The 230686-nt window shown below is 54.6% G+C and carries 207 protein-coding genes, 5 tRNA genes, 6 rRNA genes and 1 riboswitch (1 of these 219 cut by a window edge); of the genes, 90 read left to right on the forward strand and 128 right to left on the reverse strand.

Features of this window, described 5'->3' with window-relative positions:
- The 7 genes from dnaA to EGO56_RS00035 all read left to right on the forward strand — a co-directional run bounded on the left by dnaA (position 1) and on the right by EGO56_RS00035 (position 9226).
- Positions 1-1416: a chromosomal replication initiator protein DnaA gene (gene dnaA / locus EGO56_RS00005; RefSeq protein WP_013359605.1), complete on the forward strand. Its 1416-nt coding sequence runs from the start codon at positions 1-3 to the stop codon at positions 1414-1416.
- Positions 1417-1420: 4 nt separating this feature from the next.
- The gene (gene dnaN / locus EGO56_RS00010; protein ID WP_033734661.1) at positions 1421-2521 is read left to right on the forward strand and encodes a DNA polymerase III subunit beta; all 1101 of its coding nucleotides are present in this window, start codon (positions 1421-1423) and stop codon (positions 2519-2521) included.
- A 235-nt stretch (positions 2522-2756) separates the two neighbouring features.
- On the forward strand, positions 2757-3842 hold the full coding sequence (gene recF / locus EGO56_RS00015; RefSeq protein WP_135907358.1) for a DNA replication/repair protein RecF: 1086 nt from the start codon (positions 2757-2759) through the stop codon (positions 3840-3842).
- An 18-nt stretch (positions 3843-3860) separates the two neighbouring features.
- The gene (gene gyrB, locus EGO56_RS00020; RefSeq protein ID WP_013359602.1) at positions 3861-6269 is read left to right on the forward strand and encodes a DNA topoisomerase (ATP-hydrolyzing) subunit B; all 2409 of its coding nucleotides are present in this window, start codon (positions 3861-3863) and stop codon (positions 6267-6269) included.
- 192 nt (positions 6270-6461) lie between these two features.
- Positions 6462-6941 (forward strand): NanQ anomerase/TabA/YiaL family protein, encoded by a 480-nt coding sequence (locus EGO56_RS00025; protein WP_135907359.1) that lies wholly within the window; start codon positions 6462-6464, stop codon positions 6939-6941.
- A gap of 99 nt (positions 6942-7040) precedes the next feature.
- Positions 7041-7850: a sugar-phosphatase gene (gene yidA / locus EGO56_RS00030; protein WP_033734656.1), complete on the forward strand. Its 810-nt coding sequence runs from the start codon at positions 7041-7043 to the stop codon at positions 7848-7850.
- 116 nt (positions 7851-7966) lie between these two features.
- Positions 7967-9226, forward strand: coding sequence for a YidR family protein (locus tag EGO56_RS00035; RefSeq protein ID WP_135907360.1), 1260 nt, complete (start codon positions 7967-7969; stop codon positions 9224-9226).
- On the opposite strand, the gene EGO56_RS00040 is transcribed toward EGO56_RS00035, so the two are convergent.
- A complete protein-coding gene (locus tag EGO56_RS00040) occupies positions 9201-9569 on the reverse strand; it encodes a YceK/YidQ family lipoprotein (RefSeq protein ID WP_236263131.1) in 369 nt (122 codons plus the stop codon). The two genes, EGO56_RS00035 and EGO56_RS00040, sit on opposite strands and share 26 nt — an antisense overlap.
- Before the next feature lie 290 nt (positions 9570-9859).
- Here EGO56_RS00040 and ibpA point away from each other — a divergent pair, with 290 nt between their 5' ends.
- Positions 9860-10276, forward strand: a complete 417-nt coding sequence (gene ibpA, locus EGO56_RS00045; protein WP_003849623.1) for a small heat shock chaperone IbpA — start codon at positions 9860-9862, stop codon at positions 10274-10276.
- A 502-nt stretch (positions 10277-10778) separates the two neighbouring features.
- On the opposite strand, the gene EGO56_RS00050 is transcribed toward ibpA, so the two are convergent.
- The 6 genes from EGO56_RS00050 to EGO56_RS00075 are packed head-to-tail and all read right to left on the reverse strand — an operon-like array spanning position 10779 to position 16513.
- Positions 10779-11690, reverse strand: a complete 912-nt coding sequence (locus EGO56_RS00050) for an EamA family transporter (protein WP_135907361.1) — start codon at positions 11688-11690, stop codon at positions 10779-10781.
- Positions 11691-11711: 21 nt separating this feature from the next.
- Complete coding sequence (locus EGO56_RS00055) at positions 11712-12212, reverse strand: YbaK/EbsC family protein (protein WP_013359596.1); 501 nt, start codon at positions 12210-12212, stop codon at positions 11712-11714.
- A gap of 41 nt (positions 12213-12253) precedes the next feature.
- Positions 12254-13054, reverse strand: a complete 801-nt coding sequence (locus tag EGO56_RS00060) for a 2OG-Fe(II)-dependent halogenase WelO5 family protein (RefSeq protein WP_135907362.1) — start codon at positions 13052-13054, stop codon at positions 12254-12256.
- Positions 13055-13059: 5 nt separating this feature from the next.
- Positions 13060-13767 carry a class II glutamine amidotransferase gene (locus EGO56_RS00065; protein ID WP_135907363.1) on the reverse strand — a complete coding sequence of 236 codons (708 nt, stop codon included), beginning with the start codon at positions 13765-13767 and terminating at the stop codon, positions 13060-13062.
- Positions 13755-15029 carry an ATP-grasp domain-containing protein gene (locus tag EGO56_RS00070; protein ID WP_135907364.1) on the reverse strand — a complete coding sequence of 425 codons (1275 nt, stop codon included), beginning with the start codon at positions 15027-15029 and terminating at the stop codon, positions 13755-13757. The genes EGO56_RS00065 and EGO56_RS00070 overlap by 13 nt, the downstream gene beginning before the upstream one ends.
- Positions 15030-15046: 17 nt before the next feature.
- Positions 15047-16513: a hypothetical protein gene (locus EGO56_RS00075; protein ID WP_135907365.1), complete on the reverse strand. Its 1467-nt coding sequence runs from the start codon at positions 16511-16513 to the stop codon at positions 15047-15049.
- A 168-nt stretch (positions 16514-16681) separates the two neighbouring features.
- On the opposite strand from EGO56_RS00075, the gene EGO56_RS00080 reads away from it, so the two are divergent.
- Positions 16682-18142: an aminotransferase-like domain-containing protein gene (locus tag EGO56_RS00080; RefSeq protein ID WP_013359591.1), complete on the forward strand. Its 1461-nt coding sequence runs from the start codon at positions 16682-16684 to the stop codon at positions 18140-18142.
- On the opposite strand, the gene EGO56_RS00085 is transcribed toward EGO56_RS00080, so the two are convergent.
- From EGO56_RS00085 to EGO56_RS00140, 12 genes are all read right to left on the reverse strand, one after another.
- Complete coding sequence (locus EGO56_RS00085) at positions 18139-19389, reverse strand: valine--pyruvate transaminase (RefSeq protein WP_013359590.1); 1251 nt, start codon at positions 19387-19389, stop codon at positions 18139-18141. The genes EGO56_RS00080 and EGO56_RS00085 overlap by 4 nt on opposite strands.
- Positions 19390-19470: 81 nt before the next feature.
- A complete protein-coding gene (gene ghrB / locus EGO56_RS00090; protein ID WP_135907366.1) occupies positions 19471-20445 on the reverse strand; it encodes a glyoxylate/hydroxypyruvate reductase GhrB in 975 nt (324 codons plus the stop codon).
- A 133-nt stretch (positions 20446-20578) separates the two neighbouring features.
- Positions 20579-21859 carry an MFS transporter gene (locus EGO56_RS00095; protein ID WP_135907367.1) on the reverse strand — a complete coding sequence of 427 codons (1281 nt, stop codon included), beginning with the start codon at positions 21857-21859 and terminating at the stop codon, positions 20579-20581.
- 32 nt (positions 21860-21891) lie between these two features.
- Positions 21892-22857 (reverse strand): sugar kinase, encoded by a 966-nt coding sequence (locus tag EGO56_RS00100; RefSeq protein ID WP_135907368.1) that lies wholly within the window; start codon positions 22855-22857, stop codon positions 21892-21894.
- A gap of 9 nt (positions 22858-22866) precedes the next feature.
- Positions 22867-23616, reverse strand: a complete 750-nt coding sequence (locus tag EGO56_RS00105; protein WP_135907369.1) for a sugar phosphate isomerase/epimerase family protein — start codon at positions 23614-23616, stop codon at positions 22867-22869.
- Between the two features lie 753 nt (positions 23617-24369).
- Positions 24370-24813, reverse strand: coding sequence for a hypothetical protein (locus EGO56_RS00110; RefSeq protein WP_135907370.1), 444 nt, complete (start codon positions 24811-24813; stop codon positions 24370-24372).
- Positions 24810-25178 carry a tlde1 domain-containing protein gene (locus EGO56_RS00115; RefSeq protein WP_135907371.1) on the reverse strand — a complete coding sequence of 123 codons (369 nt, stop codon included), beginning with the start codon at positions 25176-25178 and terminating at the stop codon, positions 24810-24812. The genes EGO56_RS00110 and EGO56_RS00115 overlap by 4 nt, the downstream gene beginning before the upstream one ends.
- A gap of 47 nt (positions 25179-25225) precedes the next feature.
- Positions 25226-25705: an Hcp family type VI secretion system effector gene (locus EGO56_RS00120; RefSeq protein ID WP_135907372.1), complete on the reverse strand. Its 480-nt coding sequence runs from the start codon at positions 25703-25705 to the stop codon at positions 25226-25228.
- 305 nt (positions 25706-26010) lie between these two features.
- Positions 26011-27036, reverse strand: coding sequence for a LacI family DNA-binding transcriptional regulator (locus tag EGO56_RS00125; RefSeq protein WP_135907373.1), 1026 nt, complete (start codon positions 27034-27036; stop codon positions 26011-26013).
- A 65-nt stretch (positions 27037-27101) separates the two neighbouring features.
- Positions 27102-28085 carry a LacI family DNA-binding transcriptional regulator gene (locus EGO56_RS00130; RefSeq protein WP_135907374.1) on the reverse strand — a complete coding sequence of 328 codons (984 nt, stop codon included), beginning with the start codon at positions 28083-28085 and terminating at the stop codon, positions 27102-27104.
- Between the two features lie 134 nt (positions 28086-28219).
- Positions 28220-28882 (reverse strand): OmpA family lipoprotein, encoded by a 663-nt coding sequence (locus EGO56_RS00135; protein WP_135907375.1) that lies wholly within the window; start codon positions 28880-28882, stop codon positions 28220-28222.
- A 110-nt stretch (positions 28883-28992) separates the two neighbouring features.
- Entirely contained in the window at positions 28993-29559 is a 567-nt protein-coding gene (locus tag EGO56_RS00140; protein WP_135907376.1) for a DNA-3-methyladenine glycosylase I, read from the reverse strand.
- A 212-nt stretch (positions 29560-29771) separates the two neighbouring features.
- Between EGO56_RS00140 and EGO56_RS00145 the strand changes: the two genes are divergently transcribed.
- A complete protein-coding gene (locus EGO56_RS00145) occupies positions 29772-30395 on the forward strand; it encodes an autotransporter (RefSeq protein ID WP_238348984.1) in 624 nt (207 codons plus the stop codon).
- Between the two features lie 74 nt (positions 30396-30469).
- Complete coding sequence (locus EGO56_RS00150) at positions 30470-31150, forward strand: hypothetical protein (RefSeq protein WP_135907378.1); 681 nt, start codon at positions 30470-30472, stop codon at positions 31148-31150.
- A 146-nt stretch (positions 31151-31296) separates the two neighbouring features.
- Here EGO56_RS00150 and EGO56_RS00155 read toward each other — a convergent pair whose 3' ends face one another.
- The 3 genes from EGO56_RS00155 to EGO56_RS00165 all read right to left on the reverse strand — a co-directional run bounded on the left by EGO56_RS00155 (position 31297) and on the right by EGO56_RS00165 (position 34667).
- Positions 31297-31956, reverse strand: coding sequence for a DUF2931 family protein (locus EGO56_RS00155; protein WP_135907379.1), 660 nt, complete (start codon positions 31954-31956; stop codon positions 31297-31299).
- A 183-nt stretch (positions 31957-32139) separates the two neighbouring features.
- A complete protein-coding gene (locus tag EGO56_RS00160; RefSeq protein ID WP_135907380.1) occupies positions 32140-32802 on the reverse strand; it encodes a DUF2931 family protein in 663 nt (220 codons plus the stop codon).
- A complete protein-coding gene (locus tag EGO56_RS00165; protein WP_135907381.1) occupies positions 32793-34667 on the reverse strand; it encodes a PAAR domain-containing protein in 1875 nt (624 codons plus the stop codon). Before EGO56_RS00165 ends, EGO56_RS00160 begins: the two co-directional genes overlap by 10 nt.
- Positions 34668-35125: 458 nt before the next feature.
- On the opposite strand from EGO56_RS00165, the gene dnaT reads away from it, so the two are divergent.
- The 3 genes from dnaT (at position 35126) to EGO56_RS00180 (ending at position 37739) form a co-directional block, all read left to right on the forward strand.
- The gene (dnaT, locus tag EGO56_RS00170) at positions 35126-35662 is read left to right on the forward strand and encodes a primosomal protein DnaT (protein ID WP_135907382.1); all 537 of its coding nucleotides are present in this window, start codon (positions 35126-35128) and stop codon (positions 35660-35662) included.
- Positions 35662-36402 (forward strand): replicative helicase loader DnaC, encoded by a 741-nt coding sequence (gene dnaC / locus EGO56_RS00175; protein ID WP_033734618.1) that lies wholly within the window; start codon positions 35662-35664, stop codon positions 36400-36402. The genes dnaT and dnaC overlap by 1 nt, the downstream gene beginning before the upstream one ends.
- Before the next feature lie 203 nt (positions 36403-36605).
- Complete coding sequence (locus EGO56_RS00180; protein ID WP_135907383.1) at positions 36606-37739, forward strand: ROK family transcriptional regulator; 1134 nt, start codon at positions 36606-36608, stop codon at positions 37737-37739.
- A gap of 27 nt (positions 37740-37766) precedes the next feature.
- On the opposite strand, the gene EGO56_RS00185 is transcribed toward EGO56_RS00180, so the two are convergent.
- The 5 genes from EGO56_RS00185 to xylF form a co-directional block, all read right to left on the reverse strand.
- The gene (locus EGO56_RS00185) at positions 37767-39218 is read right to left on the reverse strand and encodes a sugar porter family MFS transporter (RefSeq protein WP_135907384.1); all 1452 of its coding nucleotides are present in this window, start codon (positions 39216-39218) and stop codon (positions 37767-37769) included.
- A gap of 505 nt (positions 39219-39723) precedes the next feature.
- Positions 39724-40902 carry a D-xylose utilization transcriptional activator XylR gene (xylR, locus tag EGO56_RS00190; protein WP_033734613.1) on the reverse strand — a complete coding sequence of 393 codons (1179 nt, stop codon included), beginning with the start codon at positions 40900-40902 and terminating at the stop codon, positions 39724-39726.
- Positions 40903-40995: 93 nt separating this feature from the next.
- Entirely contained in the window at positions 40996-42180 is a 1185-nt protein-coding gene (gene xylH / locus EGO56_RS00195; RefSeq protein WP_135907385.1) for a xylose ABC transporter permease XylH, read from the reverse strand.
- A complete protein-coding gene (locus EGO56_RS00200) occupies positions 42173-43693 on the reverse strand; it encodes a xylose ABC transporter ATP-binding protein (RefSeq protein WP_135907386.1) in 1521 nt (506 codons plus the stop codon). The genes xylH and EGO56_RS00200 overlap by 8 nt, the downstream gene beginning before the upstream one ends.
- Positions 43694-43721: 28 nt before the next feature.
- Entirely contained in the window at positions 43722-44714 is a 993-nt protein-coding gene (gene xylF, locus EGO56_RS00205) for a D-xylose ABC transporter substrate-binding protein (protein ID WP_135907387.1), read from the reverse strand.
- 344 nt (positions 44715-45058) lie between these two features.
- Between xylF and xylA the strand changes: the two genes are divergently transcribed.
- From xylA to EGO56_RS00225, 3 genes are all read left to right on the forward strand, one after another.
- Positions 45059-46381: a xylose isomerase gene (xylA, locus tag EGO56_RS00215; protein WP_135907389.1), complete on the forward strand. Its 1323-nt coding sequence runs from the start codon at positions 45059-45061 to the stop codon at positions 46379-46381.
- Between the two features lie 17 nt (positions 46382-46398).
- Positions 46399-47841 carry a xylulokinase gene (gene xylB / locus EGO56_RS00220; RefSeq protein ID WP_135907390.1) on the forward strand — a complete coding sequence of 481 codons (1443 nt, stop codon included), beginning with the start codon at positions 46399-46401 and terminating at the stop codon, positions 47839-47841.
- 395 nt (positions 47842-48236) lie between these two features.
- Entirely contained in the window at positions 48237-48479 is a 243-nt protein-coding gene (locus EGO56_RS00225) for a hypothetical protein (protein ID WP_135907391.1), read from the forward strand.
- Positions 48480-48802: 323 nt separating this feature from the next.
- On the opposite strand, the gene EGO56_RS00230 is transcribed toward EGO56_RS00225, so the two are convergent.
- The 24 genes from EGO56_RS00230 to ravA all read right to left on the reverse strand — a co-directional run bounded on the left by EGO56_RS00230 (position 48803) and on the right by ravA (position 75635).
- Entirely contained in the window at positions 48803-50041 is a 1239-nt protein-coding gene (locus EGO56_RS00230) for an MFS transporter (protein ID WP_135907392.1), read from the reverse strand.
- A 107-nt stretch (positions 50042-50148) separates the two neighbouring features.
- Entirely contained in the window at positions 50149-50883 is a 735-nt protein-coding gene (phoU, locus tag EGO56_RS00235) for a phosphate signaling complex protein PhoU (protein ID WP_009088225.1), read from the reverse strand.
- A 17-nt stretch (positions 50884-50900) separates the two neighbouring features.
- The gene (gene pstB, locus EGO56_RS00240) at positions 50901-51674 is read right to left on the reverse strand and encodes a phosphate ABC transporter ATP-binding protein PstB (protein ID WP_013359568.1); all 774 of its coding nucleotides are present in this window, start codon (positions 51672-51674) and stop codon (positions 50901-50903) included.
- A 44-nt stretch (positions 51675-51718) separates the two neighbouring features.
- Positions 51719-52609, reverse strand: coding sequence for a phosphate ABC transporter permease PstA (gene pstA / locus EGO56_RS00245; protein ID WP_033734597.1), 891 nt, complete (start codon positions 52607-52609; stop codon positions 51719-51721).
- Positions 52606-53568 carry a phosphate ABC transporter permease PstC gene (gene pstC, locus EGO56_RS00250; protein ID WP_013359566.1) on the reverse strand — a complete coding sequence of 321 codons (963 nt, stop codon included), beginning with the start codon at positions 53566-53568 and terminating at the stop codon, positions 52606-52608. Before pstC ends, pstA begins: the two co-directional genes overlap by 4 nt.
- An 86-nt stretch (positions 53569-53654) precedes the next feature.
- A complete protein-coding gene (pstS, locus tag EGO56_RS00255; protein WP_135907393.1) occupies positions 53655-54698 on the reverse strand; it encodes a phosphate ABC transporter substrate-binding protein PstS in 1044 nt (347 codons plus the stop codon).
- Positions 54699-54863: 165 nt separating this feature from the next.
- Positions 54864-56693, reverse strand: a complete 1830-nt coding sequence (gene glmS, locus EGO56_RS00260) for a glutamine--fructose-6-phosphate transaminase (isomerizing) (RefSeq protein ID WP_135907394.1) — start codon at positions 56691-56693, stop codon at positions 54864-54866.
- A 154-nt stretch (positions 56694-56847) separates the two neighbouring features.
- On the reverse strand, positions 56848-58218 hold the full coding sequence (gene glmU / locus EGO56_RS00265; RefSeq protein ID WP_135907395.1) for a bifunctional UDP-N-acetylglucosamine diphosphorylase/glucosamine-1-phosphate N-acetyltransferase GlmU: 1371 nt from the start codon (positions 58216-58218) through the stop codon (positions 56848-56850).
- A 160-nt stretch (positions 58219-58378) separates the two neighbouring features.
- Positions 58379-58798, reverse strand: a complete 420-nt coding sequence (locus EGO56_RS00270) for a F0F1 ATP synthase subunit epsilon (RefSeq protein WP_008926374.1) — start codon at positions 58796-58798, stop codon at positions 58379-58381.
- A gap of 24 nt (positions 58799-58822) precedes the next feature.
- Positions 58823-60220 (reverse strand): F0F1 ATP synthase subunit beta, encoded by a 1398-nt coding sequence (atpD, locus tag EGO56_RS00275; protein ID WP_008926373.1) that lies wholly within the window; start codon positions 60218-60220, stop codon positions 58823-58825.
- Positions 60221-60250: 30 nt separating this feature from the next.
- A complete protein-coding gene (gene atpG / locus EGO56_RS00280; protein ID WP_003849534.1) occupies positions 60251-61117 on the reverse strand; it encodes a F0F1 ATP synthase subunit gamma in 867 nt (288 codons plus the stop codon).
- Between the two features lie 52 nt (positions 61118-61169).
- Positions 61170-62711: a F0F1 ATP synthase subunit alpha gene (gene atpA / locus EGO56_RS00285; RefSeq protein ID WP_003849532.1), complete on the reverse strand. Its 1542-nt coding sequence runs from the start codon at positions 62709-62711 to the stop codon at positions 61170-61172.
- Positions 62712-62725: 14 nt separating this feature from the next.
- Positions 62726-63259, reverse strand: a complete 534-nt coding sequence (atpH, locus tag EGO56_RS00290; RefSeq protein ID WP_003849530.1) for a F0F1 ATP synthase subunit delta — start codon at positions 63257-63259, stop codon at positions 62726-62728.
- 14 nt (positions 63260-63273) lie between these two features.
- Positions 63274-63744 (reverse strand): F0F1 ATP synthase subunit B, encoded by a 471-nt coding sequence (gene atpF, locus EGO56_RS00295; protein WP_003849528.1) that lies wholly within the window; start codon positions 63742-63744, stop codon positions 63274-63276.
- A 107-nt stretch (positions 63745-63851) separates the two neighbouring features.
- Positions 63852-64091 carry a F0F1 ATP synthase subunit C gene (atpE, locus tag EGO56_RS00300; protein WP_003849523.1) on the reverse strand — a complete coding sequence of 80 codons (240 nt, stop codon included), beginning with the start codon at positions 64089-64091 and terminating at the stop codon, positions 63852-63854.
- Positions 64092-64196: 105 nt separating this feature from the next.
- Positions 64197-65015, reverse strand: coding sequence for a F0F1 ATP synthase subunit A (gene atpB, locus EGO56_RS00305; RefSeq protein WP_003849506.1), 819 nt, complete (start codon positions 65013-65015; stop codon positions 64197-64199).
- A gap of 8 nt (positions 65016-65023) precedes the next feature.
- Positions 65024-65404 (reverse strand): F0F1 ATP synthase subunit I, encoded by a 381-nt coding sequence (gene atpI, locus EGO56_RS00310; RefSeq protein ID WP_013359561.1) that lies wholly within the window; start codon positions 65402-65404, stop codon positions 65024-65026.
- Between the two features lie 704 nt (positions 65405-66108).
- Positions 66109-66732 (reverse strand): 16S rRNA (guanine(527)-N(7))-methyltransferase RsmG, encoded by a 624-nt coding sequence (rsmG, locus tag EGO56_RS00315; RefSeq protein WP_135907396.1) that lies wholly within the window; start codon positions 66730-66732, stop codon positions 66109-66111.
- A 47-nt stretch (positions 66733-66779) separates the two neighbouring features.
- Positions 66780-68669, reverse strand: a complete 1890-nt coding sequence (gene mnmG, locus EGO56_RS00320; protein ID WP_135907397.1) for a tRNA uridine-5-carboxymethylaminomethyl(34) synthesis enzyme MnmG — start codon at positions 68667-68669, stop codon at positions 66780-66782.
- 432 nt (positions 68670-69101) lie between these two features.
- Positions 69102-69542, reverse strand: coding sequence for an FMN-binding protein MioC (gene mioC / locus EGO56_RS00325; RefSeq protein ID WP_013359558.1), 441 nt, complete (start codon positions 69540-69542; stop codon positions 69102-69104).
- A gap of 154 nt (positions 69543-69696) precedes the next feature.
- Positions 69697-70158 (reverse strand): transcriptional regulator AsnC, encoded by a 462-nt coding sequence (gene asnC / locus EGO56_RS00330; protein ID WP_013359557.1) that lies wholly within the window; start codon positions 70156-70158, stop codon positions 69697-69699.
- Between the two features lie 104 nt (positions 70159-70262).
- Positions 70263-72401, reverse strand: coding sequence for a 5-histidylcysteine sulfoxide synthase (gene ovoA / locus EGO56_RS00335; protein ID WP_135907398.1), 2139 nt, complete (start codon positions 72399-72401; stop codon positions 70263-70265).
- Positions 72402-72681: 280 nt separating this feature from the next.
- Positions 72682-74142, reverse strand: coding sequence for an ATPase RavA stimulator ViaA (gene viaA, locus EGO56_RS00340; RefSeq protein WP_135907399.1), 1461 nt, complete (start codon positions 74140-74142; stop codon positions 72682-72684).
- Positions 74139-75635: an ATPase RavA gene (ravA, locus tag EGO56_RS00345; RefSeq protein WP_107320142.1), complete on the reverse strand. Its 1497-nt coding sequence runs from the start codon at positions 75633-75635 to the stop codon at positions 74139-74141. Before ravA ends, viaA begins: the two co-directional genes overlap by 4 nt.
- 290 nt (positions 75636-75925) lie before the next feature.
- On the opposite strand from ravA, the gene kup reads away from it, so the two are divergent.
- A complete protein-coding gene (gene kup / locus EGO56_RS00350; protein ID WP_013359553.1) occupies positions 75926-77794 on the forward strand; it encodes a low affinity potassium transporter Kup in 1869 nt (622 codons plus the stop codon).
- Positions 77795-77809: 15 nt separating this feature from the next.
- Here the strand turns inward: kup and qseC are convergent, their stop codons facing one another.
- Entirely contained in the window at positions 77810-79165 is a 1356-nt protein-coding gene (qseC, locus tag EGO56_RS00355) for a quorum sensing histidine kinase QseC (RefSeq protein WP_135907400.1), read from the reverse strand.
- Complete coding sequence (gene qseB, locus EGO56_RS00360) at positions 79153-79824, reverse strand: quorum sensing response regulator transcription factor QseB (protein WP_135907401.1); 672 nt, start codon at positions 79822-79824, stop codon at positions 79153-79155. Before qseB ends, qseC begins: the two co-directional genes overlap by 13 nt.
- Positions 79825-79986: 162 nt before the next feature.
- Here qseB and EGO56_RS00365 point away from each other — a divergent pair, with 162 nt between their 5' ends.
- From EGO56_RS00365 to rbsR, 7 genes are all read left to right on the forward strand, one after another.
- Positions 79987-80394 carry a YgiW/YdeI family stress tolerance OB fold protein gene (locus tag EGO56_RS00365; protein ID WP_135907402.1) on the forward strand — a complete coding sequence of 136 codons (408 nt, stop codon included), beginning with the start codon at positions 79987-79989 and terminating at the stop codon, positions 80392-80394.
- A 416-nt stretch (positions 80395-80810) separates the two neighbouring features.
- Positions 80811-81230: a D-ribose pyranase gene (gene rbsD / locus EGO56_RS00370; RefSeq protein ID WP_135907403.1), complete on the forward strand. Its 420-nt coding sequence runs from the start codon at positions 80811-80813 to the stop codon at positions 81228-81230.
- Positions 81231-81237: 7 nt separating this feature from the next.
- Positions 81238-82746, forward strand: a complete 1509-nt coding sequence (gene rbsA, locus EGO56_RS00375; protein WP_135907404.1) for a ribose ABC transporter ATP-binding protein RbsA — start codon at positions 81238-81240, stop codon at positions 82744-82746.
- The gene (gene rbsC / locus EGO56_RS00380; RefSeq protein ID WP_013359547.1) at positions 82743-83714 is read left to right on the forward strand and encodes a ribose ABC transporter permease; all 972 of its coding nucleotides are present in this window, start codon (positions 82743-82745) and stop codon (positions 83712-83714) included. The genes rbsA and rbsC overlap by 4 nt, the downstream gene beginning before the upstream one ends.
- Before the next feature lie 25 nt (positions 83715-83739).
- Positions 83740-84615: a ribose ABC transporter substrate-binding protein RbsB gene (gene rbsB / locus EGO56_RS00385; protein WP_135907405.1), complete on the forward strand. Its 876-nt coding sequence runs from the start codon at positions 83740-83742 to the stop codon at positions 84613-84615.
- A 62-nt stretch (positions 84616-84677) separates the two neighbouring features.
- Positions 84678-85607 carry a ribokinase gene (gene rbsK, locus EGO56_RS00390; RefSeq protein WP_013359545.1) on the forward strand — a complete coding sequence of 310 codons (930 nt, stop codon included), beginning with the start codon at positions 84678-84680 and terminating at the stop codon, positions 85605-85607.
- Positions 85608-85620: 13 nt separating this feature from the next.
- Positions 85621-86604: a ribose operon transcriptional repressor RbsR gene (rbsR, locus tag EGO56_RS00395; RefSeq protein WP_135910508.1), complete on the forward strand. Its 984-nt coding sequence runs from the start codon at positions 85621-85623 to the stop codon at positions 86602-86604.
- On the opposite strand, the gene mdtD is transcribed toward rbsR, so the two are convergent.
- Complete coding sequence (mdtD, locus tag EGO56_RS00400; protein ID WP_135907406.1) at positions 86601-88001, reverse strand: multidrug transporter subunit MdtD; 1401 nt, start codon at positions 87999-88001, stop codon at positions 86601-86603. The genes rbsR and mdtD overlap by 4 nt on opposite strands.
- Before the next feature lie 533 nt (positions 88002-88534).
- On the opposite strand from mdtD, the gene EGO56_RS00405 reads away from it, so the two are divergent.
- The 4 genes from EGO56_RS00405 to rrf (EGO56_RS00420) all read left to right on the forward strand — a co-directional run bounded on the left by EGO56_RS00405 (position 88535) and on the right by rrf (EGO56_RS00420) (position 93689).
- Positions 88535-90073: ribosomal RNA gene (locus tag EGO56_RS00405) — 16S ribosomal RNA — on the forward strand.
- 89 nt (positions 90074-90162) lie between these two features.
- Positions 90163-90237, forward strand: a tRNA-Glu gene (locus tag EGO56_RS00410).
- Between the two features lie 230 nt (positions 90238-90467).
- Positions 90468-93376, forward strand: a 23S ribosomal RNA gene (locus EGO56_RS00415).
- Positions 93377-93573: 197 nt separating this feature from the next.
- A 5S ribosomal RNA gene (gene rrf, locus EGO56_RS00420) occupies positions 93574-93689 on the forward strand.
- The 16S, 23S and 5S rRNA genes sit together here with 1 tRNA gene alongside, the layout of an rRNA operon.
- A gap of 84 nt (positions 93690-93773) precedes the next feature.
- Here rrf (EGO56_RS00420) and mobB read toward each other — a convergent pair.
- Positions 93774-94280, reverse strand: a complete 507-nt coding sequence (mobB, locus tag EGO56_RS00425) for a molybdopterin-guanine dinucleotide biosynthesis protein MobB (RefSeq protein ID WP_033734753.1) — start codon at positions 94278-94280, stop codon at positions 93774-93776.
- Between the two features lies 1 nt (position 94281).
- Complete coding sequence (gene mobA, locus EGO56_RS00430; RefSeq protein ID WP_135907407.1) at positions 94282-94848, reverse strand: molybdenum cofactor guanylyltransferase MobA; 567 nt, start codon at positions 94846-94848, stop codon at positions 94282-94284.
- 47 nt (positions 94849-94895) lie between these two features.
- Between mobA and EGO56_RS00435 the strand changes: the two genes are divergently transcribed.
- The 5 genes from EGO56_RS00435 to spfP all read left to right on the forward strand — a co-directional run bounded on the left by EGO56_RS00435 (position 94896) and on the right by spfP (position 100355).
- The gene (locus EGO56_RS00435) at positions 94896-95171 is read left to right on the forward strand and encodes a YihD family protein (RefSeq protein ID WP_098051976.1); all 276 of its coding nucleotides are present in this window, start codon (positions 94896-94898) and stop codon (positions 95169-95171) included.
- A 45-nt stretch (positions 95172-95216) separates the two neighbouring features.
- The gene (locus EGO56_RS00440) at positions 95217-96203 is read left to right on the forward strand and encodes a serine/threonine protein kinase (RefSeq protein WP_135910509.1); all 987 of its coding nucleotides are present in this window, start codon (positions 95217-95219) and stop codon (positions 96201-96203) included.
- A gap of 26 nt (positions 96204-96229) precedes the next feature.
- Positions 96230-96859: a thiol:disulfide interchange protein DsbA gene (gene dsbA, locus EGO56_RS00445; protein ID WP_061061160.1), complete on the forward strand. Its 630-nt coding sequence runs from the start codon at positions 96230-96232 to the stop codon at positions 96857-96859.
- A gap of 377 nt (positions 96860-97236) precedes the next feature.
- On the forward strand, positions 97237-100023 hold the full coding sequence (polA, locus tag EGO56_RS00455) for a DNA polymerase I (protein WP_135907408.1): 2787 nt from the start codon (positions 97237-97239) through the stop codon (positions 100021-100023).
- A 284-nt stretch (positions 100024-100307) separates the two neighbouring features.
- A complete protein-coding gene (spfP, locus tag EGO56_RS22720) occupies positions 100308-100355 on the forward strand; it encodes a small protein SpfP (protein ID WP_071892919.1) in 48 nt (15 codons plus the stop codon).
- 85 nt (positions 100356-100440) lie between these two features.
- Here spfP and yihA read toward each other — a convergent pair whose 3' ends face one another.
- Positions 100441-101076 (reverse strand): ribosome biogenesis GTP-binding protein YihA/YsxC, encoded by a 636-nt coding sequence (gene yihA / locus EGO56_RS00460; RefSeq protein ID WP_013359537.1) that lies wholly within the window; start codon positions 101074-101076, stop codon positions 100441-100443.
- A 550-nt stretch (positions 101077-101626) separates the two neighbouring features.
- Here yihA and yihI point away from each other — a divergent pair.
- Both yihI and hemN read left to right on the forward strand, forming a co-directional pair.
- A complete protein-coding gene (gene yihI, locus EGO56_RS00470; protein WP_135907410.1) occupies positions 101627-102151 on the forward strand; it encodes a Der GTPase-activating protein YihI in 525 nt (174 codons plus the stop codon).
- A gap of 233 nt (positions 102152-102384) precedes the next feature.
- The gene (hemN, locus tag EGO56_RS00475) at positions 102385-103758 is read left to right on the forward strand and encodes an oxygen-independent coproporphyrinogen III oxidase (RefSeq protein ID WP_135907411.1); all 1374 of its coding nucleotides are present in this window, start codon (positions 102385-102387) and stop codon (positions 103756-103758) included.
- Between the two features lie 41 nt (positions 103759-103799).
- On the opposite strand, the gene glnG is transcribed toward hemN, so the two are convergent.
- The 3 genes from glnG to glnA form a co-directional block, all read right to left on the reverse strand.
- A complete protein-coding gene (glnG, locus tag EGO56_RS00480; RefSeq protein ID WP_010258440.1) occupies positions 103800-105209 on the reverse strand; it encodes a nitrogen regulation protein NR(I) in 1410 nt (469 codons plus the stop codon).
- A 7-nt stretch (positions 105210-105216) separates the two neighbouring features.
- Complete coding sequence (gene glnL / locus EGO56_RS00485; RefSeq protein WP_013359534.1) at positions 105217-106266, reverse strand: nitrogen regulation protein NR(II); 1050 nt, start codon at positions 106264-106266, stop codon at positions 105217-105219.
- A gap of 138 nt (positions 106267-106404) precedes the next feature.
- Positions 106405-107814 (reverse strand): glutamate--ammonia ligase, encoded by a 1410-nt coding sequence (gene glnA, locus EGO56_RS00490; RefSeq protein ID WP_013359533.1) that lies wholly within the window; start codon positions 107812-107814, stop codon positions 106405-106407.
- 438 nt (positions 107815-108252) lie between these two features.
- Between glnA and typA the strand changes: the two genes are divergently transcribed.
- The 5 genes from typA (at position 108253) to fabY (ending at position 113183) form a co-directional block, all read left to right on the forward strand.
- A complete protein-coding gene (typA, locus tag EGO56_RS00495) occupies positions 108253-110076 on the forward strand; it encodes a ribosome-dependent GTPase TypA (RefSeq protein WP_013359532.1) in 1824 nt (607 codons plus the stop codon).
- A gap of 199 nt (positions 110077-110275) precedes the next feature.
- Positions 110276-110872, forward strand: coding sequence for a glucose-1-phosphatase (yihX, locus tag EGO56_RS00500; protein WP_135907412.1), 597 nt, complete (start codon positions 110276-110278; stop codon positions 110870-110872).
- Positions 110873-110875: 3 nt separating this feature from the next.
- Positions 110876-111745, forward strand: a complete 870-nt coding sequence (locus EGO56_RS00505) for a virulence factor BrkB family protein (RefSeq protein WP_135907413.1) — start codon at positions 110876-110878, stop codon at positions 111743-111745.
- Complete coding sequence (gene dtd, locus EGO56_RS00510; RefSeq protein WP_135907414.1) at positions 111742-112179, forward strand: D-aminoacyl-tRNA deacylase; 438 nt, start codon at positions 111742-111744, stop codon at positions 112177-112179. Before EGO56_RS00505 ends, dtd begins: the two co-directional genes overlap by 4 nt.
- Before the next feature lie 56 nt (positions 112180-112235).
- Positions 112236-113183 (forward strand): fatty acid biosynthesis protein FabY, encoded by a 948-nt coding sequence (fabY, locus tag EGO56_RS00515; RefSeq protein WP_135907415.1) that lies wholly within the window; start codon positions 112236-112238, stop codon positions 113181-113183.
- 32 nt (positions 113184-113215) lie between these two features.
- Here fabY and EGO56_RS00520 read toward each other — a convergent pair whose 3' ends face one another.
- The 7 genes from EGO56_RS00520 to gmk form a co-directional block, all read right to left on the reverse strand.
- A complete protein-coding gene (locus EGO56_RS00520; protein ID WP_135907416.1) occupies positions 113216-114895 on the reverse strand; it encodes an AsmA family protein in 1680 nt (559 codons plus the stop codon).
- A 118-nt stretch (positions 114896-115013) separates the two neighbouring features.
- Entirely contained in the window at positions 115014-116387 is a 1374-nt protein-coding gene (locus tag EGO56_RS00530) for a nucleobase:cation symporter-2 family protein (RefSeq protein WP_135907417.1), read from the reverse strand.
- Positions 116388-116492: 105 nt separating this feature from the next.
- Entirely contained in the window at positions 116493-118571 is a 2079-nt protein-coding gene (gene recG / locus EGO56_RS00535; RefSeq protein WP_135907418.1) for an ATP-dependent DNA helicase RecG, read from the reverse strand.
- On the reverse strand, positions 118568-119266 hold the full coding sequence (gene trmH / locus EGO56_RS00540) for a tRNA (guanosine(18)-2'-O)-methyltransferase TrmH (protein ID WP_135907419.1): 699 nt from the start codon (positions 119264-119266) through the stop codon (positions 118568-118570). Before trmH ends, recG begins: the two co-directional genes overlap by 4 nt.
- A gap of 2 nt (positions 119267-119268) precedes the next feature.
- Positions 119269-121377 carry a bifunctional GTP diphosphokinase/guanosine-3',5'-bis pyrophosphate 3'-pyrophosphohydrolase gene (gene spoT, locus EGO56_RS00545; RefSeq protein WP_013359523.1) on the reverse strand — a complete coding sequence of 703 codons (2109 nt, stop codon included), beginning with the start codon at positions 121375-121377 and terminating at the stop codon, positions 119269-119271.
- Positions 121378-121397: 20 nt separating this feature from the next.
- A complete protein-coding gene (gene rpoZ / locus EGO56_RS00550; protein ID WP_003851346.1) occupies positions 121398-121673 on the reverse strand; it encodes a DNA-directed RNA polymerase subunit omega in 276 nt (91 codons plus the stop codon).
- Positions 121674-121727: 54 nt separating this feature from the next.
- The gene (gene gmk, locus EGO56_RS00555) at positions 121728-122351 is read right to left on the reverse strand and encodes a guanylate kinase (protein ID WP_033734537.1); all 624 of its coding nucleotides are present in this window, start codon (positions 122349-122351) and stop codon (positions 121728-121730) included.
- Between the two features lie 239 nt (positions 122352-122590).
- Here gmk and ligB point away from each other — a divergent pair, with 239 nt between their 5' ends.
- On the forward strand, positions 122591-124363 hold the full coding sequence (ligB, locus tag EGO56_RS00560; protein ID WP_135907420.1) for an NAD-dependent DNA ligase LigB: 1773 nt from the start codon (positions 122591-122593) through the stop codon (positions 124361-124363).
- Here ligB and EGO56_RS00565 read toward each other — a convergent pair.
- From EGO56_RS00565 to lpxP, 6 genes are all read right to left on the reverse strand, one after another.
- On the reverse strand, positions 124280-124897 hold the full coding sequence (locus EGO56_RS00565; RefSeq protein WP_013359520.1) for a trimeric intracellular cation channel family protein: 618 nt from the start codon (positions 124895-124897) through the stop codon (positions 124280-124282). The genes ligB and EGO56_RS00565 overlap by 84 nt on opposite strands.
- 440 nt (positions 124898-125337) lie before the next feature.
- Positions 125338-125982: an oligosaccharide flippase family protein gene (locus tag EGO56_RS00570; protein WP_041457277.1), complete on the reverse strand. Its 645-nt coding sequence runs from the start codon at positions 125980-125982 to the stop codon at positions 125338-125340.
- A gap of 82 nt (positions 125983-126064) precedes the next feature.
- A complete protein-coding gene (locus EGO56_RS00575) occupies positions 126065-126331 on the reverse strand; it encodes a hypothetical protein (RefSeq protein WP_135907421.1) in 267 nt (88 codons plus the stop codon).
- A gap of 434 nt (positions 126332-126765) precedes the next feature.
- Positions 126766-127161, reverse strand: a complete 396-nt coding sequence (locus EGO56_RS00580; protein ID WP_135907422.1) for a polyketide cyclase — start codon at positions 127159-127161, stop codon at positions 126766-126768.
- Between the two features lie 136 nt (positions 127162-127297).
- Positions 127298-128440, reverse strand: a complete 1143-nt coding sequence (locus EGO56_RS00585; RefSeq protein ID WP_135907423.1) for an alanine racemase — start codon at positions 128438-128440, stop codon at positions 127298-127300.
- 220 nt (positions 128441-128660) lie between these two features.
- On the reverse strand, positions 128661-129584 hold the full coding sequence (lpxP, locus tag EGO56_RS00590; RefSeq protein ID WP_033734527.1) for a kdo(2)-lipid IV(A) palmitoleoyltransferase: 924 nt from the start codon (positions 129582-129584) through the stop codon (positions 128661-128663).
- 20 nt (positions 129585-129604) lie between these two features.
- Between lpxP and EGO56_RS00595 the strand changes: the two genes are divergently transcribed.
- Complete coding sequence (locus tag EGO56_RS00595) at positions 129605-129835, forward strand: hypothetical protein (protein ID WP_135907424.1); 231 nt, start codon at positions 129605-129607, stop codon at positions 129833-129835.
- A 424-nt stretch (positions 129836-130259) separates the two neighbouring features.
- Here the strand turns inward: EGO56_RS00595 and drt3b are convergent, their stop codons facing one another.
- The 9 genes from drt3b to EGO56_RS00640 form a co-directional block, all read right to left on the reverse strand.
- Positions 130260-132221, reverse strand: a complete 1962-nt coding sequence (gene drt3b, locus EGO56_RS00600; RefSeq protein WP_167493413.1) for an antiviral reverse transcriptase Drt3b — start codon at positions 132219-132221, stop codon at positions 130260-130262.
- Complete coding sequence (gene drt3a, locus EGO56_RS00605; protein WP_135907426.1) at positions 132218-133501, reverse strand: antiviral reverse transcriptase Drt3a; 1284 nt, start codon at positions 133499-133501, stop codon at positions 132218-132220. Before drt3a ends, drt3b begins: the two co-directional genes overlap by 4 nt.
- Before the next feature lie 533 nt (positions 133502-134034).
- Positions 134035-134832, reverse strand: coding sequence for a hypothetical protein (locus tag EGO56_RS00610; protein ID WP_238348986.1), 798 nt, complete (start codon positions 134830-134832; stop codon positions 134035-134037).
- 32 nt (positions 134833-134864) lie between these two features.
- Positions 134865-135140 (reverse strand): ogr/Delta-like zinc finger family protein, encoded by a 276-nt coding sequence (locus EGO56_RS00615; RefSeq protein WP_115388072.1) that lies wholly within the window; start codon positions 135138-135140, stop codon positions 134865-134867.
- 366 nt (positions 135141-135506) lie between these two features.
- The gene (locus tag EGO56_RS00620) at positions 135507-138179 is read right to left on the reverse strand and encodes a TOPRIM and DUF927 domain-containing protein (protein WP_135907428.1); all 2673 of its coding nucleotides are present in this window, start codon (positions 138177-138179) and stop codon (positions 135507-135509) included.
- 9 nt (positions 138180-138188) lie between these two features.
- Positions 138189-138566 (reverse strand): DUF5375 family protein, encoded by a 378-nt coding sequence (locus tag EGO56_RS00625; RefSeq protein WP_135907429.1) that lies wholly within the window; start codon positions 138564-138566, stop codon positions 138189-138191.
- On the reverse strand, positions 138563-138844 hold the full coding sequence (locus tag EGO56_RS00630; RefSeq protein WP_135907430.1) for a hypothetical protein: 282 nt from the start codon (positions 138842-138844) through the stop codon (positions 138563-138565). The genes EGO56_RS00625 and EGO56_RS00630 overlap by 4 nt, the downstream gene beginning before the upstream one ends.
- Positions 138845-138871: 27 nt before the next feature.
- Positions 138872-139228, reverse strand: coding sequence for a hypothetical protein (locus tag EGO56_RS00635; RefSeq protein ID WP_135907431.1), 357 nt, complete (start codon positions 139226-139228; stop codon positions 138872-138874).
- Positions 139221-139400 (reverse strand): host cell division inhibitor Icd-like protein, encoded by a 180-nt coding sequence (locus EGO56_RS00640; RefSeq protein ID WP_135907432.1) that lies wholly within the window; start codon positions 139398-139400, stop codon positions 139221-139223. Before EGO56_RS00640 ends, EGO56_RS00635 begins: the two co-directional genes overlap by 8 nt.
- Positions 139401-139535: 135 nt before the next feature.
- Between EGO56_RS00640 and EGO56_RS00645 the strand changes: the two genes are divergently transcribed.
- On the forward strand, positions 139536-139724 hold the full coding sequence (locus tag EGO56_RS00645) for a toxin-antitoxin system HicB family antitoxin (protein WP_126690258.1): 189 nt from the start codon (positions 139536-139538) through the stop codon (positions 139722-139724).
- A gap of 30 nt (positions 139725-139754) precedes the next feature.
- Here the strand turns inward: EGO56_RS00645 and EGO56_RS00650 are convergent, their stop codons facing one another.
- From EGO56_RS00650 to EGO56_RS00665, 4 genes are all read right to left on the reverse strand, one after another.
- Positions 139755-139901 (reverse strand): helix-turn-helix transcriptional regulator, encoded by a 147-nt coding sequence (locus EGO56_RS00650; RefSeq protein ID WP_233499011.1) that lies wholly within the window; start codon positions 139899-139901, stop codon positions 139755-139757.
- Positions 139902-140333: 432 nt separating this feature from the next.
- Positions 140334-141047, reverse strand: coding sequence for a hypothetical protein (locus tag EGO56_RS00655; protein WP_135907433.1), 714 nt, complete (start codon positions 141045-141047; stop codon positions 140334-140336).
- Entirely contained in the window at positions 141047-142267 is a 1221-nt protein-coding gene (locus tag EGO56_RS00660) for a tyrosine-type recombinase/integrase (protein ID WP_135907434.1), read from the reverse strand. Before EGO56_RS00660 ends, EGO56_RS00655 begins: the two co-directional genes overlap by 1 nt.
- A gap of 168 nt (positions 142268-142435) precedes the next feature.
- Positions 142436-143299 (reverse strand): YicC/YloC family endoribonuclease, encoded by an 864-nt coding sequence (locus EGO56_RS00665; protein ID WP_135907435.1) that lies wholly within the window; start codon positions 143297-143299, stop codon positions 142436-142438.
- Between the two features lie 155 nt (positions 143300-143454).
- Between EGO56_RS00665 and EGO56_RS00670 the strand changes: the two genes are divergently transcribed.
- Positions 143455-143880: a DUF3574 domain-containing protein gene (locus EGO56_RS00670; RefSeq protein ID WP_135907436.1), complete on the forward strand. Its 426-nt coding sequence runs from the start codon at positions 143455-143457 to the stop codon at positions 143878-143880.
- 38 nt (positions 143881-143918) lie between these two features.
- Here EGO56_RS00670 and EGO56_RS00680 read toward each other — a convergent pair whose 3' ends face one another.
- A complete protein-coding gene (locus EGO56_RS00680) occupies positions 143919-145103 on the reverse strand; it encodes a NupC/NupG family nucleoside CNT transporter (RefSeq protein ID WP_135907437.1) in 1185 nt (394 codons plus the stop codon).
- Between the two features lie 150 nt (positions 145104-145253).
- On the opposite strand from EGO56_RS00680, the gene rph reads away from it, so the two are divergent.
- Together rph and pyrE are read left to right on the forward strand one after the other, a co-directional pair.
- Positions 145254-145970, forward strand: coding sequence for a ribonuclease PH (rph, locus tag EGO56_RS00685; RefSeq protein WP_003851334.1), 717 nt, complete (start codon positions 145254-145256; stop codon positions 145968-145970).
- Between the two features lie 49 nt (positions 145971-146019).
- Positions 146020-146661 (forward strand): orotate phosphoribosyltransferase, encoded by a 642-nt coding sequence (gene pyrE / locus EGO56_RS00690; RefSeq protein ID WP_003851333.1) that lies wholly within the window; start codon positions 146020-146022, stop codon positions 146659-146661.
- A 35-nt stretch (positions 146662-146696) separates the two neighbouring features.
- Here the strand turns inward: pyrE and slmA are convergent, their stop codons facing one another.
- From slmA to coaBC, 3 genes are all read right to left on the reverse strand, one after another.
- The gene (slmA, locus tag EGO56_RS00695; RefSeq protein WP_033734520.1) at positions 146697-147293 is read right to left on the reverse strand and encodes a nucleoid occlusion factor SlmA; all 597 of its coding nucleotides are present in this window, start codon (positions 147291-147293) and stop codon (positions 146697-146699) included.
- A gap of 119 nt (positions 147294-147412) precedes the next feature.
- Positions 147413-147871 carry a dUTP diphosphatase gene (dut, locus tag EGO56_RS00700; RefSeq protein WP_135907438.1) on the reverse strand — a complete coding sequence of 153 codons (459 nt, stop codon included), beginning with the start codon at positions 147869-147871 and terminating at the stop codon, positions 147413-147415.
- Complete coding sequence (gene coaBC / locus EGO56_RS00705; protein ID WP_135907439.1) at positions 147849-149069, reverse strand: bifunctional phosphopantothenoylcysteine decarboxylase/phosphopantothenate--cysteine ligase CoaBC; 1221 nt, start codon at positions 149067-149069, stop codon at positions 147849-147851. The genes dut and coaBC overlap by 23 nt, the downstream gene beginning before the upstream one ends.
- Before the next feature lie 180 nt (positions 149070-149249).
- On the opposite strand from coaBC, the gene radC reads away from it, so the two are divergent.
- The 4 genes from radC (at position 149250) to mutM (ending at position 151450) form a co-directional block, all read left to right on the forward strand.
- Complete coding sequence (gene radC / locus EGO56_RS00710) at positions 149250-149906, forward strand: RadC family protein (protein WP_033734517.1); 657 nt, start codon at positions 149250-149252, stop codon at positions 149904-149906.
- A 241-nt stretch (positions 149907-150147) separates the two neighbouring features.
- Positions 150148-150384, forward strand: a complete 237-nt coding sequence (gene rpmB, locus EGO56_RS00715) for a 50S ribosomal protein L28 (RefSeq protein WP_013359508.1) — start codon at positions 150148-150150, stop codon at positions 150382-150384.
- 19 nt (positions 150385-150403) lie between these two features.
- Positions 150404-150571 (forward strand): 50S ribosomal protein L33, encoded by a 168-nt coding sequence (rpmG, locus tag EGO56_RS00720; protein WP_001051798.1) that lies wholly within the window; start codon positions 150404-150406, stop codon positions 150569-150571.
- 69 nt (positions 150572-150640) lie between these two features.
- Positions 150641-151450, forward strand: a complete 810-nt coding sequence (gene mutM / locus EGO56_RS00725; protein WP_033734512.1) for a bifunctional DNA-formamidopyrimidine glycosylase/DNA-(apurinic or apyrimidinic site) lyase — start codon at positions 150641-150643, stop codon at positions 151448-151450.
- Here the strand turns inward: mutM and coaD are convergent.
- The 11 genes from coaD to rfaD all read right to left on the reverse strand — a co-directional run bounded on the left by coaD (position 151447) and on the right by rfaD (position 162715).
- The gene (coaD, locus tag EGO56_RS00730) at positions 151447-151926 is read right to left on the reverse strand and encodes a pantetheine-phosphate adenylyltransferase (protein ID WP_135907440.1); all 480 of its coding nucleotides are present in this window, start codon (positions 151924-151926) and stop codon (positions 151447-151449) included. The two genes, mutM and coaD, sit on opposite strands and share 4 nt — an antisense overlap.
- Positions 151923-152699, reverse strand: coding sequence for a glycosyltransferase family 2 protein (locus EGO56_RS00735; RefSeq protein ID WP_135907441.1), 777 nt, complete (start codon positions 152697-152699; stop codon positions 151923-151925). Before EGO56_RS00735 ends, coaD begins: the two co-directional genes overlap by 4 nt.
- Positions 152699-153973, reverse strand: coding sequence for a lipid IV(A) 3-deoxy-D-manno-octulosonic acid transferase (gene waaA, locus EGO56_RS00740; protein WP_135907442.1), 1275 nt, complete (start codon positions 153971-153973; stop codon positions 152699-152701). The genes EGO56_RS00735 and waaA overlap by 1 nt, the downstream gene beginning before the upstream one ends.
- A gap of 92 nt (positions 153974-154065) precedes the next feature.
- Positions 154066-155199, reverse strand: coding sequence for a glycosyltransferase family 4 protein (locus tag EGO56_RS00745; RefSeq protein WP_135907443.1), 1134 nt, complete (start codon positions 155197-155199; stop codon positions 154066-154068).
- On the reverse strand, positions 155192-156268 hold the full coding sequence (rfaQ, locus tag EGO56_RS00750; RefSeq protein ID WP_135907444.1) for a putative lipopolysaccharide heptosyltransferase III: 1077 nt from the start codon (positions 156266-156268) through the stop codon (positions 155192-155194). Before rfaQ ends, EGO56_RS00745 begins: the two co-directional genes overlap by 8 nt.
- Positions 156269-156341: 73 nt before the next feature.
- Positions 156342-157328 carry a glycosyltransferase gene (locus tag EGO56_RS00755; RefSeq protein WP_272949248.1) on the reverse strand — a complete coding sequence of 329 codons (987 nt, stop codon included), beginning with the start codon at positions 157326-157328 and terminating at the stop codon, positions 156342-156344.
- Positions 157329-157657: 329 nt separating this feature from the next.
- Positions 157658-158662 (reverse strand): glycosyltransferase family 8 protein, encoded by a 1005-nt coding sequence (locus EGO56_RS00760; protein ID WP_135907446.1) that lies wholly within the window; start codon positions 158660-158662, stop codon positions 157658-157660.
- Between the two features lie 9 nt (positions 158663-158671).
- Positions 158672-159748: a glycosyltransferase family 9 protein gene (locus tag EGO56_RS00765; protein WP_135907447.1), complete on the reverse strand. Its 1077-nt coding sequence runs from the start codon at positions 159746-159748 to the stop codon at positions 158672-158674.
- Complete coding sequence (gene rfaC, locus EGO56_RS00770) at positions 159745-160722, reverse strand: lipopolysaccharide heptosyltransferase RfaC (RefSeq protein ID WP_135907448.1); 978 nt, start codon at positions 160720-160722, stop codon at positions 159745-159747. The genes EGO56_RS00765 and rfaC overlap by 4 nt, the downstream gene beginning before the upstream one ends.
- On the reverse strand, positions 160710-161765 hold the full coding sequence (rfaF, locus tag EGO56_RS00775; protein ID WP_135907449.1) for an ADP-heptose--LPS heptosyltransferase RfaF: 1056 nt from the start codon (positions 161763-161765) through the stop codon (positions 160710-160712). Before rfaF ends, rfaC begins: the two co-directional genes overlap by 13 nt.
- Before the next feature lie 17 nt (positions 161766-161782).
- The gene (rfaD, locus tag EGO56_RS00780) at positions 161783-162715 is read right to left on the reverse strand and encodes an ADP-glyceromanno-heptose 6-epimerase (RefSeq protein WP_033734492.1); all 933 of its coding nucleotides are present in this window, start codon (positions 162713-162715) and stop codon (positions 161783-161785) included.
- A 230-nt stretch (positions 162716-162945) separates the two neighbouring features.
- Here rfaD and EGO56_RS00785 point away from each other — a divergent pair, with 230 nt between their 5' ends.
- Together EGO56_RS00785 and tdh are read left to right on the forward strand one after the other, a co-directional pair.
- On the forward strand, positions 162946-164142 hold the full coding sequence (locus tag EGO56_RS00785) for a glycine C-acetyltransferase (protein WP_135910510.1): 1197 nt from the start codon (positions 162946-162948) through the stop codon (positions 164140-164142).
- Between the two features lie 10 nt (positions 164143-164152).
- Positions 164153-165181 carry an L-threonine 3-dehydrogenase gene (gene tdh / locus EGO56_RS00790; protein WP_135907450.1) on the forward strand — a complete coding sequence of 343 codons (1029 nt, stop codon included), beginning with the start codon at positions 164153-164155 and terminating at the stop codon, positions 165179-165181.
- Between the two features lie 31 nt (positions 165182-165212).
- On the opposite strand, the gene EGO56_RS00795 is transcribed toward tdh, so the two are convergent.
- The 4 genes from EGO56_RS00795 to envC all read right to left on the reverse strand — a co-directional run bounded on the left by EGO56_RS00795 (position 165213) and on the right by envC (position 169657).
- Entirely contained in the window at positions 165213-166124 is a 912-nt protein-coding gene (locus EGO56_RS00795; RefSeq protein WP_135907451.1) for a hypothetical protein, read from the reverse strand.
- A complete protein-coding gene (locus tag EGO56_RS00800; protein ID WP_033734487.1) occupies positions 166117-167346 on the reverse strand; it encodes a glycosyltransferase in 1230 nt (409 codons plus the stop codon). Before EGO56_RS00800 ends, EGO56_RS00795 begins: the two co-directional genes overlap by 8 nt.
- Before the next feature lie 103 nt (positions 167347-167449).
- Positions 167450-168352 (reverse strand): divergent polysaccharide deacetylase family protein, encoded by a 903-nt coding sequence (locus EGO56_RS00805; RefSeq protein WP_135907452.1) that lies wholly within the window; start codon positions 168350-168352, stop codon positions 167450-167452.
- A gap of 3 nt (positions 168353-168355) precedes the next feature.
- Positions 168356-169657, reverse strand: a complete 1302-nt coding sequence (gene envC / locus EGO56_RS00810) for a murein hydrolase activator EnvC (RefSeq protein ID WP_135907453.1) — start codon at positions 169655-169657, stop codon at positions 168356-168358.
- A gap of 252 nt (positions 169658-169909) precedes the next feature.
- Between envC and EGO56_RS00815 the strand changes: the two genes are divergently transcribed.
- From EGO56_RS00815 to cysE, 5 genes are all read left to right on the forward strand, one after another.
- Positions 169910-170341: a rhodanese-like domain-containing protein gene (locus EGO56_RS00815; RefSeq protein ID WP_135907454.1), complete on the forward strand. Its 432-nt coding sequence runs from the start codon at positions 169910-169912 to the stop codon at positions 170339-170341.
- A gap of 19 nt (positions 170342-170360) precedes the next feature.
- On the forward strand, positions 170361-170615 hold the full coding sequence (gene grxC, locus EGO56_RS00820; protein WP_008926942.1) for a glutaredoxin 3: 255 nt from the start codon (positions 170361-170363) through the stop codon (positions 170613-170615).
- Between the two features lie 38 nt (positions 170616-170653).
- The gene (gene secB, locus EGO56_RS00825; RefSeq protein WP_010258229.1) at positions 170654-171124 is read left to right on the forward strand and encodes a protein-export chaperone SecB; all 471 of its coding nucleotides are present in this window, start codon (positions 170654-170656) and stop codon (positions 171122-171124) included.
- Complete coding sequence (gpsA, locus tag EGO56_RS00830) at positions 171124-172140, forward strand: NAD(P)H-dependent glycerol-3-phosphate dehydrogenase (RefSeq protein ID WP_185948867.1); 1017 nt, start codon at positions 171124-171126, stop codon at positions 172138-172140. The genes secB and gpsA overlap by 1 nt, the downstream gene beginning before the upstream one ends.
- Before the next feature lie 67 nt (positions 172141-172207).
- Positions 172208-173029, forward strand: coding sequence for a serine O-acetyltransferase (cysE, locus tag EGO56_RS00835; RefSeq protein WP_013359486.1), 822 nt, complete (start codon positions 172208-172210; stop codon positions 173027-173029).
- Here the strand turns inward: cysE and trmL are convergent.
- Genes trmL through cpxR form a run of 3 tightly spaced genes read right to left on the reverse strand, consistent with a single transcriptional unit; the run spans position 173026 to position 175610 of the window.
- Positions 173026-173499, reverse strand: coding sequence for a tRNA (uridine(34)/cytosine(34)/5-carboxymethylaminomethyluridine(34)-2'-O)-methyltransferase TrmL (gene trmL / locus EGO56_RS00840; protein ID WP_013359485.1), 474 nt, complete (start codon positions 173497-173499; stop codon positions 173026-173028). The genes cysE and trmL overlap by 4 nt on opposite strands.
- Before the next feature lie 36 nt (positions 173500-173535).
- On the reverse strand, positions 173536-174915 hold the full coding sequence (cpxA, locus tag EGO56_RS00845; RefSeq protein ID WP_013359484.1) for an envelope stress sensor histidine kinase CpxA: 1380 nt from the start codon (positions 174913-174915) through the stop codon (positions 173536-173538).
- Entirely contained in the window at positions 174912-175610 is a 699-nt protein-coding gene (gene cpxR / locus EGO56_RS00850) for an envelope stress response regulator transcription factor CpxR (protein WP_009088062.1), read from the reverse strand. Before cpxR ends, cpxA begins: the two co-directional genes overlap by 4 nt.
- 148 nt (positions 175611-175758) lie before the next feature.
- Between cpxR and cpxP the strand changes: the two genes are divergently transcribed.
- The 6 genes from cpxP (at position 175759) to EGO56_RS00880 (ending at position 181289) form a co-directional block, all read left to right on the forward strand.
- Positions 175759-176268, forward strand: coding sequence for a cell-envelope stress modulator CpxP (cpxP, locus tag EGO56_RS00855; protein ID WP_135907456.1), 510 nt, complete (start codon positions 175759-175761; stop codon positions 176266-176268).
- Positions 176269-176723: 455 nt separating this feature from the next.
- Complete coding sequence (locus EGO56_RS00860) at positions 176724-176879, forward strand: con-10 family general stress protein (RefSeq protein WP_010258211.1); 156 nt, start codon at positions 176724-176726, stop codon at positions 176877-176879.
- Positions 176880-177115: 236 nt separating this feature from the next.
- On the forward strand, positions 177116-178018 hold the full coding sequence (fieF, locus tag EGO56_RS00865; RefSeq protein WP_135907457.1) for a CDF family cation-efflux transporter FieF: 903 nt from the start codon (positions 177116-177118) through the stop codon (positions 178016-178018).
- 207 nt (positions 178019-178225) lie between these two features.
- A complete protein-coding gene (pfkA, locus tag EGO56_RS00870) occupies positions 178226-179188 on the forward strand; it encodes a 6-phosphofructokinase (protein WP_003851263.1) in 963 nt (320 codons plus the stop codon).
- 144 nt (positions 179189-179332) lie between these two features.
- A complete protein-coding gene (locus EGO56_RS00875; RefSeq protein WP_013359480.1) occupies positions 179333-180322 on the forward strand; it encodes a sulfate ABC transporter substrate-binding protein in 990 nt (329 codons plus the stop codon).
- 160 nt (positions 180323-180482) lie between these two features.
- Positions 180483-181289 carry a CDP-diacylglycerol diphosphatase gene (locus EGO56_RS00880; protein WP_135907458.1) on the forward strand — a complete coding sequence of 269 codons (807 nt, stop codon included), beginning with the start codon at positions 180483-180485 and terminating at the stop codon, positions 181287-181289.
- Here the strand turns inward: EGO56_RS00880 and tpiA are convergent.
- Together tpiA and EGO56_RS00890 are read right to left on the reverse strand one after the other, a co-directional pair.
- Positions 181286-182053, reverse strand: coding sequence for a triose-phosphate isomerase (gene tpiA / locus EGO56_RS00885; protein ID WP_010258199.1), 768 nt, complete (start codon positions 182051-182053; stop codon positions 181286-181288). The two genes, EGO56_RS00880 and tpiA, sit on opposite strands and share 4 nt — an antisense overlap.
- 120 nt (positions 182054-182173) lie before the next feature.
- Positions 182174-182764, reverse strand: coding sequence for a DUF1454 family protein (locus EGO56_RS00890; RefSeq protein ID WP_135907459.1), 591 nt, complete (start codon positions 182762-182764; stop codon positions 182174-182176).
- Positions 182765-182862: 98 nt separating this feature from the next.
- On the opposite strand from EGO56_RS00890, the gene EGO56_RS00895 reads away from it, so the two are divergent.
- Positions 182863-183297, forward strand: coding sequence for a DUF805 domain-containing protein (locus tag EGO56_RS00895; protein WP_135907460.1), 435 nt, complete (start codon positions 182863-182865; stop codon positions 183295-183297).
- On the opposite strand, the gene fpr is transcribed toward EGO56_RS00895, so the two are convergent.
- A complete protein-coding gene (fpr, locus tag EGO56_RS00900; RefSeq protein ID WP_135907461.1) occupies positions 183288-184034 on the reverse strand; it encodes a ferredoxin--NADP(+) reductase in 747 nt (248 codons plus the stop codon). The two genes, EGO56_RS00895 and fpr, sit on opposite strands and share 10 nt — an antisense overlap.
- Before the next feature lie 273 nt (positions 184035-184307).
- Between fpr and emrD the strand changes: the two genes are divergently transcribed.
- Positions 184308-185501, forward strand: a complete 1194-nt coding sequence (gene emrD / locus EGO56_RS00905) for a multidrug efflux MFS transporter EmrD (RefSeq protein ID WP_013359474.1) — start codon at positions 184308-184310, stop codon at positions 185499-185501.
- Here emrD and glpX read toward each other — a convergent pair.
- From glpX to EGO56_RS00920, 3 genes are all read right to left on the reverse strand, one after another.
- Complete coding sequence (gene glpX / locus EGO56_RS00910; RefSeq protein ID WP_033734468.1) at positions 185491-186501, reverse strand: class II fructose-bisphosphatase; 1011 nt, start codon at positions 186499-186501, stop codon at positions 185491-185493. The genes emrD and glpX overlap by 11 nt on opposite strands.
- Before the next feature lie 96 nt (positions 186502-186597).
- Positions 186598-188109, reverse strand: a complete 1512-nt coding sequence (glpK, locus tag EGO56_RS00915) for a glycerol kinase GlpK (RefSeq protein ID WP_135907462.1) — start codon at positions 188107-188109, stop codon at positions 186598-186600.
- A gap of 30 nt (positions 188110-188139) precedes the next feature.
- Positions 188140-188994, reverse strand: coding sequence for an MIP/aquaporin family protein (locus EGO56_RS00920; protein WP_013359471.1), 855 nt, complete (start codon positions 188992-188994; stop codon positions 188140-188142).
- Positions 188995-189399: 405 nt separating this feature from the next.
- Here EGO56_RS00920 and zapB point away from each other — a divergent pair, with 405 nt between their 5' ends.
- Positions 189400-189639: a cell division protein ZapB gene (gene zapB, locus EGO56_RS00925; RefSeq protein ID WP_003851242.1), complete on the forward strand. Its 240-nt coding sequence runs from the start codon at positions 189400-189402 to the stop codon at positions 189637-189639.
- Between the two features lie 53 nt (positions 189640-189692).
- Here zapB and rraA read toward each other — a convergent pair whose 3' ends face one another.
- The 6 genes from rraA to priA all read right to left on the reverse strand — a co-directional run bounded on the left by rraA (position 189693) and on the right by priA (position 196888).
- Positions 189693-190178 carry a ribonuclease E activity regulator RraA gene (rraA, locus tag EGO56_RS00930; RefSeq protein ID WP_009088032.1) on the reverse strand — a complete coding sequence of 162 codons (486 nt, stop codon included), beginning with the start codon at positions 190176-190178 and terminating at the stop codon, positions 189693-189695.
- A gap of 158 nt (positions 190179-190336) precedes the next feature.
- Positions 190337-191674, reverse strand: coding sequence for an HslU--HslV peptidase ATPase subunit (gene hslU, locus EGO56_RS00935; RefSeq protein ID WP_013359469.1), 1338 nt, complete (start codon positions 191672-191674; stop codon positions 190337-190339).
- Positions 191675-191684: 10 nt separating this feature from the next.
- Entirely contained in the window at positions 191685-192215 is a 531-nt protein-coding gene (hslV, locus tag EGO56_RS00940) for an ATP-dependent protease subunit HslV (RefSeq protein ID WP_003851234.1), read from the reverse strand.
- An 88-nt stretch (positions 192216-192303) separates the two neighbouring features.
- Entirely contained in the window at positions 192304-193338 is a 1035-nt protein-coding gene (gene ftsN, locus EGO56_RS00945) for a cell division protein FtsN (RefSeq protein WP_135907463.1), read from the reverse strand.
- 152 nt (positions 193339-193490) lie between these two features.
- A complete protein-coding gene (gene cytR, locus EGO56_RS00950) occupies positions 193491-194528 on the reverse strand; it encodes a DNA-binding transcriptional regulator CytR (RefSeq protein ID WP_061061101.1) in 1038 nt (345 codons plus the stop codon).
- 164 nt (positions 194529-194692) lie between these two features.
- Positions 194693-196888: a primosomal protein N' gene (gene priA, locus EGO56_RS00955; RefSeq protein ID WP_135907464.1), complete on the reverse strand. Its 2196-nt coding sequence runs from the start codon at positions 196886-196888 to the stop codon at positions 194693-194695.
- 225 nt (positions 196889-197113) lie between these two features.
- On the opposite strand from priA, the gene rpmE reads away from it, so the two are divergent.
- Entirely contained in the window at positions 197114-197329 is a 216-nt protein-coding gene (gene rpmE, locus EGO56_RS00960) for a 50S ribosomal protein L31 (RefSeq protein ID WP_003851227.1), read from the forward strand.
- 80 nt (positions 197330-197409) lie between these two features.
- Here the strand turns inward: rpmE and metJ are convergent, their stop codons facing one another.
- Entirely contained in the window at positions 197410-197727 is a 318-nt protein-coding gene (gene metJ / locus EGO56_RS00965; protein WP_003851225.1) for a met regulon transcriptional regulator MetJ, read from the reverse strand.
- Between the two features lie 273 nt (positions 197728-198000).
- On the opposite strand from metJ, the gene metB reads away from it, so the two are divergent.
- The 3 genes from metB to metF all read left to right on the forward strand — a co-directional run bounded on the left by metB (position 198001) and on the right by metF (position 202701).
- Positions 198001-199161: a cystathionine gamma-synthase gene (gene metB / locus EGO56_RS00970; protein WP_135907465.1), complete on the forward strand. Its 1161-nt coding sequence runs from the start codon at positions 198001-198003 to the stop codon at positions 199159-199161.
- Positions 199162-199163: 2 nt separating this feature from the next.
- Positions 199164-201599, forward strand: a complete 2436-nt coding sequence (locus tag EGO56_RS00975; RefSeq protein WP_135907466.1) for a bifunctional aspartate kinase/homoserine dehydrogenase II — start codon at positions 199164-199166, stop codon at positions 201597-201599.
- Positions 201600-201801: 202 nt separating this feature from the next.
- Positions 201802-202701, forward strand: a complete 900-nt coding sequence (gene metF / locus EGO56_RS00980) for a methylenetetrahydrofolate reductase (RefSeq protein WP_033734449.1) — start codon at positions 201802-201804, stop codon at positions 202699-202701.
- A 95-nt stretch (positions 202702-202796) separates the two neighbouring features.
- Here metF and ppc read toward each other — a convergent pair whose 3' ends face one another.
- On the reverse strand, positions 202797-205448 hold the full coding sequence (gene ppc, locus EGO56_RS00985) for a phosphoenolpyruvate carboxylase (protein WP_135907467.1): 2652 nt from the start codon (positions 205446-205448) through the stop codon (positions 202797-202799).
- A 352-nt stretch (positions 205449-205800) separates the two neighbouring features.
- Positions 205801-206949, reverse strand: coding sequence for an acetylornithine deacetylase (gene argE / locus EGO56_RS00990; protein ID WP_135907468.1), 1149 nt, complete (start codon positions 206947-206949; stop codon positions 205801-205803).
- A 167-nt stretch (positions 206950-207116) separates the two neighbouring features.
- Here argE and argC point away from each other — a divergent pair, with 167 nt between their 5' ends.
- The 4 genes from argC (at position 207117) to argH (ending at position 211618) form a co-directional block, all read left to right on the forward strand.
- Positions 207117-208121 (forward strand): N-acetyl-gamma-glutamyl-phosphate reductase, encoded by a 1005-nt coding sequence (gene argC / locus EGO56_RS00995; protein WP_013359457.1) that lies wholly within the window; start codon positions 207117-207119, stop codon positions 208119-208121.
- A gap of 14 nt (positions 208122-208135) precedes the next feature.
- Positions 208136-208912 carry an acetylglutamate kinase gene (gene argB, locus EGO56_RS01000; protein ID WP_098052047.1) on the forward strand — a complete coding sequence of 259 codons (777 nt, stop codon included), beginning with the start codon at positions 208136-208138 and terminating at the stop codon, positions 208910-208912.
- A 24-nt stretch (positions 208913-208936) separates the two neighbouring features.
- A complete protein-coding gene (locus EGO56_RS01005; protein WP_022624925.1) occupies positions 208937-210154 on the forward strand; it encodes an argininosuccinate synthase in 1218 nt (405 codons plus the stop codon).
- Between the two features lie 90 nt (positions 210155-210244).
- Positions 210245-211618 (forward strand): argininosuccinate lyase, encoded by a 1374-nt coding sequence (gene argH / locus EGO56_RS01010; protein ID WP_135907469.1) that lies wholly within the window; start codon positions 210245-210247, stop codon positions 211616-211618.
- A gap of 118 nt (positions 211619-211736) precedes the next feature.
- Here the strand turns inward: argH and EGO56_RS01015 are convergent, their stop codons facing one another.
- On the reverse strand, positions 211737-212471 hold the full coding sequence (locus EGO56_RS01015; protein ID WP_135907470.1) for a glutathione peroxidase: 735 nt from the start codon (positions 212469-212471) through the stop codon (positions 211737-211739).
- 124 nt (positions 212472-212595) lie between these two features.
- Between EGO56_RS01015 and oxyR the strand changes: the two genes are divergently transcribed.
- Positions 212596-213513, forward strand: a complete 918-nt coding sequence (gene oxyR, locus EGO56_RS01020) for a DNA-binding transcriptional regulator OxyR (RefSeq protein ID WP_013359451.1) — start codon at positions 212596-212598, stop codon at positions 213511-213513.
- Here oxyR and sthA read toward each other — a convergent pair.
- Positions 213496-214896, reverse strand: a complete 1401-nt coding sequence (gene sthA / locus EGO56_RS01025) for a Si-specific NAD(P)(+) transhydrogenase (RefSeq protein WP_135907471.1) — start codon at positions 214894-214896, stop codon at positions 213496-213498. The two genes, oxyR and sthA, sit on opposite strands and share 18 nt — an antisense overlap.
- A gap of 192 nt (positions 214897-215088) precedes the next feature.
- On the opposite strand from sthA, the gene fabR reads away from it, so the two are divergent.
- Both fabR and EGO56_RS01035 read left to right on the forward strand, forming a co-directional pair.
- Entirely contained in the window at positions 215089-215736 is a 648-nt protein-coding gene (gene fabR, locus EGO56_RS01030; protein ID WP_013359449.1) for an HTH-type transcriptional repressor FabR, read from the forward strand.
- 14 nt (positions 215737-215750) lie between these two features.
- A complete protein-coding gene (locus tag EGO56_RS01035; RefSeq protein ID WP_013359448.1) occupies positions 215751-216104 on the forward strand; it encodes a YijD family membrane protein in 354 nt (117 codons plus the stop codon).
- A gap of 298 nt (positions 216105-216402) precedes the next feature.
- Here EGO56_RS01035 and trmA read toward each other — a convergent pair whose 3' ends face one another.
- On the reverse strand, positions 216403-217506 hold the full coding sequence (gene trmA / locus EGO56_RS01040; protein ID WP_033734434.1) for a tRNA (uridine(54)-C5)-methyltransferase TrmA: 1104 nt from the start codon (positions 217504-217506) through the stop codon (positions 216403-216405).
- Positions 217507-217616: 110 nt separating this feature from the next.
- Positions 217617-217799: riboswitch (cobalamin riboswitch) on the forward strand.
- 70 nt (positions 217800-217869) lie between these two features.
- Here trmA and btuB point away from each other — a divergent pair.
- From btuB to EGO56_RS01085, 9 genes are all read left to right on the forward strand, one after another.
- On the forward strand, positions 217870-219750 hold the full coding sequence (gene btuB / locus EGO56_RS01045; RefSeq protein ID WP_135907472.1) for a TonB-dependent vitamin B12 receptor BtuB: 1881 nt from the start codon (positions 217870-217872) through the stop codon (positions 219748-219750).
- Positions 219695-220546, forward strand: coding sequence for a glutamate racemase (murI, locus tag EGO56_RS01050; protein WP_135907473.1), 852 nt, complete (start codon positions 219695-219697; stop codon positions 220544-220546). The genes btuB and murI overlap by 56 nt, the downstream gene beginning before the upstream one ends.
- A 396-nt stretch (positions 220547-220942) precedes the next feature.
- Positions 220943-222481, forward strand: a 16S ribosomal RNA gene (locus EGO56_RS01055).
- Positions 222482-222554: 73 nt separating this feature from the next.
- Positions 222555-222631: transfer RNA gene (locus tag EGO56_RS01060), tRNA-Ile, on the forward strand.
- A gap of 142 nt (positions 222632-222773) precedes the next feature.
- Positions 222774-222849, forward strand: a tRNA-Ala gene (locus EGO56_RS01065).
- Positions 222850-223056: 207 nt separating this feature from the next.
- Positions 223057-225962, forward strand: a 23S ribosomal RNA gene (locus tag EGO56_RS01070).
- Positions 225963-226159: 197 nt separating this feature from the next.
- A 5S ribosomal RNA gene (rrf, locus tag EGO56_RS01075) occupies positions 226160-226275 on the forward strand.
- Between the two features lie 87 nt (positions 226276-226362).
- Positions 226363-226439 (forward strand) — tRNA-Asp (locus tag EGO56_RS01080).
- A gap of 7 nt (positions 226440-226446) precedes the next feature.
- Positions 226447-226522: transfer RNA gene (locus EGO56_RS01085), tRNA-Trp, on the forward strand.
- A 120-nt stretch (positions 226523-226642) separates the two neighbouring features.
- Here EGO56_RS01085 and hdfR read toward each other — a convergent pair.
- Positions 226643-227476, reverse strand: a complete 834-nt coding sequence (gene hdfR, locus EGO56_RS01090; RefSeq protein ID WP_061061087.1) for an HTH-type transcriptional regulator HdfR — start codon at positions 227474-227476, stop codon at positions 226643-226645.
- Between the two features lie 120 nt (positions 227477-227596).
- On the opposite strand from hdfR, the gene EGO56_RS01095 reads away from it, so the two are divergent.
- Positions 227597-227935, forward strand: a complete 339-nt coding sequence (locus EGO56_RS01095; RefSeq protein ID WP_010253568.1) for a MaoP family protein — start codon at positions 227597-227599, stop codon at positions 227933-227935.
- A gap of 26 nt (positions 227936-227961) precedes the next feature.
- Here EGO56_RS01095 and EGO56_RS01100 read toward each other — a convergent pair whose 3' ends face one another.
- Entirely contained in the window at positions 227962-229485 is a 1524-nt protein-coding gene (locus EGO56_RS01100) for a YifB family Mg chelatase-like AAA ATPase (RefSeq protein ID WP_135907474.1), read from the reverse strand.
- 330 nt (positions 229486-229815) lie between these two features.
- Between EGO56_RS01100 and ilvL the strand changes: the two genes are divergently transcribed.
- Positions 229816-229914, forward strand: coding sequence for an ilv operon leader peptide (ilvL, locus tag EGO56_RS01105; protein ID WP_072101316.1), 99 nt, complete (start codon positions 229816-229818; stop codon positions 229912-229914).
- 150 nt (positions 229915-230064) lie between these two features.
- Positions 230065-230686, forward strand: partial view of an acetolactate synthase 2 catalytic subunit gene (ilvG, locus tag EGO56_RS01110; RefSeq protein WP_135907475.1) — the beginning only. Its footprint extends 1025 nt past the window's final position; 622 of the gene's 1647 nt are visible here — the first part of the coding sequence; its start codon is at positions 230065-230067; its stop codon lies beyond the right edge, outside the window.

Below are 230686 nucleotides of genomic sequence, written 5' to 3' on the forward strand. Positions count from 1 at the left end.
GTGTCACTTACGCTTTGGCAACAGTGTCTTGCCCGTTTGCAGGATGAGCTTCCTGCCACCGAATTCAGCATGTGGATCCGTCCACTGCAGGCTGAGTTAAACGACAATACGCTTGCCTTGTATGCTCCAAATCGCTTCGTACTCGACTGGGTCCGGGACAAATACCTTAACAGTATCAATGCACTGCTGAATGAATTCTGTGGTCCGAACGTGCCTGCACTGCGTTTTGAAGTGGGTACGCGCCCGGTTCAGCAGCCGGCGGCAGCGGTCAGCCAGCCGGTGATGGCCAGCGTCAGCGCGCCCGTCATGCCCGTGCAGAGTCACATCCGTCCGGCCCCGACGCAGATCCTGCGTCCCAGCTGGGATAATGTTCCGGCGCCGGCCGACGTCACCTATCGCTCGAATGTGAATAACCGTCATAACTTCGATAACTTTGTCGAGGGTAAATCCAACCAGCTGGCGCGCGCGGCGGCACGTCAGGTGGCGGATAATCCAGGCGGCGCTTACAACCCGCTGTTTCTGTATGGCGGCACCGGTCTCGGTAAAACGCACCTGCTGCACGCCGTAGGCAACGGCATCATTGCCCGTAAACCTAATGCAAAAGTGGTTTACATGCACTCCGAGCGCTTTGTGCAGGATATGGTTAAAGCGCTGCAGAACAACGCGATTGAAGAGTTCAAACGCTATTACCGTTCTGTCGATGCGCTGCTGATCGATGATATTCAGTTCTTTGCGAATAAAGAGCGGTCGCAGGAAGAGTTCTTCCACACCTTTAATGCCTTATTAGAAGGCAATCAGCAGATCATCCTCACCTCGGATCGCTATCCAAAAGAGATCAATGGGGTGGAGGATCGTCTTAAGTCACGTTTCGGCTGGGGTTTAACGGTGGCGATCGAGCCGCCTGAGCTGGAAACGCGCGTCGCGATCCTGATGAAAAAAGCAGATGAGAACGACATTCGTCTGCCGGGTGAAGTCGCCTTCTTTATTGCCAAGCGTTTACGCTCTAACGTGCGTGAACTGGAAGGCGCGCTGAATCGCGTGATCGCCAATGCCAACTTTACCGGCCGGGCGATCACCATCGACTTCGTGCGTGAAGCGCTGCGCGATCTGCTGGCACTGCAGGAAAAGCTGGTCACCATCGATAATATTCAGAAGACCGTGGCTGAGTACTACAAGATTAAGGTGGCGGATCTGCTCTCCAAGCGTCGTTCGCGCTCGGTAGCGCGTCCGCGCCAGATGGCGATGGCGATGGCAAAAGAGTTGACGAACCACAGCCTGCCAGAAATTGGCGATGCTTTTGGGGGTCGCGACCACACAACGGTGCTTCATGCCTGCCGCAAGATTGAGCAGCTGCGTGAAGAGAGCCACGATATCAAAGAAGATTTCTCTAATCTCATCAGAACATTATCTTCCTGACGCTATGAAATTTATTGTTGAACGTGAGCAGCTGCTGAAGCCGCTGCAGCAAGTAAGTGGCCCGCTGGGCGGTCGTCCGACACTGCCGATCCTTGGAAACCTGCTGCTGCAGGTAACGGAAGGATCGCTGTTACTGACCGGTACCGATCTGGAAATGGAGATGGTCGCGCGCGTGGCGCTGACGCAGGCGCATGAGCCTGGCTCCACCACCGTGCCAGCGCGCAAATTCCTCGATATCTGTCGCGGATTGCCCGATGGCGCAGAAATTACGCTGGCGCTGGAAGGCGATCGCATGCTGGTTCGCTCTGGCCGCAGCCGTTTTTCGCTGTCGACCCTGCCCGCCAGTGACTTCCCGAATCTGGACGACTGGCAGAGTGAAGTTGAATTCACCCTGCCACAGGCAACGCTGAAACGGCTGATTGAAGCGACCCAGTTCTCGATGGCCCATCAGGATGTGCGTTACTACCTCAACGGCATGATGTTTGAAACCGAAGGGGAAGAGCTGCGCACCGTGGCCACTGATGGTCACCGTCTGGCCGTTTGCTCGATGCCGATTGGTCAGGCGCTGCCGAGTCACTCGGTGATTGTGCCGCGTAAAGGCGTGATTGAGCTGCTGCGTCTGCTTGATGGCGGCGAGAACCCGCTGCAGGTCCAGATTGGCGGCAGCAACATCCGGGCGCACGTCGGTGACTATATCTTCACCTCTAAGCTGGTTGATGGTCGTTTTCCCGATTATCGCCGCGTATTGCCGAAGAATCCCGACAAAGCGCTGGAAGCGGGCTGCGATCTGCTCAAACAGGCGTTTGCCCGTGCGGCGATCCTCTCGAATGAGAAGTTCCGCGGCGTTCGCCTCTACATCACTGAAAATCAGCTGAAGATCACCGCTAATAACCCTGAACAGGAAGAAGCGGAAGAGATGCTGGACGTCAGCTACAACGGCACCGAACTGGAGATTGGCTTCAACGTCAGTTACGTGCTGGATGTGCTGAACGCGCTGAAGTGCGAAAACGTCCGCCTGCTGCTGACGGATTCGGTGTCGAGCGTGCAGATTGAAGATGTAGCGAGTCCCGCAGCGGCCTATGTCGTCATGCCCATGCGTTTATAGGTGTTACATATCGGCCTGGCTTACTTGCTACGTTGCGCCCCGGCAGTGCTCGCCATCCTCACGTACTTCAGTACGCTCCGGTGGCTGTGCGCTGGCGGGACACAACGTAGCTGCGACGCCGACGGCCTGGTGACGGCGATATCGGGCAAACCTGCTTCGCCGTCAACGCACTTAATTGTGTTATAAGGCAAAACCCATTTCATCCCGACTATTGCCCTTCACGCTGGATTGATTCATGGCTTTAACCCGCCTTCTTATCAAAGATTTTCGTAATATCGAGCAGGCTGACCTGCAGCTGGCACCCGGCTTTAATTTCCTGGTGGGCGTCAACGGCAGCGGGAAAACCAGCGTTTTAGAGGCGATCCATACGCTGGGGCATGGCCGATCGTTTCGCAGTCTGCAGGCGGGCCGCGTGATCCGTCATGACGAGGCGGCGTTTGTGTTGCACGGACGTCTGGAAAGCAAAGAGCGGGAAATCTCCGTCGGGCTGACCAAAAACCGGGCCGGTGACAGCAAAGTGCGCATTGATGGCAGCGACGGTCACAAGGTCGCAGAGCTGGCGCAACTGTTGCCGATGCAGCTAATCACCCCGGAAGGCTTTAGCCTGCTGAATGGCGGCCCCAAATACCGCCGGGCCTATGTCGACTGGGGCTGTTTCCATAACACACCCGGCTTCTTTAACGCCTGGAACAATATGCGTCGCCTGCTTAAACAGCGGAATGCGGCGCTGCGCCAGGTTTCACGTTACAGCCAGATTCGTCCCTGGGACCAGGAGCTGGTCCCGCTGGCGGAACAGATCAGCCAGTGGCGGGCGGAATACAGTGCGGCGATTTCAGCGGAGATCACTGTCACCTGCGCCCAGTTTCTGCCGGAGTTTGAGCTGCGCTTCTCCTTCCAGCGTGGCTGGGACAAAGAGAGTGACTACGCCGAACTGCTGGAACGTAATTTTGAGCGCGATCGCGCACTGACCTATACCGCCAGCGGTCCCCATAAAGCCGATTTTCGTATTCGCGCTGAAGGGACGCCGGTCGAAGATTTACTCTCACGCGGGCAGTTAAAACTGCTGATGTGTGCATTGCGTCTGGCACAGGGCGAGTTCCTGACAAGCCAGAGCGGACGCCGCTGTATTTACCTCATTGATGACTTTGCTTCTGAGCTGGATGAGAGCCGCCGGCGCCTGCTGGCGGACCGGTTAAAAGCCACTCAGGCTCAGGTGTTTGTCAGCGCCATTTCTGCCGGACATGTAATCGACATGACCGACGAAAAGGGCAAGATGTTCCGCGTGGAACAGGGTAAAATAGCGGTTCAACCTGAAGATTAAAATGAGCGAGAAACGTTGATGTCGAATTCTTATGACTCCTCAAGTATTAAAGTCCTGAAAGGACTTGATGCGGTACGCAAACGCCCGGGCATGTATATCGGCGATACCGATGACGGTACCGGTCTGCATCACATGGTATTCGAGGTCGTGGATAACGCAATCGACGAAGCGCTCGCTGGTCACTGTAGTGACATCGTAGTCACTATCCATGCGGATAACTCCGTCTCGGTACAGGATGATGGACGCGGCATTCCTACCGGTATTCACGAAGAAGAGGGCGTTTCCGCCGCTGAAGTGATCATGACCGTGCTGCATGCGGGCGGTAAGTTCGACGATAACTCCTATAAAGTCTCCGGCGGCCTGCATGGCGTGGGCGTCTCTGTCGTTAACGCCCTGTCGCAGAAGCTGGAGCTGACCATTCGTCGCGAAGGCAAAGTGCATCAGCAGATTTACGTCCACGGCGTACCTGAGGCACCGCTGGCGGTCACTGGTGATACCGACATCACCGGTACCCGCGTGCGTTTCTGGCCAAGCTATGAAACCTTTACCAACGTGCGCGATTTCGAGTATGAGATTCTGGCAAAACGCCTGCGCGAACTGTCGTTCCTGAACTCGGGCGTGTCGATTCGCCTGGAAGACAAGCGTGATGGCAAAACCGATCACTTCCATTACGAAGGCGGCATCAAGGCGTTTGTTGAGTACCTCAACAAAAACAAAACTCCGATTCACCCTACCGTGTTCTATTTCTCTACCGAGAAAGATGGCATTGGCGTGGAAGTGGCGCTGCAGTGGAACGACGGCTTCCAGGAAAATATTTACTGCTTTACCAACAACATCCCGCAGCGCGATGGCGGTACGCACCTTGCCGGTTTCCGTGCGGCGATGACCCGTACCCTGAATGCCTATATGGATAAAGAGGGTTACAGCAAGAAAGCCAAAGTCAGCGCCACCGGTGATGATGCGCGTGAAGGCCTGATCGCCGTGGTTTCGGTGAAAGTGCCGGATCCAAAATTCTCCTCACAGACCAAAGACAAACTGGTCTCGTCAGAGGTGAAATCGGCGGTTGAGCAGCAGATGAACGAACTGCTGGCAGAATACCTGCTGGAAAACCCGTCAGACGCCAAAATCGTCGTGGGCAAAATTATCGATGCTGCCCGTGCCCGTGAAGCAGCACGTCGCGCCCGTGAAATGACCCGCCGTAAAGGCGCGCTGGATCTGGCTGGTCTGCCAGGCAAACTGGCGGATTGCCAGGAGCGCGACCCGGCGCTGTCTGAAATCTACCTGGTGGAGGGTGACTCCGCAGGCGGCTCGGCCAAACAGGGCCGTAACCGTAAAAACCAGGCGATTCTGCCGCTGAAAGGTAAGATCCTGAACGTTGAGAAAGCGCGTTTCGACAAGATGCTCGCCTCGCAGGAAGTGGCCACGCTGATCACCGCACTGGGTTGCGGTATTGGTCGCGATGAATACAATCCGGACAAACTGCGCTATCACAGCATCATCATCATGACCGATGCCGACGTCGATGGTTCACACATCCGTACCCTGCTGCTGACCTTCTTCTATCGTCAGATGCCTGAAATCATTGAGCGCGGCCACGTCTATATCGCTCAGCCGCCGCTCTACAAAGTGAAGAAAGGCAAGCAGGAGCAGTACATCAAAGATGACGAGGCGATGGACCAATACCAGATCGCTATCGCCCTTGATGGTGCAACGCTGCACACCAATGCCAGCGCGCCTGCGCTGGGCGGTGAGCCGCTGGAGACGCTGGTCTCTGACTTCAACAGCACCCAGAAGATGATCAAGCGTATGGAACGCCGTTATCCGATGGCCATGCTGCGTGCGATGATTTATCACGACACGCTGAGCGACCTGAGCAACGAAGCAGAGGTCACTACCTGGCTGAACGGCCTGGTGAGCTATCTGACGGAGCGTGAAGCGCACGGCAGTACTTATCTGGCACAGGTGCGTGAAAACCGCGAACTGAACCTGTTCGAGCCGGTGCTGCGCGTCCGTACCCACGGTGTGGATACCGACTATCCGCTGGAAGCTGAGTTTGTTCAGGGACCTGAGTACCGCAAAATCTGTGCTCTGGGCGGCAAACTGCGTGGTCTGCTGGAAGAAGATGCTTACATTGAACGTGGTGAGCGTCGTCAGCCGGTGGCAAGCTTCGAACAGGCGATTGAGTGGCTGGTGAAAGAGTCGCGTCGCGGCCTGTCGGTCCAGCGCTATAAAGGTCTGGGCGAAATGAACCCGGATCAGCTGTGGGAAACCACCATGGATCCAGACAGCCGTCGTATGCTGCGCGTCACCATTAAAGATGCGATTGGTGCTGACCAGCTGTTCACGACCCTGATGGGCGATGCGGTCGAACCGCGTCGCGCCTTCATCGAAGAGAATGCGCTGAAAGCGGCCAATATCGATATTTAACAGATAGCGGACATAACAGGCCATCCCTACGGTGATGGCCTTTTTTTTTGTGCCGTATGGGCGAAAACCCGGCGAGGCGGCTCCTGCTGCCCGCATGCTGCGACCCCGATCACGTTTTAACCCGCTCAGCTCCCTTACTCTTGCCTCTCTTTGCGCTATTCCGGCGCACTCATTTTTACAGGGAGTTACACCATGATTGTTTGCGATCGTCACGACTGGGACAGAGAACGTCACGCCTTTCATCCGGTCATCGATCAGGCGATAAGCTGGATTGCGGGAACCGACTTCAGCCAGCTGGACACCGGCAAATATGAGATTCTGCCTGACAACAAAATGTTCTGTCTGGTGCAGGAGATGATGACCGAACCCGCCAGCGCGCGTCGTGCAGAGTCCCACTTTAACTACATCGATATTCAGTATCTGCTGGCAGGCACCGAGAATATTGGTGTGGCCCGCGCCCATGCCGACCAGAAAATTACCGAAAATTTCGCCGAACAGCGCGACGTCGTGTTTTATCAGACGATTTCGAACGAGTCGGTGATTACGCTGCTGCCCGGCATGTTCGCGCTCTTTTTCCCGCACGATATCCATCGTCCCTGCTGCGCGCCCGGAGAGCCCGCAACAATCCGAAAAGCCGTGATTAAAATCCACCGCGATCTCTTTACAGCCTGACCCTGGCGGTTTCCTGGCCATTCCCGCCTGCCAGGAAACTGGTCAATGTGCGCTGAATCGCGCTAGCATTGAACAAAACCCAGACGCTACGAGGATTCTATGGCTATTAAATTGATCGCTATCGACATGGATGGCACCCTGCTCAATCCGCAACATGAGATCACGCCAGGGGTGAAATCCGCCCTGGATCGTGCCCGCAAGCAGGGCGTGTCGATTGTGCTGACCACAGGCCGGCCGTTTGTGGGTATCCAGCGCTATCTGATGGAACTGGATATGCAGGCGCCCGGCCAGTACGCGATCAGCAACAACGGTGCGCTGGTTCATCAGGCGGCAGATGGTGAGTGTGTGGCAGAAGTGACGCTGACCTTTGACGATTACCTCTACATTGAGAATCTGGCACGTGAGCTTGGCGTCCATTTCCAGGCGTTCGACAAATCTCATCTCTACACGCCGAACAAAGACATCAGCGAATACACCATCCATGAAGCGAGCCTGACCGGCATTCCGGTGCGCTATCGCGCAGTGGAAGAGATGGATCGCGCTATGCGCTTCCCGAAACTAATGATGATCGATCGGCCCGCCCTACTCGACGCGGCAATTGCCCGCCTGCCCGAGCATGCTAAGCAGACTTACACCATCCTGAAAAGTGCGCCTTATTACCTCGAAATCCTCGATCGCCGGGTGAACAAAGGCCAGGGCGTCAGAATGCTGGCGGAAAAGCTCGGCCTGAAGCAGGAAGAAGTGATGGCGATTGGCGACCAGGAGAATGACCTGGCGATGATTGAATATGCCGGCACGGGTGTCGCCATGGGTAATGCCATTGATTCTGTTAAGAAAATCGCCCAGTTTATCACTAAAACCAATATGGAAGATGGCGTCGCCCATGCCATTGAAGAGTTAGTGCTGTAACGGCCCTGTTCTCTGCCGGGCCGCTGCGGCCCGGCTCCCTTACCCCGCCAAAAAAGCTGCACCGCAAAACGGAATCGCGTAATTTGTCGGGCAACGCTTTCTCCGTGGGTTTCATCATGTCAGAAAAACAGATCACCTTTGCTGCCCGTCAGCATCAGCTCACCAATATCAATGTCTGGACGGCCGACAGCCAGTGGCTGGCGTTTGACGTCCGTCCATCAGGCGCGTCCTTTACCAGCCAGACCATTGAGCGGGTCAATGTGATGACCGGTGACGTTGAGGTGCTCTATCAGGCCCGGGACGGAGCCCACGTCGGCGTCGTGACGGTCAGCCCCGATCTGCCCCCACGCTACGTCTGCATTCATGGCCCGGAACATCCCGATGACAGCTGGCAGTATGACTTCCACCACCGGCGCGGTGTAATTGTTCAGAACGGCGCGGCGGTGAATCTGGATGCCTGCGATATCACGCCGCCCTTTACCCCTGGCGCGCTGCGCGGCGGCTCGCATGTGCATGTCTTCAGCCCCGACGGTTCACGCCTGAGCTTTACCTACAATGATCACGTGATGCATGAGCTGGATAGCCGTCTCGATCTGCGCAACGTCGGTATCGCGGTGCCGCTTCACGCGGTGACGCCGGTTAAACAGCATCCGCGCGAGTATGACGGCAGCTATTTCTGCCTGCTGGTGAGCCAGACGCATGCGGAACCGCAGCCAGGCAGTGACCAGATCAACCGTGCTTATGAGGAGTGCTGGGTCGGTGAACGTGGCTATCAGAAACCGGACGGCCGCTGGCAGCGCTGGGCTATCGCTTTTCTTGGCGACACGCTGACGGCGCAGGGCGAGAAGCGTCCCGAAGTCTTTATTGTTGATCTGCCAGACGAACTGGAAGATTACGCGCGCGCCGGAGAGAGGCCGCTGGAGGGCACCCGCGCGCAGTTACCTGCGCCACCGGCTGGCGTACAGCAGCGTCGCCTGACGCACAGTCGTGGCGTGGCGCTGCAACCGCGCCACTGGCTGCGTACTGCGCCCGATGGCAGCCAGATCGCGTTTCTGATGGCGGATGCCGGCGCGGTGATCCAACTCTGGACGGTCTCTCCCAACGGTGGCGAACCGCGTCAGATCACCGAACTCAGCCACAGCATTCAGTCCGCTTTTAGCTGGCATCCTGACGGCCAGTCAATTGCCTTTATCTGCGATAACAGCGTGATGCGATGTGAGGTTGAGAGCGGCGCGTGTCAGCGTCTGACGTGCAGAACGGAAGAAGCACCGTCAGGTGACGCGGTGGTCTGGTCACCTGATGGTACACAGATTGCTTTTATGCGTGAGGTGAATGGCTGGCGGCAGCTCTTTACGGTTGCGGCTGTGACCGCATAGGTGGCATAGGCTGCGCCTGCGCCAGGCTTTCCTGGGTATGCGCCAGCCTTTCGCTCTGCAGGATACGTTCACGTGGGGAGTCGAGAGATTTGTCTTTGTCGCTACGGTAGTAGTCCCACGGCAGCAGCAGCGTATCCAGCACGGCAGAGAAAGGAAGATCGATTAACGCCAGCGGCTTCAGCGCCCAGCTGGTATCACCATCAGTCAGCATGTCGGCGCTGGCACGGGTGCCGGGATAATAGCCCTGACTCGCACCGGTATGAGACATCACGCTGGAACAGCCTGTTGTTGCCATAGCGCAGCACACCATTCCAGCCAGAGGTAAGGTCTTCATCAATTTCATCATCATCATCCCTTCAGCCATGGCATAAGCCTGGCTGAGTTGGCTTGCCAGACAACGTCAACACTCTGGGGCGAAGTCCGTCTGCGTCTGGCAAAAGTAGTCCTGAGTGTATGTCATTTCCGCAATTTGGCGAAAAAAATTGCATTTCGCCCTCTTGAAAATCGTTTTGTGACACCCATTTTTAGTTTACGGACGCACTCACCGTCGCCGCAAGGGACAGTGAGGTGCCGTATCCAGCCTGTCCAGTTGTGGAAGGTTGCCAAAACTTGCTGAATTTCAGGAGTCTTAATATGCGTAACTTTGATCTCACCCCACTTTATCGCTCTGCTATCGGTTTTGATCGCCTGTTTAACCTGCTTGAATCTAATCAGAATCAGAGCAATGGCGGCTATCCTCCCTATAACGTTGAACTGGTCGATGAAAATCACTATCGCATTACTATTGCGGTGGCCGGTTTTTCTCAGAGCGAACTGGATATCACGGCGCACGATAACGTGCTGATCGTGCGGGGTGCCCATCCTGAAGAGCAGGCCGAGCGTAAGTACCTTTATCAGGGAATCGCCGAGCGTAACTTCGAGCGTAAATTCCAGCTCGCCGACCACATTGTGGTGCGCGATGCCCGTCTCGAAAATGGTCTGCTGAGCATCGATCTTGAACGACTGGTGCCGGAAGAGGCGAAACCACGCCGTATTGAGATTCTGAAGTAATCATGAAAAACGCCGCGTTAGCGGCGTTTCAGGCTGCTGAAAAACCCAAATTAGGGTGAGTCCGGCAGCAATGAATAAGCTCAATGCGCAGGGAACACGGTCAGAGGAGGAAAGCGTCCCGCGCCAGGGATGGCGTGGGCCGAGCGTGCCAGGGATGGCGGTTTTTGCGACTTTCCGATCTGACCGCGTTCCCTTCGCAGGCTCGGTCTTACCGCTACCGAGCTGGACTTTTTCAACAATCTCAACGCCGCTAATGCGGCGTTTTTCGTTTTTGATGTCAGTGGGTGCACAGGCTCAGGGAGTATACGCCTTTCGCAAAGACGCAAAAGCGCCATCCATGGCGGCTCAGCGCGGGCCATCCCTGGCCCGCGATGCTTTGCTACAGGCGTATACTCCCATCGCTTTGAATTTATGAGCTGCCTGAAAAAGAGAGCAGCACTAGCGCTGTTTTGCGCTCTGAGCTATAACGCTTACAAAGGCTGCGTCAGCGAAGATTTTTAACTTACGGCTGCGTTCGCATCGCCAGACGCTGACCCAGCACGCCACCAAACACATTCACCAGCAGCCCCAGAATAATCACCACCGCCCCCAGCATCTGCTGACCAGAGAGGTGCTCATCCAGCACCAGCGCGGCGGTAATGATCCCTACCACCGGTACCAGCAGCGACAGCGGCGCGACGCGCCAGGTTTCATAGCGACTCAGTAAATTCCCCCAGATAGCGTAACCGACAATGGTGGCGACAAACGCCAGATAGAACAGCGCCAGCACGGTCTGCAGGCCGATATGCAACAGGCTATTAGCGATGGCGGCCTGCCCCTCAAACAGCAGCGAACAGGCAAAGAAGGGAATGACCGGCACCAGCGCACTCCAGACCACCAGCGACATAATCGGCACACTGCGGTTCCGCATAATGATCTTATTGGTGATATTCCCCAGCCCCCATGACAGCGCCGCCGACAGGGTCAGCATCATAGTCGTCAGCGTAATCCCGGCGCTGGTCTGCCCTTCCATCCCCGCCGTCGCCAGCATAAACATTCCCAGCGTGGCGATAATAATCCCGACGATATGATTCCAGCGTAGCTTCTCTGCCAGCAGCAGCGCACCCAGCAACAGGGTAAAGAACGCCTGCGCCTGCAGCACCAGCGACGCCAGACCGGCTGGCATGCCGAGCTTGATCGCCAGAAACAAAAACGCAAACTGACCAAAACTGATGGTCATGCCGTAAACCACCAGCCAGCGCAGCGGGATCGGCGGGCGACGCACAAAGAAAATAGCGGGAAAGGCGACCAGAGCGAAACGCAGTCCGGCCAGCAAAAAAGGCGGCATGCCCTGCAACCCGAGCTTAATCACCACAAAATTCACGCCCCACGCTACCACCACGCACAGCGCTAACAGCATATCTTTTACCGACATCTGAAACTCCTTGAGCCGCCGTCAGGCGGTGATCGCAATCGGGGAGGCGATATCAGCACAACAGCCTTCACCCACGATGCGAAAATAGTCATCTGCAGCCAGCGCGATCGACTTCTCCAGCTCGCCCGCGTTAAACCATAATGTGCCGACCTGCTGCAGCCGGGTATCGACCCGCAGCGCCAGCCGGTCATCAAAACTAAACGGCGGCACCGCGCCCATGACACAGTCGGTCAGTGCCTGCGCCAGCTCTGGCGCGGCGAACGAGGACTTTTTGCCGCCAATGGCGCGCGCCGCGCTTTTGAAATTGATCCGACAGTCACCCGGCACAATCGCCAGCAGCTGACGCGATGGCGCACCGTCCGGCATAGTGACCTCCAGTACCATCGCTTTGGCCGCCTGGCCCAGCGCGTTGCCGCGGATCTGGCTGATCTGATCGGTCTGCCCGACCGCCTCATGCTCCACTACGCGGTAGCTGGCCTGATGCTGATCCAGCAGCGCAGTAATTTTTTCAAACGTCGTCATTCCCTTCTCCTCTTCTGGCAAAAATTCCTGCACAACCCGGCTTAGCTCCAGGCGATAGCGTGTTTCATCTTTTTATCGGTCAGCCCGAAAAAGAACCCCATGGTGATGCGGGTATCACCTTCAACCCGGTCGATCTCGTGATAAAAAGCAGGATTAAACAGATAGATATCACCACTGCGTGGTGAAAATTCGCAGATCTCGCTGTTTTCAATCACGCCACTGCGATAGCCCAGCTCACCGGCGGTTTTGAACTGCTCATCCTCCGGCATCCACTTTTTGTTGTAGATACGTAGCGCGCCACCCGCGTTGCACTCCTGCAGGCAGACCACGCAGCTGAGCTGATGCAGGATTTGCGTCACCACCAGTGAGGTCTTTGCGGCGTCGCGCACGATATTGTCGTTATGCAGCGGGTTCGCGACGCCATCGGCGTGAAAGCGCACGATAAAACCGGCGTAGTCGCCACGACCCGGTTCATGGGCGATGTTTAAACTTTCCAGCCGCAGCGCATGCTGCACCCAGCCGTAAATCAGTTCACGCAGCTGGTTCAGCGAGGGCGGCAACGCCGGCTGGATATCACGCAGCTCGGTAAAATAGTTATCGGGTGCCGCCGTATGGCGCGCCAGATAGGGACCAAGCGTGGTCAGCGCGCCATTGGGGTAGTGAGAGACACGGATCTTTTCCCGGCAACGCTGCAGGTCAGCCACTACCGCCTGCCGCACCTCTGGCGTCAGGAAATTACGCAGCACCAGCAGCGGCACCCGTGCAGTGACGATGTCATCCAGCCAGGTCGATTCCACAAACATGTTGGGATTAATCACGCGGAACTGATTGAAAATAGCCATGTTTATCACTCCCTAAACGGTATTTCATAGAGTTCATGATTGTTCATTCGCCGCCAGCTGCCGGCGCTGCCTGGTATTGTTACGGGTTCAGAGGCGATCAGCGTGCAACCGTCCTGTTGCCGAAAATGCATCGTAAAGTAGTCAGGGAAAGGCGTATCGTGCGGATGCCACTGCCATGCCCAGGCTTTGTCACGGGTAACAAAAATGGCATTGCCTGCGCTGCCGCCGGGTTCTATCTGCGCCATCTTTGCGCGCAGATAGTCGCGGGTGAAATCGGCGGGTGTGGTCTGATCCACCAGGTAGCGCAGATACTCTTCGGAATCGAAGCGGGATTCCGCCAGGCCAAGCTGGCGGTAAATTGTTGGCAGAAAGCCGTTATGCATCATGTACCACTGATGTCCGGCGCTGTTGCGCCACAGCGGATGCGAAAATTCGATCCCCTGATTTTTACTCAGCGTGGCGTGGCGCACATGCACCGCCAGAAAGCGGCTGCGCAGGCGATCCACATCAATGCCCGGCAGGGCGTCGGCGAACGGGCCGGTGCCGTGCAGGGTCCGAATCTCGCCCTCTTCCAGCCACAGGCAGCCCCAGCCGTTAGGATGCGATTTAATCGGGCCATCGTGTTCAGCGCCTTCACCGCAGCTCATGGCACGCGCCGCCTCTAAAATCTGTGCGCTGTCGAACTGACCATGCGCCAGAATCATCCTGCACATACTTTGTCTCTCCCGGCTGTAACGGATTGCGCGGCAATCACCTGCTGAAACGTGGTCATAATGGGTTCGCGCGTAGTGGCCGTCAGGCTGAACGTTGCCAGAATGCCCGCGTGTCGGGTCAGATCGGCATAGAGCGAAGATCGGGGTGAAACCTGTAATGCCGGCAATCTGAGTGGTGGCAAGAGCGCACCCTGCTGATGCTGATCGATCCAGCGTTCAGCCGCCTGAAGCTGCGCCGGTTGCCGTAACCGCAGCTGGCCGACCGCACCGGGTGGGGTGAAGGTAAAGGCAGGCAGTGCGCCGCCCGCTTCCAGCCGGAAGGTGACTTCCGCCCAGTTGATGCCCGTCGTCGCCTGCACCAGCGTCGCCACGCCCATGCCGGAGAGCCGGAATCCCATCTCCAGGAAATGCGGCACGCCATTCACCACGATGAAATCGATGTGAAACGCGCCCTGACGATAGCCAAAGGTTTCGCAGCAGAAGGTCATCAGACTGCTGAACGACGCTGGCAGGGCTGCTGCTGCCATCGCCACATGCCCCGACTCATAAAAGCTGACGCAGCCTTCGCTATCCCGGTGCTGCTCAATGACCTTCTGGCAACAGGTCAGCGCCAGGGGATGCCCCTGATGCACTACGCCCTGCAACGAAAACTCCTCGCCGATCAGCGCACTTTCCACAATAAAGCCGCTGAAGCCGCGCCCGCCGTAGTTCATGGTCTGTACCAGCTGTGTTACTACGCTGTGCAGCTGATCGGCGCGCTCAATCAGCCAGATGCCCAGCCCACCGCCGCCATCCACCGGCTTCACGACACAGGGATAGATCAGCGCCTGTTCCGCATCCAGAATGCTGAGCGGCGAGGCGAAAAAGCGGAACTCCGGCTGCGGAAAGCGCGGCCAGGCTTTTTTCAGCGCCATACGCTGCGCATATTTATCCAGCGGAATAAAGGCGGCGGGCGCGTCAGGCCCGGCCAGCATCTCGCGCAGCCGTCCGGCGCTGGCGTTGTAGGCTTCAAAACCCGCCAGCACCACCAGCGGATGCGCCAGTAAACCGGCGTGAAGATAGGCCTGCATGACCTCCCACGGATTCTCAGGACGGTCGAGGCGGATGATCAGATCAAACGGCAGCGCCAGGCTTAACGACTGGTAATCGACAAAATCGCCCATTTCCGCCAGCACGGTGAAATAGCCATCGCGCTTTGCCACCTCGCAGTAGGGGTTCTGGCCATCGCGGGTTGCGCCAATTTGCAGGAAAATCTTTTTCATCGCCTTGCCTTACCGGGTTAACGCCCGGAAATGATTTCTGTCACGATGTCGTTGAGCACACCGTTATTGACCTGAATCACCGCTTTATGGGGATCAAAACGCAGGACGCGCGACAGCGGATCGCGGCTTTTGCCCTCCAGCAGCGAACTGACCGGCTGACTCTGCCAGCAGTGCTGCATCTGCGTCAGCGTCAGGCCAGAGAGTTGTGTTAGCTGCTGTGCCAGCGCGAGATCCTCACTGCGCTGCTCAAGCAGGTCGCGAATGGCTGTTTCATCCAGCGCAATCTGCTGCTGTGACAGCCACTGTCCGAGCTGTTCTCCCTGTGTCAGAAAGGGTGAGTAGATCATGCAGATCAACTGGTCGTCGTTAAGGTCAAACGCCTGCAGGGCGAAGTCCGCCGCGCGCTGCCGCTGCTGGTAGATGGCGTCGTCATCCTGATAACGTGCCGCCATCTCATCAATCAGCTGTGGCGGAAAATCTTTCTTCACCATCAGCCCCAGCGCAAAGCGCACATATTCGCGGATCCCTTCGGCATAGTTACGCTGCAGCAGCGTTTCAGCCCGCAGTCCCCGCAGGTGCGCCATCAGTGTCGGATTACCGCAGTCGGACTCAGAAAAGCTGAACATCAGCTCATCAAAACGGAAACGCATAAATTCGCTGAGCAGCGCCCAGTGCGCGCCCGCTTCATAGGCGGTGTCCTGATAGATGTTGAAAAACAGCGGATCGCGCGCCAGCTGGTGGGTAATGCGGTGTGCGGGTGTCAGTTGATCGGCACCGTAAACGTCAGAGAAGTAGCGCTCAGCCACGCCGTCCAGCGTCTGGAGAAAGCCGCTGAAGCCCCGGCCTTTGTCCGCTACCGGCGCATCAAACAGCCGTGAAAGGTGCCGCGCCCAGGCAACATAGGCGGCCTGCTCCTGCGGCGAGTCGCCGGTAACAATCAGATCCACGCCGCCGTTGTAGTCTGCCGCCAGGCCAAAGGAGTTCACCATGCTGAGATTACAGGCATTGCAGAAGGTCGAGCGCCCATCGGCGCGAAAGCGGTGGCCATTCATCAGCACATCATGGCGGTTCTGCTGCCGTACGCTCTCCGGCATTGGCAGGTCGCGGGCAAACGGCCGGATCAGCAGGCCATCCACCACCAGACATTCCGCCCGTTCATCGTCATGCATCGCCAGCGCCTGATACACGCGATGGATATTCTCCATCACGCTCTGATTCATTGCCGCATGGCGGTTGGTGCTGACCCGAAGAGAGAAAGTGCTGCCCTGCTGCTGCCAGATCAGGCCCTGAATGTATCGCACATACGCCACCATGTAGCTGCTGTCTTTTCCGCCGCCATAGGCGAGCAGCACACGGTTGTTCTCCAGCTGCAGCTTATCCGGTAATACCGCCAGCAGGCGGGCGGAGCAGCGCTGAGCCGACTCCATGATCGCGGGCGACAGATACGCTTCAATCTCCTTCATCATGGCGGGCAGATTATTCATTTCTCGCATTTCCCTCAGGTGAACAGAATCGCTTTATGGCCTGAAGCCCGGTGGCTGGCGGGGTCGCCGTGCCGTTCAGCATCATGAATAATTAAGAGATGCAGCCTAAAGTACTTTGAATGTACTCTGTTGAATATGCACAGATCAGCGCGATATGGGGTGGAACAGATGGCCGATGTTATCGGGGAACAGGAGAGTCAGAGCAGTCGTTACCGCCAGATAGCAGAACAGATCAAGCAGGCCATTCATGCCGGTTCGCTGGCTCCCGACAGCCGTCTGCCGTCGGTACGCACGCTGGCGACGCAGTACAATGTCAGCCTCACCACCGCCCTGAAAACATTGCGCACGCTGGAAGATGAGCGCTACGCCGTCGCCCGGCCTAAATCGGGCTTTTTTGTCGCCCCGCAGCGGCCCTCTTCACGTCAGCTGCCCGCCATCAGCGAACAGCCACACGCCATCGCACCGCTGGATGAACAGACCGAACTGCATCTGGCGATGCTTGGCTCAGACTGCCGGGTGCGCCTCGATCTGGCTAACGGCGACAGCGCGCTCTATCCGGTCAAACGCATCGGCCTGCTGATGCGTCAGATGGGCTACAGCAAACCGGCCCTGCTCGGCAATACGGTCAAGGGCACCGGCTATGCGCCGCTGAAAACCGAGATTGCCCGTCGCGCGGTCGATTATGGCTGCAATATCAGCGCCGACGATATTCTGATCACCAACGGCTGCATCGAGGCGATCTCACTGTCGCTGCGCGCCACCACCCAGCCGGGCGATGTGGTCGCCGTAGAGTCACCCTGCTATTTCGTGCTGCTGCAGATGCTGCATAACCTGAACCTGCGGGTGATTGAAGTGGAAGCCGGGCCGGAAGGGTATGTGAATGTGGCAAAGCTCACCGGGCTGTTTCAGCGTAAAGCGGTGCGGGTCTTTCTCACCCTGTGCAACGTCAATAATCCGCTGGGCAAGAGTATTCCCAACGAGCATAAAGCCTATATCGCGCGGCAGGCGGATGAGAATGATGTAGTGATCATTGAGGATGATATTTTTGGCGATACCGCCTTTGGTGAGCGTCGCCCCTTCCCGATGCGTGCCTTCAGCCCCAACGCCATTCTCTGCAGCGGCTTCTCTAAAACTGTGGCACCGGGCATTCGTATTGGCTGGGTGCACAGCGTTAACTACATGCGCAAAATCGCCTCGCTGAAATATACCTCCACCATGGGCACCTCCGTGCTGTCACAGGCGGCGGTGGCGGAGCTGCTGCGCAGCGGCGGCTATGATGCGCACCTGCGCAAACTGCGGCGCGAGCTGGCGCGGCAAATCCGTGAAATGCGGCAGTCGGTATTGCGGGAATTTCCGGCGGGAACCCGGGTGTCCGATCCGGAAGGAGGCTATGTGCTGTGGGTGGAAATGCCACGGGGGGCACTGAACGTGCGCGAGCTGTTTCTGAAAGCGCGCAATGCGGGCATCGGGATTGCGCCGGGCCACATTTTTGCTACCGATCAGCGCTACGATCACTGTTTCCGGCTGAATGCCGGTTTCGGCTGGAATGCGGAAGTGGAACAGGCGATTCAGCAGCTGGCACAGTGGTGCCAGCTGTCGTTAACCGATTCACAGGAACAGCAGGATTAACTGTCGCGCCAGGCGATCTCAACCTCTTCCGCCAGAATCTGCACCGCCCGCTCGATGTTCTCTGCATCCGGCACGTAGTTCATCCGCATACATTGATGGGTATGCGGCCACGCCTGTTCCAGTCCCGGGAAGAAGAAGTGGCCCGGCACCATCAGTACACCGCGCGCTTTAAGCCGCTGATAAAGCAGTTCGGTGGTGATCGGCAGATCGCGGAACCAGAGCCAGAGGAAAATCGCCCCTTCCGGCTTGTGGATCAGGCAGCGATCTTCCGGCAGATAGCGCCGCAGGATCGCGATGGTCTGCTGCACCTTCTGCTGATAGAACGGCTTAATCACCTCTTCGGAGAGCCGCAGCAGATCGCCGCGACGGATCATCTCATTGGCGATGGCCGGACCGATACTGCCTGGCGCCAGGCTGATAATCCCGTTCATATTGCTCAGCGCAGTAATGGTCTTCTCATCCGCGATAATAATGCCGCAACGCGCACCCGGCAGGCCGAGCTTCGACAGGCTCATGCAGAGAATGATGTTGGGATTCCACAGCGGGCGCACCTCGCTGAAGATGATGCCGGGGAACGGCACGCCATAGGCATTGTCGATCAGCAGCGGTACGTCATGCTGCTGTGCCAGCGCATCGAGCTGCATCAGCTCATCATCGGTGATCACATTGCCGGTGGGGTTGGTCGGGCGCGATACGCAGATTAACCCGACATCATCGTTCATCGGCAGATGCTCGAAATCGACATGATATTTAAACTGGCCTTCCGGCAGCAGCTCAATGTTCGGCTTCGCCGAGACAAACAGATCGTCTTCCAGACCGGCATCCGCATAGCCAAGATACTCAGGCGCCAGCGGGAACAGCACCCGCTTTTTGCTGCCATCGGCCCGGCGACCGGCGTACAGGTTAAACAGATAGAAGAAGGCGCTCTGGCTGCCGTTGGTCAGCGCGATGTTCTCTGCGGTAATCGGCCAGCCAAGCTGTTCACTCAGCAGTCCGGCCAGCGATTCGAGCAGCGTCGCTTTGCCACGCGGACCGTCATAATTGCACAGTGCCTCGCTGAGTTTGCCCTCCTCATGCATCTGCTGCAGCAGCTGCTGAAAATAGTCGTTCATGGCCGGAATTTGCGCCGGATTGCCGCCACCCAGCATGATGGTGCCGGGCGTACGCAGGCCTGCGCCCATATCTTCCATCAGACGTGAGATGCCGGAATGTTGGGTAAATTTGTCGCCGAACTGAGAAAAGGACATAGCGGTTAAATATTTGTAATAGCGAATCGGGGGTCCACCATAACGCCCGCCATCGGCGGGCGCAATGGGAAGGCGTGGGGATTACTTCAGCGCCTGCGGGTTCACGCAATTTTTCTCAACGTTTCCGCCGAGCGCGGCGATGAGATTCTCTACGGCATCCTGCATCATGCCATAGCGGGTTTCATGCGTGGCGGAACCGATGTGCGGCAGCGTCACAACATTAGGCAGCGACAGCAGCGGAGAGTCAGCTGAGACCGGCTCCTGCTCAAACACATCCAGCCCGGCAGCGTGCAGTTTGCCCGCCTGCAACGCGGCGATCAGCGCCTGCTCATCCACCACCGGCCCGCGACCGGCGTTGATCAGCACCGCATCCGGCTTCATCAGTTCCAGTTCGGCAGCACCGATCAGATGGTGCGTCTCTTCCGTCAGCGGCAGGCTGATGCAGACGAAATCACTCTGCTTCAGCAGCGCCTCCAGTTCACAGCGCTGCGCGCCAAAGCGCGACTGCGCCTCTTCATGTTCGCGGCGGGCGTTGTAGAGGATTTTCATGCCGAAGCCAAAGTGGGCGCGCTGCGCCAGCGCCATCCCGATGCGTCCCATGCCGAGGATACCCAGCGTTTTATGGTGCACGTCGATGCCGAACTGCGCCGGACCAATGCTCTTCTGCCAGTTGCCCGCTTTCACCCAGGCATCCAGTTCCGGCACCCGGCGCGCCGTGCTCAGCACCAGCGCCATCATGGTGTCCGCCACGGTTTCGGTCAGCACGGTCGGAGTGTGCATCAGCACCACGTGACGCTGATTCAGTGCATCAACATCGAAATTGTCATAGCCCACAGAGACGCTGGAGCAGACGCGCAGATTGGGCATTTTCGCCAGCAGCTCGCCATTCACTTTACCGCCCGATCCCAGCAGCCCTTCTGCCTGCTGAAACACCGCAGCATGCTGCTGCTGGCTTTCCGGCGACAGATCGCTGATTTCCGTCACGTCACACTGTTCAGCCAGGCGTGCATAGAGATCGTCAGGCAGTTTTTTATAAAGAATTACAGCGGGTTTCATTCGGTGGCTCCCGTTCAATAAGTAGCGGGCGGCTTGCAGGCCGCCCGGAGAAACAGAGATTAACGATTACGCTTTTAATGTGCTGACTCAGCCTTAGGCGCTTATGAATCAGCACTCTCTAGCGTTTACGCTTTCAGGCCGGTTTCGCGCCCTGCAGCGGCGGGGCTTTATTCTGCGCCGGTTTCACAATCAGCGTCAGCCACACCGAAACCAGCAGGGCCGACCCCATAAAGATGTAAGACGCCGACGGGCTGCCGGTAGCACCATTAAGATAGCCGACAATCCATGAACCGATGAACGACCCCAGCGCACCCATGCTGTTGATCAGCGCCATCGCGCCACCGGCGACATTACGGGGCAGCATCTCAGGAATAATGGCGAAGAACGGTCCGTAAGGGGCATACATCGCGGCTCCGGCAATCACTAACAGGGTGTAGGACACCCAGAAATTGTTCGATCCCACCAGATACGAGCCGAGAAACGCCAGCGCACCAATCAGCAGCAGCGGCCAGACGAACAGCTTACGATTCTGGGTTTTGTCCGACGCCCAGGAGACCACCACCATCGCAATGGTCGCTGCCAGATAAGGGACGGCAGAGAGCCAGCCCGCTTCTACCATGCCCATCTGGGTGCCGTTGCGCAGAATCGACGGCAGCCACAGCACAAAGCCATACACGCCGATGCTCCAGGCAAAGTACTGCAGGCAGAGAAGGATGACGTTGCGGTTACGGAACGCTTCGCCGTAGTTACGCACTGCTTTGATGTTTTCCTGCTCTTTCTGCAGTTCAGCCTGTAATGCCGCTTTCTCGGCATCACTCATCCAGCGCGCCTGTGCCGGTTTATCCTGCACAAGGAACCACCAGGCAATCGCCCAGACCACCGCCGGAATCCCTTCGAAGATAAACATCTCACGCCAGCCAAAGGATTCAATCAGATAGCCTGACACCACAGACATCCACAGCACCGTGACCGGATTACCCAGAATCAGGAAGGTGTTGGCGCGCGAACGTTCCGATTTAGTGAACCAGTTGCTGATGTAGATCAGCATCGCGGGCATCACGGCGGCTTCCACGACGCCCAGAACAAAGCGAATCGCGGCCAGCATCGGAATGTTGCTGACCACGCCGGTCAGCGAGGCACAGCCGCCCCACAGGATCAGACAGACGAAAATCAGTTTCTTGACGCTGCGGCGTTCGGCGTAAATCGCACCCGGGATCTGAAAGAAGAAGTAACCCAGGAAGAACAGCGCACCCAGCAGCGAAGACATGCCTTTGGTGATGCCGAGATCGTCGTTAATCCCGGCAGCAGAAGCGAAGCTAAAATTTGCACGATCGAGATACGCCAGGCTGTAGGTGATAAACACGATGGGCATGATGAACCACCAGCGTTTTGGCGCGATTGTCTGCTTTTTCATCGGGAACTCCTGTGACTGTAGAGGGGCGCGAACTACACGTCGCCCAGTTGCTGACGCGTCGGCAGACCTTCGCTGTCACCAATGACCTGAATCGCCATCGAACCAATCTTGTTGCCGCGCCGAATCGCCTGCGGCAGCGACTGACCTTCCAGCAGCGCGCTGATGACGCCAACGGCAAAGCCGTCACCGGCACCCACGGTATCCACCACGTTATCGACCTTAATCGCCTCAACCTGGCCCTGTTCGCCCTGCGCGGTTTTATACCAGGCGCCGTCACAACCGGTTTTAATCACGACGGCTTTCACACCCCTGTCGAGATAGAAATCCGCGATCGCTTCCGGCTGGCGATAACCGGTCAGAATCAGCCCCTCTTTTTCGCCCGGCAGTACCCAGTCGGCATACTCCGCCAGCAGATTGAGCTGCTTACGCATCTCCTCTTCGCTGCGCCACAGCACCGGCCGCAGGTTCGGGTCAAACGAGATAGTTTTGCCACGTGCACGCATCTCTTTAGCGGTGTGCTTCAGCAGTTCTAATGAGCTTTCTGACAGCGCCGCCGCCACACCGCTGAGGTGCAGATGGCGCGCCGAGCCGAAATAGTCCGCGTCAAAATCATCGACCGAGAGATGGCTGGCCGCCGAGCCTTTACGGAAATATTCCACCAGCGGATCGGAACCGTCATCCACTTTGGACTTGAGCTGAAAACCGGTGGGATAGCACTTATCGACTGTCACCCGGGCGTGGTCGATCCCCTCGTTCTCCAGCTGCTGGCAGATAAACCGGCCAAAAGCGTCATCGCCGACACGGCTGACCCAGCCCACTTTCAGGCCAAGACGTGCCAGGCCGGTCGCTACATTGAGTTCCGCGCCCGCGGCACGTTTAACAAAGGTCTCTGCTGCGGCCAGGTCGCCGGTTTCACGGGCGATGAACATCGCCATCGCTTCACCGATGGTGACAACATCAAGCGGGCCGTTGTGATGCATAGTGTGATGCGTTGTCATCTTCACTCCTTACACGTTACGCAACAGCGACACATAGTGGCGTGTCACCGCAGTCAGATCGTCGCCTTCCAGCGGAAATTCAATACCGCGCGGCGCACGCGCAGGCAGCTGTTGCAGCAGCGTGCGCCAGTGGTCATCAGCCTCATCCAGCGCAATCGCCCGGAAGCTATCCTGATGCGGTATGGCGGCTTTGACATGCACATAGCCCACCTGCGCGGCCAGCTGCTCTGCTGCCTGATCGGCGTCTTCGCCGGTCCAGCACCAGTTACCCATATCAAAGGTCATGCTGATCGGCAGATCGGCTTCGCGCACCGCCGTGAAAAACGCGACGGACGGTGCCAGTCGGCCATGTTCGGTCTGGTCGTTTTCCACGGTCAGCTGGAATGGCAGATCTGCCAGCAGCGCCTGCAATGTTTCGCGAGGCAGCGCACCGGTAAAGTCTCCCAGCGCCACTTTCAGCCGCTGCGCGTTTAGCTGTCGTGCCTCTTCAACGTAGTGGGTTATGCGTGGATTGATTTCGCCGCCGTCACAAAACAGCGTATCCGGCACGGAATAGCTGGCATGCAGCTGATGCTCCGCTATCGCCCTGGCCAGCGCTGGCAGATCGGCCAGCGCCGCATCATCAAGCAGTTCACGGCGGATTTCGACCCCGTCAGCGCCCGCTTGCTGGATTACTGGCAGCAACGCAGCCTGACCGCCGAGTGCGGCGATCTGCGCGTGGCCATAAGCGGCGGTCACCACGATAATGTCAGGTTTCATGTTCTACTCCATGGCAGAGGTCTGCCCATAACGAATAGAAAAACCCTAAATGGAACCGGTTCCAAAGCAAAGCAGCAAACTGTGAAATTATGATCGTGCTCACGAAGCGAGCATGTAAACAGGCTCTGAAACACAAAAGGGCGGGATTATACGCTAAGTGCATTTTTCAGGAGGTTTGATGAGTGCAGGCGAAGGTTTTGGTTAATTTTAATATCGAAGTCAGTACCCATGAGAGTCTCGTCCTTAAAAAGTCGCACACCGAATTTTATAGTTGGCTCAAGGATGAAAAAAGGAATAACACCCGATGAAATTTATTTAAATTCCTTACTTTTTTTGCGGCGTTATGAGTCGCCTCAACGCAATCCAGCCAGAATATAGAAAAAGAGTTATCTGCCGTTAATTTTTTCAATTGGCTTCAATAGTTTGTGGCAGGGGAAATTTCGCAACAAATAATATATGAACAGGCATTAAGGGATCACAATTCCGTAGCCATATTTCACTAGGTGATGGGAAATGAATAGGCCACGCCAGAAGGAAAGACTTTTGCAGTTCGCGGTCTTTGGGAAAAGAAAGCGTCAGAAAAAATAATAATTAAAAAGAGTATAGAGATATGAGTGTGACTGTCTTAACTGGAGACACACTCAGAAAGAAACCATCAGGAAACTTCATGGCCAACATAATCTTACATGGATGCAGATAAGAGACATTTAACCCAACTCCCTGGTAAGGATTTTTCTCACCATGAATTAAAAATTAAAACTCTCTCTTAATAATTAAGTATCCATTGAATCTTACAATACACTCGCTGTCACTAATAAATGCTGACGTTAATAAGATATTATGCATATTGTTTTTATTCTCATAAGTATATCTGATAATCATATTCTTTGCATTATCCGACATAAATGCTTTTGCATATTCATCAGCAGTTGTTGGATCATCTCCCCCTTCACCGCTCAGTTTCTTCTCCTGTAAACCATACGTTTTTGCTAAGGCGAGCGTCACAGGCGACTGACTCATTATCTCAGCCTTTGTTTTGCTTATGATGATCTCAGATTTATCAATATTTAAATCTTCTTTCATCGTAAGCAGCATGGTTTTTCCCACATCACCTTCAGCTCCTATACATTTAGCGATGCTAATCTTCGCAAAACTGTTAACGCTGAAGACTGAAAGTAGCAGTAGTAAATATCTCATTGAACAATAACCTCCCAATCACCGGACTCATATATTTTATGCCTGAATCCAGGAGCAAGAACAATGCATCCGTTTGAGGCTTCGCCTGGTTTCTCCCGGCTATCACCATGGATCAGGAAACCGCTTCGCCCAAACATCGTGTTGCCAGGATATGGGGTTAACCTTAGGGTGTATGGACCGGAATGGGGATGCAGAAAAGGCTTACCTGTTATTTTGTATTTACCCCTTGGTAAAGGCCCTTTATTTTTGAGGCTTTCATACTGAGGATCGTTTTTATAACCGACTGCACCTGCATACATAGCAGCAAATTTATATTCACCATTATGTGTGAAGGTTCTTTTTCTTACGTCATAAACCCATGTCATTTTTTCGCATCCATGTCTGAATGGCGCAATACACGCCATGAGTCTCACTAACTACGCTCTCTCCACGAGTCGGAGTGTTGAATATTACCATCACAATATTTCCAGGTTATCTTTTCATACCGGACGGTAACAGACTCCAGATGATTCATATTTTCAATTGCTTTAATGTTATGCATTACAGGCGATATGGATACAACCTTCACGCCTTCTAAAAACATGTTAAAATACTCTTCTTCCTGACCTGCGTGGTTAATACGATACCATTTAATCTCTGCACTTTTTAATGTCTGTCCAGAAGATACTGCTTTGTAGATATAAGGGCTGGACGAATCAAACTCTTTTTCGAACTCAAGAGCACTGTGAATACGGGTTCCCGTTAACTTCCCGGTGTGGCTATCAGTAGGAATACTCAGACCATGCATAAAGCTCAGTATCTCAATACTTCCTTCTCTGTTGCTTACATCAACGGATCCCTTGATAGCCGCGCCACCATCATCTTTTAACCATAAATATGCTGGAATAGCCATTAGTAATATTATCCTTAATAATACGTTAGTATGCCAAATCAGCATAAGCCCAGCCATCTGGTTAAGTAAACATAAGTTAAATTATTAAAAGTCTATTTGTGATCTGATTACGCCTCTGGTCGATACTTACCATCATATTTAACAGTTATTACTCTACGTTCTTACCAGAAGCTAACTTTATTTTCGCATATACTCATACGGGACAATATGTGCTGAGAATGCAGCCTTATGTTGTCCCATATTTCCAGCACAGATTATTTTCTTAAGCAGTCTGAGTAATAATATCCGGAAACAAAATATAAAACTCAGCCCAGAGGCTGGCTGGAGCCACGAACGATCAGTTCACCCGAGAAGACCTGCTCGGCAACCGGCAATTCGCTGCCCTCGATGCGCGCAATCAATCGCTCCAGCGCGCTGTAGCCAATCTGCCAGGTCGGCTGTTTCAGCGTAGTGATGCCGACACCCGCCAGCGCCGCCCACTCCAGTTCGTCGAAACCAAGCAGGCCGATATCACGGCCCCAGTGCAGGTTAAGTCGTTGCAGCGATCGCGCCACCTGCAGGGTCAGTGCTCCGTTGGCCACCATCACCGCGCAGCGTTTACCGGTGTGACGCTGCTGGAAGGCCAGAAGCGCCTGGTCCAGTGCGGCGGGCTGGTGCAGCGGCACTTCCGCATTTTCATGCTCAACCTGCGGATGCGCCGCCAGCAACTGGCGGAAAGCCTGCAGACGCTCGCGTCGCGTATTCACGCTGCCCAATGGCTCGCTGAGAAACAGCAGCGCGTCATAGCCATTGTCGACCAGATGGCGTGTGGCCGTCTCGGCCGCTTCGGCATTGTTCAGGCCCACTACATCGCAGGGAAAGTCGGGGATTTTGCGGTCGATCAGCACCATCGGCAGCAGGGATTGTTGCAGATGGCTGAGCACCTCTTCACGCATGCCGACCGCGTTAACCACGATGCCCTCAACCTGATAACTGCTCAGCAGTTGCAGATAGTGCTGCTCCAGATCCACTTCGTTGTTGGTGTTACACATCAGCAGCGTGAAACCCTGCTCCCGGCAGGCAGCTTCAATGCCGCTCATCACATCGACGGAATAGGGATTAGTAATGTCGGCGATAATCAGCCCAATCAGGCGGGTACGTCCGCGCTTCAGGCCGCGCGCCATCTGACTCGGACGGTAGCTGAGATCCGCAATGGCCTGTTCAATCCGCGCTTTTAAGTCGGCAGAGAGCAGATGCAGCTCGCCATTAAGATAGCGTGAAACGCTGGTTTTACCGGTTCGTGCCGCGTGAGCAACATCGCTGATGGTGGCGCGAGGCGGCCTGATTTTCATGAGATATCCTGCGAAATAAGAAACCCGGCAGAGACTAGCACAAGCGAAGCCCGGCGCAAAAAGTGCTAAGCCGGTAATTGCAGCCAGGGTTGCCACAGGGTCTGTAACGTTTCCGGCGGTTCACCGTTGATCAGCCTGATAACCATGTCAGCCACCTGTTCGCCAGCCTGATGCGGCGTTGCCTGGCGAATCGCAGCCATAGGATGATCGATAATCGCATCACGCGGTAATCCTTCCCAGCCTGCGAGCAGAATGGCGTTTTCGCCCGCTGCCCGACCGGCCTGCTGCAGCGCCAGGGCTGCGCCCTCAGCCAGCGCAGCGCAGTCGGTGATAATCACTTCCGGCGCGGGTTCCTCTGCCAGCCACTCACGCGTCTGGTGATAGCCGGCACGGCGCGACGGTGCGACCGCCGCCATCGCATAAGGCGCAACGTCACCCAGCGCCGTCAGATAACCCTGACGCCGGTCACGTACCCGCGTGCTGTTTTCATTGCTGCCGAGCCAGGCTATCCGCTGCCGCCCCTGCGCCAGCGACCAGCCCACCGCCAGTTGTGAACCGGCAAGGTGATCAACATCAAACCAGGCGTAGGCGGCTGGCAGATCGCTGCGGCCCAGCGCCAGAAAACGAAAACTGGTCTGCATCAGCGCATTCAGTCGGCTGTCTTCTGGCGTGGTATGGCCGACGATCAGAGCATCGACGGCCCCACTGCGCAGCAGGCGCGTCAGGGTTGAATGGCTCTGCTGCTGTTTATCCGCCAGCAATAGCAGGTTAATTTCATGACGGGCAAGATGATGATCCAGCGCCAGCAGCATGTCGCTGAAGTCGCTACCACATAGAGGGGATGCACTGATTGGGCAGACAAATCCCACCGCGTTTGCACGGCCGGTTTTCAGCCGTCGGGCCGCCGCATTAGGCCGGTAGCCGCGCCGCTGCGCTTCCTCTTCGATGCGTTTACGCGTCTCCTGAGCGACATCCTGATAACCATTAAGGGCGCGGCTGACAGTCGTAACGGAAAGACCTAAAACTGCAGCGATGGCTTTAAGAGACATGGGGCAAGTCCACTGATCAATTTTTGATCAGACTACCATAAGGCCTCTGCTGGCTCTATCCGCAGAAACATTACTGGTGCTTTTAACGTGATGCTTTACAGAAAAGGTACGCCCCCGTTCAGGGGCGACCGCGATTATCCCAGCGGGGTGAGCGTAATTTCAACGCGACGGTTTTGTGCTTTGCCTGCTTCGGTGCTGTTGGTGGCAACCGGGTTATCCGGGCCTGCACCCTGTGTGCGCAGGCGATCGCTGGCAACACCCTGCACGATCAACGCACTGGCAACACTTTCAGCACGCTGCTGTGACAGACGCATATTCAGCGCACGGCTGCCGGTACTGTCGGTGTAACCCACGACGTTTACCGCGGTTTTCGGATACTCTTTCAGCACCATTGAAACACCGGTCAGGGTGTTGGCGCCGGCAGGTTTCAGATTGCTGCTGCTGGAGTCGAAGGTGACATTGTTTGGCATATTCAGGACGATGTTATCGCCGTTGCGGGTTACGCTGACGCCGGTCCCGCGCATCTTGTCACGCAGTTTCGCTTCCTGCACGTCCATGTAGTAACCCACGCCACCACCCAGCGCCGCGCCGCCTGCGGCCCCAATCAGCGCACCTTTACGACGATCTTTCTTCGATGAAGAGAGCACGCCGACACCGGCACCGACTAATGCGCCAAGGCCCGCACCCACGCCTGACTTACCCGCCTGAGATTCGCCGGTGTAAGGATTGGTGGTACAACCTGGCAGGGCCAGACTGCCGCTTAATAACAAGGTGATGGCGATTAATTTCTTCTGCATTTTTGTTCCCTTACATTCGACACACAGGGGAAAACCGTTCCCATAAGTGGCACGATTATGCCGTCTGGTGACCGGGAATGTAGTGCGGAAAAATCCTGATTTACCGGGAATCACGCCTTTTGATTGTCAGGATGGCAAAAACAGTTGCTCTGATGATCGTTTATCAGCCCACAGGCCTGCATAAAGGAGTAGCAAATTGTAGGGCCGATGAATTTGAAACCACGCAGCTTCAGCGCCTTCGACAGCGCAATAGCCTGCTCTGACGTGGTGGGTGCCTGGCTGTAATCAGGATAATGGTGCACAATTTGCACGTTATCGACAAACTGCCAGACGAAGTCGCTGAAATCCTCGCCTTTCGCTTCCATCTCAAGAAAAGCGCGGGCGTTAGCGATAATGGCGGCGATTTTGCCAGGGTGGCGGATAATGCCGCTGTTGAGCATAAGATCGTCAATGTCGGCAGCGTCCATCTGCGCAATAGCCTGAGGATCAAAGTGGTGAAACGCCGCCCGATAGTTTTCACGTTTTTTCAGCACGGTGATCCAGGATAATCCCGCCTGCTGTCCTTCCAGACAGAGCATCTCAAACAGTGCACGCGTCTCTCTTTGCGCCACACCCCATTCCCTGTCGTGATACGCCAGATAGAGCGGATCCTGCGTTACCCAGCCACATCGTTGCATCGTTTTTTTCCTTTATAACGAGAATATTTTAGCGGTCCGCTTGATCTTAGAATTAATCGGTTGATAGTTAAACGATCACCGGTTAAATAACAGAGACGGGCCGAAAAATTCATTAAGACGCCATAACTTCAGCCTTGCCCGGAGAAGCGATGTTGCCGAGAAGCGGTTGGAAAGGTCTGCGGACCTGCTGTGCTGTAGGGCTGTTAATGTTCATGCAACCGACTTTTGCCCGCGGTGGTATCTCTGCGCCTCAGCATCCTGACTTTCTGCCCGACTACGACACAATTCTGGCGGAGAAGATCGCCCTGACGCCACTTGCGTTCAGCGATGAGAGCCGCGCCCTGTTTGAAGCTGCAATTAATTCTCCCACTGCTTCCCCCATCGCCCTGCACAGTGAAACCGGTGGCGTAGGCACCACGCCGCTGGGTAAACGCTATCGGGCGGGCGTTGACATGCCCATTGCGCCGTCATTGACCACCGGACCCGTGGCGCAGTATGCGGTCGATCCCCAGCAGATGAACTGCCTGCAATGCGACTACAGCGATCAGCAGAGCCGTGAACAAAGCGCCAGCGTCGGATGGCGCATTGATTCGCAGCAGGGATGGATATCGCCCTGGGCGCAGCTGAGTTACCACTATCTGATGGCGGATACGCCGCAGAGTCCACGGCGCGAGGCAACGAATGGCTCGGATCAGTCCGACGGCATCGATTTAAGCATCGGCGCACAAATGCCACTGAACGATAATCTGGCGGCTTTCGCGTCATTTTCACAAAGCGAAGCGCTGAATAACGACGAGCAGCAACTTTATAGCTTTGGCTTCAGCGCCAGCTTCTAGCGGGGCATGAAAAGAGAAAGGGAATCGGGCGTTTAAAATATAATGAGTCCGCTAATCATTATACTGGTAACAAAATGCGCAACGATTTGACAATTATTGGCCGTGAAATCGCGGTCTTCCTGATGGCCGCCCTGGTTCTCGCCCTGACTATCGTCCCCGTCTACATTGATGTGGCCTGGATGAACGACGCACTGCACGAAACCTCTTTTACTGAAACCACCCAGGAAATCATGCTGGCGACGATCGCCGCGCTGTTTTTCATTGCGGCCCGCCGCCGTCCCGCCCAGCGTGGAGCGCTGACCTTAGTGGCAGGGTTTTACAGCTGCATGCTGATCCGCGAGCTCGACTTCGTGTTTGATGTCATTCAGCACGGCAGCTGGGTCTGGTTTGCCCTGGCGGTCACAGCGGGTTCGCTGGCCGTTGCACTGCGCACGCCAAAGAAAACCGTGCATGCGCTGGCGAACCTTGTTCAGCACCGTAGCTGGCCGGTGATGGCTTCCGGCTTTTTAGTGGTGCTGGTTTTTTCCCGTCTGTTTGGTGTTCATGCGCTCTGGCAGCATCTGATGCTGGGCGATTACAACCGCGTGGTGAAAAACATGGCCGAAGAGGGCACTGAGCTTCTGGGATACAGCCTCTGCTGGCTCGCCTCGGTGCGCTATTTATGGCAGACCCGCCCGGCCGCCGCTGCCGTCAGCGTGCGCGCTACTGAATCTGCATCGGCCCGCCACGCCTCTTCTCCGGTCACGTCGCACTGACTGCGCACTCTGGCTTTTTAAGCGGTTAGTTTGGAGAAAGGAGGCGTTAGCAATTCCTGGCTTTAACCTGTCTTGTATTGAGGCTTTTTAATAGGTGGGTATGCTCTAAAAGATATAGGAAGATCCTTTAGAGCTTAAAATTCTGGCTACCAGATTCCGTAAGGGTATTTTTTTCCTTTGATAAAATCTTTTATGTCCTGGTCATATCCATAATTAAAGTCACTTTTCGTTATTCCTTTACAGATATCCAGGTTATCTCCTGAGACAGTTTTCAGAATTGACGGTGTAATACGATAATTAGGCTCAGATCGAATCCCCTGCAACCAGACAGCTACCTTTCCCTCCGGAGCCAGACCTATCTGTACTCTATCGTAATATGCTGTTCTCCCCCAATAGTCTTTCTGCCCGGCCGGCCTGAGCATTTTCTCCAGATCGGCTTTAGGAATAGTCAGAGTGGTCTGATACACTTTTTTATCGATAATAGAGTCCCAGCAGAAAATAATATGCCTTGGCGGGCGCTCAACATGATTCCAGTAGCCACCAGAAGCACGATCTTTGTCATTCCACTGCCCGATAACGCCAGGCAGAACAGATGTACGGTTCAGAGTGTTAAACTCATAAACTTTATCATCGGCGTCCTGTACTACTGCGTACGTCACCAATGCGGGTAATGCTTCAGGCGTGAAAAAATCAAACGTCCATTCTGTTGGTTCACCATTCCGAGGAACATCAGTTGTATGTGATTCTCCCTGACAGCCAGTCAATACCAGAATGGTAAGAAGCCCTGCCATACGTTTTATTTCCATATTTTATTCCCGTCCATATCGTAAACCGTTTGCTGCCAGCGTTCGTCTGGCCGGTTGGTGAATGTCATCAGCTTAGCCGGTCTGACCGCACTGCTGATTTTTCTTTAACAGTTTCACTAACCACCCTTTTAAATTGGCTGAAATGAATATCCTTTCAGCCAATTATTAAATATATCGGAATCGTTACCATCGGCCGTAAGGGTATTTTTTTCCTTTGATAAAATCTTTTATGTCCTGGTCATACCCATAATTAAAGTCACTTTTCGTTATTCCTTTACAGATATCTAGTCTATCTCCTGAGAAAGTTTTCAGGACGGACGGCGTTATACGGTAACCAGGTTCGCCCCGGGCAACGCCACTTAACCAGACAGCTACCTTTCCCTCCGGAGCCAGACCAATTTGTATAGTGTTGTAATACTCTCCTTTCCCCGGATAGTCCTGATTTACCCCAGGCTGGAGCATTTTATCCACAATGGGTTCAGGAATGGTCAGAGTGGTCTGATATACCCTTTTATCGATAATTGAGTCCCAGCAAAAAATAATATGTCTGGGAGGCCGTTTAACGTGATTCCAGTGACCGTTAAGCGTTCGTGCATTATCGTTCCATTGACCGACTACACCATTAAGCGCTCTTGTACTATCCAGTGTATTGAACTCATAAACTTTACCTTCCGCATCCTGAACACCCGCGAAGGTCACTAATGCCGGTAGCGCTTCAGGCGTGAAAAAATTAAACCACCATTCAGTTGGCTTATCGTTCTGAGGAGCGTTAATGGAGTGTGTTTCTCCCTGACAGGCTGTCAACGCCAGCACTGCAAGAAGTCCTGCAACGCGTTTTATTTCCATATTTTATTTCCGTCCATATCGTAAACCGTACGCTGCCAGCGTTCGTCTGGTCTGTTAGTAAATGTCACAAGCTTTGCCGGTCTGACTGCACCACTGATCATTCCCTGGTCATCCCTCACCACACCGTTCCAGTTGGCTGAACAGTGAATGTATTTTTCGGCCAGCATCAGAATTTCCGATGTAGTAAAGCCAGTTCCAGGAATTCCACTTCTTGTGGCCCGTCCCATTATTATCGCTTTTTCACACAAGCTTTTGAGTTCTGAGCGAAGTCTTAACTCTTTATTAGTGTCCCTGATAGGATCGAAGATCACACCGGCATCCTGCGCCGCATCAAGCATCACCCGTAGCACCACCTTTGACCAGTCATTGCGGGTTAGTCTGTCAATAACCAGCGCCGCTCCGCTGCGCTTTTGTAGTGTTCCGTAACGATTGGCTGGCATTCTGTCGTCATGCCAGACATCGGCATTGACCTCCACCGCATTCAGCAGCGGCGCTATCGCCGGATAGCCATCCATCGTTTTAAGCTGCGCGCAGGTCTGCCGATAAATCCGCGTTTCTGTATCGGGAGTTGAGAGTGGTACGGTTTCAAACTCCGGCCGGGTAAGGAAACAGGCTTCGCGCTCCTCCGGATTGTATCCTCCGCCAATGTCGGAGTGCGCACCAGGCAGGACCAGCTCCGGCCATGCCGGTTTGACGCTGTTCAGTGCAAAGTTAAAGCGGCATTCGTGCTGCGCAGTGATATGAAATACCTTTTCCGCCACGCCCGGACGCAGCACCAGATTCACCTCACCTGTATCTGCGCTGTGCGGGTTCAGGCCGTTAACCGGCGTTCCGATGGCTGCCACCGTATCGAATATTCCCAGAAATCGGGTTTTACCGCCGGGCGTACCGGAGAACTCAACATCACCCAGCCCGATCTTAATTGCCGAGATAATGGTCCTGTCCTGGCTGAATACCCGATTGGCAAAATGCCGTGCCGCCGCTGCTCCACGGCTGAAGCCAAAAATATCAAACTGCAATTGTCTGACGATTCCGACATCAACTTCAGACGGTTTAGCTAAATAGTCTTTGATAGCTGCAGCAAGTGCAGCAATAGCTCTGTCCGTTTTTTTCACCACACCGGTATCACCGCGACCGGTGCCCATCCCGTAAGTGCTGTCACCTGCACCATCTTCCGTACCGATACCCTCGATATAAACCGCGTACTGTCCTTGTTCGATACTGGAGGGGAAATCAGTAGAGTACAGTGCATGGAGCCAATGCACGTTACTGTAGTAGCCGGTATAGCTTCCAGCTGCGGTACCGCTGACTCCTTGATTCAGTCTCAGGCACTGCTCTAATCCAGACGTAGCCTCCGCATTATTCATCTCAAAATGTTCACCGGAACAAGCGGCCTGCCGAGCGGCGCTGTTATTCGCATTGTTGCCCGTTCCATCGAAGAACACACCGATGGTGAGCGTGATTTCCCGTTTCTTCTTCGCTGCCTGTGCACGCTGTTCTGGCTCTGACTGCTGTGCTTTTCTCTCCGCAGCCTCAGCCCGTTCGGCTGCACGGCCAGCGTTGCAGTCGATCTCGTAAGTGTGCGTGCTGACGGAGGGAATAAAACGGGCACGACAGGGGCAGGAGCTGTAACTGTGAAGAGAACCCGCCCACTCTTTCAGGACACCATTCACCTCATAGGTATCCCCCATCCCCCCACAGACGCGAAACCGCCCTTCATGTTTTCCGCAGGTCACCGGATCGCCCTCCCGGACCTGCTGGCGCTCGATGCCGCCGATGGTGTACGTTTCATCAGACGCGCCGCTTAGGATCCGTCCGCCGCAGGTGGTTTTATCCAGGTGATATAAAAAAAATCCTTCAGTCATAATCCCTCATGAATGATGTGGTTATTAAGTGAGCGCATCATACCTTAATCGTGACTTAACCCAAAAAATCATATTTATAAATGGCACTAATAAATATTCAATGAGCGACATGACGAGGTGTTTTTCCGTCGTTTTCTGGTTATCCATGTTCCTGAACTGTTTGTGTTAATGATTATTTAATGTTTTAAAGAGAAGATTTTAACCCTGTAACCTCTCCTTTAAGATTTACCACTCATTACCTGTCTGTTCCCTGGCAGCGCTTTAGCCATTTTCTATACGAAAATGTGGTTACCTGGCTGTTAATCAGGTTAATGATGGTGCTAATCATTACATCGCTAGCCGGGTCCTCCCATGCGACCCTTTTTAAGCGATCCGCACCCTCAAAACAGGTACAATAAACACTTCTGCGTCGGCGACAGGTTCCCGGCGCAAGGTGTTCGTTAACCTCAGGTCTTTTCATGTCAGCTAAAATCTTAACTTCAACGCTCATTGGCCTGGATGCCTTCCGACAGGATCCGCTGACTGCCCTGCAGCAGGCGGAAAAGGGCACGCTGGCGGTGTTAGATAATTATGCGCCGGTGATGTACGCCATCACGCCGGCGCGTCTGGCTGAACTGCTGGCGCTGGAAGCCGCCGCCCGGCAGCCGAATGATGTCGCGCTGGATGACAGCCTCTATGACGATGCGCCCGCCGCGATCCACACGCCGGCAGGCAAATTCGTCATGTATCCGGGCTGGCAGCCGGATGCCGACTTTACGCGTCAGGCCGCCATCTGGGGCGTGGCGCTGAGTGAACCGGTCACGCCCGGCGAGCTGGCGGCCTTTGTGGCCTACTGGCAGGCGGAAGGCCGGATGTTCCATCATGTGCAGTGGCAACAGAAGCTGGCGCGCAGCATTCAGATGAACCGCGCCGCAAACGGCGGGCAACCGAAGCGTGATATCACGCAGTTGCCTGATCCTGACCGTACCATTCCCGATGGTTTCCGAGGTGAATGATGAAAACGCCAGATGATCTCTTTAACCGTCTGAAAAGAATGATGCCTGCGGGCACTCGTCCCAAATTTGCCAATGGCGAAGAGCTGCTGGCGTGGAATCAGGAGCAGGGCCGCCTGCGATCAGAGGCGATTGTGCGTGAGAACCGCGCAATGAAAATGCAGCGCGTGATGGGCCGTTCCGGCATTCGCGAGCTGCACATGAACTGCTCGTTTGATAATTACCGGGTAGAGAACGAGGGACAGCGCAAAGCGCTGGAGCTGGCGCGTCAGTACGCCGCTGAGTTTGATGGCAGCATCGCCAGCTTTGTCTTTTCCGGGCGTCCTGGCACCGGTAAAAACCATCTGGCCGCTGCGATTGGCAATGACCTGATCCTGCGCGGTAAAAGCGTGCTGATCGTGACGGTCGCCGATCTGATGTCGAGCATGAAGGGCACCTTCAGCGGCAGCAGCGGCATTACCGAAGAGCGACTGATTCAGGATCTCAGCAGTGTCGATCTGCTGGTAATTGATGAGATCGGTATGCAGAGCGAGTCACGCTACGAAAAAGTGATTATCAATCAGATTGTCGATCGCCGCTCTTCATCGAAACGCCCGACCGGCATGTTATCTAACCTCGATCATGCGGGCATGAATGCGCTACTGGGCGAGCGCGTCATGGACCGTATGCGCCTGGGCAACAGCCTGTGGGTACGTTTCGACTGGGAAAGCTATCGCAGTCGGGTGCGCGGCGACGAGTATTAACAATGACCCGGCTACGCCGGGTCATTGCGCTAATGAGGCCGCCGGTACAGCAGAAAAGCCAGCCTTAAGCTGGCGATCTGATCGCCGTCACGATCTTTGCCACAGGCGATCGGGTTGTGTGAAACAGCCCGCAAAAGTGTGGCATGAAGAATACGCCGGGGCTGATACACTCAATTCTTACTCCTCTGTTGGGTGAATCCGTGATGAAAACGAACGGCAAAGGCCCCGCACTACTGCGACTCAATAACCAGAAACGGGTGATGGCTCAGCTGCGTAAGCTGCGCGTGACGTCGCGTCAGGATCTGGCGGAGGCGCTGACCCTCAGCAAAAACACGGTCTCATTAATCATTGATGACCTGCTGGAGCAGGGTCTGATAGAGGAACTGGGGCCGGTCAGCGTCGCGGCTGCCGGACGGCCTAAAATCGGGATCACCCTGCGGCCGGAAAAGCTTAAGAGCGCAGGCGTCATGGTGGAACGCAACGTGATCCACTGGCGGGTCTGCGACTACTTTTCTCAGGTGCTGGCCGAAGCGACGCTGCGCACCGATACCAGTCACCCGACCCGCCTGCTGGCTGAACTGGCTATGCTGTGCCGGGAACTGTCAGAACGCTATCCCGATCTGCTCGGTATTGGCCTCGGTTTCCCCGGCATCGTCGATCCCCGGCGCGGCTGGATGCATATCTCATTGCCGCTGGAATGGCAGGATGTTGACCTGCTGACCACGCTGCGCAAGCACGTGCGTCTGCCTATCCGCATTATGAATAATGTCAAAGCCGCTGCGCTACTGGCTGTCGAGCAAAGTGGATTATCCCCGGAGAGCGGTCATTTTTATCTGCGTATTTCCGAGGGGATTGGCGGCGCACTGGTACAGCAGGGTCAGGTATTTACCGGGCATAGCTGGACGGCAGGCGAAGCAGGACATCTGGTTGTCCAGCCTGAAGGGCCACGTTGCAGCTGCGGCCGCCGGGGGTGTCTGGAAGCGCTGGTCAGCAAGCCAGCAGTGAATCAGCAGCTGGCGCAGCGTCAGCCTGGCCTGAGCTGGCAGAACCGCGACAGCGCCCCGCGCGTGGTGGATGAGGTGATGGCGCAGGCGGGCGGCTATCTTGGCGCGGCGCTGAGTCAGATTATGCTGCTGCTCAATCCCGCTACCATCATCATTGATTGTCCGTGGAACGCTAGTGAGCGCTTCTGCAAGGCGGTACGCGATACCGCACACGGCAACGCGCTGGCCTTTACCGCCGCGCACACTCAGCTGCACTTCCCGGAAAACCGGATTGACCCGGCTAACGGGCTGGCACTGGCGGTGCTGGAACAGAGTGAGCAGCGTGTGGGATGAGCGTACCCCCACAGACTGCCCTCTTCTTTACGATCGCGTCTCGCTGACCGGAGCATCTGTCCGTTCGCCCGCCTCACGCGGGTCAATATTAAACTTCTCCAGCACGCGCGCGTGAATTTTTTCCAGCGGCATCCCAGCCGTTTCCGGCAGATAGCGGAAAGTGAAGAAGTACATAGCCAGTGAAAAAATCGCAAACAGTAACAGCGGGAAGCCACCGTGGAAAATATCAAGCAGAAAAGCATTACTGTTCAGAATCGGGAATGTGGTGCTGATGACAAAATTGGCCATCGACATGGCGCAAATGGAGATGCCGACACAGATTGAGCGGATTTCTGTCGGAAACAGCTCGCCCAGTACGGTCCAGACAATCTGTCCCCAGGTCATGCCAAAGAAAACCATATAGGCAAACAGTCCCACCACCGCCAGCAAGCCGGGCAAACGGTAATAGAAAGCGATAAAGGTGTAGGCAAGGAAAACGGCAGAGGTAATCGCCCCCAGCAGTAACAGCTTACGACGTCCGACTTTATCAATCAGCGCCATACCCATCAGCACTCCCACAAACTGACATACAGACAACCAGAAGGTCTGGAGCAGCGCCGAATCCGTGCTGCCGGACACATTTTTCAGCAATGTTGGTCCGAAATACTGAATCACATTGATGCCGCTAATCTGGTTGCCGACAGCCAGGCCAATACCAATGATGAGCAACGGCACCGTGGTTTTGTTCAGGCGGAATCGGGATTTATGGCGGGTCGCCGCCTCATCAGAGAAAGAGTGTTTAATTTCATTGAAAACGGTGCGGGCATGGACCGGGTCAGAGATTTTGCTCAGCGTATCCAGCGCCTCTTTGTCTTTGCCTTTCAGAACGTTCCAGCGCGGTGATTCCGGTATAAAAGCAATGAAAAAGATAAACAGCGCACAGGGCACCAGCGCAGTTGCCAGGATATAGCGCCAGCCTGTATCGACCATCACCTCGGGCAGCATCGATTTATTAATGAAGTAGTTGGTGAGCAGTACCACCGATTGCCCACCGACGCAGCAGACCGCATAGAGCGCGCTGGTGCGGCCACGATACTTCGACGGTGAAAGCTCAGCCAGATAGATTGGCGAAATCACCGAGGCCAGCCCGATGGCTAATCCGCCAAGAATACGAAAGGCGACAAAGGTGAAAAAGTTATGGGCGATGGCAGTCCCCACCACCGAGGCAGTAAACAGTAGCGCCGTGATAGCGAGCGACTTTTTGCGGCCAAATTTATCGCTCAGCTTTGGCGCAATAAAGCAGCCCACCAGACTGCCAAGCAGGATGTTAGACACTGCCCAGCCGGTTTCTGCCGGGGTCAGCTGGAAATAGTCACTAAGCGGCTCGATAGCGCCAGAGATAATCGACGAGTCATAGCCCATCAGCAGGCCACCAAAAGCGGCGACGGTGCAACAGAGCATGACATATTTCATGTTGTAACGTTTTTGCCGTGTTTCCATTTTTCAGGCTCCTTTTCTCTACTGCCTGAACCGCATCGGTTCAGAAAGAGGAGGCGTGATTGTCAGAGGTTCAGGAATTGCAGCGATCAGACACCCGTGAAATATATTTTCTAAATGGTAAAATTTGGATTAATTCTTTCGGAAGTGTGAGGCAGGTTGGAAAAAATTATAAATTTGCTGAGTGATAATCCTGAGTAAGGCTCATATAAATCATTGATATAAGAGAAAAATCCGGGCAGTGATGTTTTCCCATCAAGGGTAAATACCTGATGACAGACGAAATATCGTCTGAAGCGTTCTATCTGGGGCTGATAAAACACTACGCCAGCATTCAGCCTTAAGTGCTGATTTTTAAGTTTTAAATGCAATGAAGCCGGGCCGTTCCGGCTGGCAGATTAAGCCTGCGAAGATGGCCCCTGGACTGACAGCGAGGCATCAGGATGAAATATAATTTTCATCCTGGTCATTATATGAAAACCCGAGCGTTCTTTACGCCGGTCTGTCGTTAAAGCAGGTTTTCGCCAAAGTGCTGGCGATACTCTTTCGGCGTGGTGTCGTAGCTTTTGCGAAACACTGAGTAGAAGTATTGCAGCGAAGGGTAGCCGCACATCTGTGAGATCTCGTTGATGTTGAGCGACGAGGAAGCCAGCAATTCGCGGGCTTTTTCAAGCTTTTCGCGGTGGATCATCGCATGGATAGTGTCGCCGGTCTCATCCCGGAAGCGCTTTTCCAGGTTAGAGCGCGACAGTCCTACCGCATCCAGCACCTGCTCCACTTTAATCCCTTTACAGGCGTTGAAGCGGATGTAGTGCATCGCCTGAATCACCGCCGGATCGCGCAGCGAGCGGAAGTCAGTTGAGCGCCGGGCGATCACTTTTACCGGCGGCACCAGAATGCGCTGAAGCGGCAGAGGCTGCTTATCCAGCAGCCGATGCAGCAGTTTGGCCGCCTGATAGCCCATCTGTCGCGAGCCCTGAGCTACGGACGAGAGCGCCACGCGTGACAGATAGCGGGTCAGCTCCTCATTATCAATCCCGATCACCGTAAGCTTCTCCGGCACCGGTATTTTCAGATGTTCGCACGCCTGCAGCAGGTGCCGTGCCCGTGAGTCGGTGACGGCGATAATGCCGGTTTGCGGCGGCAGCGTCTGCAGCCAGTCGGCGAGCCGGTTCTGGGCGTGCTGCCAGTTCTCCGGTGCGGTTTCCATTCCCTGATAAACCACGCCCTGATAGCGCTCGCGCCCCACCAGCTGGCGGAACGCCTGTTCCCGCTCCTGTGCCCAGCGCTTGCCGCTGGAGGCCGGTAAACCATAAAAGGCAAAGCGGTTGATGCCCTTCTCTTTCAGATGCAGAAAGGCTTTCTCCACCAGCGCGGCATTGTCCGTAGCGATGTAATGCACCGGGGGATAATCTTCCTGCCGATGGTAAGAGCCGCCAACGCCGACAATCGGCACAGAGACATTCGACAGCAGGGTTTCGATGGAGCGATCGTCGTAATCGGCGATCACCCCATCGCCCAGCCACTCACGGATGTTGTCGATGCGACAGCGGAAATCTTCCTCGATGAAGATATCCCAGTCAGTCTGCGACGCCTGCAGATACTCTCCGACGCCCTCAACAACCTGGCGGTCATACACTTTATTGGCGTTAAACAGCAGCGTAATGCGATAGCGTTTATCATGCATGGTGGCGCGTTCCCTTAAATCCTCAGCGCATTGCATAACACGGCTGAAAGGGGTGAAAAAATTGTTTGCGCCACAATGTGATCGCCCGCGCGATTACACCCGACGCCGCGTTGCGGTATCCATCCACACCGCCAGCAGCAGAATCGCGCCTTTGACGATGTACTGCCAGAAAGTCGGCACATCCATCATGCTCATGCCGTTATCCAGCGAGGCCATGATAAAGGCGCCCATGACCGCGCCCGCCACCGACCCCACACCGCCCGCCAGGCTGGTGCCGCCGATGACGCAGGCAGCAATCGCGTCGAGTTCTGCGATGTTACCCGCCGACGGCGAACCTGCGCCCAGCCTTGAACTCAGGATCAGCCCGGCAATCGCCACCATGACGCCGTTGATGGCAAATACCGCCAGCTTGGTGCGCGCCACGTTAATGCCAGACAGGCGGGCAGCATCAATGTTGCCGCCGATGGCATAGATACGACGGCCAAAAGCGGTGCGGGTGGCCATAAACATGCCCGCCAGCAACAGTACGGCAAGCAGTAACACAGGCGTCGGTACGCCGCGATAGTCGTTGAGTAACCAGATGGCACCGAGCACTAAGATGGCAGTAATCGCCTGACGCCCCACAGTGCTGCTGGCTGCGCCCTGCGGCAGTCCGAGCTGCTGACGACGCAGACGCAGACGCCACTGCCACAGCATAAACAGCGCCAGACCGGCAACGCCAAAGCCGAAACCGACGCCACCCGGCAGATAACTCTGTCCAATCTGCGACATGCCCGGCGTGATGGGCGCAACCGTAGTGCCATCAGTAATTCCGACCAGAATGCCGCGGAACGCCAGCATCCCCGCCAGCGTGACGATAAACGACGGCACTTTACGGTAGGCCACCCACCAGCCATTCCAGGTACCGAGCAACAGCCCCATCACCAGTGTCACCACGATGGTCAGCGGCAGTGGCCAGCCGAGCCAGACGTCGAATATCGCCGCCGCCCCGCCCAGCAGCCCCATCATGGAGCCGACTGACAGATCGATCTCCGCCGAGATAATCACGAACACCATGCCCACCGCCAGAATGCCGGTGATGGCGGTCTGACGCAGCAGGTTGGAGACGTTACGCGCACTGAGCCACGCGCCGTCGGTGGTCCAGGTAAAGAACAACGCAATCAGCACAATCGCGCCCAGCATCACCAGCACCTGCAGATTGGGCAGCGTGAACCTGCCCGGTGACGGTTTGCCCGGCGTGCCGGTGAGGCGGCTTTGGGTACTTTCACTTTTAAGCATAATGTTCACTCCGCAGGGCAGCTTCCATCACCTGCTCCTGAGTCAGGTTATCGTTAATCAGATCGGCTTTAATCTGCCCTTCATGCATCACCAGCACCCGATCGCTCAGGCCCAGCACCTCCGGCAGCTCAGATGAAATCACAATCACCGCGATACCCTGTTGAACCAGCGCATTAATCAGCAGGTAGATCTCCTGACGCGCGCCCACATCAATGCCGCGCGTCGGTTCATCCAGGATCAGGATTTTTGGATTGAGCAGCAGGCACTTCGCCAGAATCGCTTTCTGCTGGTTGCCGCCGCTCAGGCGGCCAATCGGCAGTTCCGATGAGGAGGTTTTTACCCGCAGGCGGGTGATCGCATCGTTGATCGCCTGCTGCTCCTGCGCTTCATCCAGCGTAGAGAGCCGGTGACTGAACTGATCCAGCGCCGCCAGGGTGATATTTTTGCCCACCGCCATCAGCGGCACGATGCCATCCTTTTTGCGATCTTCGGGCACCATCGCGATGCCGTGCGCAATCGCAGCGCGGCAATCGGTGATACTGACCTGCTGGCCATTGATCCAGATATCCCCCTGCCAGCGTCCCGGCCAGACGCCAAACAGACACTGCACGGTTTCGGTTCTGCCCGCACCCACCAGCCCGGCGATACCCGGGATTTCACCACGTCTGAGCGTGAACGAGACATTGTTGACGCGGCGGATATGGCGATTAATCGGATGCCAGGCGGTGAGATTCTCCACTTTTAGTATCACCTCACCTATCTGATGCGGCGCGTGGGGATAGAGCGCGGTCAGCTCACGTCCGACCATCATGGTGATGATGTCATCTTCGCTCAGGCCCGCCGCCGGACGGGTGGCGATATGCTGGCCGTCACGGATCACGCAGATGGTGTCGGAGATCGCCTTCACCTCATTCAGCTTGTGTGAGATGTAGATGCAGGCGATGCCGTGTTCGCGCAGATTACGGATGATGCCCAGCAGCACATCTGTTTCCTGCTCCGTCAGCGATGAGGTCGGCTCATCCAGAATCAGCAGACGGACCTGTTTGTTAAGCGCGCGGGCGATCTCCACCAGCTGCTGCTGGCCCAGGCCTAGCTCACCGACCCGGGTCGCAGGAGAGACGTTCAGCCCGACCCGCGCCAGTAACTGCTGGCAGCGCAGGGTCATGGTTTCATCATCCACCATGCCGAAACGACTCAGTTCGGCACCGAGGAAGATGTTCTCCATCACCGTCAGCTGTCGCACCAGCGCCAGTTCCTGATGAATAATCACAATGCCTTTACGCTCGGTATCGCGAATGGTCTGCGCCTGAATGTCGTCGCCAGAGAAGTGAATCTGCCCCTCAAAATCGCCGTGCGGATAGAGTCCGCACAGGATTTTCATCAGCGTCGATTTGCCCGATCCATTCTCACCGCACAGCGACATCACTTCGCCCGCCTCCAGTTGCAGACTGACATCATTAACCGCCTTCACGGCACCGAAACGCTTGGTGATGTTTTTCATTTCCAGCAGCATCGACTGTTCTCCCTCACGCTATGCGCGGTCAGAGTTCGCTCTGTTTATGGAAGCCGTCTTTCACCACGGTGCTTTCGATATTGTCTTTGTTGACCGGAATCGGCTTCAGCAGTCGCGATGGCACATCTTTCAGGCCATTGTTCAGCTTGCTGTTGCTGGCTGGTGTTTTGCCATCACCCAGTTCGACGGCAATTTTCGCCGCTTCGGTGGCCAGTTCGGTGATTGGTTTGTAAACCGTCATGGTCTGGGTGCCCGCTTTGATACGCTTAATCGCGGCCAGATCGGCATCCTGACCCGAGATGGCTACTTTTCCGGCCAGTCCCTGCGCACTCAGCGCCTGAATCGCACCGCCTGCGGTGGCATCGTTAGAGGCCACGACCGCATCGATGTGGTTGCCATTGGCGGTCAGGGCGTTTTCCATAATTTTCAGGGCGTTTTCCGGCAGCCAGGCATCGACCCACTGATCGCCGACAATTTTAATACTGCCGTTGTCGATATAAGGTTTTAATACTTTCATCTGTCCGGCGCGGAACAGACGGGCGTTATTATCCACCGGCGATCCGCCCATTAAAAAATAGTTGCCCTTAGGTACCTGTTTCACAATGCTTTCGGCCTGCAGCTCGCCCACTTTTTCATTATCGAACGAGATATAAAAATCGATATCGGCATTATTTATCATTCGATCATAGGCAAGCACTTTAATGTCTTCCCGTTTCGCTTCAGCGACAACGTTACTCAATACCTGACCGTTGTAGGGAATAATCACCAGCACATCGACACCGCGATTGATCATATTTTCAATCTGCGACATCTGTGTTTCTTCGTTGCCGTTGGCCGACTGAACAAACACCTTAGCGCCCAGCGTCTCCGCCTGTTTAACGAAAATATCGCGGTCTTTCTGCCAGCGCTCGAGGCGCAAATCGTCAATTGCCATGCCGATCTTCACTTCTTTTGCCACGCTGGTCTGGCTGAAGAGCGCCAGCGCCGCGCAGGCGGCTAACAGTGCATGTTTCATCTTCATTGTGATCATCCTGTAGGTGGAGGCTATTGTTATCGCAGGCCGATAAACCAGGCGGATGAATTGTTGCCCTTCTTTTCCTGTCACAGCAATTACTGATTTTTATCCGGCTATTACGTTTTTTGGTTTATTTCATTTTTTATGAGCGCGATCGAGGTTTCATCTTTTTCGGACAAAAGAGTGACAGAGATAAACCGCCCAGCAAATAACATTATTTTGCGAGCCAGCGCACAAATAATAATTATCTGACACCCGTAATGAAATATCGTAATTGAGCTGAGGTTACAGCCCATATTGAATATTGCTTCAACGCAGACCATCCGGGTACTGATGCTAAGGAGCAAACCATGCACGCTTATTTCGATCAGATCGATCGGGTTCGTTATGAAGGCACCCAGTCGACGCATCCTCTCGCTTTCCGCCACTACAATCCCGATGAGGTCATCCTCGGCAAGACCATGGCGGAGCATCTGCGCTTTGCTGCCTGTTACTGGCACACCTTCTGCTGGAATGGCGCGGATATGTTTGGCGTCGGTGCCTTTGATCGTCCGTGGCAGAAAAACGGGGATGCGCTGCAGCAGGCAAAACTGAAAGCGGATGTCGCCTTTGAGTTTTTCCATAAGCTGAATGTGCCGTGGTACTGCTTCCATGACGTTGATGTCTCACCGGAAGGTGATTCGCTGCACAGCTACAAAGAAAACTTTGCCGCTATGACCGATAAACTGCTGGAGAAACAGCAGGAAACCGGCGTGAAACTGCTGTGGGGCACGGCTAACTGCTTTACCCATCCGCGCTACGGTGCCGGTGCAGCCACTAATCCCGATCCTGAGGTTTTTGCCTGGGCGGCGACGCAGGTCTGCAGCGCCATGCAGGCCACCAAAACCCTGGGCGGCGAAAACTATGTATTGTGGGGCGGGCGTGAAGGCTATGAAACCCTGTTGAATACCGATCTGCGCCAGGAGCGCGAGCAGATTGGCCGCTTTATGCAGATGGTGGTCGAGCACAAACACAAAATTGGTTTCCAGGGAACGCTGCTAATCGAACCGAAACCGCAGGAACCGACCAAACATCAATATGACTACGATGTCGCGACGGTTTATGGCTTCCTGAAACAGTTCGGCCTTGAGAAAGAGATCAAGGTTAACGTTGAGGCGAACCACGCCACGCTGGCTGGCCACTCGTTCCATCATGAAATTGCGACCGCCATTGCGCTGGGCATTTTTGGTTCCGTGGACGCCAACCGTGGCGATCCGCAGTGCGGCTGGGATACCGATCAGTTCCCGGTCAGCGTGGAAGAAAACGCGCTGGTGATGTACGAAATCCTTAAGGCGGGCGGCTTTACCACTGGCGGCTTAAACTTTGATGCCAAAGTGCGTCGTCAGAGCACCGATAAATATGATCTCTTCTACGGCCATATCGGCGCGATGGACACCATGGCGCTGGCGCTGAAAGTGGCGGCCCGCATGATTAGCGACGGTGAACTCGATAAGCGTGTGGCGCAGCGCTACAGTGGCTGGAATGGTGAGTTCGGCCAGCAAATTCTGAAAGGTGAATTTTCACTGGAGGCGCTGGCGGCGCATGCTCATCAACAGCAGCTCAATCCGCAGCATCAGAGCGGACGTCAGGAGCAGCTGGAAAATCTGGTGAATCACTACCTGTTTGATTTCTGACCTTTCAGGAGCAGCGCATGTTTATCGGGATCGATTTAGGCACCTCTGGCATCAAAGTGGTGCTGATGGATGCACAGGGCAACGTGGTGGCGACAGAGACGTCGCCGCTGCAGGTTTCGCGTCCACAGCCCTTGTGGAGCGAGCAGGATCCTGAAAGCTGGTGGCAGGCGCTGGATTCAGCCATGCAGGCGCTGAGCGCGCAGCAGGACCTGCGCGCGGTGCAGGCCATCGGGCTGAGCGGACAGATGCATGGTGCCACGCTGCTCGACAGCGCGAACCAGGTATTGCGTCCGGTCATGCTCTGGAATGACGGGCGCAGCGAGGCGCAGTGCCGTGAGCTGGAGCAGAAGGTGCCGGATTCGCGTTTGATTACTGGCAACCTGATGATGCCCGGCTTCACGGCCCCCAAGCTGCTGTGGGTGCGGCAGCATGAACCAGCCATCTTCAGTCAGATTGCTCATGTGCTGCTGCCCAAGGATTATATGCGCTGGCGATTGAGTGGCGACTTCGCCACCGATATGTCCGATGCCGCAGGGACGATGTGGCTGGATGTAGCGCAGCGTGACTGGAGCGATGTGATGCTGCGCGCCTGCGATCTCAGCCGCGATCAGATGCCGCAACTCTGTGAAGGCAATGCCCTGACCGGCACGTTGCATGCCGATCTGGCGACGCGCTGGAAGATGAACACGGTGCCGCTGGCCGCTGGCGGTGGTGACAATGCCGCGGGCGCTGTTGGCGTCGGTATGACCGAACCGGGCCAGGGGATGCTGTCGCTGGGGACGTCGGGCGTCTACTTCGTGGTGAGCGACGGCTATCTCAGCAATCCGGAACGTGCGGTTCACAGCTTCTGTCATGCGTTACCGCAGCGCTGGCATCTGATGTCGGTGATGCTCAGTGCGGCTTCCTGTCTCGACTGGGCAGCCACACTGACCGGATGCAAAGATGTTCCGGAACTGCTGGCTGAAGCGGAGCGCGCGCGCGATGACGTGCCAGGACTATGGTTTCTGCCCTATCTTTCCGGAGAACGCACGCCGCATAACAACCCCAATGCCCGGGGCGCTTTCTTTGGCTTCACCCACCAGCATGGTCGTCCCGAGCTGGCACGATCGGTACTGGAAGGCGTCGGGTTTGCCCTGGCGCAGGGCATGGACGTGCTGCATGAGTGTGGCGTGCAGCCAGAGAGCATTATGCTGATCGGCGGTGGCGCACGCAGTGCCCTGTGGCGTCAGATGCTGGCAGATATCAGTGGTCAGACGCTGGATTACTGCCACGGCGGTGACGTTGGCCCGGCACTGGGAGCGGCAAGGCTGGCGCAGCAGGCACTGGATGCAGAGGCGGCCATTCCCATTCCGGCACTGGTGCAGCGGCATCAGCCCGATCCGGCCAGAGTGGCGCATTACCGGTCGCGTCGGGAAACTTTTGCGACGCTGTATCAGCAGCTTTTGCCGCTGATGAACTAAAGCAGGCAGGATGCCCGGTACGGCATCCTGCCTTTTACCGCTCTGCGTCAGCACATAAGTTTGCTGAACGCTCTCCTGTAAGCAGCATAATCATAAGATGCCTGCTTTATATCGATACTGGTGAAATCTATTAACTTAAAATAAAGCCAACCGTAGAAAAACCTGTTGGTGAATAATATATTGTCGATACTATTCTTTAAAAACCCTTTGACTTAAGTTAAAATAGCTGAGCAGGTTAAGTAATTTAATTATGGCCTTTTTACTATTGTTTTATTCATTATTAAGCCACGCGTGCTGAAAATATTAATCTGCATTTAAATTTTATTTACTTTAACTTTTGGTGGCTATAAATTAGCCCTCCCGATACGGGGCTTAATGTAAATAAGGATATAACAATGAAAGAATTAAACACCAATGAAATCGAAATGGTAAGCGGCGCTGGCCTGACTGAGTTTCTGGCCGGTCTGAATACAGCTATCACCCAGGTAAATACTGAATTAGCTGATACCACCACTGCGCTGGAAACCTCTACCAGCACGGGCAAAACCATCGGTCTGTCTTATAAGCAGTTTGGTCTGAGCGTTGCCTCTCATTTTATGACTGGCTTCTCTAACTTTCTGTCTGCTTTCGCTAAGTAATTCTTAATTTTAAAGCGAAAAGTCGGGGTTGTTATAGGTTAACTATAGCAACCTTTTTATTTCCTGTTTGAATAAGCCCGCAGCTTCATCTATACCCTCATCCTTCCTCTGATACTGCACGCATAATTATTCTGATAAGCATTTATTAAAAAATACGTTAATTTTATTTTAACCGACAGTTAAAACAGTTAATCATAATAGTAAAAATTGAATTAACTAACAGGGTAAGGTGCTGAAGATTATAAATTCGCTCTTATTTAATGCTCATTGCCGGGACGAAAATCATCCCGGCCACCTATCTCAGTACAATCATCTCAGCAGTATCAGCCAATTGCACCCAGCGTATCTTCCTGGCCCTGTTTCTTCGGCAGCAGGAACAGCGTCGCCGCAATATCCAGCAGATAGATCAGCGCCAGCAGGGTAATCGCCGCGGTGAACGAGAACTGGCTCGCCAGCAGACCAATCACCACCGGGCCGAAGCCGCCCACGCCACGCCCCAGGTTGAACAGGACATTTTGCGCGGTGGCACGCACCTGCGGCGGGAAGGTATCGGAAATCAGCGCGCCGTAGCCGCCAATCATGCCGTTAACAAACATTCCCATGATCGCACCGGTAAACAGCATGATGTTCGGGTCGCGCAGCTGAGCATAAACCACTACCATCACGACGGCACCAAACTGATAGAGCAGGAAGATTTTCCAGCGCGCAAAGCGGTCGGCCAGCACGCCAAACAGCCAGATACCAAAGGTCATCCCGACCACGGTTACCGCGGTCCAGAGGCCGGATTTCGTCAGGCTGAAGCCAAAGCTGGAAGAGAGGTAGCTCGGCATCCAGATCATCAGCCCGTAGTAACCAAAGTTCTGGACTGAACAGAGGATAAAAATACCGAGACTGGCTTTGGCGGTCGCGCGGTCACGCACCAGCAGCTTCAGGCGCGCCGGAAACGAGAGCGACGGCACATGTTTAACCTGCCGCTGAAACACCTCCGGTTCGCCCATGCCACGACGAATGGCAAACGAAACCAGCGCCGGTAATAATCCGACCAGGAACATGCCGCGCCAGCCAATAATATTCAGCAGCGGCGGCGTGATAAAGGCTGCCATCAGCACGCCGAGCTGCCAGCCGATACCGACCCACGCTGAGGCGCGGTTACGCTTCTCAGCAGGCCAGGCTTCGGCAATCAGCGCCATGCCGATACCGAATTCGCCACCGAGACCCACACCCGCCAGCGTTCGCCAGGCGAGCAGGTCCCAGTAACCCTGCGCCACCGCGCACAGGCCGGTAAAGATTGAGAAGACCAGAATCGTGACGGTCAGCATACGGATACGACCATAACGGTCGCTGAGATGACCGAAGACGATGCCTCCGATAACCGCGCCAATCAGCGTCCATGTCACCAGCGATCCCGCCTGTGATGGATTGAGCGCCAGCGAAACACTGATAGCCGGCAGCATAAAGCCGAGTATCAGCAGGTCAAATCCATCCATGGCATAACCGCTGACCGCAGCCAGCATCGCTTTGCCCGGCGTTACGCCCGGCTTAGATTGGGGAGAAGGGGACATCGTTGCGCACCTCTGAAAGAAAAGTGCCGCAATTATAAAGAGAGTTCAGGATGTGACCAATTGAAAAGGCTTATCCCTGCGCCACTCCGGCACAGGGATAAGATGGATCAGGAAGGGCGGTTGCTGCCATCGTCACCTGACAGTAATTCATCGAGCCGATCTCCACCCACATGACGGAAATCCTGACCTTTGACGAAGTAGAAGATAATTTCGCAGATGTTCTGACAGCGATCGCCGATGCGCTCAATCGCGCGGGCGCAGAACAACGCTGTCAGCACGCTGGGAATCGTGCGCGGATCTTCCATCATGTAGGTCATCAGCTGGCGCACAATGCCTTCGTACTCTTTATCCACCTTTTTGTCTTCACGGTAGATGGTGATCGCTTCATTGAGATCCATCCGCGCGAAAGCGTCCAGCACATCATGCAGCATCTGCACGGTGTGACGACCCAGCGACTCAAGGCTCACCAGCAGGGGAAGATGCTGCTGACCAAATTTCTCCAGTGCCGTGCGGCTGATTTTCTCCGCTACGTCACCAATGCGTTCCAGCTCGGAAATGGTTTTGATGATCGCCATCACCAGCCGCAAATCGATCGCGGTCGGCTGACGTTTGGCGATGATGCGCACGCAGGCTTCATCAATCTCCACTTCCATCATATTGACCTTCTGGTCGCCGTCGATCACCCGCTGCGCCAGCTCGCCATCCAGATTATGCATGGCGGTAATCGCATCGGTCAGCTGCTGCTCGACCATGCCGCCCATGATCATTACCTGAGTTCGGATATGCTCCAGTTCGGCATTGAACTGACCGGAGATGTGCTTATTCAGATTCAGATTATCCATGTCGATCTCCTGTCAGATCAGCCGTAGCGGCCAGTAATGTAGTCTTCGGTTTGCTTCTGCGCGGGCTTGGTGAACAGCGTGTCGGTGTCGCTGAACTCAATCAGTTCGCCCAGATACATGAAAGCCGTATGGTCAGAGCAGCGTGCCGCCTGCTGCATATTGTGCGTCACGATCACCACGGTATAGTCCTGCTTCAGCTCGGTGATCAGCTCCTCAATGCGGCCAGTGGAGATGGGGTCCAGCGCGGAGCAGGGCTCATCCAGCAGTAAGACTTCCGGCCGAATCGCGATGCCACGCGCAATGCACAGACGCTGCTGCTGGCCGCCGGAGAGACTGTAACCGCTCTGATGCAGCTTGTCTTTGGTTTCATTCCACAGCGCCGCTTTGGTCAGCGCCCACTGTACGCGCTCATCCATATCGGCACGCGACAGCTTTTCAAACAGGCGGACGCCAAAGGCGATGTTGTCATAGATCGACATCGGGAACGGCGTCGGCTTCTGGAATACCATGCCGACGCGGGCGCGCAGCAGCGCGATATCCTGCTGTGTCGCCAGAATGTTTTCGCCATCCAGCAGGATGTCACCTTCGGCCCGCTGCTCCGGGTAGAGCGAGTACATTTTATTGAAGGTACGCAGCAGGGTCGACTTACCACAGCCCGATGGGCCGATAAACGCGGTGACCTGATTCTTAGCGATATCCAGGTTAATGTTCTTCAGCGCATGAAACTTGCCGTAATAGAAGTTCAGATTACGGACCTGAATTTTATCGGCTGTTGCTGTCGCGATACTCATAATTCATCTCTCTTATTCGGCGCCGCGCAGGGCCACGCCGGAAGTTAACCGTGTTTACCTTTGGCGAAAATCACCCGCGCCACAATATTCAGCAGCAGCACGCAGAGGGTAATAATTAGCACGCCTGCCCAGGCCAGGCTCTGCCATTCGGCGAACGGGCTCATGGCGAACTTAAAGATGGTGACCGGCAGGTTTGCCAGCGGCTGCATCATGTCGGTGCTCCAGAACTGGTTCGACAGCGCCGTAAACAGCAGCGGAGCCGTTTCCCCTGCGATGCGGGCAATCGCCAGCAGCACGCCGGTGATGATGCCGGAGACCGACGCTTTCAGAGTGATGGCCGAAATCATCTTCCACTTGGGCGTCCCAAGCGCATAAGCCGCTTCACGCATGCTGTCTGGTACCAGCCGCAGCATATTTTCGGTGGTGCGAATCACAATCGGCACCTGCAGCAGCGCCAGCGCAATCACCCCGGCCCAGCCGGAGAAGTGCTGCATTTGCGACACCACCAGGGTGTAGACGAACAGGCCAACCACAATGGAGGGGGCTGAAAGCAGAATGTCGTTAATAAAGCGGATCACTTCTGACAGGGCCGATTTGCGCCCATACTCCGCCAGATAGATCCCGGCCATGATGCCCAGTGGTGTGCCAAAGAAAGTAGACCAGAAAATGAGTAATCCACTGCCGGCCAGGGCGTTCGCCAGCCCGCCACCCGCCGTATTCGGTGGTGGCGTTGATTCGGTGAACAGGGACCACGAGAGTCCATCTACGCCGCGCGATACGGTGGTGAAGAGGATCCACACCAGCCAGAACAGGCCAAACGCCATGGTCAGCAGCGACAGCGACAGCGCAATTTTATTTTTCGTGCTGCGCCAGGACTGCATTTTACGACGTGATGCGTCCAGTTCGGCGCGCGCCTGAATTTCAATCGTGGTCATGAGCGCGCTCCTTCACTTTTCGCCAGTCGCATAATCATCAGCTTTGAAATCGCCAGTACGATAAAGGTAATCACAAACAGGATCAGGCCCAGCTCCATCAGCGCGGCGACATGGACACCCGATTCCGCTTCCGCAAACTCGTTGGCCAGCGCCGAGGTGATGCTGTTACCCGGCATAAACAGCGACGGGCTGTCGAGCTGGTAGGTGTTGCCGATAATAAAGGTCACCGCCATGGTCTCACCCAGCGCACGACCCAGTCCCAGCATCACACCGCCAATCACACCGTTTTTGGTAAACGGCAGGACGATGCGCCAGATCACTTCCCAGGTGGTGCAGCCGATACCATAGGCTGACTCTTTCATCATTACCGGGGTCTGCTCAAAGACGTCGCGCATCACCGAGGCGATGTACGGGATGATCATGATCGCCAGAATCACTCCCGCCGCGAGGATACCGATACCGAAAGCGGGGCCGGAAAAGAGCTCGCCGACAATCGGAATACCCGACATCACGTCGTTAACCGGCGTCTGGAAATATTCGGCAAACAGCGGTGCGAAGACAAACAGGCCCCACATGCCGTAAACGATACTCGGAATTGCTGCCAGCAGCTCAATGGCGGTACCCAGCGGGCGACGCAGCCAGCCTGGCGCGAGTTCAGTCAGGAATAGCGCGATACCAAAACTCACCGGCACGGCAATAATCAGGGCGATAATGGAGGTCACAAGGGTGCCGTAGATCGGAACCAGTGCGCCAAATTGTTCGTTGGGCGCATCCCAGGTTTTGGTCCACAAAAAGGCGAAACCAAACTTCTGGATGCTGGGCCACGAGGAGATGATCAGGGAAACAATAATGCCGCCCATCAGTAACAGCACAATCAGCGCAGCCAGCCTGACCAGCGCGCCAAAAATTCTGTCACCTTGTTTGCCTGGGGCTTTGAATGCCGGCTTCGTTGCAGCCATAGAAGTCTCAGTCTTCAGAAGTTATCAGGGCGGCATGAGCCGCCCGTTGGGTCTGACCGGACAGCCGTCCGATCAGGGTCGGTCAATTACTGATAAAGCGCTTTACCAGAACTGTCTTTGATGTTGGCTTTCCAGGCGGCGCGAATCTGCTCGGTCACGCTCTCTGGCAGCGCAGCATAATCCAGCGCTGTAGCGGTTTTGCTGCCGCTTTTGTAAGCCCAGTCGAAGAACTTCAGTACTTCAGCGCCTTTAGCCGCATTCGCCTGATCTTTGTAGATCAGAATGAAGGTGGTTGAGGAGATTGGCCAGGCATCCGCGCCCTTCTGGAAGGTCAGATCCTGCGCGAACGATTTGCTCCAGTCTGCGCCTTTCGCGGCATTACTGAAGCTGGTTTCGCTTGGCGCGACCGCTTTACCATCGGCATCGATCAGTTTGGTGTAGGTCAGGTTGTTCTGTTTGGCGTAGGCGTATTCCACATAGCCGATTGAACCCGGCAGACGCTGAACAAATGCAGCGACGCCGTCGTTGCCTTTACCGCCCAGACCTACCGGCCAGTTAACGGTGTTGCCTTTACCGATTTTGCTGTTCCAGTCCTGGTTTACCTTCGCCAGATAGCTGGTGAAGACGAACGAGGTGCCTGAACCGTCAGCGCGACGCACCACGTTGATGTTGGTCTCTGGCAGTTTCACGCCCGGGTTAAGCTTGGCAATCGCCGGGTCGTTCCACTTTTTGATGGTGCCGAGATAGATATCACCGACGGTTTTGCCATCCAGCGTCAGCTGGCCTGACTTGATGCCCGGCAGGTTAACCGCCAGTACCACACCACCGATCACGGTAGGGAACTGGAACAGACCATTTTTCTGCAGTTCTTCATCTTTCATTGGCGCATCGGACGCACCGAAATCAACGGTTTTGGCGATGATCTGTTTCACGCCGCCAGATGAACCGATGCCCTGGTAGTTAATTTTGCTACCGGTGGCTTGCTGATATTCTGCTGCCCACTTGGCATAAACCGGCGCCGGGAACGTCCCGCCTGCACCAGTGAGATCGGTGGCCGCAAAAGCAGATACCGCGCTTACGGCGAAGGTGGTGGCGAGGATTCGGGCTACGGTGCTACGCATCAGTGTCATATTCCCTCCAGGGGAGAAAAGTCAGGCTAGGGGCCGTTTTAGTAAGAGTCTGTGATTGCTGCAGGAGGGAAAATAGGACAGTTTGATGACAGTGAAATGTACGAAATGTGACAGTTATATGACAGAGGGCCAGAATGAAGTGAGCCCGCGACGGGGCCCACCAGGTTATTCCACGGTAACCGATTTTGCCAGGTTGCGTGGCTGATCGACGTCGGTGCCTTTGATCAGGGCGACGTGATAAGAGAGCAACTGCAGTGGCACGGTGTAGAAGATCGGCGCAATCACCTCTTCAACGTGCGGCAGCGGGATAATCTTCATCCCGTCACTGTCGCTGAAGCCCGCATCCTGATCGGCGAACACATAGAGCAGGCCGCCGCGTGCGCGCACCTCTTCGATGTTGGATTTCAGCTTCTCCAGCAGTTCGTTGTTCGGTGCCACCACGATCACCGGCATGTCCGCATCAATCAGCGCCAGCGGGCCATGTTTCAGCTCGCCTGCGGCGTAGGCTTCCGCATGAATGTAGGAGATCTCCTTGAGCTTCAGCGCCCCTTCCATAGCAATCGGGTATTGATCGCCACGGCCCAGGAACAGCGCGTGATGCTTGTCAGAGAAGCCTTCGGCCAGATTCTCAATCAGCTTATCCTGCGCCAGCATCTGCTCAATCCGGTTCGGCAACGCCTGCAGGGCATGAACGATCTCATGCTCAGTCTCAGCAGACATCCCTTTCAGACGACCCAGTTTCGCCACCAGCATCAGCAGCACCGCTAACTGAGTGGTGAAAGCTTTGGTGGAGGCGACGCCGATTTCGGTGCCCGCTTTGGTCATCAGTGACAGGTCAGATTCCCGCACCAGTGACGAGCCGGCCACGTTGCAGACCGCCAGCGACCCCAGGTAGCCCAGCTCTTTCGAGAGACGCAGCGCTGCCAGGGTATCTGCCGTTTCACCCGATTGTGACAGGGTGATCAGCAGGCTGTTTTTGCGCACCGCTGACTTGCGATAGCGAAACTCTGAGGCGATCTCCACGTCACAGGGGATATTTGCCAGCGACTCAAACCAGTAGCGTGACACCATCCCGGAATTATAAGAGGTGCCGCAGGCGATAATCTGGATATGCTCCACCTGGCTCAGCAGCGCTTCAGCGCCCGCGCCCAGCTCGCTGAGGTCAACCTGACCCTGGCTGAAGCGACCACTCAGTGTGCTTTTCAGCGCCATCGGCTGTTCGTAGATCTCTTTCTGCATGTAGTGACGGTAAATGCCTTTGTCACCGGCATCATATTGCAGGTTCGACTCGATCTCGGCACGCGTCACGGTATTGCCTTCACGGTCAATAATCGTGACATCACGACGGCTGATCTCGGCGATATCACCCTCTTCCAGATAGATGAAGCGGCGGGTCACCGGCAGCAGAGCCAGCTGATCCGAGGCGATAAAGTTTTCGCCCATGCCACGGCCAATCACCAGCGGGCTGCCGGAACGTGCCGCCACCAGCAGCGACGGATCGCGGCTGTCCATGATCACCATGCCATAGGCACCGCGTAGCTGTGGGATCACGCGCAACACGACTTCGCGCAACGAACCGCCCTGCTTCTGCTCCCAGTGAACCAGATGCGCCACCACTTCGGTGTCGGTTTCAGAGGCAAAGACGTAGCCGCGTTCGATCAGCTCAGCACGCAGCGGCTCATGGTTTTCGATGATGCCGTTGTGCACGATGATGATGTGCTCTGAGACGTGCGGATGCGCATTTGCTTCCGACGGCTCGCCATGGGTTGCCCAGCGCGTGTGCGCGATGCCGGTACCACCGATCAGCGGCTGCTGTTCAGCGGCTTCCGCCAGTTTCTGCACTTTCCCTAACCGCCGCAGGCGCGTGACGTGCCCCTGACGATCGACCACGGCCAGACCGGCCGAATCATATCCGCGATATTCAAGACGACGCAGACCTTCCAGCAGAATCTCTGCGATATCGCGTTGTGCTACTGCACCAACAATTCCACACATAATGATATTTTCCTGACTACATGGCTTTTCGCCATTTCTGTTGTCATGCGACCTGATATCCGGCTTTGCCGGTTCCCCGAGCCTTGTAGAGAGTGGGGATTATAGTTTTGGCACTGTACTGCATCGGCCCGCATAAAGCGGGCCGTTAAAAATTTTATTTTTTCTTCACCGGACGCTGCCAGTCCGCTTTGTGATTCTGCTCTTTACGGTTATAGACCAGACCGGCTTCGGTCACATCTTTCATGATGGTGGTGCCTGCCGCAATGGTAGTGCCTGCCGCGACGCTGACCGGAGCCACCAGCTGCGTATCTGAGCCTACAAATACGTCATCGCCAATCACGGTTTTGAATTTGTTCGCGCCATCGTAGTTGCAGGTGATGGTGCCTGCACCGATGTTCACGTTGTCGCCAATCTCCGCATCGCCAAGATAGGAGAGGTGACCCGCTTTCGATCCCTTGCCCAGACGCGCTTTCTTCATTTCGACGAAGTTGCCCACGTGGGCAGCGTCGGCCAAATCGCTGCCAGGACGCAGACGGGCAAAGGGCCCGACGGTACAGGCGGTAGCGAGATGAGCATCCTCGATCACCGTATAGGGGCTGATTTTACAATCATCGCCGATCACGCTGTTTTTGATGATGCAGCCCGCGCCGATTTTGACGCGCGAGCCCAGCGTGACCTGGCCTTCAATAATAACGTTAGTGTCGATTTCGACATCCCGTCCATGCGCCAGCGTTCCGCGCAGATCAAACCGTGCCGGATCGCGCAGCATCACGCCGGCCAGCAGCAGTTTTTCAGCCTGTTCAGCCTGGTATGTGCGTTCTAATGTCGCCAGCTGCAGACGGTTATTCACGCCATCGGTCTCACTGATGCGTGCCGGATGAACCGCGTTGATCACCCGACCTTCCTGATGTGCCAGCGCGATAATATCGGTGATGTAATACTCACCCTGCGCATTGTTGTTGGTGAGCTGTGACAGCCAGCGTTTTAAATCGCCGCCGTTGGCAATCAGAATACCGGTGTTGATCTCTTTAATCGTGAGCTGCGCCGGGCTGGCATCTTTCTGTTCGATAATGCCGGTGATGGTGTCGTTCTCACGCACGATGCGGCCATAGCCGGTCGGGTCGTCCAGTACCACGGTAAGTAAGCCAATGCCGCCCTGTGGTTTTGCTTCGCGCAGACGCTGTAATGTCGCCTGAGAGATCAGCGGCACGTCGCCATAGAGCATCATGATATCTTCATCATCGGCGAAGGCGGGCGCGGCCTGCTGCATGGCGTGGCCGGTGCCGAGCTGCTCAGCCTGCAGCACCCAGTTCAGCGTGCTGTCGGTAAGTGTCGCTTTCAGGCGATCGCCGCCATGACCATAGACCAGATGCACCTGCTGTGCGCCCAGCCCTTTGGCAGCATCAATGACGTGCTGAACCATCGGTTTGCCTGCCAGCGTATGCAGAACTTTAGGCAGATCGGAATACATACGGGTGCCCTTGCCAGCAGCAAGGATCACCACACTCATCGCACTGTTAGACATAACTATCCTGAGTGAATTTTTACGGGTGAAAGTAAAACGGTTTGGGGTTGAGATTACTACATTTTTCTCAGGCCGAAATTAGGCGGACGGGCAGATCGGGCGCCGCAGACAAAAAAAATGCCAGCCCGAGGGCTGGCATTTCGTGACGCATAAAGCTGGATTACATCGCTTTTTTGGTCAGTTCGATCACGCGCAGTTTAGCAATGGCTTTCGCCAGCTCGGCAGAGGCCTGAGCATAGTCCACGTCGCCGTGGCTGCTGTTCATGTGCTCTTCTGCTTTGCGTTTTGCTTCCAGAGCACGCGCTTCGTCCAGATCGGTACCGCGAATCGCGGTATCGGCCAGAACGGTGCTGCTGCCCGGTTGCACTTCCAGCACGCCGCCAGAGAGGTAGATATACTCCTCTTCGCCGTGCTGTTTCACGATACGGATCATTCCAGGCTTAATGGCAGTCAGCAGCGGCGCATGGCCAGGGAAAATCCCCAGTTCACCTTCGCTACCTGACACCTGAATTTTCTGTACCAGACCAGAGAACAATTGCTCCTCTGCGCTGACCACATCCAGGTGATAAGTCATAGCCATAATCTTCCTCCCGGGAAACCGTTATTACAGTTTCTTCGCTTTTTCCACGGCTTCTTCGATGGCACCAACCATGTAGAAGGCCTGCTCTGGCAGGTGGTCAAACTCACCTTCCATGATGCCTTTAAAGCCACGGATAGTGTCTTTCAGCGTAACGTATTTACCCGGTGAACCGGTGAATACTTCCGCAACGAAGAACGGCTGAGACAGGAAGCGCTGAATTTTACGCGCACGTGCCACCAGCAGTTTGTCTTCTTCAGACAGCTCATCCATACCGAGGATGGCGATGATGTCTTTCAGTTCCTGATAACGCTGCAGCAGTGACTGAACGCCACGCGCAACATCATAGTGTTCCTGACCGACAACCAGCGGATCCAGCTGACGGCTGGTAGAGTCCAGCGGGTCAACGGCCGGGTAGATACCCAGAGAGGCGATCTGACGGCTCAGCGTTACCGTTGAGTCTAAGTGCGCAAAGGTGGTTGCTGGTGATGGGTCAGTCAGGTCATCCGCAGGGACGTAAACGGCCTGTACGGAGGTGATTGAACCAGTCTTGGTGGAGGTAATACGCTCCTGCAACACGCCCATCTCTTCTGCCAGCGTTGGCTGGTAACCTACCGCAGATGGCATACGACCCAGCAGTGCAGAAACTTCTGTACCGGCCAGGGTATAACGGTAGATGTTATCGATGAACAGCAGAACGTCGCGGCCTTCATCACGGAATTTTTCCGCCATGGTCAGACCGGTCAGTGCAACGCGCAGACGGTTACCCGGCGGCTCGTTCATCTGGCCATAGACCAGCGCAACTTTATCGATAACGTTTGAGTCAGTCATTTCGTGGTAGAAGTCGTTACCCTCACGAGTACGCTCACCCACACCGGCAAACACAGAGTAACCTGAGTGTTCAGCCGCGATGTTACGGATCAGTTCCATCATGTTGACGGTTTTACCGACACCCGCACCACCGAACAGACCCACTTTACCGCCTTTGGCAAACGGACACATCAGGTCGATAACCTTGATGCCGGTTTCCAGCAGTTCCTGCGAGTTAGACTGATCTTCATAAGAAGGCGCTGCGCGGTGAATAGAGGCGATCTCTACTGCACTGCCGTCTTCTTCTTTCAGCTCGCCTTTCATGTCGATTGGCTCGCCGAGAACGTTCATGATACGGCCCAGGGTCGCTTTACCGACCGGAACCTGAATAGGTTTCTGCAGGTCGTTGACGTTCAGACCACGCTTCAGGCCGTCAGACGTACCCATTGCGATGGTACGAACTACGCCGCCGCCGAGCTGCTGCTGTACTTCCAGCACCAGACGCGCATCACCATTCATCACCTCGAGAGCGCTGTACACTTGCGGTACCGCGTCCTGAGGGAATTCGACGTCAACAACGGCGCCGATAATCTGGACAATCTTTCCAGTTGCCATCTTGAATCCTCTACCTAATTCCAAACCTGGTTAAACCGCGGAGGCCCCCGAGACGATCTCGGTAAGTTCCTGGGTGATGCTGGCCTGACGAGCTTTGTTGTATACCAACTGCAGCTCTTTGATCAGATTTCCGCCGTTGTCGGTTGCGGCTTTCATCGCCACCATACGTGCAGCCTGCTCACTGGCCAGATTTTCCACCACACCCTGATAAACCTGCGATTCGACATAACGACGCAGCAGGGTATCCAGCAGCGCTTTCGGATCGGGTTCGTACAGGTAATCCCAGGTCTTCGCCTTCATCTCTTCTTCACCTTCCGCTGGCGCTAACGGCAGCAGTTGGGTGATGGTCGGAGTCTGAGACATGGTGTTATTGAACTTGTTACTGACGATCATCAGTTTGTCGATGCGGCCTTCATCATAAGCCTGCAACATCACTTTTACCGGGCCAATCAGATCAGACAGGGCAGGTTTATCGCCCATGCCGCTGACTTGCGCCACAATGTTGCCACCCACAGCACTGAAGAATGACGCCCCTTTTGAACCGATAATCGACAGATCGCTCTGCACGCCTTTATCGGACCAGGACTTCATATCCGCCAGTAATTTTTTGAACAGGTTAATGTTCAAACCACCACAAAGCCCGCGGTCTGTAGAAACGACCAGGTAGCCGACGCGCTTGACGTCGCGCTGTTCCAGGTAAGGGTGCTTGTATTCCAGATTACCCAACGCAAGGTGACCAATCACTTTGCGCATGGTGTCTGCATACGGACGGCTGGCCGCCATGCGTTCCTGCGTTTTACGCATCTTGGAGGCGGCGACCATTTCCATCGCTTTGGTGATCTTCTGCGTGTTTTTCACGCTTCCAATCTTGCTTCGTATCTCTTTTGCGCCGGCCATTAGCTTCTCCTCAAAGCCTTGCGGCCTGCCTTTTCAGACAAGCCGCCAGACATTACCAGGACTGGGTTGCTTTAAACGTATCGATCAGGCCTTTCAGCTTCGCTTCGATATCGTTGTTAAAGTTACCCGACTGGTTGATTTCAGCCATCAGCTCAGCGTGGTCGCGATCGGCGAAGGCCAGCAGTGCAGCTTCGAAGCTGCCAATTTTTGCCAGTTCAACGTCGTTCAGGTAGCCACGCTCTGCAGCGAACAGAACCAGACCCTGCTGCGCGACAGACATCGGCGCATACTGTTTCTGCTTCAGCAGCTCGGTCACTTTCTGACCATGGCTCAGCTGTTTGCGGGTGGCATCATCCAGATCAGATGCGAACTGCGAGAACGCCGCCAGTTCACGATACTGTGCCAGCGCGGTACGGATACCACCGGACAGTTTCTTGATGATCTTGGTCTGTGCAGCACCACCAACGCGGGATACCGAAATACCTGGGTTAACGGCCGGACGAATACCGGAGTTAAACAGGTTCGATTCCAGGAAGATCTGACCATCAGTAATCGAGATTACGTTGGTCGGAACGAACGCAGAAACGTCGCCCGCCTGGGTTTCGATGATCGGGAGCGCGGTCAGTGAACCGGTTTTACCTGTCACTGCGCCATTGGTGAAACGCTCAACATAATCAGCGCTTACGCGTGATGCACGTTCCAGCAGACGGGAGTGGAGATAGAACACGTCGCCAGGGAACGCTTCACGGCCTGGTGGACGGCGCAGCAGCAGAGAGATTTGACGGTAAGCGATAGCCTGCTTGGAGAGGTCATCGTATACGATCAGCGCGTCTTCACCACGGTCACGGAAGTATTCGCCCATCGCACAACCTGCGTACGGAGAGAGATACTGCAGTGCAGCTGATTCAGAAGCAGACGCCACAACAACGATGGTGTTCTGCAGTGCGCCATGCTCTTCCAGCTTACGAACCACGTTAGAGATGGTTGAGGCTTTCTGACCAATCGCAACGTAGACACACTTGATGCCTGAGTCGCGCTGGTTGATGATCGCATCGATCGCCATCGCGGTTTTACCGGTCTGACGGTCACCGATGATCAGCTCACGCTGGCCACGGCCGATTGGAATCATCGCATCGACCGACTTATAACCGGTCTGAACCGGCTGGTCGACTGACTGACGATCGATAACGCCAGGTGCAATCACTTCGACCGGTGAGAAACCGTCGTTGTCGATTGCGCCTTTACCGTCGATTGGCGCACCCAGGGTGTTCACCACGCGGCCCAGCAGGCCACGGCCTACCGGTACTTCAAGAATACGGCCAGTACACTTAACCTTCATGCCTTCGGCGAGGTCAGCGTAAGGACCCATCACCACTGCACCAACCGAGTCACGCTCGAGGTTCAGGGCGATAGCGTAACGGTTACCCGGCAGGGCAATCATCTCACCCTGCATCACATCGGCCAGGCCGTGTACGCGGATGATACCGTCACTTACAGAAACAATCGTACCTTCGTTGTGAGCTTCACTCACGACATTGAACTGAGCAATGCGCTGCTTGATCAGTTCGCTGATTTCGGTGGAATTCAGTTGCATATGCTCCAGTCCCCTTAAGACTGCAAGACGTCAGCCAGACGGTCAAGACGGCCGCGTACGCTGCCATCAATAACCAGATCACCCGAACGGATGATCACGCCTGCCATCACAGACTTATCAATTTTGCAATTCAGCTTAACTTTGCGTGACAGACGTTTTTCCATCGCGGCGCTGATTTTATTCAGCTGGTCGTCACTCAGCGTACTGGCGGAGATAACATCAACTTCAGCGGTGGCTTCATGAGCGTCACGCAGTTCGATGTATTGGGCCAGTACAGCCGGAAGCGCTGTCAAACGTCCGTTTTCCGCCATCACCTTAATCAGGTTCTGCGCGGGTTCATCCAGTTGATCACCACAGACTGCGTTAAACGACGCTGCCAGCGCTTCAGGTGCTAATGCACCGGAGAGAAGATCAGCCATCTGTTCATTGCGAGCCACTTCTGCGGCAAACGCCAGCATCTGTTGCCAGCGTTCTATACTTTGATGCTCAACAGCAAAGTCAAAAGCTGCTTTGGCGTAGGGGCGAGCTACAGTAATCAGATCAGACATCAGCCCCTCCCTCCTTACAGTTCAGCGACCAGTTTATCAACGATGTCGCTGTTAGCAGCTTCATCCACGGAGCGTTCGATGATCTTCTCGGCGCCAGCCATAGCCAGCAACGCAACCTGCTTACGCAGTTCTTCACGTGCACGTTTACGTTCGGCATCAATTTCAGCCTGCGCTTGTGTCACGATGCGATTACGTTCGTTTTCAGCTTCGGTTTTCGCTTCGTCCAGAATCTGCGCGCGACGCTTGTTCGCTTGCTCGATAATGACCTGAGCGTCTTCTTTGGCTTTTTTCAGCTGGTCGGTCGCATTAGCCTGCGCGAGATCCAAATCTTTCTTTGCACGTTCAGCAGAAGCAAGGCCTTCAGCAATTTCTTTCTGGCGCTTTTCGATAGCAGCCATGAGCGGCGGCCATACGTACTTCATGCAGAACGCGACAAACAGGATGAACGCGATAGCCTGGCCGAGGATTGTTGCATTAATGTTCACAGCACAATGCCTCTAGATTGAGTATTTAACTTTTCTGCCGTTATCGTTGTGATAAGCGGCAGAATCCGTTCACCCCTGCACATTGTGCGCTGAGTGAACACAGGGCTTTAGGCGACAGCAAACATCACGTACAGACCCAGACCAACAGCGATCATCGGGATTGCATCCACCAGACCCATTACAACAAAGAACTGCGTACGCAGCAGAGGAATCAGGTCAGGCTGACGAGCAGCGCCTTCCAGGAATTTTCCTCCGAGGATGCCGATACCGATCGCAGCACCGATTGCCGCCAGGCCCATCATCACAGCGGCAGCCATGTACAGCAGATCCATATTCAGGTTTTCCATGACAGTCTCCAGTTTGTTTCAGTTAAATGCTCCCTTCATCTTCCGGGCTTCAGCGGAGTACGCTGCAACCCGGAATCAAGAGGGAAAGTAGTGTTGAGAAAAAAATCAATGCTCTTCAGATGCCATCGACAGATAGACAATCGTGAGGACCATGAAAATGAAAGCCTGTAGCGAAATGATCAGGATGTGGAAAATGGCCCACGGCACATTCAGCACCCACTGCGACCACCACGGCAACAGACCGGCAATAAGGATAAAGATCAGTTCACCCGCATACATGTTACCGAACAGTCGTAAACCCAGTGACACAGGCTTAGACAGAAGGCTCACACCTTCCAGAATCAGGTTGATCGGGATGAAGATCGGGTGGTTAAAAGGCTGCAGCGTCAGCTCTTTCGTGAAGCCGCCAATGCCTTTCATTTTGATGCTGTAGAACAGAATCAAAATAAATACGCCCAACGCCATAGATAGCGTGATGTTCACGTCTGCAGACGGTACGACGCGCAGCGCCGGTAACCCCAATACGTGCTCACCAATATATGGCAGCAGGTCGATTGGCAGCAGATCCATGAAGTTCATCAGGAAGACCCAGACAAAAATTGTCAGAGCCAGCGGGGCGATAAGTTTGCTCTTACCGTGATACATGTCGCGCACGTTACTATCAACGAAACCGACAACCAGTTCGATAGCCGCCTGCATTTTCCCTGGTACACCGCTGGTAGCAGACTTCGCCACGCTACGGAACAACACCAGGAAGATGATTCCCAGCACCATAGAGAAAAACATGGAATCGATATTTAATACCCAGAACGTCGCGGGAGCGTCGTGCGGATTCACTAACTCGAAGGTACGCAGGTCCAACTGAAGATGAGTCAGGTGGTGACCAATGTACTCTTGCGGAGTAGAGATTTCTCCTGCAGCCATGATGCCTCTTACCCTTTGTTGTTAATTACCGCCGGTGCCAGCATTTGAACCACCAGCACCGATAACCAGGTTATTCCGACCGGCCAGAAGACCGCCCCGAACAGACCCAACGCCACAATGAGCAAAATGATGGTCGCAAACACTTTAGCAATTTCACCTAAAGCGAAGCTCCACGCGACTCGCCCCGAAGCGGGGGGTTGCCCCTGCAGGCGCCAGGCTAAAAACAAAAACAATACGTTTGGCAGCCAGGCTGCCGCTCCGCCAGCAAGAGCAGAGACACCCCAGGTGACATCTTTAACAGCAAAGAGTCCGCCGATGATGACTATCGTCACCAGCTGAATCATCAGCACCGTTCGGGCGAATTTTACACTGTAAAGAGACACTGACATGACGCTGATACTCTCCTGCCCCGTTAGGGGTATGTCGCGTGTCGTATAAGACTGCCTTTGCGCAGTTGAGTCAAGCAGCAAAAGCCGTGCAAATTATACGGGCCGCACCTGCGATTTCAATCGGTAAGTAGCGAAAAGGTGAACAATTATTTAAATTTCTTTCCGGAGGGCTATTTTTCCAAAGATTACCCTGCAGAGATTCACCCGAATCTGACTGAAAATTCACTCGCATCTTGCTTTTAAAGCGTGCTTTAGATCACATAATAAGCACTCACACGACATTGAGTTTTATCTGCGGTCTATTTAAGAACAATCTGCAAAACAGATTAATCCTTTAAAATCAGAATATTGAAATTACAAAAATGCGTCCGCAAGACTATTTTCACAGAAAACACGCTATTGACATCGAACTGTGCATGAGAATCGTGAAATTGATATTACGTACGCAAAGTTATTACCACGATATATTTTCCGGCGTGACTACTTTTATTCCGCGACCCGCCTATACAAGTGATATTTCTGATAACTGAATGTGAATTAAACGTTAAATGTAACAGAGCTTTTCGGATAATTTCCGTCTCCGTTTTTAACCTTCGCTCAGCCAGGGCTTAATCAAAATCTTTTATTGATAGCGCATCATCTGCACTTTTTTCATCCATACCCTGATAAAAACCCTGGCAGATAAGCATTAAATTTCTGGAAACTCAGGCCTGCTGGTGACGAATAATGACCAGATGACGGTCACCTTCCAGCTGAGGCACCTGCAGCTTTATCACTGCATCAGAGACATAGCCAGCGGGCAACTCAGCCATTTCATCGTCCGGACGGACACCTTTGAGCGCATAAAAGCGCCCTTCTCCGCCAGGCAGATGGTGACACCAGTTCACCATGTCGGTCAGCGAGGCGAATGCACGGCTGATGACGCCATCAAAAGGTGGCTCAGCCGGGAACGCCTCAACCCGGCTCTGTACCGGAGTAATGTTAGTGAGTCCTAACTCATGCTGAACCTGACGCAGGAACCGCACCCGCTTGCCCAGACTGTCGAGCAGCGTAAAGTGCGCATCGGGCATCACGATAGCCAGCGGAATGCCAGGCAGACCGGGACCGGTGCCGACATCAATGAAACGCGAACCTTTCAGATGCGGTGCCACCACAATGCTGTCGAGGATATGGCGAACCAGCATCTGCTGCGGATCGCGCACGGATGTCAGATTGTAGGCTTTGTTCCACTTATCCAGCAGGCCGACATAGGCAACCAGCTGCTGTTTTTGTTGATCGGAGAGGGAAATACCGGCTGCCTTTAGCAGCGACGTGAGTGTGTTAATCACAGCATAAGTCCATTCAGCGGGGGCGAGTCGCCTCGCCCCGTTTCAGATCAGGCGCTTTTGCGCAGCAGACCCTGTTTTTTCAGATAGATAAGCAGAATTGAGATGGCCGCCGGAGTAATACCGGAAATACGCGTTGCCTGACCAATCGACACGGGTTTGTGATCGTTCAGCTTGGCGATCACCTCGTTCGAGAGGCCATTCACCTGACGGTAGTCGAGTTCTACCGGCAGCAGCGTATTCTCATTACGCAGCTGGCGATCGATCTCTTCCTGCTGACGCGCGATATACCCTTCATATTTGACCTGAATCTCAACCTGCTCAGCAGCCTGCTCATCAGTCAGTGCCGGACCAAAGGCATCCAGCGTCATCAGCTTCAGATAGGTCAGCTCAGGACGGCGTAGCAAATCTTCACCGCTCGCTTCTTTAGTCAGCGGCGCGCTGAGTACCGTGTTCACTTCGGTCACGTGCTCTGACTTCGGATGAACCCAGATATCGCGCAGGCGCTGACGCTCCTGTTCAATCGCTTCCAGCTTCTGATTGAAACGCGCCCAGCGCGCATCATCCACCAGGCCCAGTTCACGGCCGGTTTCGGTCAGGCGCAGGTCAGCATTGTCTTCGCGCAGCATCAGGCGGTATTCCGCACGGGAGGTAAACATCCGGTACGGCTCTTTGGTGCCAAGTGTGCAGAGGTCATCCACCAGTACGCCGAGATAAGCCTGATCACGACGTGGTGCCCAGCCCTCTTTGTCGGCAGACTGACGGGCCGCATTCAGACCGGCCAGCATTCCCTGCGCAGCCGCTTCTTCGTAGCCGGTTGTGCCGTTGATCTGTCCGGCAAAGAACAGGCCGTGAATAAATTTACTTTCCAGCGTCGGTTTGAGATCGCGCGGATCGAAGAAGTCATACTCGATGGCATAGCCCGGACGCACGATCTTCGCATTCTCCATGCCCTGCATCGACCGGACGATCTGAATCTGCACATCAAAAGGCAGACTGGTCGAGATACCGTTCGGGTAGATCTCATTGCTGGTCAGCCCTTCCGGCTCCAGGAAGATCTGATGCGAGTTGCGATCGGCAAAACGCATCACTTTGTCTTCGATCGACGGGCAGTAGCGTGGGCCGATCCCTTCAATGATCCCGGCGTACATCGGGCTGCGATCCAGGTTATTGCGGATCACCTCATGGGTTTTCTCGTTGGTATGCGTGATCCAGCACGGCACCTGCTGCGGATGCTGAGAGGCATTGCCCATAAACGAGAAGACCGGCATCGGGTTATCGCCGTGCTGCGGGCTGAGCACTGAAAAATCGATGGTGCGCGCATCGATACGCGGTGGCGTACCGGTCTTGAGGCGGTTTACCCGCAGCGGCAGCGCACGCAGTCGTTTTGCCAGTGGAATGGACGGGGGATCGCCAGCGCGACCGCCGCTGTAATTGTCCAGACCGATATGAATTTTGCCGTCAAGGAATGTTCCGACGGTAAGAACGACAGTTTTCGCGCGGAACTTCAGTCCCATCTGAGTGACGGCACCCACGACACGATCGTTTTCCACGATAAGATCGTCGACCGCCTGCTGGAAGATCATCAGATTGGGCTGATTCTCCAGTGCCGTACGCACCGCCTGGCGATAAAGCACGCGATCGGCCTGAGCACGGGTCGCCCGTACTGCCGGGCCTTTGCTGGCGTTTAGTATCCTGAACTGAATACCCGCCTGGTCAATCGCACTGGCCATCAGACCACCCAGGGCATCCACTTCCTTTACCAAATGTCCTTTGCCAATACCACCAATCGCCGGGTTACAGGACATTTGTCCAAGCGTATCAATGTTATGGGTGAGTAACAGGGTTTGCTGACCCATTCGGGCTGCCGCCATTGCGGCTTCGGTGCCCGCATGACCACCACCAATTACGATGACGTCAAAAGGATCCTGATAAAACATGAAGTGGTACCTCGGTTGATGAACTTGCAGGATCGTCGTCCTGGGGCGTGGATTCTACTCAAATTCCGTCTGGGGTGAAAGCCGCGGGATCGTCCGGTTTTAAAAGAAAGGATCTTAGATCTGTATATGATCTTTCTGTTAGATCTCTTATTAGGATCCCTGTTTTCTGTGGATATGTGCCAGAAGCATTGCAGAAACAACAGGATGAAGAGGATCACTACCTGTGAGTGATCGGTGATCCTGATCCGTATAAGCTGGGATCAAAACGCCATGTTATCCACAGCTCAAAAATCATTCTACCGTTATTCTTTGGATAACTACCGGTTATACGCAGTAAAATAGGGTAGTTATCCACAAAATAAACGAGCGGGAAAGGATAAAATCAGCATCTTCCACTGGGGATCATGACTATTTCGCGATCCCCAGCCCCATTCAGATCGCCTTTTTCCAGCTTTCCAGCCAGGCTTCCGCCGGATCTTCAGGGATCTCATGCTCCAGCACGTCAATCTCAAGACGATCGCCGATCTGCCGGGCACCCTGAGCAATTAACAGCGCTTCTATCTGGCGGATCGCGCCACAAAAGAGATCATATTCATGATTACCGAGTCCAATCGCCCCAAAGCGAACCTGAGAGAGATCGGGCTGGCTGTCACGAATGGCTTCGAACAGCGGCAGCAGATTGTCGGGAATATCGCCTGCACCGTGGGTTGAGCAGACCACCAGCCAGATACCCTCCTGCGGCACCTCATCCAGCTCCGGGCCATGCAGCATCTGCGTTGAGAAGCCCGCTTCCTGTAATTTTTCTTCCAGATGTTCAGCCACATACTCTGCGCTACCCAGAGTACTGCCACTGATTAAGGTAATATCGGCCATCTTGCTCTCCCGGAGATTAAGGCGAGCATTGTACGCTGTGATCAAGCAGTGATCCACCTGTGGACAACAGGGTTAATAGATCAGGAGAAGCGAACGCAGCCGTTGTCAGCCGCCACATTCGTCAGGGATAAGATTATGCACAAGGCAGGGAGGATCAGGGCTTGATGGTGCGCATGATCGGGTTTTGCAGCGAGATCAGGGTTTCCGTCGACTGGATTTCATCAATAGTCTGGATCTTGTTGATCAGCACCTGTTGCAGGGCGTCGATTGACCGGCACATCACTTTAATAAAGATGCTGTAGTGCCCGGTGGTGTACCAGGCCTCAACCACTTCATCCAGCGCCTCCAGTTTGCTCAGTGCCGCCGGATAGTCTCGTGCGCTCTTGAGGATAATGCCGATAAAACAGCAGACATCAAATCCCAGCTGACGCGGATCGATATCAACCCGGGTGCCCAGGATAATGCCCGCCTGCTTCATCTTTTCCACACGCACATGAATGGTGCCGGGGCTGACATTAAACTGTTTTGCCAGCTCGGCGTAAGCGGTGCGCGCATTATCCAGCAGGGCATTCAGAATGCCGCGATCCAGGTTATCGAGCTGCAGATGTTCGGCCATGGCCATCCTCGTTATTGGTCTGCTTTAAGTAAACAAGGGTGAATGTGCAGCAAAATAGCGGTTCAGGCAACTACCGGCAGCGACGGGCGCCGCTGCCGGTTCACTTAGCGTTTGCGCCAGACGGTGACCTGCGCCAGCGTGTGCTGGAACTTGCGGGCCGTTTCGCGGATCACAAAGGGTTTATCCTGCGGTTCACCGACCAGTTCGAAGTCGGCTGCCAGCAGACGTTGCAGTGCCTGCAGCGTGGTCAGCGCCTCACCATTTTCCCGCACGCCGCCCAGCCAGTTCTCCTTCGGCGTGAAATCTTCCAGCCAGGTATAAGGCGATGAGAGCAGCAGAATACCGCCCTGACGCAGCATCGGCGTGACATCCCGCAGGAAACGAGCAGGCTGGCGCAGGCGGTCGATCAGGTTGGAGGCGAGCACCAGATCGTAACGACCCGGCTGCGGCTTCAGGTTACAGGCGTCGCCCTGAACAAACTGAATCCGCTGTGCCAGTTCGCTCTCCAGCGCAAAATCTTTCAGGCGAACCTGACGATACTCCACCAGATCGCCTTCCTGAGGCAGCAGATAGCGGAAGTCTTCGCCGCTGGCCAGCTGCAGCGCCACATCGATGAAGCGGGCCGAGTAGTCCATTCCGGTGACTCGTTCAAAGTGGCGAGCCAGTTCAAAACTGGCGCGTCCGGTGGCACAGCCGATATCCAGTGCATCGCCACGGGCTGAGGTGTAGTTAAGCGCCAGCTTCACCAGGCTCTCGGCATAGTTATCCACGCCGAAATAGCGCGGGCCATACTGGAAGTCGAGGTACTGCGACACCATCGCGTCGGATTCATACGGGTTCAGCGCCATGGTCTCCTGATGGCTGGACACCACGTAGCGGAAACCGGCGTGCTGGAAGAAGTGGCGGCGGAACGCATAGCGTGCCGATTTCAGCGCCTCATTGCCGGTCGAGATCCAGCTGCCGCCTTTGATCAGGGAATGTTTGCCATCGAAGGTCGGGGTAGAGAAATCATCGTAAAGCGGGTGGACTTTGAAGCCTTCAAAGCCATTGGTCGGCGTGGTCGTCCATTGCCAGACGTTACCTACGATATCGAAGAACGCGCCCTGGGCGAAGAGATCGACCGGCGAGGAGGACGCCCAGTACGCCAGGTTAATGTTGCCCGGCGTCGGTTCCCAGTCCGGCTGATCGCCCGCAACCTGCTCGCGCAGTTGAGCCCACTCCGCTTCACATGGGAGCTGAACGCTCATGCCGGTCTGTTCCGCTTTCCAGCGGCAGAAGGCGGCTGCTTCCAGCTGATTGACCTCAGCAGGCCAGTCCCACGGCATCGCCACTTCTTCACACATCAGACGCAGTTTAAGCTGATCGGGCATCGCAGGCGTGCCGACCCAGAAGGTGGGCATCTCTGCTTTGGCAAACTGACACCAGCCCCAGCCTTCATCATCCCACCAGCGGGCATCCTGATAACCGCCCGCCTCAACGAACGCCATGAATTCCGCATTGCTGACCAGCATTTTGCTCGCCTGGAAAGGCTGCAGCGCAACCTGCTGGCGGCCATATTCATTATCCCAGCCGTAGGTATCGTCGGTTTTACCCAGCGTGACGGTGCCGCCTGGCATCGGCAGCAGGGCATTGGCCGGAACAGCTTCACGCTGATGGCGCGCCATCGGACAGACCGGCCACGCGGCCTGCGGTCTGACCCACTCAACCGGTAACTGGCGGATCAGCACGCTGGACGTTTCCAGATGAATACGCTCATGCTCAATGCCCATCAGGATCACCCAGGCCGGGCTCTCCCAGCTGATCGGCAGCGTGATCGGTAGGGTCTGGATCAGATCGCTGACCAGCGCTTTAACGCGGTTACGGTATTCACGGACTTCATCAATGGTGGGCCAGTCATAGTGACTGTCGTTGAGATCGTCCCAGCTCATCTCATCCACACCAATCGCCATCATCGCTTCGATACGATCGTCCAGACGCGCATCAATGAGGCGTCCGGCCATCAGCTTATTAATGTAGAAGGTGGCGGTGTGACCAAAATAGAAGATTAATGGATGGCGCAGCGGAATGGCTTTGGTAAACCAGGCCTGTGAATCGGCCAGACAGGTGAACAGACTTTCATACTGTTCCCAGGTCTGATGAAAATAGGCCAGCAATTCGGCACGTTTTTGTTCTATGTTCTGGCCGGAGAGCAATAACGTCCGCGTCGGTGCAGGCAGATCGCGATGGGGTTGAGCAAGCGTCACAGGAAGCTCCAGATTGCTGAGTAAGTGAAACGGTAATTCACTATAGCAAATAAGCATTTCTGCAAGATGACTTAGAGCCTGCCCGTCAGGCTATTTTATTTGCCAGTCTGAACCTGGGCAGTGCTCACACAGGCTGCTTTAGCAACCTGAACGCCCGTCAGGGCGGCCCTGAAGGGGCGAGCACAGCGAGTAATCCTCACGTACTACGTGTACGCTCCGGTTGTTCCGCGCTGTCCGTGTCCAGACTGCCTGCAACAATTACGCCTGTCGGGACAGACTCTTAACGGCGCCAGTGGCGCAGCAGGCGGCTTTTCATGCCGGTGTCGAAGCGCCAGATATGGTCGAAGATGCGCAGAATACCGGGTTTCCCGTGGGCCGACATTGCCACGGCGTGAAAACGTTGCTGATTATGTCGCTGGCGCTTTTTGATCGCCCCGATGACCTCTTCCGGCAGACGCTGGGCAATAAAATCGGAAACGATCACCGCATCGGCTTCCTCCCACAGTGCGCCTTCCATTCGGGTGACAACCGAAGAGAGACAGGCGGCCAGATCGGTGCCGCCACGGAAACGCTGGCTCAGAAAGCGAATCGCCTGCTCCAGTCCGTCCTCACCGGTCAGCTCATAGCCAATTACCTCATGCGCAAACAGCATGATGTAGCAGCGACGGCGATCGGCCAGCGCGACCTTCAGCAGTGCCAGACAAAAGGCTTTAGCGCAACGCTCATTAAAGCCCCCCATCGACCCGGAGGTATCGACGCAGACGATAAACGGTCCGCGCGGCTGCTCTTCATGCTGCTGGTGGCTGGCCGGACGCATCGTCACCTTTTCATGCCAGGCATCGCCCTGCAGCTTATAGGTCAGCAGCCGTTTCTCGACCAGCCGCCGGTAAAATTCCAGCTCCAGTTCACTGATGCTCAGCGCGGCTAACTCCGGCGGTAACAGTCGCAGCACGTCATCGCTCTGATGAATGCCGCTGACCTCTTCCGGCACGGACGCAGGCTCCTGCACCAGATGATGAAAAGCTTCCATCGGGGCATCCTGTGACGGCACCGATTTTGCCTCGCGGCTGCGACCCAGTTGCTGGGCCAGCTTCAGCAGCTCCGGTTGCTGCGCCAGAAAGTCGCCATATTGCAGCATCAGCTGATAGTCGCCGGGCTGCAGTGACGCTTTGCTCATGTCCCACAGCCGGCCAGCGGCGGCTTCATCATCGTCACTGAGAATCGGAGCCAGCTGACCGCTCAGTGCCATGCGCTGCTGCAGTTCCGCCAGCAGGCGTTCGCGCTGCTGCTCCAGCAAATCCTGATTCAGCGTCAGAGTCTGTAAGGTCAGGCTCAGCCGCCAGCGCTGTAAAAAAAGCTGGTGCTGCGCGCTGCTGAGATGGCTGATATCGGTGTGCTGCAGCAGCCGGTTAGCTTCATCAAGAAAAGGAGACGGCAGGCTTTGAAGCGCCTCAAGTGTGGCAGTCAGTTGCTGGCTGAACTCACGATCGCTGAGGAGCTGGATGCGCTGGAACAGCTGAAATTCCTCGGCCAGCGTGGCCGGAACCGGCGTGGCTTTGAGTTCAGCACTAATCTCCGCTCGCCAGCGTGGCACATCGCGCAGCAGCGCTTTTTTCAGCCCGGGGAATTTTTCAAAAAACAGCGCCAGCTGCGGGGACGCCAGCAGGGCAATAATCAGCTCTTCAATCAGTTCGGTCTCACCCACTGAGAGCAGCGTGCTCAGCGTCTCGACTGAGATCATTTACGCGCCTGTTTCAGCTGTTCCGCTACATCCTGCAGGCTGGTTTCGACCCGCGCCAGCCAGTCATCACTGATAAACAGGCAGCGCTGATGCTGGCTGAACAGATGACGCTGCGACCGCAGCTCACTTTCCAGCGCATCCAGCGCATCGGTAATCTCACCGGGCAACGGTTCGCTGTTGCTGACGCCTGGCAGCATCAGACGTGACGATTGCAGGCTCACATCACGGATAGCCAGGCAGTGCTGCGCATCCACCTGTAAATCCAGGCTTTGTGCAAAGCCAATCCCATTGAGCTTGCCGCGAACCTCACCGCCTTTCTGCAGCCACTGATTCAGGGCATCACGCGCAATCACAATATGGCTTACCTGCATGTCGTGCAGCATTAGCGGCTTTTGCAGCATCAGCGTCAGTTGCTCATCGGTAAAGCTTTCCGGCAGATCGTAATGGGGCTTGCGGCTGAACATGCCGCTGTGTCTTTCCAGAGTGATCGCCTGCGCGATGCTCTGCTGCTGTTGCAGAGCCAGGCGACGCGCTTTGATCTGCTGCAGTTTCAGCAGCATTGGCTGCTGCTGCCAGGCATGCTGCGTCATCAGCTGATCGATTTCTCGCTCCAGCAACTGCATGGAGGCGACGTCGTGCCAGAGGCAATCTTTCAGCAGGATCAGGTCTATCGGGGCAATGGTATTGCGACCGCTGTAGAAGGCGCTGGCCTGCAGCAGATGGATGGCTTTTTTCCAGCGACGATCGGAAATGTAAGGTGCGGCAGGCTGGCTCTCCAGTTGCTGACGCAGCTGATAAATCAGCTCAAAGACGGCATCGGGCAGGCTGACCTGGCTGATGCCGAGCTGCCACTGCGCATACTCTTCATCACTGATGCGCAGGGATTCCGCGACCGGATTGGTGTGCTCATCCTGCTGGTGGGTCAGCATGCTGCGAAAGTTCTGCTTCTCATGCACGTTATCCAGCCACAGGCGGATCAGCATTCGATCATAGAGCGCCTCAAGACCGCTATCCGCTTCCGGCAGTTCGTTGGAGGCGGTGACCAGCAGCCGCATCGGGATGGTCTCTTCGCTGTCACCATTGCGGAAGCGGCGCTCATTGATAGCGGTCAGCAGGGTATTCAGAATCGCCGGGCCGGCTTTCCAGATCTCATCCAGAAAAACAATCTCGGCGTCGGGCAGATACCCTTTAGTGAGACGCTGGTAGCGCCCTTCGTCTTTCAGTGCCTGAATGGAGAGCGGGCCAAACACTTCTTCCGGCGTGGAGAAACGGGTCATCAGATATTCAAAGGCGCGGGCGTGCTGAAAGGCATATTTAAGGCGGCGGGCAATCAGGCTCTTGGCGATGCCCGGCGGTCCCAGCAGAAACACGCTTTCACCGCTCAGCGCGGCCAGCAGGCAAAGGCGAATGGCATGGTGCCGTTCATATAATCCTTTTTCTAACGCATTGCTAAGGCGAGAAATTCTTTCTGCCAAAAGATGGGGTTGAGCCATAATCACATCAATGTCCTTACGATCGTCGGGCCGCCGCGCTTAAGCAAGCGCCTTACTCTATAGATCATCATGCGTGAAAGCGTTGATAGCTGTCAGCTTTTTTGTTTCAGAAGGTTTGCCTGTTTTAAAGTGGTGCCGGATGACAATTTATCGTCTGAAATGACCCCGTTACCCTGACCGCGAGGCGAAGCGGGTATAGGAATTTTCGTTAAACCGTGCATACTGTGCGCTTTTTGATGGCCTGAGCGAGGGGTTTTTGCACCTCTTAGACTCCAACAAAAGATAACTCTATGAGCTCGGATAATAAGCAGTCACTTCGCGGATTAACGCTGGCCGCTATTGGTGTTGTTTACGGGGATATCGGCACCAGTCCGCTGTATACCTTGCGTGAATGTCTCTCCGGACAGTTTGGTTTCGGCGTTGAGCGGGAAGCCGTATTTGGCTTTCTGTCGCTGATTTTCTGGCTGCTGGTGCTGGTGGTCTCACTGAAGTACATCAGTTATGTGATGCGTGCCGACAACGCCGGGGAAGGCGGGATTCTGACCCTGATGTCGCTGGCAGGTCGCCATACCGGTGCACGCGCCACGGCGGTGCTGGTGATCATGGGCCTGATTGGTGGCAGCTTCTTCTATGGAGAGGTGGTGATCACGCCAGCCATTTCGGTGATGTCCGCCATCGAAGGCCTGGAGATTGCTGCGCCGTCGCTGGATCCCTTTATTGTGCCGATGTCGATTGCGGTGCTGACGCTGCTCTTTGCCATTCAGAAGCATGGCACCGGTATGGTGGGTAAACTCTTCGCTCCGGTAATGCTGGTCTGGTTTCTGGTGCTGGCGATCCTGGGTGTCATGGGCATCATGCGAAACCCGGACGTGCTGCATGCGCTGAATCCTGCCTATGCGGTGGAATTCTTCCTGCACTATAAGTCCGTTTCGTTCTTCGCCCTCGGTGCAGTTGTGCTGGCGATTACCGGGGTCGAGGCGCTTTATGCCGATATGGGTCACTTCGGTAAAGTGCCGATTCGGCTGGCCTGGTTTTCGGTGGTGCTGCCGTCGCTGGTGCTGAACTACTTTGGTCAGGGCGCGCTGTTACTCAGCGATCCTAAAGCAATTAAAAACCCCTTCTTCCTGCTGGCCCCGGACTGGGCGCTAATCCCGATGCTGATTCTGGCAACGCTGGCCACCGTTATCGCCTCACAGGCAGTCATCTCCGGCGTCTTCTCGCTGACGCGTCAGGCGGTGCGACTGGGTTATCTGCCAGGGATGCGTATCATCCACACTTCTGAGCGCGAATCGGGCCAGATTTATATTCCGGTGATCAACTGGGTGCTCTATTTCGCCGTGCTGATTGTCATTATCAGCTTTGAGCATTCAAGTAATCTGGCTGCAGCCTACGGTATTGCGGTGACCGGCACCATGGTGCTGACGGCAATGCTCTCCTGCACCGTGGCGGTTAAAAACTGGCACTGGAACAAGCTGGCGGTCGCTGTCATCCTGGTGCTGATGCTCTGCATCGACGTGCCGCTGTTTACCGCCAACCTGGTGAAAATTTTCTCTGGTGGCTGGCTGCCGCTCTGTCTCGGTCTGGTGATGTTTATCATTATGACGACGTGGAAAAGCGAACGTTTCCGTCTGCTGCGCCGCATGCACGAACATGGTAACTCCCTGGAGGCGATGATCGCGTCGCTGGAGAAATCGCCGCCGGTTCGCGTACCGGGCACAGCGGTCTATATGTCGCGTGCCCTGAATGTGATTCCGTTTGCCATGCTGCACAACCTCAAGCACAACAAAGTGTTGCATGAGCGGGTCGTGCTGCTGACGTTGCGCACTGAAGATGCGCCATACGTGCACAACGTGCGTCGTGTCACCATTGAGCAGCTGTCGCCGACCTTCTGGCGGGTGGTGGCAAGCTACGGCTGGCGTGAGACGCCAAACGTCGAGGAGATTTTCCACCGTTGCGGGCTGGAAGGACTCAACTGCCGCATGATGGAGACCTCGTTCTTCATGTCGCATGAGTCGCTGATCATCGGCAAACGGCCGTGGTATCTGCGCCTGCGCGGCAAACTCTTCCTGGCGCTGCAGCGCAATGCGCTCCGTGCGCCAGACCAGTTTGAGATCCCGCCAAACCGCGTGATTGAGCTGGGCACCCAGGTCGAGATTTGATTGGCAGCGCCCGCCTTACGGGGCGGGCGCTGACCAGCGTAGCGTGACGCACAAGCCGCCGCCGGGTCGCTGGCTGAACGTAACCTGCATACCATGCAACTGGGCAATATTACGCACTATCGATAATCCCAGCCCGCTCCCGCTCTTCTCCTGACCTGGCGGTCGCCAGAAACGCTCACCGAGCCGTTGCAGGTCGGCAGCACTCAGACCCTCACCGTTATCCTCCACCGACAGGCTGTTTGCCTGCAACCGCACATCGACTTCGCTGCCCGCAGGCGTATAGCGAATGGCGTTATCCAGCAGATTTCGCACCAGCAGTGACAGCAGCAGCGGATGTCCCTGAATCTGCGGATCGGCCTCAGCGTGCAGCCGCAGCGTGACGCCGGTTTTATCCGCCAGCGGCAATTGTGCGGCGATCGTCTCCTGCACCGTGCGTTTCAGCGCCACCGGTTCGAAGGCGCTGCGTGCATCATCGGCTTCAACCCGCGAGAGCGTCAGCAGCTGATCCACCAGCCGCGTAGCGCGGACAATGCCGGCATCCAGCTGTTGCAGCGCGTGGGTTCGCATCACTTCGTCATCCGCCGTCAGCTGGATCACTTCGCTTTGCACCTGCAGCGCGGCCAGTGGACTGCGCAGCTCATGTGCGGCATCGGAGGTAAAGCGTCGTTCACGCTGCATCATGGCGCTGATGCGGCTGAACAGGCCATTAAGCGCCATCATCAGCGGCTGTACCTCTTTCGGCACGCGGTCTGCCTGCAGCGGCGTATCGTCATCAGGCGCGCGCTGCGCCAGCTGCTGCGCCAGCGTCTTCAACGGTCGCAGTTCAGACCAGACCAGTCCGATGAGCAACAGCAGCATAAACGGCAGCGCGATCAGCCAGGGCAGCATACTGGCTTTCATCAGCTCCTGTGTTATGTCGTCGCGGTATTCCGACTCCTGACCGACGACTATCCGGAACTTCTGATCCGGCGTGGTCAGCCAGACAAACCGCCAGCGATCGTCATCATTGGTGAGCTGTCCTTCATGAAATCCCTGATAGTCCGCCTCAAACGGCAGATAGCGGCCATTATCGCCATCATTCATTACCTGCCTGCCGTCACGGGTAAAGACAGCAAAGGCCAGGGCATCGTCATCCTGATCGCCACGATGGTGCCGCAGCATCGCTTTGGTTCGGGGCAACGTGGTGTTGTCCAGCGAAGAGAAATCCAGCGTCAGCAGACGCTTGGCCAGCAGCATCTGCTGGGTATCAAACAGCTCATCAAGGGTTTCACGGGTCTGATGCCAGGCACTCAGGCTGGCACTGGCCCAGCAGATGCCGAGCAGCAGCACGAAACCGATGCCCAGCCGCAGAAACAGGCTCATTGATCGCATTCAGCGGCTCCCAGGGTATAACCGACGCCGTGCAGCGTGCGGATAAACGCGCTGCCCAGCTTTTTACGCAGATGATGGATATGCACTTCTACCGCGTTGCTGGAGACATCGGCATCCCAGCTGTAGAGCTTCTCTTCCAGCTGGCTGCGCGTCAGCACCCGGCCCGGGTTGCGCATAAAGAGTTCCAGCAGCGCCAGTTCACGGCTTTTCAGCTCAATCGCTTCGTCATCGCGCATGACGCTATGGCTGCCGGGGATCAGTACCACGTTACCGTGACGGAGTTCGGGCTGCAGCTGACCGTGACGGCGGCGTATTAGCGCCTGCAGGCGCGCGGCCACTTCGGTTAAGGCAAAGGGTTTGCACAGATAGTCATCGGCTCCCATCTGCAGGCCTTCAACCCGCTGATCGAGCGCATCGCGGGCAGTCAGTATCAGGACCGGCACATCATTTCCCTGCTGCCGCCACTGCCGCAGGATATCGAGTCCATCCCGCTCAGGCAGAGAAAGGTCCAGGATCACCGCATCCCAGGGCGCGGCCTCCAGCGCGTTACAGCCCGACTCACCAGACGTAAACCAGTCAACGCTGAAGCCCAGTTTACTCAGCCCCGCTTTGATACCGTCGCCAATCAAGCGATCGTCTTCAATCAGTAAAATACGCATCACGTCTCCCTGTTCCGATAGCGCTTTATACGAAGCAACTTCCTCACTGTACAGCTGATTTCGGCGAAAATGGCTTATTTTTCACGCTTAAGAAGCTGTTAAGAACTCTGTGGTCAACTGGGCCTATTCAAACCGAAAACACCACTGAGAAAGGGGTACACCATGAAAAAGCACGCTGCAATTCTGGCCGTCGTTATGCTGGCTTCCGCCCCGGTTTTCGCTGCACAGCAGGGCGGATTTGTTGATCCCAGTGCGCCAGCCGCACAGACGCCGTCAGCATCCGGTCAGGGCGGCTTCAGTGCCGATCACACCAGTGTGGTGACCGTGAAGCAGGCTGAAGAGATGAAAGATGACAGCTGGATCACCGTGCACGGCAAGCTGGAGAAACAGATCGGCAAGGAAGATTATCTGTTCCGCGACCAGACGGGCACCATGAAGGTCGAAATCGACCACAAGCACTGGAACGGCCAGACCATCACGCCCAAAGATAACGTTGAGCTGACGGGTGAACTGGATAAAGATTTCAATAGCATTGAGATGGACGTTAAGCAGGTTAAGAAACTGCCTTAATTCCCTTCTGCCGGGCCGCATTTGCGGCCCTGAGATTGTTGACAAAGTCCGGCCCGGTAGCGGTAAGTCCGAGCCAGCGTAGGGAACACGGTCAGATCGGAAAGACGCAAAAACCGCCATCCATGGCCCGCTCGGCCCGCGCCGTCCGTGGCGCGGGACGCTTTCCTCCTATGACCGTGTTCCCTACGCATTGAGCTTATTCATTGCTGCCAGACTCACCCTGATTTGGTTTTGTCAGCAGTCTTAGGGCCGCATTCGCGGCCCTTTTTTCGTTCCCTTCCCCGCCTTAATGCAAATTTCCCCCCGCGTGAGCGAAACGTTTCGATAGCGATCACAGATTTCTTCTTTGCCGGTTGAGTTGATGGCGGCTTTTCATACACTCCAGACAGCGAAACGTTTCGCTGTGGAGTGAAAAGATGAAAAAAGGTCGCCTGTTAAACGCTGAACTCTCACATGTGATTGCCCGCCTGGGACACACGGATACGCTGACGATTGCCGATGCTGGCTTGCCCATTCCGGCAGGACCGCAGCGCATCGACTTAGCGCTCACGCCGGGTACGCCCGATTTTATGCAGGTGGTGAATGCTGTCGCACTGGAGATGCAGGTAGAGAGCGTCCTGATCGCGGAGGAGATTAAGCAGCATAATCCGCACCTTCATAGCGCGCTTGTCGCCGTGCTCGAAGCCTTGCAACAGCACCAGGGGAATCGCATCACCATCAGCTACACCAGTCATGAACAATTCAAACAACAAACGCAGCGTAGTCAGGCGGTCATTCGCAGCGGAGAGTGCTCTCCGTTTGCGAATGTCATCCTCAGCGCCGGTGTGACCTTCTGAGGCCGCTATGCAACCTTTACTGCAACTCGACGGCATTGAAAAATCCTTTCCGGGCGTAAAAGCCCTGAAGGGGGCGTCGCTGAATGTCCGTGCAGGACGCGTGATGGCGCTGGTGGGCGAGAACGGCGCAGGCAAGTCCACCATGATGAAAGTGCTGACCGGGATCTATCAATATGATGCTGGTACGCTGCGCTGGCTCGGCAAAGAGACCCGTTTCAGTGGACCTAAAGCGTCACAGGAAGCGGGTATTGGCATCATCCATCAGGAGCTGAACCTGATCCCTCAGTTAACCGTGGCAGAGAATATATTTCTCGGTCGCGAATATGTGGGGCGTTTTGGCCGTATCCAGTGGCCGCGTATGTATGCCGAAGCCGATGCGCTGCTCAAACGGCTTAATCTGCGCTTCAACAGCCACAAGCTGGTGGGCGATTTGTCGATTGGCGATCAGCAGATGGTCGAAATTGCTAAAGTGCTGAGCTTTGAGTCGCAGGTCATCATCATGGATGAGCCGACCGATGCACTGACCGATACCGAAACGCTGTCGCTGTTCCGGGTGATCAATGAACTGAAAGCGCAGGGCTGCGGCATCGTCTATATCTCGCATCGCATGAAAGAGATTTTTGAGATCTGCGATGACGTCACCGTATTCCGCGACGGTCAGTTTATTGCTGAACGTCCGGTGAGCGAGCTGACCGAAGAGAGCCTGATCGAGATGATGGTCGGACGTAAGCTGGAAGATCAATATCCGCATCTTGATCAGGCGCCAGGCGACGTGCGACTCAAAGTAGAGAACGTCAGCGGGCCGGGCGTGGAGAACGTCAGCTTCAGTCTGCGCAAAGGTGAAATCCTTGGCATCTCGGGTCTGATGGGCGCGGGCCGCACCGAACTGATGAAGGTGCTCTACGGCGCGCTGCCGCGTCGTGAAGGTGCAATGTGGCTTAATGGACGGGAAGTGGTGACGCGTTCGCCGCAGGACGGGCTGGCTAACGGTATCGTCTACATCTCGGAAGATCGTAAGCGTGATGGTCTGGTGCTGGGCATGTCAGTGAAAGAGAACATGTCGCTGACGGCGTTAGGCTATTTCAGTCACGGCAGCGGCACGCTGAAACATGCGGCAGAGCAGCTGGCGGTAGGCGATTTTATCCGGCTGTTCAACGTGAAAACGCTTTCTATGGAGCAGCCGATTGGCCTGCTTTCAGGCGGTAACCAGCAGAAAGTGGCGATTGCCCGCGGTCTGATGACCCGGCCCAACGTGCTGATTCTGGACGAACCGACTCGCGGTGTGGATGTCGGTGCGAAGAAAGAGATCTACCAACTGATTAACCAGTTTAAAGCCGAAGGGCTGAGCATCATCCTGGTCTCCTCGGAAATGCCAGAGGTGCTGGGCATGAGCGATCGGATTCTGGTGATGCATGAAGGCCGTATCAGCGGCGAATTTACCCGTGAAGATGCCACTCAGGAAAGCCTGATGGCAGCCGCCGTAGGCAAGCAACACAGCGAGGATTTAGTGGTATGACGACCCAAACTTTACCGGCCAGCCGTCGCTGGTTTAGCAAAAGCTGGCTTCTGGAACAGAAGTCGCTGATTGCGCTGATGGTGCTGATCGCCGTGGTGGCCAGCCAGAGCCCGAACTTCTTTACCGTGGCGAACCTGTTCAACATTCTGCAGCAGACCTCGGTTAACGCCATTATGGCGGTCGGGATGACACTGGTAATTCTGACCTCCGGTATCGACCTCTCGGTGGGATCGCTGCTGGCCCTGACGGGCGCGGTGGGTGCATCGCTGGTGGGCATGGAGGTCAATGCCCTGGTCGCGGTGGCGGCTTCGCTGGCGCTGGGGGCGGCAATCGGTGCCCTTACCGGGACTATTGTGGCGCGCGGTAAGGTTCAGGCCTTTATCGCCACGCTGGTTATGATGCTGCTACTGCGCGGTGTGACCATGGTCTATACCGATGGCAGCCCGATTAACACCGGTTTCAGTGCCAATGCCGATCTGCTGGGCTGGTTTGGTATTGGTCGCCCGCTGGGTATCCCTGCGCCGGTCTGGCTGATGGCGCTGGTCTTTATCGCCGCCTGGTACATGCTGCAGCACACCCGTCTGGGTCGCTATATCTATGCGCTTGGCGGTAACGAAGCGGCAACGCGTCTCTCTGGCATCAATGTGAATCGCGTCAAAATCATCGTCTATTCACTGAGCGGCATGCTGGCGGCGCTGGCGGGCACCATTGAAGTGGCGCGTCTCTCATCAGCACAGCCGACAGCGGGTACCGGCTATGAGCTGGATGCAATTGCTGCGGTCGTGCTGGGCGGAACCAGCCTGGCTGGCGGTAAAGGCCGTATTTTCGGCACCCTGATTGGCGCGCTGATCCTCGGCTTTCTGAACAACGGCCTGAACCTGATGGGTGTCTCTTCGTACTACCAGATGATCGTTAAAGCGGTAGTCATCCTGCTGGCGGTGCTGGTGGATAATAAAAGCAGTAAATAACTCTGACCTTACACAGGATAATAAGATGAAAAAGTTAACCGCACTGGCCATGATCCTCGGCGCAACGCTCAGTACCAGCGCCATGGCAAAAGATACTATCGCGCTGGTGGTTTCAACCCTGAACAACCCGTTCTTTGTTTCTCTGAAAGAGGGTGCTCAGAAAGAAGCGGACAAACTGGGCTATAACCTGGTGGTGCTGGATTCACAGAACAACCCGGCAAAAGAGCTGGCGAACGTGCAGGATCTGACCGTTCGCGGCACCAAGCTGCTGCTGATCAACCCGACTGACTCTGATGCTGTGGGCAACGCCGTGAAGATGGCTAACCAGGCGAATATTCCTGTCATCACGCTGGACCGCGTTGCGGCACAGGGCACGGTGGTCAGCCACGTCGCTTCCGATAACCGTTTCGGCGGTAAAATGGCCGGTGACTTCATCGCCAAAAAAGTCGGCGAAAATGCCAAAATTATTGAGCTGCAGGGCATTGCCGGAACTTCTGCTGCCCGCGAACGTGGCGAAGGCTTCAAACAGGCCGCTGATGCGCATAAATTCCAGATCCTCGCCAGCCAGCCTGCTGATTTTGACCGTACTAAAGGTCTGAACGTCATGCAGAACCTGCTGCAGGCACACCCGGATGTTCAGGCGGTATTCGCTCAGAACGACGAAATGGCGCTGGGTGCACTGCGTGCGCTGCAGACCGCCGGAAAAACCGGTGTGATCGTGGTGGGTTTTGACGGCACTGCTGATGGCGTGAAAGCCGTGGAAGCTGGCAAACTGATTGCGACCGTGGCACAGATGCCAGAAAAAATTGGCATGATCGGCGTGGATACCGCTGATAAAGTGCTGAAGGGTGAAAAAGTGAAGGCGATCAATCCGGTCGACCTGAAGCTGGTCACTCAATAACTCAAAGAAAAGCAGGGCACCGCGCCACCCTCCCGGTGGCGCACTTATTCCGGACTCCCCTAATGAGCAAAAACGCAAAACTGGCCGTTCTTGGCAGCATTAATGCTGACCACATCCTTAATCTGGCGCACTTCCCTCGTCCCGGTGAAACGGTGATCGGGCAGAATTATCAGGTTGCGTTTGGCGGTAAAGGCGCGAATCAGGCGGTCGCCGCGGGTCGTGCGGGTGCCGATATCGCCTTTATTGGCTGTGTGGGCGCTGACGACATTGGCGAACGTATTCGTGAGCAGCTCGCACAGGACAATATTGATACCACGCCTGTAGAGGTGGTTGAGGGCGAGTCGACCGGAGTGGCGATGATCTTCGTCAACGGTGACGGTGAGAACAATATTGGTATCTACTCCGGGGCAAACGCGGCGCTAACGCCCGATTGCGTGGCGCGTCATCAGCAGGTTATTGCCAGTGCCGATGCACTCTTAATGCAGCTGGAATCGCCGCTGGAGAGCGTGCTGGCCGCCGCGACATTTGCCCGGCAGCATCAGACGCAGGTTATTCTCAATCCGGCACCCGCTACCCCTCTCTCCGATGAGCTGCTGGCGCTGATTGATATTATTACCCCGAATGAGACCGAAGCAGAGAGTCTGACCGGTATTGCGGTTAACAATGATGAAGATGCGGCCCGCGCGGCGGCGGCACTGCATGCGAAAGGCATCGGCACGGTACTGATTACGCTGGGTCGCCGCGGTGTCTGGCTGAGCGAGCAGGGAGACGGTCAGCGTATTGCAGGCTTCAGCGTTAAAGCTATTGATACCATTGCGGCGGGCGACACCTTTAACGGTGCCTTTATTACCGCACGACTGGAGCAGAAGCCGATGTATGACGCGGTGCGATTTGCCCATGCCGCCGCTGCGATTGCCGTTACCCGTTCAGGTGCACAGCCCTCCGTGCCGTGGCGCGCGGAGATCGATGAATTTTTGCAGCAGCAGGGTTAAGCGATTGAGTACCATGAAAGATGTCGCTCGCCTCGCGGGCGTCTCTACCTCCACTGTCTCGCACGTCATTAATAACAATCGCTTTGTCAGTGAAGGCGTGCGGGAAAAAGTTGAGCAGGCTATACGTCATCTTAACTATGCTCCTTCTGCACTGGCCCGCAGTCTGAAAATCAATCAGACGCACACTATCGGTATGCTGCTGACTACCAGCAGTAACCCTTTTTATGCCGAAGTGGTGCGGGGCGTGGAGGAGAGCTGCTATCAGCGTGGCTACAGCCTGATTCTCTGTAATACGGCGGGAGATGAGGAGCGGATGAACCGCAGCCTGGAAACGCTGATGCAGAAGCGTGTCGATGGTTTACTGATCATGTGCACTGAAAGTCACCTGCCGTCGGCAGACATCCTGAATCGTTATCCCTCTATACCTGCGGTGATGATGGACTGGGCACCGTTTGAAGGTCGCGGTGACATCATTCAGGATAACGCGTTGCTGGGCGGCGAGCTGGCCACTCAGCATCTTATCGACAGCGGCTATACCCGCATCGCCTGTATCGCCGGTCCCCAGGATAAAACCCCGGCCCGTATGCGCCTGGAAGGTTATCGCAACGCCATGACTAAGAGTGGCCTGGAGATTTTGCCTGGCTATATCGTGAATGGTGACTTTGAATTTCAGGGTGGCTACAACGGGATGGTCGAGTTGCTGGCGCTGGAAACGCTGCCTGAAGCGATATTTACCAGTAACGATGCGATGGCAGTGGGTGTTTATCACGCCCTCTATCAGGCCGGGATGCGGGTTCCGCAGCAGATGGCAGTCATGGGATATGACGATATTGAACTGGCGCGCTATCTCACTCCGCCACTGAGTACGATTCACCAGCCCAAAGATGCGCTGGGCGAACTGGCGATAGATACCTTAATTCATCGTCTCAGCGATCCCGACGCCAGCCAGCAAACGCTGGTGCTGACGCCGGAGCTGGTGGTACGTGGCTCAGTTTAGCGCTTTTTCTTCCTGTCGCGATTCGTGATCAGATTACGTCCATCGCCGTTTTTCAGCAGCAGAAAAGTCAGCGCTGAAAGCACGGTAACGACACCCATGGTCAGGAACGTGGCATGGAACTGTGAAATGGTGCTGGTTTCAAACTCCTGATAGAAGCGCAGTACCGCAGCACTGACGGCCACACCAAAACTGATCGCTAACTGCTGTGTCACGGCCAGTACGCTGTTACCCCCGCTGGCATTATCATCATCCAGGTCGGCCAGAGTAATGGTGTTCATGGCGGTGAACTGCGTAGACATGGCCATACCGAGAACAAACAGCGGAAGCAACAGCACAAAGATGCTTTCAGCAGGCGACTGCAGAGAGAAGCTGGCGATCAGGATGCCAATAATAGCGGTGATGCCGACCAGCAGGCGGCGGTAGCCCAGCCAGCGCAGCAGTTGTGTCACCGTCGACTTCGCCAGTATTGAACCAATGGCGGTAGGCGCCATCATGCAGCCTGCAATAATAGCTGAATAGCCAAAGCCAACCTGCAACATGAGCGGCATCAAAAAGGGCACACAGCCTGTGCCGAGACGAGAAGCAATATTGCCGCCGATGCCGACTGAGAAGGTCCGGGTTTTAAACATCGGCAGGTTGATGAGGGGCGACGGGTGATTTCGGGCATGTACTATATAGAGAAGTAAAAGCACGATGCCGCTGAGTAATATCCCGCCGGCCAGCCAGGCGGAAACAATCCGCTCACCGAACAGCTCAATCCCAATCGAGATCATCACCAGTCCAGCCCCGAACAGTATAAAGCCCAGAAAGTCGAAGCGGCGCTTTGGCGTGGTGAAGTCCGGCATATATTTGCGTGCGTAGATAATGCCGAGTATGCCTATCGGGATATTAATCAGGAAGATCCAGTGCCACGTCGCATAGGTTACCAGCACACCGCCCAGCATCGGGCCCAGTATCGGGCCAACTAATCCTGGCATGGTGACGAAATTGAGCACCGGCAGCAGTTCACTGCGCGGATAGGCGCGTAGCAGCGCCAGTCGTGCGACCGGCATCATCATTGCGCCACCCACGCCCTGTACGATTCGCGATATAACCAGCACCGAAAGCGTCGGTGAGAGCGCACAAGCCAGCGAGCCGAGGGTGAACAGCGAAACCGCAATGATAAATACCTTGCGCGTGCCGAAGCGATCGGCGAGCCAGCCGCTGACCGGAATCAGCATCGCGACAGTGAGGGTGTAACTGATGACGGCGGATTGCATGGCCAGGGGAGAACGGTCGAGGCTGGTGGCGATAGCGGGCAGGGCAGTATTCAGTATAGTGGCGTCGAGTGACTGCATGAAAAAGGCCATAGCCGCTATCCATGGCAAACCGGCCATGCTGCGCGAGGATTTTATCATTGAGTGTCCTTCCTGGGGTTATCCTGCGAGAAGAAGCAAAATAATAGCACCCGTAACCTGCAACGGCAGGTCTCTTTACAACGTTTGATCGCTGTTTTTGTGCGTTATTCGGCCATGAAACGTCTCTTTTTAAGCCGTTCGTTTAAAAAAGATGCGCTCAGTAAATTAATTCGAAGAAACACTTGTCAGCCTGAGGAAACTCCCTATAATGCGCCTCCATCGACACGGAACACCGGCAACGGGAAACGGGTTGAGAGGCACGGGAGACTGCGCCGCCGGAGAAAAACTTCTGAGAAAGAGGTTGACTCTGCAGGAGGAAAGCGTAATATACGCCACCTCGCGACAGGACGCTAACGCACTGTTCGCACTGCTCTTTAACAATTTATCAGACAATCTGTGTGGGCACTCGCAGGATTGATATCAGCGTCTCCGGACGTAAAAAAATATCAAGTCTCACGAGTGAACACATAATGAAATTCATTATGACGTTTTACAGATGAGCACCGCTTAACTTGTTTAAGCAAATCAAACTTAAATTGAAGAGTTTGATCATGGCTCAGATTGAACGCTGGCGGCAGGCCTAACACATGCAAGTCGGACGGTAGCACAGAGAGCTTGCTCTCGGGTGACGAGTGGCGGACGGGTGAGTAATGTCTGGGGATCTGCCCGATAGAGGGGGATAACCACTGGAAACGGTGGCTAATACCGCATAACGTCGCAAGACCAAAGAGGGGGACCTTCGGGCCTCTCACTATCGGATGAACCCAGATGGGATTAGCTAGTAGGCGGGGTAATGGCCCACCTAGGCGACGATCCCTAGCTGGTCTGAGAGGATGACCAGCCACACTGGAACTGAGACACGGTCCAGACTCCTACGGGAGGCAGCAGTGGGGAATATTGCACAATGGGCGCAAGCCTGATGCAGCCATGCCGCGTGTATGAAGAAGGCCTTCGGGTTGTAAAGTACTTTCAGCGGGGAGGAAGGCGATGCGGTTAATAACCGCGTCGATTGACGTTACCCGCAGAAGAAGCACCGGCTAACTCCGTGCCAGCAGCCGCGGTAATACGGAGGGTGCAAGCGTTAATCGGAATTACTGGGCGTAAAGCGCACGCAGGCGGTCTGTTAAGTCAGATGTGAAATCCCCGGGCTTAACCTGGGAACTGCATTTGAAACTGGCAGGCTTGAGTCTTGTAGAGGGGGGTAGAATTCCAGGTGTAGCGGTGAAATGCGTAGAGATCTGGAGGAATACCGGTGGCGAAGGCGGCCCCCTGGACAAAGACTGACGCTCAGGTGCGAAAGCGTGGGGAGCAAACAGGATTAGATACCACGGTAGTCCACGCCGTAAACGATGTCGACTTGGAGGTTGTTCCCCTGAGGAGTGGCTTCCGGAGCTAACGCGTTAAGTCGACCGCACGGGAGTACGGCCGCAAGGTTAAAACTCAAATGAATTGACGGGGGCCCGCACAAGCGGTGGAGCATGTGGTTTAATTCGATGCAACGCGAAGAACCTTACCTACTCTTGACATCCAGAGAACTTAGCAGAGATGCTTTGGTGCCTTCGGGAACTCTGAGACAGGTGCTGCATGGCTGTCGTCAGCTCGTGTTGTGAAATGTTGGGTTAAGTCCCGCAACGAGCGCAACCCTTATCCTTTGTTGCCAGCGATTCGGTCGGGAACTCAAAGGAGACTGCCGGTGATAAACCGGAGGAAGGTGGGGATGACGTCAAGTCATCATGGCCCTTACGAGTAGGGCTACACACGTGCTACAATGGCGCATACAAAGAGAAGCGACCTCGCGAGAGCAAGCGGACCTCACAAAGTGCGTCGTAGTCCGGATCGGAGTCTGCAACTCGACTCCGTGAAGTCGGAATCGCTAGTAATCGTGGATCAGAATGCCACGGTGAATACGTTCCCGGGCCTTGTACACACCGCCCGTCACACCATGGGAGTGGGTTGCAAAAGAAGTAGGTAGCTTAACCTTCGGGAGGGCGCTTACCACTTTGTGATTCATGACTGGGGTGAAGTCGTAACAAGGTAACCGTAGGGGAACCTGCGGTTGGATCACCTCCTTACCTGAAGATACCTTCCGGCGCAGTGCTCACACAGATTGTCTGATAAAAAAGTAATGAGCAGGACGGCTGCGAAGTCGTGACACTATCGTGTCCCCTTCGTCTAGCGGTTAGGACTCCGCCCTTTCACGGCGGCAACAGGGGTTCGAATCCCCTAGGGGACGCCACCTGCTTGGTGACAGGTGAAAGGTGTCTCCATACAGTATCTCAAAACCGTTCTGGTTGCGTAAGCAGCCGGGCCGCGTTTGAGATATTTGCTCTTTAACAATCCGGAACAAGCTGAAAATTGAAACGACGTGTCGTTTTCATTCTCCGTAATAAGAATGAAAAACGCGACATGTTCGAGTCTCTCAAATGCTTGCAGCTCGCAGCGTTGTAAAACGCCTGTGGGTTGTGAGGTTAAGCGACTAAGCGTACACGGTGGATGCCCAGGCAGTCAGAGGCGATGAAGGACGTGCTAATCTGCGTAAAGCGACGGTAAGGTGATATGAACCGCTACAGCCGTCGATGTCCGAATGGGGAAACCCGGTGCACTCTGTGCATCATTGCAGCATGAATACATAGTGCTGCAAGGCGAACCGGGGGGAACTGAAACATCTAAGTACCCCGAGGAAAAGAAATCAACCGAGATTCCCCCAGTAGCGGCGAGCGAACGGGGAGCAGCCCAGAGCCTGAATCAGCATGTGTGTTAGTGGAAGCGTCTGGAAAGTCGCAGGGTACAGGGTGATACTCCCGTACACAAAAGCGCATATGCTGTGAGCTCGATGAGTAAGGCGGGACACGTGGTATCCTGTCTGAATATGGGGGGACCATCCTCCAAGGCTAAATACTCCTGACTGACCGATAGTGAACCAGTACCGTGAGGGAAAGGCGAAAAGAACCCCGGCGAGGGGAGTGAAACAGAACCTGAAACCGTGTACGTACAAGCAGTGGGAGCCTTCTTTATGGGGGTGACTGCGTACCTTTTGTATAATGGGTCAGCGACTTATATTCTGTAGCAAGGTTAACCGTATAGGGGAGCCGCAGGGAAACCGAGTCTTAACTGGGCGTTAAGTTGCAGGGTATAGACCCGAAACCCGGTGATCTAGCCATGGGCAGGTTGAAGGTTGGGTAACACTAACTGGAGGACCGAACCGACTAATGTTGAAAAATTAGCGGATGACCTGTGGCTGGGGGTGAAAGGCCAATCAAACCGGGAGATAGCTGGTTCTCCCCGAAAGCTATTTAGGTAGCGCCTCGTGAACTCATCCTCGGGGGTAGAGCACTGTTTCGGCTAGGGGGGCCATCCCGGCTTACCAACCCGATGCAAACTGCGAATACCGAGGAATGTTATCACGGGAGACACACGGCGGGTGCTAACGTCCATCGTGAAGAGGGAAACAACCCAGACCGCCAGCTAAGGTCCCAAAGTCATGGTTAAGTGGGAAACGATGTGGGAAGGCACAGACAGCCAGGATGTTGGCTTAGAAGCAGCCATCATTTAAAGAAAGCGTAATAGCTCACTGGTCGAGTCGGCCTGCGCGGAAGATGTAACGGGGCTAAACCATGCACCGAAGCTGCGGCAGCGACGCTTATGCGTTGTTGGGTAGGGGAGCGTTCTGTAAGCCGTCGAAGGTGTGCTGTGAGGCATGCTGGAGGTATCAGAAGTGCGAATGCTGACATAAGTAACGATAAAGCGGGTGAAAAGCCCGCTCGCCGGAAGACCAAGGGTTCCTGTTCAACGTTAATCGGAGCAGGGTGAGTCGACCCCTAAGGCGAGGCCGAAAGGCGTAGTCGATGGGAAACAGGTTAATATTCCTGTACTCGGTGTTACTGCGAAGGGGGGACGGAGAAGGCTATATCAGCCGGGCGACGGTTGTCCCGGTTTAAGCGTGTAGGCGGAGGGTCCGGTAAATCCGGTCCCTTATCAACGCTGAGGCGTGACGACGAGGCACTACGGTGCTGAAGTGATAAATGCCCAGCTTCGGGGAAAAGCCTCTAAGCATCAGGTAACACAGAATCGTACCCCAAACCGACACAGGTGGTCAGGTAGAGAATACCAAGGCGCTTGAGAGAACTCGGGTGAAGGAACTAGGCAAAATGGTGCCGTAACTTCGGGAGAAGGCACGCTGGCGCGTAGGTGGAGGGACTTGCTCCCCGAGCCGAAGCCAGTCGAAGATACCAGCTGGCTGCAACTGTTTATTAAAACACAGCACTGTGCAAACACGAAAGTGGACGTATACGGTGTGACGCCTGCCCGGTGCCGGAAGGTTAATTGATGGGGTTATCCGCAAGGAGAAGCTCTTGATCGAAGCCCCGGTAAACGGCGGCCGTAACTATAACGGTCCTAAGGTAGCGAAATTCCTTGTCGGGTAAGTTCCGACCTGCACGAATGGCGTAATGATGGCGAGGCTGTCTCCACCCGAGACTCAGTGAAATTGAACTCGCTGTGAAGATGCAGTGTACCCGCGGCAAGACGGAAAGACCCCGTGAACCTTTACTACAGCTTGACACTGAACATTGAGCCTTGATGTGTAGGATAGGTGGGAGGCTTTGAAGCGCGGACGCCAGTCTGCGTGGAGCCAACCTTGAAATACCACCCTTTAATGTTTGATGTTCTAACGTAGGCCCGTAATCCGGGCTGCGGACAGTGTCTGGTGGGTAGTTTGACTGGGGCGGTCTCCTCCTAAAGAGTAACGGAGGAGCACGAAGGTCAGCTAATCACGGTCGGACATCGTGAGGTTAGTGCAATGGCATAAGCTGGCTTGACTGCGAGAGTGACGGCTCGAGCAGGTGCGAAAGCAGGTCATAGTGATCCGGTGGTTCTGAATGGAAGGGCCATCGCTCAACGGATAAAAGGTACTCCGGGGATAACAGGCTGATACCGCCCAAGAGTTCATATCGACGGCGGTGTTTGGCACCTCGATGTCGGCTCATCACATCACGGGGCTGAAGTAGGTCCCAAGGGTACGGCTGTTCGCCGTTTAAAGTGGTACGCGAGCTGGGTTTAGAACGTCGTGAGACAGTTCGGTCCCTATCTGCCGTGGGCGCTGGAGAATTGAGGGGGGTTGCTCCTAGTACGAGAGGACCGGAGTGAACGCACCACTGGTGTTCGGGTTGTCATGCCAATGGCATTGCCCGGTAGCTAAGTGCGGAAAAGATAAGTGCTGAAAGCATCTAAGCACGAAACTTGCCCCGAGATGAGTTCTCCCTGACCCCTTGAGGGTCCTGAAGGGACGTTGAAGACTACGACGTTGATAGGCCGGGTGTGTAAGCGCAGCGATGCGTTGAGCTAACCGGTACTAATGACCCGTGAGGCTTAACCTTACAACGCCAGAGGCGTTTTTGAGAGACACGATTTTCAGCTTATTCCGGATAAAATTAGCGGAAACGAAAGATTTTGCGGCGTGACAGGGCGCAGAGCGAAGACATCAGCGGGAGCATACTGAGGTATGTGACCGGTGTGGCTGAGCGATGGCAACACGGTCATGGCGTAAAAGGTTCGTTTCGTGCACCAAGATTTGCCTGGCGGCTGTAGCGCGGTGGTCCCACCTGACCCCATGCCGAACTCAGAAGTGAAACGCCGTAGCGCCGATGGTAGTGTGGGGCCTCCCCATGCGAGAGTAGGGAACTGCCAGGCATTAAATAAGTGAAGAAGCCCCGCACGAAAGTGCGGGGCTTTTTTACGTCTGCAGATCGTGAAAAACACGAAAACTTCCCCGTTTCAGCGCTTTTTCAGCCAGTCTGCAATGAAATCTGCCACGCTATCAGGACGATTTATATCCAGAACCGGCACATTCAGCGCTAATTTCTGATCGCTGGCGACAGCGATCACCTGCTCATCAAGCAGTTCCTCGATGCCACCTTTGATCCCGGCACGCCAGAGAACAATCTTAGGCACCGATTCCTCTTTAAAGCCCTCAACCAGCACTATCTCCAGCACAGAGTGATCCATACGGCTGAGCAGATAAGGCAGATCAATCGACTGCTTTTCCGGTGTCTCACACATCAATGCCCACCGCTCAGAACTGGCAACCATTACCTGACTGGCGCCCGCTTTTCTGAGCAAATAGCTATCTTTGCCTGGCGTATCTACATCCATCTCATGATGCGTGTGCTTAATCAGCCCGGCGCGGATCCCTTTACTAAGAAGAATTGGTATCACCTGCTGTAATAGCGTGGTTTTGCCGGTACCACTCCAGCCAACAATCGCGAGTAAGGGTAATGACATATCAGCCTCTTTCATTCAGGTCATCAGGCGTATTGATATTGCGGAAGGCAGATTCATCATCATCCAGATGAACAGCATGGCCGCCGTGGTCGCGCAGGAAATGCATCAGACGTCGTTCGCCGGCGTGAAGATAGGCATGAAGAGGCGCTGCCATCTTCCGATGAATCAGCGCCAGCGTGGGGTGGTCGCGTGATTGTGAGCGGACCCAGACTGCAGGGGCGTCTCCACGTTGTTCAGCCAGTTTTTCAACGAAGTTAAGAGGAACTGCAGGCGTATCACAGGAGCAAAAGGCAGCCCATTCACCGTCGATGGCCACTAATGCACTGTAGATACCAGCCAGCGGACCCGGATAGCCATCAAAAACATCCTGCACAACCCGACACTCGCTTAACTGATAGCGATCAATATTACGATTGGCATTAATCATGACAATGTCGACTTGTGGCCTGAGCCGTTCAAGGACATGCTGATAAAGCGGCCTGCCATCCAGTTGCACTAATCCTTTATCCTGACCACCCATACGGCGGCCCTGACCACCGGCCAGAATGATGCCGGTCAATATTGTCATGGCTTTGCCCTCGCTGATGACGCACTGTGAATAACGGAGAAACCTCAATGAAATGCCATCGTTTAAACGAGTTGATCGAACTGCTGCAACCCGCCTGGCAAAAAGAGCCTGACCTGAATCTGGTCACATTTTTGCAGAAACTGGCGCAGGAATCTGGTTTCAGTGGCCCGTTAAGTGAATTAACCGACGATGTATTAATTTACCATCTCAAAATGCGTGACTCGGCCAGCGATGATGCGATCCCAGGCCTGAAAAAAGACTATGAAGTTGATTTCAAAACCGCACTGCTCCGCGCACGGGGTGTCATTAAACAGGACGAGTAGTGTTATCCTTGGCAGCTAAATGCAAGGGCAACTACAGGTAATATGATGAGCGACGCTGCTTTCAACTTCCAGACATTGAATCCCGACGTATTGCTTGATGCGCTCTGGGATACAGGAATTCGCGTCGAATCAGGTCTGACAGCCCTGAACAGCTATGAGAACCGGGTTTACCAATTCAGCGATGATGAAAAACGTCGCTATGTCGCGAAGTTTTATCGCCCACAGCGCTGGCGTGCTGAACAGATCGCTGAAGAGCATCAGTATGCGCTCGATCTGCTGGCTGATGAGGTGCCCATCGCGGCACCATTGCGGTTAAAGGGCGAGACACTGCACAGCCACGCTGGCTTCTTCTTTGCCGTATTTCCCAGTCTGGGCGGACGGCAATATGAGACAGACAATGAAGATCAGATGGAATGGGTAGGCCGCTTCCTGGGCCGCATTCATCAGACCGGGCGCAAAGCGCTGTTCAGCCATCGTCCTGCCATCGGTCTTGATGAGTATCTGCATGAACCCCGGCAGGCGCTGGAGCACTCACAATTAGTGCCTGCTTCGCTTAAGACCGCGCTGCTACAGGCTATCGATAAGCTGGGTAACACCCTGCAGCAACAGTGGCATACCACGTGGCAGCCGCTACGATTACATGGCGACTGTCATCCGGGGAATATCCTGTGGCGCGATGGACCGCTATTTGTCGATCTGGATGATGCCCGTAATGGTCCGGCGGTACAGGATTTGTGGATGCTCATCAGCGGCGATCGACAGGAACAGCGTATACAGTGGGATATCCTGCTGGAGGCTTACAGTGAATTCAGTGACTTTGATATTAATGAATTGTCACTGATTGAACCTTTACGCGCTATGCGCATGGTTTATTATCTGGCCTGGGTTGTCCGACGCTGGCAGGATCCCGCTTTTCCGCGCGCTTTCCCCTGGATGACAGATGAAGATTTCTGGCGCAGGCAAATTTCACTCTTTACCGAGCAGGAGAAGCTGTTGCAGGAACCTCCTCTGCAGCTGACACCGCAATATTAACGACGTAGTCAGGAGAAGTTTTCACGATGAAAAAAATTTGGTTTGCACTGATGGGTTTAGTGCTGGCATTCAGCGCGTCTGCTGCCCAGTTCACTGAAGGTAAACAATATGTGAGTCTGCCAAAACCTGTGGCCAGTGAACCTCAGGTGATGGAGTTCTTCTCCTTCTTCTGCCCGCACTGCTATCAGTTTGAACGTATTTATCACGTTAATGACGCGGTGAAAAAGAATCTGCCTGCTGATACAAAGCTGGTGAAATACCACGTCGATTTCCTTGGTGGTGATCTGGGACCGGTTGTGACTCAGGCCTGGGCTGTCGCCATGGCGCTGGGCGTTGAAGATAAGGTGACTGCACCGATCTTTGATGGCATTCAGAAAACGCAGACCATTACCGATCCTGCCAGTCTGAAAGAGACTTTTGTTAAAGCGGCCGGTATCTCCGCTGCTGACTACGATGCTGCCTGGAACAGCTTTGCCGTAAAAGCGCTGGTTGCACAACAGCAGAAAGCGGCTGCGGATGTTGATCTGCGCGGTGTGCCAGCGATGTTCGTAAATGGCAAATATATGGTGAACAACGGCGGCCTCGATACCAGCTCTATGGACAATTTCGTTGCTGATTACGCGAACGTGGTTAAATTCCTCGTAAGCCAGAAGTAATCTGCCTTACCACCCCATCTGACGCCAGCTCTGCTGGCGTTTTTTTATGCCATTAAACAGAGACGTAAATTTTGTCCATCTCCAGGGCATAAATTTAATATCCACACAAGGGATCACGTAATTAAAAATGGCGATCGGGTCACGGAAATTAAATAAGACACTGAAAATTATTGTTTTTATCAGTGGTTAAATCATTCAGGATCCTGAATAACAGCGCGATATAATTTTTACGCACAAAGTTATCCACAGAATGATCGTTGCGATCTTTCCTCCAGAACCGTTAAAAACGCGACATATCCTGCGCCTTAGTTCACCATTTCCGCCAGCTTGTGGCATCCTTATAGACCAACCCATAGCAACGAAGACAACACAGACTTATGGCGCAAATAGCAGAAAATCCCCTCATTCTGGTCGATGGCTCATCCTATCTTTATCGCGCGTATCACGCATTTCCGCCGCTGACCAATAGTGCAGGTGAACCCACTGGCGCCATGTACGGCGTGCTCAACATGCTGAAAAGCCTGCTGGCGCAATATAATCCGAGTCACGTTGCTGTGGTGTTCGATGCCAAAGGCAAAACCTTCAGGGATGAGCTGTTCGAGCATTATAAATCTCATCGTCCGCCGATGCCTGACGAACTGCGGGCGCAAATCGAGCCGCTGCATGAGATGGTGCGGGCGATGGGTCTGCCGCTACTGGCTGTGAGCGGCGTTGAAGCCGATGATGTTATCGGTACGCTGGCGCTGGAAGCGGAGAAAAAAGGGCTTTCAGTGCTGATCAGCACCGGCGACAAGGATATGGCGCAGCTGGTCACGCCAGCCATCACGCTGATTAACACCATGAGCAACACCATCCTGGGGCCGGAAGAGGTCGAGCAGAAATATGGTGTGCCACCGGCCTTAATCATCGATTTTCTGGCCATGATGGGCGACAGCTCAGATAACATCCCTGGCGTTCCCGGCGTGGGCGAGAAAACGGCACAGGCTCTGCTGCAGGGTCTGGGCAGCATGCAGACCATCTATGACAATCTGGACAAGGTAGCCGATCTCGGGTTCCGTGGTGCCAAAACCATGGCGACCAAACTTGAGCAGAATCGGGATGTGGCCTTCCTCTCTTACCAGCTGGCGACCATTAAGACCGACGTTGAGCTGGCGCTGCCCTGTGAAGAGCTTACGGTCACGGAACCCGATGTCGAAGCATTGCAGGCCCTGTTCAGTCGGTACGAATTCAAACGCTGGCTGAGCGACCTGCAGGATGGGAAATGGCTGCAGGGCAAGAAGAGCAATACTCAGGCACAGAAAGCGCTCTCTGATGAGCCGGTTGCTGTGCCTGAAACCAGCAGCGTATTACCGACCGAGAATTATGTCACCATTCTGGATCAGGATCTTTTCGACAGCTGGCTGGAGAAACTGAAAAAAAGCGAGGTCTTTGCCTTTGATCTGGAGACCGACGCGCTGGATACCCTGAGCGCTAACATCGTGGGCATCAGCTTCGCGATTGCGCCCGGCGAAGCCGCCTACCTGCCGGTTGCCCACGACTATCTCGATGCGCCTGACCAACTGGATCGCGCGGCCGTTCTGGCACAGCTCAAGCCCCTGCTGGAAGATGACAGCGCCTGGAAAGTGGGCCAGAACCTGAAATACGATCGTGGCGTACTGAAAAACTACGATATTGAACTGGCCGGTATCAAATTCGACACCATGCTTGAGTCCTATATTCTCAACAGCGTGGTGGGTAAACATGACATGGATAGCCTGGCTGCTCGCTGGCTTAACCACAAAACGGTCACCTTTCAGGAGATCGCTGGTAAGGGCAAAAATCAGCTGACGTTCAATCAAATCGCATTGGAGCAGGCATCCCATTATGCTGCCGAAGATGCCGATGTGACCCTGCAGTTGCATCTGAAGATGTGGCCAGAGCTGGAGAAAGAGGCGGGCCCGAGAAAAGTCTTTGAGCAGATTGAGATGCCGTTACTGACGGTCATTTCCAGGATTGAGCGCAATGGCGTGTTAATCGATCAGGCTATTCTGGCGCAACACTCGAAAGAGCTGACTGCCCGACTGGCTGAGCTTGAATTAAAAGCACATGAGCTGGCGGGAGAACCCTTCAACCTCTCATCCACCAAGCAGCTGCAGGTGATCCTGTTTGAAAAACAGGGTATCAAACCGACGAAGAAAACACCGGGCGGTGCGCCGTCAACCAGCGAAGAGGTGTTAGCTGAGCTGGCACTCGACTATCCGCTGCCCAAAGTGATTCTGGAACATCGCGGCTTATCCAAGCTTAAGTCGACCTATACGGATAAATTACCCCTGATGATCAATCCGCTGAGCGGGAGGGTGCATACCTCTTATCATCAGGCCGTTACCGCAACCGGTCGCTTATCCTCTGCCGATCCGAATCTGCAAAACATCCCGGTGCGTAATGACGAAGGACGCCGAATCCGTCAGGCCTTTGTCGCGGCCAAAGGTTATCGCATTGTGGCGGCAGACTATTCGCAAATCGAACTGCGTATCATGGCGCATCTCTCTCAGGATAAAGGATTACTGGATGCTTTTGCCCAGGGCGAAGATATTCACCGTGCCACGGCATCCGAAGTATTTGGTGTACCACTGGACAAGGTCAGCGCCGAACAGCGCCGTAGTGCGAAAGCGATCAACTTTGGTCTGATCTATGGCATGAGTGCATTTGGTCTGTCGCGTCAGCTGAACATTGGCGCAGGCGAAGCGAAAAAGTATATGGACCTCTACTTTGAACGTTATCCGGGCGTACTGCGCTATATGGAGAACACCCGTCAGCTGGCGGCAAGTAAAGGCTATGTCGAAACGATTGAAGGCCGTCGACTGTGGTTACCGGATATTAAATCCAGCAATGCCATTCGCCGGAAAGCCGCTGAACGTGCCGCGATCAATGCGCCGATGCAGGGAACGGCAGCAGATATTATCAAGCGGGCGATGATTGCTGTTGATGCGTGGCTGGAACAGCAAAACGACAATAGTGTCAGAATGATCATGCAGGTTCACGATGAACTGGTGTTCGAAGTGAAAGCGGAGGCCGTTGAAGCAGCCAGCCAGAAAATCCGCGCGCTGATGGAGGGTAGCGTGCAGCTCGACGTGCCTTTACTGGTTGAAGTCGGGGTGGGTGACAACTGGGATGAAGCCCACTGATTCACGGCTTCAGGTCGGTTCCACAGAACGGAATCGACCCTTAATCAGGTATAAGTAAATCGTTTAATTGCCTGGTTTAACCCGGCCAGCGCTGGTACTGAGATTACGCGCTTTTCTAACTGCTTATCGGCTAAACACTTTTTTCGTTATTTAACTACATCACAACGCTATTTTTGTGATGTGTATGGTAAAAAAAGCCCTGTTTGATGTAAGTAAGCAACAAAAAAGCCTTTGTCACGCACAGAAAATCAGGTAAAGTTCTTCGCGTAGGGTACAGAGGTAAGATGTTCTATCTTTCAGACCTTTTACTTCACGTAATCGGATTTGGCTGAATTTAGCCGCCCCAGTCATTCTGTGACTGGGGCGTTTTTTATTGGGCTTTTTGCACCGCCAGCTTCAGCGGCACCGTGTTGCCAGTTACTCTTCCCCGTCCTGATCCTCAACCGCCGGTTCAAGCGTATTAAACCAGCTGTCCAGCTTCTGACGAACCTTATCCACGCCGATTTTCTTCAGCGAGGAGAAGAGTTCTACCTGCACGTCACCCACGAATTCGAGTGCGGCTTCACGCACGACATTGAGCTGCGCTTTACGGGCACCTGAGGCCAGTTTGTCTGCTTTGGTCAGAAGCAACAGCACCGGAATACCGCTTTCTACTGACCACTGAATCATCTGTCGATCAAGGTCTTTCAGAGGATGACGGATATCCATCAGCACGACCAGTCCTTTCAGGGCCTGACGTTTTTGCAGATATTCTCCTAACGCACGCTGCCACTTCAGCTTCATCTCTTCCGGTACTTCGGCATAACCGTAACCGGGCAGGTCGACCAGACGCTTACCTTCTTTCACTTCGAACAGGTTAATCAGCTGCGTACGTCCCGGCGTTTTACTGGTGCGTGCCAGACCTTTCTGATTGGTTAACGTATTCAGCGCACTCGATTTTCCCGCGTTCGAACGGCCAGCAAAAGCCACTTCAATTCCGGTATCGGCAGGCAGATGACGGATATCCGGCGCGCTCATGACAAAGTGGGTAACGTGATAATTCAATTCAGACAAGGTAACACTCCAGAAAACGCATTAAGGCAATGGCGGCGATTATACGCGTTATGGCGCGAAAGTGCTCAATCACATCTTGATAACAAAGTGTGTAAGAGATTTGCCATTCAGGCTGCAGGTTATTTCTCTTTTTACTTTAATTACTAAAAATAAAAAACATTAAAATTCATAATGTTGACAATAATCGTTCTTTTTTTGAACTAACTATTTTTGACACCGACTTGAGGCTTTTACCAGTTGGTCTACATTATTGTGCAGTGAACGGCAGCACACATCAGGATGATGCGCTCAGGGATGTCAGGAAGGCAACGAGCGGTGGAATGGAAACGGTCAGGGATACGGCCAGACAGGGATAAGGAAAAGCTCAGGAGTTGAGCAGGCGCGGGATTGACCGGGATGTTACGAGCCGAAAAGGACTTAAAACATGATTCCTTCTTATGAAGGTATGAAATAAGGCGACAGCTTGAGCTGTCGCCTTTTTTCTTTGTCTGGTTTCTGCTAGATTTCGCCGCAATTCTATACTGAATAAAAAAAGCCGGGACCGAATACTATGAAGCAACCTGCACGAGCTGCTAACGGCAAACCTGCCGTCAAAGCCAAACGCAAATCGCGTGACGATATCAACCATGAAGCACGCGATCGCAAACGTGATAAAAAGCATCGCGGACACGCATCTGGCAGCCGTGCTAATCCGGCTGCCTCCGAAAGCAACGGCGGACGTCAGGAGAGCAGCGTAAAAGATCCGCGTATCGGCAGTAAAAAACCGGTGGCCCTGATTGCTGAGGGGAAAACCGCAGCCGTTAAGCCAAAGAAAAGCGTGGCAAAACCGGCAGCTGAGAAGAAAGTGCGTCTGACGCCCGAAGAAGAGCTGGCGAAGCTGGAAAATGACGAGCGTCTGGATGCGCTGCTGGATCGTCTGGAAAATGGCGAAACGCTGTCGGCTGAAGATCAGGGCTGGCTGGATGCCTCGCTGGATCGTATCGACGAACTGATGGAGCAGTTAGGCATTGTGATGGATGATGCTGACGATGAGCAGGCTGAAGAAGATATGTACCGTCTGCTGAAGGGCAACTAAGCAGATTTGATTGGCATGCGGTTTCCGCATGCCGAACTTATCAGGTAAACAACAATGTTTTGGCCTGGATCAATTTTCGCGCTGCTGGCGACATGTTATCTGCTGTGGTTATTGTTTAAACTACGACGCCTGTCGCGGCTGAAGCAACGTTTACGTCGGGTCTCATCCCGCTCACCTTTCATCTCCTCTTCTTCGCGACCTTCTCTCAGACGACGTCACCGGAAGGAGTGAGCATGCCATCGCAGCAGATTGAGTGGGATCAGACGTTAATTGAAAAGTACAATTATGCCGGCCCGCGTTACACCTCTTATCCCACCGCGCTGGAGTTTAGCGAGCACTATGCGGAAGGCGATTTTCAGCGAGCCGTGGCGCGCTACCCTGACCGTCCGCTGTCACTCTACGTCCATATTCCCTTCTGCCATCGTCTCTGCTACTTCTGCGGCTGCAATAAGATTGTGACCCGTCAGCGCCACAAAGCGGACCGTTATCTGGATGTGCTTGAGCAGGAGATCATTCAGCGTGCGCCGCTGTTTCGTCAGCGTCAGGTCACGCAGCTTCACTGGGGCGGCGGCACGCCAACTTTTCTCGACAATGCGCAGATTTCACGGCTGGTGGGTTTGCTGAAGCAACACTTCACCGTGGCCAGCGATGTTGAAATGTCGATCGAGATTGATCCCCGTGAAATTGAGCTGGATATGATTGATCACCTGCGATCGCTGGGATTCAATCGTCTGAGCATGGGCGTGCAGGATTTCAATAAAGCGGTGCAGGAACGGGTTAACCGGGTGCAGGACGAAGAGGTGATTTTCGGCCTGATGGCACGCGCCCGTGAACAGGGCTTCAGCTCTGTCAGCATCGACCTGATCTATGGCTTGCCCCTGCAGACGCCAGCCAGCTTTGCCTGGACGCTGGAGCGGGTACTGGCACTCAATCCCGACCGCCTTAGCGTGTTTAACTATGCGCATCTGCCAGCGATGTTCGCGGCACAGCGTAAAGTCAAAGAGGACGAACTGCCCTCCGCTCAGCAAAAGCTGGATATCTTACAGCAGACCATCGCGACGCTGACTCAGCAGGGCTACCAGTTTATCGGGATGGATCACTTTGCGAAGCCGCAGGATGAGCTGGCCATCGCGCAGCGGAAAGGGCAGCTGCATCGCAATTTCCAGGGATACACGACGCAGGGCGACAGTGACTTACTGGGGCTTGGCGTCTCTGCCATCAGCATGATTGGCGACAGTTATGCGCAGAACCAGAAAGACCTGAATACCTGGTACAGTTGTGTAGAACAGCAGGGGAATGGCCTGTGGCGCGGCATCGCCTTAACCGACGATGACTGCCTGCGTCGTGACGTGATTAAAACGCTGATCTGTAACTTCTCGCTGGATTTTGCCGCGACAGAAGCGCAATGGGGAATTTGCTTCAGCGACTATTTTGCTGAGGATCTGGCGCTGCTGAAACCGTTAATTGCCGACGGGCTGGTGGTACAAACGGCTGGCGGGCTGGAGGTGACGGGGATTGGCCGGTTACTGATTCGTAATATCTGCATGTGCTTTGATCGCTATCTGCGTCAGAAAGCGCGTCAGCAGCAGTTCTCGCGCGTTATCTGAAGAAACGGGCTGGCGTCATCTGCCAGCCCGTACCGAACCGCTTACTCCATGCCAAGCTCTTTCAGCTTGCGCGTCAGCGTGTTTCGTCCCCAGCCCAGCAGACGTGCTGCTTCCTGCTTGTGGCCTTGCGTATGACGCAGCGCAGTGGTGAGCAGCGTACGCTCCATCTCTGGCTGGGCTTCTGACAGCAGATTCTGATGACCGGAACGCAGGGCGCGGTCGGCCCACTGTGCCAGCAGTGTTGCCCAGCTGTCAGGCAGCGACTGCACCGGATTTTCCGGGGTACTGGATTCAAACAGTTCTCCGGGCAGATCCTGAATCAGTACTTCCTGGCCCGCCGCCATCACGGTCAGCCAGCGACAGGTGTTCTCCAGCTGACGAACGTTACCGGACCAGTGAAGACGGGTTAAGGCTGTCTCGGTTTCCGGATGCAGAATCTTCGCTTCCACCCCCAGCTCACGGGCCGCCACCTGCAGGAAGTAACGTGCCAGACGCGGGATGTCCTCGCGACGCTCACGCAGCGGTGGCAGATGCACGCGAATCACATTCAGGCGGTGGAAAAGGTCCTCACGGAACTTGCCTTCCTGTACGCGTAACTCCAGATTCTGGTGGGTTGCGGCGATAATACGTACATCCACTTTTACCGGCGCATAGCCACCAACGCGATAGAACTGGCCATCGGCCAGCACGCGCAGCAGACGGGTCTGCACATCCAGCGGCATATCACCGATCTCATCCAGAAACAGCGTGCCGCCATCCGCCTGCTCAAAACGGCCCTGACGGATCTGGTTTGCGCCGGTAAAGGCACCTTTCTCGTGACCGAACAGTTCGGACTCAATCAAATCTTTGGGAATGGCCGCCATGTTCAGCGCGATGAAAGGCGCTTTGGTACGCGGACTATGGCGATGCAGCGCATGAGCTACCAGCTCTTTACCGGTACCGGACTCACCGTTGATCAGCACACTGATCGACGAGCGCGATAACCGGCCGATGATACGGAACACATCCTGCATCGCCGGCGCTTCACCAATGATATCGGTAGTAGGTCCGCTGACCGGCTGATTTCGCGGCTGCTGCTGTTCCTGATAGTGACTGATGGCTCGCTCGACCAGCGCCACCGCTTCGTCGATATCAAACGGTTTAGGCAGGTAATCAAAGGCACCCTGCTGATAGGCGCTGACGGCAGCGTCCAGATCCGAATGCGCCGTCATTATGATGACCGGAAGCATCGGATGACGCTGTTTAATCTGTTTCAGCAGCGCCAGGCCATCCATACCGGGCATGCGAATATCTGACAGTAAAACGTCCGGGGTCTTTGTTGAGAGGGCATCCAGCACCTCGCTTGCGCTGTCAAAGGTCGCACAGCTCAAACCGGCTCCAGTGAGCGCGCGTTCAAGCACCCAGCGGATGGAGCTATCGTCATCGACGATCCAGACTATCCCTCGTTGCATAGAAACCTCACTGGCGAATAGGCAGGTAAACCGAAAATTCGGTGTGTCCCGGCCAACTGTTAAATTCTATTTTTCCTGAATGTTGATCAATCAGGCTACGGGCGATGGAGAGGCCTAAACCGGTTCCGCCTTCACGTCCGCTGACCATCGGATAAAACAGCGTATCCTGCAGCTGGGCCGGAATGCCGGGGCCATCATCTTCAATATCAATACGTGCCACCAGGCGATAACGCGTGCCGTGCAGCGTCAACTGGAAAGCGGTGCGGGTGCGGATAACAATGGTGCCACCGTCGTCGCCCAGCGCCTGAAGTGCGTTGCGAACCACGTTAAGCAGCACCTGTTCAATCTGGTCGGGGTCATGCGGCAGTTCCGGCAGGCTGGGGTCGTAATCCCGTACCAGCGAAACATTCTCCGGCAGCTCCATCGACACCAGATTGACCACCCGTTCGGCCACCTGATGAATGCTCTGCGTGATGTGCATGCCTGGCTGCTGCGGTCCTAACAGACGATCCACCAGATTTCGCAACCGGTCGGCCTGTTCAATAATCACTTTGGTGTATTCATTCAGTGACGGATCGGGCAGGGCGCGGGATAGAAGCTGTGCCGCGCCGCGTAATCCGCCCAGCGGATTTTTAATCTCATGGGCCAGACCGCGAACCAGATCGCGAGCGGCGACCTGCTGCGCGTGCTGTAACTGCTCCTGACTGAGGCGACGCTGATTATCCATCGGCGCCATTTCCATCAGGATTAAGCCATCGGGTAACCGCTGGGCGGTCAGCGACATAATATGTGCGCGACCATCTACCACCAGCGTGACCTCACTGTCAGTAAATCCCTGGCCAGCCTCAAGACTCTCGCGCATCACCTCAATATTCAGCGAAAAGTAGCCGGTTAATTCCGGTAATGGTGTGCCGAACAATTTGCGTGAGCTTTGCGCCAGTAATTGCTGCGCCGCCGGATTGGCGTAATGAATAACCAGATCGTTATCCACTAACAAAATACTGTTGATTAACGCGTTGAGAATCTGCCCTGCATCGGGCAGAGAGCCAGTTGCCATACAACGTTCCTCTGCACCAGTCAGGTGCATTTTAGTCTTTAAGCCGAAAAGAGGGCGAATGAACGGTGAATTCGCGGAGAAAAAAGCCCATCCGAAGATGGGCTAAAAGTTTCCACGGCAACAAAAACGTCTGACCAGTTAAACGCTGTAGTAAAGCTCGAACTCAACCGGGTGTGGCGTCATGCGAACGCGATCCATCTCTGCTTTACGCAGTTCGATGTAAGCATCGATCGATTCGTCTGTGAATACACCGCCACGAGTCAGGAACTCGCGGTCTTCGTTCAGTGCATTCAGCGCTTCTTCCAGTGAGCCTGCAACTTTTGGAATCTCAGCTTCTTCTTCCGGTGGCAGGTCATACAGGTTCTTATCCATCGCGTCGCCAGGATGGATTTTGTTGATGATGCCATCCAGGCCAGCCATCAGCAGCGCGGTGAACGCCAGGTATGGGTTAGCGGCTGGATCCGGGAAGCGCGCTTCGATACGACGAGCTTTCGGGCTGGCAACAACCGGGATACGGATTGAGGCAGAACGGTTACGGGCAGAGTAAGCCAGCATAACCGGTGCTTCGTAACCCGGGACCAGACGCTTGTAAGAGTTGGTTGTCGGGTTCGCCAGGGCGTTAATCGCTTTCGCGTGCTTGATGATACCGCCGATGTAGAACAGCGCCATTTCAGACAGGCCGCCGTACTTATCGCCAGCAAACAGGTTCTGGCCACCTTTAGAGAGTGACATGTGGCAGTGCATGCCTGAACCGTTGTCGCCAAACATTGGCTTCGGCATAAAGGTCGCCGTTTTGCCGTAAGCGTGCGCAACGTTGTGAACGACATATTTGTAGATCTGAATTTCGTCCGCTTTTTTGGTCATGGTGTTGAAGCGGGTTGCCACTTCGTTCTGACCTGCGGTCGCCACTTCGTGGTGATGCGCTTCAACAACCAGGCCCATCTGCTCCATGGTCAGACACATGGCAGAACGGATGTCCTGCGATGAGTCAACCGGTGGAACCGGGAAGTAGCCGCCTTTCAGACCTGGACGGTGACCTTTGTTACCGCCTTCGTACTCTTTACCGGTGTTCCATGCCGCTTCGATATCGTCGATAGCCACATGTGAGCCGGACGTCGATGAACCGAAACGGATGTCATCGAACAGGAAGAATTCAGGTTCTGGTCCAAACAGCACGGTATCCGCGATGCCAGAAGAGCGCAGGTAATCTTCAGCGCGCTTAGCGATAGAACGTGGATCGCGGTCGTAGCCCTGCATAGTGCCTGGCTCAAGAATGTCACAACGGATGATCAGCGTAGAATCTTCGAAGAAAGGATCCATGACTGCCGTGGTGGCGTCAGGCATCAGCACCATGTCTGATTCGTTAATGCCTTTCCAGCCGCCAATAGACGAACCATCGAACATTTTGCCTTCTTCGAAGAAGTCAGCGTTAACCTGGTGAGCAGGGATCGTAACGTGCTGTTCTTTACCTTTGGTATCGGTAAAACGCAGGTCAACAAACTTAACTTCATGCTCGTTCATCATCGAGAGAACGTGTTCAGCGGACATACTCAACTCTCCTGGAAATGGTCTTTCATTATCTACATGGCGAGGAAACGTCGTTTCCGGAATCCATTGCGGGAAAACACCTCCCTGACCAACTTCACCCGGCACGCTCTTCAACCGACATCTGTCTGGCGTTTACGCTTGATTTAGATAAAGCGAATTCTGTGCCAACTTTTTTGATGTTGCTTAAATCGCCTTGTGATGCACCTTTTTGTCATAAAGCGCCTGCACCACGATGGTCTTATTGCACCAATGTGGTGCTTAATGGTGATTTATTAGCACTATTTTGGTGCGCAGGACCAACTTAGTGCATTTTCTGCACCGGGAACAGGGCAAATTTGCGCCGATGCAATAAACTTTCAGTGAAAAGTGTGATCCTGTTCAGTCTTCCGCTTAATCCGTGTACAATACCGCGCTATTTCTAATGCCTGAGGCAAAGCTGTGATCGAAAATTTGCGTAACATCGCCATCATCGCGCACGTTGACCATGGAAAGACCACCCTGGTTGACAAACTGCTGCAACAATCCGGTACTTTTGATGCCCGTACCGAAGCAACCGAGCGCGTGATGGACTCCAATGATTTGGAGAAAGAGCGTGGGATTACCATCCTCGCAAAAAACACCGCCATTAAGTGGAATGACTACCGTATCAACATCGTTGATACCCCAGGACACGCCGACTTCGGTGGTGAAGTTGAGCGCGTCATGTCCATGGTGGACTCGGTGCTGCTGGTTGTAGATGCGATGGATGGCCCTATGCCGCAAACCCGCTTCGTGACCAAAAAAGCGTTCGCGCATGGTCTGAAGCCGATTGTGGTTATCAACAAAGTAGACCGCCCGGGTGCGCGTCCGGATTGGGTTGTGGATCAGGTATTTGACCTGTTCGTAAATCTGGATGCCACTGACGAGCAGCTCGACTTCCCTATCATTTTCGCCTCTGCGCTGAATGGTATTGCGGGTCTTGAGCACACCGACATGGCTGACGATATGACCCCGCTGTATCAGGCTATCGTTGATCACGTTGCGCCTCCGCAGGTTGAGGCTGATGCCCCACTGCAGATGCAAATCTCTCAGCTGGACTACAACAACTACCTGGGTGTGATCGGCATCGGCCGTATCAAGCGCGGTAAAGTTAAGCCTAACCAGCAAGTCACTATCATCGATAGCGAAGGCAAAACCCGTAACGCTAAAGTCGGTAAAGTCCTGACTCATCTGGGTCTTGAGCGTATCGATAGCGATCTGGCAGAAGCGGGCGATATCATTGCTATCACCGGTCTGGGCGAGCTGAACATCTCCGACACTATCTGTGACACGCAGAATGTGGAAGCGCTGCCAGCACTGAGCGTCGATGAACCAACTGTAACCATGTTCTTTAACGTCAACACCTCACCGTTCTGCGGTAAAGAAGGTAAGTACGTGACTTCACGTCAGATCCTTGAGCGTCTGAACAAAGAACTGGTTCACAACGTCGCACTGCGTGTTGAAGAAACTGAAGATTCTGACGCCTTCCGCGTATCAGGTCGTGGTGAACTTCACCTGTCAGTCCTGATCGAAAACATGCGTCGTGAAGGTTTCGAGCTGGCGGTATCCCGTCCGAAAGTTATCTTCCGTGAAATCGATGGCCGTAAACAAGAGCCATTTGAGAACGTTACGCTGGATATCGAAGAGACGCATCAGGGTTCCGTTATGCAAGCCATGGGCGAGCGTAAAGGCGATCTGAAAAACATGGATCCGGATGGCAAAGGCCGCGTACGTCTCGACTACGTGATCCCAAGCCGTGGCCTGATTGGCTTCCGTAACGAATTCATGACTATGACGTCCGGTACCGGTCTGCTCTACTCTACCTTCAGCCACTACGACGATATCCGTCCAGGCGAAGTGGGCCAGCGTCAGAACGGCGTACTGATCTCTAATGGTCAGGGTAAAGCCGTCGCGTTCGCCCTGTTCGGTCTGCAGGATCGCGGTAAGCTGTTCCTGGGTCACGGTGCAGAAGTCTATGAAGGCCAGATCATCGGTATTCACAGCCGTTCTAACGACCTGACCGTAAACTGTCTGACCGGTAAGAAGCTGACCAACATGCGTGCTTCCGGTACTGATGAAGCAACGACGCTGGTTCCACCGCAGAAAATGACGCTGGAACAGGCTATCGAGTTCATCGATGATGACGAACTGGTAGAAGTAACACCACTGTCAGTGCGTATCCGTAAACGTCACCTGACTGAAAACGACCGTAAACGTGCTTCACGTGGTCCTAAAGACGCATAAGTGCGCCTTTAACTGATAAAAAGCCCCGCATGCGGGGCTTTTTTTTGCCTGAAATTCCGGCTTCTCCAGTCGGGCCAGTAAATATTTGGGTGCGTTCTATCCACCTTCTGGCGTTTACGCTTTTCTCTCCACGCGTGCCTGTTCAGCCTGCACTTTTGCCGCTAGAGTGAATACTCCAGGGAACAGAAGGAGACACACCATGCTGTATATCTTTGATTTGGGCAACGTGATTATTGATATCGACTTTAACCGCGTGCTGGGTGTCTGGAGTGACCTTAGCCGTGTGCCGCTGGCCTCGCTGCAAAGCCATTTCCAGATGGATGAAGCGTTTGAACAACACGAACGTGGAGAACTCAGCGATGAAGACTTCGCGCTGGCGCTGTGTGAAAAGCTGGAAATCGCGCTGAGTTATGAACAGTTTACTGCTGGCTGGCAGGCGGTCTTCGTAGACGTGCGTCCTGAAACCCTGGCGCTGATGAATCGGCTGCGGCTTGAAGGTCATCGGGTGGTGATCCTTTCTAACACCAATAAGCTGCATTGTGAATTCTGGCCGACGCAGTATCCCGACGTACAGCAGGCAGCTGACAAACTCTATCTCTCGCAGGAGCTGGGTATGCGTAAACCGGAAGCCCGGATTTATCAGCATGTGCTGGACGCGGAGGGTGTGACTGCCGATCAGGCGGTGTTTTTCGACGATAACCCGGATAACATTGAGGCGGCGCGCGCCCTGGGCATTGAAAGTGTACTGGTTACTGACAGTAAAACGGTACCTGACTGGTTTGCAGGTCAACCGTAACTCATGATGTCACGTAAATTTCGTCCCGGGCTGCATGCGTTCTGGTTGTGGCTCAAATTGTTGTGGAAACGCATAGATGAGGATGGCATGACGACGCAGGCTGGTAATCTGGCCTATGTCTCATTGCTGGCGCTGGTACCACTGATTGCGGTGGTGTTTGCGCTGTTTGCTGCGTTTCCGGTCTTCTCAGATATCAGCGTGCAGTTGAAGCAGTTTGTCTTTAACAACCTGATGCCCGCAGCCGGTAACACGCTGCAACGCTATCTTGAGCAGTTTGTGGCTAACGTCAACCGGATGACGGCGGTCGGGGCCATCGGCCTGATCGTGACCGCCTTACTGCTGATGCATTCGGTCGATACCGCGTTGAATACCATCTGGCGCAGCAACAAGAAGCGACCGATGGTTTACTCCTTTGCGGTCTACTGGATGATCCTGACGCTCGGCCCGCTTCTGGCCGGTGCCAGCCTGGCGATCAGCTCCTATCTGCTGTCACTGCGCTGGATTAATGCGACCGGCGTCACCAGCCTGGTCGACCAGATGCTGCGCATTTTCCCGCTTCTGCTGTCGTGGCTCGCCTTCTGGTTGCTCTACAGCATTGTACCCACCCAGCGGGTGCCGCCGCGCGATGCGCTGATTGGCGCGCTGGTGGCGGGTGCGCTATTTGAGCTGGGTAAAAAGGGCTTTGCGCTCTATGTTACTATGTTCCCCTCTTATCAGCTGATCTACGGCGTACTGGCCGTGATCCCCATTCTGTTTCTCTGGGTCTACTGGACCTGGTGTATTGTGTTGTTAGGCGCTGAAATTACCGTCGCGTTAGCCGACTATCGGCAGTTAAAACAGCAGCACAAAGAAGAACAACGCGAGGAAACATGATTGCATTGATTCAACGCGTGCAGCGCGCCAGCGTCAGCGTCGATCACAGCGTAATCGGCGAAATCGGTGCCGGTTTACTGGTTTTGCTGGGCGTGGAAAAGGGTGATGACAATGCGCGTGCGGAACGTCTCGCAGAACGCGTACTGGGCTATCGCATCTTTAGTGATGAACAGGGCAAAATGAACCTGAGTGTTTGTCAGGCGGGCGGAAGCGTGCTGGTGGTGTCGCAGTTTACGCTGGCCGCAGATACGCAAAAAGGAATGCGCCCCTCCTTTTCAGGTGGCGCGGAGCCTGCTGAGGCCGAACGCCTGTATGACTACTTCAGCGATTACTGTCGCCAGCAGGGCATGACCACGGCGAATGGCCGTTTTGCGGCGGATATGCAGGTCTCGCTGGTGAATGATGGTCCTGTGACGTTCTGGTTACAGGTGTGAGATCGCAAGCGGAGCGGCAGGGAACAGGCCATCTATCCGAGCGGGAGAAACATTACATGTATCACCTTCGCGTGCCACAGACGGCGGAAGAGCTGGATATCTATTATCAGTTCCGCTGGGAAATGTTGCGTAAACCATTGCGTCAGCCGCAGGGGTCGGAACGTGACGCCTGGGATGCCCTGGCGCATCATCAGATGGTGGTTGATGAGCAGGGGAATCCGGTCGCCATAGGCCGTCTCTACATCAACGCCGACAATGAGGCCGCTATCCGCTTCATGGCCGTTCATCCGTCGGTGCAGGGCAAAGGGCTGGGTACGCTGATGGCGATGACCCTGGAGTCGGTAGCGCGTCAGGAAGGGGCGAAGCGGGTAACCTGCAGCGCCCGCGAAGATGCGGTCGCCTTCTTCGCTAAGCTCGGCTATATCAATCAGGGTGAGATTACCGCGCCGCAGACGACGCCGTTACGCCACTTTCTGATGATCAAGCCGGTCGTTACGCTTGATGATATCCTGCATCGCGCCGACTGGTGCGGTCAGCTGCAACAGGCCTGGTATAATCATATTCCGCTCAGCGAGAAGATGGGTGTGCGTATCCTGCAGTTTACCGGGCAGAAATTTATCACCACCATGCCTGAAGCGGGCAACCAGAATCCACATCACACGCTGTTCGCCGGCAGCCTGTTCTCGCTTGCCACGCTGACCGGCTGGGGATTGATCTGGTTGCTGCTGCGCGAGCGCCATCTCGGCGGCACCATTATTCTGGCAGATGCGCACATTCGCTACAGCCGTCCGATTAGCGGACGGCCTGGCGCGATTGCCGATCTCGGCTCACTAAGCGGCGACCTTGACCGTCTGGCACGCGGACGTAAAGCACGCGTTCAGCTTGAAGTGGAGCTGTTTGGCGATGATGAATGTGGCGCGGTGTTTGAGAGCGTTTACATCGTTCTGCCAGCCGATCCGGATGGGCCGCTGGAAGAGGGCGGTTCCGGCGCCCGTATCAATTAATCATAAGGGCCGCATTTGCGGCCCTTATCTTATCAACGTACCTCGCCAGCCTGCATGGTCTGCTGCACCTGCTGACTGTCGGTTGTTACCGACAGCGTGCCATTAACAGTCGGGCGTAATGGCTGGCCTGCGGCTAAAGCGCCGCTCAGTTGCAGCTGCATATTGCTGTCACCAGTTAACGGTAATGCGGGCCATCCCCAGTTCTGCAACACATTCACCGGCACTGCACGCCCCGTCAGTTGCAGCGTAAGCGGACGGGCTGGCTGCTGGCCGACGGTAGCCGTCCCTTCAAGCAGGCCCTTGTTACTGAACGCACTCAGCTCGGTCACCTGAATCTGTTGCGGGTCGGCACTCAGCGCAATCGACGGGTGACGCAGATCGGTGCGGTTAAAGGTCGACTCTGCCGCGTTCAGGCTGAGCTTACCCGACCAGATCCCCCATTGATGCTGCTGTGCCAGCAGCAGGTTCTCGCCGGATCCATCCAGTGAGGTCAGCTGGAAGGGAAACGCCGGATTGATGTCGATAATCAGGTTACGATTAGAGGTGAAACGCGTCACCGCTACGCTATCCAGCCACGCGGGCAGTGCCGCCTGCCAGCGGTCGCGCCAGTCCTGCGGCAGGGTATATTCCAGTCCGGCAACAGCCAGATTTTTCAGCGTCAGGCGTTTATCGCTGCGTGACCAGTCACCGTCAGCACGAATCACCCCGTTCGCCCAGCGTGAACTGAACTGCGTCAGCGCCAGGCCCTGCGGCGAGAAATCCAGGTTAACGATAGGGTCATTAAGCTCGAATCCACCGTTGATAAAATTGCTGGCATTCAGCGCCAGCGAACCATCATTACTCTGCCAGTCATCGCCCTGCCAGTTAACGTTTCTCAGCGTCAGGTCAAGATCTGTCACCGCCCAGTCAGGCCCCTGCAGGCGGGCATCAGTCATATCGAGGCGCGTAATCGCAATTGAGGGAACCACCTGCAGGCTATGCAGGAAATCTTTCAGGCTGCTGGCGGTCTGCAGACGAATGTCATTCAGTCGCAGCTGATTAATTTTCCAGTTGCCCTGGGCATCGCGCTCACCGTTGCCGGTCATGGAGCCACGCGCCAGGTCGGCACCAATATTGTCAAAGCGCATCCGACCCTGGGAAACACTGCCCTGAATCAGGACGTTTTCAGCTGGCACCTTATTCAGCGTCATGCTGCCTGCGCTCATCTGGAAGCGGGCATCGCGGCCCAGCATATCAAGGGCTGTGGGTTTCCATGGCAGAATGCCGCCATTAACCTGCTGAGCAAACAGCGGTAACGTGCTGTTGGGGCTGTCGATACGCATGTTATTGAGCTGCAGGCGATCGGCCTGAATGGGCAGCGTACTGCCTGGCGTCAGATTGGCCAGATTCACTTCCCCGTCGCGCAGTTCAAGACTGCTGAAATGCAGCGGATCGCTGAACTGAATCAGCGCCAGACCGAGATCGACCCGTTTCGCTACCAGAACCGCAGGCTGCCCATCATGACCAAAACTGAAGTCATCCAGAATGATGTGAGAGGGAGAAGAGAAATTGTGTTCAATTTTACTCAGGGAGAGATGCCATTCGGTTTTGTCGCTCACCCAACGGCTAAACCAGCCTGCACCCCACTGTGTCTGCAGCAAGACATAGATCACCACAAGGATGAAAAGCAGCAGCAAAAGTAAGGTGAGGAAAAACTTTCCAAGAAATTTCATAGCATCCTTCCCGAGTTAAATCCGGTGAGAGGTTGTTATGCCTGAATTACCGTTACAGCTCAACAGCCTGGATGTAAATCCGAATAATTAGCAGGCAGGCCGAAGCCTGCCCGTGGACTTACTTCTCTTGCGGGAAAATCAGGTTGAGCACGATGGCGGTAATGCCGCCCGCCGCAATGCCGGAAGAGAGCAGGGTTTTCAGCCACTCGGGCGCAAACTGCAGGATTAAGGGTTGCTGAGAAACACCCAGCCCCACCGCCAGCGACAGCGCGATGATCATGATGGCGCGACGGTTAAGCGGCTCGCGTGACACGATGCGAACGCCCGAGGCGGCGATGGTGCCGAACATCACAATGGTTGCGCCGCCGAGTACCGGCTCAGGAATGAGCTGAACCAGACCGCTGACCGCCGGGAACAGCCCCAGCACAATCAGCATCAGTGCGACCACAAAGCCCACGTAGCGGCTGGCCACACCGGTCAACTGAATCACGCCATTGTTCTGACCGAAGCAGGAGTTAGGGAAGGTGTTAAACAGCGCGGAGACAAAGGAGTTAAGACCATTCGCCAGCACGCCACCTTTCAGGCGTTTCATATAGAGCGGTCCGCTCACCGGCTGCTCTGAAACATCCGAGGTGGCGGTGATATCGCCGATGGTCTCCAGAGAGGTGACCATAAATACCAGCATCAGCGGGATAAGCAGATTCCAGTCGAAGCCCAGTCCGTAGTAGAGCGGCGCTGGCACCATGATTAACGGCTGATCAGCAGGAATACCTGCTGCAGGCAGCATGCCCATCGCCCAGGCCAGCAGATAGCCCACCGCCATGGCAATCACCAGGGAGGCGACGCGCAGGTAGGGATTCTTCTGCCGGTTCAGCAGCACGATCACCAGCAGCACGGCTCCGGCCAGCATCAGGTTTTTCGGTGCGCCAAAGGTATGGTCGTTCATCGCACTAAAACCGCCGCCAATGGAAGTCAGGCCGACCTGAATCAGTGACAGGCCGATAATCATCACCACAATACCGGAAACCAGTGGGGTAATGATCCGGCGCGCCAGATGCAATACGCGCGACAGCACCATTTCGGTACAGGAGGCTACCATCAGCGTGCCAAACAGAGCCGCCATCATGGTGGGCACGTCAGCACCGCCATTTTTCAGCGCCATCCCGCCCATAATCAGAGGCGTCACGAAGTTGAAGCTGGTGCCCTGAATCGACAGCAGGCCCGAACCCACTGGTCCCCAGGTTTTGATTTGCAGCAGTGATGCCACGCCCGATGCAAACAGCGACATACTGATCACGTGCCGGGTATCTTCTGCAGGCAGGCCCAGCGCCTGACAAATCAGAATCGCAGGCGTAATAACCGCGACAAACATTGCCAGCAGGTGCTGACCGGCGGCAAACAGCGTTTGTGGCAGGGGTGGACGATCTTCAAGACGATAAATCAGTTCACTTTTCGTGGCGGAAGGCTGGTCTGGCTGAGGAGTGGTGGACATCTTCTGTTCTTCCCAAAAAATAGTGTGGCGATTGTAATCATCCGTCGGGCAAAAGCAATCGTTTGCCCGGCGAGGATAAAAAAGGCCGACTTAGATGGAGATCAATCAGACGTTGGTATAACGGGTGTTCTCTGGCAGCCAGCGTTCAATCAGGGCGCTGGCCTGCTCGGGATAGTGCTGGTGGATGTGGCGCGCCACACGCTGAACTTCCGGCACCATTGCGGCATCGCGTAGCAGGTCGGCTACTTTGAATTCCGCGTTGCCGGTCTGACGCGTGCCCAGCAGCTCACCCGGCCCGCGAATCTCCAGATCGAACTGAGCAATGACGAAGCCGTCATTGCTGTCACGCAGCACCTGAAGACGCTTCTGCGCCGTCTTGCTCAGTGGCGCTTTATAGAGCAGCACACAGTGCGATGCCACGGCACCACGACCTACACGGCCCCGCAGCTGATGCAGCTGCGCCAGCCCTAACCGCTCCGGGTTTTCGATAATCATCAGGCTGGCATTCGGCACGTCAACGCCGACCTCGATGACTGTCGTGGCCACCAGCAGCTGCAGTTCATTCGCTTTAAAGGCCTGCATCACCGCCTGTTTTTCCGCGGGCTTCATCCGGCCATGCACCAGTCCGATATTTAAGTCGGGCAGCGCGGTTTTCAGGGATTCCCAGCTGGCCTCTGCCGCCTGCGCTTCCAGCAGTTCGGACTCTTCAATCAGGGTGCAGACCCAGTAAGCCTGACGCCCTTCGCGGCAGGCATGCTCAACCCGCGCCATAATCTCATCGCGTCGGGTATCGGGGATCGCCACGGTGGTCACCGGAGTACGTCCCGGCGGCAGCTCATCGATGGTTGAGGTATCAAGGTCGGCATACGCGGTCATCGCCAGGGTGCGCGGGATCGGGGTAGCGGTCATGATCAGCTGATGCGGATGGAAACCCTGCTCCTCGCCTTTTTCCCACAAGGCCAGTCGCTGGTGGACGCCGAACCGGTGCTGCTCATCAATAATGACCAGCGCCAGACCGTTGAACTGCACCTGCTCCTGAAACAGCGCGTGTGTGCCCACGACCATTGCCACCTGACCGCTGGCTATGGCTTCCTGCTGTGCCTGGCGGGCTTTGCCTTTCTGTTTTCCGGCCAGCCAGCCCACTTCAATGCCCAGCGGCGCAAACCACTGACGGAAGTTACTGGCGTGCTGTTCCGCCAGCAGTTCGGTCGGCGCCATCAGCGCAACCTGCTTACCATGGGCGATAACATTTAGCGCAGAGAGCGCGGCTACCAGTGTCTTGCCCGAGCCGACATCGCCCTGCACCAGCCGCATCATCGGGAAATCATTAGCCAGGTCTTTCTCTATCTCCGCTACCACGCGTTTCTGCGCATTGGTCGGTGAGAAGTGCAGCGCGGCAAGCAGCTGATCGCTAAGGTTGTGCCGCGGCGGCATCGGTAACGCGTAATAGCGCTGAGCACCGGCGCGTACCGCCAGCATGCTGAGGTTGTGCGCCAGCAGCTCTTCCAGAATCAGTCTGCGTTGCGCCGGATGACGGCCACTTTCCAGCTCACTGAGTCGAAGATCGGGCGGTGGACGATGCAGCGTGCGCAGCGCATCGGGCAGGCTGATTAAACCGCCGCTCAGTTCCTGCGGCAGCAGCTCGGCAATCGGGCAGCTCTCCAGCAGCGTCAGCGCCTGGTCGGTAAGATTACGTAGCGTGGCCTGTCGGATGCCTTCGGTGGTGGGATAAACCGGCGTTAAGGTCTCCTCCAGCGCCACATTGCTCTGTTCGCCCTGGATGCGGTATTCAGGATGAATAATCTCGGCGCCGCGCTGACCGCGCTTAATCTCGCCATAGGCAGTGACGCGACGGCCTGGCGACAGGTTATTCTTCATGCCGGCATTGAAGTTGAAGAAGCGCATCGTCAGGACACCACTGCCATCGCTGATCTGGCACACCATCATCCGGCGGCGACCAAAGGTGATGTCAGTGTGCAGCACTTCGCCTTCTACGGTTGCCCAGATACCGGGCAGCAGATCATCAATGGCATAGAGCTGGGTGCGATCTTCGTAGCGTAGCGGGAGATGAAGCAGGAGATCCTGAATGGTATGCAGGTCAATTTTGGCCAGTTTTGCTGCCTGGCTGGCACCGACGCCGGTCAGGGTACTGAGCGGGATGGCATCCAGCAGACGGCCTTTCATCTTTTTTTACCGGTCGATTGCATGGTTGCCCACCAGCTGGGATCGGCGTCGACTTCGCCCTGCGCATCGATGCGCGGATAGGGTAAACCCTTCTGCTTTGCGACCCGCGCCAGCACCGGGAATCCGCCTTCAAACAGCAGACGTTGCTGCTCATCGTCGTCCAGCAGGCTGTAATCGCGCAGGTAAAGACCGGCATTTTGTCGCTGCCGCTGCGCTTCATAGAGGATCAGCGCACAGGCGACTGAGACATTCAGCGACTGCACCATGCCTACCATGGGAATCACGATCTTCCGGTCGGCCAGCGCCAGTGCTTCTTCGGTAATGCCGGTTTTTTCCTGTCCCATCAGGATGCAGGTGGGAAGGGTATAATCGATTTCACGGAAATCCACGGCATCGTCAGAAAGATGGGTCGCCAGAACCTGCATCTTCTGCTGTTTAAGCTGTTTTACAGCGTCGCCGATGGTGGGATGGGTAACCACTTTCACCCAGCTGTTGCTTCCGGCAGACGCGGAAGCCTGGGTGCGCATCCGCTGGCTGGGCCAGACAGCATGCACTTCTTGGATGCCGACTGCGTCGGCCGTGCGGATCACCGCAGACACATTGTGCGGCTTATGCACCTGCTCCATACAGACCGTAAGGTCGTGCTGGCGCAGTGCCAGCATCGCCTGAATCCGGGCAAAACGTTGATCGTTCATGCCTAATTACGGTTACGGTGGACTTTGATCACATCCGGCATCACGCGAATTTTACGCATGATATTCGCCAGATGGACACGGTCGCGTGCGGTCAGGCGGATAAAGGCGCTGTAGACGCGGCCATCACGCTCTTCGGTATTCAGGCTCTGAATATTGGAACCGGCCGTGTTGATTGCTGCCGTCAGGTTCGCCAGTGCGCCCTGATGGTTGAACATGTCGACTTTGATTTCTGCCACGAACTCCTGCTCGGTGACTTTATCCCACTCGACCGGCATGAATTTTTCCGGCTCTTTCTGGTAGCCGCGGATATTGCGACAGGATTCATGATGCACCACCAGTCCTTTGCCAGGGCTGACATGAGCAACAATCGGATCACCGGGAATCGGTCGGCAGCATTTAGCGAACGTAATCAACACGCCATCAGCGCCTTTGATCGGCAGCTTACCGCGCTTACTGTTACTGCTGATGGTCTTGCTGTCTGCCTGCAGCAGGTTCTTCGCCACGACCACGCTCATCGCATTGCCCAGACCAATTTCCGCCAGCAGATCGTCAAGCGAGGTCAGCTTCATACGGTCCAGCTCCTGCCGGATGTTCTCCGCCGGGATCTCCGCCAGTTTACGGCTGCCGCCCAGCGCATGGCTGAGCAGACGGCGACCCAGATTAACCGAGTCTTCACGCTTGAGGTTTTTCAGCAGCTGGCGAATTTTGGCGCGGGCTTTGGAGCTGACGACAAAGTTGAGCCAGGCGGCGTTGGGACGGGCGCCTGGCGCGGTGATGATCTCAATCGTCTGTCCGCTGGTCAGGGATTGCGACAGCGGATAAGGCTGACGGTCAACGCGTGCGCCGACGCAGGCATGGCCGATGTCGGTGTGAACCGCATAGGCGAAGTCCACCGGCGTCGCGCCGGTTGGCAGCTCAACAATGCGGCCTTCAGGCGTAAAGACGTAGATCTCATCCGGGAAGAGATCGGACTTCACGCTTTCGATAAATTCAAACGAACTGCCCGCACTCTGCTGCAGCTCCAGCAGGCTTTGCAGCCAGCGCTGAGCGCGAATCTGTGCGGTAGTGCCACTTTCGCCCGCCTGTTTATACGCCCAGTGCGCAGCGACCCCCATTTCCGCCATCTGATCCATATCCTCGGTGCGAATCTGCACTTCAACCGGCACGCCGTGCGGACCGATCATGGAGGTATGGAGCGATTGATAGCCGTTAGCTTTGGGGATGGCGATGTAATCTTTTACGCGGCCCGGACGCGGCTTATACAAGCTGTGCATCTGGCCCAGAACGCGATAGCAGGTATCCAGATCTTTCACGATGACGCGAAAGGCATAGATATCCATGATCGAGTGAAAACGCTGCTCTTTAAGCGTCATTTTGCGGTAGATCGAGTAAAGATGCTTTTCACGACCGCTGACGCGGCAGGGAATGCCCGCTTCCTGCAGACGGCCATCGATCTCAGAAAGAATCTTCTGGATCATCTCTTTACGATTACCGCGCGCGGCTTTCACCACCTCTTTAATCACCCGATAGCGGTTCGGGTAGAGAGCCTCAAAACCGAGCTCTTCCAGCTCCGTTTTAAGATGGTGAATACCCAGGCGATGCGCCAGCGGACTGTAAATCTCTAACGTTTCCAGTGCGATGCGGCGACGTTTGTCCGGACGTAATGACCCCAGGGTGCGCATATTGTGGGTGCGGTCAGCCAGCTTGATGAGAATGACGCGGATATCCTGCACCATCGCCATAATCATCTTGCGGAAGTTCTCTGCCTGCGCTTCTTTCTTGTCGCGGAATTTCAGCTTATCCAGCTTGGAAACGCCTTCGACCAGCTCCGCCACGCTTTTACCGAACAGCTGTTCCATGTCCTGATAAGTAGCTGGCGTATCTTCGATCACGTCATGCAGCAGCGCGGCCATGAGGGTTTCATGGTCGAGCTTCATTTCCGCCAGAATACAGGCCACAGCAACCGGATGGGTGATATAAGGCTCACCGCTGGAGCGTGTCTGTCCCTCGTGGGCATCACGTGCGACAAGGTAGGCTTGCTGGAGGCGCTTGATCTGCTCCTCTGGCAAGTATTTTTCAATCAGTTGATTGAGACTTTCAAACAGATACAAGGGCGACCTGCAGGTGGCTGTTAACGACGACCTTCAGCGATAGCGGTAACGGCCTGTAACTCAGCGGCTTCCTGCTCTTGCTGTTCCTGACGGTCACGCACATCTAAAATCTGATTGGTGACCAGACCTTCTTCGATTTCGCGCAGAGCGATAACGGTAGGCTTGTCGTTCTCTTCCGGAACCAGCGGATCTTTGCCGCCAACCTGCATCTGACGTGCACGACGTGCAGCGACCAACACCAGGTCAAAACGATTACCAACTTTTTCTACTGCGTCCTGAACGGTTACGCGTGCCATAGGTGTGCTACTCCACAGATGAAGAAATGACTGCGCATCATACTGAAACTGTATTCAGACTGCCAACAGTTTGCTGATTAAAGCATCGTGACGCGCCTTCTGGCGCGCCATACGCAGACGTTCGGCGCGAATAATGGTTTTCAGATCGGACAGCGCCAGATCGAAATCATCATTCACAATTAAATAGTCATACTCGGCGTAGTGGCTCATTTCCGCTACTGCCTGCGCCATACGACGCGTGATGACCTCTTCGCTGTCCTGACCACGACCGCGCAGACGGCGATCGAGCTCTTCTTTCGACGGCGGTAAAACGAAGATGCTGCGTGCGCCTGGCATTCTGGCGCGGATTTGCTGCGCGCCCTGCCAGTCGATGTCGAGAAACACATCAACGCCGGTTGCCAGCACCTGCTCAATAGCATGGCGCGACGTACCGTAATAGTTGTCGAAAACTTTAGCGTGTTCGAGGAAAGCATCTTCCGCGATCATCCGCTCAAATTCATGTTTCTCAACGAAAAAATAGTGTTCGCCATGGGCTTCACCCGGACGCATGCCGCGCGTCGTGTGCGAAACAGAGACCTGCGTATCATACAACGGCTGGGTCTTTAACAGTGCCTGAATCAGGCTGGATTTCCCTGCGCCGCTGGGTGCAGAAACAATATAGAGCGTGCCTTGAGCCATGGTTTTCTTGAATTGATTAAAAGCGGAGTCGATTTCCTGCACAGTATACACAGCTTCCCGCTGCCACGCAGCGTTTGCGCAGCGGCAACAGCCAACTTTTGCGTCTCTTCGCGCAAATGTCTGTCAGGCCGCTGCAACTAATCCTTTATTGCCACGATATCCCTTCCTGAACCGGACATCGTTTCTGGCTGACGCCAAAGCATTGATATTGAATACCGAAAAACGTCAGGGGAAAGAGTATGAAAGGATTCGGCTGGCCACTGTTTGCGGCTATTTTGTGGATCGTTATATGGCCTGTGCATAGCGCCGTTTGTCCGGTCTGGACACCGAACCGGGCGACGGAAGAGATCCGCCGCCTGCAACAGCAACTGCAACACTGGGATGACGCTTACTATCGCCAGGGGCAGAGTCCGGTGGCGGATGCGGATTATGATGCTCTTCAGCAGCGACTCATTCAGTGGCAGCACTGCTTTAGCCCTTATCAGCCAGCTTACGCCCCACAACTGCCGGGTAATGGCACGTCATTGCATCCGGTCGCCCATACTGGCGTAAAAAAGATGCGCGACAAACTGGCGCTGGCTTACTGGATGCAGGGGCGACGCGATCTCTGGGTGCAGCCAAAAGTCGATGGCATCGCCGTTTCACTGGTGTATCGCCAGGGCAGGCTGGTCTCGCTGCTGAGTCGTGGCGATGGATTGCGCGGTGAAGAGTGGCTGGCTAAAGCCGCCTGGATCCCGGCGATTCCGCTGAATATCGAGACCCGACTCAACGAGGTTGTGCTGCAGGGTGAGCTATTTCTGTCGATGACCGATCATCAACAGGCCGTTGATGGCGGTAAAAATGCTCGCGCACAGGTGGCCGGGGCCATGATGAGCAAGCAACGGGTTCCCTTGCTGAATTCGCTCGATGTTTTCATCTGGGCCTGGCCAGATGGCCCGGCAACCATGACGGAACGCCTTGAGCAACTCAGCCGCTGGGGACTGGGCGTTGCGGCAAAATGGAGTCACAGCGTTAAAGATGAAGAGGAGGTCGCCGCCTGGCGGGATCGCTGGTTCCATGCTGCGCTGCCCTTTGTCACTGACGGTGTGGTGGTTCATCAGAGTCTTCGTCCTGCGGGAAAAAACTGGCTGCCGGGAGAGGGAACCTGCGCTGTTGCCTGGAAGTATCAGCCTCCTGAAGTCAGCGCTGAAGTGCTCTCCGTTGATTTTCCGGTTGGCCGAACCGGGAAAATAGCTGCCGTCCTTAATCTGCAGCCGGTGCAGCTGGATGACAAGACCGTCAGGCGGGTCAATGTCGGATCCCTGCGTCGCTGGCAGGAAAGCGATATTGTGGCGGGTGATGTGATTACGCTGAGTCTGGCGGGTCAGGGGATTCCCCGGCTGGAGCGGGTGATATGGCGGGTGGCAGAGCGCGACTATCCTCAGCCTCCCGACGCGTCGCATTACACGCCGCTAAGCTGTTACACCTTTAGTGCGGAGTGCCAGAAGCAGTTACTGGCAAAATTACGCTGGCTCAGTCAGAAAACGGTGCTGAATATTCCGGGTGTTGAGCGCAGCACCTGGCTGCGCTTACTGGAAACCCGCAGTATGACGCATCTGTTCGGCTGGCTGACGTTAACACCGGAACAGATCGCTGACGCAACGGGCTTCTCTCCGGAACGGGCAGGTCAGCTCTGGCACCGTTTTAATCTCACCCGTCAGCAGCCGTTTCGTCGCTGGGTGGATGCCTTAGGTATTTCACTGCCGCGGAAAGCCCTGAGGGCGCTACCCGATCAGCAGTGGGAGAGCTTAATGCAGCGGGATGTGGCGGGCTGGCAGGCGCTACCGGGCGTTGGCGCTGCGCTGGCAAAGCGCCTGGTTACGCAGTTCCATGATGCCCGTGTGCAGGCGCTGATCGCGTTCCTGCAGCAGCAGGGCACACCTTCTTCCTCAATGCTCGGGATGGGGATAGTTGAAAATTGGCAATCCGAGGCGGAAGCGCAGCGCCAGCAAACGGGCAAAGAATCCAAATAGCAGGGTAATAATAATCACCGCTTCATGTGCCAGCGTAGTTTTCAGCAGCAGGATATAGATCCAGCCTGAGGCGAAGGCGATACCGGCGTAAAGCTCCTTCTGAAACACCAGCGGAATGCGATTACAGAACATGTCACGCAGTACGCCACCGAAGACGCCGGTAATGACCGCGCTTATTGCGGCAATAATCATGGCATGTCCGGAATCGAGCGCAACCTGCGCGCCGATAATGGAAAAAACCACCAGTCCCAGCGCATCAAGCACCAGGAACACTTTGCGCAGATGTGTCATCAGTGGTGCCAGGAAAGTGGTGATGACCGCTGCTGCTGCCACAATCATGATGTATTCGGGATTTTTAACCCAGCCCAGCGGGTAGTGACCCAGCAGGATGTCGCGCACCGAACCACCGCCGATGGCAGTCACTGACGCGATAATAATGACACCGAACAGATCCATTTTGCGGCGGCCTGCCGCCAGCGCACCGGTCATGGCTTCAGCAGTAATACCAATGATGTAGAGAACGGTCAGTAACATAGCAGACTCCGGTAAAACGGCGGCAAGGCGACGCCTTTGCCTGAAAGACGGCGACAGAGATTTTCAGGCGATCGGCGTCCGGGATAAGCGCAGTGTATACCAGCCAGTCCTGGCGTCCGTATAGAAAGACTTTTCTGCGCAGAGCCTGCGGTGAGTGCCTGTTTAAATCTGAGAAGAAACAGTCTGCAGAAGGTTTGTGCGTTGCGGCCCGCTGTTTTGCGGTTCCGGACGGGCGGATATTAACCGACCATGAACGCCAGACAACGGCTAGAGGTAAGTCAGTTTATAAATGAGGTAAAAAGGCTGGATACGGCAGATAAAGAAGGGAATCGATCAGAGAAATAAAGCAACAGGCTTAATAAAAAGAAAAGGCGTGCTGGTTAACAGCACGCCAACGCATCGTTTCGGATGCTCAGAGCCCACCATACAGACTTATTTTATTATTTGTTTCTTGCACGAATTTTAGAAAAGGCTTTCAGGCTAAAATGGTATTCCGGCTGGAACCATGAACGACCATAGTAGCAGTAAATCAGCATACGAATAGATGCCATCGCCAGGTAACCCCAGATCGCACACAATACTGAAGGTGTCAGCCAGACGGTAAATAAAGTGACGGCAAGACCGGCTAATACTGATGAGGTTTCAGCAAAAGCGATACGGGTATATTGTTTTTCGCGCTGTAATATCGCACGGTAATGCTGACCCTGCGGGATGATAATAAACACCACTGAGACCATCTGCAGCATTAACGCCAGTTCAGGTTGACCAAACAGACTATTCAGCAGATGACTGCCCGTAAATAACAGACCAAACACCGCGACACCCATCAACATATTACCCCAGTAGATCGTGGAGAGGTCGTTGATAGAGAGCATACAGCGGCGGATCAGCTTATTTGAGAAGCCGCGATCGGCCAGCGTATCGATAGCCAGTAAAGCTATCACGGCGATCGCCAGCAGGTTCAGTTCATTCGCCTGCAGAATCTGCGCCAGCAACGAAAGCTGCAGTACGCCGATGCCAATAATTTTGATTGAAGAGAGCAGAGACCACTTTGCGCTATTAAGACTGCTTTCACGTATTGCCATAATATACTCGTTAGAGTTCATTGACTCTGTGAGAATTAAATCGTTGTGTAACAGCAATGAGAGGTTGCTGTGACACCGTTGGTTAGTGCATTTTTTCCGGCCGGAGTCCTGAAAACCCTTTCCAAGCTTGCCATGTTATTATGGATTCAATCAAATAGTGCCCGGATAAAAAACAGATATCCCTGGTAAATTCTCTGTTTCGTGTCATGGCGGAATCCCCTGCAGCGAATAAGAATTCCGCCAGATCACGAATAAATCCTGTTGTAGTTTTATATTCTCCTGCCAGCATCCTTGCGGCAATCTCAACGAATTCTTTTTCTGATAACAAAGGATACGCAGAGCGGTCCATGACTTTTTTCCTGCTTTATCATTATGGGTATTGCTGTGTGTGGAATGATTTATACATTGTTTTATTTAATTTAACACCATAAGAAAAGTCTGATTACGCGACCGCAGAAATAAATGGTTTCACTTCATGCATGATAAATATTAAATCTCCAGTACGAGAGTAATAAACGATTGTTGATGATTAATGTATGTGTTTTAGCGAAATTGTTTACACAGCAGATGAAGATGCCTGAAATCAGCGGGGATAGCCTGCCTGTCAGGCACTTTTGCCAGGAATTTTCCTGGCAACAATGCTTAAGCAGGGTTGGTGATAAACGTGCAGAAGGGGCATGCAATCAGATAAACGCTTTATGCTTTATCATCGGAAGTTTTTCTGTTTTTTTTCATAAACAGCCAGTGATAAGTACAGAGAAAAAATCGAGCTAAGTCATTGATTTACTGTGTCAGAAGCTGGTTAAGCTTCTCAAGATCGTTGCTAACCCATTCAATATCCTGCTTAAATCTATCATCTGAAGTAAATGGCTGGCGGTAAACCGTTACCATTACCTCGGCACCCTGCTCGTTGGCTATCACGCGCATCGGTACATAGATTTCCTTTCCTGAACCACTGTCAATCCAGTGATCCATTACGCCAAACGGATTATGTGGCGAGAACCGGAGCTTTACGTTTCCCTGAGGGCCTTTAGCACGCCAGCGATTGCCATCAGGTTCTAATGCACTATTCGTCAGCCCGGACGCCCACTTTGGAAAAAATTCCGGCTTCCAGATGGTTTCATAAAGATCTAACCAGTGACGCGGAATCGTCAGGCTCAGCGTGCGCGAGGAGAGCATATAACCTCCAAAGGATAAGCTAAAAAAGCATTAAAGCATGGGGTAAGGCTCGTTAATACGTTGTAACAGCAGAAGTGTGGTGTTGAGAGGGTTTCGTACAAACGGCAGACAACGGATGAGGCTGTCTGCCACTGACTCAGATGAAATTGCCGCGTGCAGAAACTGCGTGCTCTTCGCTATGCCCACTGGCGCGACGCAGAACAAAGCCATCCGACTGCGCCATCACTGCGCAGCTGTGATTCGGGAAGATGCGAAGCAGCGTGCCGACTTCAGGACGGCGATCCTGATAAAGCAGAAAACCATGCTCCTCAGATAACTTTGTCACCTCATACGTGTGGCCCGCTTCGTCGGCTGCAACACCAAAGCCGCTGGCATTAGTGCCGTGTGGCCCTTTATCCGAACTCAGCATTTTCGATCCGGCATCCACAATTGCGAAATGATCGTTTACCGCTACCACACGGGTAATGACGCTCATTGCCAGTTGGTCGACGTGACTTAGCCCGAGGCGACAGGCGGTAAGGTCCAGCAGTGCATAGTTGCCAGGCCGGATTTCACTGATGCCGGGCGCAACCTCGGCTGCCAGGGCCGTAGGCGTTGAACCCACAGAGAGCGGGCAGTCTGTAAATCCCGCAGCCTGCAGTCTTGCCTGAAGCTGCTGCATCAATACGGTTTCCTGCCTGGCAACATCAACAATAGCCGCGGCATTACCGGCACCATAAGCGTGACCGGCATGCGACACTATTCCGGCAAAGCGTATGCCTCTGTCCCGCAGCGCCTGAGCAATCAGCACGGCTTCATCACTATCAGGATTAACACCAATCCGGTGTAATCCAACATCCACCTTAATCGCCACCGCCAGCGTGCAGTCTGGCTGTTGCTGCCACGCATCTGCAATCGCTGCCACACCCTGCAGCCTGTCCGCGATCAGGGTAAGTTTTGCCTGATGAAGCACGGCGAGACGCAGCAACTCAGCTACGCATTGTGGTTGCACAACCGGGTAGGCTAACAGCAGATCGCGAACGCCCCCCTGAATAAAGCTGATACCTTCGCTGGGTTTAGAGACCGTGACACCCTGAGCACCATATTCAAGCTGACGCTGAGCAATCCAGACGCTTTTATGTGTTTTGATATGCGGACGCAGCGCGACGCCTGCCGCACTGGCTTTGCGCTGCATATGCTGCAGGTTCTGCTCCAGCCGCTCTGCATCCACTTCAATATAGGGCGTAAGGCGGTCATCAATCAGCGGCCTCTGCCACTGCTGTGTATCGTTGATATCCATAAGCTTATCCGGCTTTAACGAGGTAAGAGGATTCATCATTCCTTAATTAACTTTCTGATACCAGCCTGGTGGCCGGGGAAGAGGCGCTGACCAGCAAAATTAAAGCGGGTGTTAACCCGGGATAGAGGATGCAGCACATGGATGAACTGGAGAGGATATTTAAGCAGACGGGATTAGCAGAATAAAAAAAGCAGGCGCGGTGCCTGCTTTATCTGTTTACTCAGACATAGAGTGATTGTTCACCCGGCGGACGGGTTTTGAATCGGCGATGCAGCCAAAGATATTGTTCTGGTGCGCGCAGAATCTGATTCTCGATCACTTTATTCATATAAGCTGCAGCAGCAGCCTCGTCCGTATGAGGATAATTTTCCAGCATCGGCTCAATGATCAGATGGTAGCCATCATTATCTGCATTACGAATCAGCATAATCGGCACCATCGCTGGCTTCGCCAGACGCGACAGCACAAAAGTGCCGTTGGTGGTGGCCGCTTTTTCTACCGCAAACAGTGGCGCAAAGGTGCTGCCTTTCGGGCCGTAATCCTGGTCCGGCGCAAACCAGACCGATTCACCCTGTTTCAGAGCATTAACCATGCCGCGCAGATCGCGGCGGTCGATCATCGCTTTGTTTGAGCGCATCCGGCCTTTAGTCTGCACATATTCCATTGCCTGATTGTTGTGCGGGCGATACATCGCCATCATCGGCTGACAGAGACCGCTGATGCGGCCGCCCAGCTCCAGTGACATGAAATGCACGCCAATCAGCATCACACCGCGCTTTTCATTCTGCGCAGCGTGGAGATTATCCATACCTGACACTTTAAACAGACGTTTTACCGCACGGTCAGACCAGAACCAGGCAATACCGGTTTCAGCCAGCGCCATGCCTAACGACGCAAAATTACCGGCAATCATATGTTCTGTTTTTTCTTCACTGATGCCAGGAAAGCAGAGCTCAATGTTACGACGGGTGATTCGCTCACGGCGCTGCAGGAAATGACGGGAAATTTTGCCGGCACCGGCACCGAGACGCATAAGAACAGGGTAGGGAAGCTGGACCAGAAGCCAGAGCACACCAAGACCAAACCAGGTAAACCAATAACGCGGATGCAGCAGCGAACTGCTAAATTTTCCGGTGTTTTTCATTAACAACCTTCATGAGATAGATGGATGTATCGCATAAAGAGCACTTCCATAAGTCTCCAGGCGGTACAGCTGTACTGATTTCGACCAACACTTTATCAAAAAGTGCCTTCAAAGAAAGGGAAACTGCGGAATCTACAGGATTGACCTGTTTCATGGAACCAGCGCTTCGGGTGCGAAGAAAGGGTTCACAACAGAAAAAAGATTTTAAATTCAGAAAATTAAAAAAGACAGACCTGAAAGTGAAAACGTGACAGACAGGCACTACAGAAGAGTCCGGAAATGATTATTTATCTATCTTTACGTAATAACGAGGCCAGCCACGCCCTCAGAACACCCTGCATGCTGATGTAGAAGAAAGGTCATTACTTAGAGAATGAACAAAGCGCCATCGCTGACGCTTCATCTCAGACCTGAGTTAAGATCTTACTCGATATTCTGAATCTAAATATTTAAATAAGTTTAAGGTTTTGTTTATAATGGGATTTATCTATATTATAAAATATTTGGTACACCCTATGGTACAAAAAAACCACGATGAATGGTGTAGTGTGTGCGAACTTCCGCCAACTAAGGGCAAAGATGGTCTTTCACCCTTAGTTGAAGCAGTATATGGGATCACCGCCGCCGGTCATGAGACCGTGAAGCCATTCATCGTGGCATCGAAAAAGTATCCTATCAGTAGACGCTTAGCAATTCCTTTTTCTCTAAAAACATACGTAAATCGAAGTTATCCCATTGTACAAACCAGTATTCGCGAGCTAGTTCTTTCCAATACGTATCAATTTCTTTGTTTGACGGTTTACGGCCCAGGTGCAGCTTAACGACTTCTGAAGCTAATCCTTTCCTCTTTTTTAGTTCAATAAATGGGCAGTTTATTATATCCAACATAAGATAGAATTTTAATGAATCTATTTTAATGTCGGTAACATTCTCAAGAATTGACTTTACATGCTTAAACATTTTATCCTTTAAGCTGTTGTAATGAGTGTCATTATCTGCATAATAAAAGAATGTTATTATCTCAAAATAACTGAAGTTTGTTCGTGTGTCTATGTTGTATATTGAGCTTAGAAAATCCCGTGTAAGCCTATAATCTTCCCCCAGCAATTTAAGAGCTATCAGTAGATTAAGGTTTTCAAATGCTATTTTTTTTATTCTATTACCTTTTTCAATTTCTATACATCTTTCAAAATAACTATGTATCAAGTTAAAAATTAACCCCTTCAGCATGCTTGCATCGTCAGAAATCATTTTAGTTGCATTTTTGCAAATTATGTCAACGAATATGCATATTTTAATAGAGGAGTTATGGCTTGGCGATATAAAAAACAGATGAAATATTATTTCAGTCGCCACATAGAAAAAGTCGCTTATGGTTTGCTCATTTAATTTTAAAAATTCAATATTAGCCTTGCATTTTCTGTCAATGGTAATAGCAATATTTGTTAAGCATGAAATAGTATAGCCGGCCGCTAAATTATAGTTTTCTCTTTCAAGAACAAACATAGATTTTATCTTGTTCAGATAAGAAATTACTGTGTTTCTTCTGCTATAAATTCTTTTTATCTTTTCAGGGTTCTCAGGATCGAGAAATTTACTTGTTAGCGAGTTTAGTATTTCATTTAATTGATTGATTGTCCCGGATTTTGCTGTTGAAAAAGGTCGGAAAGTAATGCTAATTTTTTGTTTATTGATTGTAAGCTTATATTTTTTAAGCGTATCTTCTACTATATCTCTGATGTCGTTGAGGATCTTTTCATTTAACGTGAAAACAAATATGTCGTCAACATATCTTCTGATTGTATAATCTCGACCGTTAGAGTAGCCAAGTTCTTTCAATTGGTTTTCAATATCACGGTCAATATCCTGAAAAATGATCTCTGAAAAAATTCTACTTACTTCGGGACCAATTATTATACCCGCTGTTTCATTATAATTAATAGATTGCATTAGCCTGTCAAATATTGTTCCAAACGAGTTTTTTATCTGACGGTTTTGCTTGGAGAATTCTTTGTTTTTTATTGCCCAAGTTATGCTATGAGTGTAAATGCTGTCAAAGCACTTTGCGACATCTAAGCTGCAAAATACGTCGAACTTTTTTTCTAAATTAAGGAATTCTTCTGAGTTAAAAAATTTATAAAGGCGAGTGTATCTATTATATGAAAAATAAGATGCTAAATGTTTGTATTTTTTTTCTTCTGTGTCAGATTGAATCTCGCCTCTTGAATATTCAAGATCATTCATTTCTGTATTTTTTATATAGTATTTTGATGATATTTTCGAAGGTGACCTTAGGCTGAAATCGCTTTTTTGGCATGTAGATATGATTAAATTAGAAAAATTCTCATAAAACTCTGCAATGCAAATCTGGCTACGCGGATGTATTAGTGATAATACTCGCGATGAATCAATGTCTTTTTTTATCTTATAGGTAAGCGGGACAGTATAATCTTCGTTAAGATTTTTTTCAAAAAGAAAAGAAAGTATGCTGTTTTCAACTTTGTTTTTATTGTGATAAGAAATGTTATTGTAAAATCCCAAGTTTGAAAAAATTGCGGGAACCTCATAAGGCGAAGTTTCTGTAAGAATCACCCTCAGAAAATCTTTCCTTTTAACTTGTTTAGAAGTTCTCTTCATTTCCAACATTCCTTAATTTGTTTCAGTCGAGTATAATTAAAAGTATGGAATCGCACTAAGTAGAATCCATTTTTAAAATTTAGCTTACATAATTCTCTTTTTTGTTTTATAGAAATGCATGTTGATAATCTTTTGTATAATTTGTTTTGTTTAGAAAATAATATACTTCGTAAGAAATTATCTAAATTTTCAAGGGCGCAATTTAATGACGAGTTTTTGTGCTGGTAATTATAAAATATACCAGAGTTTATTTTAATACCCGAACTCGGATCTTTGATCGGGTAGTTCCCTGTTATAAATTTTATCCGATCATTTAGTAAATCAAAGTCCGTCTGAGATTGATTGCTTCCAATATAGGACAAGAACGATTTTATTATTCTTTTCTTTATTTTGACTATCTTCGTGCTAGATAAGTCAACCTGCACTTTTCTGTTATTGTTTGAAAATGTAAAGTCGTTATTATCATATACATTATAGATTTTGAACTCGTAGCCTAGAAAGTCCATTTTAAAAGGCTGCTCTGATTGTAATTGAATTTTTTCCGAGCAGTCTCTGGCGCGCGAAACATTGAGAAATGCTAATTTATCTTTATCATGCAATTTAAGGTTTTTTGGTAATTTTTCAAAAAAATAGTCTATGATAATTTGCTTGGTTATTTTATCGCCATGATGCAAAATTAAAATGTCATCAACGAATCGTGAATAGAAGAAAACGTCTTTTCTTTTGAGGAAATAAGAATCTATATCCTGTAAGCAAAGCTCAGCAAGTGTGGCGCTTAAGCTTACTCCCCTTGGTAATCCTTGTATGTTTTTGCTGCTCAAGGATTCTTTGTATTTATAAAGAAGATTGAGGTTATATCTTGATATTCTGCCTTCTGATGTTATTTTCTCGAGAAGAAAATTAAAATCTATGCTTTCGTAGAAGCTTCTTATATCAAGGCGAGTTATATTGTAAGGGCTTCCATCTTTCAAATGCGTTATGAGGTTCTTTATAATTTCGTGCCTGTTGACCTTTCTGATTCTGTAGCCTTTTTTTATGTTTTTAACCAGCAGTTTTGATATAAGCTTATCTTCGATGTTGCTATATTTAACCCCTTTCTTTCCGGCTATGCTTATCTCTTTTATTCCATTGTCTAGGAAAAGCTTTGCTGCTGCCTTTGATTGAGCGCTTAATGATGCGGCGATCCTATTGGAGTAATCAATTAAAGTCTTATCTTCCATTAGGTCAGTGTATGTGATGCAGTCATAGAGGTTGCTATGCGTATAGGAAAGTTGCTCCATATATTTTCCTTTTTATTTTTTTGGAATTAACTATTTATCTTGTTAAGTCACATTTTGACCGATATCGAGGTTTGATTGATTTATAACTCAAAAAGTCCGTAGTGGTGACCGTTACACTACGAAAACCGATTTTAATGCAGATGTATGCTCATTCTAAAACTAAGGTAACTCAAACATTTATATTAATACTAAAGGAAACCACGTTCTTATAGCTTCAAAGCCTACCTATATACATTACCCTACAGAAAATCTTTATGGTTGTGAACAAACTTCGCGTCGAAAACGTAGGGCTTAGTAATTTTGCAATTCTGCCCATCTGCGCGCGCTCGTAGCCCCGCCACGCCTGCCCGCTTTATGCAGCGGTTTTCATGCACCTGCATGATTAGCTCTGAGCCGCGCCGCTGCTGGCCTTGCCTGCCGTTCCGGGATGCCCGAGACTCATGCATTTTCATGCAGCATAGACATGCACTCACGCAGCAGATGTAAAAAAGCCCGGCACGGGCCGGGCTTCGGTGAGTTCCTGAGTCTGCGGCTCAGAAAAGTTTACGCTTGCGGCGGTCGGTTCTGGCTCCCCGGAAAGGATGCGCACCGCTGACGCTCAGCACGTCATCACGGAACATCAGCGGCTGATTTACGCTCGTCCATCGCTTAATGAGGTTCTGGACATATACGCGGTACAGCGTATCGGCATCGTTCGCGCCTTCGATAACCCCCGGTGCATGCGTTGAGCCATTCCGTTCAAACTGGCTGTACTTCATCCTGAGCAGGCTGCTCAGCTCTGCGCCGTGAATGATAAAGAAGTCATCAATAAGCGTATCAATACGCTCATCCGTGATGCCCTCATGACAGAATACGTAAGCGTTAGCCTTGCGCCCGGTTACATCTGCCAACACCGGCAGCTGCTTTTCCTTTTCGGCAATCAGCCCGGCAAGGTCTGATGCCGTTTCCTGCTGCTCCAGATACTCCGCGCGCAGCGCCTTCATCTCCGGCGTGACGTTGCCGCCATTCTGTCCCAGCAGTTCACGGAAGTGTACCCGGTTGTCCCGGCTTACCTGCTCCATTTCGGCCTTACGCTGGCGCAGCTCACTGAGATTTTCAGTAGCGTCGTTTTCGGTCTGCCTTGCCTCCAGCCAGGCCAGCATCTTCGTGTTGAGGTCTTCGATACGCAGCCGCCATTCAGAGGACAGCCCCTTTACCAGCTCAGTGGTGTGCCTGATCACGTCGGCCTCGGGTAACCGCAGGAGCCATCCGGCTTCCTTGAGTGGCCGCTGTGATCTGGCCTGCGCCGTGCCTATACGGTTGCCAGCGGTCTGAATCTGTTCGTCGGTCATCTGCTGCTGTGTCATGCTGTTTTTCCTCTCTGTCAGGGCTGTGCGTGACGGTCTTTGCGGGCACTGGCTGAGCCATAGCGGCCCAGCGTCTGCGGCTGGCGAACCGGTACGTCGTTCTGCTGTTCTGGCTCTGCCGCCACGGATTTTTGCGGCTTCATAATGATTTTCTCGACGCTCTCCAGCGCGGTGAACGTGCAGGAACAGTCGAGGTTCTGGCACTGATACCAGGTGCGCTTTACGGACGGGGCTTCGTAGGCGCTGGTGCGGGTGTGGGCTACCTGACCGCATTCGGGACATTTCAGGGCCATTTCTTTTTCCTGTATGGTCGTTTTCAGTAAGTCAATTGTGCCGGGGCTGGCACAGGTGAGCCATGTGCGGGCGGTGTGCCGTGCCTGACACAACGCCTGCCAGAAAAGGGCTGCTGGCTGACTTACCTTCTGTAAGCGGTGTAACACGGGTGACAGGTGTTACAGCTGTGAATTAAAAGGATATTTTCTTATTCTTCCGGTGTAACACGACGGGTAACACGGTGTAACAGCGTTGACAGATGCGTTACACCTGTTACACCTCACCAGTTAGAGAGGTGTAACAGGCTGATGCCTTACTGAATGCGGCTGTTACACCCGTTACACCTGTTACCCTTTAAAAATAAGACTCACGCAAAGCTCTTAACGTCAGCCCGGCACCTCGCTGTTGAAGACGTAGAGCCTGCGCACGTTCATCTCTGGCGGGCGGATGCTGGTCTGAAGCTTGCCGTCGGCAGAGGCCAGCAGATAACCCCGGTCCGCACAGAGGCGCGCCACCTTGCGCGGGTCAAACCCCCTGCAGATTTCCTTCCAGCCGGACGGCATGACGTAGAACGTCGTGGCCGCCTCGGTGCCCTGCGCGGTACTGCCTTTCTCTACCCTGCGCCAGCCCACCATATTGCCGGGGCGGTTGCGCTCGTCGTGCCAGTCGGCAAAGCGGCTGTACTGGTTCGCGGTAAAGAAGCTGCGCACCTGCTCCAGCGCGGCAATGTCTTCCTGGTTGGCGGTGTGGCCGCGGTCTTTCAGCCAGGCGTTCAGGCACACGCGGGTTGCCCGCAGCGCTTCACCTTCCTGCCAGCCGGTAATGCCCAGCCGGGTTGCCAGCTCACCGGCCATTGCCACCAGGGCAAAGCGGTTGACTGCGCGGCCTACCTGATTGCCCGCGTCAGGCGGGGTCAGGGCGGCGGTGTACTCCTTCAGCAGCGTTTTCGCCTGCGCCGTCAGCCCGTTCAGGTCGGCGGTCAGCGCCTTCAGCCACTCGCGGAATGGCGCACCGTAGTAGCTGGCCGTGGCCCATTCCAGATGTTCGGCTAGCGCCTTCCCGCTCTCAAAGCCGTGCAGCTCCTCAAACACGCCAAACTTCCCGGAGTCGCTGGGTATCTGGATCATCCTGACCTCCATTCCGGCAAAGGTGCGCTCACCGGCCTTCGCGGCGTGCTCGGTCAGCGACAGTTCGCCGGTGGAGAAGAACAGCAGCCGCCACTGCTTGCGGGTGCGCAGCTCGCCGTCCGTACCGGCGCGGCCCTTGCCCTGGCCGTTTGCCAGCATGTAGGCGATGTTGCCCGCCTCGCGCCCGTCCACCTCGCGGATTTCGTCGAGCATCATGGCCGCGTCGTTGCGGCGGCTGGCGCAGCCTTCCAGCGCGTTGCCGGTAGCGCGCCACGTCTGCCAGTAGTCCGGCCCGCCGCACACGGAGGTAGCCGCCTTCATGGTGGTGGTCTTGCCGTCCGTGGATTCCCCCTTGAGGTGATAGCCGCCGCCGTCCATGCCGACCAGGCGCAGCAGCGGGGCGGCAAAGGCGAGGCTGACCGCAAACGCTACGCGGGAGTTGCCGGTGCAGAAGCGGGAAACGTGCTCGCGCCACTCCTGCGTGGTGCCGGACACGCGGAAGTCCCGCCCCTGCACGGAGGTGGTCTGGAGAATGACGCCGTCTGCGCCGTCGCCGCTCACCTCGTCCTGAAGGACGTAAACCTGACCGTGCCAGCCGGTGCGGCTCACGCAGGTCACGCGGCGCTCCGGCTTGCACAGCGAGATGTATTCCATCAGGCGCGCGCGGGCCTCGCCGGTGGTGCTGATGTATGACAGGCCGTTGACCAGCAGCACCCGGCGCAGCTCCTCGCCGCTGCCGCTCAGCATCTCCATCGGCATGGCCCACCGGCGGCGCTCGCCCCAGGTGTCCTCCCACTCCAGCAGGCGGCCAAAGTTGCCGCCGTCGGCATCGCAGGTGATGGCCGTGACGCGCAGCGGATTGCAGATTTTCACGTTCTGTATTTCGGTTTCGCCGTTGCGCTGCACCTGCTTCTCGTACCAGAGATATTCCTGCGTCAGCCGGAACCCGTGCGGCAGCTGCGTGCGGCCCTCACCGCACAGCATCAGACCGTTACGAAAGGCTTCGCGGGCGCGTGTCACGCCGTGCTCCCGGTGAAAGTCGTTCCAGTCGGCTTTGATTTCGCCCGGCGGCAGGCTCACCCAGCCACTGACGGCTTTTGCTGCCTTCTCTGCGAACGCTCTGCCGGGGTTCTCACCCGCATCCTGAAAATCGTTATCACCGGCGATGATGATTTTCACCTCCGGCCAGCGCGCCCGCATCGCCTGCGCCACGTTCGGCAGGTTACCCGCCGAAATCGCGGCCACCACGCAACCGGCGGTCAGCTGGCTTACCGTGAGCGCCGTGGCGTAGCCCTCGGTGATGACCACCTGCACCGGCGGCTCAGGCGGCAGCGGGCTGAACGCCACAAACGCAGCCTTCATGGTGCTGCCGGGCAGCAGGCTTTTATCCCCGGCGGGGGCAACCAGCTGCGCACCGGTCACCGCGCCGTCTGATGTGGTCAGCGGCAGCAGCAGGGAACCCGCAGGGAAGGCCGTGCCGCCTATGCGCTGTGCGCTGCCGGTCAGGCAGGCCGGATAACCGGCAAAGCCTTTATCTGCGAGGTAGGCACTTTCACCGCTGTGGCTGGCCTTCACCAGTGCACCGACGATGGCGGCCATGTCGCGCTTCGGGGATTTTTCTCTGGCAGGCTTAACCGGCAGGGCCTGCACGTCACGCACGTCCAGCACCTCTGCCACCGCCTGTGCGGCCAGCTTTACCCCTTTGCCCGTCACCAACTTCACCAGATCAAGGCCGTCACCGTGGCCGCAGTGGCTGCAAATCCACGTACCCCGGCCCTCAAGGTCATCCATGCGGAAACGGTCTTTGCCTTCACACTTAGGGCAGGGGCCGTGCCTGCCGCCGTCCGGCACGTCTACGCCCAGCATCTGAAGAATGACCGGCCAGCGGCCGCGTGCGGCGGCTGTGATGTGTGATACTGACTGTACTGTCATAACGCCTCCTTAATGCCGGTACAGCGACGCGCCGGTGTCGCAGAACGATTCAAATGCCGCCGGAAGCGTGGCGTAAAGCCCTTCCATTACCTCATACCCGCGCGCCGTCAGAGCGGGCGGTGCGGTCAGGAGCGTCGGCTCCACCATGTCGGTAAGCAGTGCCAGCGCCGCCGCAGCGCCGTGCGCTTCGCCATACTCGTTAACCATCGCGCTCTCAATATGCAGGGCGATGGCCATCTCGATTCGCTCCACCGTCATGTGGTGCGGGCCGCGCATTTCGCTGCCGGTGTCGGTCAGATGCTTAGCCCGCCATGCGGAAGCGATGGCGCGACGGTATAGTGCCGTGGTCAGCTCAGCCGGAAAAACGGATACCTGTGGCTTCTTCATACGCGGTCCTCCTCGAGCAGTGCGCAGCAGCGCGTGACGTCGGTCAGGTCGGCGCGCAGGTAGTCCATCAGTGCGGCCAGGCCGGGCACGCTGTGTGCGCTGAATGAACCCGGACAGGAGTGCTCGGAAAACAGGAGCTGGAGCAGGTCGCAGGCTTCCTTTGCACGGGTCAGCTTCTCAAAAGCGTCTTCCGGCAGGCCGTAGGTAAAGGCGGCAAAAGTACCGTTTTCAGGCAAGGGGATGCCCTGAGCACCGTTGTGCCCGATTGAAACTGTCATGTTTTCTCCGTTAAAGCTGGCTGTGTGTCAGAGGAATTTTGAATAGTGGCCGTCGTCAGGCTCCGCAGGCTGCTGTGCAGCCCGCTCCCGCCAGCGCTCATACTTCACCGTGGGATGCAGATTAAACGGGCTGAACCCGCCGCTGCCTCCGGTCGGAGCGGTGAGGCGATGCGGTGTACCGGCAAGCCGGATATAGTTTTCCTCAAACCACGCCAGCGGGGAGGAGGTCACCTGACCGTCGCTGTCGTAGCGATACAGAACCTCGTGACTGAACTCAGGGTTAACGGATGCGACTGACGCAGGTGCATCGGTAAATCGCAGTATTGTCACCGTCCAGCCCTGTGAATGCTGCCAGCGTTCGCCGCGCCGTGGAAATTCACGCATGACGGCCTCCGTGGAAGGGCAGGCGGCCCGCAAATAGCAGGATGTAATCAGCCGCCATCCGGCTGCGGGCGCTGCGCTCGTCAGTGGCAGTAATACGCAGCATGACGGGGCGGCAGGACAACTGAGAACGGTTGATTGCCGCGAAGATCCAGGTAGACTTTGATGCAGCCATAGGAGTACTCCCAAGTTCATTTATGGTCAGGCTTTGCGAGGTATTGCGAGTACCTTGCAGAGCCGCTTGTTTTCAAATGCTTTGTTATATAAGGTACGTACCTTACCGTTCTTATTAAAGTTAAAGGTACGTACAATGTCAAGAGTTAAAGATCGCACTCCTAAAACCGGTGGCAAATCGCCCACCTTCCAGATCCGCATCAATCCAGAGCTAAGAGAGCAACTCGATCTTGAAGCTGCCAAAGACCAAACCACACTCGGCAACTGGTTCAAGGAGGTTGCAAGAGAAGAACTTAGGCGTCGTGGCATTGAACCTAAAGGATGATTTTTGCGGTGACTCGTCGCCGCATATTTATCAATGTGCACGCTGCTGCCCTATCCATTCTTTTACTTCCTCAGCGCGCCAGGCAGTAATACGAGCGGAAATTTTTACTGGCTTCGGAAATGATCCAGATGCAACCCGTCGCCATAGCGTTGCTGACGAAAACGGCAGGCAATGCATCAACTGTTTTTGTCTGATAAATCCGGTTTCAGGGATGATTCCGTAAGGTGTGTGCTTCAAATTAGGATCTCCTATCTCAATGAGTACAAGTGGTGTGAGATGAGATTAATGGAGACACATTGATGTATTCCACTGAAAGTGGAATTCCATCAAGAATATGAAAATTCCATCAAAAAAAATGAATTCCATGGATTCATTACTGCTGGAGAGGGAGGGTGAGGGCTTTTAAATTTATGATTTATAAGTAACTTATTATAAAGAGATTTGTATTGCACTTCATTGCACCTCATTGCCCTTTATAAACACTTAGGTTCGACACTATTGGCCAATATTGGCAACTAAAGGGCAATCAAAGGTAATGCCTAGGCATTGTTTGGCACATTTCGATACCGGAAGAGATATCAATGCATCTTAAGAGCAAGCAACAAAACGTCACTCCTCATCATAAAGTGAGTTAAGAGATGCTCTCAGCTTGTCGTAAAAAGAAGATTTACCCATCCCTTTTTGGCTTATGCCATTAGATTTCGCATAATCGCTCAACAATCTGTGCAAAGGTTCGATGCTTGGGGAACCAGCATTGTTAATCCACTTTGTCGATCCACTGGCTGATTTTTCCATAGCGAGATTGATCGCGAGCAAACCTATAATTTTATGAAGAGATGCATTCTCCTCGTTTTTCTTGTGGGCACCACGCTTGTCCTGAGCATTTTCTTTAGCAATTAAAACTGCCTTTTCGCCGCCACACTGAAAAATGAGTGATTCACCATACTTTTTATATGTTTGACTCAAGGCTTGAGTGCATCTTTCAATCAAAAAATCGGGAGTTACATCTTTTTCAAGAAGAATGAAACAAGATGAGAAAAGGATGTTTGCCTCTATGGGGCTATTGGTCGCGATTGTTTTAGGATAAAGTATGTCCAGTTCATTTTGCTTTCCTTGTGATTTAAGGATAGCGTGTAAATTCCTGTTAACTCTAATGAGATATACACAATAATCACTGATAATACTGTTTTTATCTTTCGGTAACTCATCGTTTCTAAGGTTAGGATCAACATTGGCTAATGCTCTAGCTAATTCCTTTATTTCAACTTGAGGGTAGTGGACTAGCCTTTCAATGGAGCTACCTTTTGAGAAACTAAAATGCATTATAACTTCGCCTCTATTTCAGCCAGAAAATCAGCTAGTTTATTAAGCGCTAATTTTCTTTCATTAAAGTAATTATGTCTATTGTAGATACCTTCAACGCCTTTAATGCGATGGTTAAGACAACGCTCTGCCACCACTGGGTCAATACCTAAAAAGGCCAGATGTGTTCTGGCGGTTCGCCTGAAGTCGTGGATAGTAAAGCCTTCAACATCCTCCATAAGCGGTTTAAGCTTTGCCAGCGCTACGGGAAGAGTGCTTTCTGCAATGTGAGGTATCATCCTATTCTGCATCTTTCTTGCAGGCAGAACCCATTCACTGCCTAAAGAGAGTTGCTTTAGCTCATTCAGCCAAACCAAAGATAATTCAGGAAGAGGGATATCCAGGTTGTCGCCATTTTTAGTGTTTTTCAAATACCACACGCCCTCTTCAAGGTTAAAATCTTCCCATTTGGCCGAGCACAGTTCCATTTTCCTGCAGCAAAGAAGTAAAAGTAGTTTAAAAGTTATTTCATTCTGTCGGCTAAATCCTTTAGCTATTTTCATCGCGCGAAAAAGTAACGTAATTTCCTCTTCCGAAAGAAAACGATCTCTGGATTTTTCCTGTCCACCTGCATCATTGTTATCAAAGGCTGCCGCTGGGTTAACACTCAGATAGTGACGTTTTATACCATAGTTGAATATGCGCTTTATCCAACGTAATACATCATTAGCGATAGTTGGCGCGCCGCGTTGAACAATGCTTTGCAACATTTTATCAATATCACCAGGCTTAACGTCTTCAGCCTTTATGTTGCCTATGTGAGGATTAATATCTTTTTCAATGCGCCTGCGAAGAATATCGGGGTGTTTCCAGCGTCCAACAATTTGTTTCTCGTAGTACTCAATCGCAAGGTCAGAAACACGACGAGCATTCTTCTCTTTCTCGATTTTGGCAAGCGTAGAGGCTTTACGCTCCTGCTTCTCTCCGGCGACGTCATAGCCTAAAGCTACTCTTGCCGATAGCTCTCTGGCCCGTTCGCGCGCTTTTGCTAAGGATAGATCTCCGTATGAACCGATCCACATCGCACGAGCTTTGCCTCCGTAGCTGTAGCGAAAGCGCCATTTAGGTATTGAGAACTCTTTGCGGTAGCAAAGGTACAATCCGTTTCCGTCAGAACGTCCTTCAAACCGTTCCTGAGACTTGAGCCAGGCTTTTATCTGTATGTCTGTTAGCTTTCCCATTCTGCCTGCTTGTACCAAACCGATAACGGTAAAAGGATAATTGGTACATAAGATGGTACAGTAAAAGCGCGAGGTTTTGCGAGAAGTGATGATTCTTAATGAGACAATAAAACCCGTAACTCACGGGTTTTATTGTTGTTATGACATCATGTGAAAGTAAGTGAGAACTTACTCGATATTCTGAATCTGCTCGCGCATCTGTTCAATCAGCACTTTCAGTTCGATCGCTGACGTAGTGATTTCTGCGTTGATCGACTTCGATGCCAGCGTGTTCGACTCACGGTTGAACTCCTGCATCATGAAATCAAGACGACGGCCAACGGCCTCTTTCTTCTTCAGGATGTTGTAGGTCTCTTTGACGTGAGCATCCAGGCGATCCAGCTCTTCAGAGACGTCAACACGCTGCGCCATCATCACCAGTTCCTGCTCAAGGCGATTGTTTTCCAGCTGGACTTCAGCATCTTCCAGTTTGGCCACCAGACGCTCGCGCTGCCATTTGATGACTTCAGGCATCTGCGCACGCACTTTGCTGACTTCCTGTGAAACCCCTTCCAGACGCTGCTCAATCATCGCTTTCAGCGCGGTGCCTTCGCTTTCACGTGCCGCAATGAAATCATCCAGTGCACTATCCAGCGCCTTCAACAACTGCGTGTTAATGGCATCCAGATCCTGCTCCTGTGCAGACATCACACCGGGCCAGCGCAGGATATCCAGCGGATTAATCGCGCCTTCATCGCTCTGCATTTTCACCCAGTTGGCCGCCTGCACCAGCTGTTTCGCCAGCGTTTCATTAAGCATCAGCTCGCCCTGCGCGCTGGGGTCGGCATCAAAACGCAGGTTGCACTCAATTTTACCGCGCGTCAGACGCTGGCGAATGCGTTCGCGGATAACCGGCTCCAGCCCGCGAAACTGTTCCGGCAGACGGATGTAGGTTTCCAGATAACGCTGGTTAACAGAACGCAGCTCCCAGGCGGCGCTGCCCCATTCGCCTTTGGCTTCGCTGCGGGCATAAGCGGTCATACTGCGGATCATAAGCGGTACTCATTTGCGGAAAGATGGGTGAAGTATAGCGAGGCGAGCCACGGCATAACAGGCATAAGCGTCTCACCGGAAAATAACGAACCATTTCCGCTTTCCGCGAGAGCCACTTATGATGACCACTGACCCCTTGTGAGGATGATCGATCTATGTCACGCGTTATTGCCCTTCCTGTAGTGATGGCTCTGCTGCTGGCGGGTTGCCAGACGCGCCACGCGCCGCCCACGAAACCGCAACCCATCTGTGCGGGTGGCGACATGATGATGCAGACCACACTGTGGTTTGGACTGAGCAAACCAGATGGCGGCAGGGTGAGTTCACTCGACTGGATGAACTTTGTGGACAATGAGGTTACGCCACGCTTCAAAGCGGGACTGTCGGTTTATGACGCTAAAGGGCAATGGCTGGGCGAGAACGGCAGACTGGCACGTGAGAACAGTAAAGCGCTGATGCTGATCCACGGTATCGATCCTGCCACTAATCAGGACATTGAGGCGTTACGTACCCTCTATAAAAAACGCTTTGGTCAGGAATCGGTGATGCGGGTGGATGCACCCGTCTGTGTTGGATTCTAGGATGAACGCGGGCGGCAGCGAGGCCGCCCGCGGAATACTCAGATAAACAGACCGGCAAAAGCCGCAGAGAGCAGGCTCACCAGCGTGGAGCCATAGACCAGCTTCCAGCCAAACCGGGAAACCACATTTCCCTGTTTCTCGTTCAGGCCTTTAATTGCGCCCGCCACAATGCCGATAGAGGCAAAGTTAGCAAAGGAAACCAAGAACACCGACAGAATACCCAGACCACGCGTACTCATGCCCGCCGCGACTTTCTGTAACTCAATCATCGCCACAAACTCATTCGCGACCAGCTTGGTCGCCATGATGCTGGCCGCCTGCAGGGCATCCGCTTTGGGAATGCCGATCAGCCAGGCCAGAGGATAGAACAGGTAGCCGAGCAGCTGCTGGAAGCTGTAACCGAACACCGCCGCAAACAGCGCGTTGATGGCAGCAATCAGGGCAATAAAGCCAATCAGCATGGCCAGAATGATCATCGCCACTTTGAAACCAGCCAGGATGTACTCACCCAGCATCTCAAAGAAACTCTGCTCTTCATGCAGTTTTTCCAGCGCGATAGGCTGCTCATTCTGGCTCTCCATCGGGTTGATGATCGACAGAATGATGAAGGTACTGAACATGTTAAGCAGCAGGGCGGCAACCACATACTTCGGTTCAATCATCGACATATAAGCACCGACAATCGACAGCGAAACGGTAGACATCGCGGTCGCTGCCATGGTGTAGAGCCGGCGCGGCGGGATATCACCCAGAATCCCTTTATAGGCGATGAAGTTTTCCGACTGACCGAGAATCAGCGTGCTGACGGCGTTGAACGACTCCAGTTTGCCCATGCCGTTAATCTTCGACAGCAGCGTCCCGAAAATCCGGATCAACAGCGGCAGGATGCGCCAGTGCTGCAATATGCCGATGAGTGCTGAAATAAAGACAATCGGGCAGAGCACGCCAAGGAAGATAAATGCCAGCCCCTGTTTACTCATTCCGCCAAACACAAATTCTGTGCCCTGTGCGGCAAAGCCCAGCAGCGTCTCAAAGAATCCCGCGAATGAGCCGACCAGCGCCAGCCCTCCGGCAGAGTGAAGGAAGAACCAACCCAGCGCGGCTTCCACCACAATCAGTTGAACAATAAAGCGCAGACGAATCTGTTTACGGTCATGACTGACCAGCAGCGCAAGGGCAAAAATCACCACCAGCGCCAGCAGGAAATGAAGAATGGCGGCCATATGTCTTTTTTATCAGAGAGAAAGGAAAGCGCATTTAGCCACAGCTGGCCGGGAATTTCATCTGGTGCCTGCGTCAGACCGGCGCAAGAGACAGCGGGCAAGGAAGTCCGTATAATGCGCAGCCAATCATTAGCAAGCCGGAGAATACCCATGCGTCCAGCAGGCCGTAGCGCACAACAGGTGCGTCCAGTCACATTGACCCGCAATTACACCAAACACGCAGAGGGTTCCGTTCTGGTGGAATTCGGCGAAACGAAAGTGCTTTGCACTGCCTCCGTAGACGAAGGGGTTCCGCGTTTCCTTAAAGGCCAGGGCCAGGGCTGGGTCACGGCTGAATATGGCATGCTGCCGCGTTCAACCCACAGTCGTATGGCGCGTGAAGCCGCAAAAGGTAAGCAGGGTGGCCGTACGCTGGAGATTCAGCGTCTGATCGCCCGTTCACTGCGCGCCGCGGTTGATCTTAAAGCGCTGGGTGAATTTACCATTACGCTCGACTGTGACGTCATTCAGGCCGATGGCGGCACCCGCACCGCGTCAATTACCGGCGCCTGCGTGGCGCTGGCCGATGCGCTGAACAAGCTGGTGGCCAGCGGCAAGCTGAAAGCCAATCCAATGAAGGGCATGGTCGCGGCGATTTCAGTAGGTATCGTTAAAGGCGAAGCGCTGTGCGATCTGGAGTACGTTGAGGACTCCGCAGCAGAAACCGACATGAACGTCGTGATGATGGAAGATGGTCGCATGATCGAGGTGCAGGGCACCGCTGAGGGCGAACCGTTCAGCCATGAAGAGCTGCTGACGCTACTGGCGCTGGCACGTGGCGGCATTGAGGAATTGATTCAGGCGCAGAAAGCAGCGCTGGAAAATTGATGTAACAGGCGACCTCTGGGTCGCCTTTTCTTTATTTGAGGAGTGAGAAATGAAAGCCTGGCAGCGTCAGTTTATTGAATTTGCCCTGAACAAGCAGGTGCTGAAGTTCGGTGAGTTCACTTTAAAGTCAGGGCGTAAAAGCCCCTATTTCTTTAATGCTGGTCTGTTTAACAGCGGACGGGATTTAGCGCTGCTGGGACGCTTCTACGCGCAGGCGCTGGTGGATGGCGCTGTCGATTTCGATCTGCTGTTCGGCCCGGCCTATAAAGGCATTCCGATTGCGACTACCACGGCGGTGGCGCTGGCGGATCATCATGACCGCGATGTGCCTTACTGCTTCAATCGCAAAGAAGCCAAAGATCACGGTGAAGGCGGCCTGCTGGTGGGCAGCCCGCTGCAGGGCAAAGTGATGCTGGTGGACGATGTGATCACGGCAGGTACAGCGATTCGTGAGTCGATGGATATTATCGGTGCGCACAACGCTACCCTGGCAGGCGTTCTGGTGTCGCTTGACCGTCAGGAGCGTGGACGTGGAGAGATGTCGGCGATTCAGGAAGTGGAACGTGATTATGGCTGCAAAGTGACCGCCATTATCACACTGGCCGACCTGATTAGCTGGCTGGAAGAGAAGCCGGAGATGGCCGATCATCTGGCTCAGGTTCGTGCCTATCAGAAAGCGTACGGGATTTAACAGAGGCGGGCATGATGCCCGCCTTCTTTGACTCTTTACACCAGCTGGGCGGCCATCAGCGGCCAGCGAGCCTCAAAGTCTGCGGTGGGACTGAAGCGAAACTCAGAACGGACATAGCGCGACAGTAAACCTTCACAGAAAGCCAGCAGCTGGCTTGCCAGTAATGCCTCATCAGCCTGAAAAGCTTCGCCCTCACGCATTTTCCGTTCACGCATCACCTGTCGCAGTTGCACTTCAATCCGCTCAAACAGCTGATTAATACGTCCCTGCAGCCGGTCCTGCTCGAACATCAGCGCATGGCCGGTCAGGATGCGCGTCAGTCCCGGATTACGCTCACCAAATCCCAGAATCAGTTGCACGATCAGACGCAAGCGCGTCATGGTCTCTTTTTCATCTTTGAGGATCAGATTGATGCGGGTAATCAGACTGTCTTCGATAAACTCAATCAGGCTATCGAACATGCGTGTCTTACTGGGGAAGTGACGATACAGCGCCGCTTCGGAAACGCCTACCGTGGCTGCCAGCTTGGCGGTGGTAATGCGCTGACTGCCATCACCTGACTCCAGCATCTGTGCCAGCGCCTGCAAAATCTCTTCGCGACGGTTCCGCTTCGCGACTTTTTTTTCTGCCATGACCTTAAAAACCCCTGAAATTCACCTAAAAACAGGCAACACCTACGCATCTGCCACAGGAACGCGTCCCATGGCGATGAGGAAAAATAACGGGCGTAAGTGAAAGTCGGTAATGCGGGTTACTGGCGACCTGAGTGGCCGAAGCCGCCTTCGCCGCGCAGGCTGGCGTCGAAATCGTCGACCAGGTTAAATTCCGCCTGTACCACCGGTACAAAGACCAGTTGTGCCATGCGATCGCCGGGTTGCAGAGAGAAACTTTCCTGGCCGCGATTCCAGACCGACACCATCAGCTGTCCCTGATAGTCGGAGTCAATCAACCCGACCAGGTTACCCAGCACGATACCGTGTTTATGGCCAAGGCCGGAGCGCGGCAGGATCACAGCGGCCAGATCGGGGTCGGCGATATGAATCGCCAGGCCGGTCGGGACCAGCGTTGTTGTGCCTGGTGCGATGTCGAGGACCTTATCAATACAGGCGCGTAAATCTAACCCAGCGGAACCTGACGTGGCGTAGGTCGGCAGTGGAAACTCTTTGCCGACACGCGCATCCAGAATTTTAACGTCTATTTTTTTCATCATAACGGCTGACAATCTCGTCTATTAATTGTTGGCCAAGGAGAGACTTATCGCTGAGCGGTAAGCGTTTTTCTCCATCCTGCCAAAAAAGGTGAAGAGCATTGGTGTCGCTATTAAATCCCTGTCCGGCTTTAGCGACATCGTTAGCGCAGATCAGGTCCAGATTCTTGCGCACCCGTTTTTGCCGGGCATATTCTTCCACATTCTGTGTTTCAGCAGCAAATCCAACCACAAATGGCCGGTTTTCCTGAAGTGCGGCGACCCCGGCAACAATATCGGGATTCTTTACCAGGTTCAGCGTGACGTTATCATCGCCGCCCTGTTTCTTGATTTTATCGGCCGCAATATCGGCTGCCCGGTAGTCTGCCACGGCTGCGCTTGCAATGAAAATATGTTGTTTATCTATCTCGCTCATAACAGCGGCCTGCATCTCCAGCGCGCTGGTAACATCAATGCGCCGCACACCCGCTGGTGCCGCCAGGCTGACCGGACCACTGACCAGCGTTACCTGTGCGCCGCGCCTGGCAGCAGCGGCGGCAATCGCAAAGCCCATTTTGCCGGAGCTGTGATTCGAGATGTAGCGCACCGGGTCCAGGGCCTCGCGGGTTGGACCGGCGGTTATCATAATGTTAAGATGTTGCAGATCGTTGACGGGCGCAGCCCACTGCACCGCATGGTCAACAATCACCAGCGGGTCAAGCATCCGGCCCGGCCCGATATCACCGCAGGCCTGGCTGCCGCTGTCCGGCCCCCAGATCAGCACGCCACGCTCATGCAGCGTCTGCAGGTTGTACTGGGTTACCGCCGCACGATACATCTGCTGATTCATAGCGGGCACTACCGCCACGGGTGAGGCCGTCGCTAAGACGGCGGTAGTCACCAGATCGTTTGCCATACCGGCAGTGATTCGGGCAATCAGGTCGGCAGTGGCCGGTGCCAGCACAATCAGGTCGGCCCATTTTGCCAGTTCAATATGACCCATCGCCGCTTCCGCTGCCGGATCAAGCAGATCGTCAAACACCGGATAGCCTGAAACGGCCTGCAGGCTGAGCGGAGTAATAAAGGCCTTTGCCCCCTCCGTCATCATTACGCGGACATCAGCGCCGCGGTCGCGCAGGCGACGCACCAGCTCAGGTGCTTTATAAGCGGCGATACCGCCGCTCACGCCAAGAAGAATTTTTTTGCCGGCTAATCCCATCATGATGTTGGCCTCACTAAGCTCTCTGCCGCCCGCGGCGGCGAATGCACGGACTTTATCACAAAAGCGTGGACGCGCCTTTTCACCAACTGCGTTTGCGAGCCGCCTCGAAGATTGATGCGCCACTGATAGCGGTACGCTTCATGATGGGCCACTCTTAGGCGCATCTCAGGGAGAGCAAAGATGAAAATTAAGGGACCACGGGAAAAACTGCAAAAACTGGGTGCGCATTCGCTCAGCGATACCGAACTGCTGGCCATCTTTCTCCGCACCGGCTCGCCGGGGCAGAACGTCCTTGAGCTGGCCGGGCAGATGCTGGAGGGATTTGGCTCGCTTTATCAGCTCATGACGTCAGACAAAGCGGCAATTTGCAAAATTAAAGGTGTCGGTGATGCCAAGCTGGCGCAACTGCACGCGATTGCCGAACTGGCGAAGCGCTTTTTCGCCAGTAAGCTGGCGCGCGAAAGCGTGATGGAAAATCCACAGATTACACGCCAGTATCTGCAAAGTCTGTTAGCCCACCAGGAACGGGAGATCTTTATGGCCCTGTTTCTGGATAATCAGCATCGGGTGCTGCGGGCACAGAATATGTTCTCTGGCTCCATTAATAGCGTGGAAGTTCACCCCCGCGAGATCGTCCGGGAAGCGCTGAAGCTCAACGCAGCCGCCCTGATACTGGCGCATAATCATCCGTCGGGGATGGCGGAACCGAGCCGAGCTGACCGTGAAGTGACCCATAAAGTCAGCGAAGCCTGTCAGCTACTCGACATCCGTCTGCTCGATCATCTGGTGATTGGCCATGGCGAATATGTCTCCTTTGCTGAGCGGGGATGGCTCTGATTCAGGGAAAATTCGCGCCAGGTGGCGGCTTTTTGCCCGATCATTCGGGATCTTTATCTGTTCGGGACTTGAGCACTTGGGCTGAGCGGCGTATACTACGCCACCTTTGAGAATCTCGGGTTTGGCGGTTAGGCCAGCTTAGCGGGTTCCATGGAACTCGCCTGGCGGGCTGCAAGCCTGACGAGGCGGCCAAAACCTAATTTTTAAAGCTCGAGCTGATTTGATTTTTGGAGATATAGACATGTCACGAGTCTGCCAGGTAACTGGAAAGCGTCCGGTAACGGGTAACAACCGTTCCCACGCAATGAACGCGACGAAACGCCGTTTCCTTCCGAACCTGCACTCACACCGTTTTTGGGTTGAGAGCGAGAAGCGCTTCGTTACTCTGCGTGTATCTGTTAAAGGTATGCGCATTATTGATAAAAAGGGCATTGATACGGTTTTATCCGACATGCGTGCCCGTGGTGAGAAGTACTAAGGTACTAAGGAACTGAATCATGGCTAAAGGTATTCGTGAGAAGATCAAGCTGGTTTCCTCTGCTGGTACAGGTCACTTCTATACCACCACGAAGAACAAACGTACTAAACCAGAGAAGCTGGAACTGAAAAAGTTCGATCCGGTTGTACGTCAGCATGTGATCTACAAAGAAGCTAAAATTAAGTAATTTTAGTGTTCTGCTAAAAACCCGGCTCCGGCCGGGTTTTTTGTTTGTGTAAAACGCAGAGGAGAAGGTATGCCAGAGTTGCCAGAGGTTGAGACCAGCCGCCGCGGTATCGAGCCGCATTTGGTCGGTGAAACCATTCTTCACGCCGTGGTGCGTAATTCACGTCTGCGCTGGCCTGTTTCGCAGGAGATCCTGGCGCTAAGCGATCAGCCGGTGCTCAGCGTGCAGCGTCGGGCGAAATATCTGCTGCTGGAGTTGCCACATGGCTGGATTATTATCCACCTGGGCATGTCGGGCAGCCTGCGGGTGCTTTCCGAAGAGTTGCCCGCCGCGAAGCATGATCATGTTGATTTAGTGATGAGCAACGGCAAAGTACTTCGTTACACCGATCCGCGCCGCTTTGGTGCCTGGCTCTGGAGCAGCGATCTGGCGGGCAGTAGCGTGCTGGCACACCTTGGCCCTGAGCCGCTTAGCGAGCAGTTTGACGGGGCTTACCTGTTTGATAAGTCACGCGGCAAACGGACGCTCATCAAGCAGTGGCTGATGGATAACAAAGTGGTGGTAGGCGTGGGCAACATCTACGCCAGTGAGTCATTGTTTACCGCCGGGATCCTTCCCGATCGTGCTGCCGGTAGTCTGTCGCAGGCTGAAGCGGAGCTGCTGGTCAACACCATCAAAGCGGTATTGTTACGTTCGATTGAGCAGGGCGGTACTACGCTGCGTGACTTTTTACAGACCGACGGCAAGCCTGGCTATTTTGCCCAGCAGTTGCAGGTTTATGGCCGGGCCGGTGAACCCTGCCGGGCATGTGGTACGCCGATTATCAGCGGCAGGCACGGGCAGCGCAGCACCTACTGGTGCCCCAACTGCCAGCATTAAGCCAGTTTAGCCAGCAGTGCCTGATGCACGGGCGCGGGCAGAAAGGCGGAAACATCGCCGCTGTGACGCGCCACCTCTTTGACCAGTGAAGAGGAGATAAACGAGAAGCCTTCAGACGGCATCAGGAACACACTCTCCAGCGTTGGCAGCAGGTGACGATTCATCTGCGCCAGCTGCATTTCATATTCAAAGTCTGACACCGCACGCAAGCCACGGACCAGCACATTCGCCTGCTGGTCACGGGCGAAATTTGCCATCAGGTCGCTGAAGCCGATCACCTCAACGTTCGGCAGATGGGCCACCACCTGACCGGCCAGCGCCACGCGCTCATCCAGGCTGAACATCGGTTTTTTACTGGGGCTGGCAGCAATGGCCAGAATCACCTTATCAAACATCTGCGCTGCCCGCGTCACGATGTCGAGATGACCGAGCGTTACAGGATCAAACGTACCGGGATAGATGGCTTTAGTGGTCATACTCGCCCTTTTGCCGAAGCGTGATTCAGCGCCCAGAGGGCTGAATATTTATTGAAGGTATATTGCGCGTTGACCACCGCCAGAATCCAGCCCTGCTTACCGTCGAGAAAACCGGCACGCAGCAGCAACGTCTTAACAAACGCACCAAGCGTATGGCTGAACACAGAAAAGAGACCGCAACGCTTACCGCGCTGGTGACGTTCTGTGGCCCAGGCTTCGGCATAGGCCAGTTGTTTGCGCTGAAAGGCGATTAAATCGCGGCAGGTCAGATGTTCCAGATCGCCAGGCAACGCCACCACCGGCGCACCGTCACTCTGCAGTGATTCATGCACCAGATTGTCATTGTAATGGAAGGTGCGTGGATAGAGACGCATCACGCGGTCGGGATACCAGCCACTGTGGCGCATAAAGCGGCCGAGGAACAGATTACTGCGGCCCAGGCTGTAAACCGTGCGGCTGGGTGGGGCGACCAGCACCTGCTCAATCGCGGCGCGCAGTTCGGGTGAAACGCGCTCATCCGCATCGATCATCAGAATCATATCGCCGGTGGCATAGTGCTGCGCACGCTGGCGCTGGATGCCATAGCCCTGCCAGTCATCACTTTTATAGACCTGCGCCCCGGCCTGCGTGGCGATCTCAACACTGTCGTCACTACTACCAGAATCCAGCACAATAATTTCGTCGGCCCAGCTGACTGAGGCCAGACAATCCGGCAGCAGCTCCGCTTCATTTTTGGCGATCATCACCACAGAAAGACGCTGGCGTGCTGACATTAGTGGGCCCGTGGTGGCAGATGCGGTTCGAGTAACTGTAGCAGACGCTGAAGTGCACCCTGGTTCTGGTGCAGTACGTCTACCGCATGGCGTCCGTAATAACGGCGGTAATCATCATCCTGTAACAGGTTGGTGACCTCTTTTTCGAGCGAAATGACGTCGGTGACGGTGATCAGACCCTGGCCTTCCTGCAACTTGCTGCAGATATCTTTGAAGTTCCAGATGTAAGGCCCCATCAGCACCGGAAGGGCATGGGCAGCGGGTTCGAGCGGGTTGTGTCCGCCCCGCTCAACCAGGCTGCCGCCGACAAACGCCAGATCGGCGATGCCGTAAAGCAGCATCAGTTCACCCATTGAGTCGCCGATGACCACCTGCGTGGAACCCGAAGGGATCTCACCGCTGCTGCGCAGGATAAAGCTGAAGCCGCGTTCCTGCGTCAGTTCGCGCGCATCGTTAAAGCGTTCAGGATGGCGGGGAACCAGAATCAGCAGCAGATCCGGAAACGTCTGCAGCAGGCGACGATGGGTATCCAGCACGATGGCCTCTTCGCCTTCGTGCGTGCTGGTGGCAATCCACACCGGGCGACGCGGCGCCCACTGGCGACGCAGTGTTACCGCTCTGGCGGCCAGTTCTGGCGTCACGGAGATATCAAACTTCAGGCTGCCGGTAATCGCCAGCTGTGAACGTTTCAGGCCCAGACTCAGGAAGCGGTCGCCATCTTCCGTATTCTGTGCCGCAATCAGCGTGATGCTCTGCAACAGCTGGCGCATAAATTTACCCAGCTTGCGATAGCCTTTGGCGGAGCGGGCCGAGAGGCGGGCATTGGCGATCACCAGCGGAATGTTACGCTGGTGCAGAATGCGGATAATGTTCGGCCACAGCTCCGTTTCCATGATGATCACCAGCCGTGGATTAACCGTATCCAGAAAACGATTAATCGAACCTGGCAGATCATAAGGCAGATAGACGTGGTGCACATCTTTGCCAAAAGCAGATTGCGCCCGCTCAGAGCCGGTTGGCGTCATGGTGGTGACGGTAATCGGCAGGGTCGGGTAACGATGACGCAGTGCGCGCACCAGCGGAATCGCGGCCAGCGTTTCACCCACAGAGACCGAGTGCAGCACAATGCCGTCAGGCTTCACTTTGCCGACACAATAGCCATAGCGTTCTGCCCAGCGTTTGCGATAGGCAGGCGCTTTACGACCGCGCAGCCACAGGCGCAGCCAGATCAGTGGCTGAATGAAGTAGAGCAATGCGGTGTAAATGGTCGTCATAGTTACCGTTACAGCAGGTTCGCGTCTAAAAACAGATTAAAATGAGATGGCGGCATGGTATCAGAAACCCCGCATGCACTCATCCCACATTGTCAGTTGCTACTCACTACCTGCTGATAAAGCGAAGTCAGCGCCTGCGCCAGCCGTTGTGGACCATAAGGCTCAATTTTACGTCGCGCTGCGTCACCCATTCGTGAATCGACGGAAAGCGCCGGTATGGCGTTAATGGCCTGATTTAAGCCATTGATATCCAGGGCATCACAGACGAAGCCTTCCTGACCAGCGGTAATAAATTCTGCGCCACCGCAACCGGTGCTGGTAATTACCGGTAATCCGCAGGCCATCGCCTCCAGCACCACATTCGGAAAGGGATCATAGAGCGTGGGCAGCAACAGGCCATCCGCCGCGTGATAGAACGGCTGCACATCCTGCTGCACGCCGATAAAGCGCAGCCGGTCCAGGCAGTGAAGCTGGTTTGCCAGCTGCTGATAACGTTGTAATTGTTTATCCTGGCCCACCACAATCAGATAGCGATCGCTGGCGGCCAGCGCCTGAATTGCGGCTTTCAGTCCCTTGCGCTCAAAGCCGGAGCCGACATAAATCAGTACGGTCGCGGCATCGGGCAGTGATAGCTGCTGTCGGGAGGCGCGACGGGTTGCTTCTGTAGCGGGCTGGAAACGGCTGGCATCAATAGCGTTATGAATAACGTGGATTTTTCCGGCGTCGAGCGAAAAGCAGCGCAGGATATCGCGCTTTACCATCTCTGAATTACAGATCACTGCTTTCAGCGTCGGAGAGTTAAACATCTCCGCTTCCGCCTGCAGAACATAGCGATGGTAAGAACTAAGCGTCGCGCTCAGCCGTTGCCAGGATGAGACGATGCGGGCACGCTGTTCCAGCCACACGCGATGCACGCCATCACCCGCACGGAAAATGTCACAGCCGGCGATGCGCTCATGGCTTTGTACAATATCAAACTTTTCGCGCTCCCAGCAGGCGCGTGCTGCCCGGGCAAACCCGCGCTCACGCGATACCCGACCCAGCTTTGCCGGATTACAGATATGCAGATGCCAGTCAGGATTAGGCGTGCCCTGCCAGCTGCGGGTAATGATATTGAGATCGAGCTTTTCGCTGCCCAGCGCCTCCAGCGCGCGTGAGATAAAACGTTCAGCACCGCCATCCGGACGATATTTCTGCCGGACAATCGCCAGCCTTAACTTACTCATGCAGGTAGCTCCTCGCTGCCGCGACCACATCCTTTACCGGAATGGCCGAGAGATAACGCTGGTCAGTTTTGGTGTCGATGGAATCGGGTGAGGGCAGCGGGCCATAATCACCCGCCCAGATAACCTGATTGTTGTCGCCCCAGGGGCGCCAGTGCTGCAGCTTGGTCGGGCCAAATAGCGCAATACAGGGCGTTTCAAGCGCGGCCGCCATGTGCATTGGCGCAGAGTCGACGCCAATAAACAGACGGGCATGATCGATAAGCGCCGCCAGCTGCGGCAGCGTGAACTGACCCGCCAGCGAAACTACGTCAGGCGACGCACAGCGCGCGCGAATGCGGTTAATCATCGCCAGCTCCTGCTTGTCCGGCCCGGCGGTCAGCACCACTTTGCGGCCCGGCTGCGCCAGCTGATCAAGTGTGGCTGCAACGCTCTCCTCTTCCCAGCATTTAAAGCCCCAGCGTGAGGTCGGCTGCACCACAATATAGGGCGCGGTAATATGATGTTCCGCCAGTCGGGCCAGTACGATTTGCCGATCAGCGTCGCTGTAGTGCATTGAAACGCGTGCGCCATCGCTGCTGATGCCAAGGGGGGCCAGCGCCGACATGTTCTGTTCAACGGTATGCAGTTTGCTGTGATTGTGTGTGGGGACCAGACGGTTGTGACACCAGCGCCACAGGGCGTTATCGCGTTTTTTGAACGCAAAACCGATACGAACCGGTGCCCCGGACAATCGCGTAATCAGGGCCGCGCGCCACTGATCGGCCAGGTTAATCACCAGATCATAATGGGCGTCACGCACAGCGCGAATTAATGCACGCTCATGGCCCAGCTTGCGCCAGGTGCCCTCCTGCTTCCATTTGCGATCGATGACGTGCAAATGGCGGATGGCCGGATGCGCTTCCAGCATCGGACGCGTTTCCTGATAGAGCAATACGTCGATGCTGGCCTGCGGGTAACGCTCATGAAGCGCATTGATGGCGGGCGTTGTGAGCAGCATGTCACCATGGTGGCGCAGCTTAATCAGTAATATATTTTTTGGAGAGATGTTTGCTGGAATCAGGCTGGCCATAAACAAGAGTTCTCAGAATTCAGTGAACCGATTGTAGGGCAAACCCTTTTTAGGATAAAGCCAGCCTCAAAGGTTATTTATCACGCCACCGATAGAGCCGCGCCAGCCATAACAGCAACTGATACCACTGCTTAATTCCCCGCGCATTACGGAGCATGCGCAGGTGTGTACCTGTCGTGAACAGATCGGCAATGATCGCCTGGCGTGCGCGGGCATCAGGCTCACGCCTCACACTGTGACAAACGCTGAGCGCTTCATGCGTTACCTGATAGTGAAACGACGGGTAGATCTTCACGCGGTCACGATAACGGGTGTTTAGCTCTTCCAGCAGCCGCGCAATCTTCAGGTAGTGACGCTGATATTCCACGTTGCGCTCGCCGGTCCGTTTGCGGTTGCTGATGGAGGCGTCGTGCATATAGTAGCGATAGAGCACTGCGTCGGTGTATCGCACGCGTTTTGCCAGCAGCATAAACTCGGTGGTCCAGGGGATATCCTGATGATGCAGGCCCGGTTCAAACTGCAACTGATGCTGCTCAATCAGTTCCCGACGATAGATCCCAAGCCAGACCACATGCATATAACGATGCGTTTTCAGCGCGGTATTGAGCCAGTCGGCACCGCTCAGCACCGGCGTGCTGCGCAAACGGTCCAGCGGAATCAGCGGTTTTACCCGCTGGCTGTGTTTGAAAAACCACTCGGCATTGCACTGTGCCGCATCCAGATTGTCCGCTTCTGCCATCGTCACCAGCGTCTGATACATATCGGGCTGCATGGTGTCATCTGCATCCGGGAAGGTGACATATTTCCCACGGGCTATCGCCAGACCCGCGTTACGGGCGCGCGACACGCCGCCGTTTTCCTGATGAATCACACGAATATGAGCGTGCTGCTGTGCATACTGGTCAGCGCGCTCACCTGAGCCGTCGGTTGAACCGTCATCGACAATGATGATCTCCAGCGAGGCCAGCGACTGCGCCAGCAGAGACTGCATAAACTCATCAAACATGCTGCCCGCATTGAACATCGGCGTAATGATACTCAGCAGAGGAGAAGTACTCATCACACTATCTTCACCCGCGTTGAATTCACTGCGAAAAGGCGTTGCCTCGTCATAAATCATTTCCAAATCAGCAGAGTGGAATCAGGAAGTTCACGATTATAAGACGGTGTAGCTTTCCTGCTTTACTAAAAACCACGCCCGACAATAATAATGCGCTATATGCGCTTTTTTTACGCAAAGTCGCTTTACAGGTAAACAGATTATTATGCTGGTGTTCATTCAGCGTCTTTTTTATAAGAGATGGTGGTAAACAGCAGGCGGGATAAATGACGGGAAAGTCAGGCGCTGAAATAACCGCGCCCGTATCAATTATGATAAACCTGAGAGCGCTATTGCTCGCTCTGCTTAAAAAACTTGAGACTGACATACTTCATCATCCAGCTCATGCTTTCAGCATACTGTTTCTGATGCCACTTGATGCGGGAAAATCGCTTTATCTCTTTATAATGTCTCGGCGTATCAAGCGGCTGTGAAGCCCAGGGTGAGCGCTGGTAATAGCGATAGTAGAGCTGAGCAAGATCGCTACCGGCCCATGCATGCCAGGGTTTGCATTTACCGGTGTAGTGAATCATCACGGTGTCATCTGGCACGCCAGAGTGATCCCAGACTTTATTGGCGATGATGTCGTAAATATGGTTATAGCGGTCCGGCAGGATCAGAATCTCATTCTCCAGCACGATATTCAGCGCATCCTGATCCGGGAAACCAAACTCTGCGCCCTGCGTCACCAGCACGTCAGTAATGCGCGCCGTAGTCTGCCTTTCGAGCCAGCGCGGAATATTGATCAGCATAAAGCCAGAATTGAAATAGTGATGATGCTTCAGCCCCAGCCTTGCGCACTGGTTCTGCCGCGCACGTGGTGTGTCGTTACAGGCCGCCAGCGTGTAATCCGCGATATCCAGGGCGAACAGGGGCGAGTAGTCACCTACTACAAGCGTGTCAGCATCAATATAGATCACCCGATCGCTGTAGCTCGCTACAGTTTCAGGGATCAGGAAGCGGTAATGGATGCTTTTAGGATAGCGACCCACCGCAGGCAACTGATCAACCCAGGCACTGTTAAAAATATGCAACGTAATCGCCAGACGGTGGCCTGTGGCCAGCAAGCGCAGTTTTTCCACATCTTCATCACGCAGGGAATCGGAGAAAATATGGGCGTGGAACGCGGTATCAGGATGATGATGGAGAAGTGAAAACAGCGTAATGCCCAGGCCACGCGCGTAGGCGTGGTTGATGCCAAACGCAACGTGAACCGGGTTGTCATCCGTGTCAGCAAGCGTGTTGACCAGCAGCTGACTTTGCTGAACGGCATCAGCAAGAGGGGTAATTGCCATTACGCTTCACTATTCCAGATTATGAGTAATAAACGTTTGTATTCTAGTCAGTTTATCGTGATCCAGCCCGAATAATTTTTCAGCGGGCTGATCAAACTTAAAACGGGTGGCAAAAACGAACGTCGAGGCTGCAATATTATCGGGTCCGATAAACAACACGTTATTGACCGGACGCTGCTCCCTGACTTCACACGGCCCATAAAGCATGATCACCGGAATCTGCTGGGCATCAGCAATATACGCATTGCCAGAATCAGAGGCGATATAGAAATCCATCTGCGCAATGGCCCAGGGAACCTCTTCCAGTTTCAGCTCACCAATCAGGCTGACGATATTCTCTTTGGGGCCGGTCAGGCTCAGTAACTCATCCAGCCACGGCTGCTCAGCCGGTGGGCCAAAGACATAAAAGGTGCAGGGCAGGTCAGCCAGCGACGTCATCAGCTGCTGCCAGATGCTGGCAGGAATGGTTTTGGCCCGATTACCGGCAGAAATACTGATACCTATTTTAATGCCGCTGCGCGGATTACGCAGCGCGGCGGGCGGCTCAGCCGGCTGCAAGAGCGGCGAGGTCGCATGTTTAGGAAAATCGGTATAGCGGTAGTCACGGTTAATCAGCTTCAGATAACTGTCGAGCGTTAAATCCGTTTTGCTATGGTCGACAATGCCGCTGGCGCTGCGATAGAAAGTTGCATGATAGGACTTACGCACATAGGTGCGCAGAAATTGCTTGTTCGGTGCGTTACATAACGCGGCGAAAAACAGGTTCACGCTGTTGGGCTGCACCAGATAGACGTTGTCATAACGGTTCATCAGCGTGATCGCGAGCTTCAGTTTGGCAAAAAAGCTGCGTTTAGCATCTTCGATAAGAAAGTAGCGGCTGACCGTGTCATCGTGACGCACCAGCGGCTCGACCGCCTTGCTGATCAGCAGTTCAGACTGACCCAGGGCGCGCAGCATCGGGGTGATATTGATGAAATCACCTATCTTTGCCGTCTGGATGATTAAGCTGCGTCCGGTTGGACGGTAAAACAGCCGCATTACCGTCCGCAAAGGCACCAGCAGCAGATAGATCAGCACATAGTTCATGGCGTATTTTCCCTGATAACGGCCTGAAGTTTTTCTGCCACCGCGTCAGCAGTCAGCTCTGCCAGATTGTGATTCGGGGCGCTCAGTGCCTGTTGGTTCTGTCCGTACCCGCCAATCAACCCCGGATCGGTCGGGCCATACAGTGTGAGGTTGGGGCGGTCCAGTGCCGCCGTCAGGTGGCTCAATCCGGTATCGACCGAAACCACCGCCCGCGCGCCCGCCAGCTGCTGTGCTATCGCTTCCAGCGTCAGCTTAGGCAGCACCTCAACATGCTCAAAGCCTTCTGCAAGGCGCAAGGCACGTTGATGCTCGTGTTCAGCACCCCAGGGCAGTTTCACCTGCAGCCCGCTGGGCTGCACCAGCTCAATCAGCTGACGCCAGTGTGATTCCGGCCAGTGTTTGTTGTCACGCGTCGTGGCATGCAGAAAGACCAGATAATGATGTGCGTCAGCGGACAGATGATGCAGAAAGTGTCCGGCAATCGCGTAGTCACCCTGACTTTGCGGCTTTTCATAGCCCAGGCTTTTGGCGAACAGTTCGCGCGTCCGCTCAACAGCGTGTTGTCGCTTACTGACTTCATGGCGGACGTCATACCACCAGCTGGCAAACGGCTCACGCGCGCTGCGGCTGTCCTGCCCATGCTTTACCCCTTTCGATAAGCGGGTAACCAGCGCGGCACTTTTGATCAGTCCCTGCGCATCAATGACGACATCGTACTTACGCGACTGTAACGCGCGCTTAAACAGCACACGCTCTTCACGCTGCTGACTGCCAAACCAGTGTTTGCGCCAGCGACGGATTGCCACCGGTAACACCTTATCGACCGCAGGATGCCAGCCAGGGATCTGCGCGAAGTTCTCTTCCACCACCCAGTCGAAACGGATGCTGGGAATAGCATGCATCGCATCGGTCAGTGCCGGCAGTGAATGCAGCACATCGCCCATCGAAGAGGTTTTAACAATCAGGACGTGCATGGCACCTCCTGTGGTGCGAGCAGTTCGCTCAGCGTCTGATGTACGCGCTCAGGCTGAATATCGATCAGGCTCTGGTGATAGCCCTGGTCGGCATCGCCTTTACGCACTTTGTGATAGCCGGTAATCAGGCGAATAATACGCGCCTGTTTTGCAAGCGGCGGCGTAAAGTCAGGGCTGCTCGGCCCATAGAGCGCCACCAGCGGACGGTCCAGCGCCGCAGCGATATGCATCAGGCCGGAATCGTTACTGACCACGGCCCGGCATTGCGCCAGCAGAATCACTGCCTGCTCCAGCTGGGTTTCACCGGCCAGATTACGGCAGTGGCCGCGTGCATCTTCTGGCAGCGCAGCGATAATCTCGTCGCCGGTCGGGCGATCTTTGGCGGAGCCAAACAGCACAATCTGGAAGCCTTCAGCAATCAGCTGACGGGCCAGCGTGGCGTAGTGATAGTGCGGCCAGCGTTTGGCCGGACCAAATTCGGCACCCGGACAAAAACCGATGATCGGACGGGTTGCCGCCAGCTGAAACTGTGCGGCGGTTTCAATCTTTTCCTGCTCTTCAACCTGCAGCTTTGGCCACAACAGCGGCTGCGGCAGCTGCGCCGCCGAGGCAAGCGGTGTGTCGTAGCCCAGCGCAACGTAGCGCTCAACCATGAGTGGAAAAGCCGCTTTATCCAGCACCCGCAAATCGTTCAGCAGGCCATAGCGCATTTCACCGCGCCAGCCGACGCGGCGTTTTATTCCGGCAAAGAAAGGGACCAGCGCCGACTTAAAGGAGTTAGGCAGCACATAAGCACGGTCGTAGTGACTGGCGCGCAGCACTTTTCCCAGCCGGCGACGCTCACCAATCTCCAGTGCGCCATGCCCGAGCGGCATCGCCAGCGCCTGATTCACCTCCGGCATGCGTGACAGCAACGGACGGCACCACGCCGGAGCCATCACATCAATCACTGCATCCGGATGTTCGGCCTTGAGTGTGCGATAGAGACTTTGCGACATCATCATATCGCCGACCCACGACGGGCCGATTACCAGAATTTTCATCGCCGGAGCAGCTTCCTTTATGCGTTGCGGTTCAGCCAGACCATATATTCAGCGACGCCCTGCGCCACCGTTTTAAAGGGCTTGTCGTAGCCGGCAGCACGCAATTTAGTGAGATCGGCCTGGGTATAAGCCTGATAGCGCCCTTTGAGTTTTTCCGGGAACGGGATGTACTCGATCTGACCTTTCTGGTGGAACTTCAGTACCGCATCAGCCACTTCCTGGAAGGATTCGGCGCGGCCAGTACCACAGTTATAAATTCCGGAGACGCCATTTTCCCAGCACCACAGATTCACTTCTGCCACATCATCAACGTGGATGAAATCACGTTTAAAGCCATCGCTGCCTTCAAACAGTTTTGGATTTTCATCGTTGCTGATCTGTGTGTTCAGATGGAAGGCAACGCTGGCCATGCTGCCTTTATGGCCTTCGCGCGGACCGTAGACGTTGAAATAGCGGAAACCGCACACCGGCGAGTTCGCTTCCGGCAGCATCTGACGGACGTAATGGTCGAAAAGCATCTTGGAGTAGCCATAGACATTCAGCGGCTGCTCATACTGGCGCTCTTCGATGAAATTCTCGTTGCGTCCACCGTAAGTGGCTGCGGAAGAGGCGTAAAGGAACGGGATCTCGCGCTCAAGGCAGAAGTGCAGCAGCTCTTTGGAGTACTGATAGTTGTTCTCCATCATGTACTTGCCATCCCACTCGGTGGTGGAGGAGCAGGCGCCCTGATGGAAGACCGCTTCGATCGGGCCTAAATCATCGCCCGCGATCACGCTCATCAGGAACTCTTCTTTGTCCATGTAATCGACAATATCCAGGTCGACTAAATTGGCAAACTTGGTGCCATCCTTCAGATTATCCACCACCAGAATGTCGGTGTGACCGCGATCGTTCAGCGCTTTGACGATGTTGCTGCCAATCATTCCTGCGCCGCCAGTTACGATAATCATGTTGTTACCTTCAACGTTGTGGGGTGAAACAGGAGGTTTCACACACGAATACCTCACATCATAACATTTCATCAGGGTGCAGACAGCCAGATGACTCTGTAACGCGTTACGCGTACATCGTCGTGGCGTGAACTATGCTGCAAAAATGACATTCTGTTGGGCGATTTATCGTGAAGAAGCGGCCTGTTCAGTAAGATATGCCAGATTTTTGCCATCTGAGGAGAGCAATGATGCCTGCGCAATTTTATCAACAACTTCGTCAGCAACTTGATGATGCACGTCAGGAAGGACTGTTTAAACAGGAGCGGATCATCACCTCTGCCCAGCAGACGGAGATCGCGGTTGGCAGCGATCCGGCAGTGATTAACTTCTGCGCTAATAACTATTTAGGCCTGGCGAACCATCCGGCGCTGATTCAGGCGGCGAAAGAGGGGATGGATTCGCATGGTTTCGGCATGGCGTCGGTGCGCTTTATCTGCGGCACGCAGGACAGCCATAAGCAGCTGGAAAAGCGGCTGGCAGAGTTTCTCGGGATGGAGGATGCCATTCTCTACTCCTCCTGTTTCGACGCCAACGGCGGTCTGTTCGAAACCCTGCTTGATGCGCAGGATGCCGTTATCTCGGATGCGCTGAATCATGCCTCCATTATCGACGGCGTCCGGCTGTGCAAAGCGCAGCGTTATCGCTATGCCAATAATGACATGGCGGAGCTGCGGGCCTGTCTGCAGGAAGCACGCGGTAAAGGTGCCCGACATATTCTGATTGCCACCGATGGCGTCTTCTCAATGGATGGGGTGATTGCAAATCTGCCCGCCATCTGCGATCTGGCCGATGAATTCTCCGCGCTGGTGATGGTAGATGATTCCCATGCGGTGGGTTTTGTCGGGAACGCCGGACGCGGCACCCATGAATATTGCGACGTCATGGGCCGGGTCGACATCATTACCGGCACGCTCGGGAAAGCGCTCGGCGGCGCGTCCGGTGGCTACACGGCTGCAAAAGCCGAAGTGGTGGAGTGGCTGCGTCAGCGTTCCCGTCCCTATCTGTTCTCTAACTCGCTGGCGCCGGCCATTGTGGCCGCCTCGCTGCGGGTGCTGGATCTGCTCAGTGAAGGTGACGGACTGCGTCAGCGTCTGTGGGACAACGCCCGTTACTTTCGCGAGCAGATGACGGCGGCGGGCTTTACGCTGGCTGGGGCCGATCACGCCATTATCCCGGTGATGCTGGGTGAAGCCAGCGTTGCCCAGGAATTTGCCCGCCTGCTGCAACAGGAAGGTATCTACGTGACCGGTTTCTTCTATCCGGTGGTGCCAAAAGGTCAGGCACGCATCCGCACCCAGATCTCTGCGGCGCACACCCAGCAACAGCTGGAACGTGCGGTGGCGGCCTTTACCCGCATCGGTAAACAACTGGGCGTCATCGCCTGAGGAGTCCGTCATGAAAGCACTCGCCAAACTGAAGAAGGAAGCGGGCATCTGGATGGTGACCGATGCCCCGGTTCCTGAGCCGGGTCACAACGATCTGCTGATTAAGATCCGTAAAACCGCCATCTGCGGCACCGATGTTCATATCTACAACTGGGATGACTGGTCGCGCAAAACCATTCCGGTGCCGATGATTGTCGGTCATGAGTATGTGGGTGAAGTGGTCGCGATTGGACAGGAAGTGAAAGGCTTTAAAATTGGGGATCGGGTTTCGGGCGAGGGGCACATTACCTGTGGACACTGTCGCAACTGCCGCGCCGGACGCACCCATTTATGCCGTAACACGATGGGCGTGGGCGTTAACCGTCAGGGCTGCTTTGCGGAGTATCTGGTCATCCCCGCCTTTAATGCATTTAAAATTCCCGACAACATTTCCGATGAGCTGGCGGCAATCTTTGATCCGTTCGGCAACGCGGTGCACACCGCACTCTCGTTCGACCTGGTCGGTGAAGATGTGCTGATCTCGGGTGCAGGTCCAATCGGCATCATGGCCGCTGCAGTCTGTCGCCACGTCGGCGCACGCAATGTGGTGATCACGGACATCAATGAGTATCGCCTGGCACTGGCGCGGAAAATGGGCGTCACACGTGCGGTCAATGTGGCGAATGAAGATCTGCGCGACGTGATGCACTCGCTGGGGATGACGGAAGGATTTGATGTCGGACTGGAGATGTCCGGCGCACCTCCTGCCTTTCGCTCGCTACTGGAGGTGATGAATCACGGTGGGCGGATCGCACTGCTGGGTATTCCGCCGGGTGAAATGGCGATCGACTGGAATCAGGTGATTTTTAAGGGGCTTTTTATCAAAGGCATTTATGGCCGTGAGATGTTTGAAACCTGGTACAAAATGGCGGCGCTGATTCAGTCCGGTCTCGATTTAACGCCGATCATTACGCATCGCTATGGTATCGACGATTTCCAGCAGGGCTTTGATGAGATGCGTTCAGGACGCTCGGGGAAAGTGATACTAAGCTGGGATTAAAGCAACGGCCGCTGGCACGGCGGCCGCAGGATTAGCTTTTCTTCTTCTCTTCGTCGGTCAGGTAGCGCACTTTGCGCGTGTAGTCCTGGCCTTTGAAGTTCAGCGGCTGCTGCGGGTCAGCAAGGTATTTTTGCCATTCCGACAGCGGAAAGCCGCCATGCGCGCCCACCACTTCCGGCGGGATGACTGCTGACTGACCGCCGATTTTCTTGGAGACCGGCCAGTTAGCCCATTCGCCCAGATTGACGGTTTTGATATCCAGCATGTCCAGCAACACCGCGAGCGGCAGCTGATCGGTCGGCGGCTGGCTGTCGTTCATTAAATTCCACGTGTCATTAAACAGCGTCAGCCACAGCGGCGAAATGCGCTGCCAGACTTCACGGGTGGCAGCCAGGTAAGCGCCATTCACGTGGTCCACCAGATAAGGCCGGATACTGTGCGGATAGTAAGCGGGAATCGCCTCTTGCGGCGCACCGTCCAGCTTGGCAATCATTTTCCCCTGACGGAAGCTGGAATAGAGATGGCCCGGCTTCATCATGATCTGCGGCATCTTAAGCAGATTGAGGTCGGAATCGATCATCAGAATACCGTCGCCTTCTGCCTGCAAGGGCGCCTGCAATTTGATCAAACGACTGCGATAGATCTGCTTGTAGCGATAACTATCTTCCCGGTGCGGCACATCCAGCGTCGCCACGCGGATTTTAGCCGGCAGGCTGCCAAAGGCGTGCGCGGGCTGATCGCTGACAATCACGACCTCTTTTGCCTCCGTCGCGAAACGCGCTGCAAAATCGGCGCTGAGCAGGGCTTCTTCAATATAGTCCGCGCCGGTGCAGGGGATAACAACAGAGGTGACCGGCACAGTGCCCTGAACCTCTTTTTGCGAATAAGGCAGGTTATGGCGCGCTCTGATATGGCGGTAACGGGGATTTAAAAAATTAAGCATGAGGTTTCTTTTTGGCGACGCTTTGCAGAATATTCTCGACGCCGCTGATATAGGTTTCAATGGCGTACTGTTCACGTACGCGTTTCGCTGCCGCATTGATCAGGCGTTGACGCAAATCCGCATCCTGCCACAGCGCGGTCAGGTGCTGGGTCAGTTGTACCACGTTGCCATAATCAAACAGCAGCCCGGTTTCGTCATGACTGATCAATTCGGCAGTGCCGACCACACGGGATCCCACAACGGCGGTATTCACCAGCATCGCCTCCAGCACAACCCGGGGTAAGCCTTCACTGCGTGAGGCCAGAATAAACGCATCAAAAGCCGTGAGGTAATCGAGAGCATTGTTCTGAAAGCCCGTAAAAACCACGTGATGCTGGATGTTCTCTGCAGTCGCAAGTTGCAGCAGATGCTGAAGTTCCGGACCAGCGCCGACAATCACCATCCGCCAGTCTGCATCGGGATTGGCGCGTTTAAAACGGCCCAGCGCCTGCAGGATATGGTGATTAGATTTGCGCAATATCAGAGAGCCGATAGTGCCAAATACGAAGGTCGAAGGGGAGAGTTTGAAACGCTGGCGGACTTCAAGGCGGTCGGGCAGAGTCTGGTGAACGTCGATGGCATTACTGACGGTAAAACAGCGTTCCGCATCGATACCATGGCGACGCAGGGTGTTATTGACGCCCTGAGATACAGCAATCACAGCCTGGCAATCCTGATTCACCATGCTGACCAGCCGCGGTTCCAGAACCGGATCGATACGGCAGTGTTGAACCACCGCAACGTCAAGGCTGCGCGCGGCCAGATAACCTTCCACATTAGTACTGGGCTGGTTATTCATATAGAGCGTGTCGAAGTTACCCAGTTGCAGCAGTGAATTGATTTTGCTGGCATTAGGCATAATTCGCCAGCGCGTATCAATCTCGTCGATAACACGCTTCTTAAGCTTTTTGTTGAAAAACAGCAGCGCACGCACGGCTTCTTTAACAAATTTTGCCCAGCGTGGCTGTTTGATTTGCGGAATAAAAAAGACCGGAATGGCCAGCGCATTCAGCGTGGCCTCAATCGTTTCGTCGTTACCACGGCTGTAGTTGTGGTAGAAGCAGCAGGTGATATCAAATTTTTGACGATCGATACGTTTCAGCAGCTCCAGCATACTGTTGGTGCCGCCGCCCCACTCTCTGCCGTTATCCAGCAGCAGGATTTTTTGTTTATTTATCGTCATCCCTATCACTGTTTCCGCACAGCCCGTTATTGTCCGACCCTGGATTATAGTAATTTCTGCGTATAAATGAACGCTAAGCCTGAGACTTAGCATTCATAGCAAATCAGAACAGATTTTTTAGCGTGGTAAACAGTGGGCTGTGATTCACACTTTCAGCGATTACCGCTAAGGCTCGGGTCGCCGGAACCGGGGCCAGTGGCTGTTTTGCTTTACACAGGCTGGCAGGCTGGAAGCGCGGCGGTACCGGCTTTGCCGGTGCAACAGGCGTCCGTGATCCGCTGCGTAGCGATTCGTTCAGCAGCTGGCTGGGACGAACCAGCGTAATGTCGGCTGGCAGCGTGGGTAACATCTGCTGCAGCACCCGAACGGTAGTCGGATGGGGATGACCAATGGCAATCGCATAACCGTCGCGCTGCGCCAGCTTCACCGCCCGGCTGAACTGCTGGCGGATGGCGTTAATATCCTGGCTGTCATCAAGGAATACCCGACGTTTTAACACCTTGACCTGGGTACCCTGCGCGGCAGGTATCGCCTGACTGTTAGCGATGGTCATGCTATCCAGGAAGTAAAGATTGTAGTGGTTCAGCGCCTGCATCACTTTCTGCATGCCGGGCAGGCTTGAGGTCATCCTGCTGCCCATATGGTTGTTCAGACCGACGGCATAAGGCACGTTGTTAACCGCATTACGCATGATGCGGGTAACCTCTTCACTGCTCATCTCCGGCGTTAAGGTATCTTTTTCCAGCGGCTGTTTGCTCAGGGGTGCCATCGGCAGATGGATCAGCACTTCGTGACCACTCTGATGTGCTTTAGTCGCCATTTCACGGGCGTGGGGGGCATTGGGCAATACCGCGACTGAAATAGCCTGCGGCATCTGCAGGACTTTGTTCTCTTCGGCAGGGCGATAGCCGACGTCATCGATGACAATGGCCAGTTTGCCCGCCTGTGCAGCATAGCTGAACAGTAAGGCGCTCAACAGAACGGAGATTTTTCGACGTTGCAGCAAAACTTATTTTCCTAACCACGGGAGTGGATTGACGGCCTGTCCCTGACGTCGGATTTCAAAATAGAGCGACGGGGTACCGCGGCCACCACTGGTGCCCACCAGTGCGATAGGCTGTCCTGCCTTCACCTGCGTACCCACGCTCACCAGCGCACTTTGGTTGTAGCCATACAGGCTCATATCACCTTTGCCGTGCTCCAGCACCACCACCAGACCGTAGCCCTGTAACCAGTCGGCCATCAGCACACGACCATCGGCAATCGCTTTCACCTCGGTGCCTTCCCGCGCATCAATCACCAGTCCTTTCCAGCGCAGTTCACCCTGCAGCTGTTCACCAAAGCGATGTTCAATGCGTCCGCGCACCGGCCACAACGCCTGTCCGCCCGCGCGCCCCAGTCCACCCGTGCGGGCTACCAGTTCACGTTCGCTCTGAGTCGGCTGATAGCTGGAGCCTTTGGCTTTCGCCTGCGCCTGACGCTGACGCACTTTTTCCGCCTCACGCGCTTCACGGGCTGCGCGCTCGCGCGCCTCGCGTTCCGCACGGGCGATCTTATCCTGCAGACGGCTTTCGTTCTGGCGCATCTCGACCAGATCGGCCTGATCTTTTTCCAGCGCGCTCTCCAGTGATGTCAGGGTCTTTTTACGCGCGTCGCTCGCCTGTTGCAGCTTCTGCTGTTGGCCCTGCTGCTGTGCTAATAACTCTTTCTGCTGCTGCTGCTTCTGCTCCAGCGAGGCGCGTTGCTGGTCTAAATCCTGTCGCGTCTTTTGCAGCGATTCGATACTTTTCTGGCGGGCATCATTGAGATAGCCGAAATAGGCCAGAATACGCTCACTGCGCTGGCTCTCTTCACCGCCCATCAAAAGCTGCACGCCGCTGTGCTGACCCTGACGAAATGCCGCATCAAGTTGTTCAGAAAGCAGGTTTTCCTGGCGGGTTTGCTGTTTTTCAAGCCGGGCGATGGAGGTGGCGAGTTGTTTCATCTCATCATTCAGAGCAGTGAGGCTATTGCGGGTGTCACGCAGCTGACGGCTCGCCTGAGCGATGATCTTTTCCTGGCTCTGCAACTGATCCAGTAATTTGCTACGCTGCAGTTTCTGCGCTTTAACGCTTTTCTCTTTTGCAGCAATGTTTTGCTGAATGGATTGCAGCTGAGATTTACTGTCCTCTGCGCTGTGAACAGCGGCAGGCAACAACAGTGCTCCCGCACAAAGCAGACTAAGGGAGAGGCTGGACAGGTGTGTGAACAACGGCAGGTTATCGCCGTTGGGACGGGTCCTTGTGTGCGAAACGGTTGTTTTTCCCTTCATAGGCCAATGATTATTCCACGATGAACCGCCGCTTACCAGTGCTGCCAGCGGGCATTTGCTTTTCCAGTTATGTCCACTTTCACCATGACATGGATTAACCCTTACGCCATTTTTGCCTTTCAGCCACTTTTTTTGGAAAATGGAGCACAAATCGATACTCTGGCCGCATAGCATCTGTACATGCGAAGTGGCGCAGGTATACTCAGAACCCTTGTTTTAGCTTATTAGCCCGGTCTGGAGTCGTTACCCCTCATGCAAGAAATTATGCAGTTTGCAAGCAATCACCCCATCCTGAGTCTGGCATGGGTCGTTTTACTCGTTATGGTGATTGTGACTACCGTTAAAGGAATGTTCTCTAAGGTAAAAACGATCAGCCGCGGTGAAGCCACCCGCCTGATTAATAAAGAGGACGCGGTAGTAGTAGACGTGCGTTCGCGCGACGATTTCCGCAGGGGTCATATTTCAGGTGCGTTGAATGTGGCAGCCGCTGAGATTAAAAAAGGCAACCTCGACGAACTGGCAAAGCATAAAGCGCATCCCATAATTGTGGTGTGTGCAACCGGACAAAGCGCAGGCGATTCTGCTGCACACCTCAGTGCGGCAGGCTTTGAGCAGGTTTCAGTGCTGAAAGAGGGTATCAGTGGCTGGAGCGGCGAAAATCTGCCGTTAGTTCGCGGTAAATAATCTTACAGAGGTGCTGATCATGGCAAATGTTGAAATGTATACCAAGGCCACCTGTCCTTACTGCCATCGTGCGAAGGCGCTGTTAACGCAAAAAGGCGTCTCGTTTCAGGAAATCCCCATTGATGGCGATATGGCTAAGCGCGAAGAGATGATCAAGCGTAGCGGTCGTACCACCGTGCCTCAGATTTTTATTGATGCGCAGCACATTGGCGGCTGCGATGACTTATTCGCACTCGATAATCGCGAAGGTTTAGATCCCTTACTGCAGGCGTAATTTTACGCCGGACAACCTCATATATAGGATTTGGTCACATGTCAGAACACAACACCAACGAAATGCAGTTCCAGATTCAGCGCGTATTCACTAAAGATATCTCCTTTGAAGCGCCAAATGCCCCGCAGGTTTTCCAGAAAGAGTGGGAACCGGACGTTAAGCTGGACCTGGATACTGCATCTTCTCAGCTGGCTGACGAAGTTTACGAAGTGGTACTTCGTGTGACTGTAACCGCAACTGTGGGCGAAGAGACCGCTTTCCTGTGTGAAGTTCAGCAGGCCGGTATTTTCACCATCAGCGGTATCGAAGGAACGCAGATGGCACATTGCCTGGGTGCATACTGCCCGAACATTCTGTTCCCGTACGCACGCGAATGCATTACCAGCCTGGTATCACGTGGTACCTTCCCGCAGCTGAACCTGGCACCGGTTAACTTTGATGCGCTGTTCATGAACTACCTGCAGCAGCAGCAAGGTGAAGAAGGTGCTGAACCACATCAGGATGCCTGATGACAACTCACGCTTCGATTAGCGTCATCGGTGCCGGTTCCTACGGCACCGCTTTGGCGATTACCCTGGCCCGTAACGGCCATCCGGTGCTGTTGTGGGGACATAACCCGGCGCATCTGGCGCAACTTCAGACTGACCGCTGCAACACTGCTTTCCTGCCCGATGTCCCGTTCCCCGATAACCTCTCCCTTGAGCCTGATCTGACCAAAACCATTGCCGCCAGCCGCGATTTATTAATCGTGGTGCCGAGTCATGTGTTTGGCGATGTGCTGCAGCAGATTAAACCTCATCTGCGGCCAGACTCGCGTATTGTCTGGGCGACCAAAGGGCTGGAAAAAGAGACGGGCCGGCTGTTGCAGGACGTGGCACGTGACATCGTAGGCGATGCCATTCCGCTGGCCGTGATCTCCGGGCCGACCTTTGCGAAAGAGCTGGCGGCAGGATTACCGACGGCCATCGCGCTGGCCGCCACGGATGCGCAGTTTGCTGACGACCTGCAGCAGAAGCTGCACTGCGGTAAAAGCTTCCGCGTTTATAACAACCCTGATTTCATCGGCGTACAGCTGGGCGGCGCGGTAAAAAACGTGATTGCTATCGGTGCTGGTATGTCCGACGGGATTGGTTTTGGCGCAAACGCGCGAACTGCACTGATCACCCGTGGTCTGGCCGAAATGAGCCGGCTGGGCGCAGCGCTGGGTGCCGATCCCACCACCTTTATGGGGATGGCGGGTCTGGGCGATCTGGTGCTGACCTGTACCGATAATCAGTCGCGTAATCGTCGTTTTGGCATGATGCTGGGCCAGGGCGAAGATGTAGATAGCGCGCAACGCATTATCGGACAAGTTGTAGAAGGGTACAGAAACACTAAAGAAGTCAAAGCATTGGCTGCGCGTTTTGGTGTGGAAATGCCGATCACCGAGCAGATTTATCAGGTGTTGTATTGCGAAAAACCGGCGAGAGATGCAGCATTGAGCCTGCTGGGACGAACAAGGAAGGACGAAAACAGCATCAGCTAACGCAGGACGCGTAGCATCATCACCTGCAGCGCCATTCAGGCGCTTTTTTTATCGGGAGAAAGTAGCAATGTCGTCTGATGAGTTAGAACTGGTCTGGAATAATATTAAAGCAGAAGCGCGCGCCCTGGCTGATTGTGAGCCGATGCTGGCCAGTTTCTTCCACGCGACATTGCTCAAGCATGAAAATCTCGGTAGTGCACTGAGTTACATGCTGGCCAACAAGCTGGCAAACCCGATTATGCCTGCTATCGCCATTCGTGAAATCGTTGAAGAAGCCTACCGCGAAGATCCGTCCATGATACTGTCGGCGGCTTACGATATTCAGGCGGTACGTCAGCGTGACCCGGCGGTCGATAAATACTCCACGCCGCTGCTCTATCTCAAAGGATTTCATGCGCTTCAGGCCTACCGCATTGGTCACTGGCTATGGAATGAAGGCCGACGCGCGCTGGCGGTTTATCTGCAGAATGAAATTTCTGTCTCCTTTGCCGTCGATATTCATCCCGCCGCGAATATAGGCCACGGCATCATGCTCGACCATGCTACAGGCATTGTGATTGGTGAAACCGCCGTAGTTGAGAATGATGTCTCGATCCTGCAATCAGTGACGCTGGGCGGTACCGGCAAAACCAGCGGCGATCGCCATCCGAAAATTCGTGAAGGGGTGATGATTGGTGCCGGCGCGAAAGTGCTGGGCAATATTGAAGTCGGCAGGGGAGCAAAAATCGGCGCCGGTTCTGTGGTGTTACAGCCTGTGCCGCCACACACTACGGCAGCAGGCGTCCCCGCGCGTATCGTCGGCAAGCCAGGCAGTGAAAAGCCGTCAATGGATATGGATCAGCACTTCAATGGCAGCCTCGCCGGTTTTCAGTTTGGCGACGGCATCTAGTCTTTAATCAGTGCGCCCGCGTAATCGAGCTGGCGCCACGCTTCATAGACCACCACCGACACGGCATTCGATAAATTCATGCTGCGGCTCTCCGCTCTCATCGGGATGCGGATTTTCTGCTGCGCCGGTAATGCCGCCAGAATTTCCGCTGGCAGTCCACGGCTCTCAGGTCCAAACAGCAGATAATCGCCCGCCTGATACGCGACGGCACTGTGTGCGGGCGTTCCTTTGGTCGTCAGCGCAAACAGACGTTCAGGCGACTCAGCGGCGATAAACGCCTGATAGTCAGCATGGAATTTTATGGCCGTGAATTCGTGGTAATCCAGTCCGGCGCGGCGTAAACGCTTGTCATCCCAGGCGAAGCCGAGCGGCTGAATCAGATGAAGCTGGAAGCCCGTATTGGCGCACAGGCGAATGATATTGCCGGTATTTGGCGGAATTTCTGGTTCAAACAAGACAATGTTAAGCATAAGGCCCCCCGATGACAGGGGCCGAAGCATAGCAAATTATTGACGACCGGAGGAGTAGAGTGGCAACCAGAGGGTCAGACGCAGACCACCCAGTGGGCTGTCATCGGCTTTAACCCAGCCGCGATGCTGCTGCACTGCTGTTTCGACAATCGCCAGGCCAAGACCGGTGCCGCCTGATTCGCGATCGCGTGCTTCATCGGTACGGTAGAAGGGACGGAAAATCTGTTCGCGATCTTCCGGACTCACGCCAGGACCGTCATCATCAACGTGTACCGTGATACCGGAAATATCGACGGAGAAGCTGACGCTGATATGTGTGTGTGAATAGCGCAGCGCATTGCGAACGATATTTTCCAGCGCACTCTCCAGCGCATGAGGGTTGCCATAAAGCGGCCACGGGCCAGGCGGGTAGGGAATATCCATCTTCTTGCCCATCTGTTCCGCTTCGAAACGGGCATCTTCCAGCACCCCATTCCACAGCTGATTCGCCTTCATCGCTTCGCTGACCAATGCATTTTTATGCTGGGTGCGTGACAGCACCAGCAGGTCGTTAATCATGCCATCAAGACGCTGTGCTTCCATCTCAATCCGCTCCAGCTCTTTACCTTCGCCCTGACGCCGACGCAGCAGCGCGGTAGCCAGTTGCAGACGGGTAAGCGGGGTACGAAGCTCATGGCTGATATCCGATAGCAGACGTTGCTGACCGGTCATCATCCGCTCCAGCGCACTGACCATCTGGTTAAAGCTGGAACCCGCCGCCAGAAACTCCTGCGGACCTGATTCCAGTTCCGGATGCTGACGCAGATTTCCGCTTGCGACTTCATCGGCGGCATATTTCAGCTTACGCGCCGGACGCGCCAGGCTCCAGGCGAGCCACAGCAGCAGCGGTGAGCTTATGAGCATGGTGACAATAAGCAGCAGTAACGGACGGTCAAACAGCAGATTGACGAAATCGAGCTGGGAGCTGTTGGCGGGACGGATCATGTAAAGCTGGTAGTTATCTTCGCCATCCCGGACGGCAAAAGGCCCTACCAGCTCAACACGACCATATTTCTTCTTCTGCGGATGATCGGCGTTATCAGACTGGCCGATAAAATTGCGGATAACCTGCATTTCGTTATGTTGTGCGCCAATCACCCGACCTTCACTGGTCACTAACAGCAGCCGCTGACCCGGCGGTGCCCACTTCTCCACGGCGCGAAACAGACGACGCCACCACATCAGATCGTTAGGGGGATCCTGTGACAGCTCTGCTTCGACGTGTTGCTCAATCATGATGCCCTGCCGCTGTTCACTCTCCAGCAGCGAGGTCATCTGTCGTGAATCGAGCTTGGGCACCATTAGCACCAGCATCAACACCAGCGCCAGCGTTAACCAGAAGATGGCGAAGATACGGGTGGTCAGACTTCCAATCATGATGCCGAAACCATCAGATAGCCGCGGCCACGTAAGGTTTTAAACCAGGGATGACCGTCACGGCGTTCAGGCAGCTTGCGACGCAGATTCGAGATGTGCATATCGATGGCGCGGTCAAAAGGTGTCAGGCGTTTGCCCAGCACTTCCTGACTCAGATGTTCACGCGATACAACCTGGCCCAGGTGCTGCGCAAGCAGATAGAGCAGGGTGAACTCCGTGCCGGTGAGATCCAGCGTGACATCATCAAAACTCGCTTCCTGACGGCCAGGATTGAGCCGCAGGCAGTCCACTTCCAGTGTGGGCGAGCTATTGTCGTGTTGCTGCTGCTGTTCACTCCAGTTGGAGCGCCGCAGAATAGCGCGGATACGCGCCACCAGTTCGCGATCGTTAAACGGCTTGGGCAGATAGTCATCTGCACCCAGTTCAAGGCCCAGTACACGATCCAGCTCGCTGCCGCGCGCCGTTAGCATGATGACGGGGGTTTGATGTTGCTGTCGCAGTTCTTTCAGGGTGTCGATACCGTTTTTCTTCGGCATCATGACATCCAGTAAAAGCAAATCAATAGAGTTATCGAGCAGGTTCAGCGCCTGTTCACCATCGCTGGCTACCACCACTTCAAACCCTTCCATTTCTAACAGTTCTTTTAAAAGCGAAGTTAATTCGCGGTCGTCATCTACCAACAGGATTTTATTCATTTTTGTAGCCCTCCGCAGGCAAAATACCGTGTTCCTGGCGCACCTATCTATCGCTTTACGTAGTTTTACACCCCCTGACGGATGTTTGCAGCTGTCGCCGTACACTGGCTCTCGTTGAATCGCAAAACGGAACGAACTGGAGTACACGATGCGCAAATTAACCGCCGTCGTCCTTGCCTCAGCGATGGCTCTGAGTGTCGCCAGCGCAGGTGCTAAAGATGCGACGACGATTGACGAGATGCATCATGGCGGATTGCCGACAGGCAGTATGACGCAAAATCCGCAAAGCCACATGTTCGATGGTATCGAGCTGACTGAAGAGCAGCGTCAGCAGATGCGTGACCTGATGCAACAGGCCCGACATGAGCGCCCGGTCGTTCATATTGATGATATCGCAGCACTACACGACTTAGTGACTGCAGACCAGTTTAACGAAGCGGCCATCCGCGCAAAGGCGGAAGTCATCGCCAGAGTTCAGGTTGAACAGCAGGTTGAGATGGCGCGCGTACAGAATCAAATGTTTCAACTGCTAACGCCGGACCAGCAGGCCACGTTGCAGAAGAATTACCAGCGGCGACTTAATGAGCTGCGACAGTTTTCGAATCTGCATTCAGCGTCATCGCTGCAGGCAGTGAGTAGTACCAGCAGTAACCAGTAACATAGTATCCCTGTTTTCCTTGCCATAGACACATCCCTGTCTTCCCCCGCCATGATGGTGGGGGTTTTTTTTATCTTTTTTTCGCTTTTTTTAATTTGACTGGAATCATCACCACGCAACAAAACCTCCATTTTATTAGCGCTTGTTTAACGTTTGTTTGTCAGGCCCGATGATTATTGACTATTCAGGCCATAACGTAAATTTAAGCGTACCGGTAAGCATCTTAAGGTCCTTTAAATACTTTAAGCCACTGAAAATAATAGATTTATAACCTTATCATGTAAGCTTTTATCTTAACTTTCAACGCGTTGCTTTTCCCGCGTTACGCTTGCCGGTTCAGGCGCAACCTCTACACTTAATCCTGTCACTGAAGGGAAGTTAAGTGTCTTTGCGAAGTCTCAGGGAGCAGCAACCACATTATGTAGTCCTGAATGAATCTATTAACGGAGTAAGTTATGGCAGAGCATCGTGGTGGTTCAGGTAATTTCGCAGATAATCCGCAAAAAGCGTCTGAAGCAGGTAAGAAAGGCGGCCAGAGCAGCGGCGGCGGAAACTTCAAAAACGATCGTGAAAAAGCATCAGAAGCAGGGAAAAAGGGCGGCAAAAAGTAATCGCCGCGTATTTCTCAGCTCAGACCAGCCTATGACTGTGGTCTGACACTGATGTGTATGACACTTTGCCCCGTCCTCCCCGAGGTCGGGGCTTGTTTTTTATGCCTGCCAGGCTTTTGCAAAAGAGACTGAGCCATTGAATGACCCGCTAAGCACTGCCCGCCTCCTGGTGTTAAACTTTAGCCATTCTTTCATTTGAGTACGCATCGTCGCTGATGCTGCATAGGGAATCTGGCATGCAACCCTCTTATGGCCGACTGGTAAAGCGTGCTGCGCTGGCCGCCACCATTCTTGCATCTGTGCTGTTAATCGTGAAAATTTTTGCCTGGTGGTACACCGGTTCAGTGAGTTTGCTGGCCTCACTGGTGGACTCGCTGGTGGATATCGCTGCCTCGCTGACCAATCTGCTGGTGGTGCGTTATGCGCTGCAGCCTGCCGACGAAGATCACACGTTCGGGCACGGCAAAGCGGAGTCCCTGGCAGCACTGGCGCAAAGTATGTTTATCTCCGGCTCGGCGCTGTTTCTGTTTCTGACCAGCCTGCAGCATCTTGCCTCGCCCAGTGAGATGCGGGCACCCGGCGTCGGTATTGTGGTGACCGTTGTGGCACTGAGCTCAACGCTGGTGCTGGTCGCCTTTCAGCGCTGGGTGGTGCGTAAAACCCGCAGCCAGGCGATTCGGGCTGATATGCTGCACTATCAGTCGGACGTCATCATGAATGGTGCCATTCTGATCGCGCTGGTCCTGAGCAGCTATGGCTTTGCCCGGGCAGATGCCCTTTTTGCGCTGGGGATTGGCATTTTCATTCTCTACAGTGCGTTGCGTATGGGCTATGAGGCGGTGCAGTCATTGCTGGATCGCGCGCTACCGGAAGAGGAGCGACAGCAGATTCTGACGCTGGCGACAAACTGGCCACAGGTGCAGGGCGTCCACGATCTGCGAACCCGCCAGTCCGGCCCGACAAAATTTATTCAGCTACATCTGGAACTGGAAGACCAGTTGCCACTGGTGCAGGCACATCGGGTAGCCGATCAGGTTGAGAAGGCGTTACGCAAAGAATTTCCTGGGTCAGACGTAATTATCCATCAGGATCCCTGTTCTGTGGTACCGTTCGAGAGAGAAGATTCTTTAGGTTTTTAACGTAAATGAATCAAATCGATACGAAAGGAATGACGTAACGCTAACATTGCTGCAAAAAATAGTGAAAAGTTGTCTGACCTGAATCAATTCAGCAGCAAGCCTTTGATATACTATCTGCCATCACATGTCGCGCTAATCGTAAAATGACCTTCAGCAGCGATCGACAGGCAGGATTAACCCTTAGTTTTGAACAATCCAGAGGTTGTCATGATCAAAAAAATTGGTGTATTAACCAGCGGCGGTGACGCCCCAGGCATGAACGCAGCTATTCGTGGAGTGGTTCGTTCCGCGCTGAGTGAAGGACTGGAAGTTTTTGGGATCTATGACGGTTATCTGGGATTGTACGAAGATCGCATGATCAATCTTGATCGCTACAGCGTCTCCGACATGATTAATCGCGGCGGCACGTTCCTGGGCTCAGCGCGTTTCCCTGAGTTCCGTAATGAAGATGTGCGCCAGGTTGCCATTGAGAACATGAAAAAGCGCGGCATTGATGCGCTGGTTGTGATTGGTGGTGATGGTTCTTACATGGGTGCTAAGCGCCTGACTGAAATGGGCTTCCCCTGCATCGGTCTGCCAGGCACCATTGATAACGACGTGGCCGGAACGGATTACACCATCGGTTATTTCACTGCGCTGGAAACCGTGGTTGAAGCGATTGACCGCCTGCGTGATACCTCTTCTTCACATCAGCGTATTTCAATTGTTGAAGTGATGGGCCGCTATTGTGGTGATCTGACCCTGGCAGCGGCGATTGCCGGTGGCTGTGAGTTCATCGTCCTGCCAGAGTTCCCGTATACCCGCGAAGAGCTGGTGGCGGAAATCAAAGCGGGCATCGCCAAAGGTAAAAAGCACGCTATCGTGGCGATTACCGAACACATCTGCGATATCGACGATCTGGCGCGTTTCATTGAAACAGAAACCAAACGTGAAACCCGTTCGACCGTTCTGGGCCATATTCAGCGTGGCGGTGCACCTTGTGCGTATGACCGTATCCTGGCGTCACGCATGGGCGCTTACTCCATTGAACTGCTGATGCAGGGTTACGGCGGCCGTTGTGTGGGTATTCAGAACGAGAAGATGGTGCATCACGATATTGTCGACGCCATTGAAAACATGAAGCGTCCGTTCAAGCGCGACTGGCTGGACACCGCGAAAAAGCTCTATTAATTCCCCTGCGGGGGTGTGCTGCACAGCATGCCCCGGCATTCCCCTTCTATATTCCCCGCGGTTATAACAGCTTATTTTTAATTCTTTTAGCTCTGTAATGGTTTATGTCACGCTTAGCCCATAACGACATTGGGAGAGTGCGTAATGAACAAGTGGAGTATCGGCGTTACCCTGTTGCTGGCCTCAACCAGCGTGCTGGCGAAAGACATTCAGCTGTTAAACGTTTCCTACGATCCAACGCGTGAGCTGTACGAACAGTACAATAAAGCGTTCAGTGCGCACTACAAACAGGAAACCGGCGACAATGTCGTGGTCCGCCAGTCGCATGGTGGCTCTGGCAAGCAGGCGACCTCCGTGATTAACGGCATCCGCGCGGATGTGGTCACACTGGCGCTGCAATCCGATGTTGATGCCATTGCCGAACGTGGTCGCATTGATAAGAACTGGATCAAACGTCTGCCGGACAACTCTGCGCCTTACACCTCGACCATTGTCTTCCTGGTCCGTAAAGATAACCCTAAGGGTATCCATGACTGGAGTGACCTGACGAAGCCAGGCGTGTCCGTGATTACCCCTAACCCGAAAACGTCCGGCGGCGCACGCTGGAACTATCTGGCGGCCTGGGGCTGGGCACTGGATCATAACAACGGCGATCAGGCCAAAGCGCTGGCTTACGTCAGAGCGCTGTTTAAGAACGTTGAAGTACAGGATTCGGGTGCACGCGGCGCAACCAACACATTTGTTGAGCGCGGGATTGGTGATGTGCTGATCGCCTGGGAAAACGAAGCTTATCTGGCCGTTAACAAACTGGGCAAAGATAAGTTCGAGATTGTTACCCCGAGCGAATCGATTCTGGCTGAACCGACCGTGTCGGTGGTCGACAAAGTGGTGGATGAAAAGGGCACGCGTAAAGTCGCTGATGAGTATCTGAAATATCTCTACTCGCCAGAAGGCCAGACCATCGCTGCACAGAATTACTATCGTCCGCGTGATGCTGAAATCGCGAAGAAATTTGCCAGCACCTTTGCGCCAGTGAAGCTGTTTACCATTCAGGACAAGTTTGGTGGCTGGGCGCAGGCTCAGAAAGCCCACTTCGCCGATGGCGGCAGCTATGACGAGGTTATGAAACCATAATGTATTACGGTCAGCGCGTTCTGCGCTGACCGCTTATCCGCCTCTATCACGTCTTTTCTCTTCTCTGCCCAGCCGCCAGTTCATCAGCCCGAATTCCCCGTGACATTCTTTTTTCGCCAGGCGAGGATGCAGGCTGTTAAACCATTCAGGAAGCGTTGTTATGCCGACCAATCGTCGTGCAACCCGCCTGGTTGCCGTTCTGCTGGCGCTGGCTGTTGTGGGGATGCTGGCCGCCGCACTGCATTTCAAAAAGAACAGTGATGCACTCTGGCAGATCGTCAGCGAGAAATGCCTGCCTCATCAGCAAAGCAGCGGAGACCCTGCGCCCTGCCAGCGTGTCGACCAGCCGCATCGCTATGCCATGCTGAAAGATATGAACGGGCCGTTGCAGTATCTGCTGATCCCGCTCGACAAAATCACCGGCATCGAAAGCCCCCGGTTACTGCAACCCGCGACGCCCAACTATTTTGCCCTTGCGTGGCATGAACGAACTCTGCTTGCACAGCGACGCGGCTCACCCATTGCTGATCGGGTCCTGTCACTGGCGATCAATTCGCAATATGGCCGCACGCAGAATCAGCTCCATATTCATCTCTCCTGTCTGCGACCCGATGTGCGTCAGCAGCTGGATAAGCTGACGCCGCAGCTTAGCAGTCAATGGCAGGCGAGCACGCTGCGTAAGCACCGCTACTGGCTGCGAACCCTGACGGCAGATGAGCTGACTCAGCAGAGTGCCTTTATCCGTCTGGCCGATGAACGGCCTGAGGCACGGACAGAGATGGGGAAATATGGGCTGGCACTGGCTGAATTAAGCGATGGGAGACTGGTGTTAATGGCGATAGAGCGGAACTGGCTGCTGCTGAACAGTGGTTCGGCGGAGGAGTTGCAGGATCACGCCTGTGAGCTGATTGCGCCCATAAAAAAAGGCGGCTTAAGCGCCGCCTCTGACCGGAATGCTAATGCTTAAGCGCTTTTTGCAGCCGCCGCAGCTTTAACGATTACCGCGAAAGCATCTGCTTTCAGTGACGCACCGCCAACCAGCGCGCCATCGATGTCAGGCTGGGTGAACAGCTCAGCAGCGTTCTTGTCGTTCACTGAGCCGCCATACTGAATGATGACCTGTTCTGCGATAGCCGCATCTTTCTTCGCGATATGATCACGAATGAATTTGTGCACGGCCTGAGCCTGAGCAGGGGTCGCAGATTTGCCGGTACCAATGGCCCAGACGGGCTCATACGCGATAACCGCATCTTTGAACGCTTCAGCGCCCTGAGTTTCCAGAACGGCATCCAGCTGACGCGCGCAGACTTCTTCGGTTTTACCCGCTTCGTTTTCTGCTTCGGTTTCACCGATGCACAGCACCGGGACCAGGCCCACTGACTTCAGTACCGCGTATTTCTTCGCGATGAACTCGTCGCTCTCTTTGTGGTAAGTGCGGCGTTCTGAGTGACCGATAATGATATATTTCGCGCCGATATCTTTCAGCATTTCAGCGGAAACTTCACCGGTAAACGCGCCAGACAGGTTAACGTCCACGTTCTGCGCACCCAGTGCGATGTGGCTACCGGAGATGGCGTGTTTTGCCTGCTCGAGATAGAGCGCTGGCGGTGCAATGGCGACGCCACAACCCTCAACGCCAGAGAGTTCCTTGCGCAGACCGGCGATCAGTTCAGCTGTGATCTGCTTGCTGCCATTCAACTTCCAGTTACCCATAACCAGTGGATGTCGCATTCTATCCTCCGCATAACGCGATACATGAAAAATCGCTGCCAGCCGGCAGCGTTGTCTGCCAGACAGTATAGAGATCAAATGTAGTGATGGCTTTGCTTTTCGTCATTTTCAGCCACATCATCAGGGGCTCGCGAGCGCCAGTTTGACCGGTTCGGCCGCGAAGGTCAGCCCCTTGTCACCGTTGTCAGCGACCACAAAACGCAGTGCGCCGTCGACCTGCGCAAAGTAGGGTAAATCCTTACCTTCCTTCAGCAGACCCTCCAGCTTTTTGCGCCCCTCGTCAGCACTTAATCCCGGTACAAAGAAGCGCAGCATGGCGGTCATGTAGGCCAGTGCTTTTTGCTGTGAGGCGCTCTGGTCCGGGCCAGGCAGTGGCAGCCAGGTAATCTGCAGCGTCTTGATTTTGCCGGTGCCGGGCTCCAGCGCGGTAGAGGCATAGAGCGTTTCATTGATTTTGCTGGCGGCGCGCGTCAGGTTGCTTTTATCACCCCGATTATCAATAGCGCGATACTCCGGCAGCATCAGCGCTGCATTAGCCAGATTATATTTTTCGCGAAACTGGCCGATAGTCATATCAAAGGTGGGAGCGCCCGCCAGCAGATAAGGCGCGGTGGGCAACGCATCCGGCCGTTCCTGCGGTGGCGGATCGGCGGCAAAGACCGGAACCGTCAGCGCAAACGATAACAGCAGTGCGCCAGGCAAATTCTTCATTTTGTCGATCCTAACCCGTAAACTCAGGCGCAAATTAAAACGGTTTTTATCCGCGAGGTCAAAAGCGCGGCGGTTCTCTTCTCTCTGGATGATAATGCATGACGTTACAACAATGGTGTTTTTCCTGGCGCGGCCGGCTGGGACGACGTGATTTCTGGATCTGGCAGGCGGTCTGGTTGCTGACCACGACACTGTTATTCGTCTTAGCGGCAAACGACTGGATTGATACTCAGATGGCGGCCTTTGGCGTGGTCTGCCTGCTGTGGCCCGCCAGCGCGGTTATGGTTAAACGGCTGCACGATCGTAACCGACGCGGCTACTGGGGATTTCTGGTGATTCTGGTCTGGCTGCTGGTGGCGGGAAACTGGAGCATGCTGGGGGGGATTCTGCCCTGGCTGCTGGGCCGCGCCATTCCGTTTATGTTGATAGCTGGCCTGCTGCTCGATCTCGGCGTCTTCCGCGGTACCCCCGGCGCTAACCGGTTTGGTACCGCGACGCAGCCGGTGCGATACCGGCAAACGGCTCACCAGTAATGTTCACTGGTGATATGGCCTGGCTTACGCTTCAGGTGTTTGCGCATCTCGCGCGTCTCTTTCAGTAACTGCTGCGTATCACGCACCATCTGCGGGTTGCCGCACAGCATCACATGGCTGCTGTCGGCATCCAGCGTTAATCCGGTGGCACGCTCCAGCTCGCCATTTTCGATCAGCGCCGGAACCCGGCCCGTCAGCGAACCGGGGATCGCTTCACGACTCACTACCGTCTGGATGTGCAATTTACCGTGATAGCGCTGCTGCAGCTGCTGCATCATCGGCAAAAAGCTCAGGTCAGCCGCATAGCGCGCAGCATGCACCAGCACGATGTTTTCAAAGCGATCCAGCCCTTCGCCCTGCTGGAGTATCGACAGGTAGGGACCAATCGCGGTACCGGTTGCCAGCATCCATAAGGTTTTGCACTCCGGGACTTCATCCAGCACAAAGAATCCCGCGGCTTCTTTGGTAACCATCACCTGATCGCCCGGCTGAAGTGCCTGCAGATGCGGACTCAGCTTGCCGTCTGGCACTGTAACCAGATAAAACTCCAGCAGGTCATCTTTCGGCGCATTAACGTAGGAGTAAGCGCGCTGCACTCGCTCACCGTCGATTTCCAGCGCCAGCTTGGCAAATTGCCCGGCGATAAAGGGATCGATGGGCGCTTTTACCCGGAGACTGAACAGTGCATCCGTCCAGTTTTTGACTTCCTTTACTTCACCATTGACCCACTCAGCCATAATCACTCCCTGGTTGTTGATTATTCAGGCAGGTCACTATTTTCGCGACTCGCCGGTGAGATTGCCAGCCTGCGACCTGGCAAAGGCTCTAATCGACAAACTGTTGCTTTGTCTTTACAGGCTGGCGCATAAACTTGACAGGCGCAAGCCGGGACCTTTTCGCTTACCTCTCGCTTTGTCATCTAATCCTGATATTTTGCCCGCCATAACAAGATGACTGGCGGGTGAACCGCTGTTTTAACCTCCTTTCACAGAAAGAAATTTTGCATAATCATGATTAGTAAACTGGAAAATCGCCCACTGCTGGTGATGCTCATTGTGCTGGTGGCTGTCGGGCAGATGGCACAGACTATCTACGTCCCGGCGATGTCGGTGATGGCGGATGCCCTGAATGTGCGGGATGGCGCGCTGCAGCGTGTGATGGCGGCTTATCTTATGACCTATGGCGGATCCCAGCTGATCTACGGTCCGCTGTCAGACAGCGTGGGCCGTCGTCCGGTGATCCTGGCGGGCATGATGATCTTTATGATCGGCGCAATTACGGCTCTGATGGCGACATCACTCGATATGCTGGTGCTCGGCAGTGCTATTCAGGGACTGGGAACCGGCGTGGCAGGCGTAATGGCCCGTACCATGCCGCGCGATCTCTACGAGGGTCACGCGCTGCGCCGCGCTAACAGCCTGCTTAATATGGGCATTCTGGTCAGCCCGCTGCTGGCGCCGGTGATTGGCGCACTGCTGACCCAGCTCTTTGGCTGGCACGCCTGCTTTGCTTTTCTGCTGCTGCTCTGTCTGGCGGTGACCGGTTCCATGGCGCGCTGGCTGCCGGAGACCCGGCCGCAGAGTGCGGAAGTGACCCCTTTCTTTAAACGTTATGCCCGCCTGCTCAGCGACGCGAATTTCGTCCGCTACATCGTGCTGCTGATTGGCGCGCTGGCCGGGATTGCGGTCTTTGAGTCGAGCTGTGGCGTTCTGCTGGGCGGCGTGCTTGGCCTGCACAGCCTCACCGTCAGCATCCTGTTCATCCTGCCGATTCCGGCGGCGTTCTTCGGTGCCTGGTTTGCCGGGCGTGAGCAGGGTTCATGGCACAGCCTGATGTGGTGGGGAGTGAATAGCTGCCTGCTGGCGGGCATTCTGATGTGGATCCCGGCGTGGTTCGGCGTGATGAATATCTGGACGCTGCTGGTCCCCGCCGCGCTGTTCTTCTTTGGTGCCGGTATGCTGTTTCCGCTGGCGACCTCAGGCGCGATGGAGCCGTATGCGTGGCTGGCGGGTAGCGCGGGCGCACTGATTGGCGGCATGCAGAATCTGGGATCGGGGCTGGTGGCGTGGCTCTCAGCCATGATGCCGCAGCGCGATCAGTTCAGCCTTGGCATGCTGATGTTCTTTACCGCGCTGGTGATGCTGCTCTGCTGGTTGCCGCTCTCACGTCAGCCGGAGCGCGGCAACCAGCCGGTTACAGGATAAACGGATGGAGCGCCGGATCTTTACGGTCGAGATAGTGAATCGACTGGATGCGGCGAATGGTGCGTGATTTACCGCGAATCAGCAGCGTTTCGCTGGTGGCAATATTGCCCTGACGCGTAATGCCTTTCAGTAGTTCGCCACTGGTAATGCCGGTGGCGGCAAACACCACGTTGTCGTTGCGCGCCATCTCACCCAGCGTCAGCTTTTTACCTGCTTCAATTCCCATCTCTGCACAGCGCTGCAGCTCCTGCTCACCGAGCCGACGGTTTTCAGCGCTGTCGCCTTTCACATGATGACGTGCCAGCAACCGGCCCTGCATATCGCCGTCCAGTGCACGGATCACCGCCGCAGAGACCACGCCTTCCGGTGCGCCACCAATGCCATACATCACATCCACTTCGCTGTCCGGCATGCAGGTCAGAATCGAGGCTGCGACGTCGCCATCCGGGAAGGTAAATACCCGCACGCCCAGCTGCTGCAGCTGGCTAATCACCGCATCGTGACGCGGCTTTGCCAGAATCGATACGGTCAGCTGCGACAGCGGCTTGTTCATCGCTATTGCGATATTACGCAGGTTGGTTTCCAGCGGCAGGTCGAGGTCGATCGCACCATGCGCTGCCGGACCGACAATCAGCTTCTCCATGTACATGTCAGGGGCGTGCAGAAAGCTGCCTTTATCGCCGACGGCCATCACGGCCAGTGCGTTAGCCTGGCCAAGCGCCGTCATGCGGGTGCCTTCGATCGGATCGACAGCAATATCGACCGCATCGCCGCGACCGGTACCGACTTTTTCGCCAATATAGAGCATTGGCGCTTCGTCGATTTCGCCTTCACCGATCACAATCTGACCGTCAATTTCAATGGAGTTCAGGACATGACGCATGGCATGGACTGCCGCACCGTCAGCCGCATTTTTGTCGCCGCGTCCTAACCAGTGATAGCCTGCCAGGGCGGCAGCTTCGGTTACGCGGGAAAATTCAATGGCAAGTTCTCGTTTCATGGCATCTACCTGACAAAAAACCGGCAGGCAGTGTATCACAGCGGGGCAGAGGGGCGGGGAAAAGGCCCGCGACCGCCATCGTCGCGGGCACAGAGATTACTCCTGGTCTTCCCACGCCTGTGCGCGGGCAACCGCTTTTTTCCAGCCGGCATAGCGGAAGTTACGCTCGGTGGTTTCCAGGCTTGGACGGAACTCACGCTCAATAACCGCTTTAGCGCGCACTTCATCCAGATCCTGCCAGAAGCCGACAGCCAGACCCGCCAGATAGGCAGAACCCAGCGCGGTGACTTCACGCACTTCCGGACGCTCAACGCGGGTGCCGAGGATGTCAGCCTGGAACTGCATCAGGAAGTTGTTGGACACCGCACCACCGTCCACACGCAGCGCCTGCAGGCGAGTGTTGGCATCGTTCTGCATCGCTTCCAGCACGTCACGCGTCTGATAAGCGATCGACTCCAGCGTCGCGCGGATGATGTGGTTAGAGTTTGCGCCGCGCGTCAGACCGAAGATTGCGCCACGGGCATACGGGTCCCAGTAAGGTGCACCCAGGCCGGTGAAAGCAGGCACCATGTAAACGCCGTTGGTGTCTTTCACTTTCATTGCGAAGTATTCAGAGTCAGCCGCTTCACTGATCAGCTTCATTTCATCACGCAGCCACTGAATAGAAGCACCACCGATGAATACGGCACCTTCCAGCGCATAGTTCACTTCACCGCGCGGGCCACAGGCGATAGTGGTCAGCAGGCCATGGGTCGAGGTCACCGCTTCAGTACCGGTGTTCATCAGCATAAAGCAGCCGGTGCCGTAGGTATTTTTCGCCATGCCAGGCTGTACACACAGCTGGCCATACAGCGCGGCCTGCTGGTCGCCGGCAATACCGGCGATAGGAATACGTGTACCGCCTTTACCACCAATGTTGGTCTGACCGTAGACTTCAGAAGAAGACTTCACTTCCGGCAGCATTTCACGCGGGATATCCAGGATATCCAGCATGCGCTGATCCCACTCCAGCTTGTGAATGTTAAACATCATGGTACGTGAGGCGTTGGTATAGTCGGTGATGTGAACGCGGCCCTGAGTCATTTTCCAGACCAGCCAGGTATCAACGGTACCGAACAGCAGCTCGCCACGTTTTGCACGCTCACGTGAGCCTTCAACGTGATCCAGGATCCACTTCACTTTTGTCCCGGAGAAGTAAGGGTTAATCACCAGACCCGTCGTGTGCTGGATATACTCTTCCAGACCCTCCTTCTTCAGTTTGTTACAGTAGTCGGCGGTGCGGGGATCCTGCCAGACGATGGCGTTATAGATAGGTTTGCCGGTCTCTTTTTCCCAGACGATAGCGGTTTCGCGCTGGTTAGTGATACCGATAGCCGCAATCTCATCAGAGCGAATGTCGGCATGGGCCAGCACTTCAACCAGCGTAGAGCTTTGTGAAGCCCAGATATCCATTGGATCATGCTCAACCCAACCCGCTTTCGGGTAGATCTGAGTAAATTCGCGCTGCGATACCGCAATGATATTGGAATCGTGGTCGAGAACGACAGCGCGTGAGCTGGTTGTGCCCTGATCGAGCGCGACAATATATTTTTTATCTGTGGTAGTCATAAATTCAGTCCTGATGATAAAAGGTGAAACTTACGCTTTACGCTGCTGAGCGCGTGCAACCGGTTTGTCTGCTGGAATTTTTGCAGGTTCTTTAGCGGCACCTGGCAGGTAGCGGCCAATCAGGGTGCGATAACCGACTGCACCCAGGCAGGCACCGACCAGCGGGCCAAAAATAGGGACCAGGAAGTAAGGAATATCCTTACCACCTGTGAAGGCAACGTTACCCCAGCCAGCGAAGAAGGCGAACAGCTTAGGTCCGAAATCACGAGCCGGGTTAAGGGCGAAGCCGGTCAGAGGACCCATTGAACCACCAATGACCGCGACCAGCAGACCGATTAACAGCGGTGCCATCGGCCCACGCGGTACACCGTTGCCATCGTCGGTCAGTGCCATAATCACTGCCATCAGCACGGCAGTAATCACCATCTCGACCAGGAACGCCTGACCTACGCTGATGTGAGGGTTAGGATAGGTTGAGAAGATACCCGCCAGATCCAGACTCTGAACCGTACCGCGTACCATCTGATGACTTTGTTCGTAATCGAAAAAGAGGCTGTAGTAGAGGCCATAAACCAGCGCGGCCGCGCAGAATGCCCCGGCGATTTGCGCCAGAATAAACGGCACCACTTTACGGCCTTCGAAGTTGGCAAACAGGCAGAGCGCAACCGTAACGGCAGGGTTCAGATGCGCACCTGATACCCCAGCGGTAAGATAGACAGCCATTGAGACGGCTAAGCCCCAGATAATGCAGATTTCCCACTGACCGAAGGCGGCACCGGCGAGTTTCAGTGCAGCCACACAGCCTGCGCCGAAGAAAATAATCAAGCCTGTCCCCAGAAATTCGGCAATACACTGACCTTTGAGCGTGTTAGTTGTCTGACTCATAATAGTGGTTCCTGAAGCGAGGTTAAATTTTATCAGTTTTTGTTCTCAGTCCATGAGGCACCCAGCTTTTATGTAGGGCTGATGTGAATTTATCGTTAACGAACATAAACGAGAAATAGCGAAATCGTTTTTTGTGTACTGTGTCATAAAAATGCGCGTTTTCGCGTATTCTGGCTTTCTTAACCCATTATTCGCGCCTCATTACAGCGATAACGGGCCAGTGCCGGAACGCAGCTTCAGTAAGCGCAGCGTAAATTCAGGGATTGGCTGAAAAGTGTTACAGACTACGCCCGCAAAGGCCGCGTTGCTGGACTTGCGGGGTGAGGCTACATACAATCGGGACAACGTTGCTGGCTTAAGCTGGCATCATCAACGCCTTGCAGGAATTTAGGAGAGGTCAGAAAGATGTCATTTGAAGTGTTTGAGAAACTGGAAGCGAAAGTACAGCAGGCGATTGATACCATCACCCTGTTGCAGATGGAAATCGAAGAGCTGAAAGAGCAGAACAACTCACTGCGTAACGATGCGCAACAAGTCGCGGGCAACCACGATGCGCTGATGCGTGAAAATCAGCACCTGAAAGAAGAGCAGCACGTATGGCAGGAACGTCTGCGTGCCTTGCTGGGAAAAATGGAAGAGGTTTGAAGCCTCAGCTGATGTGAAAAACGGGTGCTCAGGCACCCGTTTTCATGTCTGGCCTATTCGAGGTCCAGCGCATCCTCTGACAGAATGATACCGGTGTTATCGGCATAGAGATGGTCGCCGGAGAAGAAGGTGACGCCGCCGAAATTGACGCGCACATCGCTTTCGCCAATCCCTTCACCCGCAGCGCCTGCCGGAATCGCGGCAATGGCCTGAATGCCAATCTCAAGCTCTTCCAGCTCATCAACCTGGCGTACCGAACCGTAAATCACCAGGCCTTCCCACTCGTTGGTTGCCGCCAGACGTGCCAGCTGCGCATCGACCAGCGCACGACGCACGGAGCCGCCGCCATCGATCACCAGGACGCGACCCCGGCCATTCTCTTCCAGCAGATCGTAGAGTAAGCCGTTGTCTTCAAAGCATTTCACTGTGGTAATCTGACCACCGAATGAAGTGCGCCCACCAAAGTTTGAAAAAAGCGGTTCAACAACATTCACTTCTTCATGGTAGATATCGCAGAGTTCAGATGTATCGTATTTCATAGGGGTTTCGTCTGTTTGCCACAGGAAGGGTAAGTATATCGCTATATGCAGATTGTTGGCAAAATCATCAGTATGAAAAAAGCATCGTTCGATCAAGAACATGCATAAAAAAGCCCAGCCGGATAGGCTGGGCTTCTGAAAAGCGCTGATTCAGTGAATCAGAGAATGAAGCGGCTAAGGTCTTCGTCAGCCACCAGTTCATCCAGATGTTTACCGACATAATCAGCATCGATGGTCACGGATTCACCGTGACGATCGCTGGCGTCATACGAGATATCTTCCATCAGACGTTCCAGCACGGTATGCAGACGACGCGCACCAATGTTTTCGGTGGTTTCGTTGACCTGCCATGCGGCTTCAGCGATCCGGCGGATACCCTCTTCGGTGAACTCAATGTTCACGCCCTCGGTATTCATCAGCGCTTTGTATTGTACGGTGATGGAGGCATTCGGCTCAGTCAGGATGCGCTGGAAATCATTTACGGTCAGCGCCTGCAGCTCTACACGGATTGGCAGACGACCCTGCAGTTCCGGAATCAGATCGGAAGGGCTGGCCACCTGGAACGCGCCTGAGGCGATAAACAGAATGTGGTCAGTTTTCACCATGCCATGCTTGGTCGAAACGGTACAGCCTTCAACCAGCGGCAGCAGGTCACGCTGAACACCTTCGCGAGAAACATCCGGGCCGCCGGCATTCTGGCCGCCGCGCTTACAGATTTTATCGATCTCATCGATAAACACGATACCGTGCTGTTCAACGGCATCAATCGCGTCCTGCTTAAGTTCTTCAGGGTTAACCAGTTTTGCCGCTTCTTCTTCGATCAGCAGCTTCATCGCTTCTTTGATCTTCAGCTTACGGGCTTTCTGCTTCTGACCGCCGAGGTTCTGGAACATCGACTGCAGCTGGCTGGTCATCTCTTCCATGCCAGGAGGCGCCATGATCTCAACACCAGGCGCGCTGGCGGCCAGATCGATCTCAATCTCTTTATCGTCCAGCTGGCCTTCGCGCAGCTTTTTGCGGAACGACTGGCGCGCCGCAGACGGCTCAGCGCTCTGCTCTGCCTGGCCCCAGTTGTTTTTCGCAGGCGGAATCAGCACATCGAGAATGCGCTCTTCGGCCATCTCTTCGGCACGGTATTTGTTCTTTTCAATCGCCTGACTGCGCACCATCTTAATGGCCGAATCGGTCAGATCACGAATGATAGAGTCCACTTCCTTACCGACATAACCCACTTCGGTAAATTTAGTCGCCTCAACTTTGATGAACGGTGCATTGGCCAGCTTAGCCAGACGACGCGCGATCTCGGTTTTACCGACACCGGTCGGACCGATCATCAGAATGTTTTTAGGGGTCACTTCATGACGCAGCTCTTCGTCGAGCTGCATGCGGCGCCAGCGGTTGCGCAGTGCAATCGCCACGGCGCGCTTGGCGCTGTCCTGGCCGATGATAAAGCGGTTCAGTTCGCTGACGATTTCGCGTGGAGTCATCTCAGACATATTTATACCCTTACGCCTTAGACGTTAATTCTTCGAAATTAACGTTGTGGTTAGTGTAGATGCAGATATCACCCGCGATATTCAGCGACTTTTCGACGATGTCGCGTGCGCCCATTTCGGTATTCTCCAGCAGCGCACGTGCTGCTGCCTGGGCGAAAGGCCCACCGGAGCCGATGGCGATTAGATCGTTTTCAGGCTGGATGACATCACCGTTACCGCTGATGATCAGAGAAGCTGACTCATCCGCGACGGCCAGCAAGGCTTCAAGGCGACGCAGCATACGGTCAGTACGCCAGTCTTTCGCCAGTTCCACCGCGGCTTTCACCAGATGGCCCTGATGCATTTCCAGTTTACGTTCGAAAAGTTCAAACAGGGTGAAGGCGTCTGCGGTGCCGCCAGCAAATCCGGCAATCACCTTATCGTTGTATAAACGACGCACTTTTTTAACGTTGCCTTTCATCACGGTATTGCCGAGCGTAGCCTGGCCATCACCGCCAATCACTACCTGGCCGTTGCGTCGTACACTTACTATTGTTGTCACGGGCAGACCCCTTGTTGCAGTCGGAAAAGGACTCCGCGCACGGGGCGCGGAGTATCATGCAACAGATATGGGGCGGGTTTGACGGGTTTCAACCCCCGACGGAGAGTGGAATACAGCTGGAGTGTCCGGAACTGCGCAGGCGTTTCAGGGTGCTGTCAGCGGATGCGCGGTCTTTATACGGACCGATAACCACACGATTCCAGCCGCCACCGGTCGTAATACGGCTTTCAAAGCCTTCAAAGGCTAAGCCTGCACGCACCGATTCCGCCTGGTCAGTGCCTTTGAACGAACCACACTGCACCATCCAGCGCTGCGAAGAAGCTTTCTCCGCTGGTTTCGCCTTTGCTGTCTCCTGCGGTTTAGACTGTACGTCCGGTTCCCGCGTAATGGGGGCAGGCTGCGACTGGCGCTGTACGTTTTGCTGCTGCTGCTGCTGCTGCTGCTGACGTTGCTGTTGCTGTAATTGCTGCTGTTGCTGTTGCTGTTGCTGACGCTGTTGTTGTTGCTGCAACTGCTGCTGGCGTTGCTGTTGCTGCTGGGCCTGCAACTGCTGACGCTGTTGCTGAACCTGTTGTTGTTGCTGATGTTGCAGTTGCTGCTGCTGTTGTTGCTGAACCTGCTGCTGCTGACGTTGCAGCTGTTGCAACTGCTGCTGATGCTGCAGCGTCTGCTGACGTTGCGCCGGCGTCTGTTCGTTCCACGGCACTTCGTTGAGCTGCGTCGGCTGCTGACGCATATCAGCCTGCATTTGCTCCAGCAACTGGCGCTGCTCGTCGGTCAGCTGTGTCTGCGACTTCACTTCGCCACCCGAAGAGGGTTCGATAGGCGTCGGCACGGTGACCTGACGGTTCTCCAGCTCTTTAATATATTTCCAGCGCTCTTCTGGCTTCGGCGGCAAGCCATTGCCGTTGGCTTTATGATCCGTAATGACTGGCACGTCTTCTTTCTTGTGATGCGCCAGGAACCATAAACCACCGGCAAAGGTCACCAACACTGCGACCGCCAGTACAATCATCAATTTAGATGTTCCCGAACCGCCTTTGCTCTTCTTGCCACGGCTGGGGCTTTTTTTGCGACGCGTCCCTGTTGAACGCCCGCGGCCTACGTAATCTTTTTGTGCCACTCTCGTTCTTATACCCTTCAAAAATAGTGCCAGTTGGGCGAAATGATGATTTTTACGCGCCCGGCAAGGAGTCCGCCATGTTACTCAAGGGTCGGAACTTTGACCAGCAGTGTTCGCTTTAAGAATCTACTGAAAAAACCAGACGAACAGGCTTATTTTTCACGCTTTTTTGCGCGCGCCGTACTGCCACGAATCGTTAAGCCGGCATCCAGCAACCGCGATCCGCTGATCACCCGTTTGCCATTTAACTCATCCAGCAGCAGCAGCATCGCTTCCCGACCAATCTGGTAGCGTGGCTGCGTCACCGTGGTCAGCGGCGGCTCGCAGTAACGTGACAGCTCAATGTCATCGAATCCCACTACAGAGAGATCCTCCGGTATCCGTAGTCCACAGCGTCTGGCCTGATTCATCGCCCCCAGCGCCATAATATCGCTGTGACAGAACAGGGCGCGTGGCGGTTGTGGCAGGGTCATCAGCTGATTCATGGCGGCAACGCCTGCTTCAAACGTGAAATCACCGCGCACAATATAGGTGGGATCGACCGTCAGCCCGCTGCGACGCATCGCCTGTACATAGCCCTGCAACCGATACTGACAGAGCGGCATCTCTTCCGGCCCGGCAATACAGGCGATCTGCGTGTGGCCTAACTGCAGTAAATGATTCACCGCTTCAAATGCGGCGGTCAGGTTATCGATGTGGACCGTGGGCAGCGACATTTCCGGCGCAAACTCATTCGCCATCACCATGGGCGGCAGGTTGCGTTGCTCATCAATGCTGGCATCAAAGGGCAACTGTGATCCGAGCAGCACCATGCCATCGATCTGTCGTGTGACCATCAGATTGAGAAAGGTTCGCTCCTGCTGATTCTGATGAGCGCAGTCACCAATCAGGACCAGATAGCCCTCTTCGGCTGCCGTGACTTCGACGCCACGAATGATTTCACTAAAGAAGGGATCGCAGATGTCAGGGACAATCACCAGGATGGTTCGCGTTTCGTTACGCCGCGCGTTGCGCGTTGGGCCGTGTGCTGCATAGCCGACGGCGGCAACGGCCTGCTCGACTTTCTGACGGGTCGCCGCAGAAACCTTCTCCGGATTCATCAGCGCACGCGATACGGTGGCGGTTGAGACGCCCGCGTGCTCCGCGACATCCTTCATCGTGGCGGCGGGCGGTTGTTGATTCTGCTCCAACACATGCTCCTGACGCGTTATGGCGCGTTCGATTCTGTTTTTGCCTGACCTGAAAGCAATCCGGGCAACATTGTTAACGATTGCCCGGCTGGTTGTTACTTAATTTGCATAAAAATTGTGACTTATGCGACGTTTTTCGATCTGGCTCGCAGTGTCAGCAAAAATCAGCTCTCGGTCGGGTCGATATCCAGCGTCCATTTCACTTTGCGCGCAGCGGGGAGCGTTGAAACCAGCGGCAACGAACTGCTCAGTAACTGTTGCAGACGTTGCCGGGAAGGATGCTGCAACAGCAGCTGCCAGCGCCAGCGTCCACTGCGTTTGGGCTGCAAAGCGGGCAACGGACCCATAAACCACATCGCCTTGTCGTTCAGCGGGCTCGCCTCCAGCAGGTTGCGAAGTTGTTGCAAAAATTCGGCTGCCTGCTGGTTATCCATATCTTCTGCGCGGAACAGCGCATGGCGGCTCCAGGGCGGCAGGTGAACCGCCTGTCGCTCCAGCAGTGCCTGCTGCGCGAAGGCCGAATAACCCTGATGCAGCAGTGTCTGTAGTAAGGGGTGTTCCGGATGGTGCGTCTGCAGCAATACTTCGCCCTGCTTTCCGGCACGGCCAGCACGGCCGGCGACCTGGGTGTAGAGCTGAGCAAAGCGCTCTGCCGCACGGAAATCGGCTGAGAACAGGGCACCATCAACATCCAGCAGCGAGACCAGTGTGACATCGGGGAAGTGGTGGCCCTTGGCCAGCATCTGGGTGCCGACCAGGATACGTGCGCCGCCACGATGAACATCAGCCAGATGCTGCTCCAGCGCCCCTTTGCGGCTGGTGGTATCACGATCGATGCGCGACACCGGCACGCCGGGGAAGAGTGTGCCGAGCTGCTGCTCCAGCTGCTCAGTGCCGACGCCCACCGGCAGCAGATGGGTTGAACCGCACTGCGGACACTGATTAGGCAGCGGACGCTGGCTGTCGCAATGATGGCAGCGTAGCTGGCGGTGGTGCTGATGCAGGGTGTAGTAGCGGTCACAGCGGGTACACTCGGCAATCCAGCCGCAGTCGTGACAAAGCAGGGCGGGCGAAAAGCCGCGGCGGTTAAGGAACAGTAACACCTGATTGTCGGCCTGCAGATGCTGGCGCATTTTACCAATCAGGCCGGGTGCCAGGCCGCCGATCAGCTGCACGCCTTTTAAATCGATAAGCTGTTGCAGCGCCGGTCGGGCGTTACCGGCGCGCTTTGTCAGGTCGAGCTGGCGATACTTGCCGCTGCGGACATTGTGCAGTGTCTCCAGAGCAGGTGTCGCCGATCCCATGACAATCGGGATGTCCTCTTCATGCGCACGGAACACAGCCAGATCGCGCGCCTGATAGCGCCAGCCTTCCTGCTGTTTATAGGAGCTGTCATGCTCTTCATCAATAATGATCACGCCCGGACGGGCCAGCGGCGTAAATAGCGCCGAACGGGTGCCAATCACAATCGCTGTTTCGCCGCGCCGCGCACGTAACCAGACCGCCAGCCGTTCACTGTCATTTAAGGCAGAGTGCAGCACATCAATGGGCGCATCAAAACGTTCGCGAAAGCGGGCAATCGTCTGCGGGGTTAAGCCAATCTCCGGCACCAGTACGAGCGCCTGTTTACCACGTGCCAGCACATTTTCCAGCACGCTGAGGTAAACCTCGGTTTTGCCGGAGCCGGTGATGCCCGCCAGCAGCCAGGCGGAATAATGTTCATCATCTGCCCGAATCGCACCCACGGCCATCGCCTGATCGGTATTCAGTCTAAGCCGTTCGCCTTTTACAGCATAAGTGGTGCGCCAGTCGTGCATCTGCGGCTGATGTTCATGCAGTTCGCATAAGCCTTTAGCCCGCAATGCCTGTAATGTCGCCTCGGTGAGATCGTGTTCACTGACCTGATGCCGATAGAGCGGTTGCTGACGCAGTGCTGCCAGCGCCTGCTGCTGTTTTGGTGCCCGCTTTAAACTTTCCGGCGCGGTTGCCCGGCCCTGTTCGGTGATTTCCCAGCGCCACAGGGGATTGTCCTGCGCCGCTTTGCCCTGGCGCAGCAGTACAGGAATCGCGTGGCTCAAAACTTCGCCCTGCGGCGAGTGATAGTAGCTGGCGGCCCAGTTCAGGATGCGCCACAGCGACGGCGGATAGAGAGACTCACTGTCCAGCACCTCAACTACGCGTTTGAGCTGTGCTTCCGGCAGATCGCTGCTGTCACGAAAGGCGACCACAATCCCGATCATTCTGCGATTGCCAAAGGGCACACTCACGCGCCCGCCAATGACCGGCTGCGCACCCTGAGGCGGCAGATAGTCAAACAGGCGGGGCAAGGGGACGGGCAGGGCAACCTGAACGACGGGCATAACTCTCTCTTTCCGGCTCAATCATCGGGGAAGCTAGTGTACACGCTGACCCCTATGGCGGGTATCTCAGCATATATTTGCAGCAATCGAAACTTGCCTGTATAATATGCGGCCTTCGGTGAGAAATATCTGGCCGGAGTACACCCTATAATGTTCAACCGCGTGTGGTGCTGTGCAGGTTAACGCCTGGCACGGAGAGCGACACGGCCTTCTATGAGGTTTCCCATGAAACAAGGTATTCACCCGAAATACGAAGCAGTTACTATCAAATGTACCTGCGGCAACGAGATCCACACCCGTTCAACACTGACTCACGAACTGAACCTGGACGTTTGTGGCAAATGCCACCCGTTCTATACCGGTAAGCAGCGTGAAGTGGCAACTGGTGGCCGTGTTGACCGCTTTAACAAGCGTTTCAGCGTGCCAGGCGCTAAAAAATAAGATTAAAAGGCACCTGAACCTGCGGGTTCGGCGGCAAGAAAAAACCCAGCTTCGGCTGGGTTTTTTTATGCTCTGACGAATCAATATTCCCAGGTGTCGGGATCGATGCCCATATCGCGCATGATCTTTTTCGCTTCTTCAGGAATTTCATCGCTGCGTTCTTTGCGCAGGTCCACGTCGTCCGGCAACGGTTGCCCGGTAAAGGCATGCAAAAAGGCTTCGCAAAGCAGCTCGCTGTTGGTGGCGTGACGCAGGTTGTTCACCTGACGACGGGTACGCTCATCCGTTAAAATCTTCAGCACGCTCAATGGGATAGAAACTGTAATCTTCTTGACCTGCTCGCTCTTTTTACCGTGCTCAGCGTACGGGCTGATATATTCGCCGTTCCATTCAGCCATGGGCTACCTTAATTAATAAACGTTAAATGTGAGGAAATCAGCGGATTATGCCTGATTTTTTCCTGCCTGACCCCTGATATGGCGGGTTTTCTTCGCTCGCAGCCTCTTCATCACAGAGGGGAACGCCAGGCGATGACGCATAATTTTAGCGGTTATTGCGTTTTTGCTCAATCTATACGCAAAGACATTTAGATGTCCAGATGTATTGACGTCTAATTAGAGGGTGATATTCTGTGGACTACATTTTCTTAACTCTTCAGGAACAATTCGCTCATGACGCGTAAACCGGCAACCATCGCAGTGCGCAGCGGTTTGAATGATGACGAGCAATATGGCTGCGTTGTCCCGCCCATCCATCTCTCAACGACCTATAACTTCCTGGATTTCAATGAGCCTCGTGCACATGACTACTCCCGTCGTGGCAACCCCACACGTGATGTCGTACAGCGTACGCTGGCAGAACTGGAAGGCGGAGCGGGTGCGGTATTAACCAATACCGGCATGTCGGCCATTCACCTGGTCACGACGGTGTTCCTGAAGCCTGGCGATCTGCTGGTTGCGCCACACGACTGTTATGGCGGCAGCTATCGGTTATTTGACAGCCTGAGCAAACGCGGCGCGTATCGGGTGAAATTTGTCGATCAGGGCGATCCGGTGGCGCTGCAGGCAGCACTGGATGAAAAACCGAAACTGGTGCTGATTGAAAGCCCCAGCAATCCGCTGCTGCGCGTCGTGGATATCAGCGCGATTTGCGCCGCCGCGCGCGCTGCGGGTGCCGTCAGCGTGGTAGACAACACCTTTATGAGTCCGGCGCTGCAGAATCCTCTGGCGCTGGGTGCGGACCTGGTGATCCACTCCTGTACCAAATACCTCAATGGCCACTCTGATGTGGTAGCGGGTGCAGTCATTGCCAAAGATCCACAACAGGCAACTGACCTGGCCTGGTGGGCAAATAACATTGGCGTGACCGGCGCAGCCTTTGACAGTTATCTGCTGCTGCGCGGCATTCGTACGCTTGCGCCGCGCATTGCAGCCGCACAACGCAACGCACTCGCGATTGTGGACTATCTGAAGCAGCAGAAGCGGGTGAAAAAGTTGTATCATCCTTCGCTGCCGGAAAACGCCGGACACGAACATGCGGTACGTCAGCAGCGCGGCTTTGGTGCCATGCTGAGTTTCGAGGTCGACGGGGATGAGGCGCTGCTGCGTCGCTTCCTCAAAGCGTTGAAGCTGTTTACGCTGGCGGAATCGCTGGGCGGCGTAGAGAGTCTGATCTCCCATACCGCCACCATGACGCACGCGGGGATGTCGGCAGAAGCACGCGCGGCAGCAGGCATTTCCGATTCGCTGCTACGGGTTTCTGTTGGTATTGAAGATCACGAAGATTTAATTGCCGATCTGGATAATGCATTCCGGATCGCAGCCGAGGGTTAAGCATGACGATTTCAGCAGGCGCGGGAACGCCGAATATCAGGCAGTTGCATAAGTTTGGCGGCAGCAGCCTGGCCGATGCGCGTTGCTACCAGCGCGTTGCCAGCATTATGGCGGACTACAGCCAGCCGGGCGATCTGATGGTGGTCTCCGCGGCAGGCTCAACCACCAACCAGCTGATTAGCTGGCTGAAGCTGAGCCAGAACGATCGGCTCTCTGCGCATCAGGTGCAACAGGCTTTACGGCGCTACCAGAGCGAGCTAATCGGTGCGCTGCTGCCTGCTGAGATCGCCGAACCCTTAATCACTGCATTTATCCGCGATCTGGAAAAGCTGGCCGTACTGCTGGATGCGCCGATCACCGATGCGGTCTATGCCGAAGTGGTCGGGCACGGTGAAATATGGTCGGCACGCCTGATGTCAGCGGTACTGAGCCAGCGTGACCTGCAGGCCTGCTGGCTGGATGCGCGTGAGTTTCTGCGTGCTGAACGTGCTGCTCAGCCGCAGGTGGATGAGGGTAAATCCTGGCCCCTGCTGCAGACTTTGCTGGCGCAGCATCCGCAAAAGCGCATCGTGGTGACCGGCTTTATCAGCCGCAACGATGCCGGTGAAACCGTCCTGCTTGGCCGCAACGGCTCCGACTATTCCGCCACGCAGATTGGCGCGCTGGCGGGTGTCGGACGCGTGACCATCTGGAGCGATGTCGCGGGCGTTTACAGCGCCGATCCCCGCAAAGTTTCTGATGCCTGTCTGCTGCCGCTGTTAAGGCTGGATGAAGCCAGTGAACTGGCGCGTCTGGCTGCTCCGGTGCTGCACACCCGCACACTGCAGCCGGTTTCCGGCAGCGATATCGACCTGCAACTGCGCTGCAGCTATCAGCCAGAACAGGGCTCGACCCGCATCGAGCGTGTGCTGGCCTCCGGAACCGGGGCGCGCATCGTCACCAGCCACGATGATGTGTGCCTGATTGAGATTCAGCTGCCCGAGCAGCATGACTTCGCCATCCTGCACAAAGAGATCGACCTGTTGCTGAAGCGCGCGCAGCTGCGTCCGCTGGCGTTTGGCGTTCATCCTGACCGTCAGCTGCTGCAACTCTGCTATACCTCTGAAGTGGTCAACAGCGCCTTTACACTGCTACAGGACGCCGGTTTACCGGGCCATCTGCAGCTGCGCGACGGCCTGGCGCTGGTGGCGCTGGTTGGCGCAGGCGTTACCCGTAACCCGCTGCATACCCATCGCTTCTGGCAGCAGCTAAAAGATCAGCCCGTTGAGTTCATCTGGCAGTCCGAAGATCACATCAGCGTGGTCGCGGTACTGCGCGTCGGACCGACCCAGCACCTGATTCAGGGACTGCATCAGTCGCTGTTCCGCGCAGAAAAGCGTATCGGTCTGATGCTGTTTGGCAAAGGCAATATCGGTTCACGCTGGCTTGAGCTGTTTGCCCGCGATCAGGAAACGCTGTCAGCGCGCACCGGCTTTGAATTTGTGCTGGCGGGCGTCGCGGACAGCCGCCGCAGCCTGCTGAGCTATGAAGGACTGGATGCCAGTCGTGCGCTCGCCTTCTTTGATGATGAAGCAGTGGAACGTGATGAAGAGTCGCTGTTCCTGTGGATGCGTGCTCATCCGTTCGATGATTTGGTGGTGCTGGATGTCACGGCCAGTACACCGCTGGCGCAGCAATATCTTGATTTTGCCAGCCACGGTTTTCATGTGATCAGCGCCAACAAGGTTGCGGGTGCGTCTGACAGTCAGACCTGGCGGCAGATTCGCGATGCCTTTACCAAAACCGGGCGTCACTGGCTCTATAACGCCACTGTTGGTGCTGGTCTGCCGATCAACTATACGGTGCGCGATCTGCGCGACAGCGGCGATACCATTCTGGCGATTAGCGGGATCTTCTCCGGGACGCTGTCGTGGCTGTTCCTGCAGTTTGATGGCACGGTGCCGTTTACCGAGCTGGTAGATCAGGCATGGCAGCAGGGCTTAACCGAGCCTGACCCGCGTGCCGATCTCTCGGGTCAGGATGTGATGCGCAAGCTGGTGATCCTGGCACGTGAGGCGGGCTACAACATCGAGCCGGATCAGGTGCGCGTTGAATCGCTGGTGCCGAATAACTGTCTTGAGGGATCGATTGATCACTTCTTTGAAAATGGCGAAGAGCTGAACGAACAGATGCTGCAGCGGCTGGAAGCCGCGCGGGAGATGGACCTGGTGCTGCGCTACGTTGCCCGTTTTGATGCTAACGGCAAGGCGCGGGTAGGTGTTGAAGCGGTGCGACCTGAGCATCCGCTGGCCGCGCTGCTGCCGTGCGACAACGTCTTTGCCATTGAGAGCCGCTGGTATCGCGATAATCCGCTGGTGATCCGCGGTCCGGGCGCAGGCCGGGATGTCACCGCCGGCGCTATTCAGTCAGATATTAATCGCCTCGCACAGCTGCTGTAATCCTTCCTCATCAGGCGCTTCGGCGCCTGTTTTCAAAGTGTTGCCTCCTCCCTGTTGAAATCCCTTCATGTTGATTGAAAATTGATCACGTCTGTTGACCATTTTTACGTTGACGGCTCACTGAGATTGCGTCATTTTGAACATCTGGACGTCTAAACGTGTAGATGTTTACGAGCCGATTATTAATCAGTGAGGGTGCAGGATGAGTTTCTTTCATGCCAATCAGCGCGAAGCGCTAAACCAGAGCCTGGCTGAACTGAACGGGCAAATTAACGTGTCGTTTGAGTTTTTTCCGCCGCGCACCAGCGAAATGGAAGAGACTCTGTGGACCTCAATTGACCGCCTGAGCAGTCTGAAACCGAAATTCGTTTCTGTCACTTACGGTGCGAACTCAGGTGAACGCGATCGCACCCACAGCATTATCAAAGGCATTAAAGATCGCACCGGCCTGGAAGCAGCACCCCATCTGACCTGTGTTGATGCGACGCGCGATGAACTGCGCACCATCGCTCAGGATTACTGGAACAACGGCATCCGTCATATTGTGGCGCTGCGTGGCGATCTGCCACCTGGCAGCGGCAAGCCAGAGATGTACGGCAGCGATCTGGTTTCGCTGCTGAAAGAGGTCGGCGATTTTGATATTTCCGTCGCCGCCTATCCGGAAGTCCATCCCGAAGCGAAAAGTGCCCAGGCCGACCTGATTAATCTCAAACGAAAAATTGATGCAGGCGCAAACCGGGCCATTACCCAGTTTTTCTTCGACGTCGAAAGCTATCTGCGTTTCCGCGACCGCTGTGTCTCGACCGGCATTGACGTGGAAATTGTGCCGGGCATCCTGCCGGTCTCTAACTTTAAGCAGCTGCAACGCTTTGCCACGCTGACCAATGTGCGTGTGCCCGGCTGGATGAGCGCAATGTTTGCCGGTCTGGATGACGATCCGGAAACGCGCAAAATGGTGGGAGCGAATATCGCGATGGATATGGTGAAAATCCTGTCACGCGAAGGGGTGAAAGATTTCCATTTTTACACGCTGAACCGTGCCGAAATGAGTTACGCCATCTGCCACACGTTAGGGGTTCGTCCGGTTGCGGCGGCGGCTTAACCGTTCTGCCTGAGCCAGTAAAAAAGTCGGGAATTTCCCGACTTTTTTATTGCTGCTCTCTGGCGGCGCGGAGTGTGGTCCGCGCCTGACCGGGATTAACCGGTATTGCGCATGCCTGCTGCGACACCTGCAATCGTCACCATCAGAGCCTGCTCAACGCGGGCATCCGGTTCTTCACCCCGCGCTTCCTGTGCACGGGAACGATGCAGCAGTTCTGCCTGGAGTACGTTGAGCGGATCGGTATAGACGTTACGCAGCGCAATCGACTCAGCAATCCACGGCTGATCAGCCATCAGATGCGAGTCGTTGGCAATGGTCAGTACCGCTTTGATATCGGCATCAAGCTGGTCGCGCAGCTGTTTGCCTAACGGCCAGAGTGATTTGTCGACCAGACGCTGATCGTAATATTCCGCCAGCCACAGGTCCGCTTTCGAGAACACCATCTCCAGCATGCCCAGGCGGGTAGAGAAGAACGGCCAGTCGCGGCACATCGCTTCCAGCTGATCCTGATGGCCGGCCGCCATCGCCTGCTGCAGGGCAGCACCGGCACCCAGCCAGGCAGGCAGCATCAGACGGTTCTGCGTCCAGGCAAAAATCCACGGAATCGCACGCAGCGACTCCACGCCACCGGTAGGACGGCGTTTGGCCGGACGTGAGCCGAGCGGTAATTTGCCCAGTTCCTGCTCCGGCGTCGCCGAACGGAAGTAGGGGACGAAGTCCGCATTTTCACGCACATACCCGCGATACATTGCGCAGGAGTCAGCAGAGAGCTGATCCATAATGTTGCGCCATTCGCGTTCTGGCTCCGGTGGTGGCATCAGGTTCGCTTCCAGAATCGCGCCGGTGTAGAGCGACAGGCTGGCGATCGTCACGGCCGGTAAGCCATATTTAAAGCGGATCATCTCGCCCTGTTCGGTCACACGCAGACCGCCGCGCAGGCTGCCTGGCGGTTGTGACAGCAGTGCGGCATGCGCGGGCGCGCCGCCACGACCAATGCTGCCGCCGCGTCCGTGGAACAGCGTCAGGGAAATCCCGGCTTTTTCGCAGGTTTTAATCAGCGCATCCTGTGCCTGATACTGCGCCCAGCTGGCGGCCATCACACCGGCATCTTTCGCCGAGTCAGAATAGCCAATCATCACCATCTGTTTGCCCTGAATAAAGCCGCGATACCAGTCGATGCTCAGCAGCTGGCTCATCACGTCGTTTGCGTTGTTCAGGTCATCCAGTGTTTCAAACAGCGGTGCAACCGGCATCGCATAACCGATACCTGCTTCTTTCAGCAGCAGATGCACGGCCAGCACGTCGGAAGGGGTTTTCGCCATCGAAATAACATAGGCGGCGATAGAGCCTTGTGGCGCTTCAGCCGCAACGCGACAGGTCTCCAGCACTTCACGCGTCTCATCGCTGGGTTCCCAGCTGCGTGGCAGCAATGGGCGTTTGGAGTTCAGTTCACGGATCAGGAAGGCCTGTTTGTCTGCTTCGGACCAGCTTTCATAATCGCCGAGGCCCAGGTAACGGGTCACTTCAGCAATCGCCTCTGTATGGCGGGTACTTTCCTGGCGCAGATCGATACGCACCAGCGGCACGCCGAAGCATTTCACGCGGCGCAGCGTATCGAGCAACTGACCGTTGGCAATAATGCCCATGCCGCACTGTTGCAGTGACTGATAGATGGCATACAACGGGTCCCACAGCTGATCGTTTGAGACCAGCAAATCGGCCGGACGCGGCAGACGCTCGCCTTTCAGGCGGCGTTCCAGGAATGACTGGGTGGACATTAACTGGCTGCGCAGGCGTTTCAGGATCACGCGGTAAGGTTCCAGCGCTTCCGGATCGCCGCTGAGCTCGCGGATCTCTTCGCTGCACTCGGACATCGACAGCTCGGAGATGAGCACGCCGATATCACGCAGGAACAGGTCTGTAGCTTTCCAGCGGCTTAGCTGCATCACATGGCGGGTAATGGAGGCTGTGACGTTCGGGTTACCGTCGCGGTCGCCACCCATCCATGAGGTGAACTGAACCGGCACGAAATCGACCGGCAGCTTAATGCCAAAGGCCTCTTCGACCTGCTCATTCAGCTCACGCAGGAAGGCGGGAACGCCTTCCCACAGGCTGTTTTCTACAACGGCAAAGCCCCATTTGGCTTCGTCGACGGGGGTCGGACGATATTTACGGATCTCATCGGTGTGCCACGCCTGTGCCACCAGCTGACGCAGACGGCGCATAATCTGGTTACGCTCGTAGTCGGAGACGTCGCTGTGGTCGAGCTGTTTCAGACAGCTGTTCACTTCAACCAGCTTGTGAATCAGCGTACGACGGGTGATTTCGGTCGGGTGCGCAGTCAGCACCAGCTCCAGCGACAGCGACTCAATGGCCGCCAGAATGTCGGTTTCGCTGATATCTTTCTGCTGCTTCAGGGTATCAAAGGTCTTTTTCAGCAGTTCAGGATGGTTTTCACCTTCGCCGCTCTGCGAGATGGTCTGATACTGCTCCGCTACGTTGGTGAGGTTCAGAAACTGACTGAATGCGCGTGCAACCGGCAGAAGCTCCTCGTTGGAGAGGTTCTGCAGCGTATTGAGCAGCTCTTTACGATGAGTATCATTGCCTGCACGAGATGACTTGGAGAGCTTACGGATGGTTTCCACCTGGTCGAGGATGTTCTCTCCCAGTGCATCCTTAATCGTATCCCCGAGCAGTTTGCCGAGCATACTGACATTACTTCGCATTGCGGAATATTGTTCGTTCATTGGACCCTGACACCCTTATCGTCTTTAAAAACTTCTACACCCGACCTTTCAGGCAGCAAAAAATCAGCAACATCGTGTTCCCGATAATCTACAGGGAACCGCCTCCGTTGCCGCCTGTCCGCATTCTGAAACGCTCTGGATAATCACCCGGTGGGCATAACATCGTCTTTTATCTAGCCACGTAATGTTGCGTTCGTCAAATGCGTTAAAGTGTGCTGAAGATGGCGCTAACTAACGGAAATTCACAGAATTTATCGGGAAGGAAGCGGGATAAGTTATTCTTATTGTTAAATCCCGCAGAATGAGGGGGCATTTTGCTGTTAATACAGTGAAATGCCCCATTTACTGTCAATCAGTGACAAAAATGCTGCACAACCTGACTGATAAGTGCCCGCGTCGGCTTAATAAATGCCGTATCGATAAATTCATCTGGCTGGTGTGCCTGATTAATCGAACCCGGACCCAGGACCAGCGTCGGGCAGAGCTGCTGAATAAACGGCGCTTCGGTGCAGTAGTTCACTATCTCCGTTGGCGTACCCAGCAATTTCTCTACCACGCTCACCAGCTCATGATTAGCCGGACACTCATAGCCCGGAATCGGCGGATGCAGCTCGGCTACCGTGACACGGCCTGGCCAGCGGGCGCTCACTGGTGCCAGCGCCTCGTTCAGTAATCCATCCAGATCGCTCAGCGACAGGCCCGGCAGTGGTCGGATATCCATATGCAGTTCACAACAGGCGCAGATACGGTTAGCGGCGTCGCCGCCATGAATATGACCGAAATTCATGGTGGGATAGGGGATGGCAAAGCCGTCATGGTGATAACGCTCCTGCAGCGTGTTGCGCAGTTGCATCAGGTGATTGATCGACTCATGCATGAGTTCAATGGCGTTGACGCCACGCGCCGGATCGCTGGAATGGCCCGATTTTCCTTCAATACGAATCACATTCGACAGATGGCCTTTATGTGCACGCACCGGTTTCAGCGAGGTCGGTTCACCGATGATGGCGCAGTCGGGACGCAGTTGCGTTGATTCCGAGAAATATTTGGCACCCGCCATGGTGGTTTCTTCATCGGCCGTGGCGAGGATATAGAGCGGCTTACTCAGCGTACTGACATCCACATCGCGCAGCGTATCGAGAATAAACGCGAAGAAGCCTTTCATGTCTGCCGTGCCCAGACCATAGAGTTTGTTGTCGTGCTCGGTCAGGGTAAAGGGATCGCGCGTCCAGCGGCCATCATCAAAGGGAACGGTATCCGTATGACCCGCTAACAGCAGGCCGCCCGCTCCGCTGCCGGTTCGTGCCAGCATGTTAAATTTATTGCGGGTGCCGGGCACCGGCTGCACTTCAACGCTGAAGCCAAGGTCGCGGAACCAGCCGGCCAGCAAATTGATTAAAGTTTCATTACTCTGATCCAGCGCGGCATCGGTTGCACTGATTGATGGTGTAGCGATTAACTGGCTGTACAGTTCAATAAAAGGCGGTAATTTTGTCTTCACTGTTGGCGGTCCTTGGGTTAGGATGTATCCATATTCATGCAGTAATAGTGAATAAAAATACATTAACGTCTTCTGCAAGGGAACCTTAAATCACTGCAGATGACAGGGTGGGTAACGGGGCAAGGCCGCGACCCGGAACGTGCGACTGTAAAAAGGGTTACAGCCTGATGTTGAATACGCTGATCGTTGGTGCCAGTGGTTACGCTGGTGTTGAGCTTGCCACCTTCCTGAATCGCCATCCACATATCAACATAACCGCTTTGGCGGTTTCGGCGCAAAGCCCTGATGCCGGCAAGCGCCTGTCCGATCTCCATCCGCAGCTGAAAGGCGTTGTGGATTTACCGCTGCAGCCGCTGAGCAGCGCGGCGGAGTGGGCAGACAAAGTGGATGTCGTGTTCCTGGCGACGGCCCACGAAGTCAGCCACGATCTGGCCCCGGAATTTCTCAAGGCTGGCTGTGTGGTATTCGACCTGTCGGGTGCGTTCCGCGTGAACGACGCTGATTTTTACACCCGTTTCTACGGTTTCACGCATCAGCATGGCGACTGGCTCGATAAAGCCGTTTACGGCCTGGCGGAATATCAGCATGAGAAAATTCAGCAGGCGCAGCTGGTGGCGGTACCCGGCTGCTACCCGACCGCTGCTCAGCTGGCTCTGAAACCTCTGGTGGATGCGGGACTGTTAAACGATGCGCAGTGGCCGGTTATCAACGCCACCAGCGGCGTGAGCGGTGCCGGACGTAAAGCCAATGTCGGCACCAGCTTCTGTGAAGTGAGCCTGCAGCCTTACGGGCTGTTCAATCATCGTCACCACCCGGAAATTGTCGCGCACCTCGGTACGCCAGTAATCTTCACTCCGCACCTGGGGAGTTTCCCGCGCGGTATCCTGGCCACCATCACCTGCCGTCTGAAAGCCGGTGTCAGCCGCGAAGATATCGCTGCCGTCTTCCATCGTGCCTATGACGACAAGCCGCTGGTGCGCCTCTACGATAAGGGCGTACCGGCGCTAAAAGCCGTTGTCGGCCTGCCATACTGCGATATCGGTTTTGAAGTGCAGGACGAGCATCTGATTGTTGTAGCAGCCGAAGATAATCTGCTGAAAGGGGCGGCATCGCAGGCAGTACAGTGCCTGAACATCCGGTTCGGCTTTCCTGAAACGCAGTCACTGATTTAACGGATAACTAAACCATGACCAATCCATTGATTATTAAGCTGGGCGGTGTGCTGTTAGACAGCGAAGAAGCGCTGGCGCGCTTGTTTGAGGCACTGCTTAACTATCGTAGCGCTCATCAGCGTCCGCTGATCATCGTCCACGGCGGCGGCTGCCTGGTGGATGAACTGATGAAAAAGCTGGCGCTGCCGGTGATGAAGAAAAATGGCCTGCGCGTCACCCCGGCCGATCAGATCGACATCATCACGGGTGCGCTGGCGGGAACCGCAAATAAAACGCTGCTGGCCTGGGCAAAAAAATCGGGTATCAACGCAGTAGGTCTCTGCCTGGGCGATGCAGGCATCGTCAATGTCGCCCCGTTTGATGAAGAACTCGGCCATGTTGGCCACGCAACGCCGGGCGATCCGGCGTTGCTGAACACCCTGCTGGCGGCCGGTTATATGCCAGTAGTCAGCTCGATTGGTATTACTGACAGCGGTGACCTGATGAACGTCAACGCGGATCAGGCAGCGACCGCACTGGCCTCGACGCTGGGCGCTGATCTGGTTCTGTTGTCAGACGTCAGTGGTATTCTCGACGGCAAAGGTCAGCGCATCGAAGAGATGACCGCCGATAAAGCCGAGCAGCTGATTACCCAGGGCATCATTACCGACGGCATGATTGTGAAAGTACACGCTGCGCTGGATGCGGCACGTACGCTGGGCCGCCCGGTGGATATTGCCAGCTGGCGTCACGCTGAGCGGCTGCCTGACCTGTTTAACGGCGTGTCGATTGGCACCCGGATTCTCGCTTAACGACTCTGATTCAAGGATTACGAAATGCAAACGCAAAACATCAAAAAAATCGTTCTGGCTTACTCCGGTGGTCTTGATACGTCAGCCATCATTCCATGGCTGAAAGAGAACTACGGCGGCTGTGAAGTGGTCGCTTTCGTGGCAGACATCGGTCAGGAGCGTGGCGATCTGGAAGGTGTGGAGAAGAAAGCGCTGCAGTCTGGCGCATCTGAATGTCACGTGGTTGACCTGCGTGAAGAGTTCATCAGCGACTACGTTTATCCGGTGCTGCAGACCGGTGCGCTGTATGAAGGCACCTATCTGCTGGGCACCTCAATGGCGCGTCCTATCATCGCTAAAGCCCAAGTTGAGCTGGCGCTGAAAGTGGGCGCAGATGCGCTGTGTCACGGCGCAACCGGTAAAGGTAATGACCAGGTGCGTTTCGAAACCACCTACACCGCGCTGGCACCGCAGCTGAAAGTGGTGGCACCGTGGCGTGAATGGAACCTGCGTTCACGTGAAGCGCTGCTGGACTACCTGAAAGAGCGCAATATCCCGACCACTGCGTCGCTGGAAAAAATCTACAGCCGCGACGAAAACGCCTGGCACATCTCCACCGAAGGCGGCGTGCTGGAAAGCCCGGCCAACGCACCGAACAAAGATTGCTGGGTCTGGACTGTCGATCCGCTGGAAGCACCTGATCAGCCGGAAGAGGTGACCGTGACCGTTGAGAAAGGTCGGGTTGTGGCGGTTAACGGTGAAAAACTGAGTCCGTTCCAGTGTCTGGAAAAACTCAACGTGCTGGGCGCAAAACATGGCGTTGGCCGTATCGATATCGTTGAAAACCGTCTGGTGGGCATTAAATCCCGTGGCTGCTACGAAACCCCGGGCGGCACCATCATGGTGAATGCACTGCGTGCGGTTGAACAGCTGGTACTGGATCGCGATAGCTTCAAATGGCGTGAGCAGCTGGGCCACGAGATGTCTTACGTGGTTTATGACGGCCGCTGGTTCGCCCCGCTGCGTAAGTCGATTCAGGCTGCTGCCGAATCGCTGGCGGAAGAGGTTAACGGTGAAGTGGTGCTGCAGCTTTACAAAGGTCAGGCGACAGCCACCCAGAAGCGTTCCGCGAACAGCCTTTACTCAGAAGAGTTTGCTACCTTCGGTGAAGATGAAGTCTACGATCACCGTCACGCGGGCGGCTTTATCCGTCTGTTCTCGCTCTCTTCACGCATTCGCGCCCTGAACGAGCAGAAGAAGTAATTTTCAGGCGGGGTACGCCTCGCCTCACCGTTTTAATTCAGAGGCGGCATTTATGCCGCCTCTTGTTTAACGATTCAGAGGAGTTTTCACATGGCACTTTGGGGTGGACGGTTTACTCAGGCAGCGGATCAGCGTTTTAAACAGTTCAATGACTCGCTGCGCTTCGATTACCGCCTGGCAGAGCAGGACATTATTGGCTCTGTTGCCTGGTCCAAAGCGCTGGTGACGGTCAACGTTCTGACTCAGGATGAGCAGCAGCAGCTGGAAGCCGCGCTGAATGCGTTACTGGATGACGTGCGTGAGAATCCTGAGCAGATCCTGCAGAGCGACGCCGAAGATATCCACAGCTGGGTTGAAGGCAAGCTGATCGACAAAGTCGGTGCGCTGGGCAAAAAACTGCACACCGGCCGTAGCCGTAACGATCAGGTCGCGACCGATCTGAAACTGTGGTGCAAAGTGCAGATTGAGGCGTTGCTGGGTGCGACCCGCGAACTGCAGCAGGCGCTGGTGGTGACGGCAGAAGCCAATCAGGATGCGGTGATGCCGGGCTACACCCACCTGCAACGCGCGCAGCCGGTGACGTTTGCGCACTGGTGTCTGGCCTACGTTGAAATGCTGGCGCGTGACGAGAGCCGTCTGCAGGATACCCTGAAACGGCTTGATGTCAGCCCGCTGGGCTGTGGCGCTCTGGCTGGTACCGCTTACGAGATCGATCGTCAGCAGCTGGCTGGCTGGCTGGGCTTTGCTTCTGCCACACGTAACAGCTTGGATACCGTATCAGACCGCGATCACGTGCTGGAGCTGCTCTCTGATGCGGCCATTGGCATGGTGCATCTGTCGCGCTTTGCCGAAGATATGATCTTCTTCAATACCGGCGAAGCGGGCTTTATTGAGCTGTCAGATAAAGTCACCTCTGGCTCCTCGCTGATGCCGCAGAAGAAAAACCCGGATGCGCTGGAGCTGATTCGCGGCAAGTGTGGTCGGGTGCAGGGCGCACTGACCGGCATGATGATGACGCTGAAAGGTCTGCCGCTGGCCTACAACAAAGATATGCAGGAAGACAAAGAGGGGCTGTTTGACGCGCTCGACACTTGGCTCGACTGTCTGCATATGTCCGTACTGGTGCTGGATGGCCTGCAGGTTAAACGTCCGCGCTGCCAGGAAGCCGCTGAACAGGGTTACGCAAACTCAACCGAACTGGCTGACTATCTGGTCGCTAAAGGTGTGCCGTTCCGTGAAGCACACCATATCGTCGGGGAAGTGGTGGTGGCTGCCATCGGGCAGGGCGTGGCGCTGGAAGCGCTGTCGCTGGCGCAGCTGCAGCAGTTCAGTGCGGTGATTGGCGAGGATGTTTATCCCATCCTGGCGCTGCAATCCTGTCTGGATAAGCGTAATGCGCAGGGTGGTGTTTCGCCGCAGCAGGTTGCGCGCGCCATTGGTGACGCAAAGCAACGTCTGGCGTAAATAGCAGGTAAAAAAAAGCGGGCATAGTATATGCCCGCCAACCTCTAGCTTCAGAATTACTACTTTTTTATAGGCACATCATCAAAGCGCCTGCTCTCCCGGCCGACGCTCAGATTCTTTACGCTGACAGCAGGTAATGTTGCAGCTCCTCACTGCCGCCAATATGACGACCGCCCATGAAGATCTGCGGCACCGTCGCCCGGCCTGAAACGGCACGCAGACTCACGGTTGTCGCATCCTGCCCCAGCACAATCTCTTCGTACTGAATACCATGATCCATCAGCATCTGTTTTGCCTGAGTGCAGAAGGTGCAGCCAGGTTTAGTAAAGATGGAGACCGACTCCTGGGCTTTACACTCCGGCGCCAGATAGCGCAGCATGGTGTCGGCATCGGAGACCTCAAACGGGTCGCCAGGTTTGTTCGGCTCAACGAACATTTTCTCGACCACGCCGTTACGCACCAGCATCGAGTAGCGCCATGATCGCGGACCAAAACCGAGATCGGCCTTCTCAACCAGCATCTCCATGCCACGCGTGAACTCGCCGTTGCCATCAGGAATAAAAGTAATGTTGTCTGCGCGCTGTTCGGCTTTCCAGGCGTTCATCACAAAGGTATCATTCACTGAGACGCACAGAATGCTGTCCACGCCCTGTTGGGCAAACAGACCCGCTAATTCGTTGTAACGCGGCAGATGGCTGGAGGAGCAGGTCGGTGTAAATGCACCCGGCAGTGAAAAAACGATTACCGTTTTGTCTTTAAACAGCGCTTCTGTAGTGACATCGACCCAGCGATCGCCCTTACGCGTGTGAAAAGTGACTGACGGAATCGCTTTACCTTCCTGACTTGCAAACATTTTTTGCTCCTGACCTGCCGTGTTCCATTTGTTGCGCGCATTATTCCTGACCACCCTTGATAGGGCCAATCGTTCATTGCTATTCTATCTATCGCCACGGGCTATCGTGGTTTGGAGGGTAATAATGAATATTCGTGATCTTGAATATCTGGTTTCGCTTGCTGAACACCGTCATTTCCGCCGTGCCGCGGATGCGTGTCATGTCAGTCAGCCAACATTAAGCGGGCAGATCCGTAAGCTGGAAGATGAGCTGGGTGTGATGCTGCTGGAGCGCACCAGCCGTAAAGTGCTGTTCACACAGGCAGGTCTGCTGCTGGTGGATCAGGCGCGAACGGTGCTGCGTGAAGTGAAAGTGCTGAAAGAGATGGCCAGTCAGCAAGGGGAAGCGATGTCAGGTCCGCTGCATATCGGCCTCATCCCGACCACTGCGCCTTACTTATTGCCACAGATTATCCCGACGCTGCACCAGACATTCCCGAAACTGGAGATGTACCTGCACGAAGCGCAGACGCAGCAGCTGCTGTCTCAGCTCGACAGCGGCAAGCTGGACTGCGCGATTATCGCGCTGGTCAAAGAGAGTCAGGCCTTTATCGAAGTGCCGCTGTTTGATGAGCCGATGAAGCTGGCTGTCTATGCCGATCATCCGTGGTGCGATCGCGATCGCGTACCGATGTCCGATCTGGCTGGCGAGAAGTTGCTGATGCTGGAAGACGGGCACTGTCTGCGTGACCAGGCGATGGGTTTCTGCTTTGAGGCGGGTGCGGATGAAGATACCCACTTCCGCGCGACCAGTCTTGAGACGCTGCGTAATATGGTGGCGGCTGGCAGCGGCATTACGCTGTTACCAGCGCTGGCAGTCCCGCCGGAACGCGTCCGCGATGGCGTCTGCTATCTTCCTTGCTACAAACCGGTGCCACAGCGTACGATTGCGCTGGTCTATCGTCCGGGGTCACCTCTGCGCAGCCGTTATGAACAGCTGGCAGAGGCGATTAAAACCCACATGGCGCACTATTTCGACGCTACGTTAAAACAGGCGGTTTAAGCCGTTTAACGCGGCAACGCGATAAGCTTCAGCCATGGTCGGATAGTTAAAGGTGGTATTCACGAAGTACTCAATCGTGTTGCCACCATTTTTCTGCTCCATGATCGCCTGACCGATGTGAATAATCTCGGCGGCACGCTCACCAAAGCAGTGGATCCCCAGAATCTCTTTCGTTTCGCGATGAAACAGAATCTTCAGGCTGCCCACGTTCATGCCGACGATCTGCGCGCGCGCCAGATGTTTGAACTGCGCGCGACCCACTTCGTAAGGCACCTTCATCGCCGTCAGCTGCTGCTCGGTTTTACCTACAGAGCTGATTTCCGGAATGGTGTAGATGCCGGTCGGAATATCTTCAATCAGGTGCGCTGTGGCTTCTCCTCTCATAATCGCCTGCGCGGCAATACGGCCCTGATCGTAAGCAGCAGAGGCCAGGCTTGGATAGCCAATCACGTCACCCACGGCATAGATGTGCGGCTGAGCCGTCTGATACATGCTGTTCACTTTCAGCAGGCCACGACCATCCGCTTCCAGACCGACATTTTCCAGCGACAGTGAATCGGTGTTACCGGTACGGCCGTTCGCGTAAAGCAGGCAGTCTGCTTTCACTTTCTTGCCGGACTTCAGATGCATGATCACGCCATCTTCCACGCCTTCGATCTTCTCAAACTCTTCGTTGTGACGAATGACTACGCCGCTGTTCCAGAAGTGATAAGAGAGGGAGTCAGACATCTCCTGATCGAGAAACGCCAGCAGGCGATCGCGGGTGTTAATCAGGTCAACTTTGACGTTCAGGCCACGGAAAATCGACGCATATTCACAGCCAATTACACCCGCACCATAAATAATGACGTGGCCCGGTTCGTGGTGCAGGTTGAGGATAGAGTCAGAGTCATAAACGCGGGGATGGGTAAAGTCGACATCGTCAGGATGATAAGGTCGTGAACCGCAGGCGATAACAAACTTCTCTGCCGTCAGCGTCTCACGCGTGCCATCGGGTTGCTCAATCTCAATGGTATTGGCATCAACAAAATGCGCATCACCCTGATAAAGTTCACAGCGGTTACGCTCGTAGAAGCCCTGACGCATGGCTGTCTGCTGGCTGATCACATTTTCAGTGTGATTGAGAATGTCGGCGAAAGAGGAGCGAAGCAGTCGGGTATGGTCGCTGTAGAGCGGGTTCTGGTTGAATTCAATAATGCGACTGACGGCGTGGCGAAGGGCTTTAGAAGGGATGGTGCCCCAGTGCGTACAACCGCCGCCGATGTTGTGGTAGCGTTCGATCACGGCGATGCGCGCTCCCTGTTTTACCAGCCCCATCGCCGCCCCTTCACCGCCGGGCCCTGAGCCAATCACAATGGCATCGTAATCGTAAGACTTTTGCATACCGATACGTCCTATTATTTATACATTTTTACAACGAGATTCTAACATCTCGTCGCGCACTTCTGAATTCTATCAGTGATTTTCACCACATTTTGACAAAGAGTGAGGTTCACAGGCGGTGACAAAGATTGCCAATCTGTACGCTGAAAATTTTGTTATAGTGCCCACTCAATACCGCTAAAGGCAGAGAGCATGGGCGTCAGAGCGCAACAAAAAGAACGTACACGACGTACACTGATTGAAGCAGCTTTCAGTCAGCTCAGCGCCGAACGCAGTTTTACCAGTCTGAGTTTGCGGGAAGTTGCCCGTGAAGCGGGAATAGCACCTACCTCTTTTTATCGTCATTTTAAGGATGTTGATGAGCTTGGTCTGACGATGGTGGATGAAAGCGGGCTGATGCTGCGACAGCTGATGCGTCAGGCGCGCCAGCGTATCGCCAAAGGTGGCAGCATCATTAAAACGTCGGTGGCGACCTTTATGGAGTTCATCGGCAATAACCCCAACGCTTTTCGCCTGTTACTGCGTGAACGTTCCGGTACCTCTGCCGCTTTTCGTGCCGCCGTGGCGCGTGAAATTCAGCACTTCATCGCTGAACTGGCCGATTATCTTGAGGTCGAAAATCGCATGCCGCGTAGTTTTACCGAAGCGCAGGCTGAAGCGATGGTGACCATTGTTTTCAGCGCCGGTGCAGAAGCACTGGATGTTGATGCTGAGCAGCGACGTAAGCTTGAGGATCGGCTGGTGCTGCAGCTGCGTATGATCGCCAAAGGCGCTTATTACTGGTATCGCCGTGAGCAGGAACGACTGGCGGTTACCCTGGAAAAACCCGAAGAGCAATGAGTAAGGATCCGTCCATGACCCACCCAGGTATCCGCGATAAAAGCACTCTGGCACTGGCTTTTATTACCGGTTTAGCGATTAACGGCTCGTTTTCTGTGCTGTTCAGCGCTTTTGTTCCCTTTTCGATTTTTCCGCTGATTGCGCTGGGTCTGGCGGCCTGGTGTCTGCATCAGCGTTATCTCAACACCAACATGCCGGACGGCATGCCAGGTCTGGCGGCAGCGTTTTTCCTGCTGGGGATTCTGGTGTATAGCGCGCTGGTGCGGGCGGAATACCCGGACATTGGCTCCAACTTTGTTCCTACCGTTCTGATGGTGGCGCTGGTGTTCTGGATTGCGACGCGATTTAAGCGCAAGCGTAATCAGTAGGGATATCATCAGGAATATATGAAAACGGGAACCTCAGGGTTCCCGTTTTTTATATTGTTGACCACGTCTGCCCTGATTAGCTGTAAGACCGAGCCGGCACATGAAACACGGTCAGATCGGAAAGACGCAAAACCCGCCATCCATGGCACGCTCGGCCCGCGCCGTCCATGGCGCGGGACGCTTTCCTCTTCTGCCCATGTTTCCTGCGCCCTGACCATATTTGTTGCGGCTGACTTCACCCCTGGCCAGTACGGTCTTAACAATTTCAATACGGGAACCTCAGGGTTCCCGTTTTTGTTTACGCTTTACGCGTCAGCAGAACGCCGCATTCCATATGGTGGGTATAGGGGAACTGATCAAACAGCGCCAGCCGCGTTACCTCATGCGTTTCTGACAGCGTCTGCAGATTGTCGCTCAGGGTTTGCGGGTTGCAGGAGATGTAAAGGATACGCGGATAGGCCTGCACCATTTTCACCGTCTCTTCATCCAGTCCGCTGCGCGGCGGATCGACAAAAATCGTCTCGCATTCGTAGCTGGTCAGGTCAATCCCTTCCAGACGATTAAAGCTGCGTACGCCATTCATCGCCTGCGTAAACTCTTCCGCTGCCATGCGAATGATCTGCACGTTATCAATCTGGTTCACGGCGATGTTGTATTGCGCCGAGGCAACAGAGGGTTTAGCGATTTCTGTCGCCAGCACGCGGCGGAAATTACGCGCCAGCGCCAGCGAGAAGTTACCATTGCCGCAATAAAGCTCCAGCAGATCACCCTGTGAATCCTGCGTCACATCCAGCGCCCACTCCAGCATCTGAATATTCATCGCCGCGTTAGGCTGGGTAAAACTGTTCTCGACCTGACGATAGATAATCTCACGACCCGCCACGGGCAGACATTCGTCTACATAGTCGCGATCCAGACAGATTTTGGTTTTGGTCGCACGGCCAATCAGCTGCACGTCCAGCCCTTCCGCGCGTAGCTGGTCACGCAGCGCTGCAGCTGCCTGCTGCCATTCATCATCCAGCTTGCGGTGATAGAGCAGTGAAATCACAATCTGATTGCTCATGGTCGACAGATAGTCGATCTGGAACAGTTTATGACGCAGGGTGCGGTTATCACGGATCGCGGCGATCATCTTTGGCATCAGCTGGTTGATCAACTGGCTGGCCGCCGGGAACTGATCAACACGGATCCGCTCGCGTGTCTGCTGATCAAAAATGATGTGATAGATATCATCGCCGTCGTGCCACAGGCGAAATTCAGCGCGCATCCGATAGTGGCTGACCGGCGAACGGAACACCTCCACGTCGGGCGCAGCAAACGGCGTCATCATCGTCTCTAAACGACTGACTTTTTCCGCCAGCTGTGCGTCATACTCTTCAATGGGGAGATGTTCGGGTGTCATGAGCAATCCTGATTAATAGCTTACCAGCGGGCGATTGTAGGCATTCACTTGCTGATGTCCAGTCCTGCAGCGAGAAGATATTTAGCAGTCTGGACTTCCGTATCTCCACTCCGTAGACTGCAAGCGCCGGCCTCAAGCCCGAGTTAATAGGGAATCCAGTGTGAATCTGGAGCTGACGCGCAGCGGTAAGGAATGTCGTGATGTGTGCAAGTGCAGACACTGTCCTGCGGGATGGGAAGTCATCATCACCTATGGTTCCCAGCCCGAAGACCTGCCGGTGTAACGTCGCTACTCGTTCAATCATCGCGTTCTATTGATTGTCGGCCCGCGGCATCCTGCTTCGTCTTATGGATGCGATTAAAAATGACTAAAAAAACCGCATCGCTGTTCGCGCTGAGCGCAACGGCGATTTCCCTCTGGGCGCAAAACGGTTTTGCGCAGGGCAATGATGATACGCAAATCGTCACTGCCAACCGTTTTGCTGAACCCGTTTCAGGTGTGCTGGCACCGACCACCGTCGTCACGCGTGATGAGATTGATCGCTGGCAGGCCAAAAGCCTGACGGATGTGATGCGGCGTCTGCCGGGTGTCGATGTCGCACAGAATGGCGGACTGGGGCAGCAGAGTTCACTGTTTATTCGGGGAACCGAGTCCCGACATGTGCTGATCCTGATTGATGGTATCCGGCTTAATCAGGCGGGTATCAGCGGTTCATCTGACCTCAGCCAGATCCCTCTGTCGCTGGTGCAGCGCATCGAATATGTTCGCGGCGCGCGGTCTGCGGTTTACGGTTCTGATGCGATTGGCGGCGTGGTGAATATCATTACAGGTCGATCGCAACCGGGTACCACGCTGACGGCGGGCATGGGGTCAAATGGTTATCAGACATACGATGGTTCCACCCAGCAGAAACTGAGTGATGCGACAAAGCTGACCCTGGCTGGCAACTACACCTATACCAAAGGGTATGACGTGGTGGCGGGCTATCCCAATGACTATGGTCCGGCGCAGCACGATCGCGACGGCTTCATGAGCAAAACGTTGTATGGCAACCTTGAGCATCAGTTCAGCGATGAACTCAGCGGTTTTGTGCGCGGCTATGGGTTTGATAACCGTACCGCCTACGACGGGTCATACACTTATGATGACAGCTTCACTAATATCATCGGTCTGGCCGATACCCGTCAGCTCTACAGTCAGACCTGGGACACCGGGTTACGCTTCAACCGTGACATTTACTCTACCCAGCTCATCGCCAGTTACGGCCATACCAAAGACATTAACTACGATCCGCGCAATGGCCGTTATGGCGCTGCATCCACCTTTGATGATGTCACCCAGTACAACCTGCAATGGGGCAACACCGTGCAGGTGGGGCAGGGCGCCGTCAGCGCCGGTGTTGACTGGCAGAAAGAGACGACCGAGCCTGGCACGAACTATCTGTCAGCGGGCTATGAGCAGCGTAACACCGGCCTTTACCTGACCGGCCAGCAGCAGTTTGGCAGCGTCACCCTTGAAGGTGCGGTACGCGGTGACGACAACAATCAATTCGGCTGGCATAACACCTGGCAGACGGCGGCGTCATGGGAGTTCATCTCTGGTTACCGCGCATTCGCCTCTTATGGCACTGCTTTTAAAGCACCAAATCTGTCGCAGGTTTACAGTCCGTTTTATGGTAATCGCGACCTCGATCCGGAAAAAAGTAAGCAGTGGGAAGGCGGTTTTGAAGGCCTGAGCGGGCCGGTGAACTGGCGCGTGTCGGGCTATCGCAATGACATTGATAACCTGATTGAAGGCGATCCGCAGACCTTCCGCTACTACAACATTGAGCAGGCGCGTATTAAAGGCGTTGAAGCCACCGCCGGATTTGATACCGGGCCGCTGGCGCATCAGCTCTCTTACGATTATGTCGATGCGCGGGATGGCAGCACCGATCAGCCACTCATCCGCCGGGCTAAGCAACAGGTGAAGTATCAGCTCGACTGGACGCTGTATGAGTTTGACTGGTCCGTCACCTACCATTATCTGGGCGACCGTTATGATACCGACTTTAACAGCACGCCCAGCCGACGCGTGAAGTTAGGGGGAGTGAGCCTGTGGGATCTCGCCGTCTCATATCCGGTCACTTCACAACTCACGGTTCGTGGTAGAATTGCCAACCTGTTCGATAAAGATTACGAGACAGTGTATGGCTATCAGACTCCAGGACGAGAGTATTACCTCAGCGGCAGCTACAACTTCTGATTTGCGCCCTACCGTGCTGGTGTTTGATTCCGGCGTCGGTGGGCTTTCTGTCTATGACGAGGTCCGTCAGCTACTGCCGGACCTGCATTATCTCTATGCCTTCGATAACGCGGGCTTCCCATACGGTGAGAAAAGCGAAACCTTCATCGTGGAGCGGGTGGTCGCTATCGTTGAGGCTATTACGCAGCACTATCCTCTCTCATTGGTCATCATCGCCTGTAATACGGCCAGCACGGTTTCATTACCCGCTTTACGTGAACGCTTTGCGTTTCCTGTGGTGGGGGTGGTGCCGGCAATTAAACCGGCCGCGCGCCTGACGCGTAATGGCGTGGTGGGATTACTGGCAACGCGGGCGACGGTACGCCGTCCTTATACCCATGAGCTGGTGTCGCAGTTTGCCGGCTCCTGCAACATTGAGATGCTGGGATCTGCCGAGCTGGTGGAGCTGGCAGAAGCGAAGCTGCACGGTGAGGAAGTTGCACTGGACGAGGTGCGCCGTATTGTCCAGCCGTGGCTGCGGATGGCTGAGCCACCGGATACGGTCGTCTTAGGCTGTACGCATTTTCCTTTACTGCGCGAAGAGCTGCAGCAGGTGTTGCCTGAAGGAACGCGTCTGATTGATTCCGGTGCGGCAATCGCCCGACGTACCGTCTGGCTGCTGGAGCATGAAGCGCCAGAAGTGCACTCCTCGCAGCAGAATGTCGCATTCTGTACGGCGCTGGATGGTGAAGCGGTACAATTATCACCCGTTTTGCAGCGTTATGGCTTCCCGTTGCTTGAAAAACTGGCGCTTTAGCGGTTTTTAGCTGAAAAAATCAGCACTCGGAATTTTATTTGAAATTAGCACTTGTCAGCCTCCGAGAACTCCCTATAATGCGCCTCCACTGACACGGCACAACGGCTTACGAAGCACCGGGTTGAGTAGGTTCGAAATCATACGAACCAGTGAGTTAAGCGAAAATAAATGCTTGACTGACAATGCGGAAAGCGTAATATACGCAGCCCGCGCCGCAGTAAATCGCGGTATGCTCTTTAACAATTTATCAGACAATCTGTGTGGGCACTCGCAGGATTGATATCAGCGTCTCAGGACGCAACAAAATATCAAAGCCTCACGAGTGAACACATAATGAAATTCATTATGACGTTTTACAGATGAGCACCGCTTAACTTGTTTAAGCAAATCAAACTTAAATTGAAGAGTTTGATCATGGCTCAGATTGAACGCTGGCGGCAGGCCTAACACATGCAAGTCGGACGGTAGCACAGAGAGCTTGCTCTCGGGTGACGAGTGGCGGACGGGTGAGTAATGTCTGGGGATCTGCCCGATAGAGGGGGATAACCACTGGAAACGGTGGCTAATACCGCATAACGTCGCAAGACCAAAGAGGGGGACCTTCGGGCCTCTCACTATCGGATGAACCCAGATGGGATTAGCTAGTAGGCGGGGTAATGGCCCACCTAGGCGACGATCCTAGCTGGTCTGAGAGGATGACCAGCCACACTGGAACTGAGACACGGTCCAGACTCCTACGGGAGGCAGCAGTGGGGAATATTGCACAATGGGCGCAAGCCTGATGCAGCCATGCCGCGTGTATGAAGAAGGCCTTCGGGTTGTAAAGTACTTTCAGCGGGGAGGAAGGCGATGCGGTTAATAACCGCGTCGATTGACGTTACCCGCAGAAGAAGCACCGGCTAACTCCGTGCCAGCAGCCGCGGTAATACGGAGGGTGCAAGCGTTAATCGGAATTACTGGGCGTAAAGCGCACGCAGGCGGTCTGTTAAGTCAGATGTGAAATCCCCGGGCTTAACCTGGGAACTGCATTTGAAACTGGCAGGCTTGAGTCTTGTAGAGGGGGGTAGAATTCCAGGTGTAGCGGTGAAATGCGTAGAGATCTGGAGGAATACCGGTGGCGAAGGCGGCCCCCTGGACAAAGACTGACGCTCAGGTGCGAAAGCGTGGGGAGCAAACAGGATTAGATACCCTGGTAGTCCACGCCGTAAACGATGTCGACTTGGAGGTTGTTCCCCTGAGGAGTGGCTTCCGGAGCTAACGCGTTAAGTCGACCGCCTGGGGAGTACGGCCGCAAGGTTAAAACTCAAATGAATTGACGGGGGCCCGCACAAGCGGTGGAGCATGTGGTTTAATTCGATGCAACGCGAAGAACCTTACCTACTCTTGACATCCAGAGAACTTAGCAGAGATGCTTTGGTGCCTTCGGGAACTCTGAGACAGGTGCTGCATGGCTGTCGTCAGCTCGTGTTGTGAAATGTTGGGTTAAGTCCCGCAACGAGCGCAACCCTTATCCTTTGTTGCCAGCGATTCGGTCGGGAACTCAAAGGAGACTGCCGGTGATAAACCGGAGGAAGGTGGGGATGACGTCAAGTCATCATGGCCCTTACGAGTAGGGCTACACACGTGCTACAATGGCGCATACAAAGAGAAGCGACCTCGCGAGAGCAAGCGGACCTCACAAAGTGCGTCGTAGTCCGGATCGGAGTCTGCAACTCGACTCCGTGAAGTCGGAATCGCTAGTAATCGTGGATCAGAATGCCACGGTGAATACGTTCCCGGGCCTTGTACACACCGCCCGTCACACCATGGGAGTGGGTTGCAAAAGAAGTAGGTAGCTTAACCTTCGGGAGGGCGCTTACCACTTTGTGATTCATGACTGGGGTGAAGTCGTAACAAGGTAACCGTAGGGGAACCTGCGGTTGGATCACCTCCTTACCTGAAGATACCTTCCGGCGCAGTGCTCACACAGATTGTCTGATAAAAAGTAACGAGCAGAAAAAACCTCTACAGGCTTGTAGCTCAGGTGGTTAGAGCGCACCCCTGATAAGGGTGAGGTCGGTGGTTCAAGTCCACTCAGGCCTACCAAATTCGCACTCACGCTGCGTTATGTCTCCGGCTCGCATAGTTCACTATGCTTCGCGAAGACATGCCTTGCCTGAGCACGAATTGCATTTCTCACGAAGTGTACTCGGTTGAGTGGTAGTAGTGGTCTCTGCAGTAACTGTATGGGGCTATAGCTCAGCTGGGAGAGCGCCTGCCTTGCACGCAGGAGGTCAGCGGTTCGATCCCGCTTAGCTCCACCATACCGTTTAACTGTTTTTTCTGAATACTTCAGAGCGTACCGGCAACGGTGTGCTGCGAAGTATTATGCTCTTTAACAATCCGGAACAAGCTGAAAATTGAAACGACGCACCGCGTCATTCCTCCGTAATAAGGAATGACAAAGCGATGCGTTCGAGTCTCTCAAATGCTTGCAGCTCGCAGCGTTGAAAAACGCCTGTGGGTTGTGAGGTTAAGCGACTAAGCGTACACGGTGGATGCCCAGGCAGTCAGAGGCGATGAAGGACGTGCTAATCTGCGTAAAGCGACGGTAAGGTGATATGAACCGCTACAGCCGTCGATGTCCGAATGGGGAAACCCGGTGCACTCTGTGCATCATTGCAGCATGAATACATAGTGCTGCAAGGCGAACCGGGGGAACTGAAACATCTAAGTACCCCGAGGAAAAGAAATCAACCGAGATTCCCCCAGTAGCGGCGAGCGAACGGGGAGCAGCCCAGAGCCTGAATCAGCATGTGTGTTAGTGGAAGCGTCTGGAAAGTCGCAGGGTACAGGGTGATACTCCCGTACACAAAAGCGCATGTGCTGTGAGCTCGATGAGTAAGGCGGGACACGTGGTATCCTGTCTGAATATGGGGACCATCCTCCAAGGCTAAATACTCCTGACTGACCGATAGTGAACCAGTACCGTGAGGGAAAGGCGAAAAGAACCCCGGCGAGGGGAGTGAAACAGAACCTGAAACCGTGTACGTACAAGCAGTGGGAGCCTTCTTTATGGGGGTGACTGCGTACCTTTTGTATAATGGGTCAGCGACTTATATTCTGTAGCAAGGTTAACCGTATAGGGGAGCCGCAGGGAAACCGAGTCTTAACTGGGCGTTAAGTTGCAGGGTATAGACCCGAAACCCGGTGATCTAGCCATGGGCAGGTTGAAGGTTGGGTAACACTAACTGGAGGACCGAACCGACTAATGTTGAAAAATTAGCGGATGACCTGTGGCTGGGGGTGAAAGGCCAATCAAACCGGGAGATAGCTGGTTCTCCCCGAAAGCTATTTAGGTAGCGCCTCGTGAACTCATCTTCGGGGGTAGAGCACTGTTTCGGCTAGGGGGCCATCCCGGCTTACCAACCCGATGCAAACTGCGAATACCGAGGAATGTTATCACGGGAGACACACGGCGGGTGCTAACGTCCGTCGTGAAGAGGGAAACAACCCAGACCGCCAGCTAAGGTCCCAAAGTCATGGTTAAGTGGGAAACGATGTGGGAAGGCACAGACAGCCAGGATGTTGGCTTAGAAGCAGCCATCATTTAAAGAAAGCGTAATAGCTCACTGGTCGAGTCGGCCTGCGCGGAAGATGTAACGGGGCTAAACCATGCACCGAAGCTGCGGCAGCGACACTATGTGTTGTTGGGTAGGGGAGCGTTCTGTAAGCCGTCGAAGGTGTGCTGTGAGGCATGCTGGAGGTATCAGAAGTGCGAATGCTGACATAAGTAACGATAAAGCGGGTGAAAAGCCCGCTCGCCGGAAGACCAAGGGTTCCTGTTCAACGTTAATCGGAGCAGGGTGAGTCGACCCCTAAGGCGAGGCCGAAAGGCGTAGTCGATGGGAAACAGGTTAATATTCCTGTACTCGGTGTTACTGCGAAGGGGGGACGGAGAAGGCTATATCAGCCGGGCGACGGTTGTCCCGGTTTAAGCGTGTAGGCGGAGGGTCCAGGTAAATCCGGTCCCTTATCAACGCTGAGGCGTGACGACGAGGCACTACGGTGCTGAAGTGATAAATGCCCAGCTTCCAGGAAAAGCCTCTAAGCATCAGGTAACACAGAATCGTACCCCAAACCGACACAGGTGGTCAGGTAGAGAATACCAAGGCGCTTGAGAGAACTCGGGTGAAGGAACTAGGCAAAATGGTGCCGTAACTTCGGGAGAAGGCACGCTGGCGCGTAGGTGGAGGGACTTGCTCCCCGAGCCGAAGCCAGTCGAAGATACCAGCTGGCTGCAACTGTTTATTAAAAACACAGCACTGTGCAAACACGAAAGTGGACGTATACGGTGTGACGCCTGCCCGGTGCCGGAAGGTTAATTGATGGGGTTATCCGCAAGGAGAAGCTCTTGATCGAAGCCCCGGTAAACGGCGGCCGTAACTATAACGGTCCTAAGGTAGCGAAATTCCTTGTCGGGTAAGTTCCGACCTGCACGAATGGCGTAATGATGGCGAGGCTGTCTCCACCCGAGACTCAGTGAAATTGAACTCGCTGTGAAGATGCAGTGTACCCGCGGCAAGACGGAAAGACCCCGTGAACCTTTACTACAGCTTGACACTGAACATTGAGCCTTGATGTGTAGGATAGGTGGGAGGCTTTGAAGCGCGGACGCCAGTCTGCGTGGAGCCAACCTTGAAATACCACCCTTTAATGTTTGATGTTCTAACGTAGGCCCGTAATCCGGGCTGCGGACAGTGTCTGGTGGGTAGTTTGACTGGGGCGGTCTCCTCCTAAAGAGTAACGGAGGAGCACGAAGGTCAGCTAATCACGGTCGGACATCGTGAGGTTAGTGCAATGGCATAAGCTGGCTTGACTGCGAGAGTGACGGCTCGAGCAGGTGCGAAAGCAGGTCATAGTGATCCGGTGGTTCTGAATGGAAGGGCCATCGCTCAACGGATAAAAGGTACTCCGGGGATAACAGGCTGATACCGCCCAAGAGTTCATATCGACGGCGGTGTTTGGCACCTCGATGTCGGCTCATCACATCCTGGGGCTGAAGTAGGTCCCAAGGGTACGGCTGTTCGCCGTTTAAAGTGGTACGCGAGCTGGGTTTAGAACGTCGTGAGACAGTTCGGTCCCTATCTGCCGTGGGCGCTGGAGAATTGAGGGGGGTTGCTCCTAGTACGAGAGGACCGGAGTGAACGCACCACTGGTGTTCGGGTTGTCATGCCAATGGCATTGCCCGGTAGCTAAGTGCGGAAAAGATAAGTGCTGAAAGCATCTAAGCACGAAACTTGCCCCGAGATGAGTTCTCCCTGACCCCTTGAGGGTCCTGAAGGGACGTTGAAGACTACGACGTTGATAGGCCGGGTGTGTAAGCGCAGCGATGCGTTGAGCTAACCGGTACTAATGACCCGTGAGGCTTAACCTTACAACGCCAGAGGCGTTTTTGAGAGACACGATTTTCAGCTTATTCCGGATAAAATTAGCGGAAACGAAAGATTTTGCGGCGTGACAGGGCGCAGAGCGAAGACATCAGCGGGAGCATACTGAGGTATGTGACCGGTGTGGCTGAGCGATGGCAACGCGGTCATGGCGTGAAAGGTTCGTTTCGTGCACCAAGATTTGCCTGGCGGCTGTAGCGCGGTGGTCCCACCTGACCCCATGCCGAACTCAGAAGTGAAACGCCGTAGCGCCGATGGTAGTGTGGGGCCTCCCCATGCGAGAGTAGGGAACTGCCAGGCATCAAATTTGTTCCTTTTCCTCTGACAGGGAAAATAACGGGAACAGACGCTTATCAGCCGGTTGCTGATAAGCGTGAAAGAATCGGTGGAGCGGTAGTTCAGTTGGTTAGAATACCTGCCTGTCACGCAGGGGGTCGCGGGTTCGAGCCCCGTCCGTTCCGCCACCCTATTAGGGGCGTAGTTCAATTGGTAGAGCACCGGTCTCCAAAACCGGGTGTTGGGGGTTCGAGTCCCTCCGCCCCTGCCAGAAAACGATCCTTTGCTTCGGCAAAGGATTTTTTTTTGCCTTCAGAAAGGCAAAAAAGAAGAACCAGCTAAATCTAACTGGTCTCATCTCTTCCCTGCTTGCTTCTTTACCTGCCAATCTTTAGCTGTTTTGCCTGACCAGAATCGGGAATTTAAGCAACTGCCGGATATGCGCCTGCTGATCGCTGTTCTGCAACCAGACAGCATAGAGCGGACGAACGGCGACGGGCGTATCCGGAATTACCATCAACTCACTGTAAACACCTTGCCAGAAGTCAGGCAGGAACGCGCACGCGCCGGTGGTATGCAGCAGTTCACGGGTAACATGCGCCGACGTGGTGGTCAGTACTGGCACATCATCCGCCCCGGAAAGGTAGCTCTGATGCTGATGAAAATCTGCTCCCCATTCCAGTTTAATGTAATCATATTTTTCGCGTTTCTCGCTCTGCCGGGCGCAGAACAGCGCCAGCGAGATATGACCAATCTGCTGACTGGTTAACTCATCCATTTTAGGCGCTTCAGTGGTGATCAACAGATCCAGCTGGCGTTCATGGAGCTGCTTAACCAGCAGGTGTCGTTGTGCCACGCGCGCTTCTAAATGCAGGCTTTCACGATTCTCATACAGCGTCTGTAGCCACGGCGTCAGATAAGCCTCCCATAGCGATGCACTGGCACCGATCGAAAGCTCATGGTGCTGCTGAGTGTGGGAAACCTCCTTCTTTGCCATCATCCAGGTGCTCATCAGGCTTTCAGCATAGGGAAGCAGGCGCTCTCCGGCCGCTGTCAGACGTATATTATTGCGATGCCGTGTAAAAAGGTTAACGCCAAGCTGATTCTCTAACTGGCGGATGCGAAAACTGACAGCAGATTGCGTAAGGTAAAGTGCTTCTGCAGCACGCCCGAAATGGCGTGTTCTGCTCACTTCCAGGAAAGTTTTCAGTAATTCCGTATCCACAGCGTTCTCCCAAAAAATGTTTGTCGTATAGATTTAAATGTTTTGTTTTACACTCTGTCAAGCCTATCTAATACTCCGCGCCATTAACAGCACGGCATTAGAAAATCAGGAGCGTGTAACATGGCGGAAAGCTTCTCAACAGAGAATCGTTTCTTTGATAACAAACATTACCCGCGTGGTTTCTCACGCCACGGTGACTTTACTATTAAAGAAGCTCAGCTTCTTGAACGCCACGGTTTCGCCTTTAATGAGCTGGATTTATCAAAGCGTGAGCCTGCAACAGAAGAAGAACGTCTGTTTATTGAAGTATGTCGTGGCGTGCGTGAGCCGCAAACGGAAGCCGAACGTGTATGGTCTAAATATATGACCCGCATTAAGCGTCCTAAACGTTTTCATACGCTGTCCGGCGGTAAACCGCAGATGGACACCGTCGAAGACTTTACCGACAGCGACGATTAACAGAGAAGGGGCGAAAGCCCCTTTTTTTATTGCAGGCTGTTATGCAGATGAATCATTAAACGATCAATCGTGCGATAACTGACAGCTTCCTGTAGATGATGCCGGCTGATCTCTGTATCTCCCGCCAGATCGGCCACGGTACGCGCCACCTTCAAAATCCGCTGCCATGCCCGTACAGATAAACCCAGTTTCTCCAGTACTGACTCCAGCCACTCCGCATCCTCCTTAGCTGGCTGACACCAGCGCATAATCTCCGCATTGTTTAAATGCGCATTAATTTTTCCTGCACGGGTCAGCTGAATCTCCCGCGCCGCGACCACCCGATGACGAACCCGTTCAGACGTTTCTGCTGCAGGGCGTTGACCGCTAAGCATTCCACCTGGAAGTAGCGGCACCTCCAGCGAAAGATCAAAACGATCGAGAAAAGGGCCGGACAGCTTGCTGAGATAACGCAGCACCTGCTGAGGTGAGGTGCGGTTATGCTGTCCCTGATAATGTCCGGTTGGACTTGGGTTCATAGCAGCAATCAGCTGAAATCGTGCCGGATAGGCGACTTTTGCGCGGGCACGCGAAATAGCGATGACACCCGACTCTAATGGCTCGCGCAGAGAGTCCAGCACCTTGCGATCAAATTCCGGCAACTCATCCAGAAATAGCACGCCGTTATGCGCCAGTGAGATCTCGCCGGGGCGTGGCAGCGATCCACCACCAATCAAAGCATAGAGAGAGGCGCTATGGTGAGGCGACCTGAAAGGCCGGGTACGCCATTGTCGGTGCAGAGTACTGCTATTGTTCACCAGGCTGGCGATTGCCGCGCATTCCAGTGCTTCCTGATCGGTTAAAGAAGGCATGATGCCGGGCAGTCGGGTGGCAAGCATGGTTTTACCGGTGCCAGGCGGGCCAATCAGCAACAGGTTATGCCCGCCAGCCGCCGTGATCTCCAGCGCTCTGCGTCCCTGTTCCTGACCAATAATATCTGCGAGGTCGTCAGCAGGTGGATTGCCCTGATGCTCAGGAGACTGGGCTGTCGGTAACGTGAGTTCATTGCGCAGAAAAGTGCATACGTCGCTGAGGTGAGAGGCGATCAGCGATGATCCCTGACGGATAAGTCCGGCATCTGCCTGATTCTCAGCAGAGAGAACCAGCTGTCGTCCAGCCTGAATTGCTACCATGGCTGCCGGAATCGCGCCCTGAACACCGCACAGCGCGCCGTCGAGTGCCAGTTCACCCAGAAACTCATAGTGCGTCAGCTTGTCGGCAGGAAGCTGCTCAGAGGCGACCAGAATGGCGATGGCCATAGGTAAGTCATACCGTCCGCCCTCTTTGGGTAAGTCCGCTGGAGCCAGATTGATGGTGACCCGCTTTGCCGGAAAGGTGAAACCGCTGTTGATAATGGCGCTGCGTACGCGCTCAGGCGCTTCTTTGACCGTGGTTTCCGGCAGACCCACCAGGGTCAAGGCAGGCAGGCCGTTACTGATATGTGCCTCAATGGTCACCAGCGGGGCTTCCACCCCCAGTGCTGCCCGGGTCAGAACTTTTGACAATGACATACTCGCTCCTTGTTGCCGTCAGTCTGGTGACTGCATCAAAGAAAAGCGAGCACAGCATCAGCACAATTCGGGCCATCGCACACCCCATCGAAAGTTGTTTCATGGCGTTTTAAAACGCTGCGCGACAGTACGCAAATTCATCGAAATATTATTACGTCCCTGAAGTGATGAATAATTATCATTATGTAATTATTTGTTGTATTACAGATTGATAGGCCTTGATTCAGCGCAACAAGCTAAAATAAATCTGTAAAAAAAGTTGTGTCATGCCCCCTGACTATGATAACTCTGTAGGCATTACTTCGAACACGAAAAAGAATTGAACAACACATGAAAGCCCTTCTACAAGTGATTAGCCTGGTCGTGATTAGCGTGGTGGTGGTTATTAACCTACCGTGCGGGGCAACGCTTGGAGAAAGAAAGGCTTAAAAATCAAGCCTCGAATCCGAAAAAACCCCCGCACCGAAAGGTCCGGGGGTTTTTTTTCGACCCGAGGAAATATCAGTAAATCCACAAGGAACAAACAATGAACAGTAGCATAAAATTCTGTTGTTCCGGTCAGGACACAGGAGAATAGCGATGACAGGTGCACAGTGGGTAGTTCAGGCTTTACGCGCGCAGGGTGTTGATACCGTATTTGGTTACCCTGGCGGCGCCATCATGCCGGTATACGACGCGCTTTATGATGGCGGCGTGGAACACCTACTGTGTCGTCACGAGCAGGGCGCTGTGATGGCGGCAATCGGCTATGCCCGTTCCACCGGCAAAACCGGCGTCTGTATCGCTACTTCCGGCCCCGGCGCGACAAACCTGATCACCGGTCTGGCGGATGCCATGATGGACTCAGTGCCGGTTGTGGCGGTAACGGGTCAGGTCACCTCGGCCTTCATCGGCACCGATGCCTTTCAGGAGATTGACGTACTGGGACTCTCTCTGGCCTGCACCAAGCACAGCTTCCTGGTGGAATCGCTGGATGAGCTGCCGGCCATCATGGCGGAAGCTTTTGCGCTGGCGCAGTCAGGCCGTCCTGGCCCGGTACTGGTTGATATCCCGAAAGACATTCAGATTGCACAAGGTGAACCCGCGCCGCATCTGGTTCCGGTTGAAGAAGGAAATGCGCTGCCGCATCAGGCGATTGACCAGGCACGTGCACTGATAGCGCAGGCCAGAAAGCCCATGCTCTACGTTGGCGGCGGTGTTG

The sequence above is a fragment of the Pantoea vagans genome, assembly GCF_004792415.1.
GTDB classification, from domain to species: domain Bacteria; phylum Pseudomonadota; class Gammaproteobacteria; order Enterobacterales; family Enterobacteriaceae; genus Pantoea; species Pantoea vagans.

Excerpts from the sequence above, each read along its gene's own strand:
- EGO56_RS00080 (WP_013359591.1), top strand. The coding sequence starts at position 16,682 with ATGGCCGATGTTATCGGGGAACAGGAGAGTCAGAGCAGTCGTTACCGC.
- EGO56_RS00670 (WP_135907436.1), top strand. The coding sequence starts at position 143,455 with ATGTCACGCGTTATTGCCCTTCCTGTAGTGATGGCTCTGCTGCTGGCG.
- rpmB (WP_013359508.1), top strand. The coding sequence starts at position 150,148 with ATGTCACGAGTCTGCCAGGTAACTGGAAAGCGTCCGGTAACGGGTAAC.
- gmk (WP_033734537.1), bottom strand. The coding sequence starts at position 122,351 with ATGGCTCAAGGCACGCTCTATATTGTTTCTGCACCCAGCGGCGCAGGG.
- EGO56_RS00585 (WP_135907423.1), bottom strand. The coding sequence starts at position 128,440 with ATGGATATCAACGATACACAGCAGTGGCAGAGGCCGCTGATTGATGAC.
- yidA (WP_033734656.1), top strand. The coding sequence starts at position 7,041 with ATGGCTATTAAATTGATCGCTATCGACATGGATGGCACCCTGCTCAAT.
- EGO56_RS00125 (WP_135907373.1), bottom strand. The coding sequence starts at position 27,036 with ATGAAAATCAGGCCGCCTCGCGCCACCATCAGCGATGTTGCTCACGCG.
- mutM (WP_033734512.1), top strand. The coding sequence starts at position 150,641 with ATGCCAGAGTTGCCAGAGGTTGAGACCAGCCGCCGCGGTATCGAGCCG.
- EGO56_RS00075 (WP_135907365.1), bottom strand. The coding sequence starts at position 16,513 with ATGAATAATCTGCCCGCCATGATGAAGGAGATTGAAGCGTATCTGTCG.
- dut (WP_135907438.1), bottom strand. The coding sequence starts at position 147,871 with ATGATGAAAAAAATAGACGTTAAAATTCTGGATGCGCGTGTCGGCAAA.
- EGO56_RS00070 (WP_135907364.1), bottom strand. The coding sequence starts at position 15,029 with ATGAAAAAGATTTTCCTGCAAATTGGCGCAACCCGCGATGGCCAGAAC.
- EGO56_RS00505 (WP_135907413.1), top strand. The coding sequence starts at position 110,876 with ATGATGTCACGTAAATTTCGTCCCGGGCTGCATGCGTTCTGGTTGTGG.
- xylF (WP_135907387.1), bottom strand. The coding sequence starts at position 44,714 with ATGAAGATGAAACATGCACTGTTAGCCGCCTGCGCGGCGCTGGCGCTC.
- pstS (WP_135907393.1), bottom strand. The coding sequence starts at position 54,698 with ATGACACTGATGCGTAGCACCGTAGCCCGAATCCTCGCCACCACCTTC.
- mdtD (WP_135907406.1), bottom strand. The coding sequence starts at position 88,001 with ATGATAAAATCCTCGCGCAGCATGGCCGGTTTGCCATGGATAGCGGCT.
- fabY (WP_135907415.1), top strand. The coding sequence starts at position 112,236 with ATGTATCACCTTCGCGTGCCACAGACGGCGGAAGAGCTGGATATCTAT.
- rfaF (WP_135907449.1), bottom strand. The coding sequence starts at position 161,765 with ATGAAAATTCTGGTAATCGGCCCGTCGTGGGTCGGCGATATGATGATG.
- EGO56_RS00890 (WP_135907459.1), bottom strand. The coding sequence starts at position 182,764 with ATGAAGAATTTGCCTGGCGCACTGCTGTTATCGTTTGCGCTGACGGTT.
- recG (WP_135907418.1), bottom strand. The coding sequence starts at position 118,571 with ATGAAAGGCCGTCTGCTGGATGCCATCCCGCTCAGTACCCTGACCGGC.
- EGO56_RS00130 (WP_135907374.1), bottom strand. The coding sequence starts at position 28,085 with ATGTCTCTTAAAGCCATCGCTGCAGTTTTAGGTCTTTCCGTTACGACT.
- EGO56_RS00040 (WP_236263131.1), bottom strand. The coding sequence starts at position 9,569 with ATGAAATTGATGAAGACCTTACCTCTGGCTGGAATGGTGTGCTGCGCT.
- rfaC (WP_135907448.1), bottom strand. The coding sequence starts at position 160,722 with ATGCACGTCCTGATTGTTAAAACCTCTTCGATGGGCGATGTGCTGCAT.
- EGO56_RS00270 (WP_008926374.1), bottom strand. The coding sequence starts at position 58,798 with ATGGCTATGACTTATCACCTGGATGTGGTCAGCGCAGAGGAGCAATTG.
- glpX (WP_033734468.1), bottom strand. The coding sequence starts at position 186,501 with ATGAAACGAGAACTTGCCATTGAATTTTCCCGCGTAACCGAAGCTGCC.
- EGO56_RS01015 (WP_135907470.1), bottom strand. The coding sequence starts at position 212,471 with ATGTTTGCAAGTCAGGAAGGTAAAGCGATTCCGTCAGTCACTTTTCAC.
- gyrB (WP_013359602.1), top strand. The coding sequence starts at position 3,861 with ATGTCGAATTCTTATGACTCCTCAAGTATTAAAGTCCTGAAAGGACTT.
- tdh (WP_135907450.1), top strand. The coding sequence starts at position 164,153 with ATGAAAGCACTCGCCAAACTGAAGAAGGAAGCGGGCATCTGGATGGTG.
- xylA (WP_135907389.1), top strand. The coding sequence starts at position 45,059 with ATGCACGCTTATTTCGATCAGATCGATCGGGTTCGTTATGAAGGCACC.
- EGO56_RS00565 (WP_013359520.1), bottom strand. The coding sequence starts at position 124,897 with ATGTTACTGACCGTTCTCTACATCATTGGTATTACTGCTGAAGCCATG.
- lpxP (WP_033734527.1), bottom strand. The coding sequence starts at position 129,584 with ATGAAAAACACCGGAAAATTTAGCAGTTCGCTGCTGCATCCGCGTTAT.
- sthA (WP_135907471.1), bottom strand. The coding sequence starts at position 214,896 with ATGCAAAAGTCTTACGATTACGATGCCATTGTGATTGGCTCAGGGCCC.
- EGO56_RS00755 (WP_272949248.1), bottom strand. The coding sequence starts at position 157,328 with ATGAGTACTTCTCCTCTGCTGAGTATCATTACGCCGATGTTCAATGCG.
- EGO56_RS00115 (WP_135907371.1), bottom strand. The coding sequence starts at position 25,178 with ATGACATGGGTTTATGACGTAAGAAAAAGAACCTTCACACATAATGGT.
- drt3b (WP_167493413.1), bottom strand. The coding sequence starts at position 132,221 with ATGAAGAGAACTTCTAAACAAGTTAAAAGGAAAGATTTTCTGAGGGTG.
- atpB (WP_003849506.1), bottom strand. The coding sequence starts at position 65,015 with ATGGCTGCAGGAGAAATCTCTACTCCGCAAGAGTACATTGGTCACCAC.
- murI (WP_135907473.1), top strand. The coding sequence starts at position 219,695 with ATGGCTATCAGACTCCAGGACGAGAGTATTACCTCAGCGGCAGCTACA.
- ibpA (WP_003849623.1), top strand. The coding sequence starts at position 9,860 with ATGCGTAACTTTGATCTCACCCCACTTTATCGCTCTGCTATCGGTTTT.
- asnC (WP_013359557.1), bottom strand. The coding sequence starts at position 70,158 with ATGGCCGAACATCTGCAGCTCGATAACCTGGATCGCGGCATTCTGAAT.
- EGO56_RS01005 (WP_022624925.1), top strand. The coding sequence starts at position 208,937 with ATGCAAACGCAAAACATCAAAAAAATCGTTCTGGCTTACTCCGGTGGT.
- EGO56_RS00895 (WP_135907460.1), top strand. The coding sequence starts at position 182,863 with ATGACGTTACAACAATGGTGTTTTTCCTGGCGCGGCCGGCTGGGACGA.
- EGO56_RS00060 (WP_135907362.1), bottom strand. The coding sequence starts at position 13,054 with ATGGCTATTTTCAATCAGTTCCGCGTGATTAATCCCAACATGTTTGTG.
- EGO56_RS00155 (WP_135907379.1), bottom strand. The coding sequence starts at position 31,956 with ATGGAAATAAAACGTATGGCAGGGCTTCTTACCATTCTGGTATTGACT.
- rbsB (WP_135907405.1), top strand. The coding sequence starts at position 83,740 with ATGAAAAAGTTAACCGCACTGGCCATGATCCTCGGCGCAACGCTCAGT.
- metJ (WP_003851225.1), bottom strand. The coding sequence starts at position 197,727 with ATGGCTGAATGGAACGGCGAATATATCAGCCCGTACGCTGAGCACGGT.
- EGO56_RS01095 (WP_010253568.1), top strand. The coding sequence starts at position 227,597 with ATGGCGGAAAGCTTCTCAACAGAGAATCGTTTCTTTGATAACAAACAT.
- grxC (WP_008926942.1), top strand. The coding sequence starts at position 170,361 with ATGGCAAATGTTGAAATGTATACCAAGGCCACCTGTCCTTACTGCCAT.
- EGO56_RS00665 (WP_135907435.1), bottom strand. The coding sequence starts at position 143,299 with ATGATCCGCAGTATGACCGCTTATGCCCGCAGCGAAGCCAAAGGCGAA.
- ravA (WP_107320142.1), bottom strand. The coding sequence starts at position 75,635 with ATGGCTCAACCCCATCTTTTGGCAGAAAGAATTTCTCGCCTTAGCAAT.
- phoU (WP_009088225.1), bottom strand. The coding sequence starts at position 50,883 with ATGGATAATCTGAATCTGAATAAGCACATCTCCGGTCAGTTCAATGCC.
- radC (WP_033734517.1), top strand. The coding sequence starts at position 149,250 with ATGAAAATTAAGGGACCACGGGAAAAACTGCAAAAACTGGGTGCGCAT.
- EGO56_RS00055 (WP_013359596.1), bottom strand. The coding sequence starts at position 12,212 with ATGACGACGTTTGAAAAAATTACTGCGCTGCTGGATCAGCATCAGGCC.
- EGO56_RS00650 (WP_233499011.1), bottom strand. The coding sequence starts at position 139,901 with ATGCATTGCCTGCCGTTTTCGTCAGCAACGCTATGGCGACGGGTTGCA.
- fabR (WP_013359449.1), top strand. The coding sequence starts at position 215,089 with ATGGGCGTCAGAGCGCAACAAAAAGAACGTACACGACGTACACTGATT.
- cpxP (WP_135907456.1), top strand. The coding sequence starts at position 175,759 with ATGCGCAAATTAACCGCCGTCGTCCTTGCCTCAGCGATGGCTCTGAGT.
- rph (WP_003851334.1), top strand. The coding sequence starts at position 145,254 with ATGCGTCCAGCAGGCCGTAGCGCACAACAGGTGCGTCCAGTCACATTG.
- viaA (WP_135907399.1), bottom strand. The coding sequence starts at position 74,142 with ATGATCTCAGTCGAGACGCTGAGCACGCTGCTCTCAGTGGGTGAGACC.
- EGO56_RS00575 (WP_135907421.1), bottom strand. The coding sequence starts at position 126,331 with ATGGACCGCTCTGCGTATCCTTTGTTATCAGAAAAAGAATTCGTTGAG.
- gpsA (WP_185948867.1), top strand. The coding sequence starts at position 171,124 with ATGACAACTCACGCTTCGATTAGCGTCATCGGTGCCGGTTCCTACGGC.
- cpxR (WP_009088062.1), bottom strand. The coding sequence starts at position 175,610 with ATGAATAAAATCCTGTTGGTAGATGACGACCGCGAATTAACTTCGCTT.
- rbsA (WP_135907404.1), top strand. The coding sequence starts at position 81,238 with ATGCAACCTTTACTGCAACTCGACGGCATTGAAAAATCCTTTCCGGGC.
- EGO56_RS00160 (WP_135907380.1), bottom strand. The coding sequence starts at position 32,802 with ATGGAAATAAAACGCGTTGCAGGACTTCTTGCAGTGCTGGCGTTGACA.
- dnaT (WP_135907382.1), top strand. The coding sequence starts at position 35,126 with ATGTCAGCTAAAATCTTAACTTCAACGCTCATTGGCCTGGATGCCTTC.
- EGO56_RS00655 (WP_135907433.1), bottom strand. The coding sequence starts at position 141,047 with ATGCATTTTAGTTTCTCAAAAGGTAGCTCCATTGAAAGGCTAGTCCAC.
- EGO56_RS00610 (WP_238348986.1), bottom strand. The coding sequence starts at position 134,832 with ATGACCGACGAACAGATTCAGACCGCTGGCAACCGTATAGGCACGGCG.
- hslU (WP_013359469.1), bottom strand. The coding sequence starts at position 191,674 with ATGTCTGAGATGACTCCACGCGAAATCGTCAGCGAACTGAACCGCTTT.
- polA (WP_135907408.1), top strand. The coding sequence starts at position 97,237 with ATGGCGCAAATAGCAGAAAATCCCCTCATTCTGGTCGATGGCTCATCC.
- glmU (WP_135907395.1), bottom strand. The coding sequence starts at position 58,218 with ATGTCTAACAGTGCGATGAGTGTGGTGATCCTTGCTGCTGGCAAGGGC.
- EGO56_RS00595 (WP_135907424.1), top strand. The coding sequence starts at position 129,605 with ATGGATGTATCGCATAAAGAGCACTTCCATAAGTCTCCAGGCGGTACA.
- metB (WP_135907465.1), top strand. The coding sequence starts at position 198,001 with ATGACGCGTAAACCGGCAACCATCGCAGTGCGCAGCGGTTTGAATGAT.
- pstA (WP_033734597.1), bottom strand. The coding sequence starts at position 52,609 with ATGACCACGATTGAAATTCAGGCGCGCGCCGAACTGGACGCATCACGT.
- EGO56_RS00435 (WP_098051976.1), top strand. The coding sequence starts at position 94,896 with ATGAAATGCCATCGTTTAAACGAGTTGATCGAACTGCTGCAACCCGCC.
- yihX (WP_135907412.1), top strand. The coding sequence starts at position 110,276 with ATGCTGTATATCTTTGATTTGGGCAACGTGATTATTGATATCGACTTT.
- EGO56_RS00760 (WP_135907446.1), bottom strand. The coding sequence starts at position 158,662 with ATGGCAATTACCCCTCTTGCTGATGCCGTTCAGCAAAGTCAGCTGCTG.
- EGO56_RS00165 (WP_135907381.1), bottom strand. The coding sequence starts at position 34,667 with ATGACTGAAGGATTTTTTTTATATCACCTGGATAAAACCACCTGCGGC.
- glmS (WP_135907394.1), bottom strand. The coding sequence starts at position 56,693 with ATGTGTGGAATTGTTGGTGCAGTAGCACAACGCGATATCGCAGAGATT.
- EGO56_RS00800 (WP_033734487.1), bottom strand. The coding sequence starts at position 167,346 with ATGACGATAAATAAACAAAAAATCCTGCTGCTGGATAACGGCAGAGAG.
- dsbA (WP_061061160.1), top strand. The coding sequence starts at position 96,230 with ATGAAAAAAATTTGGTTTGCACTGATGGGTTTAGTGCTGGCATTCAGC.
- argB (WP_098052047.1), top strand. The coding sequence starts at position 208,136 with ATGACCAATCCATTGATTATTAAGCTGGGCGGTGTGCTGTTAGACAGC.
- rfaD (WP_033734492.1), bottom strand. The coding sequence starts at position 162,715 with ATGATTATCGTAACTGGCGGCGCAGGAATGATTGGCAGCAACATCGTC.
- emrD (WP_013359474.1), top strand. The coding sequence starts at position 184,308 with ATGATTAGTAAACTGGAAAATCGCCCACTGCTGGTGATGCTCATTGTG.
- EGO56_RS00135 (WP_135907375.1), bottom strand. The coding sequence starts at position 28,882 with ATGCAGAAGAAATTAATCGCCATCACCTTGTTATTAAGCGGCAGTCTG.
- atpE (WP_003849523.1), bottom strand. The coding sequence starts at position 64,091 with ATGGAAAACCTGAATATGGATCTGCTGTACATGGCTGCCGCTGTGATG.
- qseB (WP_135907401.1), bottom strand. The coding sequence starts at position 79,824 with ATGCGTATTTTACTGATTGAAGACGATCGCTTGATTGGCGACGGTATC.
- EGO56_RS00920 (WP_013359471.1), bottom strand. The coding sequence starts at position 188,994 with ATGAGTCAGACAACTAACACGCTCAAAGGTCAGTGTATTGCCGAATTT.
- rbsC (WP_013359547.1), top strand. The coding sequence starts at position 82,743 with ATGACGACCCAAACTTTACCGGCCAGCCGTCGCTGGTTTAGCAAAAGC.
- EGO56_RS00640 (WP_135907432.1), bottom strand. The coding sequence starts at position 139,400 with ATGGCTGCATCAAAGTCTACCTGGATCTTCGCGGCAATCAACCGTTCT.
- atpI (WP_013359561.1), bottom strand. The coding sequence starts at position 65,404 with ATGTCAGTGTCTCTTTACAGTGTAAAATTCGCCCGAACGGTGCTGATG.
- pyrE (WP_003851333.1), top strand. The coding sequence starts at position 146,020 with ATGAAAGCCTGGCAGCGTCAGTTTATTGAATTTGCCCTGAACAAGCAG.
- slmA (WP_033734520.1), bottom strand. The coding sequence starts at position 147,293 with ATGGCAGAAAAAAAAGTCGCGAAGCGGAACCGTCGCGAAGAGATTTTG.
- mobB (WP_033734753.1), bottom strand. The coding sequence starts at position 94,280 with ATGTCATTACCCTTACTCGCGATTGTTGGCTGGAGTGGTACCGGCAAA.
- atpG (WP_003849534.1), bottom strand. The coding sequence starts at position 61,117 with ATGGCCGGCGCAAAAGAGATACGAAGCAAGATTGGAAGCGTGAAAAAC.
- EGO56_RS00975 (WP_135907466.1), top strand. The coding sequence starts at position 199,164 with ATGACGATTTCAGCAGGCGCGGGAACGCCGAATATCAGGCAGTTGCAT.
- mioC (WP_013359558.1), bottom strand. The coding sequence starts at position 69,542 with ATGGCCGATATTACCTTAATCAGTGGCAGTACTCTGGGTAGCGCAGAG.
- EGO56_RS00085 (WP_013359590.1), bottom strand. The coding sequence starts at position 19,389 with ATGTCCTTTTCTCAGTTCGGCGACAAATTTACCCAACATTCCGGCATC.
- cpxA (WP_013359484.1), bottom strand. The coding sequence starts at position 174,915 with ATGATTGGAAGTCTGACCACCCGTATCTTCGCCATCTTCTGGTTAACG.
- EGO56_RS00120 (WP_135907372.1), bottom strand. The coding sequence starts at position 25,705 with ATGGCTATTCCAGCATATTTATGGTTAAAAGATGATGGTGGCGCGGCT.
- EGO56_RS00765 (WP_135907447.1), bottom strand. The coding sequence starts at position 159,748 with ATGAACTATGTGCTGATCTATCTGCTGCTGGTGCCTTTGCGGACGGTA.
- rfaQ (WP_135907444.1), bottom strand. The coding sequence starts at position 156,268 with ATGGCCAGCCTGATTCCAGCAAACATCTCTCCAAAAAATATATTACTG.
- rpmG (WP_001051798.1), top strand. The coding sequence starts at position 150,404 with ATGGCTAAAGGTATTCGTGAGAAGATCAAGCTGGTTTCCTCTGCTGGT.
- EGO56_RS00180 (WP_135907383.1), top strand. The coding sequence starts at position 36,606 with ATGAAAACGAACGGCAAAGGCCCCGCACTACTGCGACTCAATAACCAG.
- fieF (WP_135907457.1), top strand. The coding sequence starts at position 177,116 with ATGCAACCCTCTTATGGCCGACTGGTAAAGCGTGCTGCGCTGGCCGCC.
- EGO56_RS00735 (WP_135907441.1), bottom strand. The coding sequence starts at position 152,699 with ATGTCAGCACGCCAGCGTCTTTCTGTGGTGATGATCGCCAAAAATGAA.
- tpiA (WP_010258199.1), bottom strand. The coding sequence starts at position 182,053 with ATGCGACATCCACTGGTTATGGGTAACTGGAAGTTGAATGGCAGCAAG.
- mnmG (WP_135907397.1), bottom strand. The coding sequence starts at position 68,669 with ATGTTTTATCAGGATCCTTTTGACGTCATCGTAATTGGTGGTGGTCAT.
- EGO56_RS00145 (WP_238348984.1), top strand. The coding sequence starts at position 29,772 with ATGCAACCGACTTTTGCCCGCGGTGGTATCTCTGCGCCTCAGCATCCT.
- cysE (WP_013359486.1), top strand. The coding sequence starts at position 172,208 with ATGTCGTCTGATGAGTTAGAACTGGTCTGGAATAATATTAAAGCAGAA.
- glnL (WP_013359534.1), bottom strand. The coding sequence starts at position 106,266 with ATGGCAACTGGCTCTCTGCCCGATGCAGGGCAGATTCTCAACGCGTTA.
- pstC (WP_013359566.1), bottom strand. The coding sequence starts at position 53,568 with ATGGCTGCAACGAAGCCGGCATTCAAAGCCCCAGGCAAACAAGGTGAC.
- EGO56_RS00580 (WP_135907422.1), bottom strand. The coding sequence starts at position 127,161 with ATGCTCTCCTCGCGCACGCTGAGCCTGACGATTCCGCGTCACTGGTTA.
- ghrB (WP_135907366.1), bottom strand. The coding sequence starts at position 20,445 with ATGAAACCCGCTGTAATTCTTTATAAAAAACTGCCTGACGATCTCTAT.
- zapB (WP_003851242.1), top strand. The coding sequence starts at position 189,400 with ATGTCATTTGAAGTGTTTGAGAAACTGGAAGCGAAAGTACAGCAGGCG.
- rbsR (WP_135910508.1), top strand. The coding sequence starts at position 85,621 with ATGAAAGATGTCGCTCGCCTCGCGGGCGTCTCTACCTCCACTGTCTCG.
- dnaN (WP_033734661.1), top strand. The coding sequence starts at position 1,421 with ATGAAATTTATTGTTGAACGTGAGCAGCTGCTGAAGCCGCTGCAGCAA.
- rpoZ (WP_003851346.1), bottom strand. The coding sequence starts at position 121,673 with ATGGCACGCGTAACCGTTCAGGACGCAGTAGAAAAAGTTGGTAATCGT.
- EGO56_RS00185 (WP_135907384.1), bottom strand. The coding sequence starts at position 39,218 with ATGGAAACACGGCAAAAACGTTACAACATGAAATATGTCATGCTCTGT.
- rbsK (WP_013359545.1), top strand. The coding sequence starts at position 84,678 with ATGAGCAAAAACGCAAAACTGGCCGTTCTTGGCAGCATTAATGCTGAC.
- EGO56_RS00745 (WP_135907443.1), bottom strand. The coding sequence starts at position 155,199 with ATGAGTAAGTTAAGGCTGGCGATTGTCCGGCAGAAATATCGTCCGGAT.
- recF (WP_135907358.1), top strand. The coding sequence starts at position 2,757 with ATGGCTTTAACCCGCCTTCTTATCAAAGATTTTCGTAATATCGAGCAG.
- drt3a (WP_135907426.1), bottom strand. The coding sequence starts at position 133,501 with ATGGAGCAACTTTCCTATACGCATAGCAACCTCTATGACTGCATCACA.
- oxyR (WP_013359451.1), top strand. The coding sequence starts at position 212,596 with ATGAATATTCGTGATCTTGAATATCTGGTTTCGCTTGCTGAACACCGT.
- EGO56_RS00645 (WP_126690258.1), top strand. The coding sequence starts at position 139,536 with ATGTCAAGAGTTAAAGATCGCACTCCTAAAACCGGTGGCAAATCGCCC.
- EGO56_RS00620 (WP_135907428.1), bottom strand. The coding sequence starts at position 138,179 with ATGACAGTACAGTCAGTATCACACATCACAGCCGCCGCACGCGGCCGC.
- EGO56_RS00100 (WP_135907368.1), bottom strand. The coding sequence starts at position 22,857 with ATGACAACGCATCACACTATGCATCACAACGGCCCGCTTGATGTTGTC.
- btuB (WP_135907472.1), top strand. The coding sequence starts at position 217,870 with ATGACTAAAAAAACCGCATCGCTGTTCGCGCTGAGCGCAACGGCGATT.
- EGO56_RS00630 (WP_135907430.1), bottom strand. The coding sequence starts at position 138,844 with ATGACAGTTTCAATCGGGCACAACGGTGCTCAGGGCATCCCCTTGCCT.
- EGO56_RS00105 (WP_135907369.1), bottom strand. The coding sequence starts at position 23,616 with ATGAAACCTGACATTATCGTGGTGACCGCCGCTTATGGCCACGCGCAG.
- ppc (WP_135907467.1), bottom strand. The coding sequence starts at position 205,448 with ATGAACGAACAATATTCCGCAATGCGAAGTAATGTCAGTATGCTCGGC.
- EGO56_RS00660 (WP_135907434.1), bottom strand. The coding sequence starts at position 142,267 with ATGGGAAAGCTAACAGACATACAGATAAAAGCCTGGCTCAAGTCTCAG.
- EGO56_RS00570 (WP_041457277.1), bottom strand. The coding sequence starts at position 125,982 with ATGGCAATACGTGAAAGCAGTCTTAATAGCGCAAAGTGGTCTCTGCTC.
- ilvL (WP_072101316.1), top strand. The coding sequence starts at position 229,816 with ATGAAAGCCCTTCTACAAGTGATTAGCCTGGTCGTGATTAGCGTGGTG.
- pfkA (WP_003851263.1), top strand. The coding sequence starts at position 178,226 with ATGATCAAAAAAATTGGTGTATTAACCAGCGGCGGTGACGCCCCAGGC.
- EGO56_RS00095 (WP_135907367.1), bottom strand. The coding sequence starts at position 21,859 with ATGAAAAAGCAGACAATCGCGCCAAAACGCTGGTGGTTCATCATGCCC.
- EGO56_RS00875 (WP_013359480.1), top strand. The coding sequence starts at position 179,333 with ATGAACAAGTGGAGTATCGGCGTTACCCTGTTGCTGGCCTCAACCAGC.
- EGO56_RS00680 (WP_135907437.1), bottom strand. The coding sequence starts at position 145,103 with ATGGCCGCCATTCTTCATTTCCTGCTGGCGCTGGTGGTGATTTTTGCC.
- atpD (WP_008926373.1), bottom strand. The coding sequence starts at position 60,220 with ATGGCAACTGGAAAGATTGTCCAGATTATCGGCGCCGTTGTTGACGTC.
- EGO56_RS00815 (WP_135907454.1), top strand. The coding sequence starts at position 169,910 with ATGCAAGAAATTATGCAGTTTGCAAGCAATCACCCCATCCTGAGTCTG.
- EGO56_RS00365 (WP_135907402.1), top strand. The coding sequence starts at position 79,987 with ATGAAAAAGCACGCTGCAATTCTGGCCGTCGTTATGCTGGCTTCCGCC.
- EGO56_RS00625 (WP_135907429.1), bottom strand. The coding sequence starts at position 138,566 with ATGAAGAAGCCACAGGTATCCGTTTTTCCGGCTGAGCTGACCACGGCA.
- qseC (WP_135907400.1), bottom strand. The coding sequence starts at position 79,165 with ATGCGATCAATGAGCCTGTTTCTGCGGCTGGGCATCGGTTTCGTGCTG.
- EGO56_RS00520 (WP_135907416.1), bottom strand. The coding sequence starts at position 114,895 with ATGAAATTTCTTGGAAAGTTTTTCCTCACCTTACTTTTGCTGCTGCTT.
- EGO56_RS00225 (WP_135907391.1), top strand. The coding sequence starts at position 48,237 with ATGAAAGAATTAAACACCAATGAAATCGAAATGGTAAGCGGCGCTGGC.
- yihI (WP_135907410.1), top strand. The coding sequence starts at position 101,627 with ATGAAGCAACCTGCACGAGCTGCTAACGGCAAACCTGCCGTCAAAGCC.
- EGO56_RS00880 (WP_135907458.1), top strand. The coding sequence starts at position 180,483 with ATGCCGACCAATCGTCGTGCAACCCGCCTGGTTGCCGTTCTGCTGGCG.
- mobA (WP_135907407.1), bottom strand. The coding sequence starts at position 94,848 with ATGACAATATTGACCGGCATCATTCTGGCCGGTGGTCAGGGCCGCCGT.
- xylB (WP_135907390.1), top strand. The coding sequence starts at position 46,399 with ATGTTTATCGGGATCGATTTAGGCACCTCTGGCATCAAAGTGGTGCTG.
- dnaC (WP_033734618.1), top strand. The coding sequence starts at position 35,662 with ATGAAAACGCCAGATGATCTCTTTAACCGTCTGAAAAGAATGATGCCT.
- EGO56_RS00860 (WP_010258211.1), top strand. The coding sequence starts at position 176,724 with ATGGCAGAGCATCGTGGTGGTTCAGGTAATTTCGCAGATAATCCGCAA.
- waaA (WP_135907442.1), bottom strand. The coding sequence starts at position 153,973 with ATGACGACCATTTACACCGCATTGCTCTACTTCATTCAGCCACTGATC.
- EGO56_RS00795 (WP_135907451.1), bottom strand. The coding sequence starts at position 166,124 with ATGCTTAATTTTTTAAATCCCCGTTACCGCCATATCAGAGCGCGCCAT.
- kup (WP_013359553.1), top strand. The coding sequence starts at position 75,926 with ATGAGCTCGGATAATAAGCAGTCACTTCGCGGATTAACGCTGGCCGCT.
- EGO56_RS00140 (WP_135907376.1), bottom strand. The coding sequence starts at position 29,559 with ATGCAACGATGTGGCTGGGTAACGCAGGATCCGCTCTATCTGGCGTAT.
- glpK (WP_135907462.1), bottom strand. The coding sequence starts at position 188,109 with ATGACTACCACAGATAAAAAATATATTGTCGCGCTCGATCAGGGCACA.
- argC (WP_013359457.1), top strand. The coding sequence starts at position 207,117 with ATGTTGAATACGCTGATCGTTGGTGCCAGTGGTTACGCTGGTGTTGAG.
- EGO56_RS01035 (WP_013359448.1), top strand. The coding sequence starts at position 215,751 with ATGACCCACCCAGGTATCCGCGATAAAAGCACTCTGGCACTGGCTTTT.
- trmH (WP_135907419.1), bottom strand. The coding sequence starts at position 119,266 with ATGAACGATCAACGTTTTGCCCGGATTCAGGCGATGCTGGCACTGCGC.
- EGO56_RS00230 (WP_135907392.1), bottom strand. The coding sequence starts at position 50,041 with ATGTCCCCTTCTCCCCAATCTAAGCCGGGCGTAACGCCGGGCAAAGCG.
- fpr (WP_135907461.1), bottom strand. The coding sequence starts at position 184,034 with ATGGCTGAGTGGGTCAATGGTGAAGTAAAGGAAGTCAAAAACTGGACG.
- metF (WP_033734449.1), top strand. The coding sequence starts at position 201,802 with ATGAGTTTCTTTCATGCCAATCAGCGCGAAGCGCTAAACCAGAGCCTG.
- EGO56_RS00200 (WP_135907386.1), bottom strand. The coding sequence starts at position 43,693 with ATGCTGCTGGAAATGAAAAACATCACCAAGCGTTTCGGTGCCGTGAAG.
- hemN (WP_135907411.1), top strand. The coding sequence starts at position 102,385 with ATGCCATCGCAGCAGATTGAGTGGGATCAGACGTTAATTGAAAAGTAC.
- EGO56_RS00785 (WP_135910510.1), top strand. The coding sequence starts at position 162,946 with ATGCCTGCGCAATTTTATCAACAACTTCGTCAGCAACTTGATGATGCA.
- dtd (WP_135907414.1), top strand. The coding sequence starts at position 111,742 with ATGATTGCATTGATTCAACGCGTGCAGCGCGCCAGCGTCAGCGTCGAT.
- EGO56_RS00050 (WP_135907361.1), bottom strand. The coding sequence starts at position 11,690 with ATGTCGGTAAAAGATATGCTGTTAGCGCTGTGCGTGGTGGTAGCGTGG.
- EGO56_RS00440 (WP_135910509.1), top strand. The coding sequence starts at position 95,217 with ATGAGCGACGCTGCTTTCAACTTCCAGACATTGAATCCCGACGTATTG.
- coaD (WP_135907440.1), bottom strand. The coding sequence starts at position 151,926 with ATGACCACTAAAGCCATCTATCCCGGTACGTTTGATCCTGTAACGCTC.
- glnG (WP_010258440.1), bottom strand. The coding sequence starts at position 105,209 with ATGCAACGAGGGATAGTCTGGATCGTCGATGACGATAGCTCCATCCGC.
- secB (WP_010258229.1), top strand. The coding sequence starts at position 170,654 with ATGTCAGAACACAACACCAACGAAATGCAGTTCCAGATTCAGCGCGTA.
- EGO56_RS00615 (WP_115388072.1), bottom strand. The coding sequence starts at position 135,140 with ATGGCCCTGAAATGTCCCGAATGCGGTCAGGTAGCCCACACCCGCACC.
- EGO56_RS00150 (WP_135907378.1), top strand. The coding sequence starts at position 30,470 with ATGCGCAACGATTTGACAATTATTGGCCGTGAAATCGCGGTCTTCCTG.
- trmL (WP_013359485.1), bottom strand. The coding sequence starts at position 173,499 with ATGCTTAACATTGTCTTGTTTGAACCAGAAATTCCGCCAAATACCGGC.
- ligB (WP_135907420.1), top strand. The coding sequence starts at position 122,591 with ATGAAAGGATTCGGCTGGCCACTGTTTGCGGCTATTTTGTGGATCGTT.
- coaBC (WP_135907439.1), bottom strand. The coding sequence starts at position 149,069 with ATGATGGGATTAGCCGGCAAAAAAATTCTTCTTGGCGTGAGCGGCGGT.
- EGO56_RS00635 (WP_135907431.1), bottom strand. The coding sequence starts at position 139,228 with ATGCGTGAATTTCCACGGCGCGGCGAACGCTGGCAGCATTCACAGGGC.
- rraA (WP_009088032.1), bottom strand. The coding sequence starts at position 190,178 with ATGAAATACGATACATCTGAACTCTGCGATATCTACCATGAAGAAGTG.
- EGO56_RS00110 (WP_135907370.1), bottom strand. The coding sequence starts at position 24,813 with ATGAGATATTTACTACTGCTACTTTCAGTCTTCAGCGTTAACAGTTTT.
- rpmE (WP_003851227.1), top strand. The coding sequence starts at position 197,114 with ATGAAACAAGGTATTCACCCGAAATACGAAGCAGTTACTATCAAATGT.
- xylH (WP_135907385.1), bottom strand. The coding sequence starts at position 42,180 with ATGCTTAAAAGTGAAAGTACCCAAAGCCGCCTCACCGGCACGCCGGGC.
- EGO56_RS00025 (WP_135907359.1), top strand. The coding sequence starts at position 6,462 with ATGATTGTTTGCGATCGTCACGACTGGGACAGAGAACGTCACGCCTTT.
- EGO56_RS00530 (WP_135907417.1), bottom strand. The coding sequence starts at position 116,387 with ATGTCCACCACTCCTCAGCCAGACCAGCCTTCCGCCACGAAAAGTGAA.
- atpH (WP_003849530.1), bottom strand. The coding sequence starts at position 63,259 with ATGTCTGATCTGATTACTGTAGCTCGCCCCTACGCCAAAGCAGCTTTT.
- argH (WP_135907469.1), top strand. The coding sequence starts at position 210,245 with ATGGCACTTTGGGGTGGACGGTTTACTCAGGCAGCGGATCAGCGTTTT.
- atpA (WP_003849532.1), bottom strand. The coding sequence starts at position 62,711 with ATGCAACTGAATTCCACCGAAATCAGCGAACTGATCAAGCAGCGCATT.
- envC (WP_135907453.1), bottom strand. The coding sequence starts at position 169,657 with ATGAAGGGAAAAACAACCGTTTCGCACACAAGGACCCGTCCCAACGGC.
- priA (WP_135907464.1), bottom strand. The coding sequence starts at position 196,888 with ATGCCCGTCGTTCAGGTTGCCCTGCCCGTCCCCTTGCCCCGCCTGTTT.
- EGO56_RS00065 (WP_135907363.1), bottom strand. The coding sequence starts at position 13,767 with ATGTGCAGGATGATTCTGGCGCATGGTCAGTTCGACAGCGCACAGATT.
- trmA (WP_033734434.1), bottom strand. The coding sequence starts at position 217,506 with ATGACACCCGAACATCTCCCCATTGAAGAGTATGACGCACAGCTGGCG.
- rbsD (WP_135907403.1), top strand. The coding sequence starts at position 80,811 with ATGAAAAAAGGTCGCCTGTTAAACGCTGAACTCTCACATGTGATTGCC.
- EGO56_RS00035 (WP_135907360.1), top strand. The coding sequence starts at position 7,967 with ATGTCAGAAAAACAGATCACCTTTGCTGCCCGTCAGCATCAGCTCACC.
- xylR (WP_033734613.1), bottom strand. The coding sequence starts at position 40,902 with ATGCATGATAAACGCTATCGCATTACGCTGCTGTTTAACGCCAATAAA.
- pstB (WP_013359568.1), bottom strand. The coding sequence starts at position 51,674 with ATGAGTATCGCGACAGCAACAGCCGATAAAATTCAGGTCCGTAATCTG.
- glnA (WP_013359533.1), bottom strand. The coding sequence starts at position 107,814 with ATGTCCGCTGAACACGTTCTCTCGATGATGAACGAGCATGAAGTTAAG.
- EGO56_RS01100 (WP_135907474.1), bottom strand. The coding sequence starts at position 229,485 with ATGTCATTGTCAAAAGTTCTGACCCGGGCAGCACTGGGGGTGGAAGCC.